This is a genomic window from Kosakonia pseudosacchari (genome assembly GCF_015167415.1).
Lineage (GTDB): Bacteria > Pseudomonadota > Gammaproteobacteria > Enterobacterales > Enterobacteriaceae > Kosakonia > Kosakonia pseudosacchari.
In genome coordinates this window covers 3,629,135-3,857,775 of the sequence record NZ_CP063425.1, presented here as the reverse complement: position 1 = coordinate 3,857,775, position 228,641 = coordinate 3,629,135, and the positions used below count along the sequence as shown (strand labels likewise).

232 protein-coding genes, 6 tRNA genes, 3 rRNA genes, 1 other RNA gene, 2 pseudogenes and 1 other annotated feature (2 of these 245 running past the window's edge) are annotated in these 228,641 nt (G+C 54.3%); of the genes and pseudogenes, 120 read left to right on the top strand and 124 right to left on the bottom strand.

Going from position 1 to position 228,641, the window contains the following annotated elements:
- Positions 1-465, top strand: partial view of a cytochrome c biogenesis protein DipZ gene (locus tag IP581_RS18240; protein ID WP_193821061.1) — the end only. The gene continues 723 nt to the left of window position 1, outside the view; only the last 465 of its 1,188 coding nucleotides appear in the window; the start codon falls outside the window, past its left edge; its stop codon occupies positions 463-465.
- A 43-nt stretch (positions 466-508) separates the two neighbouring features.
- Here IP581_RS18240 and IP581_RS18235 read toward each other — a convergent pair whose 3' ends face one another.
- The 3 genes from IP581_RS18235 to IP581_RS18225 all read right to left on the bottom strand — a co-directional run bounded on the left by IP581_RS18235 (position 509) and on the right by IP581_RS18225 (position 2,765).
- Entirely contained in the window at positions 509-1,552 is a 1,044-nt protein-coding gene (locus IP581_RS18235; protein ID WP_193821060.1) for an alpha/beta fold hydrolase, read from the bottom strand.
- A gap of 86 nt (positions 1,553-1,638) precedes the next feature.
- Positions 1,639-2,160, bottom strand: coding sequence for a surface-adhesin E family protein (locus IP581_RS18230; protein WP_086873661.1), 522 nt, complete (start codon positions 2,158-2,160; stop codon positions 1,639-1,641).
- A complete protein-coding gene (locus IP581_RS18225) occupies positions 2,157-2,765 on the bottom strand; it encodes a hypothetical protein (protein WP_097401514.1) in 609 nt (202 codons plus the stop codon). The genes IP581_RS18230 and IP581_RS18225 overlap by 4 nt, the downstream gene beginning before the upstream one ends.
- A 179-nt stretch (positions 2,766-2,944) precedes the next feature.
- Between IP581_RS18225 and IP581_RS18220 the strand changes: the two genes are divergently transcribed.
- Positions 2,945-3,286: a nitrous oxide-stimulated promoter family protein gene (locus IP581_RS18220; protein ID WP_193821059.1), complete on the top strand. Its 342-nt coding sequence runs from the start codon at positions 2,945-2,947 to the stop codon at positions 3,284-3,286.
- Positions 3,287-3,420: 134 nt separating this feature from the next.
- Here the strand turns inward: IP581_RS18220 and flhA (IP581_RS18215) are convergent, their stop codons facing one another.
- Genes flhA (IP581_RS18215) through hypA form a run of 6 tightly spaced genes read right to left on the bottom strand, consistent with a single transcriptional unit; the run spans position 3,421 to position 9,164 of the window.
- The gene (gene flhA, locus IP581_RS18215) at positions 3,421-5,493 is read right to left on the bottom strand and encodes a formate hydrogenlyase transcriptional activator FlhA (protein ID WP_193821058.1); all 2,073 of its coding nucleotides are present in this window, start codon (positions 5,491-5,493) and stop codon (positions 3,421-3,423) included.
- 56 nt (positions 5,494-5,549) lie between these two features.
- The gene (gene hypE / locus IP581_RS18210; RefSeq protein WP_086873665.1) at positions 5,550-6,560 is read right to left on the bottom strand and encodes a hydrogenase expression/formation protein HypE; all 1,011 of its coding nucleotides are present in this window, start codon (positions 6,558-6,560) and stop codon (positions 5,550-5,552) included.
- Positions 6,557-7,678, bottom strand: a complete 1,122-nt coding sequence (hypD, locus tag IP581_RS18205) for a hydrogenase formation protein HypD (protein WP_086873666.1) — start codon at positions 7,676-7,678, stop codon at positions 6,557-6,559. Before hypD ends, hypE begins: the two co-directional genes overlap by 4 nt.
- A complete protein-coding gene (locus tag IP581_RS18200; RefSeq protein ID WP_017459266.1) occupies positions 7,678-7,950 on the bottom strand; it encodes a HypC/HybG/HupF family hydrogenase formation chaperone in 273 nt (90 codons plus the stop codon). The genes hypD and IP581_RS18200 overlap by 1 nt, the downstream gene beginning before the upstream one ends.
- Positions 7,941-8,813, bottom strand: a complete 873-nt coding sequence (gene hypB / locus IP581_RS18195) for a hydrogenase nickel incorporation protein HypB (protein WP_193821057.1) — start codon at positions 8,811-8,813, stop codon at positions 7,941-7,943. Before hypB ends, IP581_RS18200 begins: the two co-directional genes overlap by 10 nt.
- 3 nt (positions 8,814-8,816) lie before the next feature.
- A complete protein-coding gene (hypA, locus tag IP581_RS18190) occupies positions 8,817-9,164 on the bottom strand; it encodes a hydrogenase maturation nickel metallochaperone HypA (protein ID WP_045511032.1) in 348 nt (115 codons plus the stop codon).
- A gap of 200 nt (positions 9,165-9,364) precedes the next feature.
- Between hypA and hycA the strand changes: the two genes are divergently transcribed.
- The 9 genes from hycA (at position 9,365) to hycI (ending at position 17,184) form a co-directional block, all read left to right on the top strand.
- Positions 9,365-9,832, top strand: coding sequence for a formate hydrogenlyase regulator HycA (gene hycA / locus IP581_RS18185; RefSeq protein ID WP_017459269.1), 468 nt, complete (start codon positions 9,365-9,367; stop codon positions 9,830-9,832).
- A 97-nt stretch (positions 9,833-9,929) separates the two neighbouring features.
- Positions 9,930-10,538, top strand: coding sequence for a 4Fe-4S dicluster domain-containing protein (locus IP581_RS18180; RefSeq protein ID WP_086873867.1), 609 nt, complete (start codon positions 9,930-9,932; stop codon positions 10,536-10,538).
- Positions 10,535-12,349, top strand: a complete 1,815-nt coding sequence (gene hycC / locus IP581_RS18175) for a formate hydrogenlyase subunit 3 (RefSeq protein WP_193821056.1) — start codon at positions 10,535-10,537, stop codon at positions 12,347-12,349. Before IP581_RS18180 ends, hycC begins: the two co-directional genes overlap by 4 nt.
- Before the next feature lie 2 nt (positions 12,350-12,351).
- Complete coding sequence (locus IP581_RS18170) at positions 12,352-13,278, top strand: respiratory chain complex I subunit 1 family protein (RefSeq protein WP_193822721.1); 927 nt, start codon at positions 12,352-12,354, stop codon at positions 13,276-13,278.
- 12 nt (positions 13,279-13,290) lie between these two features.
- Positions 13,291-15,003: a formate hydrogenlyase subunit HycE gene (gene hycE, locus IP581_RS18165; RefSeq protein WP_086873670.1), complete on the top strand. Its 1,713-nt coding sequence runs from the start codon at positions 13,291-13,293 to the stop codon at positions 15,001-15,003.
- A 16-nt stretch (positions 15,004-15,019) separates the two neighbouring features.
- Positions 15,020-15,562: a formate hydrogenlyase complex iron-sulfur subunit gene (locus tag IP581_RS18160; protein WP_193821055.1), complete on the top strand. Its 543-nt coding sequence runs from the start codon at positions 15,020-15,022 to the stop codon at positions 15,560-15,562.
- Positions 15,562-16,326, top strand: a complete 765-nt coding sequence (locus IP581_RS18155; RefSeq protein WP_086873671.1) for an NADH-quinone oxidoreductase subunit B family protein — start codon at positions 15,562-15,564, stop codon at positions 16,324-16,326. The genes IP581_RS18160 and IP581_RS18155 overlap by 1 nt, the downstream gene beginning before the upstream one ends.
- The gene (locus IP581_RS18150) at positions 16,326-16,736 is read left to right on the top strand and encodes a formate hydrogenlyase maturation HycH family protein (protein WP_193821054.1); all 411 of its coding nucleotides are present in this window, start codon (positions 16,326-16,328) and stop codon (positions 16,734-16,736) included. The genes IP581_RS18155 and IP581_RS18150 overlap by 1 nt, the downstream gene beginning before the upstream one ends.
- Positions 16,729-17,184, top strand: a complete 456-nt coding sequence (gene hycI, locus IP581_RS18145) for a hydrogenase maturation peptidase HycI (protein ID WP_017459277.1) — start codon at positions 16,729-16,731, stop codon at positions 17,182-17,184. Before IP581_RS18150 ends, hycI begins: the two co-directional genes overlap by 8 nt.
- Before the next feature lie 36 nt (positions 17,185-17,220).
- On the opposite strand, the gene IP581_RS18140 is transcribed toward hycI, so the two are convergent.
- Both IP581_RS18140 and IP581_RS18135 read right to left on the bottom strand, forming a co-directional pair.
- Positions 17,221-18,177, bottom strand: a complete 957-nt coding sequence (locus tag IP581_RS18140) for a sensor domain-containing diguanylate cyclase (protein WP_193821053.1) — start codon at positions 18,175-18,177, stop codon at positions 17,221-17,223.
- Positions 18,178-18,227: 50 nt separating this feature from the next.
- Entirely contained in the window at positions 18,228-19,148 is a 921-nt protein-coding gene (locus IP581_RS18135; RefSeq protein WP_086873673.1) for a LysR family transcriptional regulator, read from the bottom strand.
- 97 nt (positions 19,149-19,245) lie between these two features.
- Between IP581_RS18135 and IP581_RS18130 the strand changes: the two genes are divergently transcribed.
- Positions 19,246-20,109: an aldo/keto reductase family oxidoreductase gene (locus IP581_RS18130; RefSeq protein ID WP_193821052.1), complete on the top strand. Its 864-nt coding sequence runs from the start codon at positions 19,246-19,248 to the stop codon at positions 20,107-20,109.
- 16 nt (positions 20,110-20,125) lie between these two features.
- Here the strand turns inward: IP581_RS18130 and IP581_RS18125 are convergent, their stop codons facing one another.
- Both IP581_RS18125 and IP581_RS18120 read right to left on the bottom strand, forming a co-directional pair.
- Complete coding sequence (locus tag IP581_RS18125) at positions 20,126-21,130, bottom strand: LacI family DNA-binding transcriptional regulator (RefSeq protein ID WP_097401502.1); 1,005 nt, start codon at positions 21,128-21,130, stop codon at positions 20,126-20,128.
- Between the two features lie 39 nt (positions 21,131-21,169).
- Complete coding sequence (locus IP581_RS18120) at positions 21,170-23,029, bottom strand: beta-glucoside-specific PTS transporter subunit IIABC (RefSeq protein WP_193821051.1); 1,860 nt, start codon at positions 23,027-23,029, stop codon at positions 21,170-21,172.
- A gap of 231 nt (positions 23,030-23,260) precedes the next feature.
- Here IP581_RS18120 and IP581_RS18115 point away from each other — a divergent pair, with 231 nt between their 5' ends.
- From IP581_RS18115 to IP581_RS18085, 7 genes are all read left to right on the top strand, one after another.
- A complete protein-coding gene (locus tag IP581_RS18115; RefSeq protein ID WP_097401500.1) occupies positions 23,261-23,575 on the top strand; it encodes an antibiotic biosynthesis monooxygenase family protein in 315 nt (104 codons plus the stop codon).
- A 1-nt stretch (position 23,576) separates the two neighbouring features.
- On the top strand, positions 23,577-23,969 hold the full coding sequence (locus tag IP581_RS18110; protein ID WP_193821050.1) for an amino acid-binding protein: 393 nt from the start codon (positions 23,577-23,579) through the stop codon (positions 23,967-23,969).
- On the top strand, positions 23,966-24,691 hold the full coding sequence (locus IP581_RS18105; RefSeq protein WP_193822720.1) for an ArsR/SmtB family transcription factor: 726 nt from the start codon (positions 23,966-23,968) through the stop codon (positions 24,689-24,691). The genes IP581_RS18110 and IP581_RS18105 overlap by 4 nt, the downstream gene beginning before the upstream one ends.
- Before the next feature lie 235 nt (positions 24,692-24,926).
- The gene (locus IP581_RS18100) at positions 24,927-25,367 is read left to right on the top strand and encodes a hypothetical protein (RefSeq protein WP_097401497.1); all 441 of its coding nucleotides are present in this window, start codon (positions 24,927-24,929) and stop codon (positions 25,365-25,367) included.
- Between the two features lie 4 nt (positions 25,368-25,371).
- Positions 25,372-25,923 carry a hypothetical protein gene (locus tag IP581_RS18095; RefSeq protein WP_193821049.1) on the top strand — a complete coding sequence of 184 codons (552 nt, stop codon included), beginning with the start codon at positions 25,372-25,374 and terminating at the stop codon, positions 25,921-25,923.
- Between the two features lie 567 nt (positions 25,924-26,490).
- Positions 26,491-27,258 (top strand): isocitrate lyase/PEP mutase family protein, encoded by a 768-nt coding sequence (locus tag IP581_RS18090; protein WP_193821048.1) that lies wholly within the window; start codon positions 26,491-26,493, stop codon positions 27,256-27,258.
- A complete protein-coding gene (locus tag IP581_RS18085; protein WP_193821047.1) occupies positions 27,242-28,294 on the top strand; it encodes a bifunctional transcriptional activator/DNA repair enzyme AdaA in 1,053 nt (350 codons plus the stop codon). Before IP581_RS18090 ends, IP581_RS18085 begins: the two co-directional genes overlap by 17 nt.
- Before the next feature lie 75 nt (positions 28,295-28,369).
- Here the strand turns inward: IP581_RS18085 and IP581_RS18080 are convergent, their stop codons facing one another.
- The 4 genes from IP581_RS18080 to ascF all read right to left on the bottom strand — a co-directional run bounded on the left by IP581_RS18080 (position 28,370) and on the right by ascF (position 34,215).
- Positions 28,370-30,199 carry a glycoside hydrolase family 15 protein gene (locus IP581_RS18080; RefSeq protein ID WP_193821046.1) on the bottom strand — a complete coding sequence of 610 codons (1,830 nt, stop codon included), beginning with the start codon at positions 30,197-30,199 and terminating at the stop codon, positions 28,370-28,372.
- A 66-nt stretch (positions 30,200-30,265) separates the two neighbouring features.
- Positions 30,266-31,159, bottom strand: coding sequence for an SDR family oxidoreductase (locus tag IP581_RS18075; protein WP_193821045.1), 894 nt, complete (start codon positions 31,157-31,159; stop codon positions 30,266-30,268).
- 168 nt (positions 31,160-31,327) lie between these two features.
- A complete protein-coding gene (locus tag IP581_RS18070) occupies positions 31,328-32,752 on the bottom strand; it encodes a 6-phospho-beta-glucosidase (protein ID WP_193821044.1) in 1,425 nt (474 codons plus the stop codon).
- Positions 32,753-32,772: 20 nt separating this feature from the next.
- Positions 32,773-34,215, bottom strand: a complete 1,443-nt coding sequence (ascF, locus tag IP581_RS18065) for a PTS cellobiose/arbutin/salicin transporter subunit IIBC (RefSeq protein WP_097401491.1) — start codon at positions 34,213-34,215, stop codon at positions 32,773-32,775.
- 265 nt (positions 34,216-34,480) lie between these two features.
- On the opposite strand from ascF, the gene IP581_RS18060 reads away from it, so the two are divergent.
- The 4 genes from IP581_RS18060 to hypF all read left to right on the top strand — a co-directional run bounded on the left by IP581_RS18060 (position 34,481) and on the right by hypF (position 40,605).
- The gene (locus IP581_RS18060; protein ID WP_193821043.1) at positions 34,481-35,494 is read left to right on the top strand and encodes a LacI family DNA-binding transcriptional regulator; all 1,014 of its coding nucleotides are present in this window, start codon (positions 34,481-34,483) and stop codon (positions 35,492-35,494) included.
- A gap of 136 nt (positions 35,495-35,630) precedes the next feature.
- Positions 35,631-36,176, top strand: coding sequence for an electron transport protein HydN (hydN, locus tag IP581_RS18055; protein WP_020454941.1), 546 nt, complete (start codon positions 35,631-35,633; stop codon positions 36,174-36,176).
- Between the two features lie 36 nt (positions 36,177-36,212).
- Positions 36,213-38,363: a formate dehydrogenase subunit alpha gene (fdhF, locus tag IP581_RS18050; RefSeq protein WP_086873690.1), complete on the top strand. Its 2,151-nt coding sequence runs from the start codon at positions 36,213-36,215 to the stop codon at positions 38,361-38,363.
- Positions 38,347-40,605, top strand: coding sequence for a carbamoyltransferase HypF (gene hypF / locus IP581_RS18045; protein ID WP_193821042.1), 2,259 nt, complete (start codon positions 38,347-38,349; stop codon positions 40,603-40,605). Before fdhF ends, hypF begins: the two co-directional genes overlap by 17 nt.
- Here hypF and norW read toward each other — a convergent pair.
- Positions 40,586-41,719, bottom strand: a complete 1,134-nt coding sequence (gene norW / locus IP581_RS18040; RefSeq protein WP_193821041.1) for an NADH:flavorubredoxin reductase NorW — start codon at positions 41,717-41,719, stop codon at positions 40,586-40,588. The genes hypF and norW overlap by 20 nt on opposite strands.
- Positions 41,716-43,167, bottom strand: a complete 1,452-nt coding sequence (gene norV / locus IP581_RS18035; protein WP_193821040.1) for an anaerobic nitric oxide reductase flavorubredoxin — start codon at positions 43,165-43,167, stop codon at positions 41,716-41,718. The genes norW and norV overlap by 4 nt, the downstream gene beginning before the upstream one ends.
- Before the next feature lie 183 nt (positions 43,168-43,350).
- On the opposite strand from norV, the gene norR reads away from it, so the two are divergent.
- On the top strand, positions 43,351-44,865 hold the full coding sequence (gene norR / locus IP581_RS18030; protein ID WP_193821039.1) for a nitric oxide reductase transcriptional regulator NorR: 1,515 nt from the start codon (positions 43,351-43,353) through the stop codon (positions 44,863-44,865).
- A 240-nt stretch (positions 44,866-45,105) separates the two neighbouring features.
- Here the strand turns inward: norR and gutQ are convergent, their stop codons facing one another.
- The 7 genes from gutQ to srlA all read right to left on the bottom strand — a co-directional run bounded on the left by gutQ (position 45,106) and on the right by srlA (position 50,003).
- Positions 45,106-46,071: an arabinose-5-phosphate isomerase GutQ gene (gene gutQ, locus IP581_RS18025; RefSeq protein WP_097401486.1), complete on the bottom strand. Its 966-nt coding sequence runs from the start codon at positions 46,069-46,071 to the stop codon at positions 45,106-45,108.
- On the bottom strand, positions 46,064-46,837 hold the full coding sequence (gene srlR / locus IP581_RS18020) for a glucitol operon DNA-binding transcriptional repressor SrlR (RefSeq protein WP_097401485.1): 774 nt from the start codon (positions 46,835-46,837) through the stop codon (positions 46,064-46,066). The genes gutQ and srlR overlap by 8 nt, the downstream gene beginning before the upstream one ends.
- Positions 46,838-46,907: 70 nt before the next feature.
- On the bottom strand, positions 46,908-47,264 hold the full coding sequence (gene gutM, locus IP581_RS18015; RefSeq protein WP_097401484.1) for a transcriptional regulator GutM: 357 nt from the start codon (positions 47,262-47,264) through the stop codon (positions 46,908-46,910).
- 46 nt (positions 47,265-47,310) lie between these two features.
- Complete coding sequence (gene srlD / locus IP581_RS18010; RefSeq protein ID WP_193821038.1) at positions 47,311-48,090, bottom strand: sorbitol-6-phosphate dehydrogenase; 780 nt, start codon at positions 48,088-48,090, stop codon at positions 47,311-47,313.
- Between the two features lie 17 nt (positions 48,091-48,107).
- Entirely contained in the window at positions 48,108-48,470 is a 363-nt protein-coding gene (gene srlB, locus IP581_RS18005; protein WP_097401482.1) for a PTS glucitol/sorbitol transporter subunit IIA, read from the bottom strand.
- A gap of 10 nt (positions 48,471-48,480) precedes the next feature.
- Positions 48,481-49,446, bottom strand: a complete 966-nt coding sequence (srlE, locus tag IP581_RS18000; RefSeq protein ID WP_193821037.1) for a PTS glucitol/sorbitol transporter subunit IIB — start codon at positions 49,444-49,446, stop codon at positions 48,481-48,483.
- The gene (gene srlA, locus IP581_RS17995) at positions 49,443-50,003 is read right to left on the bottom strand and encodes a PTS glucitol/sorbitol transporter subunit IIC (RefSeq protein WP_017459307.1); all 561 of its coding nucleotides are present in this window, start codon (positions 50,001-50,003) and stop codon (positions 49,443-49,445) included. The genes srlE and srlA overlap by 4 nt, the downstream gene beginning before the upstream one ends.
- A gap of 272 nt (positions 50,004-50,275) precedes the next feature.
- Between srlA and mltB the strand changes: the two genes are divergently transcribed.
- From mltB to IP581_RS17895, 20 genes are all read left to right on the top strand, one after another.
- On the top strand, positions 50,276-51,358 hold the full coding sequence (gene mltB, locus IP581_RS17990; protein ID WP_020454928.1) for a lytic murein transglycosylase B: 1,083 nt from the start codon (positions 50,276-50,278) through the stop codon (positions 51,356-51,358).
- Positions 51,359-51,585: 227 nt separating this feature from the next.
- A complete protein-coding gene (locus IP581_RS17985; protein WP_193821036.1) occupies positions 51,586-52,260 on the top strand; it encodes a metal ABC transporter ATP-binding protein in 675 nt (224 codons plus the stop codon).
- Entirely contained in the window at positions 52,257-53,120 is an 864-nt protein-coding gene (locus tag IP581_RS17980) for a metal ABC transporter permease (RefSeq protein ID WP_193821035.1), read from the top strand. The genes IP581_RS17985 and IP581_RS17980 overlap by 4 nt, the downstream gene beginning before the upstream one ends.
- 12 nt (positions 53,121-53,132) lie before the next feature.
- The gene (locus tag IP581_RS17975) at positions 53,133-54,011 is read left to right on the top strand and encodes a metal ABC transporter substrate-binding protein (RefSeq protein WP_193822719.1); all 879 of its coding nucleotides are present in this window, start codon (positions 53,133-53,135) and stop codon (positions 54,009-54,011) included.
- A 136-nt stretch (positions 54,012-54,147) separates the two neighbouring features.
- Positions 54,148-54,645, top strand: a complete 498-nt coding sequence (gene pncC / locus IP581_RS17970) for a nicotinamide-nucleotide amidase (RefSeq protein WP_193822718.1) — start codon at positions 54,148-54,150, stop codon at positions 54,643-54,645.
- An 89-nt stretch (positions 54,646-54,734) separates the two neighbouring features.
- Positions 54,735-55,799 (top strand): recombinase RecA, encoded by a 1,065-nt coding sequence (gene recA, locus IP581_RS17965; protein ID WP_020454923.1) that lies wholly within the window; start codon positions 54,735-54,737, stop codon positions 55,797-55,799.
- Positions 55,800-55,867: 68 nt separating this feature from the next.
- Positions 55,868-56,368 carry a recombination regulator RecX gene (gene recX, locus IP581_RS17960; RefSeq protein ID WP_193821034.1) on the top strand — a complete coding sequence of 167 codons (501 nt, stop codon included), beginning with the start codon at positions 55,868-55,870 and terminating at the stop codon, positions 56,366-56,368.
- A 129-nt stretch (positions 56,369-56,497) separates the two neighbouring features.
- Entirely contained in the window at positions 56,498-59,128 is a 2,631-nt protein-coding gene (gene alaS, locus IP581_RS17955) for an alanine--tRNA ligase (RefSeq protein ID WP_193821033.1), read from the top strand.
- Positions 59,129-59,366: 238 nt separating this feature from the next.
- Complete coding sequence (gene csrA / locus IP581_RS17950; protein ID WP_007370562.1) at positions 59,367-59,552, top strand: carbon storage regulator CsrA; 186 nt, start codon at positions 59,367-59,369, stop codon at positions 59,550-59,552.
- Positions 59,553-59,891: 339 nt separating this feature from the next.
- Positions 59,892-59,984, top strand: a tRNA-Ser gene (locus IP581_RS17945).
- 4 nt (positions 59,985-59,988) lie between these two features.
- Positions 59,989-60,065: transfer RNA gene (locus IP581_RS17940), tRNA-Arg, on the top strand.
- A 62-nt stretch (positions 60,066-60,127) separates the two neighbouring features.
- A tRNA-Arg gene (locus tag IP581_RS17935) sits at positions 60,128-60,204 on the top strand.
- Between the two features lie 62 nt (positions 60,205-60,266).
- Positions 60,267-60,343: transfer RNA gene (locus IP581_RS17930), tRNA-Arg, on the top strand.
- Between the two features lie 174 nt (positions 60,344-60,517).
- Positions 60,518-60,594, top strand: a tRNA-Arg gene (locus IP581_RS17925).
- A gap of 268 nt (positions 60,595-60,862) precedes the next feature.
- Positions 60,863-61,429: a fructose-1-phosphate/6-phosphogluconate phosphatase gene (gene yqaB / locus IP581_RS17920; protein WP_086873705.1), complete on the top strand. Its 567-nt coding sequence runs from the start codon at positions 60,863-60,865 to the stop codon at positions 61,427-61,429.
- The gene (locus IP581_RS17915) at positions 61,426-61,854 is read left to right on the top strand and encodes a YqaA family protein (RefSeq protein ID WP_086873706.1); all 429 of its coding nucleotides are present in this window, start codon (positions 61,426-61,428) and stop codon (positions 61,852-61,854) included. Before yqaB ends, IP581_RS17915 begins: the two co-directional genes overlap by 4 nt.
- An 80-nt stretch (positions 61,855-61,934) precedes the next feature.
- The gene (gene gshA, locus IP581_RS17910; protein WP_193821032.1) at positions 61,935-63,479 is read left to right on the top strand and encodes a glutamate--cysteine ligase; all 1,545 of its coding nucleotides are present in this window, start codon (positions 61,935-61,937) and stop codon (positions 63,477-63,479) included.
- 152 nt (positions 63,480-63,631) lie between these two features.
- A complete protein-coding gene (luxS, locus tag IP581_RS17905) occupies positions 63,632-64,147 on the top strand; it encodes an S-ribosylhomocysteine lyase (protein WP_086873708.1) in 516 nt (171 codons plus the stop codon).
- Between the two features lie 364 nt (positions 64,148-64,511).
- Positions 64,512-64,796, top strand: coding sequence for a hypothetical protein (locus IP581_RS17900; RefSeq protein WP_086873709.1), 285 nt, complete (start codon positions 64,512-64,514; stop codon positions 64,794-64,796).
- A gap of 200 nt (positions 64,797-64,996) precedes the next feature.
- The gene (locus IP581_RS17895; protein ID WP_193821031.1) at positions 64,997-66,745 is read left to right on the top strand and encodes an FKBP-type peptidyl-prolyl cis-trans isomerase N-terminal domain-containing protein; all 1,749 of its coding nucleotides are present in this window, start codon (positions 64,997-64,999) and stop codon (positions 66,743-66,745) included.
- A 51-nt stretch (positions 66,746-66,796) separates the two neighbouring features.
- Here IP581_RS17895 and emrB read toward each other — a convergent pair whose 3' ends face one another.
- From emrB to IP581_RS17825, 14 genes are all read right to left on the bottom strand, one after another.
- Positions 66,797-68,332: a multidrug efflux MFS transporter permease subunit EmrB gene (gene emrB / locus IP581_RS17890; protein ID WP_020454913.1), complete on the bottom strand. Its 1,536-nt coding sequence runs from the start codon at positions 68,330-68,332 to the stop codon at positions 66,797-66,799.
- Between the two features lie 15 nt (positions 68,333-68,347).
- Entirely contained in the window at positions 68,348-69,592 is a 1,245-nt protein-coding gene (gene emrA, locus IP581_RS17885; RefSeq protein WP_303740893.1) for a multidrug efflux MFS transporter periplasmic adaptor subunit EmrA, read from the bottom strand.
- Between the two features lie 50 nt (positions 69,593-69,642).
- A complete protein-coding gene (mprA, locus tag IP581_RS17880) occupies positions 69,643-70,173 on the bottom strand; it encodes a transcriptional repressor MprA (RefSeq protein WP_097401877.1) in 531 nt (176 codons plus the stop codon).
- 90 nt (positions 70,174-70,263) lie between these two features.
- Complete coding sequence (ygaH, locus tag IP581_RS17875) at positions 70,264-70,599, bottom strand: L-valine transporter subunit YgaH (protein ID WP_097401876.1); 336 nt, start codon at positions 70,597-70,599, stop codon at positions 70,264-70,266.
- On the bottom strand, positions 70,589-71,335 hold the full coding sequence (locus IP581_RS17870) for an AzlC family ABC transporter permease (protein WP_193821030.1): 747 nt from the start codon (positions 71,333-71,335) through the stop codon (positions 70,589-70,591). Before IP581_RS17870 ends, ygaH begins: the two co-directional genes overlap by 11 nt.
- Before the next feature lie 130 nt (positions 71,336-71,465).
- Positions 71,466-72,650, bottom strand: coding sequence for an MFS transporter (locus tag IP581_RS17865; RefSeq protein WP_086873712.1), 1,185 nt, complete (start codon positions 72,648-72,650; stop codon positions 71,466-71,468).
- Between the two features lie 196 nt (positions 72,651-72,846).
- Entirely contained in the window at positions 72,847-73,848 is a 1,002-nt protein-coding gene (gene proX, locus IP581_RS17860) for a glycine betaine/L-proline ABC transporter substrate-binding protein ProX (RefSeq protein ID WP_065370247.1), read from the bottom strand.
- A gap of 59 nt (positions 73,849-73,907) precedes the next feature.
- Entirely contained in the window at positions 73,908-74,972 is a 1,065-nt protein-coding gene (proW, locus tag IP581_RS17855; RefSeq protein WP_097407987.1) for a glycine betaine/L-proline ABC transporter permease ProW, read from the bottom strand.
- Complete coding sequence (gene proV / locus IP581_RS17850; RefSeq protein WP_086873714.1) at positions 74,965-76,167, bottom strand: glycine betaine/L-proline ABC transporter ATP-binding protein ProV; 1,203 nt, start codon at positions 76,165-76,167, stop codon at positions 74,965-74,967. The genes proW and proV overlap by 8 nt, the downstream gene beginning before the upstream one ends.
- A 387-nt stretch (positions 76,168-76,554) precedes the next feature.
- Positions 76,555-77,517: a class 1b ribonucleoside-diphosphate reductase subunit beta gene (gene nrdF / locus IP581_RS17845; RefSeq protein WP_193821029.1), complete on the bottom strand. Its 963-nt coding sequence runs from the start codon at positions 77,515-77,517 to the stop codon at positions 76,555-76,557.
- A gap of 10 nt (positions 77,518-77,527) precedes the next feature.
- The gene (gene nrdE / locus IP581_RS17840) at positions 77,528-79,672 is read right to left on the bottom strand and encodes a class 1b ribonucleoside-diphosphate reductase subunit alpha (protein ID WP_193821028.1); all 2,145 of its coding nucleotides are present in this window, start codon (positions 79,670-79,672) and stop codon (positions 77,528-77,530) included.
- Positions 79,645-80,055, bottom strand: a complete 411-nt coding sequence (gene nrdI, locus IP581_RS17835) for a class Ib ribonucleoside-diphosphate reductase assembly flavoprotein NrdI (protein ID WP_193821027.1) — start codon at positions 80,053-80,055, stop codon at positions 79,645-79,647. Before nrdI ends, nrdE begins: the two co-directional genes overlap by 28 nt.
- Positions 80,052-80,297, bottom strand: a complete 246-nt coding sequence (gene nrdH / locus IP581_RS17830) for a glutaredoxin-like protein NrdH (RefSeq protein ID WP_193821026.1) — start codon at positions 80,295-80,297, stop codon at positions 80,052-80,054. Before nrdH ends, nrdI begins: the two co-directional genes overlap by 4 nt.
- A 260-nt stretch (positions 80,298-80,557) precedes the next feature.
- Positions 80,558-80,884, bottom strand: coding sequence for a DUF883 domain-containing protein (locus tag IP581_RS17825; RefSeq protein ID WP_086873719.1), 327 nt, complete (start codon positions 80,882-80,884; stop codon positions 80,558-80,560).
- Between the two features lie 162 nt (positions 80,885-81,046).
- On the opposite strand from IP581_RS17825, the gene IP581_RS17820 reads away from it, so the two are divergent.
- On the top strand, positions 81,047-81,391 hold the full coding sequence (locus tag IP581_RS17820; protein WP_193821025.1) for a DUF2002 family protein: 345 nt from the start codon (positions 81,047-81,049) through the stop codon (positions 81,389-81,391).
- A 31-nt stretch (positions 81,392-81,422) separates the two neighbouring features.
- On the opposite strand, the gene alaE is transcribed toward IP581_RS17820, so the two are convergent.
- Both alaE and IP581_RS17810 read right to left on the bottom strand, forming a co-directional pair.
- The gene (gene alaE, locus IP581_RS17815; protein ID WP_017459339.1) at positions 81,423-81,872 is read right to left on the bottom strand and encodes an L-alanine exporter AlaE; all 450 of its coding nucleotides are present in this window, start codon (positions 81,870-81,872) and stop codon (positions 81,423-81,425) included.
- 450 nt (positions 81,873-82,322) lie between these two features.
- Complete coding sequence (locus IP581_RS17810; protein ID WP_020454900.1) at positions 82,323-82,502, bottom strand: hypothetical protein; 180 nt, start codon at positions 82,500-82,502, stop codon at positions 82,323-82,325.
- A 179-nt stretch (positions 82,503-82,681) separates the two neighbouring features.
- Here IP581_RS17810 and IP581_RS17805 point away from each other — a divergent pair, with 179 nt between their 5' ends.
- Both IP581_RS17805 and IP581_RS17800 read left to right on the top strand, forming a co-directional pair.
- Positions 82,682-82,840 carry a YqaE/Pmp3 family membrane protein gene (locus IP581_RS17805; protein ID WP_017459341.1) on the top strand — a complete coding sequence of 53 codons (159 nt, stop codon included), beginning with the start codon at positions 82,682-82,684 and terminating at the stop codon, positions 82,838-82,840.
- Between the two features lie 151 nt (positions 82,841-82,991).
- On the top strand, positions 82,992-83,873 hold the full coding sequence (locus IP581_RS17800) for a hypothetical protein (protein ID WP_193821024.1): 882 nt from the start codon (positions 82,992-82,994) through the stop codon (positions 83,871-83,873).
- 105 nt (positions 83,874-83,978) lie between these two features.
- Here IP581_RS17800 and tcp read toward each other — a convergent pair whose 3' ends face one another.
- The 6 genes from tcp to IP581_RS17770 all read right to left on the bottom strand — a co-directional run bounded on the left by tcp (position 83,979) and on the right by IP581_RS17770 (position 88,854).
- A complete protein-coding gene (gene tcp / locus IP581_RS17795; RefSeq protein ID WP_193821023.1) occupies positions 83,979-85,643 on the bottom strand; it encodes a methyl-accepting chemotaxis citrate transducer in 1,665 nt (554 codons plus the stop codon).
- Positions 85,644-85,775: 132 nt separating this feature from the next.
- Positions 85,776-87,197, bottom strand: a complete 1,422-nt coding sequence (locus tag IP581_RS17790) for a DNA cytosine methyltransferase (RefSeq protein WP_193821022.1) — start codon at positions 87,195-87,197, stop codon at positions 85,776-85,778.
- Positions 87,198-87,276: 79 nt separating this feature from the next.
- Entirely contained in the window at positions 87,277-87,561 is a 285-nt protein-coding gene (gene nadS / locus IP581_RS17785; RefSeq protein ID WP_086873725.1) for a NadS family protein, read from the bottom strand.
- A 1-nt stretch (position 87,562) separates the two neighbouring features.
- Positions 87,563-87,895, bottom strand: a complete 333-nt coding sequence (locus IP581_RS17780; protein WP_193821021.1) for a type II toxin-antitoxin system RelE/ParE family toxin — start codon at positions 87,893-87,895, stop codon at positions 87,563-87,565.
- A 120-nt stretch (positions 87,896-88,015) separates the two neighbouring features.
- The gene (locus IP581_RS17775) at positions 88,016-88,540 is read right to left on the bottom strand and encodes a rhodanese family protein (RefSeq protein ID WP_193821020.1); all 525 of its coding nucleotides are present in this window, start codon (positions 88,538-88,540) and stop codon (positions 88,016-88,018) included.
- A 2-nt stretch (positions 88,541-88,542) separates the two neighbouring features.
- Complete coding sequence (locus IP581_RS17770) at positions 88,543-88,854, bottom strand: ArsR/SmtB family transcription factor (RefSeq protein WP_086873727.1); 312 nt, start codon at positions 88,852-88,854, stop codon at positions 88,543-88,545.
- Between the two features lie 153 nt (positions 88,855-89,007).
- Between IP581_RS17770 and IP581_RS17765 the strand changes: the two genes are divergently transcribed.
- Positions 89,008-90,279: a lipase family protein gene (locus IP581_RS17765; RefSeq protein ID WP_193821019.1), complete on the top strand. Its 1,272-nt coding sequence runs from the start codon at positions 89,008-89,010 to the stop codon at positions 90,277-90,279.
- A gap of 148 nt (positions 90,280-90,427) precedes the next feature.
- Here IP581_RS17765 and IP581_RS17760 read toward each other — a convergent pair whose 3' ends face one another.
- The 6 genes from IP581_RS17760 to IP581_RS17735 all read right to left on the bottom strand — a co-directional run bounded on the left by IP581_RS17760 (position 90,428) and on the right by IP581_RS17735 (position 99,835).
- The gene (locus tag IP581_RS17760) at positions 90,428-93,250 is read right to left on the bottom strand and encodes an RHS repeat protein (RefSeq protein ID WP_228007780.1); all 2,823 of its coding nucleotides are present in this window, start codon (positions 93,248-93,250) and stop codon (positions 90,428-90,430) included.
- Positions 93,251-93,337: 87 nt separating this feature from the next.
- Complete coding sequence (locus IP581_RS17755; RefSeq protein WP_086873729.1) at positions 93,338-94,351, bottom strand: substrate-binding domain-containing protein; 1,014 nt, start codon at positions 94,349-94,351, stop codon at positions 93,338-93,340.
- Between the two features lie 29 nt (positions 94,352-94,380).
- Positions 94,381-95,790, bottom strand: a complete 1,410-nt coding sequence (locus IP581_RS17750) for a sucrose-6-phosphate hydrolase (RefSeq protein WP_193821018.1) — start codon at positions 95,788-95,790, stop codon at positions 94,381-94,383.
- On the bottom strand, positions 95,790-97,160 hold the full coding sequence (locus IP581_RS17745; RefSeq protein ID WP_086873731.1) for a sucrose-specific PTS transporter subunit IIBC: 1,371 nt from the start codon (positions 97,158-97,160) through the stop codon (positions 95,790-95,792). The genes IP581_RS17750 and IP581_RS17745 overlap by 1 nt, the downstream gene beginning before the upstream one ends.
- Before the next feature lie 67 nt (positions 97,161-97,227).
- Positions 97,228-98,745 carry a carbohydrate porin gene (locus tag IP581_RS17740; protein ID WP_193821017.1) on the bottom strand — a complete coding sequence of 506 codons (1,518 nt, stop codon included), beginning with the start codon at positions 98,743-98,745 and terminating at the stop codon, positions 97,228-97,230.
- Between the two features lie 163 nt (positions 98,746-98,908).
- Positions 98,909-99,835, bottom strand: a complete 927-nt coding sequence (locus IP581_RS17735) for an aminoimidazole riboside kinase (RefSeq protein ID WP_193821016.1) — start codon at positions 99,833-99,835, stop codon at positions 98,909-98,911.
- A 445-nt stretch (positions 99,836-100,280) separates the two neighbouring features.
- Here IP581_RS17735 and IP581_RS17730 point away from each other — a divergent pair, with 445 nt between their 5' ends.
- The 3 genes from IP581_RS17730 to hdeA are packed head-to-tail and all read left to right on the top strand — an operon-like array spanning position 100,281 to position 103,584.
- Entirely contained in the window at positions 100,281-101,666 is a 1,386-nt protein-coding gene (locus tag IP581_RS17730) for a glutamate decarboxylase (RefSeq protein ID WP_193821015.1), read from the top strand.
- Positions 101,667-101,701: 35 nt separating this feature from the next.
- Positions 101,702-103,228, top strand: coding sequence for a glutamate:gamma-aminobutyrate antiporter (gene gadC, locus IP581_RS17725; protein ID WP_193821014.1), 1,527 nt, complete (start codon positions 101,702-101,704; stop codon positions 103,226-103,228).
- 41 nt (positions 103,229-103,269) lie between these two features.
- Complete coding sequence (gene hdeA, locus IP581_RS17720; RefSeq protein ID WP_017459357.1) at positions 103,270-103,584, top strand: acid-activated periplasmic chaperone HdeA; 315 nt, start codon at positions 103,270-103,272, stop codon at positions 103,582-103,584.
- A gap of 51 nt (positions 103,585-103,635) precedes the next feature.
- Here the strand turns inward: hdeA and phnE (IP581_RS17715) are convergent, their stop codons facing one another.
- The 7 genes from phnE (IP581_RS17715) to IP581_RS17685 all read right to left on the bottom strand — a co-directional run bounded on the left by phnE (IP581_RS17715) (position 103,636) and on the right by IP581_RS17685 (position 109,402).
- A complete protein-coding gene (phnE, locus tag IP581_RS17715; RefSeq protein ID WP_193821013.1) occupies positions 103,636-104,517 on the bottom strand; it encodes a phosphonate ABC transporter, permease protein PhnE in 882 nt (293 codons plus the stop codon).
- On the bottom strand, positions 104,514-105,386 hold the full coding sequence (phnE, locus tag IP581_RS17710; protein WP_086873737.1) for a phosphonate ABC transporter, permease protein PhnE: 873 nt from the start codon (positions 105,384-105,386) through the stop codon (positions 104,514-104,516). The genes phnE (IP581_RS17715) and phnE (IP581_RS17710) overlap by 4 nt, the downstream gene beginning before the upstream one ends.
- An 82-nt stretch (positions 105,387-105,468) precedes the next feature.
- Positions 105,469-106,407, bottom strand: coding sequence for a phosphonate ABC transporter substrate-binding protein (gene phnD / locus IP581_RS17705; protein ID WP_193821012.1), 939 nt, complete (start codon positions 106,405-106,407; stop codon positions 105,469-105,471).
- Between the two features lie 35 nt (positions 106,408-106,442).
- Positions 106,443-107,285, bottom strand: a complete 843-nt coding sequence (gene phnC, locus IP581_RS17700; RefSeq protein ID WP_193821011.1) for a phosphonate ABC transporter ATP-binding protein — start codon at positions 107,283-107,285, stop codon at positions 106,443-106,445.
- Positions 107,286-107,408: 123 nt separating this feature from the next.
- The gene (locus IP581_RS17695) at positions 107,409-107,822 is read right to left on the bottom strand and encodes a hypothetical protein (RefSeq protein ID WP_193821010.1); all 414 of its coding nucleotides are present in this window, start codon (positions 107,820-107,822) and stop codon (positions 107,409-107,411) included.
- A 428-nt stretch (positions 107,823-108,250) separates the two neighbouring features.
- A complete protein-coding gene (locus IP581_RS17690; RefSeq protein WP_193821009.1) occupies positions 108,251-108,658 on the bottom strand; it encodes a MaoC family dehydratase in 408 nt (135 codons plus the stop codon).
- Positions 108,659-109,402 carry an N-acetyltransferase gene (locus IP581_RS17685; protein ID WP_193821008.1) on the bottom strand — a complete coding sequence of 248 codons (744 nt, stop codon included), beginning with the start codon at positions 109,400-109,402 and terminating at the stop codon, positions 108,659-108,661. It lies immediately after the preceding gene.
- Positions 109,403-110,253: 851 nt separating this feature from the next.
- On the opposite strand from IP581_RS17685, the gene IP581_RS17680 reads away from it, so the two are divergent.
- From IP581_RS17680 to IP581_RS17660, 5 genes are all read left to right on the top strand, one after another.
- Positions 110,254-110,637, top strand: a complete 384-nt coding sequence (locus tag IP581_RS17680) for a DUF3592 domain-containing protein (RefSeq protein ID WP_193821007.1) — start codon at positions 110,254-110,256, stop codon at positions 110,635-110,637.
- Between the two features lie 31 nt (positions 110,638-110,668).
- Positions 110,669-111,040: a DUF3592 domain-containing protein gene (locus tag IP581_RS17675; RefSeq protein WP_193821006.1), complete on the top strand. Its 372-nt coding sequence runs from the start codon at positions 110,669-110,671 to the stop codon at positions 111,038-111,040.
- Between the two features lie 304 nt (positions 111,041-111,344).
- Positions 111,345-112,433 carry an ABC transporter substrate-binding protein gene (locus IP581_RS17670; protein ID WP_086873741.1) on the top strand — a complete coding sequence of 363 codons (1,089 nt, stop codon included), beginning with the start codon at positions 111,345-111,347 and terminating at the stop codon, positions 112,431-112,433.
- A gap of 88 nt (positions 112,434-112,521) precedes the next feature.
- A complete protein-coding gene (locus tag IP581_RS17665; RefSeq protein WP_017459364.1) occupies positions 112,522-114,291 on the top strand; it encodes an ABC transporter permease in 1,770 nt (589 codons plus the stop codon).
- A complete protein-coding gene (locus IP581_RS17660; RefSeq protein ID WP_086873743.1) occupies positions 114,284-115,357 on the top strand; it encodes an ABC transporter ATP-binding protein in 1,074 nt (357 codons plus the stop codon). The genes IP581_RS17665 and IP581_RS17660 overlap by 8 nt, the downstream gene beginning before the upstream one ends.
- 40 nt (positions 115,358-115,397) lie before the next feature.
- Here the strand turns inward: IP581_RS17660 and IP581_RS17655 are convergent, their stop codons facing one another.
- Genes IP581_RS17655 through IP581_RS17640 form a run of 4 tightly spaced genes read right to left on the bottom strand, consistent with a single transcriptional unit; the run spans position 115,398 to position 118,396 of the window.
- Positions 115,398-116,033 (bottom strand): DUF1109 domain-containing protein, encoded by a 636-nt coding sequence (locus IP581_RS17655; protein ID WP_193821005.1) that lies wholly within the window; start codon positions 116,031-116,033, stop codon positions 115,398-115,400.
- Complete coding sequence (locus tag IP581_RS17650; protein WP_193821004.1) at positions 116,020-116,571, bottom strand: sigma-70 family RNA polymerase sigma factor; 552 nt, start codon at positions 116,569-116,571, stop codon at positions 116,020-116,022. Before IP581_RS17650 ends, IP581_RS17655 begins: the two co-directional genes overlap by 14 nt.
- Positions 116,572-116,580: 9 nt before the next feature.
- Entirely contained in the window at positions 116,581-117,804 is a 1,224-nt protein-coding gene (locus tag IP581_RS17645) for a protein-disulfide reductase DsbD family protein (RefSeq protein WP_097401851.1), read from the bottom strand.
- Between the two features lie 40 nt (positions 117,805-117,844).
- On the bottom strand, positions 117,845-118,396 hold the full coding sequence (locus IP581_RS17640) for a peroxiredoxin (RefSeq protein WP_193821003.1): 552 nt from the start codon (positions 118,394-118,396) through the stop codon (positions 117,845-117,847).
- Positions 118,397-118,788: 392 nt separating this feature from the next.
- Here IP581_RS17640 and IP581_RS17635 point away from each other — a divergent pair, with 392 nt between their 5' ends.
- Complete coding sequence (locus IP581_RS17635; protein WP_193821002.1) at positions 118,789-120,435, top strand: SgrR family transcriptional regulator; 1,647 nt, start codon at positions 118,789-118,791, stop codon at positions 120,433-120,435.
- A 1,933-nt stretch (positions 120,436-122,368) separates the two neighbouring features.
- On the opposite strand, the gene IP581_RS17630 is transcribed toward IP581_RS17635, so the two are convergent.
- The 3 genes from IP581_RS17630 to flgA form a co-directional block, all read right to left on the bottom strand.
- A complete protein-coding gene (locus tag IP581_RS17630) occupies positions 122,369-122,815 on the bottom strand; it encodes a flagella synthesis protein FlgN (RefSeq protein WP_086873750.1) in 447 nt (148 codons plus the stop codon).
- Between the two features lie 17 nt (positions 122,816-122,832).
- The gene (gene flgM / locus IP581_RS17625; protein ID WP_193821001.1) at positions 122,833-123,132 is read right to left on the bottom strand and encodes a flagellar biosynthesis anti-sigma factor FlgM; all 300 of its coding nucleotides are present in this window, start codon (positions 123,130-123,132) and stop codon (positions 122,833-122,835) included.
- A gap of 68 nt (positions 123,133-123,200) precedes the next feature.
- Entirely contained in the window at positions 123,201-123,902 is a 702-nt protein-coding gene (gene flgA / locus IP581_RS17620) for a flagellar basal body P-ring formation chaperone FlgA (RefSeq protein ID WP_193821000.1), read from the bottom strand.
- Between the two features lie 282 nt (positions 123,903-124,184).
- On the opposite strand from flgA, the gene flgB reads away from it, so the two are divergent.
- The 19 genes from flgB (at position 124,185) to cheW (ending at position 142,309) form a co-directional block, all read left to right on the top strand.
- On the top strand, positions 124,185-124,595 hold the full coding sequence (gene flgB, locus IP581_RS17615) for a flagellar basal body rod protein FlgB (protein ID WP_017459378.1): 411 nt from the start codon (positions 124,185-124,187) through the stop codon (positions 124,593-124,595).
- Positions 124,596-124,600: 5 nt separating this feature from the next.
- Entirely contained in the window at positions 124,601-125,005 is a 405-nt protein-coding gene (flgC, locus tag IP581_RS17610) for a flagellar basal body rod protein FlgC (protein ID WP_193820999.1), read from the top strand.
- 10 nt (positions 125,006-125,015) lie between these two features.
- Positions 125,016-125,738 (top strand): flagellar hook assembly protein FlgD, encoded by a 723-nt coding sequence (locus tag IP581_RS17605; RefSeq protein ID WP_193820998.1) that lies wholly within the window; start codon positions 125,016-125,018, stop codon positions 125,736-125,738.
- A 45-nt stretch (positions 125,739-125,783) separates the two neighbouring features.
- A complete protein-coding gene (gene flgE, locus IP581_RS17600) occupies positions 125,784-126,983 on the top strand; it encodes a flagellar hook protein FlgE (protein WP_086873754.1) in 1,200 nt (399 codons plus the stop codon).
- Between the two features lie 12 nt (positions 126,984-126,995).
- Entirely contained in the window at positions 126,996-127,742 is a 747-nt protein-coding gene (locus tag IP581_RS17595) for a flagellar basal body rod protein FlgF (RefSeq protein ID WP_017459382.1), read from the top strand.
- 23 nt (positions 127,743-127,765) lie between these two features.
- Positions 127,766-128,548, top strand: coding sequence for a flagellar basal-body rod protein FlgG (gene flgG, locus IP581_RS17590; RefSeq protein ID WP_017459383.1), 783 nt, complete (start codon positions 127,766-127,768; stop codon positions 128,546-128,548).
- A gap of 103 nt (positions 128,549-128,651) precedes the next feature.
- A complete protein-coding gene (locus IP581_RS17585; RefSeq protein ID WP_017459384.1) occupies positions 128,652-129,311 on the top strand; it encodes a flagellar basal body L-ring protein FlgH in 660 nt (219 codons plus the stop codon).
- Between the two features lie 3 nt (positions 129,312-129,314).
- Entirely contained in the window at positions 129,315-130,433 is a 1,119-nt protein-coding gene (locus tag IP581_RS17580) for a flagellar basal body P-ring protein FlgI (protein WP_228007779.1), read from the top strand.
- Positions 130,433-131,392, top strand: coding sequence for a flagellar assembly peptidoglycan hydrolase FlgJ (gene flgJ / locus IP581_RS17575; RefSeq protein ID WP_086873757.1), 960 nt, complete (start codon positions 130,433-130,435; stop codon positions 131,390-131,392). Before IP581_RS17580 ends, flgJ begins: the two co-directional genes overlap by 1 nt.
- A 101-nt stretch (positions 131,393-131,493) precedes the next feature.
- Positions 131,494-133,134: a flagellar hook-associated protein FlgK gene (gene flgK / locus IP581_RS17570; RefSeq protein ID WP_086873758.1), complete on the top strand. Its 1,641-nt coding sequence runs from the start codon at positions 131,494-131,496 to the stop codon at positions 133,132-133,134.
- A 47-nt stretch (positions 133,135-133,181) separates the two neighbouring features.
- Positions 133,182-134,105 carry a flagellar hook-associated protein FlgL gene (gene flgL, locus IP581_RS17565; RefSeq protein ID WP_193820997.1) on the top strand — a complete coding sequence of 308 codons (924 nt, stop codon included), beginning with the start codon at positions 133,182-133,184 and terminating at the stop codon, positions 134,103-134,105.
- A gap of 108 nt (positions 134,106-134,213) precedes the next feature.
- Positions 134,214-135,875 (top strand): methyl-accepting chemotaxis protein, encoded by a 1,662-nt coding sequence (locus IP581_RS17560; protein ID WP_193820996.1) that lies wholly within the window; start codon positions 134,214-134,216, stop codon positions 135,873-135,875.
- A 129-nt stretch (positions 135,876-136,004) separates the two neighbouring features.
- Complete coding sequence (locus IP581_RS17555; RefSeq protein WP_086873761.1) at positions 136,005-136,733, top strand: RNA polymerase sigma factor FliA; 729 nt, start codon at positions 136,005-136,007, stop codon at positions 136,731-136,733.
- 186 nt (positions 136,734-136,919) lie between these two features.
- Positions 136,920-137,267: a flagellar transcriptional regulator FlhD gene (flhD, locus tag IP581_RS17550; protein ID WP_086873762.1), complete on the top strand. Its 348-nt coding sequence runs from the start codon at positions 136,920-136,922 to the stop codon at positions 137,265-137,267.
- A gap of 14 nt (positions 137,268-137,281) precedes the next feature.
- Complete coding sequence (gene flhC / locus IP581_RS17545; RefSeq protein WP_086873763.1) at positions 137,282-137,830, top strand: flagellar transcriptional regulator FlhC; 549 nt, start codon at positions 137,282-137,284, stop codon at positions 137,828-137,830.
- Between the two features lie 75 nt (positions 137,831-137,905).
- Positions 137,906-138,796: a flagellar motor stator protein MotA gene (gene motA, locus IP581_RS17540; RefSeq protein ID WP_086873764.1), complete on the top strand. Its 891-nt coding sequence runs from the start codon at positions 137,906-137,908 to the stop codon at positions 138,794-138,796.
- On the top strand, positions 138,793-139,749 hold the full coding sequence (motB, locus tag IP581_RS17535; protein ID WP_193820995.1) for a flagellar motor protein MotB: 957 nt from the start codon (positions 138,793-138,795) through the stop codon (positions 139,747-139,749). Before motA ends, motB begins: the two co-directional genes overlap by 4 nt.
- Positions 139,750-141,762: a chemotaxis protein CheA gene (gene cheA, locus IP581_RS17530; RefSeq protein WP_193820994.1), complete on the top strand. Its 2,013-nt coding sequence runs from the start codon at positions 139,750-139,752 to the stop codon at positions 141,760-141,762.
- Positions 141,763-141,799: 37 nt separating this feature from the next.
- Positions 141,800-142,309 (top strand): chemotaxis protein CheW, encoded by a 510-nt coding sequence (cheW, locus tag IP581_RS17525; protein WP_086873767.1) that lies wholly within the window; start codon positions 141,800-141,802, stop codon positions 142,307-142,309.
- 81 nt (positions 142,310-142,390) lie between these two features.
- On the opposite strand, the gene IP581_RS17520 is transcribed toward cheW, so the two are convergent.
- The 3 genes from IP581_RS17520 to IP581_RS17510 all read right to left on the bottom strand — a co-directional run bounded on the left by IP581_RS17520 (position 142,391) and on the right by IP581_RS17510 (position 144,599).
- Positions 142,391-142,633: a hypothetical protein gene (locus tag IP581_RS17520; protein ID WP_193820993.1), complete on the bottom strand. Its 243-nt coding sequence runs from the start codon at positions 142,631-142,633 to the stop codon at positions 142,391-142,393.
- 84 nt (positions 142,634-142,717) lie between these two features.
- Positions 142,718-143,125 (bottom strand): Thoeris anti-defense Tad2 family protein, encoded by a 408-nt coding sequence (locus IP581_RS17515; protein WP_193820992.1) that lies wholly within the window; start codon positions 143,123-143,125, stop codon positions 142,718-142,720.
- 211 nt (positions 143,126-143,336) lie between these two features.
- On the bottom strand, positions 143,337-144,599 hold the full coding sequence (locus IP581_RS17510; RefSeq protein ID WP_193820991.1) for a FliC/FljB family flagellin: 1,263 nt from the start codon (positions 144,597-144,599) through the stop codon (positions 143,337-143,339).
- 538 nt (positions 144,600-145,137) lie between these two features.
- Here IP581_RS17510 and fliD point away from each other — a divergent pair.
- Genes fliD through IP581_RS17495 form a run of 3 tightly spaced genes read left to right on the top strand, consistent with a single transcriptional unit; the run spans position 145,138 to position 147,403 of the window.
- Entirely contained in the window at positions 145,138-146,616 is a 1,479-nt protein-coding gene (gene fliD / locus IP581_RS17505; RefSeq protein WP_193820990.1) for a flagellar filament capping protein FliD, read from the top strand.
- A 48-nt stretch (positions 146,617-146,664) separates the two neighbouring features.
- Positions 146,665-147,072, top strand: a complete 408-nt coding sequence (gene fliS / locus IP581_RS17500; RefSeq protein ID WP_193820989.1) for a flagellar export chaperone FliS — start codon at positions 146,665-146,667, stop codon at positions 147,070-147,072.
- Positions 147,065-147,403, top strand: coding sequence for a flagellar protein FliT (locus IP581_RS17495; RefSeq protein ID WP_086873772.1), 339 nt, complete (start codon positions 147,065-147,067; stop codon positions 147,401-147,403). The genes fliS and IP581_RS17495 overlap by 8 nt, the downstream gene beginning before the upstream one ends.
- A gap of 52 nt (positions 147,404-147,455) precedes the next feature.
- Here the strand turns inward: IP581_RS17495 and IP581_RS17490 are convergent, their stop codons facing one another.
- The 8 genes from IP581_RS17490 to fliE all read right to left on the bottom strand — a co-directional run bounded on the left by IP581_RS17490 (position 147,456) and on the right by fliE (position 154,749).
- Entirely contained in the window at positions 147,456-147,869 is a 414-nt protein-coding gene (locus IP581_RS17490; protein WP_193820988.1) for a flagellar protein FlhE, read from the bottom strand.
- A gap of 84 nt (positions 147,870-147,953) precedes the next feature.
- Positions 147,954-150,056, bottom strand: a complete 2,103-nt coding sequence (gene flhA / locus IP581_RS17485) for a flagellar biosynthesis protein FlhA (RefSeq protein ID WP_193820987.1) — start codon at positions 150,054-150,056, stop codon at positions 147,954-147,956.
- Positions 150,056-151,201: a flagellar biosynthesis protein FlhB gene (flhB, locus tag IP581_RS17480; protein WP_193820986.1), complete on the bottom strand. Its 1,146-nt coding sequence runs from the start codon at positions 151,199-151,201 to the stop codon at positions 150,056-150,058. Before flhB ends, flhA (IP581_RS17485) begins: the two co-directional genes overlap by 1 nt.
- Positions 151,202-151,234: 33 nt before the next feature.
- Complete coding sequence (cheZ, locus tag IP581_RS17475; RefSeq protein ID WP_193820985.1) at positions 151,235-151,894, bottom strand: protein phosphatase CheZ; 660 nt, start codon at positions 151,892-151,894, stop codon at positions 151,235-151,237.
- 3 nt (positions 151,895-151,897) lie between these two features.
- On the bottom strand, positions 151,898-152,287 hold the full coding sequence (cheY, locus tag IP581_RS17470; RefSeq protein WP_086873776.1) for a chemotaxis response regulator CheY: 390 nt from the start codon (positions 152,285-152,287) through the stop codon (positions 151,898-151,900).
- A gap of 36 nt (positions 152,288-152,323) precedes the next feature.
- Positions 152,324-153,370: a protein-glutamate methylesterase/protein-glutamine glutaminase gene (locus IP581_RS17465; protein WP_193820984.1), complete on the bottom strand. Its 1,047-nt coding sequence runs from the start codon at positions 153,368-153,370 to the stop codon at positions 152,324-152,326.
- Positions 153,367-154,212, bottom strand: a complete 846-nt coding sequence (locus IP581_RS17460) for a CheR family methyltransferase (protein ID WP_193820983.1) — start codon at positions 154,210-154,212, stop codon at positions 153,367-153,369. Before IP581_RS17460 ends, IP581_RS17465 begins: the two co-directional genes overlap by 4 nt.
- 201 nt (positions 154,213-154,413) lie before the next feature.
- Positions 154,414-154,749: a flagellar hook-basal body complex protein FliE gene (gene fliE, locus IP581_RS17455; protein WP_193820982.1), complete on the bottom strand. Its 336-nt coding sequence runs from the start codon at positions 154,747-154,749 to the stop codon at positions 154,414-154,416.
- A gap of 241 nt (positions 154,750-154,990) precedes the next feature.
- Between fliE and fliF the strand changes: the two genes are divergently transcribed.
- The 14 genes from fliF to IP581_RS17385 all read left to right on the top strand — a co-directional run bounded on the left by fliF (position 154,991) and on the right by IP581_RS17385 (position 166,417).
- A complete protein-coding gene (fliF, locus tag IP581_RS17450) occupies positions 154,991-156,688 on the top strand; it encodes a flagellar basal-body MS-ring/collar protein FliF (RefSeq protein ID WP_193820981.1) in 1,698 nt (565 codons plus the stop codon).
- Positions 156,685-157,671, top strand: coding sequence for a flagellar motor switch protein FliG (fliG, locus tag IP581_RS17445; protein WP_086873781.1), 987 nt, complete (start codon positions 156,685-156,687; stop codon positions 157,669-157,671). The genes fliF and fliG overlap by 4 nt, the downstream gene beginning before the upstream one ends.
- Positions 157,658-158,371, top strand: coding sequence for a flagellar assembly protein FliH (locus IP581_RS17440; protein ID WP_193820980.1), 714 nt, complete (start codon positions 157,658-157,660; stop codon positions 158,369-158,371). The genes fliG and IP581_RS17440 overlap by 14 nt, the downstream gene beginning before the upstream one ends.
- Entirely contained in the window at positions 158,368-159,735 is a 1,368-nt protein-coding gene (gene fliI, locus IP581_RS17435) for a flagellar protein export ATPase FliI (RefSeq protein WP_193820979.1), read from the top strand. The genes IP581_RS17440 and fliI overlap by 4 nt, the downstream gene beginning before the upstream one ends.
- A 15-nt stretch (positions 159,736-159,750) precedes the next feature.
- Complete coding sequence (gene fliJ, locus IP581_RS17430; protein WP_086873784.1) at positions 159,751-160,194, top strand: flagellar export protein FliJ; 444 nt, start codon at positions 159,751-159,753, stop codon at positions 160,192-160,194.
- Between the two features lies 1 nt (position 160,195).
- Positions 160,196-161,449 carry a flagellar hook-length control protein FliK gene (locus tag IP581_RS17425; RefSeq protein WP_193820978.1) on the top strand — a complete coding sequence of 418 codons (1,254 nt, stop codon included), beginning with the start codon at positions 160,196-160,198 and terminating at the stop codon, positions 161,447-161,449.
- A gap of 153 nt (positions 161,450-161,602) precedes the next feature.
- Entirely contained in the window at positions 161,603-162,106 is a 504-nt protein-coding gene (gene fliL, locus IP581_RS17420) for a flagellar basal body-associated protein FliL (protein ID WP_086873785.1), read from the top strand.
- 5 nt (positions 162,107-162,111) lie between these two features.
- Complete coding sequence (gene fliM / locus IP581_RS17415; RefSeq protein ID WP_193820977.1) at positions 162,112-163,116, top strand: flagellar motor switch protein FliM; 1,005 nt, start codon at positions 162,112-162,114, stop codon at positions 163,114-163,116.
- Positions 163,117-163,123: 7 nt separating this feature from the next.
- Positions 163,124-163,525: a flagellar motor switch protein FliN gene (gene fliN, locus IP581_RS17410; protein ID WP_086873787.1), complete on the top strand. Its 402-nt coding sequence runs from the start codon at positions 163,124-163,126 to the stop codon at positions 163,523-163,525.
- On the top strand, positions 163,525-163,929 hold the full coding sequence (fliO, locus tag IP581_RS17405) for a flagellar biosynthetic protein FliO (protein WP_193820976.1): 405 nt from the start codon (positions 163,525-163,527) through the stop codon (positions 163,927-163,929). Before fliN ends, fliO begins: the two co-directional genes overlap by 1 nt.
- Positions 163,930-164,030: 101 nt before the next feature.
- Positions 164,031-164,687: a flagellar type III secretion system pore protein FliP gene (fliP, locus tag IP581_RS17400; protein WP_228007866.1), complete on the top strand. Its 657-nt coding sequence runs from the start codon at positions 164,031-164,033 to the stop codon at positions 164,685-164,687.
- Positions 164,688-164,697: 10 nt separating this feature from the next.
- The gene (gene fliQ, locus IP581_RS17395; RefSeq protein WP_044489457.1) at positions 164,698-164,967 is read left to right on the top strand and encodes a flagellar biosynthesis protein FliQ; all 270 of its coding nucleotides are present in this window, start codon (positions 164,698-164,700) and stop codon (positions 164,965-164,967) included.
- Between the two features lie 2 nt (positions 164,968-164,969).
- The gene (gene fliR, locus IP581_RS17390; protein WP_193820974.1) at positions 164,970-165,749 is read left to right on the top strand and encodes a flagellar biosynthetic protein FliR; all 780 of its coding nucleotides are present in this window, start codon (positions 164,970-164,972) and stop codon (positions 165,747-165,749) included.
- A 68-nt stretch (positions 165,750-165,817) separates the two neighbouring features.
- Positions 165,818-166,417 carry a helix-turn-helix domain-containing protein gene (locus IP581_RS17385; protein WP_086873791.1) on the top strand — a complete coding sequence of 200 codons (600 nt, stop codon included), beginning with the start codon at positions 165,818-165,820 and terminating at the stop codon, positions 166,415-166,417.
- A 116-nt stretch (positions 166,418-166,533) separates the two neighbouring features.
- Here the strand turns inward: IP581_RS17385 and flhC (IP581_RS17380) are convergent, their stop codons facing one another.
- The 4 genes from flhC (IP581_RS17380) to IP581_RS17365 all read right to left on the bottom strand — a co-directional run bounded on the left by flhC (IP581_RS17380) (position 166,534) and on the right by IP581_RS17365 (position 171,851).
- The gene (gene flhC, locus IP581_RS17380; protein WP_162842166.1) at positions 166,534-167,091 is read right to left on the bottom strand and encodes a flagellar transcriptional regulator FlhC; all 558 of its coding nucleotides are present in this window, start codon (positions 167,089-167,091) and stop codon (positions 166,534-166,536) included.
- Positions 167,092-167,105: 14 nt separating this feature from the next.
- Positions 167,106-167,453 (bottom strand): flagellar transcriptional regulator FlhD, encoded by a 348-nt coding sequence (flhD, locus tag IP581_RS17375; protein ID WP_086873793.1) that lies wholly within the window; start codon positions 167,451-167,453, stop codon positions 167,106-167,108.
- A gap of 693 nt (positions 167,454-168,146) precedes the next feature.
- A complete protein-coding gene (locus IP581_RS17370) occupies positions 168,147-170,381 on the bottom strand; it encodes a KAP family P-loop NTPase fold protein (protein ID WP_193820973.1) in 2,235 nt (744 codons plus the stop codon).
- A gap of 322 nt (positions 170,382-170,703) precedes the next feature.
- Positions 170,704-171,851, bottom strand: a protein-coding gene (locus IP581_RS17365; RefSeq protein ID WP_193820972.1) for an IS3 family transposase whose coding sequence is annotated in 2 segments (ribosomal slippage) — positions 170,704-171,614 and positions 171,614-171,851 — 1,149 coding nt in all. Because the reading frame shifts where the segments join, the coding sequence is not laid out codon by codon here.
- Positions 171,852-171,992: 141 nt separating this feature from the next.
- Here IP581_RS17365 and IP581_RS23930 point away from each other — a divergent pair.
- Positions 171,993-172,532, top strand: coding sequence for a gp53-like domain-containing protein (locus IP581_RS23930; RefSeq protein WP_228007778.1), 540 nt, complete (start codon positions 171,993-171,995; stop codon positions 172,530-172,532).
- Positions 172,532-172,936, top strand: coding sequence for a tail fiber assembly protein (locus tag IP581_RS17355; RefSeq protein ID WP_193820971.1), 405 nt, complete (start codon positions 172,532-172,534; stop codon positions 172,934-172,936). Before IP581_RS23930 ends, IP581_RS17355 begins: the two co-directional genes overlap by 1 nt.
- A 51-nt stretch (positions 172,937-172,987) precedes the next feature.
- Here IP581_RS17355 and IP581_RS17350 read toward each other — a convergent pair whose 3' ends face one another.
- Positions 172,988-174,064, bottom strand: a complete 1,077-nt coding sequence (locus IP581_RS17350; RefSeq protein WP_193820970.1) for an acyltransferase family protein — start codon at positions 174,062-174,064, stop codon at positions 172,988-172,990.
- A 256-nt stretch (positions 174,065-174,320) separates the two neighbouring features.
- Between IP581_RS17350 and IP581_RS17345 the strand changes: the two genes are divergently transcribed.
- Entirely contained in the window at positions 174,321-174,560 is a 240-nt protein-coding gene (locus IP581_RS17345; RefSeq protein WP_193820969.1) for a hypothetical protein, read from the top strand.
- Positions 174,560-174,877 carry a hypothetical protein gene (locus IP581_RS17340; protein ID WP_193820968.1) on the top strand — a complete coding sequence of 106 codons (318 nt, stop codon included), beginning with the start codon at positions 174,560-174,562 and terminating at the stop codon, positions 174,875-174,877. The genes IP581_RS17345 and IP581_RS17340 overlap by 1 nt, the downstream gene beginning before the upstream one ends.
- Before the next feature lie 175 nt (positions 174,878-175,052).
- Here IP581_RS17340 and ssrA read toward each other — a convergent pair.
- Positions 175,053-175,416: a transfer-messenger RNA gene (ssrA, locus tag IP581_RS17335) on the bottom strand.
- A gap of 403 nt (positions 175,417-175,819) precedes the next feature.
- Positions 175,820-176,302 (bottom strand): SsrA-binding protein SmpB, encoded by a 483-nt coding sequence (gene smpB, locus IP581_RS17330; protein ID WP_017459912.1) that lies wholly within the window; start codon positions 176,300-176,302, stop codon positions 175,820-175,822.
- 158 nt (positions 176,303-176,460) lie between these two features.
- Between smpB and IP581_RS17325 the strand changes: the two genes are divergently transcribed.
- Complete coding sequence (locus IP581_RS17325; RefSeq protein ID WP_208616155.1) at positions 176,461-176,898, top strand: type II toxin-antitoxin system RatA family toxin; 438 nt, start codon at positions 176,461-176,463, stop codon at positions 176,896-176,898.
- Entirely contained in the window at positions 176,888-177,181 is a 294-nt protein-coding gene (locus IP581_RS17320) for an RnfH family protein (RefSeq protein ID WP_086873808.1), read from the top strand. The genes IP581_RS17325 and IP581_RS17320 overlap by 11 nt, the downstream gene beginning before the upstream one ends.
- 127 nt (positions 177,182-177,308) lie before the next feature.
- Here the strand turns inward: IP581_RS17320 and bamE are convergent, their stop codons facing one another.
- The 3 genes from bamE to nadK form a co-directional block, all read right to left on the bottom strand.
- Positions 177,309-177,650 carry an outer membrane protein assembly factor BamE gene (gene bamE, locus IP581_RS17315; protein ID WP_017459915.1) on the bottom strand — a complete coding sequence of 114 codons (342 nt, stop codon included), beginning with the start codon at positions 177,648-177,650 and terminating at the stop codon, positions 177,309-177,311.
- Between the two features lie 147 nt (positions 177,651-177,797).
- The gene (gene recN, locus IP581_RS17310; RefSeq protein ID WP_193820967.1) at positions 177,798-179,459 is read right to left on the bottom strand and encodes a DNA repair protein RecN; all 1,662 of its coding nucleotides are present in this window, start codon (positions 179,457-179,459) and stop codon (positions 177,798-177,800) included.
- A gap of 87 nt (positions 179,460-179,546) precedes the next feature.
- Positions 179,547-180,425, bottom strand: coding sequence for an NAD(+) kinase (gene nadK / locus IP581_RS17305; RefSeq protein ID WP_020454803.1), 879 nt, complete (start codon positions 180,423-180,425; stop codon positions 179,547-179,549).
- Positions 180,426-180,548: 123 nt separating this feature from the next.
- Here nadK and grpE point away from each other — a divergent pair, with 123 nt between their 5' ends.
- Positions 180,549-181,145: a nucleotide exchange factor GrpE gene (gene grpE / locus IP581_RS17300; protein WP_141399377.1), complete on the top strand. Its 597-nt coding sequence runs from the start codon at positions 180,549-180,551 to the stop codon at positions 181,143-181,145.
- A 46-nt stretch (positions 181,146-181,191) separates the two neighbouring features.
- Here the strand turns inward: grpE and IP581_RS17295 are convergent, their stop codons facing one another.
- Positions 181,192-182,478 carry an HlyC/CorC family transporter gene (locus tag IP581_RS17295; RefSeq protein ID WP_097401806.1) on the bottom strand — a complete coding sequence of 429 codons (1,287 nt, stop codon included), beginning with the start codon at positions 182,476-182,478 and terminating at the stop codon, positions 181,192-181,194.
- A gap of 17 nt (positions 182,479-182,495) precedes the next feature.
- The gene (locus IP581_RS17290; protein ID WP_017459920.1) at positions 182,496-183,284 is read right to left on the bottom strand and encodes a cytochrome C assembly family protein; all 789 of its coding nucleotides are present in this window, start codon (positions 183,282-183,284) and stop codon (positions 182,496-182,498) included.
- 166 nt (positions 183,285-183,450) lie between these two features.
- Between IP581_RS17290 and ffh the strand changes: the two genes are divergently transcribed.
- The 5 genes from ffh to rplS all read left to right on the top strand — a co-directional run bounded on the left by ffh (position 183,451) and on the right by rplS (position 187,075).
- Positions 183,451-184,812: a signal recognition particle protein gene (ffh, locus tag IP581_RS17285; RefSeq protein ID WP_017459922.1), complete on the top strand. Its 1,362-nt coding sequence runs from the start codon at positions 183,451-183,453 to the stop codon at positions 184,810-184,812.
- Between the two features lie 257 nt (positions 184,813-185,069).
- Positions 185,070-185,318, top strand: a complete 249-nt coding sequence (gene rpsP / locus IP581_RS17280; protein WP_017459923.1) for a 30S ribosomal protein S16 — start codon at positions 185,070-185,072, stop codon at positions 185,316-185,318.
- 18 nt (positions 185,319-185,336) lie between these two features.
- Positions 185,337-185,885, top strand: a complete 549-nt coding sequence (gene rimM / locus IP581_RS17275; protein ID WP_017459924.1) for a ribosome maturation factor RimM — start codon at positions 185,337-185,339, stop codon at positions 185,883-185,885.
- Between the two features lie 30 nt (positions 185,886-185,915).
- Entirely contained in the window at positions 185,916-186,683 is a 768-nt protein-coding gene (trmD, locus tag IP581_RS17270; RefSeq protein WP_017459925.1) for a tRNA (guanosine(37)-N1)-methyltransferase TrmD, read from the top strand.
- 44 nt (positions 186,684-186,727) lie between these two features.
- Positions 186,728-187,075 (top strand): 50S ribosomal protein L19, encoded by a 348-nt coding sequence (rplS, locus tag IP581_RS17265; RefSeq protein ID WP_004104634.1) that lies wholly within the window; start codon positions 186,728-186,730, stop codon positions 187,073-187,075.
- A gap of 421 nt (positions 187,076-187,496) precedes the next feature.
- Here rplS and IP581_RS17260 read toward each other — a convergent pair whose 3' ends face one another.
- The 26 genes from IP581_RS17260 to IP581_RS17140 all read right to left on the bottom strand — a co-directional run bounded on the left by IP581_RS17260 (position 187,497) and on the right by IP581_RS17140 (position 204,206).
- Complete coding sequence (locus IP581_RS17260) at positions 187,497-187,691, bottom strand: ogr/Delta-like zinc finger family protein (protein ID WP_017459926.1); 195 nt, start codon at positions 187,689-187,691, stop codon at positions 187,497-187,499.
- 78 nt (positions 187,692-187,769) lie between these two features.
- Positions 187,770-188,906 carry a phage late control D family protein gene (locus tag IP581_RS17255; protein WP_193820966.1) on the bottom strand — a complete coding sequence of 379 codons (1,137 nt, stop codon included), beginning with the start codon at positions 188,904-188,906 and terminating at the stop codon, positions 187,770-187,772.
- The gene (locus IP581_RS17250; protein ID WP_193820965.1) at positions 188,906-189,364 is read right to left on the bottom strand and encodes a phage tail protein; all 459 of its coding nucleotides are present in this window, start codon (positions 189,362-189,364) and stop codon (positions 188,906-188,908) included. The genes IP581_RS17255 and IP581_RS17250 overlap by 1 nt, the downstream gene beginning before the upstream one ends.
- 14 nt (positions 189,365-189,378) lie before the next feature.
- A complete protein-coding gene (locus IP581_RS17245) occupies positions 189,379-191,151 on the bottom strand; it encodes a phage tail tape measure protein (RefSeq protein WP_193820964.1) in 1,773 nt (590 codons plus the stop codon).
- The gene (locus tag IP581_RS17240) at positions 191,144-191,263 is read right to left on the bottom strand and encodes a GpE family phage tail protein (RefSeq protein WP_086873817.1); all 120 of its coding nucleotides are present in this window, start codon (positions 191,261-191,263) and stop codon (positions 191,144-191,146) included. The genes IP581_RS17245 and IP581_RS17240 overlap by 8 nt, the downstream gene beginning before the upstream one ends.
- A 32-nt stretch (positions 191,264-191,295) precedes the next feature.
- A complete protein-coding gene (locus tag IP581_RS17235) occupies positions 191,296-191,577 on the bottom strand; it encodes a phage tail assembly protein (protein ID WP_193820963.1) in 282 nt (93 codons plus the stop codon).
- A gap of 59 nt (positions 191,578-191,636) precedes the next feature.
- Positions 191,637-192,155: a phage major tail tube protein gene (locus tag IP581_RS17230; RefSeq protein WP_086873819.1), complete on the bottom strand. Its 519-nt coding sequence runs from the start codon at positions 192,153-192,155 to the stop codon at positions 191,637-191,639.
- 12 nt (positions 192,156-192,167) lie between these two features.
- Positions 192,168-193,349 carry a phage tail sheath protein gene (locus tag IP581_RS17225; protein WP_193820962.1) on the bottom strand — a complete coding sequence of 394 codons (1,182 nt, stop codon included), beginning with the start codon at positions 193,347-193,349 and terminating at the stop codon, positions 192,168-192,170.
- Between the two features lie 198 nt (positions 193,350-193,547).
- The gene (locus tag IP581_RS17220; protein ID WP_193820961.1) at positions 193,548-194,480 is read right to left on the bottom strand and encodes a phage tail protein; all 933 of its coding nucleotides are present in this window, start codon (positions 194,478-194,480) and stop codon (positions 193,548-193,550) included.
- 131 nt (positions 194,481-194,611) lie between these two features.
- A complete protein-coding gene (locus IP581_RS17215; RefSeq protein WP_193820960.1) occupies positions 194,612-195,196 on the bottom strand; it encodes a tail fiber assembly protein in 585 nt (194 codons plus the stop codon).
- Positions 195,196-196,206, bottom strand: coding sequence for a phage tail-collar fiber domain-containing protein (locus tag IP581_RS17210; RefSeq protein ID WP_193820959.1), 1,011 nt, complete (start codon positions 196,204-196,206; stop codon positions 195,196-195,198). Before IP581_RS17210 ends, IP581_RS17215 begins: the two co-directional genes overlap by 1 nt.
- A 155-nt stretch (positions 196,207-196,361) precedes the next feature.
- Positions 196,362-196,970 carry a phage tail protein I gene (locus tag IP581_RS17205; RefSeq protein ID WP_086873826.1) on the bottom strand — a complete coding sequence of 203 codons (609 nt, stop codon included), beginning with the start codon at positions 196,968-196,970 and terminating at the stop codon, positions 196,362-196,364.
- Positions 196,963-197,871 carry a baseplate assembly protein gene (locus IP581_RS17200; protein WP_193820958.1) on the bottom strand — a complete coding sequence of 303 codons (909 nt, stop codon included), beginning with the start codon at positions 197,869-197,871 and terminating at the stop codon, positions 196,963-196,965. The genes IP581_RS17205 and IP581_RS17200 overlap by 8 nt, the downstream gene beginning before the upstream one ends.
- A 4-nt stretch (positions 197,872-197,875) precedes the next feature.
- Positions 197,876-198,223 carry a GPW/gp25 family protein gene (locus tag IP581_RS17195; protein WP_086873828.1) on the bottom strand — a complete coding sequence of 116 codons (348 nt, stop codon included), beginning with the start codon at positions 198,221-198,223 and terminating at the stop codon, positions 197,876-197,878.
- Positions 198,220-198,855 carry a phage baseplate assembly protein V gene (locus tag IP581_RS17190; protein ID WP_086873829.1) on the bottom strand — a complete coding sequence of 212 codons (636 nt, stop codon included), beginning with the start codon at positions 198,853-198,855 and terminating at the stop codon, positions 198,220-198,222. The genes IP581_RS17195 and IP581_RS17190 overlap by 4 nt, the downstream gene beginning before the upstream one ends.
- A gap of 77 nt (positions 198,856-198,932) precedes the next feature.
- Positions 198,933-199,400, bottom strand: a complete 468-nt coding sequence (locus tag IP581_RS17185) for a phage tail protein (protein ID WP_193820957.1) — start codon at positions 199,398-199,400, stop codon at positions 198,933-198,935.
- On the bottom strand, positions 199,363-199,605 hold the full coding sequence (gene lysC / locus IP581_RS23925; protein ID WP_097401881.1) for an Rz1-like lysis system protein LysC: 243 nt from the start codon (positions 199,603-199,605) through the stop codon (positions 199,363-199,365). Before lysC ends, IP581_RS17185 begins: the two co-directional genes overlap by 38 nt.
- A complete protein-coding gene (gene lysB / locus IP581_RS17180; protein WP_193820956.1) occupies positions 199,496-199,921 on the bottom strand; it encodes an Rz-like lysis system protein LysB in 426 nt (141 codons plus the stop codon). The genes lysC and lysB overlap by 110 nt, the downstream gene beginning before the upstream one ends.
- Positions 199,918-200,427, bottom strand: coding sequence for a lysozyme (locus IP581_RS17175; protein WP_193820955.1), 510 nt, complete (start codon positions 200,425-200,427; stop codon positions 199,918-199,920). Before IP581_RS17175 ends, lysB begins: the two co-directional genes overlap by 4 nt.
- On the bottom strand, positions 200,402-200,632 hold the full coding sequence (locus IP581_RS17170) for an HP1 family phage holin (RefSeq protein ID WP_017459945.1): 231 nt from the start codon (positions 200,630-200,632) through the stop codon (positions 200,402-200,404). The genes IP581_RS17175 and IP581_RS17170 overlap by 26 nt, the downstream gene beginning before the upstream one ends.
- On the bottom strand, positions 200,623-200,826 hold the full coding sequence (locus IP581_RS17165) for a tail protein X (protein WP_086873833.1): 204 nt from the start codon (positions 200,824-200,826) through the stop codon (positions 200,623-200,625). Before IP581_RS17165 ends, IP581_RS17170 begins: the two co-directional genes overlap by 10 nt.
- 210 nt (positions 200,827-201,036) lie before the next feature.
- Positions 201,037-201,222: a hypothetical protein gene (locus IP581_RS17160; RefSeq protein ID WP_017459947.1), complete on the bottom strand. Its 186-nt coding sequence runs from the start codon at positions 201,220-201,222 to the stop codon at positions 201,037-201,039.
- Between the two features lie 74 nt (positions 201,223-201,296).
- The gene (locus IP581_RS17155) at positions 201,297-203,351 is read right to left on the bottom strand and encodes a replication endonuclease (RefSeq protein ID WP_193820954.1); all 2,055 of its coding nucleotides are present in this window, start codon (positions 203,349-203,351) and stop codon (positions 201,297-201,299) included.
- Positions 203,352-203,573, bottom strand: a complete 222-nt coding sequence (locus tag IP581_RS17150; protein WP_193820953.1) for a TraR/DksA family transcriptional regulator — start codon at positions 203,571-203,573, stop codon at positions 203,352-203,354.
- Entirely contained in the window at positions 203,573-203,800 is a 228-nt protein-coding gene (locus IP581_RS17145; RefSeq protein WP_193820952.1) for a DUF2732 family protein, read from the bottom strand. The genes IP581_RS17150 and IP581_RS17145 overlap by 1 nt, the downstream gene beginning before the upstream one ends.
- Before the next feature lie 67 nt (positions 203,801-203,867).
- A complete protein-coding gene (locus IP581_RS17140) occupies positions 203,868-204,206 on the bottom strand; it encodes a DUF5347 family protein (protein WP_097401790.1) in 339 nt (112 codons plus the stop codon).
- A gap of 531 nt (positions 204,207-204,737) precedes the next feature.
- Here IP581_RS17140 and IP581_RS17135 point away from each other — a divergent pair.
- From IP581_RS17135 to IP581_RS17110, 7 genes and pseudogenes are all read left to right on the top strand, one after another.
- Positions 204,738-205,589, top strand: coding sequence for a phage repressor protein CI (locus tag IP581_RS17135; RefSeq protein WP_086873837.1), 852 nt, complete (start codon positions 204,738-204,740; stop codon positions 205,587-205,589).
- An 84-nt stretch (positions 205,590-205,673) separates the two neighbouring features.
- Positions 205,674-205,829 (top strand): annotated as a pseudogene (locus tag IP581_RS24190) (DUF2946 family protein); the annotation flags it as partial.
- 144 nt (positions 205,830-205,973) lie between these two features.
- Positions 205,974-206,252: pseudogene (locus tag IP581_RS24045) on the top strand (DUF2946 domain-containing protein); the annotation flags it as partial.
- Between the two features lie 61 nt (positions 206,253-206,313).
- Positions 206,314-207,675, top strand: coding sequence for a PepSY-associated TM helix domain-containing protein (locus IP581_RS17125; protein WP_193820950.1), 1,362 nt, complete (start codon positions 206,314-206,316; stop codon positions 207,673-207,675).
- A gap of 182 nt (positions 207,676-207,857) precedes the next feature.
- Positions 207,858-208,928 (top strand): 3-deoxy-7-phosphoheptulonate synthase AroF, encoded by a 1,071-nt coding sequence (gene aroF, locus IP581_RS17120; RefSeq protein ID WP_193820949.1) that lies wholly within the window; start codon positions 207,858-207,860, stop codon positions 208,926-208,928.
- 9 nt (positions 208,929-208,937) lie between these two features.
- On the top strand, positions 208,938-210,059 hold the full coding sequence (gene tyrA / locus IP581_RS17115; RefSeq protein WP_193820948.1) for a bifunctional chorismate mutase/prephenate dehydrogenase: 1,122 nt from the start codon (positions 208,938-208,940) through the stop codon (positions 210,057-210,059).
- 68 nt (positions 210,060-210,127) lie between these two features.
- Positions 210,128-211,000 (top strand): SMP-30/gluconolactonase/LRE family protein, encoded by an 873-nt coding sequence (locus tag IP581_RS17110; protein ID WP_193820947.1) that lies wholly within the window; start codon positions 210,128-210,130, stop codon positions 210,998-211,000.
- Here the strand turns inward: IP581_RS17110 and pheA are convergent.
- From pheA to bamD, 4 genes are all read right to left on the bottom strand, one after another.
- Positions 210,997-212,157 carry a bifunctional chorismate mutase/prephenate dehydratase gene (gene pheA / locus IP581_RS17105; RefSeq protein WP_097401784.1) on the bottom strand — a complete coding sequence of 387 codons (1,161 nt, stop codon included), beginning with the start codon at positions 212,155-212,157 and terminating at the stop codon, positions 210,997-210,999. The two genes, IP581_RS17110 and pheA, sit on opposite strands and share 4 nt — an antisense overlap.
- Positions 212,158-212,187: 30 nt before the next feature.
- Positions 212,188-212,313: a sequence feature (Phe leader region), on the bottom strand.
- The gene (gene pheL, locus IP581_RS17100) at positions 212,262-212,312 is read right to left on the bottom strand and encodes a pheA operon leader peptide PheL (RefSeq protein WP_189660115.1); all 51 of its coding nucleotides are present in this window, start codon (positions 212,310-212,312) and stop codon (positions 212,262-212,264) included. Its footprint overlaps the feature before it by 51 nt.
- A gap of 101 nt (positions 212,314-212,414) precedes the next feature.
- On the bottom strand, positions 212,415-212,753 hold the full coding sequence (raiA, locus tag IP581_RS17095) for a ribosome-associated translation inhibitor RaiA (RefSeq protein WP_044489450.1): 339 nt from the start codon (positions 212,751-212,753) through the stop codon (positions 212,415-212,417).
- A gap of 275 nt (positions 212,754-213,028) precedes the next feature.
- Positions 213,029-213,766 (bottom strand): outer membrane protein assembly factor BamD, encoded by a 738-nt coding sequence (bamD, locus tag IP581_RS17090; protein WP_097401783.1) that lies wholly within the window; start codon positions 213,764-213,766, stop codon positions 213,029-213,031.
- A gap of 131 nt (positions 213,767-213,897) precedes the next feature.
- Between bamD and rluD the strand changes: the two genes are divergently transcribed.
- From rluD to IP581_RS17050, 8 genes are all read left to right on the top strand, one after another.
- Entirely contained in the window at positions 213,898-214,878 is a 981-nt protein-coding gene (rluD, locus tag IP581_RS17085) for a 23S rRNA pseudouridine(1911/1915/1917) synthase RluD (protein WP_086873845.1), read from the top strand.
- Positions 214,875-215,606 carry a purine nucleoside phosphorylase YfiH gene (yfiH, locus tag IP581_RS17080; RefSeq protein WP_193820946.1) on the top strand — a complete coding sequence of 244 codons (732 nt, stop codon included), beginning with the start codon at positions 214,875-214,877 and terminating at the stop codon, positions 215,604-215,606. Before rluD ends, yfiH begins: the two co-directional genes overlap by 4 nt.
- A 129-nt stretch (positions 215,607-215,735) precedes the next feature.
- The gene (gene clpB / locus IP581_RS17075) at positions 215,736-218,309 is read left to right on the top strand and encodes an ATP-dependent chaperone ClpB (protein WP_097401781.1); all 2,574 of its coding nucleotides are present in this window, start codon (positions 215,736-215,738) and stop codon (positions 218,307-218,309) included.
- Between the two features lie 449 nt (positions 218,310-218,758).
- A 16S ribosomal RNA gene (locus tag IP581_RS17070) occupies positions 218,759-220,298 on the top strand.
- Positions 220,299-220,381: 83 nt separating this feature from the next.
- Positions 220,382-220,457, top strand: a tRNA-Glu gene (locus IP581_RS17065).
- A 205-nt stretch (positions 220,458-220,662) separates the two neighbouring features.
- Positions 220,663-223,570 (top strand): 23S ribosomal RNA (locus IP581_RS17060).
- A 191-nt stretch (positions 223,571-223,761) separates the two neighbouring features.
- Positions 223,762-223,877, top strand: a 5S ribosomal RNA gene (rrf, locus tag IP581_RS17055).
- The 16S, 23S and 5S rRNA genes sit together here with 1 tRNA gene alongside, the layout of an rRNA operon.
- Before the next feature lie 457 nt (positions 223,878-224,334).
- Entirely contained in the window at positions 224,335-225,633 is a 1,299-nt protein-coding gene (locus IP581_RS17050) for an MFS transporter (protein WP_193820945.1), read from the top strand.
- A 3-nt stretch (positions 225,634-225,636) separates the two neighbouring features.
- Here IP581_RS17050 and IP581_RS17045 read toward each other — a convergent pair whose 3' ends face one another.
- The 3 genes from IP581_RS17045 to IP581_RS17035 form a co-directional block, all read right to left on the bottom strand.
- Complete coding sequence (locus IP581_RS17045; RefSeq protein WP_160269087.1) at positions 225,637-225,957, bottom strand: YfiM family lipoprotein; 321 nt, start codon at positions 225,955-225,957, stop codon at positions 225,637-225,639.
- A gap of 45 nt (positions 225,958-226,002) precedes the next feature.
- Entirely contained in the window at positions 226,003-227,358 is a 1,356-nt protein-coding gene (gene pssA, locus IP581_RS17040) for a CDP-diacylglycerol--serine O-phosphatidyltransferase (protein WP_086870690.1), read from the bottom strand.
- A 119-nt stretch (positions 227,359-227,477) separates the two neighbouring features.
- Positions 227,478-228,641, bottom strand: the 3' portion of a protein-coding gene (locus IP581_RS17035; protein WP_193820944.1) for a bifunctional acetate--CoA ligase family protein/GNAT family N-acetyltransferase. 1,491 nt of this gene lie beyond the right edge of the window; only the last 1,164 of its 2,655 coding nucleotides appear in the window; its start codon lies off the right edge, out of view; the stop codon is at positions 227,478-227,480.

Genomic DNA, 228,641 nt, shown 5'->3' with positions numbered 1-228,641 from the left:
CCGGTCAGCGAACCAGTGGTACGCAATACCATGCCGCCACTGGCGGGGGCGGTGAGCTGGCTTAACTCGGCGCCGCTCACCCCGCAGGCGCTGAAGGGCAAAGTGGTGCTGGTGGATTTCTGGACGTTCGACTGTATCAACTGCCAGCACACGTTACCGTACGTGAAAGCGTGGGCGGAAAAATACCGCGACCAGGGGCTGGTGGTGATTGGTGTTCACACCCCGGAATACCCGTTCGAGAAGAACATTCAGTCGCTGCAAAATGTGGTGCGAAAAGAGAATATCCGCTTCCCGGTGGCGGTGGATAATAACTACGCCATCTGGAATGCGTTTGGGAACCAGTACTGGCCCGCGCATTACTATTTTGATGCCAAAGGGCAACTGCGGCAGATGTACTTTGGTGAAGGGGAGTATCAACAGCAGGAGCAACTTATTCAGAAACTGCTGGCCGAAGCCCATTCATGAGGGAAAACGCGCCTTCGCTGAATCAGCCGAAGGCGCGCGCTGTTTAAGCCCTGGCAATATCGATAAGCGCCTGCGCAAAAAACGCGGGCGCTTCTTGCGGCAGGTTATGACCAATGCCGCCGGTGGCGGTACGGTGCTGGTAGCGGCCGCTGAACTTGCTGGCGTAGCTGGCGGGATCCGGGTGCGGCGCGCCGTTAGCGTCGCCCTCAAGCGTAATGGTCGGCACCGTAATCACCGGCGCCTTTGCCAGTTGCTGTTCCAGCGCGTCGAAACGGTGCTCACCGCTGACTATTCCCAGCCGCCAGCGATAGTTATGCAACGTAATGGCGACGTGGTCGGCGTTGTGCAATGCCTGCGCCGAGCGGGCAAATTCCGCGTCGCTAAAGCGCCACTGCGGCGAGGCGGTTCGCCAGATAAGTTTCGCAAACGCATCGGTATGTTCCCGATAGCCTGCTTCGCCGCGCTCGGTCGCAAAGTAGAATTGATACCACCAGGCGAGCTCCGCCGCAGGCGGCAGCGGTTTTTTATTCGCCTGCTGGCTGCCAATCAAATAACCGCTTACCGGGACCAGCCCTTTGCAGCGCTGCGGCCACAGTGCGGCAAGAATATTGGCGGTACGCGCGCCCCAGTCAAAACCGCCAATCACTGCCTGTTTAATGTCGAGCGCGTCGAGAAAGGCGATAGCATCGACGGCGAGTGCCGCCTGCTGGCCGTTGCGCGGTGTATCGGCAGATAAAAATGTGGTACTGCCATAGCCGCGCAACCAGGGTACCAGCACGCGAAACCCGGCGCGGGTAAGGCGCGGGATCACATCGGCAAAGCTGTAGATGTCATACGGCCAGCCGTGCAGAAGCAGCACCGGTTCGCCGTTTACCGGTCCGGTGTCGATATACCCGATATTCAGCACGCCTGCGTCAATCTGCTTAATGGGCGGTAGTGGCGTCAGGTTGCGCGGTGCGGCGGTGAGTGCGGCGGGCGGTGCGCTGGCGTGGGCGGGAAGGGCGTTTAGCCCCAGTTCCAGTGCGGCCAGGCTTGCGGCAGTAGCCTGCAACAGCAGGCGGCGTTGCGGGTTTTCAATCGATGACATAAGTGTCTCCTGCAAAAAGTGGGCGATGGCGTCCTGCGCCATCCACCCGCTATTGCAAGGGATCACTGTATCCCGATTGTGTGCGACTACGCGCCGTTCTGTATCAGCGTGTATAACAGCGGTGTTTGCGTATCGCGTTCGGGCTCTGCGACCAGGCGCTCCACCGGGAGCTTACACAGTAAGCCTGCCGTCAGGCCGATTAAGGATGTTGGCGGGTAATCCTGCCACTGTCCGGGCGTGTTCATGCGGGCGATTTTGTCGCCAGTGGCAAAAGGCTCTGAAAAGAAGAGCTTATGCACATGGGCGAATTGGTGCGTATCACAGTTCACCACCAGGCTCTGGCGTTCGCTGCGAATCACCATCAGCGGATCCTTTTTCACCGGCATGCCTTCGGTGTAGTTATGAATCACGTCAATACGGCGCAAATAGGGATTGCCGTCGTAAAGGGAAATGGCACGAAAATCCAGATAGCTGATGCCGCTGCTGAGTGTCACGAACTTAACGACCTGTTTGGGCGGCGTTGCCGTTTGTGCATCAGTGCTCCTGGGATGGCTGGCGCAGCCGGACATCAGCAGCAGCGCGGTGACAAGACACAGGGATTTTTTCATTTTTGCTTTCCTTGCAGATCCGGGCGCACCGCCAGTAAATCCTCATTGCTCACATGACCCTGAATTGAGCAGCGCAAAAAGGTTTTGCCTTCACTCACTTCCAGCATGGCGAGTTTTTCCACGCTATCTGCAGCCGGGGCAATACCGCTGACGGCAGTTTTGTTGACTCGCCATGTTGTCTCGCCGGCGCGTTTGATCAGCGGATTGCCGTAATACCCGTCAGTGACTTTTTGCCAGTGAACGTCAGGCAACGCCGCTATCACCGCAGAGAGGGGCTCTTCGATAATCCACCCCCAGAAGTAATAATCGCCCAATTTACCCAGTGACTCTTGAGACCTGTCAAAGCCAGAAATGGTGAGCTGATTGATGCGCAGCGGCTTGCTAAACCAGACGATACCGGAGTCGTCTTTCGGCTCGGCAAACCAGGCGTGATGTTGCTTATCTGTCACCAGTGGCGCGGTGTGCGCCAGTGTGGCTCGCTGTTTGTAGAGTTCACTGAAAAAAGTGCTATCGCAACGCAGCAGACTTTCTGTCAGCGTTTGCGCTTTTGCGGCTCCGGTCATCGTCAGCGTGAGCAGCGCCAGGGGGAGAAAAAAAGATTTCATGGGTGTCCTTAAGGTCTGCGCCGTTTGTTATGACGGCTCCATCTCGTCATCGTCAGCAGAAGGGGGTAAACAGGTATCGGCATATGAGGTCTGACCTTTACATAAAAACGCGGCGGGCGTGGTTTTTTGCGATTCCATTAAGTTGTATTATTTATGCATCTTAACTATTGGTGACGTGTATGGCTGGCCCCCGGATCCTGCGAGAAAAACTGACTATCCGCAAAATGATTGCCCTTTATCAGCGCGCCTGCCCGGATGCTGTAAGCAGCGCGGCGCACTATGCGGATTTGTACGCTTATGCGGAAAAGCGGCTGGATAAATGCATGTTTGGCGAAGAGAAACCGGCCTGCAAACAGTGCCCGGTACACTGTTACCAGCCTGCGAAACGCGAAGAGATGAAACAAATTATGCGCTGGGCGGGGCCGCGCATGCTGTGGCGTCACCCGATACTGACGGTGCGCCATTTGCTTGATGATAAGCGCCCGGTACCGGAGCTGCCGGAGAAGTACCGGCGCAAATAGCGGGTGAGTAAGCAGGGAGTTTATTCGGTGAAGGCAAGGGAAGAAGGCTGTTTACGCGTTTGCCGGATGGGGTTGTGGGATTTTAATGATGTGAAATGAAATGCCCGACGTGCGAACGCCCGTCGGGTCTGCGGCTATAACGCCTCTTTATCAATACCTAATCGTTTCATTCTGGAGAGCAGCGTGGTGCGTTTGAGCCCCAGCCGCTGCGCCGCGCCTTTTGGCCCGGCGACTACGCCGTTGGTTTCCCGCAGCACGCGCACAATCAGGTGATACTCATCTTCCCCTTCGCGCGCCACTTCGGCGGGCGTTTCAGGCGCGAGGGACGGCACGGCGATTTCCGCCATTGAGAGTTGCAGCACGTTGCCGCGCGTGAGCAGCACCGCACGCTCGATCACGTTCTCCAGCTCACGCACATTCCCGGGCCACTCCATCGCACTCAGCACGCGCAAGGTTTCCGCCGGGATGCTGTCGATATTGCGCCCCATTTTGCGCGCGATTTTAAAGGTGAAGGCTTTCACCAGCAGCGGAATGTCTTCCGGGCGCTCGCGCAGCGGCGGCAGGTGGATAGGAAAGACATTCAGGCGGTAGTAGAGATCGCTGCGAAATTCCCGATCGGCGACCATCTGTTTGAGATCCCGGTTGGTGGCGGCGATAAGCCTGACATCGGTCTGAATCAGTTTATTGCTGCCAAGACGCTCAAACTCCTGCTCCTGCAACACGCGCAGCAGCTTGGGTTGCAGCTCAAGCGGCATATCGCCCACTTCATCAAGAAACAGCGAGCTTTTATCCGCCAGTTCAAAACGCCCGATGCGCTGCGCGCTGGCACCGGTAAACGCGCCGCGCTCGTGACCAAACAGATCGCTTTCCAGCAGCCCGGCGGGCATCGCCGCGCAGTTCATCTTCACCATCCGGCGGCTGTTGCGGTCGCTAAGGTTATGAATAGCGCGCGCGATAAGCTCTTTGCCGGTGCCGGTTTCGCCCAGGATCAGCACCGTGCTGTTGCTCTGCGCCACCATCTCAACCTGCTTGAGCACGCGGAACATCGCATCGCTGCGCCCGATAATCTCGCCAAACTCGCTGTCGACATTATTAAGTTGTTCGGTAAGCGCGAGGTTCTCATCCACCAGTCGCTCTTTCAGACGGTGGATCTCCTGGTAGGCCAGCGCATTATCCACGGCAATGGCGATACGTTCGGCAATCTGGCGCAGCAGTTTCAGGTTCGCCGGGGTAAACACCTCTTTCTGGCACTGCGCCAGTTTCAGCACGCCCAGCAGATTTTTCCCCGACATCAGCGGCAGCAGGCACAGGGTCTGAATGTTGTTGCCCCAGGTTTCAAACAGCATCCGCTCGTAGGGCGCGAGTTTGTCACGCTCATGCAGATTAATCAGCAGCATCTCCTGGCTGTTAAATACCCGCTCGGTCAGCGTTCCCTGTTCGTCGACTTCCTGCGTTTCATGGGCGGGGTCGGCTTCATCCAGATAATGCGTCGAGTAGATGGTCAGTTTGCCCTTGCGGCTGCCGCGCAGCACCAGACTGATGGCGTCAATGCCGAAGTAGTAGTGGATCTCTTTCGCCACTTCGCTGACCAGTTCATCCATATGCAGCCGGGAGAGCACCGCATTGGTGATGGCCACCAGAATGCGAAAATCGTCGCGCTCCTGGCACAAGAGTTCGTAGTCTGGCGTGGGGTGCTCGCGGCTTTGCAACTGCTCGGCGACAACGGCGACGATTTGCGTCAGCGTATGCAGGCGCTCGGTCTCTTTGTCACTCCATGGCCTGTCGCTGGTGCGAAAAAATTCGCAGCCGCCAAATATCTGCCCTTCAGCAGCGAGCGGCAGCAAGCTGTAATGCGCGAATGCCGGGTAGATCCGGCTTTCGGCAATGGCGGGCCAGGTCTCGCTAAAGAGTTGCGCGGTGCAGCGCAGCGCCTGCGGGTGAGAGAGGATATGCCGCACCGGGCCGCCTGCCAGCAGCGCCTGGTCGTTATATCGGGCACTGTTGTCGGGACCTTGCACGGCGTAACGGCTGGCGAGGTGGCTGTCGGCATGCCACAGCACAATCGCGGCGTTATCGGCGAGACCCGCCTGGCGGGTCAACCGGGTTAACGTTTCACAAAGCGCGGCCATATCGGGTTGCTGTAATAACATCCGTGTTATATCAAACAATCCTTGTTGCCCGAGATCGCTCATCGGTGTATACGACATTTTGCTTTTCCAGGAACACACGCTGAAGGTGTGTAAAAAGTAATAAAAATAAAAAGTTAACAAATCCGTGGTAAGGGCTCGGCATGGGGCAAATCCAGCAGGCGCTTCACTCCATAAAGGCCTGTCAGACGAACGCCTTTGCGGTCGACCACTTCGCCAATTATGGCGGCGTCGCGCCCTAACGGGTGAGCGCGTAATTGTGCCAGCGCCTGCTCTGCGGCTTCGCGCTGAACGGCAATCACCAGTTTGCCTTCGTTGGCAAAATTCAGTGCATCCAGCCCCAGCAGTTCGCAAACCCCGCGTACCGCCGGTTTTACCGGTAAATCTCGTTCATTTAACTCAATGCCGTAACCGCAGGCGGCAGCAAACTCATGTACCACCGCGTTAACGCCGCCGCGCGTGGCGTCGCGCAGGGCTTTTACGCCGGGAAGCTCGCGCAGTTGGCTAATCAACGGCGTCAGCACCGCGCAATCGCTGGTCAGCTCGCCATCCAGCCCTAAGCCTTCACGCAGGTTAAGGATGGTTGCGCCGTGATCGCCCAGGGTGCCGCTTGCCAGCAGCACATCGCCGGGTTGCAGCGATGCTGCTGCCCAGTGAATAGAGGCCGGGATCGCGCCAATGCCGGCGGTATTGATAAACACCTTATCGGCTGCGCCGCGCTGCACCACTTTGGTATCGCCGGTGACAATCGCGATACCGGCGCTGCGGGCGGTATCGGCCATGCTCTCGACAAGCGTTTTCAGGGTGGCTATTGGCAATCCCTCTTCAAGGATAAAGCCGCAGGAGAGAAAGCGTGGTGTTGCGCCGCTCACGGCAATGTCGTTTGCCGTGCCGCATACCGCCAGCTTGCCGATATTGCCGCCGGGAAAGAATAGCGGATCGATAACGTAGCTGTCGGTGGAAAACGCCAGCCGATCGCCACCTGCCGTAAGCTCGGCCAGATGGATACGCGCCTGATCTTCCTGTTCTGCAAGCCAGGGGTTGGCGAACGCGTCCATAAAAAGCTGGCTGATAAGCTGTTGCATAGCCTGGCCGCCGCTGCCGTGCGCCATCTGTACTTCATTCATGCTTCACACTCCTGAGCACGGTATTGATACCAGGCCGCGCAGGCACCTTCTGATGACACCATCAGTGCGCCGAACGCGCTTTGCGGGTTACAGGTGTTACCGAACAGCGGGCACTGGTGCGGTTTACAGCGGCCAGTCAGCACGTCACCGCAGCGGGCGCGCGGATCGTCATACACTTGCTGTTCGACCGGGTGAAAATGGGCTTCGGCGTCAAAGCGCTGATACGCGTCAGTCAGATGCACACCGGATTCGCCAATCATGCCCAGGCCACGCCACTCGCTGTTGCCGCGTACGGTAAACACCTCGGCGATAGCGGCCTGGGCCAGCCGGTTGCCTTCGTCCGGCACCACACGGCGATACTGGTTTTCCACCTTGCTATGGGCGGCGATTTTCTGCTCAACCAGCATCACTACGCCCTGCAATAGATCGAGCGGTTCAAACCCGGCGACCACCAGCGGGCGCTGATAAGTATCGGCGATGAAAGTATAGGCGTCGGTGCCGATCACCATGCTGACATGGCCCGGTGCGAGAAACGCGTCGATGCCGTTGTCCGGCTGCTCCAGCAGGCTACGCAGCGTGGGAATCAACGTGATGTGCTGGCAGAAAAACCAGAAGTTATCCAGGTTACGGGCTTTTGCCTGCTGCAACGTAATGGCGGTGGCGGGCATGGTGGTTTCGAACCCCAGACCGAAGAACACCACTTTGCGCTGCGGATTTTTTTCCGCCAGCGCCAGCGCATCCATTGGCGAATAGACAATCCGCACATCCGCGCCGCGCGCTTTCGCTTGCAACAGCGAGCCGTTTTTCCCCGGCACGCGAATGGCGTCGCCAAAGGTGCAGAAAATCACCTCCGGGTGCTGGGCTATCTCCACGCAGGTATCAATTCGCCCCATCGGTAATACGCAGACCGGGCAACCGGGGCCATGAATAAACTCAATATTTTCCGGCAGTAACTGGTCGAGGCCAAACTTGAAAATAGCGTGCGTGTGTCCGCCGCACACCTCCATAATGCGCAACGGGCGCGCGGCGGTGTAAGAGAGGTGTGCAGCCCGTTCACGCAGGTGATCAATCAGTTGCATCACCTGTTCCGGGGCGCGGTATTCGTCGACAAAACGCATTATTTCTCCTCGCCGTAAAGCAGCGCGCCGACATCGGGTTCGACATCGAACATGTTTTGCAGCGCCGCCAGCGTATCCAGCGCCTCTTCTTCGTTAATCACGCTCATGGCGAAGCCGACATGCACCAGCACCCACTGGCCGAGGCGCGACTGTCCGTTTTCGTCCGTGCTGCCGACCAGCGTTAAATCGACATCGCGCTGAATGCCGCTGACATCCACTTTGGCTTGCAGGCCATCAATGGCGCAAATTTGCCCCGGTACGCCTATACACATCGTTGCGTCTCCAGCCAGTCAAGCCAGGCATCCATCCCGTCGCCTTTGGTGGCGGAAATCAACATGATTTCAATGGTCGGGTTCACTTCACGGGCATAGGCGATGCACTGCTCGACGTTAAAGTCGAGGTAGGGCAGCAAATCCACTTTATTGAGCAGCATTAGCGAGGCGGCGGCGAACATATGCGGATATTTCAGCGGCTTGTCTTCACCTTCTGTTACCGACAGCACCGCCACTTTATGACGCTCGCCAAGGTCGAAACCCGCCGGACACACCAGATTGCCAACGTTTTCGATAAACAGGATGCCGCGATTTTCCAGCGCCAGGCGCGGTGCGGCGTCGGCAATCATCTGCGCATCAAGATGGCAGCCTTTACCGGTGTTGACCTGAATCGCCGGGGTGCCGGTGGCGCGAATGCGCGCGGCATCGTTAACCGTTTGCTGATCGCCTTCGATCACCGCGCAAGGAACGCGCGTTTTCAGGCGTTTGAGGGTCTCGGTAAGCAGGGTGGTTTTGCCGGAACCGGGGCTGGAAACCAGGTTCAGCACCAGGTGTTGCGAAGCGGCGAAGCGGGCGCGGTTACGGGCGGCGATTTGGTTATTTTTCTCCAGTACGTCGATCTCCACTTCCACCATCCGGCGCTGGCTCATGCCGGGAGCGTGGGTACCGGCTTCACCGTGACCATAATGCAGGTCGCCGTGTGCCAGTTGCGTAGGACGAAAATCGTCGGTTTTGATACCGGTGATTTTCAGCGCCGGGCGGGCTGCAGGGGAGAACGGCGCACCGCGAAACGCCGAGTGCGGATTATGTTCATCCCCCTCAATATAAAGGTTACCGTCCTGACAACCACATGTTGTACACATTGTTTACTCCTCAATTTCCAGTCGCTGAATTTGCATGCCGTCATCGGCGACAATCTGCAACTGGTCGCTGTGGCACTGCGGGCAGCGGCGCACTCGCTGGGTAAGTAACGTCACATACTGTTGGCAGGACTCGCACCAGCATTCCGCCTGTTGTTGTTCGATGTGCAGTGTACAACCTTCCGCCAGGCTGCCACGGCAAACCAGATCAAAACAAAACGTTAAAGCTTCCGTTTCTACACAAGAAAATGCGCCGACTTTCAGCCACACGCCGGTGACCCGACGCGCGCCGTTTGCTGACGCCTGTTGTTCAATAATTTCCAGCGCACGCTGGCAGAGGGTGATTTCGTGCATAACGCCTCCTGATGACTTTGCGCCCTTAATGCAATAAGAGTGCCATTACGCATTTTGACACGGTGACGATGTCGACAATGTCGAGATGACACGTCGAAAGGGGGAGTGTTTGGTTTTTATATTTTTAAAAATCAATAAGTTAAAATTTGGCATGGATGATGCTTTACCGCCGTTGTTTTTCATTAACCGGGTAAGCAGACATGACCATTTGGGAAATTAGCGAAAAGGCAGATTACATTGCCGGGCGGCATCACCGCCTGCAGGAAGAGTGGCGTAGCTACTGTAACGCGTTAGTTCAGGGCGTTACGCTCTCCAAAGCGCGGTTGCATCACGCCATCGGCTGCGCGCCGGAACAGCAACTCTGCTTTGTGCTGTTTGAACACTTCACCGTTTATATCACCCTGACCGGCGGCTTTAACGGTCACACCATTGAATATGCGATTGCCAATAAAGAGAGCGATGAGCGGCGCGTGATTGCCACAGCGCAGCTCTCCAGCGATGGCAAGGTCGATGGCGCGTTCAGCGTGCGCGATCGCGAAAAAGTGCTGGAGCATTATCTCGGCAAAATCGCCGCCGTTTACGACAACCTGTATGCCGCAATGGAAGCGGATACGCCGGTCAATCTCACCACGCTTGCCAGCCACGCACACGCGCCTGCGCTGGCCTGAGTTTGGGTGTCGACATGTGTCGAAGTGACACATCGCGCGACACGTTTCGTCATAAATGACCGCCCGTAACCAGGGTGAATCACCTGAGGATTTGCTGGTGAACCGTTTTGTAATTGCCGATTCGGCGTTATGTATTGGGTGCCATACCTGCGAGGCTGCCTGCGCCGAAACGCACCGTGCGCATGGCCTGCAGGCGATGCCTCGGCTGCGCGTGATGCGTAGCGAAAAAGAGTCCGCGCCGCAACAGTGCCACCACTGTGAAGACGCCCCCTGTGCGGGCGTTTGTCCGGTGAATGCGATCAACCGCGTTGATGGCGCGGTGCAGTTAAATGAAAGCTTGTGCGTCAGCTGCAAGCTGTGCGCGATTGCGTGTCCTTTCGGCGCGATTGAGTTTTCCGGTAGCCGCCCGCTGGATATTCCCGCCAATGTTAACTCGCCCAAAGCGCCCGCCGCGCCGCCTGCACCCGCGCGAGTCAGCACGTTGCTGGACTGGGTGCCCGGTGTGCGGGCCATTGCGGTGAAGTGCGATCTCTGCCACTTCGATGCAGAAGGCCCAGCCTGTGTGCGGATGTGCCCGACCAAGGCACTGCATCTGGTTAATAACCGGGATATCGCCAGAGCCAGCCGTCGCAAACGCGAGCAAACCCTCAACACAGATTACGGCGATTTATCGCTGTATACGCAGCTAAACCGGAGCGCGAAATGACTATCCTCTCTTTGTTAAGCGCTGCTGTCGCGGTGCTTACTTGCGCCGCCATGTTGGCCTATCTGTTTATGCCGTTCAAAGCGTTAAGCGGTCTGTTTGCCGGGCTTGGCGGCGCTATCGGCTGCGCAATGGCAGCGGCCTGTGGCGTGATGGCGTTAACAGACACCGTTACGGTGAGCGGCATGATACCGCTGATTCAGTATCACATTCTGGTCACACCGCTCAGCGCCGTATGGCTGATAACGCTCGGCGTTTGCGGCGGTTTCGTTAGCCTGTTCTCCATTTACTGGCATCGTCATGAAGCAGTGAAAGCCAACGGTTTGCTGATGAACTTGCTGCTGGCTGCGGCGCTGTGCGCGGTGAGCGCGGCAAACGTCGGCGCACTGGTGATCATGGCGGAAATTATGGCGCTGAGCGCGGTATTCCTGACCGGCTGTAGCAAATCCGGCAAGCTGTGGTTTGTCATGGGTCGCTTCGGTACGGTACTGCTGGCGGTGGCCTGCTGGCTGCTGTGGCAGCGTTATCAGACGCTGGATTTTGCACTGCTCGCCACCCACGCGCTCGATAGCGACATCTGGCTGCTCGGGGTGATCGGTTTTGGCCTGCTGGCCGGGATTATTCCGCTGCATGCCTGGGTGCCGCAGGCGCATGCCACTGCGCCCGCACCAGCGGCGGCGCTGTTTTCCACGGTGGTGATGAAAGTCGGCTTGTTCGGCATTTTGAGCCTTTCACTGCTCGGCGGCCAACCGCCGCTGTGGTGGGGCGTTGCGCTGCTGGTATTCGGCATCATGACTGCCTTTGTTGGCGGGCTGTATGCCTTGATGGAGCACAATATCCAGCGCCTGCTGGCATACCACACGCTGGAGAACATCGGCATTATTCTGCTCGGCCTGGGCGCTGGCGTTACCGGCCTTGCGCTGCAGCAACCTGTTCTTCTGGCGCTGGGGCTGACCGGCGGCCTGTATCACCTTTTCAACCACAGCCTGTTTAAAAGCACGCTGTTTCTCGGCGCGGGGACGCTGTGGTTTGGCACCGGTCATCGCGATATCGAAAAACTGGGCGGCATCGGTAAAAAGATGCCGGTTATCTCGCTGGCAATGCTGGTCGGGCTGATGGCGATGGCGGCGCTGCCGCCGCTCAACGGTTTTGCCGGTGAGTGGGTGATTTATCAATCCTTCTTTAGTTTAAGCGCCAGTGGTCATTTCTTGCTGCAATTGCTGGGGCCGCTGCTGGCGGTTGGCCTGGCAATTACCGGCGCGCTGGCGGTGATGTGCATGGCGAAAGTCTATGGCGTCACTTTTCTTGGCGCGCCGCGTAGCACTCAGGCGGAAAACCCACGTTCCATTCCCTGGTTAATGACTGGCGTGGTCGCCGCGCTGGCCATTTGTTGCGTTATTGGCGGTGTTGCCGCGCCGTGGCTGATGCCGCGCCTGTTTGCCGCCGTACCGTTGCCGCTGCAAACGGCAAACACCGTGGTGTCGCAACCGATGATTGCGCTGTTACTGATTGCCACACCGTTGCTGCCGTTGCTGCTGATGATGTTGTTTAAAGGCGATCGCCTGCCTGCCCGCCGTCGCGGTAGCGCCTGGGTGTGCGGTTACGATCACGAAAGATCAATGGTGATTACCGCGCATGGTTTCGCCATGCCGGTGAAAGCGGCCTTTGCCCCGGTGCTGAAGCTGCGCAAATGGCTGGAGCCCCGGCTTCCTGTCCCCGGCTGGCACGGTGATAGCGCGCCGGTGCTGTTTCGCCGGCTGGCGCTGATTGAGCTGGCGGTGCTGGTGGTAGTGGTGATTTCACGAGGAGCCTGATGATGAGTTTTCTGTTTGCTTTACTCCAGGCGCTGGTGTTGTTTGCCGCAGCGCCGCTGCTTTCCGGCATCAGCCGCGTGGCGCGTGCGCGTTTACACAACCGGCGTGGGCCGTGCGTGCTGCAGGAATACCGCGATCTGCTGAAACTGCTGGGACGGCAAAGTATTGCTCCGGCGGCGTCGGGCTGGGTATTTCGCCTGACACCGTTTGTGATGGTGGGCGTCATGTTGACCGTCGCGACCGCGTTACCGGTGGTGACGATTGCCTCGCCGCTGCCGGAACTGGGCGATCTGATCACGCTGATTTACCTGTTCGCCATTGCCCGCTTTTTCTTTGCCATCGCCGGGCTTGATACCGGCAGCCCGTTTACCGGGCTAGGCGCGAGCCGTGAAGCGATGCTCGGTGTGCTGGTCGAGCCGATTTTGCTGCTTGGCCTGTGGGTGGCGGCGCTGGTCGCCGGTTCCACGCACATTAGCCATATCACCAATGCCGTTTATCACTGGCCGCTATCGCGCAGCATTCCTCTGTTGCTGGCGCTGTGCGCCTGCGCGTTCGCCACCTTTATCGAGATGGGCAAACTGCCGTTTGATCTCGCGGAAGCGGAGCAGGAGTTGCAGGAAGGGCCGCTGTCTGAGTACAGCGGCAGCGGTTTTGCCGTGCTGAAGTGGGGCATCAGCTTAAAACAGCTAGTGGTGCTGCAACTGTTTGTTGGCGTGTTTCTGCCCTGGGGGCAGATGACCACCTTTAGCGCCGCCGGTTTGCTGCTGGCACTGGCGATCGCCGTGGTGAAACTGGTCGCTGGCGTGCTGATTATTGCCCTGTTTGAGAACAGCATGGCGCGTTTGCGTTTTGTTGCTACTTCGCGCGTGACGTGGGCCGGTTTCGGCGTCGCCTTTTTAGCCTTCGTCTCCTTGCTGGCGACGTATTAAGAGAGTTTGAGCATGTCTGAAGAAAAAATCGGTCAACACTATCTTGCCGCCCTGCACGAGAAATTTCCCGGCGTGGTGCTGGATGAAGCGTGGCAGACCAAAGACCAGATTACCGTCACCATCAAAGTGAACTATCTGCCGGAAGTCGTCGAGTACCTGTACTACCAACAGGGCGGCTGGCTTTCCGTGCTGTTTGGCAACGACGAACGCAAACTGAACGGTCATTTTGCCGTTTATTACGTGCTGTCGATGGAGCAGGGCGTCAAATGCTGGATTACCGTGCGTGTGGAAGTGGATGCGCTGAAACCAGAATACCCGTCAGTAACACCGCGCGTACCGGCGGCGGTGTGGGGCGAGCGCGAAGTGCGCGATATGTACGGTCTGATCCCGGTAGGCCTGCCGGATGAGCGCCGCCTGGTGCTGCCGGATGACTGGCCGGATGAACTCTACCCGCTGCGTAAAGACAGCATGGATTATCGCCAGCGTCCGGCGCCGACCACCGATGCGGAAACCTACGAGTTTATTAACGAGCTGGGCGATAAGAAAAACAATGTGGTGCCGATTGGCCCGCTGCATGTGACCTCGGACGAACCGGGCCATTTCCGCCTGTTTGTTGATGGCGAGAATATTGTCGATGCCGACTACCGCATGTTTTACGTCCATCGCGGCATGGAGAAGCTGGCGGAAACCCGCATGGGTTACAACGAAGTCACGTTCCTTTCCGATCGCGTCTGCGGTATCTGCGGTTTTGCCCACAGCACGGCCTATACCACGTCGGTTGAAAACGCGATGGGCATCGTGGTGCCGGAACGCGCGCAGATGATCCGCGCCATTTTGCTCGAAGTGGAACGCCTGCACTCGCACTTGCTCAACCTGGGGCTGGCCTGCCACTTTGTTGGTTTTGACTCCGGGTTTATGCAGTTTTTCCGCGTGCGCGAAGCCTCCATGAAAATGGCGGAAATCCTCACCGGGGCGCGTAAAACCTACGGTCTGAACCTGATTGGCGGTATCCGCCGCGACATGTTGAAAGACGACATGATCCAGACGCGCCAGTTAGCACAGCAGATGCGCCGCGATGTCACCGAGCTGGTGGAGGTGCTGATGAGCACGCCGAACATTGAGCAGCGCACCGTGGGTATTGGTCGCCTCGATCCGCAAATCGCTCGCGATTTCAGTAATGTCGGCCCGATGGTGCGCGCCAGCGGTCACGCCCGTGATACCCGCGCCGATCACCCGTTTGTCGGTTACGGTCTGCTGCCGATGACCGTGCATTCCGAACAGGGCTGCGATGTGATTTCACGCCTGAAAGTGCGCATCAACGAAGTGCTGAGCGCACTCAATATGATCGATTACGGTCTGGATAACTTGCCTGGCGGCCCGCTGATGGTGGAAGGCTTTACCTATATTCCGCACCGTTTCGCGCTCGGTTTCTCTGAAGCGCCGCGCGGGGACGATATTCACTGGAGCATGACTGGCGATAACCAGAAACTCTATCGCTGGCGCTGCCGCGCGGCGACATACGCCAACTGGCCGACGTTGCGCTATATGCTGCGCGGTAACACGGTTTCCGACGCACCGCTGATCATTGGCAGCCTCGACCCTTGCTACTCCTGCACCGACCGCATGACGGTGGTGGATGTGCGCAAGAAGAAAAGTAAGGTCGTGGCTTACAAAGAGCTGGAGCGTTACGGGGTTGAGCGTAAGAACTCGCCGTTGAAATCGTGAGGGGAGAACGGTAGCGATGTTTACCTTTATCAAAAAAGTGATCAAAACCGGCACGGCAACCAGCGATTACCCGTTGTCGCCGATGCCGGTCGACAAAAACTTTCGCGGCAAGCCGCAGCACAACCCGCAGCAGTGCATTGGCTGTGCCGCCTGCGTCAACGTCTGCCCGTCGAATGCGCTGTCGGTAGAAACCGATCTCGCCACCGGCGAGCTGGCATGGCAATTCAATCTGGGGCGCTGCATCTTCTGCGCCCGTTGCGAAGAAGTGTGCCCGACGGCCGCTATCACGCTTTCGCAGGAGTATGAACTGGCGGTGTGGAACAAAGCCGATTTCCTGCAACAGTCGCGCTTTGAACTGTGCCAGTGCCGCGAATGCGCCCGGCCATTCGCGGTGCAAAAAGAGATCGACTACGCCATCGCGCTGCTGGCGCATAACGGCGATAGCCGGGCAGAGCTGCACCGTGAAAGTTTTGAAACCTGCCCGGAGTGTAAGCGCCAGAAGTGCCTGGTGCCGTCCGATCGTATTGAATTGACCCGCCATATGAGAGAGGCCAGCTAATGAGCCAGCTGTTAGGTCCGCGCGATGCGGACGGTATTCCGGTACCGATGACGGTGGAGGAGTCCATCGCCAGCATGAAAGCCTCGCTGCTGAATAAGATCAAACGCTCCGCCTATGTCTACCGCGTGGACTGCGGCGGTTGCAACGGCTGCGAAATTGAAATTTTCGCCACGCTTTCGCCGCTGTTTGACGCTGAACGCTTTGGTATCAAAGTGGTTCCGTCACCGCGCCATGCCGATATTCTGCTGTTTACCGGGGCGGTAACCCGCGCGATGCGATCGCCTGCGCTGCGTGCCTGGCAATCTGCGCCGGATCCCAAAATCTGTATCTCCTACGGCGCGTGCGGCAACAGCGGTGGTATCTTCCACGACCTGTACTGCGTGTGGGGCGGCACCGATAAAATTGTGCCGGTGGATGTTTATATTCCCGGCTGCCCGCCAACGCCCGCTGCCACGTTGTATGGTTTCGCCATGGCGCTGGGCTTGCTGGAGCAGAAAATCCATGCTCGTCTGCCGGGTGAGCAGGACGACCAGCCAGCCGAGATTTTGCACCCGACAATGGTGCAGCCGCTGCGCGTGAAAGTCGATCGCACCGCCCGTCGGCTGGCGGGGTATCGCTACGGCCGTCAGATTGCCGATGACTATCTGCGTTTGCGAAGCATCGGCGAACATGAAGTGGTGAACTGGCTGGCGCAGGAAAACGATCCGCGCCTGACCGAGATTGTCAGCCATCTGAACCAGGTGGTGCAGGAGGCGAAAATCTGATGGGCGAATCGGTGGTCTTTAGCCAGTTGCGGCGTAAATTTATCGACGAGAACGACGCTACGCCCGCACAGGCGCAGCAAGTGGTTTATTACAGCCTGGCTATCGGCCACCATTTGGGGGTGATCGACTGCCTGGAAACGGCGCTCTCCTGCCCGTGGGAGGAGTACCTGGCGTGGATCGCCACGCTGGAGGCGGGCAGCGAGGCGCGGCGCAAAATGGAAGGCGTGCCGCGCTATGGCGAAATTGTTATCGACAGCACGCACGTGATGCTGCTGGCAAACGCGTTTGATCGGGCGCAGGCTCGGCAAAATGCGCAGCAGCTCGCCTGGAGCAAAGCGCTGCTGTCGATGCTGCATGATATCCATCAGGAAAGCGCCATCTATTTAATGGTGAGGAGATTACGTGACTGACGTATTGCTGTGTGTCGGCAACAGTATGATGGGTGACGATGGCGCAGGCCCGTTGCTGGCGCAAATGTGCGCCGAAAACCCGCAAGGTAACTGGCAGGTGATTGACGGTGGCAGCGCGCCAGAAAACGATGTGGTCGCGATTCGCGAACTGAAACCCTCACGGCTGCTGATTGTCGATGCGACCGATATGGGGCTCAACCCTGGCGATATCCGTGTGGTGGACCCGGATGACATTGCCGAAATGTTCCTGATGACCACCCACAATATGCCGCTTAACTACCTGATTGATCAGTTGAAAGAAGATATCGGCGAGGTGATTTTTCTTGGCATTCAGCCGGATATTGTCGGGTTTTACTACCCGATGACGCCGCCGGTAAAAGCTGCGGTGGAATGTATCTACCAGCGGCTGGCGGGCTGGGAAGGTAACGGCGGTTTCGACAATCTGTAAACGGTGCGCCGGTTGCCCGGCGCAGTCATTTAACAACTAACGACGACGTTTTTCCGCGTACATCACTTTGTCGCAATCTTCCAGCATGTCGCGCAGCGTGGCGTATCGACTGCCGCCATTTTCAATAATGCCGTGCGAATAGTTGATGTGGTAATTCTTACCGGACAGATGGTCGATGGCATCCATCCGCGATTGCAGATCGAATAAAAACGCATCCACGTCATTTGCGGCGAGATTGCCCAGCAGTACGGCAAATTCCCCGCCGCCCAGACGCGCGGCGATATCCTGCTCTTTCAGGCATTTCGTCAGGTTACTGGCGAAGATTTTTACCACCTCATCGCCCTCTTTGCTGCCCAGCAACTCATTGATGGCTTTCAGATTATCAATACTGAAATAGAGCAGGCTGAAGGGTTTTTTATGCTCTTTTAGCCACGCGAAACGCTTCTCGCCGGTGCGGTAAAAACCGCGATTGTTTGGCATCCCGGTCAGGCTGTCGGTCATCGCCATACTGAGGATCAAAAATTCATCTTCCACGATGGCGGCGAAGTCGAGCAGGGTGTTGATTTCCGCGCTGGAGAACGGGCGCGGATAGGTGTCAATAATACAAATCGTCCCGGCAATAGCCCCGTCCGGCAGACGCACCGGGCAGCCTGCGTAAAAGCGCACCCAGGGCTCACCAACGACAAACGGGTTATCGGCAAAACGCGGATCGGCGAGGGTATCTTTCACAATGAAAGTCCCCTCTTCGAGGATGGCGTGTGCGCAAAAGGAGAGATTACGCGGTGTTTCGTGGGTGTCGACACCGCTGCGCGACAGCAACCACTGGCGATCGCGATCGAGCAGGCTGATGACCGCGATCGGTACGTCAAAGGTGGTCTTCGCCGTACGGGTTAACCGGTCAAAGCGCTCATCGTCCTTTTTATCAAGCAAATCCATCATGTATAGCGACTTCAGCCGCTCGATTTCATTGACTGGCATGGCCGGAAAGATCATAGCTCACCCTCGCTCTGTTCTGTTTCCTAAAGTGTAGACAGAACTTCTGATCATCGCGTTATATATCCGTAACTTGCCTGCCCGCGCACAAAATCGATAAACGCCTGTAAAGGCGCAGGAATTAGCCGCCGGGAGTTGTAATAAAGATACGGGCCGTTAAACGACAGCCACCAGGGTTCCAGCACCGGGATCAGTTCACCGCGCTCAATCGGCGCGCACAGCCACTCTTCAAACAGATAGATAACGCCACTACCGGCAATGGCTGCCTGCACGCCCAGATCCATCGCCGCGCCGACGCTAACCACTAAGGCGCCATTGACCTGTACGCGCAACGTTTCACCATCGCGCTCGAACTCCCACTCCGGCATTACGCCGCTGGCGTAGCGCCCGCGAATGCAGTTGTGAGTAATCAGATCGCGTGGATGCTGCGGTATGCCATGTTGCTGCAGGTAATGGGGGGAGGCGGCGGCGACAAAACGCTGGCGACGTGGGCCGATGGGCAGCGCGACCATATCCTGCTCCAGACATTCGTCATAGCGGATGCCCGCGTCACAACTGTCGCGAAAGACATCCTGCACGTTACTTTCGGCAACGATTTCCAGTTGAATGTCCGGATATTGCGCCAGAAAGGCGGGAACAATGGCGGGCAGCACCAGCCGGGCGGCGCTGACCGGCACGTTGAGGCGCAGCGTACCGCTGGGGGTTGAGCGGTAACGGTTAATGGCGTCTAGCGCCGCGTCCACTTCGCTCATCGCCGGTTGCAGTCGCTCCATCAGCGCTTTACCCGCATCGGTTAGCGCCACGGTGCGGGTAGTGCGGTTAAACAGGCGCACGCCGAGCTGCTGTTCAGCGCGGCGCACCGCATCACTCAGGCGGGAAGGGTTGGTGCCGGTCACGCGCGCGGCTTCGCGAAAGCCTCCGGCGTTGGCGACCGCCACAATGGCGTTCAGCAGGGCGAAGTCCAGCTTCATTGTTCGGTTAACCGTACAGTGTGTATGAATTTCAACGGATTGTTGCACAGCAACGATGCTCCTACAATCTGTTTACTTAATGCACAGGAGGTACTCCATGTCTCAATCCTCACTTACCTTTCGTCTGGGCGATCGCCAGGTTGGTCGCCTGGGTTATGGTGCAATGCAACTGGCTGGCCCTGGCGTATTTGGGCCACCTGCTGATGAAGCGAAAGCGCTGCAGGTGCTACGCGATGTGATTGCCGCAGGCGTGAACCATATCGACACCAGCGATTTTTACGGCCCACATGTCACCAATAAATTGATTAAGCAGGCACTGCACCCGTACCCGGATGATCTGTGCATTGTCACCAAAGTTGGCGCGCGCCGTGATGACAAAGCCAACTGGCTGCCCGCATTCAGCGCTGAAGCGTTAACGCAAGCCGTTGAAGATAACCTGCGAAATCTCGGCCTCGACGTGATGGAAGTGGTGAACCTGCGCGCAATGTTCGGCGTGCATGAGCCGGAAGAGGGGCCGCTTGAAGCGCCGCTGGAGGCTTTGATTAAGCTGAAAGAGCGCGGGCTGATTCGCCATATTGGTCTGAGCAACGTGACGGCGAAACAGGTAGCCGACGCGCAAAAAATGACGCCGATTGTCTGTGTGCAGAACCTCTATAACGTGGCGAATCGCCATGATGACGCGCTGATTGATTCACTGAACGCGCAAGGGATCGCCTATGTGCCGTTCTTCCCGCTCGGCGGTTTTACGCCGTTGCAGTCAGGCGAGTTGAATGAGGTGGCGCAGGCGCTTGGCGCGACGCCGATGCAGGTGGCACTGGCCTGGCTGTTGCAGCGCTCGCCGAATATTCTGCTGATCCCGGGCACCTCTTCGCCGCAGCATTTGCAGGAAAACCTCGCCAGCGCGCAACTTACCTTGCCGCCGGATGCGCTGGCGAAACTCGACGCTATCGCGCAGGCGTAATCAGAAACTGCCCGGTTTACCGGGCAGTTTTATGCGCAATCACCGACTCACGGCACACCAGTTCGCCCCGATGGGCGCAAATAGTTGCAGCCTCTGGCAGCAGAACTCTCTCGATGGCGTTACGGATCATCTCCTCCATCGGAACATGGATTGTGGTCAGCGACGGGTTGTAATACTTGCCGATAACCGAATCATCAAACCCGGCCAGCGACACATCCTGCGGCAGCCGCAACCCCGCTTCATAACAGGCTTTCGCCACGCCAATCGCCATATCATCATTCCCGGCCAGCACGCAGGTAAACGGCACGTTGCGCGCCAGCAGTTCTCGCCCCGCCTCATAACCGCTATCGGTGCTCCAGCTACCGCGCACCAGCAGTTGCGGGTCGGGTTCAATTCCGGCGTTGCGTAGGGCTTTACGATATCCGGCTAAACGGCGCTCGCCAGTGGGCGAGGCGTCAGAACCGGCAACAAACGCAATGCGCGTATGTCCCTGCGAGAGCAGGTAGTCCATCATCGTTTCACAGCTTTGCTGGTGATCGACAAACACGCACTGGCTGCGGTGGCGGGTAAGTTCCCGGTTGATCACCACGATCGGCGTCGGGTTGCGTTCGATGATCTCATCGAGTTCATCGACCGACAGGTATTTGGGGTAGATCATGATTGCTTCGCAGCGCAGCGACAGCAGCAGATCGATGGCGTCGCGCTCTTCCTGCGCGCTGTGTTTACCGTCTGCCAGCACCAGTTGGCGACTGTGCAGCTCGCTGTTGGTCGCCGCGTGGTAAATCATGCTGGAGAAAAACGGGCCGTTATACAGCCCGTTGGTAATGACCAGCCCGACAGAGTTGGTTTTATTGTTGGCAAGATTGCGCGCCAGCTGATTAGGGCGATAACCCGTTTCGGCAATCGCCTGCATAATACGGGCTTTCACTTCCTCGCGGACGAAAACTTTGCCGTTTAGCGCGCGCGATACTGTCGCTTTGGAGACGCCGGCAAGCCTGGCGACATCCAGTATCGTTACCATCGTTCAACCTCACTGTTGTTATTATTGCGGCGGTTAGTTTCAGGCCAGCGACATCAGCGGAACGCCCGCGCTGACAGCGCCCTGCGACTGATGGCGAGTGAGCGTAAACGCCTCGCTATTGACCACCAGCACGGGGGTGGTCAAGTCGTAACCTGCCTGCTCAATACGTTCTTTATCAAAGGTCAGTAGCGGTGTGCCGGCGCTAACCCGGTCGCCCTCTTTGACCAGCGGCGTAAAAAATTGCCCCTGCAGATTAACGGTGTTAAGCCCAACGTGAATCAGCAATTCCGCGCCATTATCACATATCAGGCCAATGGCGTGATGAGAGTCGATCAATGTTGCGACCTGTGCATCACAAGGGGCGACAACTTTACCTTCATGCGGGATGATGGCGATGCCATCGCCCAGCACTTTTCCGGCAAAGGCTTCATCCGCCACGCTTTCCAGCGCAATCACTTCACCTTTAATGGGGCTGAGCATTTGCAGGGAACCGACGGTCAGCGGCGCGTTTTTCTCATCAGAAACCACGGTGTTAACCGGATCGTCAAAACCGACAAACTGCACCATCACGATGGTCAGCACAATTGCGGTGCCCGCGCCCACCAGTTCGCCAATAAACGACATTGGCGCATCCGGGCTAATCGCGTTGACCAGCGTGAACAGGCCCGGCAATGCGGCATAAGCATAGTAGAGGCTGCCAAACAGGCTGGCGACCACAGCGCCAATCGCGCCGCCAATACAGCCGCAGATAAACGGTTTTTTAAAGCGCAACGTCACGCCATAAATCGCCGGTTCGGTAATGCCGAAAATCGCCGTCACGCCCGCTGACAGCGAAGTTGCCTTCAGTTGCTTGTTACGGCTTTTGATAAACACGCCAAACACTGCCGCCATCTGGCCAATCACCGCAATGGTTTGATACGCCTGGAAAGAGTCATAGCCCTGAGTATCGAAGTTGGCCATGATCACCGGCGTAATGCCCCAGTGCACACCAAAGATCACAATCACCTGCCAGACGCCGCCGATAATCGCCGCCGCCAGCGCCGGTGCGGCGTGGAACAGCGTGTTATAACCGTGCGCGACACCCAGCGCAGCCCAACTGGTGATCGGGCCAATCACAATCAGCGTCAGCGGTACAATCACCACAAAACAGAGTAGCGGCGTAAACAGCGGGCTTACCACTTCAGGCAGCCATTTTTCTACCCGGCGCTCAAACCACGACAGCGCCCAGACGAGGAACAACGGCGGCAGAACCGACGAGGTGTAAACCGTTTCCGCCAGCGGGAAAAAGAGGAATTTCACTTCACTGCCGCTGGCGATTTTCCCGGCCATCGCCGTCCACTCCGGGTTGATTAACGCGCAGCAACAGAGCACGGCAATAAAAGGGTTACATTTAAAATGGCGCGCGGCGGTAATCGCGATAAATACCGGCAGGAAAGCAAACGGCGTCCATGACATAAAGTTCAGCACGGCAAACGTGCCGGAAGATTTGATCTCTGCATCGGCAAGACCCAGCAGGATCAGCACACCCTGTAAGATCCCGGCGGCGGCAAGAATGTAGACAATTGGCGCGAATACCGCCGACATGGTGGCGATCACCGCATCCAGCCAGCGTGTTTTCGGCGGTGCCGTGTTGCCATCTTTCTCTTTCACCATACCGCTCAGAGCGTTAAACACATCGGCGACGTGGGTGCCAATCACCACCTGAAATTGTCCACCGCTTTCCACCACCGCTATCACGCCCGGCAGGCTTTGGATGTTGGCTTTCGCCGTGTCAGGCGTTTGATTCAATACCAGGCGCAGACGCGTGGCGCAGCGGGAGAAATTACTGATGTTCTCTTCACCGCCGACCTCGCGGAGGATATCACTCGCTAACTTGTTGTAATCCCTGATAACGGCCATGTTTATTTACCTTTTATTATCGGAAACTGAGTCGGTGTAACTGTGTGAAACCGGTTTCATGCTAACCTGGTAAACTTCACCTGCAACCGGTTTCATGGAGATCTGCGAGCCAAATCACTTCCCGATTTGTATTAGGGATAGGCAATCGACAGGCATATTTCGTTGGGGGACGAAGCGTGGACCCGGCGTCTGCGCAACACTGGCGGCTCATTATTCATGAGGAGCCACTTTATGATCGCCGTACTTTTTGAAGCCGATATCGCCGCAGGCAAACAGGCGCGTTACCTGCAATTAGCCGCAGAACTCAAGCCCGTACTGGCTGACATTGACGGGTTTATCGCTATCGAGCGTTTTCAGAGCTTAAGCCGCGAAGGAAAGATTTTGTCACTGTCATGGTGGCGCGATGAAGCCGCAGTGCACGCCTGGAAAAGCAATGTGCTGCACCAGGCGGCTCAGCGTGAAGGGCGGGACACCGTTTTTTCCTCCTACCGCATCCGTGTTGCCACGGTTTTTCGCGATTACGCATCAACCCCGGAGAAGCCATAATATGTACGATATTCACGTTATCCTGAATAATGCGCCGGGCGCGCTGGCACTGCTTGGCGAAACGCTCGGGAAAAATGGCGTCGGGCTGGAAGGCGGAGGGGTCTTTACCGCAGGCGATCACTGCCATGCGCACTTTCTTGTGGCCGATGGCGAGCGTGCCCGTGAAGCGTTAACCGAGGCCGGTTTCCCGGTGCATGCGGTGACGTCGCCGGTTATTCGCAAACTCAAGCAGGAACGACCTGGCGAGTTAGGCGCAATTGCCCGCACGATCGCGCAACATAATATCAATATCCTTGTGCAATACAGCGACCATGACAACCGGTTGATCCTGATCACCGATAACGATCCGCTGGCGCGGGAAGTAACACAACGATGGGACGTACAACCGTTATGACCAGCTATGAACGACGCGAAACGCGGGAGGAGCCGCATCTGCTGGAGGAGACGCTCTCCGGCCTTGCCAGCGCGATGGCGGAGCCTTCCCGGGCGAAAATGCTCTGCGCGTTGATGGACGGGCGGGCGTGGACTGCAACCGAGTTGAGCGCGGTGGTGGATATTGCCGCGTCAACGGCTAGCGCGCACCTGGCAAAACTGCTCGCCAGCGGGCTGCTGGTCTGCGTTTCGCAGGGGCGGCACCGCTACTACCGGCTGGCAGGTAGCGATGTCGCCGCGCTGCTGGAAACGATGATGAGCGTATCCATGCGCGGTGCGCAGGTTCCTGTCACCCGCACGCCTCAGGCGCTGCGTCAGGCGCGTACTTGTTATGACCATCTTGCCGGTGAAATCGCCGTTGGCGTGTATGCGTTTATGCAGCGCGAAGGCTGGATCGCTGACGATGGCAGCGCGGTAACGGATTTAGGTAAACGTAGCCTTGAGAAGATTGGCGTTACCCTCGATCCGCGCACCCGGCGTAAACCCTGTAGCGCCTGTCTGGACTGGAGCGAGCGGCGTTTTCACCTCGGCGGCGATGCAGGCGCGGCGCTGCTGATTGCTTTTGAACAGCAGGGTTGGCTGACGCGCACGCCAGGCTATCGCGAAATCACCCTGACCGACGCGGGGAAGTCTGCGATTTTTAGGGTGTTTGGTGTGAGATTTAAGGGACAGGAAGGTAAATAGTGAATTTTGCGAAGAAGGAAGAGAAAACAATGTCTTCTGCCAACTACTCTCCAGCAAGAATTGTGCTTTTTTAACGGTGTTCATGTCCTGTGTAATTAGGTAGGTTCAAGCCAGAATGGCCTAAGCTACTAAGCGTTAAGCCGATATTTTGTCGCGTTTTTTTGACTCCTGTCCGGCTCTGTACCAGGATAAAGTCGCAAAAAGTGCGTCATTGTGCTTGATAAGGACATAACTTATGACAACTAAAAGTTTTTACTTTTCGCAAGTCGCTGACTTAAGGATCGAAGGCGTCGGGATCCATGCCAGTTATTCGGTTAATTTAATTATCAGCGATGAAAATACATCTGAGGGCAAAAAAATTACTGTTTCTGCTACCGGGAAAAGTAACGCGGCGAAAGCCGCAGGCTCTGGCAATCTTTTATTCTGGTGCAAAGTAAAAAATATGCTGGATGGGAAAACGTATATTCTGGAAAGGAAAAAAGGCGAACATTGGGCCGTAGGCATTGATGACATAGTCATCGGAAATACGTCATTTTTTATTTCCCCCGCAGCAAGCAGAAATGCCGCTTTAGAAATTGAAGCTGGCTACTTCTATGATTCTGGGTATACCGGAACTGTCCCGCCCATTCCAGCCAGCTTCAAACGAGTCATCAACTTAACGCCTTTCCAGGGATAGCATCATGAATGTTAAAAAAACGCTTTTTATCGCTCTTTTTTTTATTTTTAGCGTCAGCGTCGTCGCTGTGAGTCGCTATAAAGATGAGCCCACCCAGCAGGCGTCCGACCTGGTAAAACAATATACGTTGGCTGATGACGCGGCAAAACCTGCCGTATTACAGGACTTCGACAAACTGGCGCGCGAAAATCCTGACAATGCCAATGTCATCAGGAGTTACACCAGCCTGCTCTCCTCCCGAGGCGAATATGCCAAAGCTCTTGCTTATCTGGAGCCTGTGAACAGAGCTAACACCGAGCCCTCTCTGCTGCTGCAAGAGTGTATGCTCAAAGAACGGATCGGCAAAAAAGATAAAGCCTGCTATCAACGCGTAATTGCTGATTCTGAAAGTAAGCACCTTGAAAATATGGATTACCTGATGGCGCTCTATTTTGCCGATGACCAAAAATTCCCGGCTCAGAAGCAGCGTCTCGAGCAGAAAAACCCCTCGCTGAGTCGTGATTTCGCGCTATTTGATCAGGACAAGCAGACACTTTTGATGTCCCTCTATCCGTAACAACCTATGTATGCCGGATGGCGTTTTGCGCCTTATCCGGCCTTCACGCCGCAGCATTGATTTTATGAGGAAAAATGCGTTCCATTTCAGTGGCTTTAGTTTGGGTTCTTTTTACCGCGATGATGGGCGCTGTTTTGGTAACGATGATTTTCTCAGCCGAAAAATCAACAAAGACCCGCTGCAGACTGAAACGTAGATCGTCACTTTTTTCTTCAGAACACCGAACGATTCAGGCAAGGTCGATATTGTGATGACCCGCTCCTTCACGGCAAACGGCCAAACCTACAGCAATAAGAATCAAACGCTGACTATCAATACTCTGGACCTCGATAGCTCCCCCCCTGGAAACGCGGTTCCAGCGATCTCTTACCGCAACGATCCGAGCGCAGCAAAATCGCGTATTACCCCCAACGCCTGAGGCAATGATCTTTGCTCTGCGCCGGGTAAATTAATTGCCAGCCATAAAGCGGTTTCTGCCTGAGATAAAAAAATGGTCGTCCGATTTTCGGTTGTGAGTCGTAGACGGCAAACGCCACACTGACTCCACTTACCCTTCTGGAGACGACTATGGATTTCACCGCTTTTCACCAGCAAACCACACCATTCCTGCTTGCCAATGTCTGGGACGCGGCCAGCGCGCAGGCGGCAGAGCAGGCCGGGTATCAGGCGATGGGCACCTCCAGCGCCGCCATTGCCGCGATGCTCGGTTATGACGACGGCGAACAGATGCCGTTTGCTGAACTGCTGTTTATGGTGAAGCGCATTCGCGCCGCCTGCGATCTGCCACTCAGCGTGGATATGGAAGCCGGTTACGGCGAAACCGCGCAAGCCATTGCCGATAACCTGCAACAATTAATAAAGCTCGGTGTGGTAGGCATCAATCTGGAAGATAGCCGTGTGGTTAATGGCGAACGGCAACTGGTTGAGGCCACGCCATTCGCCCGGCAGTTACGGGAAATTCGCGCGCAATTGCCGGGTACGTTGTTTTTGAATATCCGTACCGACACTTTCTTGCTGAACGGAAAAAATGCGCTGGCAGAGACGCTGTATCGCGGGCAGTTATATGCTCAGCACGGCGCTGACGGTCTGTTTGTGCCTGGCGTGTTGCAAAACGCGGATATTACAGCACTCGCGCAACAGATCCCTTTGCCGCTCAATGTGATGTGCGTTCCGGGGCTGGCAGGGTTCGCCGAACTGGCCACGCTCGGCGTGCGCCGCATTTCGATGGGCAATTTTGTTCATGCCGCGTTACAAACGCAGCTGAAAAACATACTGTTGAGCGTGCAGACACAGCAATCCTTTGAGGGTGTTTTCCACCATGCAAATCACGGATAAAGCGCAGTGCGATATCTGGTATCAGGCGCTGCTCGATCGCGCTTCTGAATATACCGGTCTCTTTTTTGTCGGTGTCAAAACCACCGGGGTTTTTTGTATTTCCGTCTGTCGCGCGCGTAAACCAAAGCGGGAAAATGTGGTGTTTTTCCGCGAGATGAAATCAGCGCTCGATGCCGGTTTCCGCCCGTGCAAAGTGTGTCGGCCAACGGAAAATGCCTGCTCGGCACCCGGCTTTATCGAGCAGGCGGTAGCGTTGGTTCGCGCCCATCCTAAAATGCGTATCAGCGACACGCTGCTGCGCGAACAGGGCATCAGCCCGGAGCGCGTGCGCCGCTGGTTTTTACAGCAACATGGCATCACGTTTCAGGCTTTTCAGCGCATGTCGCGGGTAAATGTCGCGCTTCAGGAGTTGAAAGGCGGGCGCAGCGCCACCGAAGTTGCCTTTGACAGCGGTTATGAATCGCTCAGCGGTTTTGGTTATACCTGTAAAAAACTCACTGGCGCGCCACCGAGCGTCGGGCAGCAGGTGATCATGATCCACCGTTTCACCACACCGATTGGCCCGATGTTTGTCTGCGCCACGGAACAGGGCGTTTGTCTGCTGGAGTTCGTGGATCGGCGCAAGCTGGAGACCGAATTCAGCGACCTACAACGCTTGTTGAAAGCGCGCATTATCGCCGGGGAAAACCGGCATACCCGGCAGGCGGAAAAAGAGATCGGCGAGTATTTCGCGGGCGACAGGCAGCAGTTTTCGCTGACGCTGGATCTGCCCGGCAGCGCGTTTCGGCGCCGCGTGTGGCAAGGCTTACAAACAGTGCCGTACGGACAGACCACACATTATCAGGCGCTGGCGGAGTCACTTGCACAACCCACCGCCGTGCGTGCTGTTGCGGCGGCCAATGGCGCAAACCGGGTGGCGATTGTCATTCCTTGTCATCGCATCATCGGTAAAGACGGCGCGATGACCGGCTATGGCGGCGGTATCGCACGTAAAGCGTGGTTGATCGCGCATGAGAAAAACCACCTCAGGCAGTAGCCGTGTTTACCCTTTTGGCAGAAAAAGCTGCGGTTGCGGGCTGAGAACGCAAGCACGTTTGCCGCTCCTGCCGGTTCATGGGCGTGATGATGAGCCGTGATCGGTAATCGCCTGGGCTGCGCAAATCAGCGCCAGGTGGCTTAAACCCTGCGGCAGGTTGCCGCTCCACTTACCCGTGCGAACATCAAACATCTCATTAAACGTTTCGACATTGCCTTTATCGCAAAGGGCGTTGAGGATCGCGTCCATGGCCGCTTCGGCTTTGGTTGTCTCGCCCATTGCCGCCCAGGCTGCCGCCAGCCAGAACGAACAGGCGACAAAGGTGTTCTCTTCCTGTTCGACGTCGCTGTAGCGGTAGACCAGTGCGCCGCCGTGGCCCAGCTCCTCTTCAATGGCCCGGTAAGTGGCAAGCATGCGCTGAGGGTTAACGTGTTGACCATAGCGATAAACCAGCGCCAGCGAAGCATCAAGCCGATCTTCGCTATCGGGGTAAAAGAGGTAAGCCTGTTTGCTCTGTGACCAGCAATGGGTTTCGATCCAGTCGCGGATGCGATCCCGCTCGCGCTCCCAGCGCCCGACCCACGTTGGCTCGATATATTTCTCTTTCGCCATCAGTACGGCCATATCCAGCGCCAGCCAGCACGCCATTTTGGAGTGGGTATAATGTTGCAGCTCAGGCAGTTCCCAAATCCCGCAATCCTTTTGCCGCCAGTGATCGGCGCAGCAGTTTGCCAGCTCACCCAGCAGCCGCGACGTGGTGAGATCCAGCACATGGCCCGCTTTCACGAACAGTTCTGCCGTTGCCAGCATGTCGCCATACATGCTGAGCTGTAGCTGGTCGCGCGCGTTGTTCCCCACTCGCACCGGCTTTGAATTTTTGTAGCCCCGCAGTGCCGGGTACGTTTCACAGGGCACTTCATCCCCTTCGAGGGTGTAACAGGTCTGTAGCCTGACCCCGTGGCGAATAATGATTTTTGACAGCCACGAGAAAGCGGCTTTGCACTCTTCAAGCGCCCCCAAAAACGCAAACGCTTTAATAATCAGGCAGGCATCGCGGATCCAAGCATAGCGATAGTCGTAGTTTTTCTCGCCACCCATCCCTTCCGGAATAGAGGTTGTCGCCGCCGCCGCAAGCGCGCCGGTGGGGGAATACCAGAGGAATTTCAGCGCCAGAGCGGAACGCCCGACATGTTCTGCGTAACGCCCTGCATAGCTCAAACTTTTACTCCAGTCACACCAGGCGGTGTGGCTGGTTTCAATGCGCGCGTCGATAGCCTCAAGACTCGGAACTGCCAGCGGCTCTTTCTCGGTCACCAGCAGGGCGACTAACCGCCGTTGACCCGCCGAAACCGTAATGTGACCGTTAACCTGCTCATCGTCGGCGTCGGTGATGTTGACCTCTTCGCTGGTGCGCAGCATCGCCATTAAATCGGCTATATGATAGACGTTGCCGTGCGCGCTTTTATTCATCCACGGCGAACAGGTTTCTGCCCGCGTCCCGAAACGGACTTTCAGCGTTAATGTCACCTCGCCTTGCAGACCTTCAATCCGCCGCGCCAGCTCGCTCCACGGTAAGCGTCCGGCGAGCGTACTGTTAATGGATTCGGTGAGTAACACTTTGCCGCTGGCGGTGGTGAAGGTGGTTTCCAGCACATTGCTGTCCTGCCTGTAGCGTCGCGTCACGGTGTAAGGTTGCTGTGGCTCGAGCTGAAAAAAACCGCCGATCTCCGGATCGAGCAGGCGATCAAACAGCGGTGGGGAATCAAGGTTCGGCGCGCACCACCAGTCGATTGACCCGTCGGGAGCGATAAGGGCAACCGAGCGCCCTTCGCCAATCGCGGCGTAATCGCCGGGTTCGGCAAAGCCATCCTCCCGTACAGGAGAGTGAGAAATTGTGTTCTTCACGGTGTTGCGATCCTTACCAGCGATGGCCGCCAGACGGCGGCCATACAGAGTGGAAGCGGGAGTGAGTTACAGCGTGCCGGTACCGCCGTCAGAACACCACACCTGCCCGGAGGTGTAGCTACTTTCCGCCGAGGCCATGGTGACATACAGCGGAGCGATTTCCACGGGCTGACCAGGGCGACCCAGCGGTGCGCTGGCCCCGAACTGCTGCACTTTTTCCTGCGGCTGACCGCCGCTCGATTGCAGCGGTGTCCAGTAAGGGCCTGGCGCCACCGCATTGACGCGGATGCCTTTTTTACCCAGCTGCTGCGCCAGCGATTTGGTGAACGCCACAATCGCCGCTTTGGTCTGCGCATAATCCAGCAGAATCGGGCTTGGCTGGTAGGCCTGCACCGAAGAGGTGTTAATAATGCTGGCACCGCGCGGCAGATGTTCCACTGCGGCTTTGGTTATCCAGAACATCGCATAGACGTTGGTTTTAAAGGTGGCGTCAAAATCCTCGGTCGAAAGCGTCAGGATTGACTCGTTAAACTGCTGGCGGCCGGCGTTATTGACCAGAATATCCAGCCCGCCCAGTTTGGCGACCGCCTCTTTTACCAGCGTCTGGCAAAACGCTTCCGAGCGGATATCACCCGGAATGGCGATGGCTTTTCGCCCTTCGGCTTCAATCAGTTTGATCACTTCGGCGGCGTCGGATTCCTCTTCCGGCAGATAGTTAATCGCCACATCCGCGCCTTCGCGGGCATAGGCAATGGCAACTGCCCGGCCAATGCCGGAGTCGCCGCCGGTAATCAGCGCTTTGCGGCCCGTTAAACGCCCGGAACCCCGGTAGCTGGTTTCACCGTGATCCGGCACGGGTTTCATTTTGCTGGCAAGACCCGGAGCGGGCTGCGGTTGTTCGACAAACGGAGGAGTAGGATAGTGCGGTGCTAGCGTGGTTTTAGGGCTTTGCTCTGCCATGCTTTCTCCTTCAGACGTTGTTATACACGTCATTAAGCCTGGCATAGATGTGAGCGTTGTCACGCTATCAAGCGGTAAACCAGCGTTGAGAAAAGTCTGTAAACAGCGGGGAAAGGACGGGCAACAACGACATGCATTCGTGTTGCCCCGTCTGGTATGGCGCGGTGTTTAGTCGAGATCCGCCCCGTTGCTGGCGATCACTTTCTTGTACCACCAGAACGATTTTTTACGGCTGCGTGCCAGCGTACCGTTACCGGCATCATCGCGGTCAACATAGACAAAACCGTAGCGCTTGCTCATTTCGCCGGTCGATGCCGCCACCAGATCGATACAGCCCCAACTGGTGTAACCGATAACCGGGATACCGTCTTCAATGGCGTCGCCCATCGCGCGGATATGCTCGCGCAGGTAGCTGATGCGGTAATCATCTTCCACTTCGCCGTTGGCGTTCAGTTCATCTTTCGCGCCCAGGCCGTTTTCCACCAGGAACAGCGGTTTCTGGTAGCGGTCGTACATCATATTCATGGTGATGCGCAGACCCAGCGGATCGATGCCCCAGCCCCATTCGCTCACTTCAATGTGCGGGTTACGCAGTGATTTCACGATGTTGGCGGCGCTGGTGTTGTTGGCGTTCATATCTGCCGACGCACAGCGCGAAGCGTAATAACTGAAGGAGACAAAATCGACGGTGTTCTTCAGGATTTCGTCGTCACCGGCTTCTTTGATAATGGTGACGCCTTTTTCGCGGAACACGCGCGCGGAGTAGGCCGGATAGCTGCCGCGCGCCTGCACATCGATAAAGAACAGGTTTTCACGATCTTTTTCCAGCGCCGTCCACATATCGGCCGGTTTGCAGGAGTAGGGGTAGAAATTCCCGCCCGCCAGCATACAACCGACCTGGTTATGCGGGTTCACTTCATGGGCGATTTTGGTTGCCAGCGCGCTGGCTATCAGCTCATGGTGTGCCGCCTGGTATTTCACCTGATCCTGGTTTTCCCCCTCTTCGAACACCAACCCGGCGCCGGAGAACGGGCTGTGCAGCATGATGTTGATCTCGTTGAAGGTCAGCCAGTATTTCACCAGCCCGTCAAACGCTTCAAAGCAGGTGCGCGCGTAACGGGTGAAAAACTCCACCATTTTACGGTTACGCCATGAGCCATATTCAATGACCAGATGCATCGGCACATCGAAGTGGCACAGCGTGACCAGCGGTTCGATATTATACTTTTTGCACTCTTCAAACACCGCGCGGTAGAAGGCGATCCCTTCCGGGTTCGGCGTCAGTTCGTCACCTTTCGGATACAGACGGCTCCAGGCAATCGAGGTACGAAACACCGAAAAACCCATCTCCGCCATCAGCGCGATATCTTCTTTGTAGCGATGATAAAAATCGATCGCCTCGTGGCTTGGGTAAAATTCGTCATCGCGCAGCGTAAAGCGTTTTTCCTGCCCCAGTTTCACTGGCAGACGGTTTGCGCCGTGCGGGATCATATCCACGGTGGTCAGCCCTTTGCCGCCCTCCAGATAACCCCCTTCCGACTGGTTGGCGGCAAGCGCGCCGCCCCATAAAAATCCTTGCGGAAATACTGACATGCGTTACCTCGCTTTCTTAATCAGGCTCGTGCTTCTTTTACAGTGACTGGCTCAGCCGCTTGCGGTTTGTTCTCGGTTTCCACGGGAATATCTTCAAATCCGAGCAGCAGCGTCAACACAAATGACAACACTACCGCCAGCGCCATCACGCCAAACACCCAGACAATAGACATCGGGTTGGCCGGGTCGAAGAACTGCACGCTGGTAAATAATCCCGGTGCCGCCATCGAGTGGCTGGCAAGCCCGGCGATACCGGCGACCGCGCCGCAGATAAAACCGCTAATTAAACTCGCAATCAGCGGGCGTTTCAGACGCACCGCCACACCGTAGAGCGCCGGTTCAGAGATACCGGCCAGAATCGCGGAAGCCGCTGCCGCCATCGCGGTCTGACGCAGTTCCGGGTTTTTAGTTTTCCATGCCACCGCCAACGAAGAGCCGCCGAGCGACAGGTTCGCGCCGATTTCCGACGGCATGACCATGCCCTCTTTGCCGGTTTCCGCGATGGTCTGAATAATGGTTGGGGTGAACACACGGTGCATACCGGTCATCACCAGCAGCGGCCACAACGCGCCCATAATGGCAACGGAAAGCCAGCCGAGATAGCCGTGAATGGTGTAGACCAGCGCGGAGATCGCGCTACCGATCCAGATACCGAGCGGGCCAATCAGCACAATCGCCAGCGGCGCGGCAATCAGCACGATCAACATCGGTTTTAAGAAGTTTTTCGTCACCGCCGGTGTAATGCGATCCACCCAGCGTTCGATATACGACAGGCACCAGGTCATCACCAGCGCCGGGATCACCGTATAGGTGTATTTCACCGCCGTTACCGGAATCAGCGCGAACTCAACATGCTCGCCCTGCGCGGCTTTCGCCATCAGATCGACAAAGCTCGGATGCACCAGCACCCCGGCGATGGCGATCGCCAGCGACATATTGGTTTTGAATTTCACCGCCGCAGAGGCCGCCACCATCAATGGCAGGAAGAAGAAAGCACCATCGCCAATCACCGTCAAAATCGTCAGCGTGGAGGAGCCTTTTGGCAACGCGCCGGACATCTCCAGCACCATTGCCAGCAGTTTAACCATCGACCCGCCGATGATCGCCGGGATCAGCGGCGACATGGTGCCGATCAAGGCATCAAGAATGCCCGCGCCAATGCGGCGCAACGTCAGTTTTTGCTTCGTCTGTACTTCAACCGGCTGCATATCTTGCGGCAGCAGGCTGACCACTTCGCGAAACGCCTGGGAAACCGTGTTGCCGATAATGACCTGGCACTGATTGTCGTTGCGTACCACACCCATTACGCCGCTGACGCTTTTAAGCGTTGGCGCGTCGATACGGGTTTCGTCTTTCACTACAAAGCGCAGACGCGTCATGCAGTGCGTTACAGCGGCGATATTCTCGGCTCCGCCCAGCGCGTCCACCACCGAGTGGGCCAGCGCGGCATAATTCTTTGCCATCAGATTTTATCCTGTTATATCAATAAGTTACTGGTTCATCGCCGCATTTTTGCAGCCATGAAACATGAAATAGGTAACCGGTTCCACAAAATCATGATGAGTTTCATTGTGCGAAACAATAGATAAAAAGCGGTTATTTTTATAATCGTGATGATGATCACTTAATGCTGTGCGGGCGAAATGTGTATCTGTCGGGGTTAAGTGTTCCCATCATCGCAACGCCTGAAGTACACTTCGGGTCACGATTTTTGCAGGGGTAGGATCGATGGCGACAATGCAGGAAGTAGCCAAGCGGGCCGGCGTGTCGAAAGCCACCGTGTCCCGCGTGCTGACAGGCAAAGGGTATGTCGGCGAAGAGACGAAAGCGCGTGTCTTTCAGGCCATTGCCGAAAGTGGTTATCGCCCGAATTTACTGGCGCGCAGCCTGGCTTCCAGCAAAACCCAAACGCTCGGGCTGGTGGTCACCAACACCCTCTATCACGGCGTTTACTTTAGCGAGCTGCTTTCCCACGCCGCGCGCATGACCGAAGATAAAGGTCGCCGGCTGCTGCTGGCAGATGGCAAACACAGCGCCGAAGAGGAGCGTCAGGCGATCCAGTACCTGCTCGATTTACGCTGTGACGCGATCATTATTTATCCGCGCTTTCTTAGCGTTGATGAACTCGATGAGATTATCGACAACCATTCGCAGCCCATCGTGGTGCTCAACCGCCGCTTGCGTAAACACGCCAGCCACTGCGTTTACTCTGACCAGAAAGCCTCCAGCATGAGCGTGGTGTCGCGGCTTATCTCCCGTGGCCACCGCGATATTGCGTTTATTACCGGTTCGCTGGATTCTCCCACCGGTATCGAACGTTTATCAGGTTATAAAGACGCGCTGGCCCAGCACGGGATCGAGGTGCGTAATGAGTTGATCGCCGAAGGAAAATGGACGCCAGCCAGCGGCGCGCAGGGCGTGGTGGAGCTGCTTTCCCGCAAGGCGACCTTCACCGCGCTGGTAGCGAGCAATGACGATATGGCCATTGGCGCGATTAAACAGTTGCATGAAAGCCAGCTTGCGGTCCCCCGGCAGGTGTCAGTGGTGGGGTTTGATGATATCGCCATTGCGCCATTTACCGTGCCGGCGCTCTCCAGCGTGAAAATCCCGGTCACCGAAATGATCAAAGAGACGATTAACCGCTTGATTTTTATGCTTGATGGCGGCGATTTTCACTACCAGCAAACCTTTCCCGGTGAGCTCATTACTCGCGATTCCATTATAAATGGCCCGCACGCCTGATCTCGTCAGCTGTCATCGTCACTTCTGTCGATGACAGCCCACTGATTCTATAAATTCCTTTTAATTACAATAAATTATATTTCTGGCACGCTTTGTGAATACTCCGGCGGGATATCGCCTTTTTCCGGAGGAATTCATGAACCGATTTATTATGGCTGACGCGGCAAAATGCATCGGCTGTCGCACCTGTGAGGTCGCCTGCGTGGTGTCTCATCAGGAAAACCAGGATTGCGCGGCGCTCACCCCTGAGACGTTTCTGCCGCGTATTCATGTCATTAAGGGTGTCAATGTGTCGACGGCGACATTGTGCCGTCAGTGCGAAGATGCGCCCTGCGCCAATGTCTGCCCGAACGGCGCCATCAGCCGCGACGAAGGGTTTGTGCATGTGATGCAGGAGCGCTGCATTGGCTGCAAAACCTGCGTAGTCGCGTGCCCGTACGGTGCGATGGAGGTAGTGGTGCGCCCGGTTATTCGCCACAGCGGCGCAGGCCTGAATGTGCGCGCCGAGAAAGCCGAAGCTAACAAATGTGATTTGTGCCACCACCGCGAAAGCGGCCCCGCTTGCATGCAAGCCTGCCCGACCAACGCGCTGGTGTGTGTCGATCGCAACTTACTGGAACAGATGAGCGCGGAAAAACGTCGTCGCGCCGCGCTGGATGGCGCCGTTTCCCTGGTGTTCTAAACAATCTGAATTTCACTTTTAACAGGTCTGTTACTGATGAAAAAAATTACGAGCGTATGCCCTTACTGCGGCGCTGGCTGCAAACTGAAACTGGTCGTGGATAACGGAAAAATCATCCGTGCGGAAGCGGCCAACGGCCACACTAACCAGAATGAACTGTGCCTGAAAGGCTACTACGGTTGGGATTTCCTCAACGACACCAAACTGCTGACGCCGCGCCTGACCCAGCCGATGATCCGCTACGAAAAAGGCGGCAAACTCACGCCGGTCAGCTGGGATGAAGCGATCCGCTACACCGCCAAACGCCTTAGCGACATCAAAGCGAAATATGGCCCGCGCGCCATTATGACCACCGGCTCGTCACGCGGCACCGGCAATGAAACCAACTATGTGATGCAAAAATTTGCCCGCGGCGTGCTCAACACCAACAACGTCGACTGCTGCGCGCGCGTTTGCCACGGCCCGTCTGTTGCCGGGTTACAGGAAACGCTTGGCAACGGCGCGATGAGTAACTCCATCAGCGATATCGAAAATTCCAGTTGTTTGCTGGTATTTGGTTATAACTGCGCCGATTCACACCCGATCGTCGCGCGCCGGGTGATCAAAGCCAAACAGAAAGGGGCGAAAATCATTGTCTGTGATCCGCGCCGCATCGAAACCGCGCGTATCGCCGATCAGCACCTGCAACTGAATAACGGCTGCAATATGGCGCTGGTTAACGCCTTTGGTTATGTGCTGCTGGAAGAAGAACTCTACGACAAAGATTATGTTGCCAGCTTTACTACCGGGCTGGAGGCGTACCGTGAAACGGTAAAAGATTACGCGCCGGAAGCGGTGGAACACATTACCGGCGTGCCGGCAAAACAGGTACGCCAGGCGATGCGCACCTATGCCGCCGCGCCGTCGGCCACCATTATGTGGGGCATGGGCGTCACCCAGTTCGGCCAGGCGGTAGATGTGGTGAAAGGGCTCTCCAGCCTGGCGCTGCTCACCGGTAACCTTGGGCGTGAACATGTTGGTGTCGGCCCGGTGCGCGGGCAAAACAACGTGCAGGGCGCGTGCGATATGGGCGTGATCCCCAACCAGTTTCCTGGCTATCAGGATGTGGTAAACCCGGAAGTACGCGCTAAATTCGCCAAAGCCTGGGGCATCGACCCGGCGGTAATGGATGACAAAGTTGGCGTGCGTATTACCGAAGTGCCGCATCTGGCGCTGGAAGGCAAAGTGAAAGCCTACTACATCATGGGCGAAGATCCGTTGCAGACTGAAGCGGATTTGGGCCTGGTGCGGAAAGGCTTTGAAGCGCTCGATTTCGTGGTGGTGCAGGATATCTTTATGACCAAAACCGCCGAGCAAGCCGATGTGCTGTTGCCCGCAACCTCCTGGGGCGAGCATGGCGGCGTGTTTACCTGCGCCGACCGTGGTTTCCAGCGTTTTGAAAAAGCCATCGAGCCAAAGTACAACGTCAAGCGTGACTGGGAGATCATCAGCCTGATTGCCACAGAAATGGGCTACCCGATGCACTATGACAACAACCAGCAGATCTGGGATGAGCTGCGCGAGTTGTGCCCGCTATTCTACGGTGTGACCTACGAAAAAATGGGTGATATGGGGCACGTCCAGTGGCCTTGCCCGACGCTTGATCACCCCGGTACGCCATACCTGTATCAGAACAACAAATTCGATACGCCGGACGGCAAAGGCCATCTTTTTGCTGCCCAGTGGCGTGCGCCAGCGGAGCGCCCGGACGATGAATTCCCCCTGGTGCTCTGCACGGTACGCGAAGTGGGGCACTACTCTTGCCGCTCCATGACCGGCAACTGTGCGGCGCTGCAAACGCTCGCCGATGAACCCGGTTTTGTGCAGATTAACCCGGATGATGCGGCGGCGCTGGGCGTACAGGATCGCCAGCTTGTGTGGGTTGAGTCGCGCCGTGGCAAGGTGATCACCCGCGCGGATGTCAGCGAGCGCGTCAATCACGGTAGTGTCTATATGACTTACCAGTGGTGGATTGGCGCGTGTAACGAACTGACGCAGGATAATCTGGACCCGATTTCAAAAACGCCGGAGACCAAATATTGCGCAGTTCGGGTGAGTGCGATCAACGATCAGCGCTGGGCCGAAGAGTACACTCAGAGCACTTATCAACAGATGAAGAGTCGATTGCTCAATGCAGCGATGCAATGATGACACGGCCAACAGCAACGGTGTCTGTTTGCGCGTGTACGGTAAAGTACAAGGGGTGGGCTTCCGCCCCTTTGTCTGGCAACTGGCGCAACAGCTCGGGCTGAAAGGCGATGTCTGTAACGATGCGCAGGGCGTGGAGGTGCGTCTGCTTGGCAACGAGCGCGAATTCCTCGCCCTGTTGCAGCAACAGTGCCCGCCGCTGGCGCGCATTGATATGGTGACCAGCGCGCCGTTTTGCTGGTCCGTTTTACCGCTTGATTTCGCCATTCGCCACAGCGCGGGTGGCGCAATGAATACGCAAATTGTTCCCGACGCGGCAACCTGTCCGGCCTGCCTCGCGGAGATGAACGACCCTTCTGAACGCCGTTACCGCTACCCATTTATTAACTGCACCCACTGCGGGCCGCGCTTCACCATTATTCACGCCATGCCCTATGACCGGCCTAACACCGCGATGTCGAGCTTTCCGTTGTGCCCGGTTTGCGAAGCCGAGTACCGCGATCCGCTGGACCGGCGTTTTCACGCTCAGCCCGTGGCCTGCCATGAATGCGGCCCCGCGCTTGAATGGCGCAGCGGCGAACAGCATGCGCACGGGGAAGCGGCGCTACAGGCGGCGATCGCGCTGCTAAAAAGCGGCGGCATTGTGGCGGTAAAAGGCATTGGCGGTTTTCATCTCGCCTGCGATGCAACAAACCTGGCGGCGGTGATGCACTTGCGCGCGCGAAAACATCGTCCGGCAAAACCGCTGGCAGTGATGTTACCCGGCGCGGAAGGCGTGACGACGCAGGCGCAGCGCTTACTTGCGACGCCCGCCGCACCGATTGTGCTGGTGGAAAAAGAGCGCGTGAGCGGCCTATGCGAGGCAATTGCGCCTGGCCTTGATGAAGTGGGCGTCATGCTGCCTGCCAATCCGCTGCAACACCTGCTGGCGCAGGCGTTACAGCGCCCGCTGGTGATGACGTCTGGCAATCTCAGCGGAAAACCGCCCGCAATCGGTAATGACGAGGCGTTAAGCGATCTGGCGGACATCGCCGACGGCTTTTTACTGCACAACCGCGATATTGTTCAGCGCATGGATGATTCCGTGGTGCGCGAGAGCGGGGAGATGCTGCGCCGCTCGCGCGGCTATGTGCCGGATGCGATGTCGCTGCCGCCAGGGTTTAACGATCTTCCGCCGCTGCTTTGCCTGGGGGCGGATCTGAAAAACACCTTTTGTCTGCTGCGCGGTAACAGCGCGGTACCGGGCCAGCATTTTGGCGATCTCACCGATGAAGGTGTCGAAGCGCAGTGGCGCAGTGCGCTGCGTTTGATGCTGGATATTTACGATTTTTCCCCGGAACAGGTGGTGGTTGACGCTCATCCGGGTTACCGCACGCATCAATGGGCCAGCAGTTATGGCCTGCCGGTGCAGACGGTGCTGCATCATCACGCTCATGCCGCGGCCTGCCTCGGTGAACACGGCTGGCCGCTGGAAGGCGGTGATGTGATTGCAATAACGCTTGATGGCATCGGTATGGGCGAAGGCGGCGAGCTGTGGGGTGGCGAATGCCTGCGGGTCAATTACCGCGAGTGTAAACACTTAGGCGGGCTACCGGCGGTGGCGCTCCCCGGTGGTGATTTAGCCGCGCAGCAGCCGTGGCGCAACCTGCTGGCGCAAATGCTGGATTTTGTCCCTGACTGGCAGCGCTACCCGGAAACCGCTGATATCCAGCGGCAGAACTGGCCGATGCTGGCGCGTGCAATTGAACGCGGGGTTAATGCGCCGAAAGCCTCATCCTGCGGGCGCTTATTTGATGCTATTGCCTGTGCGCTGGGATGTGCGCCGCTGCACCTGAGTTATGAAGGCGAAGCAGCTTGCCAACTGGAAGCGCTGGCGGCGAGCGTGGCGTCTGTTGAACATCCGGTTCAGATGCCGCTTCGCGGCACCATGCTGGATTTGGCGGCGTTCTGGCAAAGCTGGCTCAACTGGCAGGCCATACCAGCCGAGCGCGCATGGGCATTTCATGATGCGCTGGCGCAGGGGCTGGCAGCGCTGGCGCGACAGGAAGCGACATTACGCGGGATCCATGTGCTGGTGTTCAGCGGCGGCGTGATGCATAACCGCCTGCTGAAAAAACGCTTACAGCACTATCTTGCGGAGTTTACTTTGCTGTTTGCGCACCAGCTCCCGGCCGGTGATGGCGGTATTGCCTTCGGCCAGGGACTGGTGGCGGCAGCGCGGGCTATACCGCCAGCGCTTTAAGCAGGGCAAACGCCTCTTTCATTCTGTCTTCGCTGACCACGAATGCCCGCAGTTTATCTTCTGTGTCGAGGCCTTTTGCCACCATGCCATCGGCTCCGGTGGCAATGTGCCAGCGCAGATCGGTGCGGTGCGTTTCTCCGGCCAGATGCAGCGGCATCAGCGGCGTTTTCACTTTCACCAGCATCGCGGGCAGCACCAGTTGCGTGCTGTTGCCGGTGAGGTTTTTCGCCAGCGTCATCGCGCTCAACTGGATCGGTTGCAGGAACGGCAGCACTTTGCCGTTAATCTGCGCACAGTCACCGAGTGCGAAGATGTGCGGGTTACTGGTTTGCAGCGTACCGTCCACCACAATCCCACGCCCAACCTCCAGCCCGGCGTTCTGCGCCAGCGACACCTGCGGTGCCAGCCCGGTGGCGGCGACAACCACATCCGCATCGATATAGCGATCATCATCCAGCTGCGCACGCACCCCCTGTTCATGCTCGTCGAGTTGCACTAAACGCGATTGCAACAGCAGACGCACGCCCAGCGCCGTCAGGCAGTGTTGCAGGCGGCCACTCACTTCCGGCGGCATTAACGAAGGCAGAATACTGGCGGCGTTATCAAGGACGGTCACGGTTTTGCCCGCGCGGCGAAAATCCATCGCCAGCTCGCAGCCTATCAGCCCGGCACCCACAATCAGCACGCGGCTGGCATCACGCAGGGTGGTTTCACTGGCGTGATACTCCTGCAAACTATTGAGCGTGAGCATTTTTTCACGCCCCGGCAGCGGCGGAACGAACGCTTTTGCCCCGGTCGCCAGCACCAGTTTGTCGTATTGCCACTGTTTGTCGGCGTTTTTCACCACTCGTGCTTGCGTGTCGATGGCGCTGACGAAGGTGTACGGGAACAGCCGCAGATGATATTGCTCGGCAAACTCGCCCGCCGACTGGCGAATCAGATCCTCAGCGCGCTGCGCCTGGCTAATCACGTGGCTGAGATCTGGCTTGTTGTACTCTTCCATGCCGTCGGCGGCAATCAGCGTCAACGGTACGGCGCTGTCCAGTTTGCGGATGTTTTTCACCAATGTTCGGGCGGCGAAGCCCGAACCGATAATAACGATACCTGCGCTCATTTTGCCTCCGTTGCCAGTTCGTCAAACACCTCTTTGCCGAGGGAGCATTCCGGGCAGAGGAAGGTGTCCGGCACTTCGCTCCACGGCGTACCTGGCGCGACATCCTGCATCGGCTCGCCTTTTGCCGGGTCATAAATCCACTGGCACACACTGCACTGCATGGATGGGCCGAGATCCGCCGCGGCTGCGGCTGCGCAGGCACAGGTTTCTTGTGTGCTGGCGGCAGGGCTGTTTACCGGCTCCGGCAGTGGCGACAGCGCCCACTGCCGGGCAATGTCGCGTCCGTGCTGGCGGCAGATTTCCAGCGCGTTGATATCCGGTCGCCATTTCGCTTTCAGACTGACCGACATCTCAAAACCGGCGTCCTGTAAACGCGTTGACAGGCGGTCAACCGCGCCGCCGCTCCAGCCGTGGGAACCAAAGGCGCTGGCGCGTTTATTACGAAAACGCAGGCCGGTTATCTCTTCGACCAGCCCGGCGATTTTCGGCATCATCACGTTGTTCATGGTCGAGGTGCCAACCAGTACCCCTTTGGAGCGGAACACATTGGTCAGAATGTCGTTTTTATCGCTGCGGGCGACGTTGAAGATTTTTACCGCCACGCGTGGATCGACTTCGTTAATACCCTGCGCAATGGCATCGGCCATCATGCGGGTGTTGTTGGACATGGTGTCGTAGAAAATCGTGATGCGATCTTCCTGGTAATCCGCCGCCCATTTCAGATACAACTCAACGATTTGCGTCGGGTTATCGCGCCACACCACACCGTGTGAGGTGGCAATCATATCGACCGGCAGGTTGAAGCCGAGGATCTCAGTGATTTTCGGCGTTACCAGGCGGCTGAACGGTGTGAGGATGTTGGCGTAGTAACGCTGGCATTGCTCGAACAGTTCCGTTTGATCCACTTCATCATTGAACAGGTGTTCGTCGCAGTAGTGCTGACCAAAAGCGTCGTTGCTGAACAGCACCGCATCGCCGGTCAGGTAGGTCATCATGCTGTCCGGCCAGTGCAGCATTGGCGTTTCGACAAAAATAAGCTGTTTGCCGTTGCCGATATCCAGCGTGTCGCCGGTTTTCACCACGTTGAAGTTCCATTCAGGATGGTGATGATGGCCGTTAATCGAGTCTATGGCGTTACTGGTGCAGTAAATCGGCGTGTCCGGGATATTCGACATCAGTTCGGTCAGCGCACCGGCGTGATCTTCCTCCGCATGGTTGATAACGATGTAATCGATCATTTGCAGATCGATTTCGCTGCGCAGGTTCTGCACGAACTCACGGCTAAATTTATGATCGACGGTATCGATCAGCACGTTTTTGCCTTCGCGGATCAGATAGCTGTTGTAGCTGCTGCCGCGCAGGGTTTTATATTCGGTACCGTGGAAGTCGCGCACTTCCCAGTCACGTTGTCCGACCCAGTGAATGTTGTTTTTTACATGAATAGCCATATCAGTTGTCCTGTGCAGTTTTCTCAATTTGATGTATGGCTAATATCAAGTTGCGTGCCAGTTTTTTATTATTTTGATTTATATGTATTTTTAGTGTTATTTGAAAAAATAAATTGTCATTATGACTATGCTAAATACAGTCAATATGACACCATGCATTGTCAAAAAGACAGTGAGGCAGGTATGAGTTTTTCGCTGAATGTACTGGCGGGGATCGCCATCGAATTGCAAAGCGGTATCGGTCACGCGGATCGTTTCCAGCGGCTGATCACCACGCTGCGCCAGGTGCTGGAGTGCGACGCGTCTGCGTTGCTGCGCTACGACGCGCGGCAGTTTATCCCGCTGGCAATCGACGGGCTGGCGCAGGATGTTTTAGGCCGACGTTTTACGCTGGAAGGCCACCCACGGCTGGAGGCAATCGCCCGTGCCGGTGATGTGGTGCGTTTTCCCGCCGACAGCGATTTGCCCGATCCTTACGATGGGCTGATCCCTGGTCAGGAGAGCCTCAAAGTGCACGCCTGCGTAGGGCTACCGCTGTTCGCCGGGCAAAATCTGATTGGCGCGCTGACGCTTGATGGCATGTCGCCAGATCAGTTCGATACCTTTAGCGATGAAGAGCTGCGGTTGATTGCCGCGCTGGCAGCAGGGGCGCTGAACAACGCGCTGCTGATAGAACAACTGGAGAGCCAGAATATGCTGCCCGGCGCACCGGCGGCGTTCGAACAGGTGACGCGCAGCGAAATGATTGGCTTGTCGGCGGGCATGGCACAGCTAAAAAAAGAGATCGATATCGTTGCCGCATCCGATCTGAACGTGTTGATCAGCGGTGAAACCGGCACCGGTAAAGAGCTGGTGGCGAAAGCGATTCATGAAGGCTCTCCGCGCGCGATTCATCCACTGGTCTATCTCAACTGTGCCGCGCTGCCGGAAAGCGTGGCCGAAAGCGAACTATTCGGTCACGTTAAAGGCGCATTTACCGGTGCTATCAGCAACCGCAGTGGCAAGTTCGAGATGGCGGATAACGGCACGCTGTTTCTTGATGAGATTGGCGAATTGTCGCTGTCGTTGCAGGCGAAATTACTGCGTGTACTGCAATACGGCGACATTCAGCGCGTCGGCGACGACCGCAGTTTGCGTGTCAATGTTCGTGTGCTGGCGGCGACCAACCGCGACCTGCGCGAAGAGGTGCTGGCCGGGCGTTTTCGCGCCGACCTCTACCATCGTTTGAGCGTGTTTCCGCTTTCTGTGCCGCCGCTGCGCGAGCGCGGGGAAGATGTTGTTCTGCTGGCGGGCTATTTCTGCGAACAGTGCCGTTTGCGGCTGGGGCTGGGGAGAGTGGCGTTAAGCCCCGGCGCGCGTGCGCATTTACTGCGCTACGGCTGGCCGGGCAATGTGCGCGAGCTGGAACACGCCATCCACCGGGCGGTGGTGCTGGCGCGCGGTACGCGTAACCGTGATGACGTGGTGCTTGAAGCGCGCCATTTTGCCCTCAGCGATGAACCGGTGCAGCCATCCGGCCCGATAACGTCGCTGCCCGTGGGGCAAAATTTGCGCGATGCGACGGAGGATTTTCAGCGGGCGTATATTACCCGCACGCTGGAAGAGCAGGGCGGTAACTGGGCAGCCTGCGCACGGAGTATGGAGATGGATGTCGCCAACCTGCACCGGCTGGCGAAACGTCTGGGGCTGAAGCGTTAAAGGATTACCGCCTGCCAGAGCTCGACAGAGTGACGTTGCCAGCCTGCACTGGCTGGCGAAACGTCCGGGCTGAAGTGTTAAAGAATTACCGTCTGCCAGAGCTCGACAGAGTGACGTTGCCAGCCTGCACTGGCTGGCGAAATGTCCGGGCTGAAGTGTTAAAGGATTACCGTCTGCCAGAGTTCAATAGAGTGACGTCGCCAGCCTGCACCGGCTGGCGAAACGTCCGGGGCTGAAGTGTTAAAGAATGCCGGCCTGGTAGAAGTCCTGCAGGTTGATAGCGCCGACCAGTAAACCGGCCTCATCCACCACCGGAGCGGCGGCAATTTTGCGCTGCATTAAGCGCTCTTTGGCGTCCACGGCGCGGCTACCTGCCTCCAGCGTGATGCCGCCTGGCGTCATCGCCTTATCCACCTGTGCGGTTAGCGCCCCGCCTGACACCAGCCAGCGGCGCAGGTCGCCATCGGTAAATACCCCTTGTACATGACGCTGGTTGTCGCAGACCGCCACCAGGCCCAACCCGGTGCGGCTCAGTTCCAGCATCGCATCCATCACACTGGTGGTCAGTTGCACCTGCGGGATCTGCTCCTCTTTGCGCATCAGATGGTGCACTTTATTGAGCAACCTTGCGCCAAGTGCGCCTGCCGGGTGAGAACGAGCGAAATCCTCTTCATCAAACCCGCGCGCCTGCATTACCGCCATCGCCAGCGCGTCGCCCATCATCAGCGTGTTGACGGTGCTGGAGGTGGGGGCCAGGTGCATCGGACAGGCTTCGCGTTCAACCGAGATATCCAGCACCGCTCGCGCGGCGAGCGCCAGCGGGGAGCGCGGTTTCCCGGTCATCGCCAGCAGGGCAACGGCTTTCTCTTCAAGACGCGGCAGGATCAAATCCAGCTCTTTTGCCGAACCGGAGTAGGAGATAAACAGCATCACGTCGCGGCTTTCGATCATGCCGAGATCGCCATGCAGCGCTTCCGCCGGGTGAACGAAAAACGCCGGTGTGCCGGTGCTGGCAAGCGTTGCGGCAATCTTTTTACCAATATGACCGGATTTGCCGATCCCGGAGACGATGATTTTCCCCTCGCAGCGCAGCACGGTTTCGGCGGCGCGTACAAAGGCATCGCCGAGGCGTTCCGGCAGGCGGCTGGCTTCCTGAAGCTCCAGCAGCAGCGTTTGCCGCCCGGCATTTATCAATGACTCACTCATGTTTTTCTCCGGCAATAATCACTTCGACCCCTTTGGCTTCCAGTGCGGCGCGCACGTCGGCGGCGATCCCGGCATCGGTGATCAGTTTATCGACACTCTCCAGGCTACAGACTACGTTCGGGCTTTTGCGGCCAAATTTGGAGGAATCCGCCATCAGGATCACTTCCCGCGCGGCATTGCACATCGCTTTGCTGACGGTGAACACCTCGTTAAAGGTGGTGACGCCAGCGTTCAGATCGATGCCGTCAGTGCCCATAAACAGCTTGTCGAAACTGAAATGCTCAAAGGCGTTTTCCGCCAGTTGACCGTGGAACGAGGCCGATTTCTTCCGGAAGGTGCCGCCCGGCATCAGGATCGTTTGCTCGTTATCCAGTTCAGAAAGGGCATTAACGATATGCAAACTGTTGGTCATCACCGTGATGTTATTGAAGTGGCTGAGCAGCGGTACCATTTGCAGCACCGTACTGCCCGCATCAAGGATGATTGAATCGCCGTCGTGGATGTAGGTCACTGCCGTTTCGGCAATCAGCCCTTTTTGCACGGTGTTGATAAGCGTCTTGTGATCAATCGGGGGATCGGCTTCATCTTTGTTGAGCACCACGCCGCCATAGGTGCGGATCACCGCGCCGGAATGCTCCAGCGCGACGAGATCTTTCCGTATGGTCGTCCCTGTGGTGTCGAAGTAAGCTGACAGCTCTTCAACAGAACACTTTCCCTGCTTTTGCAGATGCTCAAGAATAGCCGCCTGACGCTGACGTGGTTTCATAGGCGCTGATATCCTGCGTTACGTTGCGAAATGATAATTTCGCAAGCTATTAGCGTTCACAACGAAATTATCAATGTTTCATTTTAAGCGCTAATGATAGAGCATTCTGACAGCCCGGATCATGGGGAAAGATCACATCAGGCTCTAATTCCTCTCTTTTAATCCCTTTCAGATAGTCAATTTTTGTGGGTCGGGCAAAAACGGTAAGACCGCGCATTAACAGGGTGTCGATCACGCGGTCTTGTTGATCAAACGCGACGGCCAGCACCACGCGCGGTTTGAAACGCCCGCCGGAGCGCCCAACACCGACGCGCCCGCGCTGGCACAGCGTATCAAACGCTTTATTAAACTGACGGATTTGCCAGCCACCCAGCGCCATCTGGCAAAGCCAGGCGATAGCGGCAACGGTAATCAGGGCGGAAACCATAGCACTCTCCTTTTAAATCTGGCCCCCGCGCGGAGGGCCATTGAGATCAGAACATCACCTGGCCGCCGGTGACATTAATTGACTGACCGGTACAGTAAGAGGCTTTGGGGCTGGCGTAAAACATCAGCACGTTCAGCACATCCTGGTAGTCGCAGCCGCGTTTGAGCGGCACTTTGTCGATGTAGTATTGCTCCACCTGATCTGCCGCGATGCCCAGTTTGCTGGCATATTGCGGGATAAGTGACTGGAACATTGGCGATTTCAACAAGTTGCCCAGCATCAACGAATGCACGGTAATACCGTACTCCGCCAGATCCAGCGCCAGTGATTGGGTCAGCCCCACGCCGCCGAACTTCGCTGCGCTATAGCCCGAGTTGTGCTTGCTGCCCACTTTGCCGGATTTGGAGTTGATCTGGATGATGCGCCCCTGAATGCCGTCGCGAATCATCAACTTCGCGAACTCGCGTGCGCAGAGGAAATAGCCCACCAGGTTCACCTGCAAAGAACGGTCGAAATCACCGAGCGCAAAGTCGCTGATAAACGCCGCTTTGGCGATACCGGCGCTATAAACCAGCAGATCCACGCGGCCAAAAATTTCATCCACGCCGCGCGCCAGCGCCAGCACGCTGTGCTCGCTGGTGGCGTCCGCGCCAAAGCCGTAGGCCATCCCTTCGCCAAACTCGTTGTTAATCTCCTGGGCGACATTTGCTGCTTTATCACTTTGAATATCCACTACCGCCACGCGGTAACCTTCTGCGGCAAGCCCACGACTAAGGAACGCCCCAAGGGTTTGTCCTCCGCCAATGACAACGGCAACCTGTTTCATACTCTTCTCCTTACGACTTAAGCGACAAATTTCAAAATGCAGCCGGGGGCGATACCGTCCGGCACCGGGCCTGCGACGTGTACCGTTCCTGGGTATTCCGCCTGCGTTTGTCCATCGAAACGCAGGGTGATATGGCCCAGTTCACGCAGATTCTGTTCGGCTACATCGCCCACGGCGGTGACCGGGTAGCGCCGTTCGCCGAGTTCAAACTGCGCGCCGGGTAACAGCGCGCCCGAAAGCGCGCCGTGGTTGTGGATAAAACAGAACTCGGCGACATCCGCAGGCGCGCCTTCGCGGAAGGTGATCAGCATGTTGTCGCTCAGCGCGTCCGGGGCGCTCTCACCGATGTGGGTAATGGTGGTTTGATAAATCACACTCATAAAACACCCCTTATTGATAAATGAAACCGGAGACAAACCAGGCGATCAGCACCGTTGGCGCACCGGTTAAAAAGCGGCTGACCAGTACGGAGGGCACGCCGACGCGCACCGTATCCTGACGCGCTTCCGCAAGCGACAAGCCCACCGGGATGAAGTCGCACGCCGCCTGGGCGTTAATGGCGAACAGCGCGGGCAGGGCGAGATGCGGCGGGATATTGCCGAGGCCGATTTGCACGCCAATCAGCACGCCGATGACTTGTGCAATCACCGCGCCTGGGCCGAGGAAGGGCGACAGCAGCGGGAAGGAGCAGATAAGCGCCAGCGTCACCAGCCCGAGCGGATGGCTGGCAAGCGGCGCGAGGCCATGGGCAATCCAGTCGCCAAGCCCGGAGGCCATGATGATGCCGATCAGCGCCGAGACGAAGGCCATAAACGGCAGAATGGTTTTCAGCACCGTGTCGATAGTGTCGCGCCCGGCCTGGAACAGCACCGCGACCGCCGAGCCCATACCCATGCCGACTTTTGCCAGCAGGCCGTCGCTCTGTTCGGTGATTTTTTTGCTGGTGTCGTAATCCTTTGTCACTGAGCGTTTTGGCGCGGCGGTTGCCGCTTCACCGTGCAGATGGATATTTTCCTCTTTCACGCCAGAGACATAGATATCCTCCAGGATGTACTGCGCCAGCGGGCCGGATTTCCCTGTCGCGTGGATATTCACTGTCGGGATGCGGCGTTTCGGATAGATACCGCAGCGCAGCGTACCGCCACAGTCGATCACCGCGACGCCGATCTCCTCTGCTGGCGGCTCGCCCTCTTTAAAGCCGTCTACCGCCTGCCAGCCGGTGAGTTGCGCCAGCTTGTCGACGATCGCCGGGCGTGTACCGGCGGTGATATAGACGATTTTTTTCTCAGTGCTGGCGTCGATTTCCAGCGGGCCGCCCCAGCCGCCGGTGCCTTTTTCAATCACAATGCGTGTCATGATGTTGCTCCAGCGAGTTGGACTTTTTGTTCAAGCTGAATGCCCATTTTCTTCTCGAAAATGGAGGTCGTCAGGTCGGTTACCCAGCCGCGGAAGAAGTTGGTTACCAGGCCAACCAGCAGGTAGCTCACCGCCAGCGGGCCGAGCGGCAAGCCCAGTGTTGTCAGGCCGTTGGCGATCCCCAGATACACAAACAGCTCGCCGGGGTTGATATGTGGAAACAGGCCATTCATGGAGTGGCAACTGTAGGACGCGGCAGCGTAATAACTGGGTTTGTACTTCTCTGGCATAAAGCGCCCGAGGCTCAGCGTCATGGGGTTGCAGAAGACAAACGTGCCGACGCAGGGCAGCAGTAAATAACGGGCAAGTGGATTGCCCGCGCAGCGCTGGGCAAATTTTTCAATACGATGTTGGCCAATAAAGTTAATCAGCGCGTTCATGATGACCAACAGGCTTATCAGTAGCGGCAAAATACCGGTCACCATGCCGGTGAACACTTCGCCGCCTTTCTGAAACAGCCCGATGAACCATTCGGCACCATGTGTAATGGTCTCCATTGTTCTCTCCTGTAGGGTTGTCGTTTTGTTGTTTAACCGTGCGCTATCATAATCATGATGAAAGGTTGAAATGTGTTATTTAGATCTCGTTATGAAAGAAAAAATGATCATTGTGAAAGTTTTTGCGAAAATGATCGGAATTAAATGAACGCGTAATGGAAGATGAAAAAGTGAAGTGAGATCGCGTGCGCAGGCGTTACGGCGCTTCCTTGTCGGTAGCCAGATGCTTTACCATACTTGCTCCTGGCTGATTCGTTTAAAATGGAAGTCCCATGTTGAAGCGTTGTTACGCAGCATTACTGCCTGCGTTTGTTGTGCTCTGTGCCTGTAGCAGTAAACCCCCGCTTGCTGAAACCCCGCAAACCGCGTCGCCCGCGCCTTCCGGCGGTTTCCTGCTTGAGCCGCAGCACAATGTTCTGATGACCGGCGGCGACTTTGCCAATAACCCGGCGGCGGAGCAGTTCATCAATATGATGGTCAGCAAGCACGGTTTTGACCGCCAGCAACTGCACGAAATTCTTTCGCAGGCCAAACGCCTGGATTACGTGTTGCGCCTGATGGATAAGCAAGCGCCGACGACGGCGGGACCCACCGGGCCGAACGGTGCCTGGCTGCGCTATCGCAAGCAGTTCATCACCCCGGACAACGTGCAAAATGGCGTGGCGTTCTGGAATCAGTATGAAGACGCGCTTAACCGCGCATGGATGGTTTACGGCGTGCCGCCGGAAATTATCGTGGGCATTATCGGCGTGGAAACCCGCTGGGGCCGCGTGATGGGCAAAACGCGTATTCTCGACGGGCTGGCGACCCTGGCCTTCGCTTACCCGCGCCGGGCCGAGTATTTTGCCAGCGAGCTGGAGACGTTTTTGCTGATGGCGCGTGATGAAAGCGATGATCCGCTCGAACTGAAAGGTTCTTTCGCTGGTGCAATGGGCTATGGGCAGTTTATGCCCTCTTCGTACAAGCAATACGCCGTCGATTTCAACGGCGACGGACATATCAACCTGTGGGATCCGGTGGATGCCATTGGCAGCGTGGCGAACTACTTCAAACAGCACGGCTGGGTGAAGGGTGATATCGTCGCGGTGCCGGCGAATGGCCAGGCACCGGGGCTGGAAAATGGCTTTAAAACTAACTACAGCGTCGGGCAACTGGCGGCGGCGGGTTTAACGCCGCAACAGCCGCTGGGCGCGCATCAACAGGCGAGCCTGCTGCGCCTTGATGTCGGCACCGGTTATGAGTACTGGTACGGTCTGCCGAACTTCTTCACTATCACCCGCTATAACCACAGCACACACTACGCGATGGCGGTCTGGCAGCTCGGCCAGGCCGTTTCACTGGCGCGCGTTCGCTGATCCCGCTCCCCTCCTGCGGGAGGGGAATCTGAAACATTTCGATGCACTCCCGTTACGCATAGCGATTTACATACTCATTCATATTGATTATTGTTACGTTATAACATATGAGGTGTGTGAATGATTCCCGTAACGCTGTTTTCCCTTTCCGGCACGATCCGTTTAGTGCTGGCGGCCGCGCTATTAGCGGCGCTTTGGCTCCTGACAAGCTGGGCGGTTGCGCTGCCATGATTGAACTTGATCATTTCGTCGCAGGCTACGATCGCCTTGCGATCACCCCGGCACTGTGCGGCACGCTGGCGCGTGGAAGTATGACGGCGATTGTTGGCGCGAACGGCTGCGGCAAATCGACACTGTTAAAAACGCTGGCCGGATTTTTACCGCCGGTGAGCGGCGTTCTGCGCTGGCAACCGGCGCGGCCAACCATCGGCTGGCTGGCGCAGCGCCACGCGCTGGAATCGCAATTTCCGCTCACCGTGCAGGACGTGGTGAGTATGGGCTGCTGGCCGCGCGTTTCGCTGTTTCGCGGGTTGAACCTCGATGCCCGTAGCCGAATCGCTCAGGGGCTGGAGCGTGTCGGGCTGGCGGCAATGGCGCGCGAGACGATTGATACGCTCTCCGGCGGGCAGTTTCAGCGCATGCTGTTTGCCCGCGTCTGGGTGCAGAACGCACCGCTGGTCATGCTCGACGAGCCGTTTACCGGTATTGATGAAGCCACATCGCAACTGCTGATGGAGCAGATTGTGGACATGCATCGCGCCGGACAAACCATTATTGCCGTGCTGCACGATAGTGAGCGCGTGTCTCGCTACTTCCCGCAAACCTTACGCCTCGACGAACGAGTCGCGCAGTGGGGCGCGACAGCGCCTGTTGCGGCAAAAGATGAGGCGTGCAGCGCATGATCTGGCATCTCTTTTTCCAGCCGTTTATCGAATTTGGTTTTATGCGCCGCGCACTGGTGGTGTGTCTGGCGCTCTCCATCAGCACCACGGCGCTGGGCGTTTTTTTGCTGCTGCGCCGCATGAGCCTGATGGGGGACGCGTTGTCGCACGCCATTCTGCCCGGCGTGGCGGTGGGCTATTTGCTGAGCGGGATGTCGCTGCTGGCGATGAGTATCGGCGGATTTGTCGCCGGTATTACCGTCGCGCTGGTGGCCGGCTGGGTAAGTCGCCGCACTCCGCTTAAAGAGGACGCCAGCTTTGCCGGTTTCTACCTTGGCTCGCTGGCACTCGGCGTCACGCTGGTTTCGCTGCGCGGCTCCAGTGTTGATCTGCTGCATCTGCTGTTTGGTTCGATTCTGGCGGTCGATCGCGACTCGGCGCTGTTTGTCGCGGGTGTGGCCAGCCTGACGCTGCTGGTACTGGCGTTTTGCTATCGCGGCATGGCCAGCGAAGCGTTCGACAGCGCGTTTTTGCAAGTTAATTCGGCGCGTGCGCCGGGTCTGCTGCACGGGCTGTTTCTGGCGTTGCTGGTGCTCAACCTGGTAGCCGGGTTTCAGGTACTCGGCACATTGATGGCCGTGGGCGTGATGATGCTGCCCGCCGTGGCGGCGCGCTGCTGGGCGCGGACATTACCAGGATTATTGCTGCTGGCGGCTGGCATTGGCGCGCTGTGCGCGTGGCTTGGGTTAAGCCTGTCGTGGATGGCGGGGTTGCCCGCCGGACCGGCGATTGTGCTGACTGCCAGTATAGTCTTCTTTTTTTCCATTTTATTCGGCACGCGCAGTGGGCTGGCTCACAGCCTGCGCGCACTTTTAACATAGCAAGGGGAAATGATGAAACGGACAGGGCTTATTCTGGCGCTGGCGCTCGGCCTGGTGGCTCAGGGCGCAATGGCAAAAACGTTAAATGTGGTCGCCAGCTTCTCGATTCTGGGCGATATCACCCGGCAAGTTGGCGGCGATCACGTCAAGGTGACGACGCTGGTGGGGCCGGATGGCGATCCGCACACCTTTGAACCGTCGGCGAAAGACAGCGCTCTGCTTAACAGCGCCGATGTAGTGGTGGTCAACGGCCTGGGGCTCGAAGGCTGGCTGGACCGTCTGGTGAAAGCCTCTGGCTTTAAAGGCCAGCTTGTCGTCGCATCAACTGGCGTTGCAACGCATACGCTGGAAGAAGATGGCGCAACGGTGACCGATCCCCACGCCTGGAACAGTGCGGCGAATGGTGCGCTGTATGCGAAAAATATTCTTGCCGCGCTGGTGAAAGCCGATCCGGCTGACGAAGCCGCGTTGAATGCCTCCGGTCAGCGTTATATCGACCAGTTAAACAAACTGGATAGCTGGGCGAAAGAGCGTTTCAGCGCGGTGCCGCAGGCGAAACGCAAAGTGCTGACCAGCCACGATGCGTTTGGCTACTTTGCTCGCGCTTACGGCGTTGAGTTTATGGCGCCGCAGGGTATCTCCTCTGAAAGCGAGGCCAGCGCCGTGCAGGTGGCTTCGCTTATCAAACAAATCAAAGCTGATGGTGTGAAAGTGTGGTTTATGGAAAACCAACTGGACCCACGGCTGGTGAAGCAAATTGCCAGCGCAACCGGCGCGCAACCGGGCGGCGAGCTTTATCCGGAAGCGTTAAGCGCCAAAGGCGGGGTGGCAGATACCTATCAGAAAGCCTTTCGTCACAACGTCGACACTATCTATAACAGCATGAAGTAACGGGCAATAAACCACGCAGGCCGGCGCTCGCTGGCCTTTTTTCTGAAGCCTCCTCGTAAATTCGCCATCTCATCCCCATCTTTTCACGGAAAGTGGTATCTTCTCCGCCACAGTTTTTAGACGCACGGGAGCCATGATGACGGACAACGAATTAATGCAGCTCAGCGAACGCATCGGGCTGGCGCTTAAGGCGCGCGGCGCAACGCTGACAACGGCGGAATCCTGTACCGGCGGCTGGGTGGCGAAGGTGATCACCGATATCGCTGGCAGTTCCGCCTGGTTTGAACGCGGGTTTGTTACCTACAGTAATGAAGCGAAAGCCCAAATGATTGGCGTACAACCCGCCACGCTGGATGCCCATGGCGCGGTCAGCGAGCAGGTGGTGGTCGAGATGGCGATTGGCGCGCTGAAAGCGGCGCGCGCCGACTATGCCATTTCTATCAGCGGTATCGCCGGGCCAGATGGCGGCAGCGACGAGAAGCCAGTTGGCACCGTCTGGTTTGGTATTGCCTGTGTTAGCGGGGAGGGGATCACGCGCCGTGAATGCTTCCCGGGCGATCGTGAAGCGGTGCGCAGACAGGCCACCGCCTATGCTCTGCAAACCCTTTGGCAACATTTTCTACAAAATGCTTGATACTGTATGACCATACAGTATAATTGCGACAACAGAACAGTAATTCACCGCGGAGCGTAACGCGCTTCACTCTGCATGAAGGAGTAATCATGGCTATCGACGAAAACAAACAAAAGGCGCTTGCAGCCGCACTGGGTCAGATCGAAAAGCAATTCGGTAAAGGCTCCATCATGCGTCTGGGTGAAGACCGTTCCATGGATGTGGAAACCATCTCTACCGGTTCGCTCTCGCTGGATATCGCGTTGGGCGCTGGCGGTTTGCCGATGGGGCGTATCGTCGAGATTTACGGGCCTGAATCTTCAGGTAAAACGACGCTGACCCTGCAAGTCATAGCCGCAGCGCAGCGCGAAGGCAAAACCTGTGCGTTTATCGATGCTGAACACGCGCTGGATCCGGTTTACGCTCGCAAACTGGGCGTTGATATCGACAACCTGCTCTGTTCTCAGCCGGATACCGGTGAACAGGCGCTGGAAATCTGTGACGCGCTGGCGCGCTCCGGTGCGGTTGACGTGCTGGTGGTCGACTCCGTTGCGGCGCTGACGCCGAAAGCGGAAATCGAAGGTGAAATCGGTGACTCTCACATGGGCCTTGCGGCGCGTATGATGAGCCAGGCGATGCGTAAGCTGGCCGGTAACCTGAAACAGTCCAACACGCTGCTGATCTTTATCAACCAGATCCGTATGAAAATTGGCGTAATGTTCGGTAACCCGGAAACCACCACTGGTGGTAACGCGCTGAAATTCTACGCTTCTGTGCGTCTGGATATTCGCCGTATCGGTGCGGTAAAAGAGGGCGATAACGTCGTCGGCAGCGAAACCCGCGTGAAAGTGGTGAAAAACAAAATCGCTGCGCCGTTCAAACAAGCTGAGTTCCAGATCCTCTACGGTGAAGGCATTAACTTCTACGGTGAGCTGGTCGATCTTGGCGTGAAAGAGAAGCTGATTGAGAAAGCGGGCGCCTGGTATAGCTACAACGGCGACAAAATCGGTCAGGGTAAAGCGAACGCAACAACCTGGCTGAAAGAAAACCCGGCTGCAGCGAAAGAGATCGAGAAAAAGCTGCGTGAAATTCTGCTCAGCAATCAAAGTTCCTCCGCTGAATTCACTGCCGATGGCAATGACGAAGACGTTGAAGAGACCAACGAAGATTTCTGATAATCTGAATCGTAATCAAGGGCTGCTGATGCAGCCCTTTTGCTTTTCTATGAACACAGGATCAAGTCATGTCTGATAACCCTTCTCGCCGCTCCGCCGTTTCCCGCCTGCGTGACCGGGCGATGCGGATTCTGGCAATGCGCGATCACAGCGAAAAAGAGTTTCGTCGTAAATTAACCGCGCCAGTAATGAGTAAAAACGGCCCGGAAGAACTGGATATCACGCCGGAAGAGGTCGAAGAGGTCGTTGCGTGGTGTCGGGAGCATAATTTTCTTGATGACATGCGCTTTGTGCACCAGTTTATCGCCAGCCGTGCGCGCAAAGGTTATGGTCCGGCGCGCATTCGGCAGGAATTAAATCAGAAAGGGATCTCGCGAGAAGAGAGCGAAAGCGCGCTACGCGAATGCGATGTCGACTGGGTGGAAAGTGCACGTGCGCAAGCGCAGCGTAAATATGGCGAACCACTACCGACTGAATATGCGGCGAAAGTAAAAGTGCAGCGTTTTTTGCTCTATCGCGGCTTTATGCAGGAAGATATTCAGGAGATATGGCGAAATTTTGCCGACTGAGCGCATACGGGATTTTACTTCGCAGTAAAGAAAACTTATCTTATTCCCACTTTTTCCAGTAGCTGGCGCGTTTTCCATGTATGGCAACGGCCGGTTACCACATTTCGTTAGCTTGATTTCAGGATAATTATGAGCAAGAGCACCGCTGAGATCCGTCAGGCGTTTCTCGATTTTTTCCATAGTAAGGGACATCAGGTAGTTGCCAGCAGCTCCCTGGTACCGAATAACGACCCGACTCTGCTGTTTACCAACGCCGGGATGAACCAGTTCAAGGATGTATTCCTTGGGCTCGACAAACGTAATTATTCCCGCGCTACCACAGCACAGCGTTGCGTTCGTGCCGGTGGTAAACACAACGACCTGGAAAACGTCGGTTACACCGCACGTCATCACACCTTCTTTGAGATGCTGGGCAACTTTAGCTTCGGCGACTACTTCAAACATGATGCTATTCAGTACGCATGGGAACTGCTGACCGGTGAGAACTGGTTTAACCTGCCGAAAGAGCGTCTGTGGGTGACGGTATACGAAACGGACGACGAAGCGTACGAAATCTGGGAAAAAGAAGTGGGCGTGCCGCGCGAGCGCATTATCCGTATTGGTGATAATAAAGGCGCGCCGTATGCTTCTGACAACTTCTGGCAGATGGGCGATACCGGTCCGTGCGGCCCCTGCACCGAGATTTTCTACGATCACGGCGACCACATCTGGGGTGGCCCTCCGGGCAGCCCGCAAGAAGACGGCGACCGCTATATCGAAATCTGGAACATCGTCTTTATGCAGTTCAACCGCCAGGCCGATGGCACCATGGAACCGCTGCCGAAGCCGTCCGTGGATACCGGTATGGGCCTGGAGCGTGTTGCCGCGGTGCTGCAACATGTGAATTCCAACTACGAAATAGACCTGTTCACGAAGCTGATTCAGGCGGTGGCAAACGTGACCGGCGCGACCGATTTGGGTAACAAATCCCTGCGCGTTATCGCTGACCACATCCGTTCCTGCGCCTTCCTGATCGCCGATGGTGTCATTCCGTCGAACGAAAACCGTGGCTATGTGCTGCGTCGTATCATTCGTCGTGCGATTCGTCATGGCAACATGCTGGGCGCGAAGGACACCTTCTTCTATAAACTGGTTGGCCCGCTGATTGAGGTGATGGGTTCCGCTGGTGAAGATCTGCAACGCCAGCAGGCTCAGGTTGAGCAGGTTCTGAAAACCGAAGAAGAGCAGTTTGCGCGTACGCTGGAGCGTGGTCTGGCGCTGCTGGATGAAGAGCTGGCAAAACTGAAAGGCGACACGCTGGACGGCGAAACCGCTTTCCGCCTGTACGACACGTATGGCTTCCCGGTGGATTTAACCGCCGATGTCTGCCGTGAGCGTAACCTGAAGGTTGACGAAGTGGGCTTTGAAGCCGCGATGGAAGAGCAACGCCGTCGCGCGCGCGAATCCAGCGGTTTCGGCGCAGATTACAACGCGATGATCCGCGTTGATAGCGCTTCAGAATTTAAAGGCTATGACCATCTGGAACTGAACGGCAAAGTCACTGCGCTGTTTGTCGACGGCAAGCCGGTGAATGCAATTGCCGCAGGTCAGGAAGCGGTGGTTGTCCTTGATGAGACGCCGTTCTACGCCGAATCTGGCGGCCAGGTGGGCGACAAAGGCGAACTGAAAGGTAATGGCTTTGCCTTTGCCGTACAGGATACGCAGAAATACGGTCAGGCGATTGGTCATCTCGGTAAGTTGAGTAGCGGTTCGCTGAAGGTCGGCGACGGCGTAAAAGCGGAAGTCGATGAAGCGCGCCGTGCGCGTATTCGTCTGAACCACTCTGCAACACACCTGATGCATGCCGCGTTGCGCGATGTGCTCGGTACGCACGTTGCGCAGAAAGGATCTCTGGTGAACGACAAAGCGTTGCGCTTTGACTTCTCCCATTTTGAAGCCATGAAGCCATCGGAAATCCGTGCGGTAGAAGATCTGGTGAACGCGCAAATTCGCCGTAACTTGCCGATCGAGACCAACATCATGGATCTGGAGGCGGCGAAAGCGAATGGCGCAATGGCGCTGTTTGGCGAGAAATACGAAGATCGCGTGCGCGTGCTGCGTATGGGTGATTTCTCGACTGAACTTTGTGGCGGTACACATGCTTCCCGTACTGGCGATATTGGTCTGTTCCGCATTGTGTCTGAATCCGGCACGGCGGCAGGCGTACGTCGTATCGAGGCCGTTACCGGTGAAGGCGCGATTGCCAGCCTGCATGCGCAGAGTGACCAACTGCATGAGGTCGCGCAGTTGCTGAAAGGCGACAACCAGAACCTTGGCGATAAAGTGCGTGCTGTTATCGAACGTACTCGCCAGCTGGAAAAAGAGTTGCAGCAACTGAAAGAGCAGGCGGCAGCGCAGGAGAGCGCTAGCCTGTCCGGTAAAGCTATCGATCTTAACGGCGTAAAACTGCTGGTTAGCGAACTGGCCGGCGTCGAGCCGAAAATGCTGCGTACCATGGTAGACGATTTGAAAAACCAACTGGGCGCTTCAGTGATTGTGCTTGCCACCGTGGCAGAAGGAAAAGTTTCCCTGATTGCGGGTGTGTCGAAGGACGTGACCGACCGTGTGAAAGCAGGGGAATTGATTGGTATGGTTGCCCAGCAGGTCGGGGGTAAAGGTGGCGGACGTCCGGATATGGCGCAAGCCGGTGGTACTGACGCAGCCGCGCTGCCTGCCGCTCTCGCCAGTGTAAAAGACTGGGTAAGCGCTAAACTGTCATAATTACAAAGCGAAAGCAGACGCCATAACCTTGCGGTTATGGCGTTGTTGCCACTACGCTATTGATAACGATAAAGTCAGGTTGAAGTCTTGTATATCGGCTAAACTTAGGTTTAACAGAATGTAATGCCGTGACTGCTTACACTTAGGTGTTTGTCATCGCTTACTTTTTGGCGTTATATGATGGATAATGCCGGGATACAGAGAGACCCGACTCTTTTAATCTTTCAAGGAGCAAAGAATGCTGATTCTGACTCGTCGAGTTGGTGAAACCCTCATGATTGGGGATGAGGTCACTGTGACTGTATTAGGGGTTAAGGGTAACCAGGTTCGTATCGGCGTTAACGCCCCTAAAGAAGTTTCCGTTCACCGTGAAGAGATCTACCAGCGTATCCAGGCTGAAAAGTCACAGCAGTCGAACTACTGATGCTATTATCGCGTCTCGCTGTTTCCCGGCGAGACGCAACACCTCCTCCTGATTTTCCCCTCACTACGTTTCCTTTTTATTTCAGACTTGCTGTTTTTCCCTGTTATCCGCATGTTGAGAGGGAATGTCTTTGCCATTTTTCTACAGCGAAACGGCAGAATTTCTGCTGATAAAACATCCTTTTTGGCCTTTTTGCAGGCTAATTGCCTGCGAAGTGTGCAAACGATTCAGGGGCTGGAAAAAGTGTTTGACTTATAAGTCCCAGAAAGTAATATGTGCGCCACGCAGCGACGATGAGCCCTTAACAAGTTCTTCGAAGCACTCGAAAGAGGCGCGTGTGGTGAGGTGGCCGAGAGGCTGAAGGCGCTCCCCTGCTAAGGGAGTATGCGGTCAAAAGCTGCATCCGGGGTTCGAATCCCCGCCTCACCGCCATTTTGCATCCGTAGCTCAGCTGGATAGAGTACTCGGCTACGAACCGAGCGGTCGGAGGTTCGAATCCTCCCGGATGCACCATCTTGCTCAGTGTGGCGAGGTAACGCAGCACTGAATCAGCGTTGTAAAGTAAGTTTTCCGATGCATCCGTAGCTCAGCTGGATAGAGTACTCGGCTACGAACCGAGCGGTCGGAGGTTCGAATCCTCCCGGATGCACCATTCTTGCTCAGTACGCCGATGTTATGCAGACTAAATCTGTGTAGTAAATAGCATTTCCCGATGCATCCGTAGCTCAGCTGGATAGAGTACTCGGCTACGAACCGAGCGGTCGGAGGTTCGAATCCTCCCGGATGCACCATCTTCTTGATACCCTGGCCTATTCATTCTTCAGTTCTGGCAGGCAGCATTGCTGGAATCAGAAGGGACAGCGCTGCTTCAGCGATACTCTGAAGGCGCGGCAAGGCCGGATTATCTCCCCGGGTTTGTTTGGTCATGACGTTCTGAATCTGTGTTGTAAATAGCATTTCCTGATGCATCCGTAGCTCAGCTGGATAGAGTACTCGGCTACGAACCGAGCGGTCGGAGGTTCGAATCCTCCCGGATGCACCATCTTCTGCGATACCCCAGTCGATTTATTCTCTCAGGTTTAGTGCATATTTCTGCTGATACCGGCAAGAATAGCGCTGCCCCGGCAAATATCCCGCAAGCTAAGCAAAGCGATTCTCCAGACCGCGTCAATTCCGCAAAACACAAAACGTCATCTTACCGGTTACCCCGCCAAAATCATGCGTAACACTATGCTTCTCACTCGCTGGCAGCGACAAAAATCACTGTTTACGTTAAAGTAACTGTTTGTTATCCGCTTTGTGAGAACATGATGTACGAACGTTACGCTGGTCTGATTTTCGATATGGATGGCACTATTCTTGATACAGAGCCAACTCACCGTAAAGCCTGGCATGAAGTGCTCGGGCGTTATGGGATGCGTTTTGACGAACAGGCGATGATTGGGCTTAACGGCTCTCCAACCTGGCGTATCGCGCAATCCATCATTGAGGCCAACCAGGGCGATCTCGATCCTCATCTGTTGGCTCAGGAAAAAACGGCGGCTGTAAAAGCGATGCTGCTGGATTCTGTTCGTCCATTACCGCTTATCGAGGTGGTGAAAGCGTGGCATGGTCGTCGTCCAATGTCTGTAGGAACGGGCAGCGAAAGCGCGATTGCGGAAGCGCTGCTGGCACACCTTGGGCTGCGGGGGTACTTTGACGCCGTTATCGCAGCCGATCATGTTAAACATCACAAACCCGCGCCCGATACTTTCCTGCTTTGCGCGCAAAGCATGGGAGTGGAACCGACGCAATGCATCGTTTTCGAAGATGCAGATTTTGGGCTTCAGGCGGCGCGTGCAGCCGGTATGGATGTCGTGGACGTACGCTTATTGTGAGCGACACACTGTCGCTGTTATCACTGTTTTCCAGCAGCTTTCTCAGCGCCACGCTGTTGCCTGGCAATTCTGAGGTCGTGCTGGTTGCAATGTTAATTTCTCACGTTAGCCAGCCCTGGCTTCTTGTTGTAATAGCAACAATGGGTAATAGCCTTGGAGGGCTGACTAACGTTATTCTTGGGCGTTTCTTCCCGCAGCGTAAAACATCGCGCTGGCAGGAAAAAGCGACTAACTGGCTTAAACGATACGGCGCGGCAGCGCTGTTATTAAGCTGGGTGCCTGTTATAGGCGACTTACTGTGCCTGCTGGCAGGATGGATGCGCTTGTCGTGGGGGCCGGTAGTAATTTTTTTATGCCTTGGAAAAGCGTTGCGCTATCTGGCGATCGCCTTTGTAACGCTGCAGGGTATGACGTGGTGGCACTAATTGGACTGAGTGAGTGACCTTTAATCGTCAACCATTACAATTATGCTTAATGAAATGATTATGACAGGCGGGAGGTCAATTTGATCCCGGACGTATCACAGGCGCTGTCCTGGCTGGAAAAACATCCTCAAGCTCTGAAGGGGATACAACGCGGTCTTGAGCGTGAAACGCTGCGCGTAAATGCGGATGGCTCTCTGGCAACTACGGGTCATGCGGCTGCGCTTGGCTCAGCACTGACCCATAAATGGATCACCACCGATTTTGCTGAAGCGCTGCTGGAATTTATCACTCCGGTGGATGGCGATATCGATCATATGCTGACCATTATGCGCGATATTCACCGCTACACTGCGCGCCAGATTGGTGACGAACGCATGTGGCCGTTGAGCATGCCGTGCTATATCAAGGATGGCCAGGATATTGAGCTGGCGCAGTATGGCACGTCCAATATTGGTCGTTTGAAAACGCTCTACCGCGAAGGGCTGAAAAATCGCTATGGCGCGCTGATGCAAACCATTTCCGGCGTGCATTACAATTTCTCGCTGCCGATGGCTTTCTGGGAAGCGAAAAGCGGCAGTACGGATAAAGAAGCGGTGTCGGACGGTTATTTCCGCCTCATTCGCAATTACTACCGGTTTGGTTGGGTGATCCCGTATCTGTTTGGCGCTTCACCAGCAATTTGCTCATCGTTCCTGCAAGGGAAACCGACAACGCTGCCGTTTGAGAAAACACCGCACGGTATGTACTACTTGCCGTATGCGACCTCATTACGCCTGAGCGACCTCGGGTACACCAATAAATCGCAAAGTAATCTCGGCATTACCTTCAATAACCTACACGATTACGTCGTGGCGTTGAAGCGCGCAATCAAAACGCCTTCTGAGGAATACGCCAAAATTGGTCTGAAAAAAGATGGCAAATACTTACAGATCAACACCAATATTCTGCAGATTGAAAACGAGCTGTATGCGCCTATTCGCCCGAAACGTGTGACCCGTAGTGGCGAAACACCATCGGATGCGTTGCTGCGTGGCGGCATTGAGTACATCGAAGTTCGTTCTCTGGATATCAATCCGTTCACCGCCATTGGCGTTGACGAGCAGCAGGTGCGCTTCCTCGATCTGTTTATGGTCTGGTGTGTGCTGGCCGATGCGCCAGAAATGAGCAGCGATGAATTGCTCTGCACCCGTACGAACTGGAATCGCGTGATTCTGGAAGGGCGTAAACCCGGTTTGACGCTCGGAATGGGCTGTGAAACCGCACAGTTCCCGCTCGCGCAAGTCGGTAAGGATCTGTTTAGTGATCTGAAACGAGTAGCGCAGACGCTGGATGGCGTGTACGGTGGCAGTGAGTACGAAAAAGTGTGCGACCAGTTGGTTGCCAGCTTCGACGATCCGGAATTGACATTCTCTGCGCGCATTCTGCGCTCAATGATTGATAATGGTATTGGCGGCACGGGGAAAGCGCTGGGCGATCAGTACCGTTCGCAGCTGCGTGAAGAGCCACTGGAAATTTTGCTTGAGGAAGATTTTATCGCCGAGCGCAAAGCGTCGCTGGTGCGTCAGGCAGAGGTTGAAGCCGGAGATTCGGAGTCATTCGAGGCGTTACTCGCGCGTCACGCCTGATACAAAAGAAAAAGGCCACATCTCTGTGGCCAAAATTTCATCTCTGAAGATCAGGGATGATGATAACAAATGCGCGTCTTTCATATACTCAGACTCGCACGGGAAAAAAGAGTTCATTTTATTTTTAAAAAATCACTGTCGGAGGTGACTAAATGCCATTATTGGATAGCTTCACTGTCGATCATACCCGTATGGAAGCGCCCGCAGTCCGTGTTGCCAAGACTATGGACACGCCGCACGGCGACACCATTACCGTATTCGACCTGCGTTTCTGCGTACCGAACAAAGAAGTGATGCCGGAAAAAGGTATCCATACGCTGGAGCATCTGTTCGCCGGTTTTATGCGTAACCACCTCAACGGCAACGGCGTTGAGATTATCGATATCTCTCCGATGGGTTGCCGCACCGGTTTCTACATGAGCCTGATCGGTGCGCCGGACGAGCAGCGCGTCGCCGATGCCTGGAAAGCGGCGATGGCAGATGTCCTGAAAGTAAAAGAGCAGAATCAGATCCCGGAACTGAACATCTATCAGTGCGGGACATACCAAATGCACTCTCTGGAAGAAGCGCAAGAGATCGCGCGTCACATCCTCGATCGTGATGTGCGCGTTAACAGCAACGAAGAACTCGCCCTGCCGAAAGAGAAATTGCAGGAACTGCACATCTAGTTTCCCATGCCGCCTTTCTGCCCGGAAGGCGGCATTATTATTTTATCCGCTCCCTTTTGTATTCTATTTATTCATCGGAAATATAGTATTTCATTATTTATAATGAAATTATGATGCGCCAATAATATCCATTAAAGTCACAGGGCTTCTTGTTGTTATTTAAATCACGGCATGATAGTTTTCACCCCTGTTGTTATTTGACGGATATTTCACGTTTAATTTGTTTTTTCACTGAATGTAATTCAGTGAAAAAATATGCCTGAATGATGAGGATATTATGCGGCGTTCACATTTTTATCTTTTATGTCTCTCCTTCGTTTTACCTTTTACGTTAACGGGTTGTGTTAAATCAACGGTGCCCTCCGTGGTAAAGGATGCGCCGCAGAAACAGCAGGCGCAGCAATGTTACGAGCTTCTGACCGCCTTAAAAGGTCTGGATAATTCTGCATTTGAAACTTACAAACAGCAATTTAATACGATTAATAAAAGCTATGAAGTCTACAAGCGAAATCGACCGATAATTGATAAGAATTCTGCGGAAATAATGAAATCCGAAATTGATAGTAAGATTGAAGTGGTTTGCTCGCGCGTGCGCAGCGCGGTATTCACTAATATGTCCAGTCGCGCAAATGCACTGAAACAGTTATGAGAAAACTACTTTATTCCTCTGCTGTGCTGCTATCGGCTATATCATCCTTAGCCACCAGCGCTGAGCCTGCCTCATTACTCGATCGTCTGAACGATGAGCACATAATATCAGCCGAACCGCAGTCTCCGTTTACGGCTGATCATGGCAGTGCAGGCTCGGTTGCTACGTCTTCATCACATGCTGCTGTTAAACAGCAGGCTGTGCCAAAAAATGCGTCGAGTGAGCAAGAAATCAGGTTACTGAAACGCCAACTCGCGGCGTTACGGCGTGAGGCAGAAGCACTGCGCAAAAAACAGACTACAGCAACGTCCGTACAGCCAAAAAATAACGCAGGCAATGATAACAAACAGCCACCGCCTGTCATTAGCAGTGAAAACAAGCAGCTACAACAACAGCTGCAGGCCAGCGAGAAGCAGCTTGCTGCTGCGAATAGCAAGCGCGAAGAGGCAAATCATTACCTTGATGCTGCCGCGAAAAAGATGAGTGAGCAGGCACTGCGTATTACGACGTTGATAAATGAGTTACAGCAGCGCAGCGAAGAGAAAACGCAGGCAGAGCAGCAACTGGCGGAGGCGAAAAAGCAGGGGGCGGAGCTCAGCGCGAAGCTGCAACAGGCGGCAGCAAAAACCGCCGAACAGGAAAAACAGCTTGTCGATGCGAATACAAAGCGCGACGAGATAACCAGCCAGCTCACAGCCGCGAAAAAAGAGAGTAGTGGGCAGGCGTCGCACATCGCCACGCTGGAAGCATCGCTGAAACAGCGCAGCGAAGAGAAAACGCAGGCAGAGCAGCAACTGGCGGAGGCGAAAAAGCAGGGGGCGGAGCTCAGCGCGAAGCTGCAACAGGCGGCAGCAAAAACCGCCGAACAGGAAAAACAGCTTGCCGATGCGAATACAAAGCGCGACGAGATAACCAGCCAGCTCACTGCTGTTACGAAAGAGAGTAGTGAGCAGTCATCGCACATCGCCACGCTGGAAGCATCGCTGAAACAGCGCAGCGAAGAGAAAGCGCAGGCAGAACTACAACTGGCAGAGGTGAAAAACCAGGGAGCGGAGCTCAGCGCGAAGCTGCAACAGGCGACCTCGAAAACCACAGAACAGGAAAAACTGCTTACCGATGCGAACAAAAAGCGCGACGAGGTAACCAGCCAGCTCGCTGCCGCCACCAAACAAGCAGCAGATCAGGCAGCGCATATCGCCGCGCTGGAAGCGAAATTAAAACAGAGCGGCGAAGAGAAGGCGCAAATGGAACAGCAACTCGCTGCTGCGAAGCGTGCGCCAACTGCGGAGGAAAAGGGAGCGAGTAAAGCGAATTCACCGGCATTCTCGCTGGCGGCGGATAAGTCCGAACTTGCGCGCGTGAACTATGCCTGGGGTGTCTGGTTTGCGGCAAAAGTTCAGCTTGAAAGCGAAATGCTGAAAGATATTGGGCAACAATTTAAGCCGCAGGCTTTTCTGCAAGGCTTGCAGGATAAATTTGCAGGCAGCCTGCAAATGCCGAATACCGATCTTGAAAAGGTCCTCAGTACTCTCAACAAGCAGGTAGACGATGCGCGGCAACGTGAAATAACCCGGAACAAGAAGCAAGGGCAGCAGTTGCTGGCCGACGCGGCGAAGCTAAAGGGTGCGGTGCGGGCGGATAACGGCGTGGTCTATTTGGTTGAAAAACGTGGGCCGGGTGCCGCTATTGGTGATAGCGATGTCATCCGTTTCAAAGTGGACGAGAAGGTCAGCTCCGGGCAGGTTCTTGCACAGAACGAAGTCAATACGGCGCGAGTGAGCGAACTGCCGATGGTGATGCGTGCTGGCGTAAAAAAACTGGTCGTGGGCGGCAGAGTGAAGATTTATGTTCCCACCGAATTGGCTTACGGCGAGGAAGGTATACCTGGCGCGGTACCGCCCGGCGTGACTTCCGTGATGACGCTGGAAGTTCTCGGTATTGAGAAGTAAAACAAGCCATTAAAAAAATCGCCTCCTGATGGAGGCGATTTGCTTTTCAGGTTAATGCGCGCCGCCGCCGCCGCCGCCCGCACCAAAGGGCGGTTTGGCAAACCACACCAGCCCCAGCAAGATCAGGAACACCCCCGCAGAGAACCAGAAAATCTCATTAGCGGAGATAATCAGCCCCTGGTTGGTTATCTGCTGTGCTATCCAGCCGGAAGCCTGTTGCTGCGACATGCCCATTCCCTGCAACTGGTTATAGATCTCCTGCGAGTTCGGGTTGTACGGGTTGACCGACTCCGTAAGCTGCGCATGGTGCATCGATTCCCGGTTCGTCCACAGCGTCGTGGTGATAGAGGTCCCGATGGAGCCCGCCAGCGTACGCGCGAAGTTCGACAGGCTCGACGCCGCCGCCAGTCGCTCTGGTGGCAAACCGGAAAGGGTGATGGTCGTCAGCGGCATAAAGAAGCACGCCACCGCGAAACCCTGAATGAACTGCGGCCACGCCGAAGCGCCAAAATCCATGCCCGGCTCGAAGGTATAGGCGCGCCAGTAGAAGCACACCGCATACATAATAAAACTGAACGTCACCAGACGGCGCATATCCAGCTTATGTGCGAAGCGGCCAATAATTGGCGACAGCAGAACCGGGATCACGCCAACCGGCGCGGAAGCCAGCCCCGCCCAGGTCGCGGTGTAGCCATACACTTCCTGCAACAACTGCGGTAACAATACAATCGCGCCGAAATAGAGCATATAGGCAAGGCTGATACACAAGCAGCCGATGGTAAAGTTGCGCGACTTAAACAGCGACAGATCGACAATCGGGTTATCGTCAGTCAACTCCCACACCACCAGGAAGCTTATCGACACCACGGCGACAATCGTCAGCACGATGATCTCCGTCGAGTTAAACCAGTCGAGCTCTTTACCCTGGTCGAGCATCACTTGCAGGCTACCGATACCGACGATCAGCAGCGCCAGCCCCACACCGTCAATGCGCCGCTGCTCGGTACGCGTTTCGCGCCCACGCAGGCTTTGTAAGGTCAGCAACACCACCAGCGCACCGATTGGTACGTTGATAAAGAAGATCCAACCCCAGTGGTAGTTATCGCTGATATAACCGCCGAGGATCGGCCCGCAAATGGGGGCGACGATCACCGTCATTGACCACAGCGCCAGCGCGATAGAACGCTTGGCAGGCGGATAGTTGCTGAGCAACAAACTCTGCGACAGCGGGATCAGCGGCCCGGCGACAATCCCCTGGATCACGCGAAAGAAAATAAGCATCCCCAGGCTGCTGGAGACGCCGCATGCCCAGGAGGCGATAGCGAAGGCGACGGTAGACCAGAGAAACAGCTTCACTTCCCCAACGCGTTTCGCCAGCCAGCCGGTGATCGGAATCGAGATGGCGTTCGCCACCCCGAACGAGGTGATCACCCAGGTCCCCTGGCTCAGTGAGGAGCCAAGGTTACCGGCAATAGTCGGAATAGCAACGTTAGCGATGGTCGAGTCCAGCACCTGCATGAAGGTCGCAAGCGACAACGCAATGGTCATAATGACCAGCTGCGCGCCTTCCAGCGGTTTCTGTTGCATTGCACTCACCTCAGATTAACCGGCGTTGGCTTTCACGATGTTTTCGATCAACGTGTTGACCGGCTCAAGGCTGATTTCCCGGGCGTTGCTTTCATAAGCCGGGCTGGTGCGCACCTGGCTTGCCAGCACCTGACCTTCGCGATCGGCGGTATCCACTTTCACCAGCGTGGAAAGGCCAATACGCAGCGGATGATCGGCGAGCTGTTTTGCATCCAGCTCAATACGTACCGGCAGACGCTGAACCACTTTGATCCAGTTACCGGTGGCGTTTTGCGCGGGCAGCAGCGAGAACGCACTGCCGGTGCCCATATCCAGACCGACCACTTTACCGGTGTACTTCACTTCATCACCGTAAATGTCGCTGATGATGGTGGCATCCTGGCCAATGCGCATATGCGCAAGCTGCGTCTCTTTAAAGTTGGCATCCACCCACAGGTTGCTGGCCGGAACTACTGCCATCAGCGGTGTTGAGGTGGTGATCTGCGCGCCAGGCTGCACGGCGCGGCGAGAAACGTAGCCGGTAATCGGGCTAACAATTTTCGTGCGTTGCAGCGCCAGCCAGCTATTGCGGACTTCCGTTGCCGCCTGTTTGACCGCCGGTTGATCTTCCAGCGGCGTATCCAGCACGATGGCCTGGTTAGCGTTGTATTGCTGAATGGCGACATCCAGCTCTGCTTGTGCGCTGGCCACGGCGTCACGGGCGTGTTGCAGCTCTTCGCGACCAATCAGGTTGGCACTGCCGAGCGGCACGCGGCGGTTAAAATCGCTCTGCGCCTGAGCGAGGGCGGTTTTTTTCAGCTCAATGCTCGCCTGCAACTGTTTGCTGTTGATGATTGACTGGCGGGTCTGGCGAACGCTGCTTGCCAGCGCGGTTTGTGCTTTTTCAAACGCCTGTTGCGCATCTGTCGCGTCCAGCGTGACCAGCACATCGCCCTGTTTAACAAAATCGGTGTTATCGGCCCAGACTTTCGTCACGCTGCCGGACACCTGCGCCATAATTTGCACCTGGTTCCCTGCCACGTACGCGTCATCGGTCTCCTCGAAGTGACGCAGTACCAAAAACCAATAAATCCCGTATGCCACGGCAATAACAATAAAGAGCAAGGTCAGCAGAAGAAGGGCGTTTTTACGTTTGCCTTTCTTTTTGACCGGTTGCTGCGGGGTTTGACTCTCCGCATTTGCGCTCATGCTTTTCTCCACGATCTTCTTATTTTCATCCCGGCAAATGCCGGCCTGTTTTTGCCAAAAAAGCCAGTAGATACTGGCTTTTCAGTATTCTTATATCCTGGATATTCGAGCGTCTTATCGCGTTAGCGCAACGCCTCGAGAATGACGTCGTCCTCTTCCATCTGGTCGAGACGCGTCAGGAGTTTTCGGGTGATATGCTCAAGCTGATCTTTTTCGCTAACGCTCAGCGAAGACCAGAGTTGATGCAGGCAATTATGCTGCGGGGGCAGAACCTGGCGCAGGAACTCGTGACCTTTCTCGGTCAGTTGCAGGTGCAGACAGCGGCGATCGTTATCGCTTTCGCGACGCTCAATCCAGCCGCGCTTTTCCAGCTCATCGGCAATGCGTGTCGCATTGGTACGGGATGATCCCAGCGCGCTACTCAGTTCAGAAGGCTGAATACTGTGGTTTTCCTGGGATTCCAGGGTGATCAGCGCCATAAACAACGTCTCGTTAATGCCCTGCGCTTTCAGCATCTTATTGCGGTTTTCCAGCAGCTTACCCTGCATATGCATACAAAGGCGGGTTAACAGAATTTCCTGAAACGGGAAATCTTCATAGCGGCTGGCGCGAAACTTAAGCATTTGTTCAATGGGCGTAAACGAACTATCCATTTGGGTATAACCTCATTAATTGCAGTCGATATAGTAACGACAGTGACAAATAAAGTAAATGTATTATTTGTAGTAATAAATTTGCCTTATCTATACATCTGTCAGGAGTTTCCAGACGATTCCGTACGCGAAAGCGCTCAGTAGCGTGGGGATAATAATGCTGCGTGTTTTCCAGAAGCTGACGCCGAGCACGGCGAAACCGGCAAGTGTTGGCAGCAGACGGCGGCTGTCGGCGGCAATTTCCGGCACGCAGGAAACCACAAGCAGTGCGCAGATAGAGGCGATGCCAATGGTGTCTAAAAATACACCGCTCACGCCGCGTTTCGTCGGGCGTGACTGTCCGGGGCGGATACGCAACGGCAGATAACGGAAAAGAAAATTGACGCAGCCCACCAGCAGGCCGAGCAGCAGCACCTCATTGCGCATCCGGTGCTCCTTGATAAAACGCCTGAACCAGCGCGGCCAGGCAGCCGGCGAAAATCCCGGCCAGAATTGCGGCAGGAATGGAAAACAGCGTGACGCCCGCCAGCGCGCCAAGCAGCGCCGCCGAGACAGCACTTATCTGGCGACGCTGGAATGAGGCGAGCAGAAAACTCATAAACAGCGCGGGCAACATAAACCCTAACGCCGATTCCACCGCCGGATACCCTTCCAGCAGACCGTTGCCGGAAAACGCACCCAGCACCGTGCCCGCCACCCATGAAAGCCAGGAAAATAAGGCGATGCCGATCATCCAGTTTTCGCTCCAGCGGCGGTTATCACGCACCAGTTTCGCCGTGGCGGCGGCAAATACCTCATCCGTCAGACCAAAAGCCCAGACGGCAGTTTTGCGGTTTTTGAGCGGTTGCAGAATACGGCTGCGCAGCGACGGGCCATAAAGCACGTGGCGAACATCCATGGCCATCACGGTCAGCGCGGCAACCCATAATGCGCTACCCGCGGCAAGCATGGTGGTAATGACGAACTGGCTGGCGCCCGCATAAATAATGCAGGAGAAGAAAACGCTTTCGAGTGGGGTAAAACCGAGTTTGGTGGCATTCATGCCAAAGGCAAACGCAACGGGGACGTAGCTCAAAACGATGGGAAGGCTGTCTTTGATACCTTCCAGAAATGTCGCGCTCTGGTCAGACGTACTCTTTGTTGCGGTTGCAGAACTATCCATATCCATAATGTTTGTTATATATCACCCACGTTAATATAACCGGGATAAACAAGTCCCATAACCTTAACAGACTGAGGGACTCGTTAACACCCCGGTGTTCCTCCGAAACGTGCAAACGTGGGGGAGTTGTTTACATTGCCGCCTCCTGACGGTGAAATCCTCGCCACCAAACCAGCAGATTCAGCAGCGCCAGAACGCTACCCGCCAGGCAAACCCCTGTCCAGCCTGCGTGTTGCCAGGCGGAAGCGGAGATGAGCGAGCCTGCCGCGCCGCCAATAAAATAGCTGGTCATATAGCCTGCGGTCAGACGGTTTCGCGCATCAGGTTTCACGCGATAGATAACTGTCTGGTTGGTGATATGCACCCCCTGTACGGTGAGATCCAGCACGATAATGCCAATAACCAGGGCGATAACCGAGCTGTGTCCAAGCCAGATAGCCACCCAGGAGAGCAGCAACAGAATCAGACCGCCGGTGGTGGTGAGATGGGAGTGACCCCGATCCGCCAGACCACCGGCCTGCCGCGCGCCGAGCGCGCCTGCTGCGCCCACCAGGCCGAACAGGCCGATCGTCGCCTCGGAGAACTGAAATGGCGGTGAGGCCAGCAGGAACGCCATTGATGTCCACAAAATGCTGAAGTTCGCAAAGCTCAGGCAGCCAAGCATTGCCCGGGTACGTAACAGTTTATCTCTCGCGAACAGAGCAAATACCGAACCCAGCAGTTGAAGATAATTAAGGTGATTCTCTTGCTTGATTTTCGGCAGCCCGCGCCACAGCGCCAGCGCCATCAGCACCATTAACACGCTGGCGACCCAGTAAACCGTGCGCCAGCCGCCGAGGCTTGCCAGTAATCCGGCAACGGTACGCGCCAGCAAAATGCCGAGCAGCAGACCGCTCATGATCGTGCCCACCACTTTGCCGCGTTTGTCCGGCGTTGCCAGCGTGGCGGCCAGCGGGACGAGAATTTGCGCCACCACGGAAAACAGCCCGGTCAGCGCGGTGCCGAGGATCATCAGCCCGAGTGACGAACTACTGGCGGTGATCAGCATGCCGCCTGCCGACAACAGCGTCATCAGCACTATCAGCGCACGTCGTTCGAACATATCGCCAAGCGGCACGAGAAATAACAGTCCGGCGGCGTAGCCAAGCTGGGCGGCGGTAACAATAAATCCGGCCTGGTTGGGCGTGAGCGAAAAGGCGTGGGCAATGGTATCGAGGAGCGGTTGCGCATAGTAGTTGCTGGCGACGGCGAGGCCGGTAGCAACGGACATCAGCGCAATCAGCGCCGGGCTAAGGCCCTGGTTCGGTGTAGTCATTGGCGTTGTCAGTCAGGTATGTTTTTTCCAGACACTCATGATAGCCAATAGATTGAATTGTGTGAGGAAGTTCGCGTGTCGGAACGTGCGGTCGCGTAACCTGCCAGGCGAACAGGCGAACAGGCGAGCGCTGAATAAGCAAAAGCGCCATCCGGCACGAAACCGGTGGCGCTGGTGAAAAGGTGACTGCGACAGGTTATTTCTGCGCGGCAAGAGCCTCTTTGATCCAGCCGTCAAACTGCTGCTGGTGCGCTTTGATCCAGCCGTCAACATGACCCTGAATATCCGCTTCAGACGATTTGCCCGCATGCATCATGGCGTTTTCGGCATTGATATCGGCCAGCGGCAGTTTCATCACTGCGAACAGTTTCGCCGCCGCCGGGTTTTTCTCGGCCCAGGCTTTGTTGGCAACAATATGCATGGTGTTTACTGGGAACCCGTAGTTCATGCCGTTTGGCAGTTTAGTGTCGATATCTTTCTGCTCTCCCGGCAGGGAAGAGAATGGAACCTGCAGCCAGACCACATCTTTACCCGGTTTCAGCACGTCGCTTACCCAGTATGGCGTCCAGGTGTAGTAGAGCACCGGTTTGCCTTCTTTGAAGCGGGTAATGGTATCGGCCATCATCGCCGAATAATTTCCGTGGCTGACGGTGACGGTGTTTTCCAGACCATATGCCTGATGCTGGTGGTTAATCACCGCTTCGCATCCCCAGCCCGGTGAGCAACCCATCATGTCGGCTTTGCCGTCGCCGTTCCCGTCAAACAGTTTGGCGATTTTCGGATCTTTTAGCTGCTCAATGTTAGTGATGTGATATTTCTCGGCGGTTTTCTTATCGATCAAGTAACCCTGCGCCGCACCGGTGACATAAGTGCCTTCACGGTAGAATTTTTTGTCGCCCCCGGCAGCGGCATACATGTCGTCATGCAGCGGTTGCCAGTTGACGGCGGTGAATGTCACATCGCCCGCCGCCATTGAGGTGTAACCGACGTTGTAATCCACTTCGTCCGGGGTATTCACGGTATAGCCGAGTTTTTCAAGAGCGCGGCTCACCAGCAATGTCTGGAAGCTCTCTTCGGCGATAGTGCTTTGAAAAGGCTTCACGGTGATGCCTTTGCCTGGCAGTTCTGCGTCCGCAGCAAATGCACTGGTAGAGACAAGGGTGGCAAACGCTGTGGCAAAAAGTACGCTATGTCGCATCGTTGTTCCTTATTGTTCAGGTGGGATACTGCTACCCGGCGAGGTTGCCGGGCGACAGATTATTTAGCGAAAGGGCGGGTCAGCAGACCCAGCGGGCCGGTTTGATACCAGCGACGATTACCGCGGCTGCGGGAATCGCGACCGACAGCCTGCGTCAGGCGGTCGAGAATGATGGCGAGGATAACAATCCCCACGCCGCCCACGGTGGCAAGCCCCATATCAAGACGACCAATACCGCGCAGTACCATCTGGCCAAGCCCGCCAACGGCGATCATCGAGGCGATCACTACCATGGAGAGGGCAAGCATCAACGTCTGGTTAATTCCCGCCATAATGGTGGGCATGGCCAGCGGTAACTGTACTTTGAACAGCATCTGGCGCGGGCTGGCGCCAAATGAGCGTGAGGCTTCAATTAAATCGGCCGGCACCTGGTTAATGCCGAGAATGGTCAGACGCACCACCGGCGGCAGGGCGAAGATAATCGTCACCACTACACCCGGCACGTTGCCGATACCAAACAGCATCACAATCGGCACCAGATAGACAAACGCGGGGGTGGTCTGCATCGCATCCAGTAACGGGCGAACGATTTTCGCCGCGCGCTGGCTGCGTGCCAGCCAAATCCCCATTGGCAAGCCGATCACCACGCAAAACAGCAGGGCGGTCAGCACCAGCGCTAATGTCACCATCGCCTGCGACCAGGCACCGATGGCGCCAATAGCAATCAGTGATACCAGCGTGGCAACGCCCATTCCGGCGCTGCTCATCTGCCAGGCGATTAGCGAGAAAATAATAATCGCCACCGGCGCGGGCATACCCAGCAGCATTTGCTGGAACGCACTGAGGATGTAATCCACCGGCACGCGAATACCCTGAAACAGCGGGCGGAAGTGCATCACCACCCAGTCGATCGCCTGCGTCACCCAGCTATCGAGCGGGATCAGCGTCTTATGGAACGGATCCATAATATTGAAGTGTTCCGGCGCGGGTGCCGGCGCGCTGTGCAGCCAGTCTGCGCTGCCGCCATCGGCTGGTGCGCTACTGCCGCCGCCCCAGGCATCCGCCGACTGCGCGGCGTTGTCGGTTGCTGGTGCGCTATCCCACGGGTTGTTTTGATCAGCCATTGTTTGCCCCCTCGCGATCTAAAGCTTGCAGCAGCATCCGTTTGGAGATGATGCCCACATACTGTTGCTCTTCACCCACCACTGGCACGGCGCAGGGCGCTTGCCCAACGTGGGAGAGCAGCTCGCTGAGCGGCGTTTCGGCATCCACTGCAAGCGGGGAGTCGATTAACGCCGCCTCGATCCCCTGGCTTTGACCGAGCGCCTCTTTCAGGGAGTCGATGGAGACAACGCCGACAAATTTATTGCCGCGTTCAATCACGTAACCGAATTCACGGTCTTCATCCTGCAACAATTTCAACGCCGAACGCGGGCCGAAGCCGGGCGTTTTGCGAATTAGCCCGACAGGCGTTCGACGCGCAATATCTTTGGCGCTAAATACCTGACTAATATCGACGCCGCGGAAGAAAGTACGCACATAATCATTGGCCGGATTATTCAATATTTCATCCGGCGTGCCGACCTGCACCACTTCGCCGTTTTGCATAATGGCAATCCTGTCGCCAATACGCATGGCTTCATCGAGATCGTGGGAAATAAATACAATGGTGCGCTGGTGTTTGGCTTGCAGTTTTACCAGTTCATCCTGCATCTCGGTGCGAATTAATGGATCGAGCGCGGAGAAGGCTTCATCCATTAATAAGATATCGGGGTTGATGGCTAATGCGCGCGCCAGACCAACACGCTGACGCATACCGCCAGAGAGTTCATCCGGATAACTGTGCGCATAATTCTCCAGCCCAACCTGACGCAGCGCGTCCAGCGCTTTTTCCTGGCGTTCTTGCGCCGGAATACCGGCTAACTCCATGCCAAAGGCGGCATTATCCAGCACCGTCATATGGGGCATTAATGCAAATGACTGGAAGACCATCGCAATCTTTTTCCTGCGCACCTCGCGTAATTCAGCGTCTGATATTTTGGCGATATCGACGCCGTCAATCAGCACCTGTCCGCGGGTGGGTTCAATCAGGCGATTGAGAAGGCGTACCATAGTGGATTTACCCGATCCGGATAACCCCATGATGACAAATATCTCGCCTTCTTCAATGGCCAGACTGGCGTCTTTCACGCCAAGCGACAGACCCGTTTTTTCCAGTATTTGTTCTTTCGAAAGTCCTTTTTCAATATATTTGAAAGCCCGCTGTGGATGCTCGCCAAATATCTTATATAGGTTCTTAACTTCTAATTTAATTGCCATGCAATAATAGAGTTCCTGTTATTTATTGTGTCGATATCGTACCTGGTGAGAATAATTGACTGGCTATACCCTAGCATACTCAGAATCTGAGACAACCCTGATTTTCCCGTCTTTAAGAATTTGCTCAAGCGATAATTGCCGCCATTTCCCATGAAATAAGGGCTGTCGGCGGATGAGATTTTTTTGAAATTCATCGGGAAATCGCACCTGAATAGTGCTGATTCAGATGAAAATGACGAAGCAATTACAGTGTAGAAGCTCCGGGGATATTGTGCCGGGAAATCGTGAAAACATTATTGAAATAATAATATCCTTTTTCACCGCGGGGTATTTTAAATGTATTAGCAACGGGAATATTCCTCTCCCGATGGGGAGAGGAAAGAAAGATTAGAAATTCCAGTCTTCGTCTTCGGTTTCGACGGCTTTACCCATCACGTATGACGAGCCGGAGCCGGAGAAAAAGTCATGGTTTTCATCGGCATTTGGCGAGAGTGCGGACAAAATGGCCGGGTTCACTTCGGCCATTTCCGGCGGGAATAATGGCTCGTAACCGAGGTTCATCAACGCTTTGTTGGCGTTGTAGCAGAGAAACGCTTTCACATCTTCGTCCCAGCCGCTTCCGGCGTACAGATCGTCGGTGTAACGCAGTTCGTTCTCGTAGAGATCCATCAGCAGATCGAGCGCGAAGTTTTTCAGCTCTTCGCGTTTTTCCGCACTCACTTTTTCCAGCCCTTTCTGGTACTTATAACCAATGTAGTAGCCGTGTACCGCTTCATCGCGGATGATGAGGCGAATCAAATCGGCGGTGTTAGTGAGCTTACCGCGGCTCGACCAGTACATCGGTAACCAGAAACCGGAATAGAAGAGGAAAGATTCCAGAAACACGCTGGCGATTTTCTTCTTCAGCGGCTCATCGGCACGGTAATACTGCAAAATCAGTTGCGCTTTGCGCTGCAATGCGGCGTTCTCTTCGCTCCAGCTATAAGCGGCGTCGACATCTCTGGTCTGACAGAGCGTAGAGAAAATCGAGCTGTAAGAACGGGCGTGTACCGCTTCCATAAAGCTGATATTCGACAATACCGCCTCTTCGTGCGGCGTTAGCGCGTCCGCCATCAACGCGGGCGCGCCGACGGTATTCTGAATGGTATCGAGCAGCGTCAGGCCGGTGAATACACGGATCGTAAGCTGTTGTTCCGCAGGGCTTAACGTCTGCCAGGCGGGAATGTCGTTCGACAGCGGCACTTTTTCCGGCAGCCAGAAATTGCTGGTCAGGCGGTTCCACACTTCCAGGTCTTTGTCGTCCTGGATTTTGTTCCAGTTCACCGCGCTGACGCGTGATAGTTGGCTCATCCTTTTCTCCTTACAACGCGCAGGACACGCAGCCCTGGATTTCGGTGCCTTCCAGAGCAAGCTGGCGCAGGCGAATGTAATACAGCGACTTGATGCCTTTTTTCCATGCGTAAATCTGCGCTTTGTTGATATCGCGGGTGGTGGCGGTGTCTTTAAAGAACAGCGTCAGCGATAATCCCTGATCCACATGGCGCGTGGCTTCGGCGTAAGTATCAATGATCTTTTCCGGCCCGATGTCGTAGGCGTCTTCATACAGCGCCAGATTATCGTTAGTCATAAACGGTGCCGGGTAGTAAACGCGCCCGGTTTTGCCCTCTTTACGGATCTCAATCTTCGACACAATCGGGTGAATACTCGATGTCGCATGGTTGATATACGAAATCGATCCGGTGGGCGGCACCGCCTGCAAGTTCTGGTTATAAATGCCGTAGCGCATCACATCGTCGCGCAGTTGCTGCCACATCTCGTGGGTTGGAATGGTGATGCCAGCACGTTCAAATAGCGCACGGACTTTCTCGGTTTTCGGCTGCCAGTCGCCTTCCAGGTACTGGTTGAAATATTCACCGCTGGCGTAGCGCGAGGCCGGGAAACCGGCAAAATGCTGGCCGCGCTCGCGGGCGATCATCATGGAGGTATGCAGCGCATGCCAGGTAATGGTGTAGAAATAGAAATTGGTAAAATCGAGCCCTTCCGGGCTGCCGTAGGCGATGCCTTCGCGCGCCAGATAACCGTGCAGGTTCATCTGTCCAAGCCCGATGGCGTGCGAGGCGGCATTGCCGTTTTCCACCGAGGGCACCGAGCGGATATGGCTCATGTCGGACACGGCGGTTAAACCGCGAATGGCGGTTTCCACCGTGCGACCAAAGTCCGGTGAGTCCATGGTATGCGCAATGTTCAGCGAGCCAAGATTACAGGAGATATCGCGCCCGGTGTCGGCGTAATCAAGATTCTCATCGAAAGTCGAGGCGCTGTTCACTTGCAAGATTTCGGAGCACAGGTTGCTCATATTAATGCGCCCGGCAATCGGGTTGGCGCGGTTAACCGTATCTTCAAACATGATGTACGGGTAGCCGGACTCAAACTGGATTTCCGCCAGCGTCTGGAAGAAATCGCGGGCGTTAATGTAGCTTTTACGCACGCGATCGTCGGCCAGCAGTTGCTCGTACATCTCGCTGATGGCGATATCGCCGAACGGTTTGCCATACAGACGTTCAACGTCATAAGGCGAGAACAGCGCCATCTCCGCGTTCTCTTTCGCCAGGCGGAACGTGATATCCGGGATCACCACGCCGAGCGACAGGGTTTTGATACGGATTTTCTCGTCGGCGTTTTCGCGCTTGGTGTCGAGAAAACGCAGAATATCCGGGTGATGAGCGTGTAGATAGACCGCGCCAGCACCCTGGCGTGCGCCAAGTTGATTGGCATAGGAAAAGGCATCTTCCAGCATTTTCATCACCGGGATCACCCCGGATGACTGGTTTTCAATGCGCTTGATCGGCGCGCCGGCTTCTCGCAGGTTGGAGAGCAGAAATGCGACGCCGCCGCCGCGTTTGGAAAGCTGCAATGCGGAATTCACCGCACGGCCAATCGACTCCATATTGTCTTCAATACGCAGCAGGAAGCAGGAGACCAGCTCGCCGCGCTGCTGTTTGCCGCAGTTAAGGAAGGTTGGCGTCGCGGGCTGAAAACGACCAGAGAGGATCTCGGTGGTTAACTGACGCGCCAGCGTTTTATCGCCCTGCGCCAGCGTCAGTGCCACCATACAGGCGCGATCTTCGAAATGTTCAAGATAGCGTTTGCCATCAAAGGTTTTCAGCGTATAGCTGGTGTAAAACTTCCATGCGCCCAGAAAGGTCTGGAAGCGGAAGCCGCTGGCGTGCGCATCGGCAATCAGATCGACGACGAACGCGCGATCGTAACGGGCTAACACGCTGTCATCGTAATAACCTTCCGCCACCAGCCAGTTCAGACGTTCATCCTGGCTGTTAAACGTGACGGTATTGGGGCGCACATGGGTTGCCATAAAGGCGTCCACCGCCTCGCGGTCTTTATCAAACTGAATGCGGCCATCTTTATCATAAAGATTCAGCATCGCATTCAGCGCGTGATAATCGGGCGCGGATTGCATCACGCGTTCTGCGGTTGTCGTTGCCAAAATTCGCTCACTCCTTTACGCACGTTGTCGATGTCCTGTTGAGTGCCCATCAACTCAAAACGATACAGATACGGCACGGCGCATTTTTGCGATATCACATCGCCTGCGCGACCAAAGGCGTCGCCGAAATTACGGTTGCCGGAGGCGATCACGCCGCGAATCAACGCCCGGTTGTGCGGATCGTTCAAAAAGCGGATCACCTGGCGGGGAACCGCGCCGGCCGTACCGCCGCCGCCATAACTGGGCACCACCAGGATATAGGGTTCGTCTACCTGCAGGCGTTCGCGCTCATTAAGTGGAATGCGCACGGCCGGCAGCCCGAGACGCGCGATAAAACGCTGCGTGTTTTCCGAGCTGCTGGAGAAGTAGACGAGGGTGCTCATGCGCTGGCGACGCTCGGCGCGGCATATAAGCGGTTAATCATATCCGGGCGGAAACCGGACCATTTTGTTTCCCCGGCGACAACCACCGGTAACTGACGAAAGCCCATCGCACGCAGCTCATCTGCTGCTTCCGGCACGTGGTCAACGTTCACCATTTCGAACGCCAGGCCACGGCTTTCCATGGCACGTTTGGTGGCGTGGCACTGAACACAATCATTTCGAGTGTAAATGGTAATGCGCATAATTCGTATTTCCGTCTAAAATGGAGTGGCGGCGCGAAGGTTCGCGTCAGTTAGTATGTGTGTTACTGATCTGAATACTAGATGTAGTTATTTAAAGTTGCAACCACACAATATATAGGAAATTGTCATAGGCTTTGCCCAAAGGATGGAAACAATGGGTAAGGGCGGTTTGTACGTGTCTTGTACAGAAAAGGGCAAGGAGCAGGCAAATAAAAACCCCTGCGGGAGAACCGGCAGGGGTTGCGTCGAGCGGAAATCCGTTAGCGGCGCAAGCTCAGCAGCGCGCCAACAAAAATACCGACCGCAGCGGCAGCGCCAACGCTGCACCAGGGTTTGTCTTTGACAAATGTATCGGCACAATCCACGGCATCTCTTGCCGCTTGTTGCACACGGGTGCGGCCATGCATGCGTGCGCGGGTCTCTTTCAGCAGGGCTTGTGCTTTACGGCGCGCGCTTTCCGCTTCGTCTTTCGCGTCACTGCCCCAGGATTTCAGCACGGCTTCGAGGCTGTCAGCGAGCTGGTTAACATCGTGGTTAATATCCTCAACACCTTCATCTACGTCACGGCGATTCGGTCTGTTAAACATAGGATCCTCCCTTGTTTTCGATGTGAATTTTAGTTTAGACCATAATTTTTAAGGCCAGACGGCAATCACGCCTTTCAGGTTCGTTTGTGGAATTTTCTGAGTCACGGTCCATGCTCAGTCATGTAAGGTGGCGAGGCTTTGGAAAGATGACGAGGAAAATCTATGTATTTAAGACCCGATGAAGTGGCGCGCGTGCTGGAAAAAGTGGGATTTACCATGGATGTGGCCACGCCGAAAACCTATGGTTATCGCCGTGGCGAAAATTATGTGTATGTTAACCGCGAAGCGCGTATGGGACGCACGGCGCTGGTGATCCATCCCACGTTGAAAGAACGCGGTTCGTCGCTTGCGGAACCCGCCTCGGACATCAAACTGTGCGATCACTACCAGAATTTCCCGCTCTATTTCGGCGGCGATGCGCAGGAGCATTACGGCATTCCGCACGGCTTTAGCTCGCGCGTGGCGCTGGAAAAGTTTATTACGGGGTTATTTGGCGACGCGCATTAAAAGGCGACAGACCAAAGCCTGCCGCCCGCCATCAGGCCTTGGCCTGATGGTAGTTGCTCACCCGGAACAGGCGGCGGCAATAATCGAGGAAGTAACCGTACACTGCGCCCATCATCATCGACAGCACAATATTGGAGCTGACCGCGGCGACAATCTGGTGCCAGTCGGCACCGACTCCCCACAAAATGGCGACATACACCGGTGACTGAAAGGTCACGTAGGCCAGCACATCGGCGAGATTCTTCATCCAGCCAGACGGGCTAATACGACGGGCGTAACGCATAAACGCATCGCGGTACATACCATAAGGCCAGGCAATAATAATGTTCACCGGGATAGCGACAAGCCGCGATGAAAGTGACTGTTCAAAGCTCATTCCGGAGAGAAATATTTCAATCAACATGTTCACTACCGAACAGTAGACAACCATAGCAAAGGTGTCCGCAGCGGCGTGACGCAGGCGAGACTGCGAAGAGAACATGGTGGTGCTCCTTGATAATCAATAAACGGGCAAATGAACGGTCGTGTTAGCGTTTTACAACGGCTGGTTTGATGTGTGTAGATTATCTATCTGCATTGAAACTAACAACTAGCGATAAATTTTTATTTTCTTTTCTTTGTTGGATAAAGTGCTCTGCGTTTGCGTGAATTTTACGCATTTCATTATTTTTGTTGGGTCGGTCATTAAATTCATTAAATATCAAAGCGTTATTTTTGATATGTGACGTGATGCACTCATTAACAGGTAAGCGCATACCCCTGTTTTAGCGCGCTATGCTTCCGGGGGAGAAATAAAACCGTGGGCAGCATTTTTTATGCTAACTAAGCGTGAATGGCAGTGTTTAGTGCTGAAAATGAGGTTGCGTGTTTATGCGGTTTTTTTGAATGGAAATGAAGCTTTAAGCGGTGGGAGAACGCCCACCGCCGCCGATCAGCAGACGCCAAAATCACCGTCTTCTTTATACAGAGAGACATCTTCCGCTTTCAGCGTGATTTTTGCTGCCTGCTCGTCATGGGCCGGAACCGCGACAATCTGATCCTGATGGACTTCCAGTACTTTCAGTTTTGGCCCGCCAATGCGTGGCTGCACAATATCGCCGACAGAAAACATGCTTTGCTCCTTTTGTAATGAGTTTGTGAAGGTAAACATAGCCTGAACGTCCGCCAGGGTACAGCGTAAAAGAGGGTAAACACGGCCAGTGAAAGTGGCAGGTGCAGGCAAAGTGGCTAATCTTTAAGGGATTGTCTTTTTTTTCAATCAGCTGGAATGACGTTGCACAGGAGGTTTATATGGGTTTCTGGCGAGTTGTATTTACCATTATTCTGCCGCCGCTGGGCGTGCTGCTTGGCAAAGGCTTTGGTTGGGCATTTATCATTAACATCCTGCTTACACTGCTGGGCTATTTCCCTGGCCTGATCCACGCGTTTTGGGTGCAAACCCGCAATTAACTCCTGTCGGGCGGGTCTCCGCCCATTATTGAAACTCACCTCATAACACCCCTGGTTATGGTGGTTTTGCATGAATTTTGCGCAAACCAGTAAAGAACCCCTGCGTTGTCGACGATAACCGACTGGTGAAGGTCAATTCTATGGAGAAGATATGAGCATTCAGGATGTCGGTTCGGCTGCCGCGTTGCAGACGCTACCCGAAATACGTCAGTCAAAAACCATCACCTTTGCCGGAAAAGAGATCGTCACGGAGCGCTCGATTTCCGTCAACATTTCAGCAGAAGCGCTGGCGAAGGGCATGGAAGGGCACACGCCGCCAACCAAAGAAGAAGCTGAAAAGCGGGCGCAGGCAATGGCGGTGGTTCGTAATGCCAACACGGCTACTTATGCGCGTGGGCCAAGCCTCGCCAGCGAGTTCTATTCCGATCCGCAAAGCGCGGGCGACGCGGTGAAGTTTATCGACTTTTTCCAGCACTCGACCGTTAACCCTGATGACATGGCCGCCGCGCTGCATCAGGCGCTGGTCTCACCGCAAGCGAGCGGTGATTACACGACCAGCGCGATGGATCTGTCGATGACCCAGGCGAAGCTGAATGAGGTCGTGTCAAAGTACATTTCTGCTGATTATCAGCAGCAGGCCAGCGCGTTTGTCGCCGGTTTTATTGCCGAAAAAGCCGAGCAGGCCGATCAGACGCACCGCGTGGTACTGACGCAGGCGTCGAATCTGGCACAAAGCCTGGGTAATACGACACAAGCCAGGCAACATCAGCAAGCGATTGATCAACTAAGCGCGGGCACACATGCCTCCCAGACGGTACGCAATCAAATGCTGAGTATTACCGCCAGTAATAGCGACAGCGAGAGCTGGTTCAGGCAGTTCAACCAGTCAGTGGACAGTAGCGGAACGCTGCCGTTTATGCGTGATATCGAGAAAAGCCACATCAGCGCGCTACAGCAGCAGTGGCAGCAGTTTGCGGTCTTTTTGCAGACGGCAAAACAGAGCAATGCAGCACAAGAGACGGGCAACCTGTAGCCAGTAACCGCGACAGCGCTGTAGTGCCATCCGGCTTAAAAACGCTATCGTGAAATGAAGAAAAACCAGCGCGACAAGCATTTCGCGCTGGTTTTTAGCGAGGAGTTAGAACGTTTCCCAGTTGTTGTCACTGCCTGAAGGTGCCGCGGTAGCGACCGGGCGCAGCGGCGTGGCTTGCGGCTTACCAGCTTTTGCATTCAGAAGCGTGCTGTGTCCGTTAACACGGAACACGGCAACCGCCTGACGCAACTGCTCGGCTTGCTGTTCCAGCGCAGCGGAAGCGGCAGCCGATTCCTGAACCAGCGAGGCGTTCTGCTGGGTGACGCTGTCCATCTGCGATACCGCGAGGCTCACCTGCTCAATGCCTTTGCTCTGTTCTTCAGAGGCGGAGGCGATTTCGCCCATGATATCCGTCACGCGCGTAACAGCGTTGACGATCTCTTTCATGGTATCGCCCGCTTCGGCAACTTGCGTGGTCCCGGAGTTCACCCGGTTCACAGAGTTATCAATCAGGGTTTTGATCTCTTTCGCCGCCTGCGCGCTGCGGCTTGCCAGCGTACGGACTTCGCCTGCCACCACCGCAAAACCACGGCCCTGCTCACCGGCACGCGCCGCTTCGACCGCCGCGTTGAGCGCGAGAATATTGGTCTGGAAGGCAATGCCGTCGATCACGCTGGTGATATGGGCGATTTGCTGCGAGCTGTCAGAAATTTCGCTCATCGTGCGTACCACGTTATTCACCACTTCGCCACCGCGCGCGGCGGTATCAGAGGCGTTTTTCGCCAGATGCGATGCCTGACGGGCGTTATCGGTGTTCTGTTTCACCGTCGCCGTTAACTGTTCCATGCTGGCGGCCGTTTCTTCCAGCGAGGCGGCTTGTTGCTCGGTACGCGACGAGAGATCGTTGTTACCGGTGGAGATTTCGCTGGCGCCGGTGTAAATCGAATCGGAACTATTGCGCACCGCGCTGACGGTTTTCACCAGCGACGTTTGCATTTCATGTAAACCAGCGGCGAGCTGGCTCATTTCGTTGCGCCCTTCGGCCGAGATGGTCATCGTCAAATCGCCACCGGCGATGGCGCGGATATGCCCCATCACGCTGTGCAGCGGGCGCAGAAGCAAGTGCTGCAAACCCAGCCAGATAACGGTCATTACCGCAATCACTACCAACAAAATTACGCCCAGCGTCCACTGCATGCTGGTAAAACTGCTCTGGTTTTGTTGCGCGGCGGCTTGCAGGAAGGTGTTATTTTCCGCCCGCCATTTGGCGTAGCTGGCGTCCATATCATCCTGCGCTTGCTGTGCGTCGAGGTTGCCGTAAGCTTCGTAATTATTGGCGCGCAGGAAAGCGATCGACTGTTGCAACACATCGTGCATTTTGGTGATGTTCTGCGCCACTTCGTCGGCTAATGCGGCGTCCTGACCGGCAACGCGCGGTGTGCTTTTGTAGTTGTTGAAATACCCTTCAGATTTACCCAGCGAATCTGCCGCCGTAGTGAGCAGCTTTTCAATGCTGGCCAGCGACGCCGGATCGCGCTGGTTTTTCAAAAAGCGGATTGCCACGCGGGTAACCGTAACGCGTGTTTTGATAAGCGTGTTCACGCTGTCGCCAAGATTTTCTTGCTGCGCGTTTAGCACGCCAGTGTTCTGAAAGTTAATCCTGTCGTTATTGACAGCAGAGTAGAAAAGACCCCCAGTAACCAGTTGAAGAAGACAAAATACTGAAAGAGCAATAATGATGCCTGTAATAACCCGTATATTTTTAAGCATGGCCATAGTCCGTGAAAGAGTCGGGATTGCACCTCTAATATCGACCTGGCCAGCATTAACTTTATGATCACTTTTTAAACACTTAAATAAGACTTAAATAAGCGCCGGCGCTTTGCGCGCCGGGAAAGTGTTTTAGACTTTTTTGCGCCGTTTTACGGCGAGAGCAATACGGGGTTCCAGCAGTTTGGCCACGGCGGCGAAGACGGGAACGACAACCGAGTTGCCAAACTGGCGATAGGCTTGCGTATCGGAAACCGGAATGCGAAACGGTTTTTCGCCCACTTTTTCAAACCCCATTAAACGTGCGCACTCATGCGGCGTCAGCCGTCGCGGGCGACGCGCCTGATTTTCCGCGTTGGCAAAATCGGTTTCACCGAGCGCTTTATCCCAGCCGCGATCGATAAGAATTTCCGAACCATCTTTGTGATAACGCGCCGAAAGGGTGCGCGCGACGCTGTCGGCGCGGGTTGGATCAACCAGCCCAAAGCCAAACCCATTGCCTTTCGCGGCGTGTTTTTTCGCATAGCGATAGAGGTAATCCCACAGCTTATGCGACAACACATATTTGCTGTCGACGGTCGGCTCCAGCAGCTCACCAAATGCGGGCCGTTTTGTCGGATAAAAGCGGTTGATATCGCGCAACGTAAAACCGTCGGCCAGATCTAAATCGCGGCGAAAACCCACCAGCACAATGCGTTCACGGTGCTGCGGTAAGAAGTGTTTGCCATCGATAATTTTCGGATCGTCTTTGCCGTTTAGCGCGGCGTCAGCCACGTCATAGCCCAGCTCATCGAGCGTATTCATAATCACGCTGAAGGTTTTGCCTTTATCGTGGCTCTTTAAATTTTTAACGTTTTCCAGCACGAAGATGGCCGGGCGGCGGGCTTTGATAATACGCGCCACATCGAAAAACAGCGTGCCCTGCGCTTCACACTCAAACCCGTGCGCGCGGCCCATGGCGTTCTTTTTACTGACACCCGCAAGGCTAAAGGGCTGGCAGGGAAAACCGGCGAGCAGAACATCATGATCGGGGATCATTGCGGCGATGTGCGCGTAGGCGTCTGCTTCGGAAACGTTCGGGTTGCCGCTCAGCGTCACTTCGCGAATATCCTGATTGAAGGTATGCGCGGTGTGGTCGTTGTACCAGTTGGCTTTATAGGTGCGTACCGCGTTTTTATTCCATTCGCTGGTAAACACGCACTGCCCGCCAATGGCTTCAAACCCGCTGCGAATACCGCCGATACCGGCGAAGAGATCGATAAAGCGAAAACGATAGTTCGGATGATGAGCGGGCGGGGAGGGCAGCAAGCTGCGCAGCAGCGCCTCTTCGGCGGCGGTGAACCTTCTCGGATTGCCTTTGCCGTTGACCCAGCGATTGAGTGATTCGCGGCTCCACTCGGCTTTACCCGCTTTTTTTAACTGCTCCGCCACATATTTCTGGCCGTAAATTTCCAGCACCTGATCCAGTAGTTCCCGGTCCCGTTCCTGCTGTCGCTGCTGGTCAGTATCTGCCTGCGCCAGCAGATCCTGCGCAAGTGAATCAAATTCCGCCATGACGTCTCCTTGGGGTTAGGCTGTGAAATATATCACTCATTTGACCCAGAGGATAATCGGCAACAGCGTAGGTTATTCATTAATGTGCAGACAATTCTTTAAAAAACGCAGGGTTAGCTTTGATAGCTGCCAGAACTTTTGCTGCCAGCCCGGTAGGGTTGCGCCGCCCGGACTCCCAACTTTTAATGGTATCCACACTCGTTCCCAGTGCTTTCGCCATTTCGCCCTGCGACACGTTAAGTTGTTCTCTTATCGCTTTCACATCTGCAATTTCATAGCGGGTAACACGGGCTGGTTTTTTAGCCCCTTTTTTTATCTCTACAGCCTCTTCCAGCGACGCCTTTAGCTCGTCAAAGAAACTCATATTACACCTCATCTTTCAATTGCCTGGTAAGCTTCTTAAGTTCAGCCTTTTCTGCATCAGTCAGACTATCTTTCACGTTTTTAGGATAAGCCATCACCAGGTAGATAACGTCTTCTGTTGCCAGAAAACAGATCACTCTGGCGCTGCCGCTTTTTCCCTGGGACCCTGTTGCCATCCTTATTTTACGCAGGCCGCCCGTCTTCTGAATCAAATCTCCTTTGTCCGGGGATTCAATCAGCGTTCTCTGGAGCACTCTCAGTTCATCGTCCGTTGCAATCTGTTTAATTTGTCGGGTAAATATCGAGGTTTCAATAAAAACAATAGCTTGACTCACTGTCACACCTCTCCTTTTGGTGTACAGGGTACACTTTGTGGAGTAGGCTTACAATACGGCTCGGCGTATTTAGCTTCCAGAATGATCGGCAGAAGCGACGACGCGCGATAACGATGCTTCTTAACTGCGATTCCACGGCATTTTTGCCAGCAGCAGCGCCATGCCGCACCAGCCGCTCAGCCCGGCAAACAGCAAGCCCGCGCCGACAAAACCCGACAGCAGGAAGAAATTGGGATGAAGCGTAAAGCCGAGCACCACACCGAGCAGGATCAGGCTGCCTGCCACAATCTGCACCTGCTGCATCAGCGGGCGCGGCTGGCGTTTATCCTGCACTGTCGGTAGCTTTTCGCGCTTCCAGTTATTGAGCCCACCCTCGAGGATCATGACATTTGCTGGCGCTGCCGCGCGCACCAGCGCCTCGGCGTTTTGTTGCGTGCGCATGCCGGATTGGCAATGGAAAATCACCGTCTGGCCCGGTGACACTTGGGTAATGGTTTGCCCGGCGAGTAGTGTATCCAGCGGCAGAGAACGCGCGTCGGGCAAATGTTCGCGACGAAATTCATCCGCCTGGCGAATATCAATAATCAGCGCGCCGTTTTGCTGCTGCGCGCTGGCTTCTTTTGGTGTGACGAGGGTGTATTGCATGGCTATACCTCCGGGCAATAAAGAGTTTTCAGCGTATGAACCAGCGTGCGAATCGCAGGCGCTTTAATGAAGTAGTTCACCCGCTGTGCCTGGCGCTGGCTTTCGATCAATCCTTCCTCTTTCATTCGCGCCAGATGCTGTGAGGTCGCTGAAGGGCTCAGGCCTGTGATCGCGCTTAATTCCCCGGCGGACGTGCCAGGCGCATCGCACAGCATGCAGAGGATCAATAAACGATGCGGGTTACTCATCGCTTTCAGCAGGGCAGACGCTTTCTCTGCCTGCGCTTGCAGTAAAGTGATATCCGGACTGGTCATTGTAGTTTAGCATTTCCTAAATTTAGATAACTCTAAAATAAGTAGCGAGGCAAAAGCAACCTGTATGAATAAATTACTCACACTTTCGGTTTGAATTCTTGCCGCCAACTTCGTTTACTGACGGCTAACATCCCGCTATCTATGGAGAAAAACGTGAACGTTTGCCGCCGTCTCAACTATGCGATTTGCGCTCTTACCATGTGGGTCAACGGCGCGAACGCCTGGAGCAATGCGTTGCCGGTTGGGCCGGCGGCAGGTGATCAAACGCTTTCCCCGTTTTATATCTGGGATGGCACGTTACCCGATAAACCCGGCGTGATGCTGCGTGAAGAGCCAATTCCCGGTCAGCCGGACATTACCGATGCCAGCCAGATCGCGCGCATTCTTTATACCTCGCAGGATAAACGCTGGAATGCCGGCATCGTGCCGGTCAGTGGTACGCTGTGGTTGCCGAAAGGACAAGCGCCAAAAGGCGGCTGGCCGCTTGTTGCCTGGGCGCACGGTACGCTGGGCGTGGCCGATAGCTGTGCGCCTTCCTGGACTAACCCGACCCCGCGAGATGCGCACTATATCGACCAGTGGCTGAAGCACGGTTTTGCCGTCGTCGCCACCGATTATCAGGGGCTTGGCGAGCCTGGTCCGCATCCGTATATGAACTGGGAAGCAGAAGGGCGTTCGGTGCTGGATAGCGTGCGCGCGGTGCTCAACAGCACGCCGCAGGTAGCAAATAATCTGGTGATTAGCGGTCAGTCGCAAGGCTCCGGCGCATCGCTTGGGGCCAGCCTGCTCGCGCCGGATTACGCGCCGGGACTTCAGCTTCGCGCGACCATTGCTACCGGTGTGGTCGCCACGTTTCCGGATGGCCCGGTCAAACCGGGGCCTGCGCGGCCAGGGCAGCGCGATCCTGCCCGCTTTACGCTGCTGCGCATCATTGGCGGTTCGCTGCCGGACGGTGCACCGCCAGCGGAAAAATGGGTGACTGAGAAAGGCGCAAAGATGCTGGCGCTCGCCAGAACATCCTGTATGCCGGAACTGGGGCGCTATGAGCGGCGCGAAAAACTCACTGGCGCCACGGTGTTTATCGGTGGCACAAACCAGGTGGGGTCAACATTGCTTGCGGTAACGGATATGCCCGTGAAAACCTTTCCTGCGCCGCTGTTTACCGCAACCGGGCTTGCCGATCATACGTTGTCACCGCACCACCAGTATGCCGCTATCGCCGCGCTCTGCGCGGGTGGCAATGCGGTGGAGTGGAAAACGTATCCTGGCATTACGCATAACGGTGTGGTTAACGTCGCTTTCGACGATGAACTGAAATTTGTGCACGGGGTGATGGAAAACGCCCCGCAGCCCAACAGTTGTGGTTCGTTACAGGCACCAGGGAAATTGCAGCAACCCGCCAAAGGCGTGGTGTTTAATGAGTAGCTATGAACCTGAAAGCGCGATTCGATAAGTGAGTAACAAAAGCGGTAATGAAAAGGAGAAACCTGTTTTCAGGTTTCTCCTTTAAGAGTGAAATTTACCTAAGGCGATGGGGAAAATATCATTTTCTGTTTACAGCAGCAAAAATATATCAGCGCTGCTCAGCATGCGTTCCATATGCATTGGTTCGCGTAAGACTCCTTTTTATTTTTGTCTCTTTAACTTCAATATTTCCCTCTGGAGTTAAAATTTCCTTTTTAAAGTAAGAGGGCTTTGCTCTGGCTTGCCTTTTAACAAACTTGCCGTTTTCTAAAATAGTGATATTTTCCTGTTTAAAGGGGTAGAAAACAGTCGTGCCTAAATATCCATAAACATTCCCTTTTTTTCTTTGGGGTTGTAATTCAAGTAGACTTTCTTCCAGCTTTCCGGCCAAAGATGCAGAGAACAGCCCCCTGTTTTTCTCAATGATTTTAAGCGTCTTCTCACTCGTTTTTATCGTATGATCAATAACAATATGCTCACCTTTACCTTGGGCGCTATAACAGGCACTGACCTTAATTTTTGCCGTTGCGGGGAGTTCAAAATCAGTGACCAGAGTTTGAGCCACCTCACTAGCCGAAATTTGAGGAAATGATTTTCCTGTCTGCTCGCCATAAAAATAACCACTGGCAGGAATTCCGTGTGAATTAATAATTAACTGGTCATTTTCACCCATATCCTGCAGATCGTTTGTTGTATTGAATAAAATGGTTTCTTTAAGTTCCTCACTGCTTTCAGGTAAATGAGAGAAGAATGCCTCGACAAGATCGGTGAATTTATCTTCGTCCTCTGGCTTAAGAACAGTTATTAAAGCCCATTTATTTTTTTCCGTTCTGGTGTAAGTCCCTTTTATTAAACGTGAAACTCTTGCTTCATCCAAAAAGGGGAAATAGACATATCTATTACCCGGAGCCAGCCCATTGTCGTCCTCCAGCGTCACAGGGTTATTCCTGACCATTCTGAACAGATTCAGCCCATCCACCGTTCCCGCCGGATCTGCGCTCAGCCACCGCCCCGCCCACGGCTGGTAATAGCGGTAGCCGTAGTAGTAGAGCCCGGTTGCGTCCTGCTCCTTGCCGGAATAACGCATGGTTTTGTAATCCGCCTCCAGCTGGCTGCGCGCGGCAAACAGCGCGGTGCCGCCGTAGGGGTAATACTCTTCCTGGCTGATAAGCTCGCCGCTGCTGTCCACTTCGAGGCTGCTGCTGCCGGTGAGGTTGTCGTAGCTGTAACGAATCGGGTCATTGCTGATGCCGTCAGGCTGTCCGCTTTCCCAGTGTAAAACCCGTACCTGCGCGCGTCCGGTTGCGCCGATGGTTATCACCTGTAATTCTTCGGTTGCGCTGCTGCGCAGCTCCAGACCCGGCAGGTAAATCACCCGTTTTGTCTGCGTGGTGTTGCCGGTCAGCTGTGAGGTGGTTTTGACGATGCGCTGGCTGCTTGCGTCGTAACGGTAGCTTTCGCTGTCATCGGCTGTGCCGTCACGGGTGACGGGAGTGACCTGCTGTAATTCCTGGCGCGGTGTCCATACCAGCGACTGACCGGGCAGCAACTGTTTCTGCTGACCGCCGGCGGTGAACAGCGCGTCGACATCCGCCGGATTTTCCGTAAACGTGCTGAGCACTGCGCGGTTGCTGCGGTCGCTGACTGTTATTGATGTCGTGTAGTTATTGCCGGACGCGGGCGCGCTGTGCTGAATTTTCGTCAGATTACCGGCGTTATCGTAGGTGTACGTGCGGGAATAGTTCGTGTAGGTGGCGTCGTCATAAGAGGAGAAATCAGGCCGGCTGTTGCCCTGCTGCACCGCGTTCGCCATTTCGCGCCCGGTCGCGCTGATAAGCTGGTACAGGCTGTCGTAGGCGTAGCGGTTTTCGGGAACCACTTCCTGATTGCGCCAGAAACGCGTCTCCTCGGCATCGTTAGTGATAACCAGCACGTTCCCCACCGGGTCGTACTCGTAGCGCAAATCCTGCAGCACTTTCGCGGCTGTCGGGCGTTCAGTTTTGATACCCACCAGACGCTGGGTTTCGGCTTCGTAGGAATACGTGGTGACCACACCGTTTCCGTGCTCTTCGCGCAACTTCTGCCCGGCGGCGGAGTAGCTCAGGGATTTAACAATTATCTGCTCTGAACCGCCATTCACCGCCAGCCAGCTGCCTTTCAGCAGCCCCGCCACATCATACGCCACGCGCTGAACATTGCCTTTCGCATCACGGGTGGTCAGTACATTTCCGGCGGAATCCACCGTGCTGGTCGTGGTGTAGGTTTCGCCCGCCAGCAGGTCGTTCCATGCAGACGCATCCGCGCCCTGCCAGTCGGCTTCTGCATCATCAGGCAGCAACTGGCGGGTAACAGAAAGCGGCACGCCGCTCAGTGAAACGCTGTTGGTCGAAAGCAGCCCTGCCGGGTCATAGTGGCTAAGACATGTGCCTGCGAGGTTCAGCGCCTGCTCCGCCTCCGAGTTGCCCGCATATACAAAGCGCTCCGTAATACGTACTGCTTTGCCAGCCATCTGCTCAGCCACGCTTAGCAGGCGTCCTGGCATCGGGAGGTCTTCATATTGCCAGCGGCGGAGCACCGCCTGGCCTCGGTCTTCAGCGCCGTTGTCAGCGGTGCGAATATTGCTTGCCGAGTTAAACGGGCGTCTGCTGGCATCGTTCAGGCTGATAGTGATGCCTGCATCGACGCTCTGAGTACGCAGCACATCGCCGTTCAGATCCGTTAGCCAGATAACGTTCGCCAGCCCGATATCGTACAGACGCGGATCGGCGCTGCGTGTCTGAAACCCGCGTGCATCAAACCGATGGCGAGTAATGCGTTCGTCAGTGGTGTCCGGCGTATCGGGATGTCGGTGCCAGATAATGTCGCGCACCGTCAGGCCACGGTTATCGAGCACCGCGACCGACGGGGTTTTACTGTAAAGGGATGTGCTCATTGCTCTCTCCTGTTTGTGTGAAGCCGCCAGTCGGGCTGCATGGTTAAAAATAGAGCAAACAGGAGAGGGCTGAAGGGGAATATTTTCTTATGAGGCGGGGTGGCGAAAGCGCAGCGTGGCGGGCAGCACGCGCTGTGGTGAAGCCGGTTCATTGCCTTCTATCATCCGGGTGATGATATCAAAGCAGTCCTGCGCGAGGCGCGGGACATTCTGCTCCACCGTGTCAATCGGCAGCGTCAGCGAATCATATAAATAGTGATCGTCAAAGCTGGCAATGTGAATATCGCTTTCCAGCATATGGTGCTGGCTCATATAACGCAGCACCCCTTCCAGCAGGCCGCAGGCAGCGGTGAATAGCGCTTTGGGCGGGCGACCCAGTTTCGCGCACAGAGCGGCGAACATCTCATAACCACTGCTTGGATGGTAATTACCGTGAATAATCCACTCCGGTCGCGGGGTAACACCGGCGCGCTCCAGCCCTTGCATAAACCCGGCCAGGCGGTCTTTGGTGGGCGACAGGCGCGGTTGCCCGCCAAGAAAGTAGACTTCATCAGGGTTGGCGCGCGCCAGGCGTTCAACTAATTCGGCGGTCGGCGTCAGCGAATCGGTGATAACCAAAGGGAGCTGGGTGTCATTGATATGTCGGTCAAATAACACCACCGGCAACTGCTCGCTGAGCTTCACATAGTCGGTGTCGTTTTGCATGCTGGAGGCAACAATCAGCCCGTCCACCTGGCGTGCGACCAGGTTGTTGACCACCACCGTTTCCTGGCTGGCGTTTTCGTCGGTACAGGAGATAAGCAGTTGCAAACCGGCTTCGCGGCAGAGATTTTCCAGCTCGTGAGAAAAAACAGCGAAACCGTAGTTGGTGATTTCCGGCACCACCAGCCCCAGCGTGTGGCTGCGGTTTTCACGCAGCAGACGGGCGTGAATGCTCGGCTGGTAATGATGCTGCTGGGCGATGGCCTGCACGCGATCGCGCGTCTCCTGCGCCACGCGTAGCTCTTTGCCGCGGCCGTTAAGCACCAGGCTGGCGGTGGCTTTCGAGACGCCCGCCAGCGCGGCGATATCACTGATGGTAACGCGTTTTGTTTTTCTCACGGTTGTGCATCGGTTAAGGAAACAAGCACTTATTCTACCATGCAAGCACGTAACGACCAGTAGCTGGCCCGCACTTCTGCGTCTCCCGTCAGGGTTAATTGCGCCGGATGGGCCGGGAAGTAGCGGCTGCTCATCACCCCTTCGCCATCGTTGATAAAGATCTCTATGCTTGAGTGATCGCAGAGGATCTGCAACTTATGCGCACATCCGTTCCAGTAACGGTACAGCCATGCGCCGTTTTCCAGGCTGCGGCGTGCAAGGCGCAGCTCATCGCGATGCCATTCGAGGATCAGCGTATCGGCGAAATTCAGTGTCACCTCGCCCGCACTTTCCAGCACCAGTTCCAGGCGCTGCGCACTCAGCGTGGGCATTTTGTGCGCCACGCCGCGATAATCTTGCTGCTCACCGCGCAGCGCCTGCAACTCTTTGACAGGCTGCTGATACAGTTTTCCATTGCGGGAGGTCAGCTCGCGCAGGCAGGTCATCTGATGGATCCAACCGTTGGTAATGGTCGGCTGGCGCATCTCTTCGCCATCCGGCACGCCCATCCAGCCTACCAGCAGGCGGCGTCCGTCGGCGCTGAGCGTGGTTTGCGGAGCATAAAACTCAAACCCGGCGTCCAGTTCATGAAAGTCACCGTGCTGGTAATGTGCACTGGCGTAGTCGAGCTGACCGCTTAAATAAGCGCTTGGGTAAGTGTTCAGATAGCGCTTCTCTTCGCGCGGCAGGCCTTGCGGGCAGCAGATTAAAAACGTACTGCCGTTAAGCGTGAACATGTCGGGGCACTCCCACATGTAACCCGCGTCACCCAGCCCGCCCAGCCCACTACCGGCGATTTCGCCGAGGTTTTGCCAGTTCCACAGGTTTTCGGAACGCAGCAGTAAAACTTTGCCCTGTAATTGCAGATCCTGTGCGCCCAGCACCATGTACCAATAGTCGCCGTGGCGCCACACTTTCGGGTCGCGCACGTGGCCGGTGTAACCGTGCGGGAGCGGGATAGCCGGACCGAGCTTGTCGAAGCCGCCCGCGCTGTTTTGCACCGCCAGGCATTGCCAGGCGGTGCGCGTGCCGTCGTCGAATTTGACATTGCCGGTATAACAAAGCGTCAGGACGCCATTGTTATCAACGGCGCTGCCGGAATAACAACCGCTGCGGTCGTACTCTTCATCGGGCATCAACGCGACAGGTTCATGCTGCCAGTGCACTAAATCCGCTGAACTCCAGTGCCCCCAGCACTTGTGCTGGTGCTGGCAGCCCAGCGCGTTCCACTGGTAGAACAGGTGGTAGCGCCCGGCAAAGTGGATAAACCCGTTTGGATCGTTGAGCAGCCCGGTGGCGGGTGCCAGATGCCAGCCAGGGTAGTGGCTGTCATTCAGCGCCTTCGGTTGACCTTTCATCACCGCCTGTAAAATGGCGGGTAGCAGCGGTTGTGAAGCCATTATTCAGAATCCGTTTTGTATTTCAGCAGGTAAGAGATGACAAAGGCGACGCTAAAGGCGATAGCCATGCCGATAATATAATTCAGCAGCGAGCTGGCTTGCACAATCGCCATTCCAGGCAGGCCGGTCAGGCCAACCGCCGTCATATAGACATGCACCGACACCACCCACGCACCGCCGACCGCGCCGCCGATAAGTGCGGCGATAAACGGTTTTACAAAGCGCAGGTTGATACCGAAAATTGCCGCCTCGGTAATGCCGAGCAGGGCAGAGAACGCCGAGGGCAGGGTTATCGCCTTAATCTTCGCGTCTTTGGTTTTAAACCATACCGCCAGACACGCGCCGCCCTGCGCCACGTTTGCCATCGCCCAGATTGGCAACAGGAAGTTAACGCCAATCGACGGGTTACCCAACAGCCCGGCTTCAATAGCATGGAAGCTGTGGTGTACGCCGGTAATCACAATCACCGAATATAAGCCGCCGAACAGCAAACCGGCCAGCCATCCGGCGTGGGTGATAAGCGTGCTGAGCACAAAGGAGATGCCGTCGCCGAGCGCGCGACCCGCCGGGCCGATAATCAACATGGCGACAAAGCCGGAGATAATCACCGTCAGGAACGGCGTGAGGATCAGATCCAGCGCATCCGGGATCACGCGGCGCAGTTGTTTTTCCAGCAGGCTCATAAACCACACTGCCAGCAGCACCGGAAATACTGTGCCCTGGTAACCGATCATCGCCACTTCAATGCCGAAGAAATTCATGGTGTGGAAGCCGGCCGCCACGCCCCAGGCGTTGGTCAGCGCCGGGTGGGTCAGAATGCCACCCAGCGTTGCGCCGAGGTACGGGTTACCGCCAAACTCGCGCGCGGCGGTAAAGCCAATCAGGATCGGCAGAATGATAAACGCCGCCGAGCTGAACATGTCGAGCATGATATAGAGCGCGTTGTCGGCGTTCACCCAGCCGTAGGTTTTCACCATTCCCAGCAGGCCCATCAGCAGACCGGAGGCGACAATCGCCGGAATAATCGGCACGAAAATGTTGGAGAGCAAACGGGCGATTCGCTGGAACGGGTTCAGTTTACGCGCGGCAATGTCTGCCGCTTCCGATTTACTGGTTTCGCTGATCCCGGCTTCGGCAATAAACGCGGCGTAGACTTTGTTCACTACGCCTGTACCAAAGATAATCTGCAACTGACCAGCGTTACGAAAGCACCCCTTTACGCCGTCGACTTTGCCAATCGCGGTAGTATCCGCTTTCGCGTCTTCCACCAGCACCAGGCGCAGGCGTGTCGCGCAGTGCGCGGCGCTGGCAATATTGTCCTTGCCTCCCAGTAGCGGCAGTAGCGACCGGGAAATTTGTGCAAAATCCATAAAAACCTCTGTTTTATCGTTTTTGTGGGACTAACCGGCAAAAATGGCCCCCGAAGGAGCCGTTTCATCAGAACCAGGTTTCCATTTGTACCCCGAAGTTCCATTCGCCGCCGGCCTTGAAGCCGTCGCTGCCAAAGGCATCGGAGCTCGCATATTTATCCAGACGATGATCCCAGTCCATCCAGGTGGCGAACAGGCGGATTTCCGGGCGTTTAAGGAATTCACCCACATCGCTGGCTTTCAGCGTTGGGGCGACGGTGAGTTTGTAGAAGTTGCCGCTGACCGCGTTGCGGCCGTTGTAACCTTCCGGGCGCAGATCCATGTACTGGTAGCTGCCCTCATACTGCATTTCGAAGTTTTCGGTAAAGCCCTGAATCAGACGTACGTTGGCGGTAGCCCATTGATAACTGTCGCCTTTGACATAGCGATCTTTGCTGGTCTGCGCCAGCAGCGCCGGGGCAATATGCCAGCCGCCGCCGAGCGGCGTAATACCATAGCTGGCAAGACGCCAGGTGTTGGCTTCCGGCAGCAGCGCACCGTCGGAACCGATCGATTTCACTTCCGCGCCCAGGCCGTGACCATACAGCAACGCGGTTTTCGCCGACCCTTCGCGCAGGCCGTAGAAGCTGTCGTTATGCAGGCCGAGCAGGGCGTGCACACCGGTGTTCGCCGCATCGCTCTTCACTTTGTTGCCGTCGAGATCGAGGCGGTCGTCGTTGTCTTTGGCGCGCATGCCGCTCACCATCAACTGCACCGGACCGTAGAAGTTATTCAGCGAGAGAATGTAGTTCTGCGCGGTGTTTTCGCTGTTTTCGATATCGCCAAAAGTACGCCCGTAAATCGAGACGTTGCTGCGCGCGTTGTCGCTCCATTTCATGTCGTAAACACCCGCGCCGGTCCCGGCGAGGAATACCACATCGGAGTCGATCCAGTGAATGTCGAAATTGTCGCGATCAAAGCGTTTACCGGCCCAGACGGTGGAATCTTTAAACGCGCCGCTGAAGCTTGGCAGATGGCCGATTTCAGTAAATGCCTGGCGCAGGTTGAGATCGCTTGAGGAGGCCGTCCAGTCGTTATAGGTGCGCTGCCCGTCGGCGAGCATCACTTTAAAGCGCGTGGTCGCACCGTTCGCCAGCGTCTGTTTATGCTCAAGGTTCATCTCAACATAAGTATCCGGCTCATTCCCCAGACGACCAATGTGACCACCGGTTTCGCCCGCAGGCGTCACCGTTGGGCCACCCTGGGTTTTGGCGGCGGAGTTGTTCATCAGCAAGCCGGAGCGGGCGTAACCGTGGAACTCAAATCCGCCTTCGTCAGCGGCTTTTTGTTCCAGTTTGGCGATGCGCTGCTCAACCGGGGCGGTGGCAGTCTGGTTTTTTTGCTGGGCGGCGGCCAGCTGCTGTGCCTGTTTTTCGGCAGCCTGCGCACGGTTTTCGGCGGCCTTAGCGCGCTGTTCTGCGGCTTGCAGGCGCTGTTCCAGTGCGGCGAGACGCGCTTCGATGCTGCTCATGCTGGGGTCGGCGGCGTGAGCGGCACCGGCGCTTAATATCAAACCAAGGGTTACGGCGAGCGTGCTTTTTTTCATCTTTTTGCATCCCTAAGGAAGAGCCATCATCACAGAGTTATTTTGCTAAACCGGTTTAGGCTTCGAATCATAATCAAGCCCATTTTCTCCGCGCAATGAAATTTGCTAAACCGGTTTAGTGAATGTGAGACGGCTCGCAAAACGAAGCGGCAAGCCCGGCTGGTCAGCGGCACTGCTCTATAAGCTGGTGGTGATATGGCAGGGCGGTCATGGCACCTTTGGCGGTGGTCGCCAGCGCGCCGCAGATCTGCGCGCTGGCAAGCCGCGCGGACAACTGCGCTTCACAGTCCGGCAGGCCGTGCTCCGCCAGCCCCCACAACAGCCCGGCGACAAAGGCGTCGCCTGCGCCAGTGGTATCGACGCTCACCACCGGCAACGTGGGGTAGTGGAAAATTTTGCCGCTGTGCCAGGCGGTTACGCCCGCTTTTCCTTGTGTCACCAGCAGCAAGCTGATGGCATAACGCGTCGCCATGGCTTGCATGCTGGCTTCCAACTGCGTGGAACCGGAAAAAAACGCCAGTTCCTCTTCAGAGAGTTTCACCACATCGGCCAGCGTTAAGGCCTGGCTCAGGCAGCGGCGAAGCTGCGTGGCATCTTTCCAGAGATCCTGGCGGATATTGGGATCGAAGCTGACAAAGCCGCCCGCGCTGCGTACCCGCTGCATGGCAGAGAAGGTGGTGGATCGCGACGGTTCTGCCGCCAGCGCAATTGAGCAGCAGTGTAGCCATTCGCCGCGCTGAAATGCTGGCAGGTCGCTTTCGGCAAGAAACAGGTCGGCGCTGGGGCGTACCATAAAGGTAAACGAACGTTCACCGTCATCGTCCAGCGCTACTACCACCGTGGAGGTGCGATGCGCCGGATCGGCGTGCATAAACGTAGTATCGACCTGTTCTGCGGACAGCGTTTGTTGCATAAAACGACCAAACGGATCGTCACCGACGCGGCCGATAAACCCGCTATTTCCCTGCAACCGCGCAACGCCGACCGCAACATTCGCCGGTGCGCCACCGGGGCACTGCATTAAATGCCCCGGTGCTTCCGGCAGTAAATCCACGACGGCATCGCCCAGACACCAGACTCTGGCTGACATGCTTTTCTCCTGACAAATAGTATTGCTAAAAATTAACTAAAACGGTTTAGCAAATCAATGGCGTTTTGTCTGTTCAACGATTTTTTTAACTCTTGTTATGGGGGCGAATTCTGTGCGGAACATAAAAGATATATCAGATAAAGAGAGTTATATGCAGTCGAAAAATAACGATTTGCAGCCATATAAGATCTGAATTCATCTCATAAAATATAAATTAAGGAAATCAGAGTGGTTATTTATATCAGCAGGTTACCTGTTCCTGTAAATAAATATGCATTTCGCCTGTTAATGTTTTTTTCTTTTAAAATCAGCTTAATGGTGTGCCGTTTTTATTCATTTAATGATTGGGTAAGGAAATTCCATTGGTTTGAAAAAATAAAAAGCAGGGTTTATAGCTTTCTCAGTCATAACGAATGAGCGAATGCACCCATAAAGGAGAGGGCACATGGATGGGCAATATCCTGGCATAGATGATATTTACGCCTCACTGGAATTATCTTCGTCCCTGGAAAAACACCACTTCCCCGCGAAAGAACAGGATCCGCGGAATGTCTTTGCCGCAGTACACGACGAATTGATGCTTGACGGTAACTCACGACAAAATCTGGCAACCTTCTGCCAGACATGGGTCGATGATGAAATTCGCACATTGATGGATTTGTCTATCGACAAGAACATGATCGATAAAGACGAATACCCGCAAACGGCCGAAATTGAGTCTCGCTGCGTACATATGCTGGCCGATTTATGGCACTCGCCGGAGGCGGAAAACACGCTCGGCTGCTCGACAATTGGTTCATCAGAAGCGGCAATGCTTGGCGGCCTGGCGCTTAAATGGCGCTGGCGAAAAAAGCAGGCTGCCGCAGGCAAACCTACTGACAAACCAAACCTGATTTGCGGGCCAGTGCAAATCTGCTGGCATAAATTTGCCCGCTACTTTGATGTTGAGCTGCGTGAAATTCCCCTTCAAGGCCAGCGTTTAGTGTTGAACGCCGAAGAGGTGATCAAGCGGGTGGATGAGAACACCATTGGCGTTGTCCCGACGATGGGCGTCACCTTCTCATGCCAGTATGAGCCGGTAAAAGCTGTGCATGAGGCACTGGATAATCTGCAACAGGAAACCGGTCTTGATATTCCCATCCATGTGGACGGTGCCAGCGGCGGGTTTCTGGCGCCGTTTTGCGCGCCGGATATTGTGTGGGATTTTCGCCTGCCACGGGTGAAATCCATTAATGCCTCTGGTCACAAATTCGGTCTTGCGCCGTTGGGCGCCGGTTGGGTGGTATGGCGCGAGGCCGCCGATTTGCCGGAAGAACTGATTTTTAATGTTAACTACCTCGGCGGCAACATGCCGACGTTCGCCCTCAACTTTTCACGACCTGGCGGGCAGGTCATTGCCCAGTATTACAATTTCCTGCGTCTGGGGCGGGAAGGCTACACGAATATTCATCACGCCTGTTACCAGACAGCGCAGTATCTGGCGCGGGAAATCGACAAGCTTGGGCCGTTCAAAATCCTGTTCGATGGCGACAGTCAGCAAGGCATTCCCGCGCTGGCGTGGACGCTGCGCGCCGAGCGAGCCATTGGCGGATACACCCTTTATGACCTTGCCGATCGCCTGCGCAGCCGTGGCTGGCAAGTGCCCGCCTATTCAATGCCAGCCCATCGCGAAGATTTGGTTATTCAAAGGGTGCTGGTGCGCCACGGCGTAAGCCATGATCTCGCCAGCTTGCTGGTGGACGATATTAAGCGCGCACTTGACTACTTTTCCCGGCATCCGGTCATCAACCCGCTCAGCGCGGAAGAAGCCAGTGGTTTTAATCACGCCTGAGGCCTGGAAAGCCTCGTTATGAAAGGAGAAGTGCCATGGAGGCGGTGAACAAAAGTGTGCCGGCTAAGACATTATCCATGATGGGTTTTTTTGCGATCACCGCATCCATGGTGATGGCGGTGTATGAATACCCGACGTTTGCGACATCGGGTTTCAGTCTGGTTTTTTTCTTATTACTGGGCGGCATCTTATGGTTTATCCCGGTTGGCCTGTGTGCGGCTGAAATGGCCACGGTTGAAGGTTGGGAAGAGGGCGGGATCTTTACCTGGGTAGCAAAAACGCTGGGCGAACGCTGGGGGTTTGCGGCGATTTCGTTTGGTTATTTGCAAATCGCGATCGGTTTTATCCCGATGCTCTACTTCGTACTGGGCGCGCTGGCGTATATCCTTGACTGGCCAGCGCTGAACAGCGATCCGCTGACGAAAACCATCGCCGCGTTAATCATTCTGTGGGGGCTGGCGTTTACCCAGTTTGGCGGCACGAAATATACCGCGCAAATCGCTAAAGTGGGCTTCTTCGCCGGCATCCTGCTGCCTGCGGCTATCCTCGTGGTGCTGGCTATTACTTACCTCCTTAGCGGTGCGCCGCTGGCCATCACCTTTGATATGTCGACATTTGTCCCGGACTTCACCCGGCTCGGTACGCTGGTGGTTTTTGTGGCGTTCATTCTGAGTTATATGGGCGTCGAGGCGTCGGCTACGCATGTTAACGAAATGAACAACCCCGGGCGCGACTATCCGCTGGCCATGATCCTGCTGATGATCGCCGCGATTTGCCTCAGTTCGATTGGCGGCTTGTCTGTCGCGACCGTGATCCCACATAACGAGATCAACCTTTCTGCCGGGGTTGTGCAAACCTTCAGCGTGTTAATTACCCATTACGGTGCAGGGCTTTCATGGGCCGTAAAAGTAATTGCTGCTCTGCTGGTACTGGGTGTGCTGGCGGAGATCGCCTCATGGATTGTTGGCCCGTCTCGCGGCATGTATGTCACCGCCCAGCGAGGCATATTGCCTGCGTCATTCGCCAGCGTGAATAAAAACGGCGTGCCGGTAACGCTGGTGGTGAGCCAACTGTTGCTGACATCCGTTGCGCTGGTGGTGCTCACCAACTCGGGGGGCGGCAGCAATATGTCCTTTTTGATCGCGCTGACGCTGACGGTGGTGATTTATCTGTGTAGCTATTTTTTATTGTTCCTGGGCTATATGCAGTTAATTTGCAAACAGCCACGCCTCAAGCGCACTTTTCATATTCCCGGTGCCAAAGGATTCCGCCTCGCGGTGGCGGGGCTGGGCTTTTTGGTTTCGCTACTGGCCTTTATCGTCTCTTTTTATCCACCGGCCTCGATTGGCGGCGAAAGCGCCGACGAGAAGTACATCACGCTGCTGGTTATCTGTTTTGTGATTGTGCTGATCCTCCCCTTTCTGGTCTACGCGCTGCATGACAAGCGCGGTAAACAAGGCACTGTGACCCTGGTCGCCATCACCACGGATAATGCGCCGAAAGGACATTTCTTTATCCATCCACGCGCGCGTTCACCGCATCATTTAGCCCCTAAGGAATAGCAGTTTTTTCAATGATATGAGTCATTAATAAGGAGAAGTGAATGAAAACAACCGTTAGCATCATCGTTGGCAGCTTGCTGCTGGTTTCCGCTGCGACACAGGCAGCCGATAAAGGTAAACCGGTGAATAGCTGGACATGTGAGGATTTTCTCGCGCTGAAAGCCTCTTTCCAGCCAACGGCCATCGGCATTGCTGAAGCCTTAAATAGTAAGGACAAACCTGAAGAAGCGGTGGTGGATGTTCAGGGGATTGAAACGGTGACGCCCGCCGTGATTGAAGCCTGCAAACAGGACAAACAAGCCACCTTCAAAAGCAAAGTGGAGGGCGAGTGGGACAAACTAAAAAAGGATATGTAAACGCGAAAATTTATTATGGCTAACCTGCCGGGGCATTGAGGCCCCGGCATCTTACTCCGGCTTAAACAGCGGCACTGTTTTGCCGGTAATATAGCGTCGGCGCAGCCAGGCCGACGCGCTATCCATCAGCATGACGACCGCCACCAGAATAACGGTGATAAACATCACCACATCCCAGTTCCACAGCCGCATATTCTCGGCATAAATCAAACCAATCCCGCCCGCGCCAACAAAACCGAGCACCGCCGCCGAGCGGGTATTGGACTCAATTTGATACAGGCTCAGCGCCAGAAACGTCGGGAAAGATTGGGTAAATGTGCTGAAACGGTGTTTCTGCAAACCTCCTGCGCCCACGGCGGTTAAGCCGCGTCCTGGTGAGCGATCCACCGCTTCGTGGCTTTCGGCGTACAGCCGACCGAGCAGGCCGGTGTCCTGCATGATAATCGCCAGCACCCCGGCAAGTGGCCCAAGCCCGACGGCGCGCACGAAAATCAGCCCCCAGATCGCCATATCAATACCGCGCAACATATCGAACAGGCGGCGCACGAAAAAGGCGATAACGCCCGCAATGCCGCCTTTCATGATGTTGCGCGCGGCAAAAAACGATAACAACAGCGCGAATACCGTGGCGGTCAGGGTTCCGGCAAAGACAATCGCCAGCGTAATGCCAATCTGCGTGAAATAATAGCCAAACGGCCAGTTGAGGAAATCGTGCCAGACGAACATCCGCAACATATAGCGGCCAATCTGCTGCATGCCGGTCAACGCCTGTTCAACAGGAATGCCGAACTGCATAAAAAACCACACGTAATAGAGCACTACGGCGAGGGCAATCAGGCCAATGCGGCGCAGATAACGCCCCTGCGTCTGGAACAGTTTTCGGTTTAATTTGCGGCTCAATTCCACATTCGGTACGGCTTGCCAGTTGGTCACTTTTTCCCCTCCAGTACCCACTGGCGCAAGCGGCCAGAGAGCGTATCAAGCACGAAAACGACGATAATAATCAGCAGTAGCGTGATGCTGACTTGATCGTAACGGTCGAGTTTGATGTTGGTCATCAACTCCTGACCAATGCCGCCTGCGCCGACCAGCCCAAGAATGGTCGAGGAGCGAAAGTTAATTTCAAGGCGCATAAAGCCATAAGAGAGAAAAATCGGTTTTACCTGTGGCCACAACGCGAAGCGAATGCGTTGTAAATGTGTCGCGCCGCAGGAGGCTAGCCCGCGCACCGGCCTGTCATGCGTACTCTCGACCGCTTCATAAAACAGCTTGGTCAGGCTACCAACGGTGTGCAGCGCCAGCGCCAGAAATCCGGGGATCGCCCCGATGCCAAACGCCATCACGAAAATTACCGCCCACGCCAGTTCCGGCATCGTGCGTAAAAAGGCGACCAGCGTGCGCACGGCAAAGCGTACCGGCGGAGGAGACCAGGTGTTGCCCGCAGCCAGAAAGGCCAACACGGCGGCGATAACGAAGGAAACCAGCGTTGCGGCCAGCGCCAGTTGCAGGGTTTCCCAAATCAGCGGGAGCTGGATCGGCAAACGGTAGCCCCAGTACGCCAGCGAGCCTTTGGTGTGGCTGTCGGCAAACAGCACCGGCCAGTGCAGTGTCGGCACCGTTTCCAGCATGTAATCCATAAAGTTCGGCAGCGAATGCCAGATGGTGGCGAGATTGAATTCTGCCGCGTTACCGGCGGCGAAATAGAGCGCCAGCAGCACCAGCGACCAGGCGACAGTGTCGCGCTTCTGGCGCATTCGGACTTGTTGATAGTAGTGCTCAAACTGCGTATTCGACATGTTCATGCGTAGCAGTAGATCCTGTATGACCCGCGAATAAAAGCCCCTGGTTTTCACGCAGGGGCCGGAGAATCGATGCGGCGAAGGATTAACGCGCGCTAACCAGTTCGCGTTTCATCTCGATAATCTGTTTAAAGTCATCCACGCTGCCGGGACCGATATGCTGCGTACCGCCCATCGCTTTCACGAAGCAGGCGTGGTTATCGGTATCCAGTTTTTTAACCGCGGTAATCACTTCGGCTTTGAAATCCGCCGGCAGGCTGTTGCTCACCAGAATCGGGCCATTCGGGATCAGCGGCGATTCCCAGATGATGCGGATCTCTTTCATCAGATTCGGGTGATCCATGCGGATCAGGCGGTTAAACGCCCCGACGCTGTAGCCGGTGTTGTAATCACCCACCATTGAAGTCCATGTTACAGCGCCAGCGAACTGACCGTTCAGCACGCCGAGGATGTCCTGCTCGTGACCACCGGAGAAGGTGACGCTGGAGAAGAAGTTGTTGTATTTATTATCCGCGTTACCGCCAAACTTCTGTTTGAAGGCGTAGTTCGGGATCAGGTAACCGGAGGTGGAATCCGGATCGGCGAAGCCAAACGCTTTGCCTTTCAGATCTTCCAGTTTTTTGTACGGGCTGTCGGCTTTCACAATCACCACCGAGTGGTAACCGCGCGACTTGTCTTTGTCATCCACCGCGATACCGACGATATCCACGGCTTTCGGGTTATTAATATAGACGGAGGCGTAAGAAGAGGGCGACATGCTCAGCACCACATCGACTTTTCCGCCCAGCAGACCCTGAATCACGCCCGAATAGTCAGACGAATTGCGCAGCTTGGTGTCCACGTGCAGTTCTTTATCCAGAAATTCTTTCACGCACTGGTTATCACCAATTTGTTGGGTTGCGTTCTGGCCCCCCAAAATCCCCAGATTTAATTCCTTCGGCTGCTCAGCGGCCGCCTGCCATGCCAGCAGAAGTCCTGTCATCAAAGCCGATAAACGTAATGCGCCAGAAATATGCTTTTTCATTGTCATTGCCTGTGTCGTCTCATTGGAAGGAATAATTAATGCAATTGACTGATTTCATCGCCGTACAACGCCTGCAGCACGTCCTGCGTTAACCGGGAGGGATGATCGTCAAAAATGATCCGTCCCTGGGAAACGCCGATAACGCGAGTGCAATACTCTTTCACCAGCTCCACCGAGTGCAGGTTCACCATCACGCTGATGCCTTGCTCGCTCACTTCGCGTAATACGCCCATGATGCGCTGGGTATTTTTCGGATCCAGCGACGCGACAGGTTCGTCCGCCAGTAAAAGAGAGGGGTTTTGAATCAGCGCGCGGCAAATGGCGACACGCTGCATCTGCCCGCCGGAAAGCGTTTCGGCACGCTGCAAGGCATGCGGCAGCATGTTCAGCCACTCCAGCAAGGCGATTGCTCTGGCGCGGTCTTCATCGGTAAAGACTTTAAACAGGGATTTCAGCGTCGACGTCTGGCTCAGCCTGCCGAGCAGCACGTTGGTTAGTACATCGAGGCGCGGCACCAGGCAGAAGTCCTGGAAAATCATGCCGCACTGGCTGCGCCACTGGTTAAGTGCGCGGCCTTTCAGGTGCGTGACATCGCGCGGTGTGCCCACTTCCGGGAAACTTAAAATCTCGCCAGCGGTGGCGCTGTGTGTGCTGTTTAGTACATGCAGCAAGGTGGATTTCCCTGCGCCGGAGCGTCCAATCACGCCCACCATCTCACCGCTGTGCAGATCAAAACTGATGTCGTGTAGCACAGGCTGGTGCGCGTTATAGGCTTTGCGTAAGTTCTTCACGCTCAGCACCTTTTGCTTCGGCACCGTGTTTAATTGATGCAGAGACGAATAGTGGTCTTCAGAGATTTCTGCCAACGCGCTGTTCATAAGTCGTCCGGATTTTTCATTAAACTGGCGACCATTAAGAGCACGGGTGATGATCGTTTTATGACGAAAAAGCGAACAAATAATGAACGTGGGTGTTTGGCTTAGGTGCTTGCGCGCGGATCTTTATTTTAGGCAATCGATGGTGAGGTATTTTTTCCAGCCCGGTGCGCGGTGAACGGCTGGCGGATCGGCAAAGAAAGGAAAACGCAGACGGGCTGTGAGGGATATTTTTACCCTCCATTCGGCTTCGCCGAGAAAGTGAAAGGTTATTTCCTCCTCTTTGACCGACAAATTCTCAAAATAGCCGCTAGCCCACGCCTGACCAATACGCACAATCTCTTTCACACCATGATTGATATCTATCAACACCATGGTCAGCCGCTCTTCAAAAATAATACCGTCGGTGAGAAACAGCAGATAATGGCGTGAATCGATTTGTACCGCAGCTTCCAGCACCAGGCCTGGAACGATGATATTTGTAGCGAACCCCGCCAATAACAACTGTCGAACGGGCTTGTGAGAACTCGGTTGCTTCATGAACTGCGATGATTGCTACGTTATTGGCTTCGTGCATGTGTGACTCCGCGATACTGAGCATTATTTTAACTTCAGATTATTCTTATCTATAAGCCGGTCAAAGTGAGTATTCTGTGTAAGCTTTTGTGTATGAAACAGCGAAATAAATACCCGGAACCGTTAGCTGAACATTCTATAAATTAATGTAATAACGGTTTGGTATTTTCTTGGTTGTCCATTGATAGTTATAGAAATAACACTATCAAAAAGACGAAGACGGACGATGTAATAGAAGATGCTAGCTTTTACTTAACAGGCGAAATGTATAAGCTTGATGCACTGAATATGGTAAATATTTGAGCTGCGCCATAAATTATATAACGGAGGAATCAGAATAATATACCCCCGTATATTTGTATTTTAATAATCACAATTATGTGGGAGTGTTTTTATAATGGCATATAAATTTCAGCTTCGCCAGTAATCACTTTTGAATTCCCTACTTTGCAGTAGGTGTTAAAAAATATACGCCTTTTTTCAATGTCGATATCTTTAATCTCAACTGTAGCAACAACAGTATCTCCGATATAAACGGGTTTCCTGAATTTCGTGTTTTGAGCTACGTAAACGCAACCTTCTCCAGGAAGTTTAGTTCCAAACAGAGCAGAAAAGAAACTTGTGCTAAACATCCCGTGTGCGATACGTTTTTTATAACGAGAAGAGGCTGCATACTCTTCATCCATATGCACAGGGTTACGATCTCCTGACAGGGCGGCAAAGCTCTTAATATCGGCGTCAGTGATAGTTTGTGAGTAGGATGCAGACATTCCCACGTGCAAATCTTCAAGTTTGTACATTTAATTAACTTCCTTGAGCCATTGTTCAACGACCTCCTGAGGATAACCTCTGGAGAAATGTTTCCTCCAGGGATAGGCAGGCTTACGAGACCCATCTCTAAGTTTCAGCCTGCTTGCTGGCCCAACGCAACGAGCGGGGTTTCCCACATAAATCATGTCAGCTTCGGTTTTGCCTGATAGGCAGGAATGAGCACCGACTAAGCAACCCTGAGCAACATGAGTTCCTGGTAAGATCACTGACATGGTTGCAATTACTGCGAAATCCTCGAGGGTAGCACCCAATAAAACATCACTTGGTGGATGTGGATCATTGGTAAGAACGACATAAGGGAAGATCCAGACATAATTACCAATCTTACTGTGTTGACCGATATGAACATTACTGTGGGTTCTTACGTAATCACCAATCTCACAGTGTCCCTGGATGTCGGAAAGCGTGCCAATCTGAAAGCCTTTGCCAGCGTTAGTTTTTTCACGAACAGTAACCCGATGTCCGGTTATTAAACCATCACCAAATGTAGACCCTTCATAAAAAACGCTGTGCGAACGGATGTGTGAGTTTTTACCGATTCTTAATTGTTCGCCACCTGATAATTTGTTAGCAACACCAATTTCACAATAGGATTCAATTACGGTGTTTTCTTCAATAATCACATTATCATTAATGGTCACAAAGTCACCAATTGACACGTTATCCCGGATAACCGCTTTATCAGAAATGATACAGTATTTTCCTACCTTCATTATCGATCCTCTTGCATCAAACTGCCTGTTTTGTATAGGGGAATCAAATACCATAGAACACCTATGACGACAAGGTTTTTGGAAAAAACGTTACACGTAGCGGAAGCAGTAAAATATCCTACCATCATGATGTTTAGGAGGGGAATAGATGGCAGTCATTGCTTTTATCCACGCAACAACAATCCACCAAAACAGCGATTTGTAACTTCATCTACTCGCAAGAGTGAACCGTTACTGCTTTTTTGAAGGCGGCATTAGCGGAAAAAATACCAGCCGCACTGATTCTAAAAGCGTTTAAAGAGCGTTGATGGCGGAGGCACCTTTATTGCGCAGAAATTAGACTGGTTGGGACAAAGCGTAAAGAACTGGATAGCACTGATATCGGAGCTAACACGCATGCGATGCCCACTTTCACTCTTTAACAAACACTTTTGATATAAGCAATGACATGGGGGCTTTACCTACTTGATGTCAGCTCTGACAGAGATGTAACACGAGCGATTGTCTAACGGAGACTTGCTGGACTGGCAGTGGCCAGAGCAAAGGAACGCATAGGTAGATTAACCAACGTCTTAACACCGCATGAGCAACATCAGAATGGATTGCTATTCCTTAAGGTATACACACCGCGCAGCAGTTGGTCATTATATACGGTATTTGATTATCTACACTTTACTGGTACTTCCCGGTAGATAATCAAAGGAAGGAGCACACAGTGCATCACCTAAAGCTTTTGAAAAGAAAAATGTGCCGTTGGATTACAAGCAGGTTGGGGTTTTACTAGAGTCCGGAGCGTTGCGGTGGAGTTCTAAGGCTTTAACGCTAATAGTTTAAAATGATGGAGCTGTAAAATGGAATTCAGATGGATGTATCTCGTTTACCTCTTTATCGCTGTTGTCGCCATTCGGGTTTTGATCATGGTCGGCTCGATGGTGATACCGGGTATTCGACAAACAATGATGGAATCAGATGTGCGTAAAAATGGTGTTGGCGTTGGAGCTACTATTGTCTCCAGGAGTCGTGCTGGTTCCTTTGAGGGAGGGCTACCCGTTTACAGGCTGACTTTTAAATTTAAAACGCGTGAAGGTGTTGAGGTTGAGTCGAGTCTTGAACGCCCGTTAGCGGCAGAAGACGTTATGCAATTTGAGCCCGGAAATGGTGTCACACTTAAGTACGATCCAAACGATCCTAAGCGTATTGCACTGTCCGATCGCCCTTTAATTTTAGGCGATTAAAATCAGCTTTGGTGAGCCAGGAAATAACCTTATGCCGTACCATCTGGACTATGTTGTTTTTACCGTCGTTGCCGCCCTGGCGGCATTTCTGCTTTATTACGCGACGCGCTGGATCCGCCAGCTGTTTATCGAAGCCCATGTGATGAAACACGGCATCGGTGCGAACGCCGATATTATTGCCCTTAAACGCACCAACTGGATGGACAGACGCTCTGTCTATTGTGAACTGGTGTTGCGCTTCAAAACCCGCGAGGGGCAGATGGTGCAGGCGAGCGTGTTTCAGTTCCTGGATAGCCGTGAAGTTGTGCGCTTTGCCGAGGGCAACGGCACGACCGTGAAATACTCGCCGCAAAATCCGCAACATATTGTGCTGTATGATCGCCCGCTGATTTTAGGCGATTAATATTCCTGTCAGCGATCTCGCAGGCGTTATAAATAAAAATAGATATCGCCTGAGTTAATTCTCTTTCGTCCTCATATCGTCTTTTTAATGCATCTTTATCACTCCGCGATGAAAACCGGGGCTGATCTATCTGGCTGATCTGTAATGCTTTAACGCATCGGTACGCGTGATTCTGCAACGTCAGTAATTAAATCCCGCCAGCGTCACAAAACCTGGAAAAAACAAGCGACTGCGTTGCACCGGTTGAAATGCACGCTATATGTTAAATTTGTGTTTAAAAAAATGATACCAAAGGGGTTTGTTCATGGATAAGAAATTCACTGTTCTGGCCGTGGCGCTGGCGGCGCTCTTTTCCGGCGCCTCGCTGGCTGCCGTGCCTCAGGGGTATCCGGCGGATTACCAGAAAATCGTAGACGCAGGAACCAAAGAAGGCAAAGTTGTTATTTACTCCACCACCGATACTAAAGCCGCAGGCCCGCTGATCAAGGGTTTTGAGGCGCAGTATCCGGGCATTAAAGTGGAATATAACGATATGAACAGTACCGAACTGTACAACCGTTATCTTAGCGAACAGGCGTCCGGCGGCGGCAGCGGCGACGTGGTCTGGAGCTCCTCAATGGATACCGCGCTGAAACTGGCCACTGACTATGCCGCTGAATACGCCTCGCCCGAGCTGGATAAACTGCCCAAGTGGGCGGTCTGGGAGAAAAAAGCCTACGGCACCACCTATGAGCCGGTGGTCTTTATCTATAACAAACGCCTGATCCCGGCAGGTGATGTGCCGGATTCACACATCGCGCTTGGCAAACTCATCGCCAGCCAGACCGACAAATTCAAAAGCAAAGTCACCACCTACGATATCGAAAAATCCGGCCTCGGCTTTATGCTCGCCGTGGAAGACAGTAAGCACGACAAAGACTATTTCACCCATCTGGCGGATGTGGCGAAGGGCGGTTTAACGGTGCAATCCTCCACCGGCACCATGATGGAGCGCGTCTCTTCGGGTGAAAACTTAATTGGCTACAACATCCTGGGGTCGTACGCCGAAGCCCGCGCGAAAGGGGATAACTCGCTGGGCATCTCCTACCCGAAAGATTACGTGCTGGTGCTGTCGCGCGTGTCGTTTATCAGCGCTGAAGCGGAGCACAGTAACGCCGCGAAACTGTGGTTTGACTATGTGCTTTCTGAAAAGGGGCAGAGCATTCTTGCCAACCAGGCGGATATCCCCTCGCTGCGTAACGATATTGAAGGCAAAAACGACATCGACGGCATGACCAAACAGCTGGGCGACGCCCTGAAGCCGATTGCGGTGGATGAGTCGCTGCTGGAGTATCTGGAGCCGAAAAAACGTCTGGAATTTATTAAACAATGGCGCGCTGCCGCCGCTAAATAACGCCCTGACGGGTTGTGCGCCGGTTTTGCGCACAACCTTTTTCTCAGCCAGTGGGTTGGCGTGAGGTTCCTGACCAAAGGGATGATGTATGAATAGTGTGCGCAGAAAATGGCAGGGGTTGCCGCGCGGCGTCATTGTGTTAATCACCGCGCTGGTTATCTATATCCCGCTGTTATTTATTGTGGTGCAGAGTTTTCTCTCGGCGCCCTTTTTTGTCCGTTCTAAGGAACTGAGTCTCGAAGCATTTGAGTTCATTTTTACCGATCCGGATTTCTATCTGGCGCTGAAGTCTGGTTTTATCCTCGCTTTTGGCCTGGTGTTTATCGCCATTCCGCTGGGCGGCATTCTGGCGTTTTTGATGGTGCGCACCGATTTACCGGGCCGCCGTTTTATTGAGCCGCTGATCCTCGTGCCGATTTTTGTTTCACCGATGGTGCTCGGCTTTGGTTATGTGGTGGCGGCCGGGCCGGTGGGCTTTTTCTCGCGCTGGGCGCAGGAGTTAATCGGCTTTGTGCCGTGGAATATCTACTCGATGTTTAGCATCGTGGTGATTGCCGGGCTCACGCATGTTCCCCACGCTTATCTCTATATCTCCTCGGCGTTGCGCAGCGTCGGTTCTGACGTGGAAGAAGCCGCGCGTACCGTTGGCGCATCGCCGTTACAGGTGATGACCGCCGTCAGCCTGCCGATGGTTCGCCCGTCAATTTTGTACGCCTGCGTACTGTTGTTCTTCCTTGGGCTGGAGGTGTTCGGCCTGATGCTGGTGCTGGGCGATCCGGAAGGCAACATGGTGCTGGCGACCTATCTGTATAAATTGACCAACAAACTGGGTACACCCTCTTACCATCTGATGGCGGCGGTGGCGGTGGTGCTGATTTGTATCACGATCCCGCTGGTGATGTTGCAACGCCGCCTGATGCGTACCGCCAACCGTTTTGTCACCATGAAAGGTAAAGCCTCGCAGGCTCGCGCGCTGCCGCTGGGCAAATGGCGCTGGGTTGCCGGTGCGGTGGTGGTGGCGTGGCTGACGGTTACTATCGGCGTGCCGCTGATTGGCGTCGTGCTGCGGGCGTTTATCTCCAACTGGGGGGTTGGCGTTTCGCTGTGGGATGAGGTGTCGCTCGATACTTTCCGCAATATCTGGCAGCAACCGAACCTGTTGCGCGCCATCGTCAACTCAATGGCGATTGGTGTTTTTGGTGGCGCACTGGCGGTGATCTGTTATCTGTTTGTCGGCATTGCCATGCACCGCAAGCAGGATAACGTGACGCGCTTTCTTGATTACAGCGTGCTGGTTCCCCGCGCGGTGCCGGGGCTGCTGGCTGGGCTGGCGTTTTTGTGGGTGTTCCTGTTTTTACCGATGTGGCTCGATCAGTCGCTGAAAAACGGCTGGCTTTCCGGGTTGCCGGTGGCCGAGTGGCTGCGCGAAAACCTGATTGTCTGGCTGCGATCGCTGCGTAACACCATCTTCAGCGTCTGGCTGGCCTACACCGTGGTGTGGATGGCTTACGGTTTGCGGCTTATCTCCTCAACGCTTTTGCAGGTCGGCCCGGAACTGGAAGAGGCGGCGCGCAGCACGGGAGCGACCAGCGGGCAAGTGACCCGCCACGTGACGGTGCCGCTGTCGCGTTATGGCCTGATTGGCTCCTGGCTGCTGATGTTCCTGATTTTTGAGCGCGAATATTCAACCGGGGTCTATCTGCTGTCGCCCGGGACGGAAACCATCGGCTCGATGCTGGTGTCGCTGTGGGCGGCAGGGGCGATTGATATTGTCGCCGCGCTGTCGTTTATCAATATTCTGCTGGTGGTCATCGGTCTTGGTGTGGCCCTGCGCTTTGGAGTGAAATTACATGATTGAGCTGGCGGTAGAAAACCTGCATCTGACCTACGGTGACAACGCGGTGCTAAAAGGTGTCTCGATGGAGCTGAAACGCGGCGAAGTGGTGTCGCTGCTTGGCCCTTCCGGCAGCGGGAAAACCACGCTGCTGCGCGCTGTCGCCGGGCTGGAAAAACCCACCCAGGGGCGGATCACCATTGGTAATAACGTGGTGTACGACGGTACGCCGCGCAGTGAAGTTCCGGCTGAGGAACGCAACCTTGGCCTGGTGTTCCAGTCTTACGCCTTGTGGCCGCATAAAACGGTGTTCGAGAATGTCGCTTACCCGCTCAAGCTGCGCAAAGTCGGCGCGGCGGAAATCAATACCCGCGTGCAAAGCGTGCTGGATCAGCTTGGGCTGGGTACGCTTGGCAAGCGCCACCCGCACCAGCTTTCCGGCGGCCAGCAGCAGCGTGTGGCGATTGGCCGGGCGCTGGTCTACAACCCGCCGGTGATTTTGCTTGATGAGCCGCTCTCGAACCTCGATGCAAAGCTGCGTGAAGAAGCCAGGGTCTTCCTGCGCGAACTGATTGTTAAGCTGGGGCTGTCGGCACTGATGGTGACGCACGATCAGAATGAAGCAATGGCGATTTCCGACCGTATTTTGCTCCTCAACAACGGAGTGATTGAGCAGCAAGGGACGCCGCAGGAGATGTACGCCACGCCGTCGACGCTATTTACCGCCGAGTTTATGGGCAGCAACAACCGGCTGCACGGCAAGGTGAGTGAAGTCAGTAACGGCAGGGCGAGGATTGAAGGGGCGAACTGGGCGCTGTGGGGCGTTGCCGGGCCGGGCGTGCGCGCAGGCCAGGATTGCACGGCGGTGATCCGCGTCGAGAGCCTGCGGCTGGCGGACTCGCCGCAGGATAACTCGCTGGATTTGCCGATGCTCACCAGCATGTACCTGGGCGATCGCTGGGAGTATCTGTTCCGCACCTCCGGCGATGATTACGCGATCCGGGTTTACGGCACCCAGCAGCGCAACCAGCAAAACTACCGCGTGGTGCTGCCTGCTGAACAGTTGTGGATCTTCCCGCAAAAAAGCTAAGTGTGTAAGCACGTACTGACCGTTCAGTACGTGCTGCGCATTACGGCAGTGACACCCATTTGTAACCCAGCGCGATTGTCGCCAGTACAATGGTGCTGAAGGCGGCGATATGCAACATCAAATCCGCCAGGCTGATGTGTGTCGGGTGGCAAAGGGTAAGCAGCGTAAGCGCCATGCAGGCGACGCCTGCGCCCGCCGCCGCCAGGCTGCGCGCCGGGAAAAGCGTGCGCGTGCGCCGCAGGTAAGCAATCACTATCAATGCCATCGGCATGCTGACTGTCACCATAAACAGATAACAGTTCGGCCCTTCAACAACCGTACTTACCGGCAACACGCGGTGCATATGCAGATTACTGAACGTACCTGCCAGCCACAGTGCTGCCAGTGGTGTAAACCATCTCCAGCCCAGCGCGTTTCGCCCGGCGATGCTCAACAGAAACGCATTACGCACCGCCAGCGTCCCGGCGATAAATGTCAGCAGTAATTGCACCAGCGCCCACCACGCGCCAGGCTGCGACCAGTCGGTCAGCGTGCGGTTGAGGATAACGCCTGCGATAACGCCGCAAGGCAGTGCGAGCGCCACCCAGCTTAGCGCCCGCCAGCCCGGCTGGAAGGGGCGTTTTACTGGTTCGATGGAACGACCCAATTGTTCAATTAACAGCTCATGATCGGCCATGATGGGCTCCTAACCGACGAAGGTTGCTCAGGGCGCGATGCAGCAAGGATTTCACGGCGGCGACCGTCAAATTTTGCTGTGTCGCGGTTTCTGCCAGCGTCATTTCGCGCAGGTGAACATGTTCAACCACCTCCCGCTGGCGCGCAGGTAGCTGATTGAGCAGCATAGCCAGCTCATCGTGTGATGGCACTTCCATGCTGGTGGCAGGCAGGGGAATATCCGCCTCGCTTGCCACTTCGCGCTGCTGGTGGCGGCCTCGTTTGCGCAGCGCATCCACCGCGCGGGCGTTGGCTATCGCCATCAGCCACGGCAGAAAAGGCGCGCCCGGATCGTAGGTGTGCCGCACCCGGTGCACGGTGAGCAGCACATCCTGAATCACATCTTCCACCAGCACCTCGTCGGCAATCTGTTTGCGGGCGAGGGATCGGATAACCGGCACCAGCGCTTTGAGCAGCCGCGTGTAGGCCTGGCTGTCGCCGGACTGCGCCTGCGCCATCAGTTGCGGCCATTCATCGCGTGCTGCCTCGTTTTTTTCCATATCCCGCCTTCAGGTTTTTTTCCCGCTGGCCTGCGTTAGCGCGTTAACCACAATTGAAGGGGTTAACACCTGCGGCAAAATTTTCGGTGCGCCACCGTCTGCCGGGTAGACCACATACAGCGGTAAACTGCCTTGCCCCAGCTCGTTGAGCGCGTCATCAATATCCGCATTAAATTTGGTCGAATCCGCCACCATATACAGTGTGCCGGTTTTCGCCAGCGCCGCTTTCACGGCTTGTGTCGAGAGCGAGGTCTTTTCATTCACCTGGCAGGTTATGCACCAGGAGGCGGTGAAATTGACAAAGATAGCCTTGCCGTGGCCGCGATTATCCGCCACGGTTTGCGGCGACCATTTGACCTCTTCAATCGTATTGCTCGCCGCCAGCGGCGCACCGTTTTGCACTATTGAAGGCAGCGGAACAATGGCAGCCAGCAGCAGCGCTGCGGTCAGGGCAAACAGCGCTTTATGGCCGCGCCCGGCAAACCGACGCTGTTGCGCCATGCCGTAAAGCCAGGCGGCGAAACTCACCACCACGGCAGCCGCCAGAATAGCCGCCAGCGCCGTGGTACCAGCCTGCTGCGCCAGTACCCACACCAGCCAGCCGAAAGCGCCGAACATGGGAAAAGCCAGCCCGCGTTTAAGCGTATTCATCCATGCGCCGGGGCGCGGCAGCCATTTGCCGAGCGCCGGAAACAGTGAAATCAGCGTAAACGGCGCGGTAAAACCGAGCGCCAGGGCGATAAATATCGCCAGCGCCACGGCGGGTGGTTGCACCAGCGCGTAGCCGATGGCGCCCGCCATAAAGGGGGCGGCGCATGGGGTGGCGACAATGATCGAGAGCGCACCGGTCAGCGCCGCGCGCAGAAATGCCCCGCGTTGTAGGGTTATCTCGCCAGCGCGTTGCACCGACAGACCAACCTCAAATACGCCGAGCAAATTGAGTGCCGCGCCCAGAATAATCAGCGCCAGAAAAGCGATCACCAGCGGCGATTGCAACTGAAAGCCCCAGCCCACGGCGGTTCCCCCGGCGCGTAACGCCAGCAAGACGCCCGCAAGCGCCAGCATGGTCAGCACACAGCCGAGCAAAAAGCCAAGACCCTCTTTACGGGTTTGTGCCGGGCTTTGCGTATGGCGCAACAGCCCCAGCGCTTTCAGCGAGATAATCGGAAACACACAGGGCATAAAGTTGAGAATAATGCCGCCTGCGAAGGCGGCGAGCATGGCGGTTAACATAGCGATTCTCTGATGGATAAAAGAAGATTAACGGCCCCGTTTACGAATGCGCGTTGGCATACTGTTTCACCGCTTCCATCGTTTTCTGAATATGCGTCTCCGGGTTTCTGTCAGTGTAGCTCAGCAGGATTTTGCCATCGGGTGCAATCACATAGGAGGTGCGATCCGAGAGGGTTTTGCCATTCATTTTCATCAACGAGTCATATTGCGCCGCCACTTTTGCGCCTGGATCGGCGGTGACGGTGAATTTATCGCGACACTCCAGTTTGGAGAATTCATCCACCTGGTCGGTGTTGCCAGCCGTCACGCCCACCACTGTCGCGCCCAGTTTTTTGAAATCATCCGTCGCCTCGGCGAAGGCGTGCGCTTCAATGGTACAACCCTTGCTGAACGCCGCCGGGAAGAAGTAAAGCACCACCGGGCCTTTTTGCAGCGCCTGTTGCAACGAGAAGGTGAGCGGCTTTCCAGCCAGCGCGCCTTGCAGTTTAAAATCGGGCGCTTGCGAACCGGTGGGCAGGGCTGCGTGGGCATTGGCGAGGTTCAACAGTGCAGCGGCGGTGAGACTGAGAACGAGTTTTTTCATCGGGATCATGTTGCGCTCCTGTAGGGGAAATAAATTAACGCTCAAAGACAGTTCGTTCGAATGCCGGCAAAAGTTTCGCGCAGCGTTAAAAAAATAGCGTTATTTTGCTGCCAGGCGTGGTGCTTAATGATGAGTGATGCGCATTTTTAAGGTGTGAGGGAAAATAATATCAATGAAATATCTGAATTGGTTAAAATGACAAAGAGTGGCCGGGTTTCAAATGAAAATTACCAATTTAGCCTTGTTTGTCATATGATTACAGCCCTCAGGGGACAGCGATAAAGCGCATGGAATGCGGAGGCGTTAATTCTGGCTTTATTCTCATATGCTACATTTAAGAGGCTTTCCTCTGGCCTGATGGCTCATCTTTTAACTTCCTTGTATGACGCTGGAAAACTTTAATGCTTTATAACTCTGCCGTTAAAAAAGGGAGTTTGTTGCGCCGTTATAATCGGCTGCTTTCCCGTTATAACACCCACCGTCATGAAGTGTCGCTGGCGCAAATCGCCGATACGCTCGCCTGCACAGCGCGCTATGCACGTTCGCTATTGCATGAAATGCAGGAAGAGGGCTGGCTGGTGTGGAATTCGCGTCCGGGGCGCGGCGCGCTGGGCGTGTTGCAATGCCGTATGAATGCGGCGGCGCTGGAAACCCTGTTGGCGGGGGAATATCCGACATCTGAAGCAGAAACGACATCCGTTCAGGCGCAGCCGCACTATTCCAGCGACGGTTTTCGCTATTTAATCTCTTTTTACCGGCCGCTGCTGGCGCCCATTCCGTCTATCCACACCGATCGCGCCGGGCGGCATATTTTGCAAATGGTGCATGCCGGGCTGACGCGTCATATTCCTGAGCAGGTCGCGCCCATTCCCGGCCTCGCCCATACCATCACCAGCAGTGAAGATGGCTTACGCTGGCGTTTTGTTCTGCGTCGCGGCCTGGTCTGGCATAACGGCGAACCTGTTCTGCCTGAGCAGCTTCGGCAGACGCTTGCGCGCTATGCCGGTGGTCCTGGGCTGCCGCATGTTATTGACGTGAAATGTGACAATTATGTGCTGACGATGCAGCTGGGCCAACGGGATAACATGCTGCTTTATCGGCTGGCAAACCCGGTGTATGCGCTGCCGCATCCGCGCAACGGCTCCATTGGCCTGGGGCCGTTTAAAGTGAGCGAGCACTCCAGTACGCAACTGGTGTTAAGACGTTTTTCCGCCTGGTATGGCGAAACGCCGCAGGCATCGGAGATTGTTTACAGCACGCCGCTCAGCGTCTCCCCGCTGCCTGCGCTGGTACGCATGGATACGCCCCAGTCATTGATTACACCCGAAGCGATGGCCGAGCGGGATAATGCCGATGCCTTTTATTATGTGACCTTCAACCAGGCGCGCGGACGCTTAAACGCGCAGCAGCAGGCATTTATCCGGCGGGTTGCGCGTAGCATTAGCGCAGGCTTGATCGAGCGGGAGGATACGCTGGGTCCGCTGCCGGAGTGGCTGCAGCCAACCGCCGAACCGGAAGTGCAGGCGCTACTGCCAGATAGCCTGAATCTTGTCTATTTCCGCTCAACAGAAATGCGCAAGCTGGTGGATGAGCTGGCGAAAAGCCTGCGGTATCGCGGCTGTAAAGTGACGCTGACGCCGATAAGCGTTACCCACTGGTTATTGCAGGATAAAAACTGGGCGGAGCAGGATATCTGCATGGGGTTTCTGCGTTTCGAGCAGCATGACGCGTTCAGCATGGAGGAGCGCTACCGTCACAGCGTGATGTGGGCCTGGTTTTGGGGAGAAGCCATCTGGCGGCGCGGTATCCGCATTCTTGATCGTATTAACGCCGGGCCGGCGGAGCGCTACAGCCGACGCGTCAAACGATTGATGCGCTATCTCAGCGATCACCGCTGGATCGTGCCGCTGCTCGCGCAACGCTACCGGCTGGTGACGCCCGCCAGCGTGCAGGGCGTTTTTTGCTATCCGCAGAGCTGGCCTGATTACACGCGGCTGTGGACGGACGAGGTGCAGCATGTCCAGAACACACAACAACCTCATGAGTAGCTTTTCTGGATTAAAATATCGCAGTTTGTGTTTGATGTAGAGTTTAAAATCGGAAATTGGCGGGGAAATTTAACGCCATCGATACTAATTACTACTGCGTGGTGTAGGTTTTGCTGTTTTTCCCAGAAAAATTTAAATATAACAGTAGGTTATGTTGTTAACATCACAGAAAGCAGAAACTGGACGATTAAAAAAGATACGGTAGAATACGCCTCCGCAGCCATTGCAAAACGGGCTTCTCTCTATTTTTTCGCTGATAAGATAAAACTGTAAAAATATATCCGTTAAGTTGATGAATGGATATTTTTATGATGCGTTATCTCGCCTGCTTTTGAATGTTAGCGATCCCCATTTCTGATATTTCTATTTTTCCCCTGTCATTCTTTTCCGCATTTCTGTTTTTATGTTGTATAGCCAAAAAATATCTTTCCTTTACCGTTCTTCTTGTATCTTTTGACACTATTCCTTGATTGTTGTTTCTAACTTCATGAAAAAATGGCAAAAAAAATGCCACTCAAGGTGGCAATCGAAATAGTGGTTTTACATCACATATGACAACTAATGTACTGTCTAATTGCCACAGTAATATAGTTTAGTCACCAGGTTTCCCGACATGTGGCAACTAAAGAACACGCCTTTCATCGAGAGGGTATTTAAGCAAAGCACCATTCAGAATGAACCGGTAAAACGTCCTGTTGCATTGCTTGAATGTATTCTCGCTATTTTTGATGCGTTCGTAAATAGCCTTTTTTCTGCCGATTGATTTATCGGAGGCGGAAAAAGCAGCTCAAAAATTCCCTGCTAAAAAAGTGCCAATTATTTACTCTGACAGCCCCCCGCTCAGGCAGCATTTTTAACCGGAAAAAAAGGATCTAAATCAGCGCTTTTGATTTTTAATGCGACCGACCTCACATTCATCGCCAAAATCCATGAAACATTTTGAAACATTTTTGTTAGGGGAAGCGCTGAGAACGGCTTTCTGCGCGGGTTTATCGCTAAGACTAGTACGAAGACGACTTACGCTTATGGTCAAATAAACGGCGCAGAGGATTGTGCTATGGATGAGGGCCATAAAACAGAACCGAAGCGCGCGACGGTAAGCCTCAATCGTCCAGACAATCGCTGAAGGCAAAAATGGATGCCATGACGCTACGTAGAATAAACCACCGAAACTAAACGCCAGCTAACAGCAAAGAAGAAAAGTGCGAATTTAAGCGTCTGAATGCCGCGCATAGGAAAATGCCGCCAGCTTACGGCGACGAAGGAGAGATGCTGGTTTAACCATCGACTACGCGCATAACATCACGCAGAACAACTACCGGAACTGAACGCCCGCTTACGGCGCCGAAGAAGAGATCCTGGTTTAGTTATCGACAACGCGCATAACATCACGCAGAACAAACTACCGGAACTGAACACCAGCTTGCTGCACCGGAGGAGAGATCATGGTTTAACCATCGACAACGCGCATCACGCTATGCAGAACAAACCACCGGAACTGAACGCCAGCTTACGGTACAGAAGAAACGATCTGGTTAGACATCGACAACGCGCATCACGCCAGGCAGAACAAACCACCGCAACTGAACGCCAGCTTACGGTACAGAAGAAACGATCTGGTTAGCCATTAACAACGTGCATAACAGCGCGCAGAAAAAGCAGACGGAATGAAATGTCAGCCTGCAACCCGCAAACAAAGTCAGTCACGGCGTCGACAGGCTACGCGAAACGAATAGAGGAAAGGGGGCGCAGAAAACGACGTAAAGGCGTTCAGGGAAAGCGCGTCAGGCGCAATGCGGGAAGCACATGCACAACATACTCACCAGACCCGGAAAAGAGGAGGGATTCCGGGTCTGGTGCGGGGAACAACACGGGCGCGCAAGACGCCATAACGCTGTGTTAATGCTGAATGTTGCACGCAGAAGAGACCGCATTAAACAGAAATGCGGTAAACATTACCCGAAGCATCATTGCTGCGGTTGCCGCTTTCGCCATACAGCTGCGCGGTTGCGGTCGTCTGGCTGACAATCTTTTTGAAGTCGTTCATCTTCTTCATATGCATGTTCAGCAACTGATAGCTTTTTTGATTGAGCTCAGCAGATTTTCGCACCACCACGGTAATACGATCCCAAAGCGTGGCCAGTTCGGAGTGGCGCGGGTAGGGAAACGTCAACTGATGCTGTTTCTCTTCCTGTTTACGCTGCTCATCGTAGAAGTTAATCGCTGACAACAAACGGCTCTTGTTGTCGGAGATCACTTGCAGTGAAACCGGGTTTATCTGGGCGCGGCTAAGCTGGCCAATTTCTTCTACCAGGGTCGCTTCAAGTTCACCCAGCAGCGTATACAGTTTGTTCAGAATTACGGGTAAGTTTTCCATCATTCACATGCATGTTGAGATTATGAGAATCGAAAGATGTCGCGTACCAACGCGCTGGCGATTTTATCGCTGTCGAGGTGGAGTTCACCTGCATCCATCTTCGCTTTAATGGCGGCAAGACGTTCCGTATTAACATCACGGCTGCCGTCATTTTTAATTTGCTGCGTCAGCTGGCTGAGTTTGACCTGCGTGCCGGCCTGCTGGGCGTCTGTTTTCCCCGATTGCGCTGCCTCATCATTCATAACTCTGGTCTCAACGGGTTGTTGTTGAGTGCCGGCTGCCTGAATGGGATTGGCCTGGCGGGTGCGTTCAATGTTCATACGGATCCTGGTTTTCTATGCGGTGGCTCTGTATTAAAGATATCGGCACGGGGAAAATAAAACTGAAATCAGTTCGACAGGCTAATGCTCACTTGTCCTTGTCCTGTTACGGTGGCGACCACCACCTGGCCGGTTCGGGTCTGTACTCTGACGCTTTCATCGAGCGCTGCGTTATCCAGCGCTTTACCTTTGGCGTGGATCAGAAAACCGTCACCCGGCGCGGTAATTTCGACGGTGCGATTAGCAATAACGGCCCAGCTGCGGCGCAGCTGATTTTCTGCCAGCGGCGATCCCGGTTGAATGATGCGCGTGGGCGTGCTGCCAATAATGCTCTGCGGATCAAGCAATAACCCGGCCGGTAAACGATCCAGTTCACCACTCACGGGCTGGATATCCTCTGCGCCAATAATCTGCCCCGGTTTCAGCGTCTGCGCTGCCACCCAGTACCTGCCGGTGGCACTAATCTGAATCTGAATGAACTGCTGTTTTTTGCCGCATTTGGCTATCACGCTGCGCCGACCCGTCAGGCGCACAGAGCGGCCCGAAAGCCGTAAATCTGGCTGGGCGCATAATGCGGCGAGTTTAGTCGCGGGAGTAAGAATTTTAATGCGCAGCTGTGGCTGATTCTCCGCTTCTTTATTGTTCGCGGCCAGCAAGGTGGCGATGCGGGCTTCGAGATCGCTATTTTCCGGCGCGCTGGCAAAAGCCGGTGAGAACGGGCAGCAGAGCGCGAAAATCACGATAAGCGACCGGATAAGGAGCTGCGGCATAATGAGGTAAACCTGCCTTATAATATAAAGAAACAATAGGATTAATATTTTTTTAATTGTAATTCAGGATGGACATTTTCTTATCTATTAAATGCCGTCAGTTTTGACAGCATTTCACTGCATTGCTATTTCAACTTTTAAATATAAGCTTCTTTTCGGCAAATTAAGCGAAAGTGAACTGGCTAAATGCGTCAACTTCTGTCGGATTTTTAAGGTATAGATTTATTAGGTTGTCTCTTAGACTATGCCCCGTAATCAATTCAGAAGTAAGCGAGTCATTTCATGTTTGATAAACTTGATAATGAATTGCGTTTCCAGCAGCAGGCGTTAAGCCTGATGTCGCGGCGGCAGGATATTTTAGCGTCCAATATCGCAAATGCCGATACGCCGGGATACAAGGCGCGAGATATTGATTTTTCGAAAGAATTGAAAAATGCAATGCAGCAGGAAACGCGTCATCCATTAACACTAAGTTTAACCGCCGGGAAACATATTCCTGGCGTAGCGCCGAAAACGGACAATCGACAATTACTTTATCGTATTCCCGATCAGCCACGAGCTGATGGAAACACTGTCGATATGGATCGTGAACGCGTTAATTTTGCTGACAACAATGTCAAATATCAGACGAGTCTAACGATTCTCGGCGCTCAAATAAAAGGTTTAACGAGTGCCCTTAACCAAGGTCAATAATTTTCATGTCGCTGTTTAGTGTTTTCGATATTTCAGGTTCGGCTATGGCCGCCCAATCAAAAAGACTTAACGTCAGTGCCAGCAATATGGCGAACGCCGACAGTATTGCCGGCCCGGATGGTAAACCGTACCGCGCGCGTTCGGTGGTGTTCAATGTCGATAACTCCACCGGTCAGGAGATTGGCGGCGTGAAAGTGAGCGGCGTTACGGAATCCACTGCGCCGGACAGACTGGTTTATGAACCCGCAAACCCACTGGCGGACGACAAAGGTTATGTCCATATGCCGAACGTCGATGTGGTGGGTGAAATGGTCAACACCATTTCGGCATCCCGCAGCTATCAGGCCAACGTCGAAGTGATGAACTCGGCGAAGAACCTGATGCTGAAAACGCTGACTCTGGGCCAGTAAGGATTAAAGAATGGCAATTTCACCGGTCATGACCCAAAGCGCCGCGACGACGAAAACCACCTCCTCGTCGGGCACCAGTAACACCAATACCACCAGTTCTTCGAGTGTCGGTACCGGCTCCAGCGCCGACGACCTGCTGAATAACTTTATGACGCTGCTGGTGGCGCAGATGCAAAACCAGGATCCCACCAGCCCAATGGACAACAACCAGCTGACTGCTCAGCTGGCGCAGTTCAACACGGCGGCGGGCGTCGAGCAGCTCAACAGCACCATGAACAGCATGGGTACGCTGGTCGCCAGTATGCAGCAGATGAACTCCGCTGACTGGGTAGGGCGCGACATCATGGTTGAAGGCGAACCTTCAGTTTCCACCGCCACGGACGGAAACCAGAAAGTCGGGGTTTCCCTGAACAGCCCGGCGGATGAAGTCACCGTCACGCTGACCGATCCGGCCGGTAACGCCTATACCGCGAAGCTGAAAAATGTGGAAGCGGGCGTGCATCAGTACTCGCTGGATGATTTTGACGATTTCCAGCCGAGCGATCCGCGCTTGCAGGCCGACACGAACTTCAAAGTGTCGTTCTCCGCCACCAACGCCGACGGCAGCACGCCAACCATTACCGCGCTGAAACCGGCGAAAGTGCAGAGCGTCTCCTTCACCAACTCAGGCGCGGTGCTGCAACTGGGTGTTAATGGTACCGCCTCGCTGAGTGACGTTTACCTCATCGAGTAATTTTTAGTTTGGATTTTGCGCAACCTGCGCACAGGAATTTATCACATGGGTTTTTCTCAAGGTCTTAGTGGATTAAACGCCTCATCACAGGCGCTGGATGTTGTAGGTAACAACATCGCCAACTCACAAACGGTCGGTTTTAAATCAGGTTCTGTGGCTTTCGCCGATGTGTTTGCCGGTTCTCAGGTCGGCATGGGCGTACAGGTTGCTGGCGTAAACCAGAACTTCAGCGATGGCGTACTTGGCGCAGGCAGCAGCCCGCTGGATATGGGTATCCAGGGCAATGGCTTCTTCCGCATGGTGACCGAAGCGGGTCGCGTATTTTACAGCCGTAACGGCCAGTTCCAGACCGATGAAAATGGCTACGTCGTCAATAACCAGGGCATGCGCCTGACGGGTTACATGGCTACGGGTACACCGCCTGCGATCCAGCAGGGCGCGCCGGTCGGGCCGATTCAGATCCCGACCGGGCAGATGCCGGCTCGCGCCTCTGACGCGGGTTCCATTTCCGGTAACCTGGATTCCGGTAACGAGATTGTCACGGTTACGCCTTTCGATCCGGCAGATGGCGACTCTTACACCTATTCCACCCAGGTTAACGCTTATGACAGCCTGGGCAACGAGCACGCGATCAACGTCTATTACGTGAAAACGGCGGATAACCAGTGGACGGCCTACTCCGTCGACTCCACGTCGCCGGGCACCACCAGCTCCGTCAACCTGACGTTTGATACCTCCGGCAAGCTCACCACCAACCCGGCGAACCTGCCGGTTGCGGGCGCGGCTTACCAGGGTGGCGCGGCGCTGAATTTCAACCTCGATCTCTCTGGTCTTTCTCAGCAGGCGTCTGAAAACACCATGGACAGCCCGAGCACCACCGGCTACCCGCCGGGACTGATGAACGGCTACACCGTGGGTGATAACGGCCAGATCATCGCCTCTTACAGCAATGGTGAAAACCAGTTGCTGGGTCAGGTGGTGCTGAGCAACTTCACCAATCCGGGTGGTCTTCAGTCAGCGGGCAATAACTGCTGGACGGAAACCCCGGAATCCGGTCAGCCGGTCATTGGTATTGCCGACACCGGTAACCTGGGTTCGCTGCGCGGCAACATGCTGGAAGCCTCAAACGTGGATCTGAGTAAAGAGATGGTGAACATGATTGTTTACCAGCGTAACTACCAGTCCAACTCTCAGACCATCAAGACCCAGTCTGAGCTTCTGCAAACGCTGGTTAACCTGGGTTAAGAGTAGCGCCTCATGGATCACGCGATTTATACCGCAATGGGGGCCGCAAACGCGGCCCTTAACCGCCAGGCGGTGACCTCTAACAACCTGGCGAATGCTTCTACCACCGGTTTTCGTGCGCAGATCGCGGCGTTTCGCGCGATCCCTGTGCAGGGGCCGTCGATAGAAACCCGCACGATGGTGGCCGAATCCACGCCATTTAGCGACAACACCATGGGCACGATGCAGGCCACCGGGCGCAGCCTGGATGTCGCCATGCCGCAAAACGGCTGGCTGGCAGTGCAGTTGCCCGATGGCAGTGAAGGCTACACCAAAGATGGCAACATCGAAGTGGATGCCGAAGGCCAGTTGCGGGTGCGCGGTATGCCGCTGCTCGGTGACGGCGGCCCGGTAGCTGTACCGCCGCAGGCGGAACTGACTATCGCGGCGGACGGCACCATCACCGCGCTGGGCGCAGGCGATGAGCCTTCAGCGCTGGCGCAGGTGGCGCGCCTGAAAATGGTTAACGCCACACCAAACACGCTGAAACATGGCGATGACGGTCTGTTTCATGTCGCCGATCCGGCAGCGGCACAAGTACTTCCCGCTGATGCGGATCTGCGCTTGATGCCCGGCATGCTGGAAGGCAGCAACGTCAGCCCGGTGAAATCGATGGTGGACATGATCGCCACCGCCCGCGGTTTTGACATGAACATGAAAGTCATCACCACCGTTGATGATAACGAACAAAAAGCTAACCAGTTACTGAGCGCCGGTTAAGCCCCGATAAGGAGAAATAGACCATGATCCGTTCTTTATGGATTGCGAAAACCGGCCTTGAAGCCCAGCAAACCAATATGGATGTGATTTCCAACAACCTGGCGAACGTCAGCACCAACGGCTTTAAACGCCAGCGTGCGGTATTTGAAGATCTGATTTATCAGACCTTACGCCAGCCGGGCGCGCAGTCTTCCGAGCAGACCACCATCCCTTCTGGTTTACAGCTGGGTACCGGTGTTCGCCCGGTTGCGACCGAGCGCATTCACAGCCAGGGCAGCCTGACGCAGACCAACAACAGCAAAGACGTCGCCATTCAGGGCAGCGGTTTCTTCCAGGTTCAGTTACCGGATGGCACCACCGCCTATACCCGCGACGGCTCGTTCCAGTTTGACCAGAACGGACAGCTGGTGACCTCCAGCGGTTATCAGGTGCAACCGGCGATCACTATCCCGCAGGACGCGCAAAGCCTGACCATCGGTAACGACGGTATTGTCAGCGTAACCGTGCCGGGGCAGACCGCGCCGCAGCAGGTTGGTCAGCTAACGCTGAGCTCATTTATCAATGATTCCGGCCTCGAAAGCATAGGTGAAAACCTGTATCGCGAAACGCAATCGTCTGGCGCACCGAATGAATCCACACCGGGTTTAAACGGCGCGGGAACCCTGAAACAGGGCTACGTCGAAACCTCGAACGTTAACGTCGCAGAAGAGCTGGTCAATATGATCCAGACCCAGCGCGCCTACGAAATTAACAGTAAAGCGGTGTCGACGTCTGACCAGATGCTGCAACGACTGACTCAACTTTGATCCCTGGCCGCGGGCATCGCTCGCGGCTGCTTTACCTGTAGTGAATGAAATGACCAATCTCCCTTGCTCTGTACGTACGCTTTGTCGTTTAGCAACGACTTTCATGCTGATTTCCGTGGTTACCGGCTGCGCCTACATTCCGCAAAAACCGTTGGTGGGGGGCGAAACCTCCGCTATGCCCGCACCGGTCGCCGCCGCTACCGCGAATGGCTCGATTTTTCAGACAGGGCAGGCGATGAATTATGGTTATCAACCGATGTTTGAAGACCGCCGCCCACGCAACGTAGGCGACACGCTGACCATTGCGCTGCAAGAAAACGTCAGCGCCAGTAAGAGTTCCTCGGCGAGTGCCTCGCGTGACGGCTCCACCGATGTCGGCGTCGCCGGCGTACCCGGTTTTATGGCCGGTCTGGTGGGCAACGGTAAAGCCGATGCGTCCATCAGTGGAACGAATGATTTCGCCGGGAAAGGCGGCGCGGCGGCGAAAAATACCTTTAGCGGCACCATCACCGTGACGGTGAAACAGGTGCTGGAAAACGGCAACCTGGCGGTTGTCGGCGAAAAACAGATTGCGATTAACCAAGGGACTGAGTTTATCCGCTTCTCCGGCATCGTGAACCCGCGCACCATCAGCGCCAGCAACACCGTTATCTCCACCCAGGTGGCAGATGCGCGTATCGAGTATGTCGGTAATGGCTATATCAACGAAGCGCAGCAAATGGGCTGGCTGCAGCGCATGTTCCTTAACCTTTCTCCTTTTTGATTGATGATGAAAACGAATCTCTTAACCCGTGGCCTTGCGCTGTTGTGCTGTCTGTCGGCGCTGGTCGCCGGGCAGGCCAGCGCGGAGCGCATTCGCGATATCACCACCCTGCAAGGGGTACGCGGCAACTCCCTGATGGGCTATGGCCTGGTTGTCGGGCTTGATGGTACTGGCGACCAGACCATGCAGACACCGTTTACCACCCAGAGCCTGAACAACATGCTCTCACAGCTCGGTATCACCGTGCCGGCGGGCGTGAATATGCAGCTCAAAAACGTTGCGGCGGTAATGGTGACGGCGGAACTGCCGCCGTTTGCCCGCGCCGGTCAGCAGATTGACGTGGTGGTTTCCTCAATGGGTAACGCCAAAAGCCTGCGCGGCGGCACGCTGCTGATGACTCCGCTGAAGGGCGCGGATAGCCAGATTTATGCGCTGGCGCAGGGGAACCTGTTGGTTTCCGGCGCAGGCGCGCAGGCCGGTGGCAACCGGGTGCAGGTCAACCAGCTTAATGGCGCACGCATCAGCGGTGGCGCGACGGTTGAACGTGAAGTGCCGTCGAACTTTGCCGCTCAAGGCTCGCTTAAACTCCAGCTTAATGAAGATGATTTCACCGTGGCACAACAGGTGAGCGATGCGATCAACCGCCGTTACGCAGGCGCCGCATTTGCGGAAGATGCGCGCACCATTAGCCTGCGCGCACCTGCCGACAGCGCCGCGCGCGTGCGCTTCCTTGCGGCGGTGCAGGATATTCCGTTGCGCGTGGATGCCGGTGATGCGCGAATCATCATCAACTCGCGTACCGGATCGGTGGTGATGAACCGCCATGTTTCGCTGGATTCCTGTGCGGTTGCGCAGGGTGATCTGACGGTAGAAGTCGCCAACAACACCCAGGTGAACCAGCCGAATACGCCGCTGGCAGGTGGGCAAACGGTAGTCACGCAGAACACGCAGCTTTCCGTGCGTGAGCAAAACGGCTCGCTGCAACGCGTGAACACCAGCACCGATTTGAACAATGTGGTGCGGGCGTTAAACAACCTTGGCGCAACGCCGAATGATTTGATGGCGATCCTGCAATCGATGAAAACCGCAGGCTGCCTGCATGCGCGTCTGGAGATTAACTGATGATCGGCCCGGCAATGACTCAAGGGGCGGCGTTTGACGCGCACAGCCTCGACAAACTGAAACTGGCCGCCCACAACGACTCCCCGGATGCGTTAAAGGCGGTGGCGAAGCAGATGGAAGGCTTGTTCGTGCAGATGATGCTCAAGAGCATGCGCCAGGCCTCCTTCAAAGACGGGCTGTTCAATACGCAGCAGTCGGAGATGTTTACCTCGATGTATGACCAGCAGTTGTCGCAGAACATCGCCGAAAAAGGAAAAATGGGTTTTGCCGATCTGATGGTGCAACAACTGACCGGCAAACCCGCCTCAACAGTGGAAAATGTCACAGCGACGCGTGAAGTGCCGCTTAATATCAGCCCGGCACGCTTTATCAGCGTGCCGCTGCGTTTGCAGCCGGTCGACCCTGAAGAACAGCAGGCAGAAAAAACCGCCACGCCGCAGCCGGAAATTGCCGCCGTTCCTGGCGGCAGCTTTATTTCCCGCATGATGGGGCCTGCGATGGCGGTCGCGCGTTTAAGCGGTATTCCGCATCAGTTAATTATTGCCCAGGCGGCGCTGGAATCCGGTTGGGGTAAACGCGAAATTATGACCAGCGATGGTAAACCGAGTCATAACTTATTTGGCGTGAAAGCCACGGCGGATTGGGACGGTGAAACTACCGAAATTACCACCACCGAATATGAAAATGGCACCGCGCAGAAAATAAGGGACAAATTTAAAGTCTATTCCTCTTATACCGAAGCGCTGGAAGATTATACGTCGTTAATTAGTCGTAGCCCGCGTTATAAAAATGTTGTGAAATCTGAATCGCCGGAAATAGCGGCAAAAGCGTTGCAGTCTGCCGGATATGCAACCGATCCCGCGTATGCGAAAAAATTGATCAGCATCATTCAGCAAGTGAAGAATAACGTCAATCAGGCGGCTGAAGCCTATTCGACAGATTTTTCTTCATTATTTTAACCGTCAGGCTTTAGTGAAATTTTGTAAGGCCGATAAATATAAGAGAGCGCTACTTTTATCAGGGGCGTCTTACCTCCTCCTCTGGTTAGGATCGATAACATATGAATTTAATCAATCTGGCCCAGAATGGGCTTAACGCTGCGCAGAACGCATTGAATGTGGTGGGGAATAACCTGTCAAATGCGACCACCGCAGGATATAGCCGCCAGAATATTATCCTGGGCGAAGCGGGTGGCAAATCCACCAATTATGGTTTCTTCGGCTATGGCGTAAAAGTGGGCGACGTTCAGCGTGCTTATAATGGTTTTATGACCAATCAGGTACGCGGCGCGGCAACGGAATTTTATTCCCTGAATAGCCGTTACGAGCAGGTTAGCCAAATTGATAACATGCTTGGCGACAGCACCAACAATATTTCCGTGACCATGGACAATTTATTCGAAGCCATGGAATCGGTAAGTAAAGACCCGGTTGATCCGGCAGCTCGCCAGGGGGTTATGGCTGAATTTAATGCGATTGCCAACCAATATCGCAGCAACAGCAAAACATTAAATGGTCTGGAACAGAGCACCAACACGCAAATTGAACAGACCGTTGATGATATTAACTCCTATACCAAACAGCTGGCGTCGCTGAATAAGCAAATTGAAAAGATCCACGGTCAGACCGGCGGTATGCCTGCGGATTTACTCGATCAGCGTGACCAGATATTAGGCCAGCTGAGCGAGAAGATCGGTATTAAGGTGACAGAAAATACCGATACCGGCGCAGTCAGCGTTTCCATGCAAAACGGTATGTCGCTGGTGAGCGGCGGCAAATCCTATGAACTGCAGGCCAGTGCCTCTGAAAGCGACCCGGCAAAAACCGTGGTGGCGTACGTTGACGCTTCAGGCAACGCTCTGCCGCTCGACGAAGGGAAAACCACCGGTGCGCTGGGCGGGCTGTTCAAATTCCGCAATGAAGATCTGGTTTCCGCGCGCGATCAGCTGAACCAGCTGGCGCTGCAAATGGCCAACAAATTCAACGAAGCGAATGCGCAGGGTTACGACCTCGACGGCAACGCGGGCGGCGATATTTTTAACATCGGTCAACCGCAAGCGGTCGGCAATATCAATAACGCGGGCACCGGTTCACTGGATGTCAGCTTTGCCGATATCCCGTCGGTGAAATCGGAAGACTACCAGCTGACTTTTAACGGGCCGGGCAGCACCGACTGGACTATCACCACTGCGGATGGCCGCGCTATCACGCCGACCATTGGCACTAATGGTGAACTGGAATTCGAAGGGATCTCCATTACCCCAGGCGGCACACCGCAGCCGGGCGACAGCTTCTCGCTGAACCCGACCGACGGCGCGGCAGATAACATCACCGTGGCGATCACCGATGGCGATCAGATTGCGGCGGCGAAATCCCCCGATCCTGACGACCAGAGCGATAACGAGAACATCCTGGCGATGATTGGCATCAAGGATGAAGAAGTGGTTGACGGCAAGACGCTGTCGGGCGCTTACGCAAGCCTTGTCAGCTCCGTCGGCGCCTCGGTGAGCGCGCTGAAAGCGGACATGTCTACCTCAGCGAATGTGTATGACCAGTGGGCGCTTCAGCAGCAGTCGGTTTCGGGTGTTGATATCACTGAAGAGTACGTCAATTTGCAGATGTTCTCTCAGTATTACCAGGCGAACGCGCAGGTTTTACAGACTGCGAACACCCTGTTCGACACGTTGTTAAGTATTCGCTAAGTACGCCCGGTTTACCGGGCCACTCAATGAAAAGTCAGGAATAAACGATGCGTCTTAGCACCAGTTACATGTTTCAAAACCGTATTGATAGCCTGTCAGATGCCATGACCGGCTATAACGATCTGTCCACGCGTCTTTCAGCCGGGCAGACGCTGCTGAAGCCTTCCGACGATCCAACGGGCGCGTCGCAGGCGGTCATTTTGCAGAACGCGTTATCCAGAATGAGCCAGTACGACACGGCGCGCACCTACGCGCAGGATGCGCTGGGCCAGGAAGATAACACGCTGGATTCTATCTCTAATCTGCTGTCTGAAAATTTGTCGCAGAAAATTGTCGCCGGTGGTAACGGCGCGTACTCCGATGAGGATCGCGCGGCGCTGGCGCAGGAGTTGCAAGGTATTCGCGATAACTTGCTGGATCTGGCGAACACCAAAAACAGCGACGGGCGCTACATTTTTGCCGGTTACAAAACCGGGGCGGCGCCTTTCCAGAAAGACGGCACCTATGTCGGCGGTGATACCGCGATGACACAGGTCGTTTCCGACAGCACCGAAATGCAGGTTGGTCATACGGGCGACGATATCTTTTTGAGCGGTTCGCCGGACGATCTGTTTAAAGCGCTGGACGCGGCCATTACGCAACTGCAGCAGCCCATTACCAGCGATGCCGATCGTCAGGCTTTGCAGGATACGCTGGACAGCACCAATATCAGCATCAAGAAAAACATTGATAACCTCGGTAAGGTGCGCGCCACCGTCGGGACCAATATGCAACAACTGGAAGCCCTGGGCTTTAGTTCCGAAGCGCAAAATATCAATGTGCAAAGCCGGTTGCAGGAAACATTAGGTTCGGATTGGGATTCAATGATTACGCTGTTGTCGCAATCAAAGATGTCAGAGTTTGCGCTTAATTCGTCCATGACCGTATTTCAGTCGATGCAGCAGCTATCAATTTTTAATTTTGTGGGTTAACCCGATTCAGGCCCGTCATTATTGACGGGTTTTTATTCATCTCGCATGTGTGCATGGAATGCCTGCAGAAAGGTATTTCACCGTGTTCTCAATTAGTTAGGTTTCGTTATGTTTAAAGACTTAAAAATATCCACCGGGATTAATATCCTGTTTGGGTTGTTAATTGCTTGTATTATCCTGGTCTCCGCTTATTCGTTGACCAGTGCACGTTCGTCAGCCGATAACTTCGATGACGCGGTGATGACCAACGAAAATATCGATATGCTCAATAGTTCGATCGTTGGAATAACCGGTGCTGTGGCGCAGATTAATGCCGGTATGTTGGCAACGATGATCAACCAACCGATAGAACAAAGTGATATCGACCGCGCGAAAACAATGCTGTCGAATGCGGAAAAGCAGATGGACAAATTTATTTCCACGCCTTTCCAGACCGACGAAGAAACGACAATCGCCGCGGATATCAAAAAACGTTTTGATATCGTCATGGCGAGCGCGCAGCGGAAAATTACCTTTATTAAAAACCCGACCGCTTATGATCGTGATGTGGTTGATGAGGCTAAACAGCGTGTCGCGCTGCAAGAGGCATCTGAACAATATTTAGTCTTTGCCGAGCATCTGATCACCAATTTTAGCGAAACATCACATAATGACACCCAGCGTATGACCTTCTTCGCGTTCTTTGCTCTGGCTCTGGCGATCATTAGCGCGGTGGGTTCCCGTATCTGGCTGAAACGCACTATTTTCAACCGTCTGCAGCAGGCTGTTGTCTCCTTCCAGGCTATTGCTGGCGGCAACCTGAGCAACAAAATTGACATTGGCGCGCAGAACGAAATCGGCCAAATGTTGCAGGAAGTGGAGCATATGCGCCAGTCGCTGACCGACACGGTGTACGGTATTCGTAATGGCGTGAAGCAGATTTACTCCAATGCCCAGGAAATCGCGACCAGCAACAACGATCTCTCTTCGCGTACTGAACAGCAGGCTTCTGCACTGCAGGAAACCGCGGCCAGCATGGAAGAGCTGAAAATCACGGTTCGTCAGAACGCCGATAACGCCCACAGCGCTCAGCAACTGGCAGAAAGCGCCAGCGCCAGCGCGCAGAAAGGCGGCGAAGTGATGATCAATCTTGATAAGATCATGACGGAAATTACGGCGAACTCCCGCCAGATTGCCGACATCAACAGCGTGATCGATAGCATTGCTAACCAGACCAACATCCTGGCGCTTAACGCGGCGGTTGAAGCGGCGCGTGCCGGTGAACAGGGTCGTGGTTTTGCGGTGGTTGCCGGTGAAGTGCGTAACCTGGCGAAACGCAGCGCCGATGCGGCGAAAGAGATCCGCCAATTGATCAACACCTGTGTTGCCAATATGAATATCGGTTCCCAGGAAGTTGAACTGGCCGGTTCTTCAATGCAGGAAATTGTGAAATCTGTTATTCAGGTAACCGACATTATGGCGGAAATTACCTCGGCATCGGATGAGCAAAGCACCGGTATTAACCAGATTGCGCAGGCCGTTAATGAAATGGATCTGGTCACGCAGCAGAACGCCAGCATGGTTGAGAATGCTGCGCGCACCGCAACCAGCGTGGAAGAACATGCCAGCGATCTGGAACAAATTGTCGCGCAGTTTGTTGTTAATGAAAGCCACGTATCGGTTGTGACCCGTGAACGAAATAACAGCGAGAAATTGCGCCCGGTTATTACCACTGCCAAGCGAGATTATGTTCCTGCCAAGAAAAGTGAAGGCGACTGGGAAACATTTTAATTAGCTGTGGGTTTCGTGGGGAAATAAAGTCACGATATGTTCCACTTTCCGATTGCTTATCATGCTATTTGAATTGGCGATAATCGATAATAATTTTAGTCAATTATTATCATCCCGGAAATTGTAATAGTGAATGGATTATATAGCCCTGACGGGTCAATTCAGAAAGACCAGTTGTGGACCAAATACGGTTATTTGGTTCGCTATGAAGCGTTAAAGATGCAGTCTAAATTATCGTCAAGTGTTGATATTGACGATCTCATTCAGGCGGGTGCTATTGCGCTTCTGGATGCAATCGAACAGTTTGACCCCAAAAAAGGGGTCAAACTCACGGTCTATATTGCACAGCGTTTACGTTGGGCCTTTATGGATGAATTACGCGAACACGACTGGGTGCCTCGCCGCGTGCGTCGTAAGACCCGCGAAGTTTCTTCTGCCATTATGCGCGTTGAGCAACGTGCCGGTGGCGTGGCAAGCGAGTCCGACATTGCTGCTGAATTAGGGATGTCATTGCAGGAATATCAGCAAGTATTATCCGAAACAAATACCAGCATGCTCTGTTCACTCGATGAGCTACAAGAATTACTGGCAGATGGTGTTGAGCTGTCAGAAATGGAACAGGATCATCTTGATCCGCTAAATGATGTTTTACTGGGCGATTTGACAAAGCAGATCAGTAAGGAGATCAGAGAACTTCCTGAGCGCGAGCAGATGCTACTCAATTTATATTATCAACAGGAGTTGAATATGAAGGAAGTCGGATCACTGCTGGGTATTACCGAAACGCGCGTCAGCCAGTTGCATAGCCAAACGATCAAACGTTTACGTGCACGTCTGGAAGGAAGAGGCTGGGAATAATAAGGTATCAGGAAAATCTTGCTCCGATTAAATTTCGACCAGGCTGGCTTTCCTTATTAGGTTCATTATTTCCGTTTCACCTTGATTTCTTATACTAAAAAAATCGGCATTAAACTTGTTACATCTTGGTTACACAATAAAGGACGGTAATTGCATTATGGATTACCTTGTACAGGGGGAATTGTAATGAACGTAACAAACTTTAATGAGCCGACGCAGTGTATTCGGGATTTGAATCTTTCCTATTTGTTATTGGCGCAACGTCTTATTCACGAGGACCGCTTTACGGCAAAATTTCGCCTGGGATTAAGTGAGTCCACTATTGATATTGTGAAAGGTTTGACGTTTCCGCAGCTTATTAAACTTGCGTCAACCGGCCAGCTTATTTGTCGGTTACGCATAGATAACGAAACAGTGATTGACTGTTTGACCAAAGATTCCCGTATTGATGCTTTACAAAGTATCCATACCGGAATCATTTTATCCACTGATTTGCTTAATTCTCTTTCTGAGGACGAGCCTTCGAGATCCTGACAGCGGAGTTTGTGATGTGTGAAAAAAGCATAATGTCAGAAATCAGGGATGCGCAAATTGCCATGGAATTGATTTCTTTTGGCGCCAGGATGCAGGTTCTCGAAAGTGAAACCAATCTTAGCCGCAGAAGATTATTAAAACTGTATAAAGAACTCAAAGGCTGTTCGCCGCCGAAAGGCATGCTACCGTTTTCCACCGACTGGTATATGGCGTGGGAACAAAATATTCATTCGTCAATGTTTTATAACATTTATTGTTATCTGCAAAAGACAGAATCTGGTCGCCCCGTTGAGATTATGCTGAAGGGCTATCGCCTGTATCTGGAAAATAGTCTGAACGGTACAGAGAAAAAACCAGTTTTAGGTTTAACGCGCGCCTGGACGCTGCTGCGGTTTATTGACTGCGGCATGGTTAAACATACTGAGTGCAGCACTTGTGGCGGGCGTTTTATTACCACGCCGGAAAATACCAGCACCAATTTTACCTGCTGTTTGTGTTTTCCACCTTCGCGGGCAATAAAAAAAGCCACTCCTGATCTGGCGCGTTCTCATCGGCGGCAGTAACAGATGCTGCGGCATTTTCACCGCGCGGCCCGCTATGTTGTTGCGCCATGATTATTGAGTTATTAAGGAGTTGAAGTGTTAGTCATCATTGGCTATATCGTCGTTTTCGCGACTGTATTTGGCGGCTTTGCGCTCAGTGGCGGGAATCTTGCGTCACTGTTTCAGCCTACCGAGTTTTTAATTATCGGCGGGGCAGGCGTAGGGGCTTTTATTGTCGGAAATAACGGTAAAGCGATCCGGGCCACCTTAAAAGCGTTTCCTACTTTGTTTAAAGGTTCCCATTTCACTAAAGCGTTATATATGGATCTGCTGGCGATGATGTATTTGTTGCTGGCGAAAGGCCGCCAGAACGGCCTGGTATCGCTGGAAAACGATATTGAAGATCCGCAAAACAGCCCGATTTTCTCGGCCTATCCACGGCTGATGGCCGACAGTGAAATCATGAATTTCATCACCGATTATCTGCGCCTGATGGTGAGCGGTAATACCAACGCCTTTGAAATGGAAGCGTTGATGGATGAAGAGATTGAGACCTGCGAACACGAGCATGAAGTGCCGGCGCACAGCCTTAACGCTGTCGGCGACGGGTTGCCCGCATTTGGTATCGTGGCGGCGGTAATGGGGGTGGTTAACGCCCTGGCGGCGGCCGATCGCCCGGCAGCCGAACTGGGCGCGCTGATTGCCCACGCCATGGTCGGTACTTTCCTCGGTATTTTGATGGCATACGGCATGGTGCTGCCGCTGGCGACATTGCTGCGCCAGCGTAGCGCGGAACACCTGAAAATGCTCGAGTGCATTAAAACCATGCTGCTTTCCAGCATGAACGGTTATGCGCCGCAGATCGCCGTTGAATTTGGCCGTAAAACCCTCTTTTCCACGGAACGTCCAAGCTTCGCGGAACTGGAAGATCACGTTCGCGAAGTACGTACCTCAAGTGCGTCATCCTCTTCGGGTGAGTCGACATGAGTAAGAAGTCTGCCACTACCATTGTTGTCCGCAGATCCATCAATAAAAAGCATGGTTCACACGGCGGTTCCTGGAAAATCGCCTATGCGGACTTTATGACCGCAATGATGGCGTTTTTCCTGGTGATGTGGCTGCTCTCTTCTTCCAGCCCGGAGCAGCGCCAGCAGATCGCTGAATACTTCAAAATGCCGATGAAAACCACGCTGGCGCAGGGCGATAAAGCGAGCCTTAGCGACAGCGTGATCCCCGGCGGCGGCGAAGATGTCATCAAACAAGATGGTGAAGTTTTCAAACGAACGTTGCAGCAACTGGACGCGAAGAAGAGTGAAGTCAACCTGAAGCGGGCGAGAGAGAAGCTGGAAAGCCTGATCCAAATCGATCCTCGGTTGAACAACTTCACCTCCAACCTGCGGCTTTCGCTGACCGATGATGGATTGCTGATTCAAATCACCGATAGCGCGGATCGCCCGATGTTCAAAATAGGCCGACCGACGCCCGAAAGTTACATGGTGAATATTCTGCAGGCGCTGGTGCCGGTGTTAAACGACATGCCGAACCGCATCATTGTCACCGGACACACGGATTCGCTGCCTTACGCCAACGGTGAACAGGGCTACAGCAACTGGGAGCTCTCCTCCGATCGTGCTAACGCGGCGCGGCGTATCCTGGCCGGTTCCGGGCTTGCGAGCAATAAATTTATCCGGGTTATCGGTACGGCGGACACCATGATGCAGGCCGGTTCCGATGCGGCCGATCCCATTAACCGCCGTATCAGTATCCTGGTGCTGAGCCAGCAGAAAGAGAAACAGATCATGCAAGAAGATGTGCTTTTGCGCGACACGCTGGTTTCAACCCCGGCAAGCCCGAGTGCATCAGCCACCGACGCGCCGCCGCAAAGCAGCCCGGTGGCAGTTGAACCTACGGTAAAAAGCGGTCCTGAGGAGAGTAAGTAAGTGGACATAAGCGATTTTTATCAGGCCTTTTTTGACGAGGCGGATGAGCTGATGGCGGATATGGAAAAGTATCTGCTGGAGCTGGATCTCGACTCGCCGGACAGAGAAGTTCTGAATGCGATTTTTCGTGCCGCGCACTCAATAAAAGGCGGTGCGGGCACCTTTGGTTTCACTGTGTTACAGCAAACCATGCACATCCTGGAAAACCTGCTGGATGATGTACGCAGCGGTACGTTGACGATTACTGGCCCTATTCGCGATCTGTTTTTGGAGAGCAAAGATATTATGCAGGATCAACTGGATGCCTATAAAGCTTCCGCCGAGCCCGACGAAGAGACATTCAACTATATCTGCAATGCACTGCGCCAGATTGCTCTCGACGGCACGGCTTCCGCTGCGGTTTCCACAGATATCGCCGCACCGGTTGCTGCCGACACAGTGGTTGAACAAGCAGTTGCGACACCGGCGGCGAAACCTGCCGAGGATGGCCAACGGCTGCGCATCGTGCTGAGCAAAATCAAAGAAGACGATCGCCAGCCGCTCATTGATGAAATGGGCAATTTAGGCCGCGTGAGCCAGTTGCAGACCGACAATGAGAGCCTGCAATTGACGCTGCACACCACGGTATCCCCGGACGATATTCTGGCGGTGTTGTGTTTTGTGCTCGAACCGGAACAGATTTCCATCGCCCCGGCCCCGGCAGAAGAAGAACCGGTTGCCACCTCCGGCGAAGCGGCGGCAGCAACGCCTGCGGCAGTGAACGCGGTAGCGGCACCGACCGCACCGGCAGCGCGTGCGAAACGCCCGGAAAATAACCGCCAGCGCCCGCAAGCGACAGAAGCCAGCAGCATTCGCGTGGCGGTCGAGAAGGTTGACCAGATAATCAACCAGGTGGGCGAGTTGATCATCACCCAGGCGATGCTCTCGCAGCTTTCCAGCGTGCTCGATTCCACCAATCACGACACGCTCATTACCACCATTGCGCAGCTTGAGCGTAACGCGCGCGACTTGCAGGAGTCGGTGATGTCGATTCGCATGATGCCAATGGAATATGTCTTTAGCCGCTTCCCGCGTCTGGTTCACGATCTGGCCGGTAAACTGAATAAAGAAGTGGAACTGACGCTGGTTGGCGGTTCTGCGGAGCTTGATAAACGTCTTATCGAACAGATTGTCGATCCGTTAACGCACCTGGTGCGTAACAGCCTCGATCACGGGATTGAGCCGGTTGATGTGCGCCGCGCCAATGGTAAAGCCGACAAGGGGAACCTGGTGCTTTCTGCGGAACACCACGGCGGCAATATCATCATCGAAGTGACCGATGATGGCGCCGGGCTGAACCGCGAGAAGATCCTGGCGCGTGCGCAAATGCAGGGTATGACCATCAGCGACAACATGAGCGATGAAGATGTCTGGATGCTGATTTTCGCGCCGGGCTTCTCTACGGCGGAAAAAGTGACCGATGTCTCTGGTCGCGGCGTTGGCATGGATGTGGTGCGTCGTAACATTCAGGAAATGGGCGGACATGTGACCGTCCATTCCGAACAGGGGCGCGGTTCGAAGATCCGCATTATTCTGCCGCTGACGCTGGCGATCCTCGATGGAATGTCGGTGCGCGTTGGCTCGGAAATCTACGTTCTGCCGCTCGGCAGCATGATGGAATCGTTAATGCTTTCGGAAAATACGCTGCACCGGATGACCGGCGGCGAGCGCATGTTGCAGGTGCGCGAAGAGTATTTGCCGCTGGTTGAGCTGGGCACGCTGTTTGGCATTCACGACGAGGATTACGATATCAGCGAAGGGATTGCCGTCATTGTACAGAGCGCCGGTAGCCGTTACGCCTTGTTGGTGGATCAACTGATCGGCCAGCACCAGGTGGTGGTGAAAAATCTTGAGCAGAACTATCGCAAAATTCCGGGTATTTCTGCGGCGACCATCCTTGGCGACGGCAGCGTCGCGCTGATTCTGGATGTGGCGGTTCTAACGACGCTGGCAAAAAGCGCCAGAGCGCACTGAGACAGAGCCTGACGTCAGCTTTTAAAAAGGTTAAGAAATGAATTTATCTAACACAAATAAGCAGTTAACCGGTGACAACACGGGTAATGAATTCCTGGTGTTTCGCCTGGGCACCGAAGAGTACGGCATTGAGATCTTAAAAGTACAAGAGATCCGTGGTTACGACCGCGTGACGCGCATTGCCAACACCCCTGCCTTTATTGCCGGTGTGACCAACCTGCGCGGCGTGATCGTGCCGATCGTCGATCTGCGCGTGAAATTTGAACTGGCTTCCGCCGAGTTTGACGACAATACGGTGGTGATTGTGCTGAGCCTCGACAGCGGTCGCGTGGTCGGGATTGTGGTTGACGGCGTTTCCGATGTGCTGGCGCTTAATGCCGAGCAGATCAAACCTGCGCCGGAATATACCGTTACGCTCTCGACACAATATTTACTGGGGCTTGGCTCGCTCGATGAGCGCATGCTGATTCTGGTCGATATTGAAAAGCTGCTGAACAGCGAAGAGATGGAGCTGATTGAACGCGTGACCGAGACCTCGTTTAACTAATTTTATTTTATTTTTTATACGCGCTGTACCTTACAGGCCTTTCCTCACGGAAAGGCTTTTTTTTGCCTTTTCGTTACGTAATTACCAGGTGATATAAACCCGAATGGTTTTGCCCAACTGGCTTTTCAGGTACTCGAATACCCTATAGACATCTTTACTTGAACTGGAGTCATTAAAATTAAAACGGACTTCGTTCCCAAAAGTGTAAACCCGGAAATCATGCGACATGTTATAAACACCACCACCAAGTAAAACCTTTATTCCTGCCACACTAAGCTCGGCAATTAGCTGCTCTTTGTTTTCAAGGCTGGGTGACAGGAACATGGTTGTACAATCACATTGAGTAGGAGTGGTTCCAAGATTGTTAAATGTATTGAAATTAACGACAGTTGAAATTATCTCAGGCGATTAAATAATTGTCGGGGCGTCCTTAGCGTTAAATTGTTCTCCCGAGATGATGTCATCACTTTTAACCACCATATCAAATATCAATTTCCCATTTTCGCCAGGCTCACCAACCGCAGCAATACCCTGCCAGTCCGTCGCTTCCATATCCTCGTGCGTCGCAACCCAGGGAACAAAATCCTGTTGCGCATTGCATAACTCGATATTGGGCAAATAGTTAAATGGTGTGCCAACCGTAATACCCGCCGCCGCACGCCAGTCATTTTCAACCACCACCTGTTCTGTTAAGCCTGGATTTCTGACAAGGTACATACCCGCATCCTGCCATACGCTTCTGCTGACCCGGTTACCGGCCTGAAGCTGTAACATCGCCCATGCGAATGAACCTTCTGGTGCGGTTAAATCTGCCATCGCTGCTCTCCTTTAAACGGAATAGAAAAAAGATAGCCAGCGCGGGAATAATAGATAGATGAAGGTTCTGATAGCGCGTTTGTGTTATCGCAGTGCAGAACGGTGAATTACGGCTGGAAAGGTGTGTTAAATCGCAGGCAATAAAAAACCCGCCCAGGCGAATGGGCGGGTGGGTAAAAAGCAGGCCGGAGCCTGCCGGAAACACCAGAAATTAACGCAGCAGAGACAGGACGTTCTGCGGAACCTGGTTAGCCTGAGCAAGTACAGAGGTACCAGCAGACTGCAGGATGTTCGCACGGCTCATTTCAGAAACTTCAGAAGCGAAGTCAGCATCCAGGATACGAGAGCGAGATTGAGACAGGTTGTTAACAGTGTTGTTCAGGTTGCTGATAACAGAAGCGAAACGGTTCTGTACCGCACCCAGACCGGAACGCAGTTCGTCAACCTGAGCCAGTGCGTCGTCGATTTTGGTCAGCGGATCGGTCGTTGCCGGAGTGGTAGAAACAGCTTTGCCAGAATCCGTTGCAGTCCAGTTAGTCTCGTCGATAGTTGCTTTGGTCAGGTTACCGGCACCGTCATCTACATAGTAGTTACCTTCACCATCTTCCATTAACGTGCCACCTGCACCTGTGATAGCGGTGGTGTCAATAGCCTGGTCTCTCATCATGTTGTCACCAACAACGCTGGTGGTTGCACCCGCCACAGTACCGGCTACGTCGTTAGCAGAGTTAAAGGAGATCTTACCAGTGGTCGGATCTTCTGTTACTGCGTACATTTCAGCGCCTTTTTTAACGAATACGTCACCATTGGTGTCTTTCACGATGTCGTCAACGCTGGTGATCGCGGTACCGTTGGTATCGGTGAAGTTCGTCGGGTCATAGTCGAAACCGCTATCAACTTTCACGGTACCGGCGTTTGCAGTCAGGGTTGCAGGATCAACACCGTCAGCTACGGTGAAACCGTCCATACCCAGAGTGGAAGAATCCATTTTGCTCAGTTCGATATCGATGGTCTGACCATCGTTAGAACCCACCTGGATAGACAGGCTCTGGTCTTTGCTCAGCACTTTCACGCCGTTGAATTCAGTCTGTTCAGAGATACGGTTGATCTCGTCCAGACGCGCGTCGATTTCGTCCTGGATGGACTGACGGTCAGAATCAGAGTTGGTGCCGTTCTGCGCCTGTACAGACAGACGACGGATGTTCTGCAGGTTGTCGTTGATTTCGTTCAACGCGCCTTCAGTGGTCTGCGCGATGGAGATACCATCGTTGGCGTTACGGGAAGCCTGGCTCAGGCCGTTGATGTTCGCGGTGAAGCGGTTAGAGATTGCCTGACCTGCGGCATCGTCTTTTGCGCTGTTAATACGCAGACCAGAAGACAGACGCTCAATTGCAGTACCCAGAGAGCCCTGAGATTTATTCAGGTTGTTTTGGGCGACGAGGCTGAGGGCGTTAGTATTAATAACCTGGGACATGGGGTTTCCTTATACACAATTTACTATACAGAGTATGGTTATGCGTCATTTCGTTCGCATACTTAATAAATCGGCCTTTTAAAAAATGACTAAAATCTTTTGCACGAAAAACTTTTTTATTGACTGGCCGTTTTTTGATTTTTAATGGGTTTTTAGCGCTATATCGTTGATATTTTATGCGCCTTTGCGGGTTAGGCTTTAAATTACCAACAAAACCGCGCGTATTTTGCGTAATGGCTTTTTATGATTTTTTCTTCGAATTTTAATGGAGCGTGCTTTCTATATAAGGAAGGGCTTTTCATTGAATGCAAAGCGATAAATTGCTGTCATTTTTGCGGCTAATTATCAGCAATGCCTTTTTGCTTCTTTATGTACGGTGTTTGCCCTTTTGCAATCAGCTGTAATTAGTGAAAATAGCCGGTGCAACGTGCCGCTTTTCTTTATTGTGCGGTAAGGGTAAAAAATTCATCTTTTATTTTCCCGCGCCGATAGCTTAATAGAGAACTACCGCAAACAGACATTTCCGACAGGAGAAGAAATGGCAATATCATCATTAGGGGTTGGTACTGGCGGGATTGATACGGCGTCGATGCTGGATCAGCTAAAAGCGGGCGAACAAACGCGCCTGACGCCGTACACCAACCTGAAAAAGAAATATGACTCGCAAATTTCGGCCTGGGGCCAGATTTCCAGTCTGCTGTCGAATCTGCAAAAAAGCGTCACCACCATGGGCGGCGACGCGTTTAGCAAAATGACCGTCAGCGCTAACGAAGCATTTTCCGCTGTTGCGGGTTCCGGCGCGCAAGCCGACAGCCACTCGGTGACGATTTCGCAGCTAGCCGCCGCGCATAAACTGAAAACGCAGCCGCAAACCGATGCCGATACCGCGCTTGGTACCAGCACCTCGGGCGGCACGCGTACCATCACCATCACGCAAAACGACGGCAAATCGATGGAAGTCGAGCTGAAGGATGATGAAACGTCGCTGAACCAGATTGCGAAAGCCATCAATAAAGAGAAGGGCGATGTTACCGCTACGGTGCAGCGTACCGATGATGGTTATCAGCTGGTGCTGAGCTCGAAAAAAACCGGCTCCGACGGGCAGATGAGCGTCAAAGTCACTGGCGATGCTTCGCTTGCCGGTGTGCTGGATACCTCAAACGGCGGTCAGCATATTGACGATCAAGGTCAGTTGGTTAACGACCCGGGTATGACAGACAACATGATCGCCGTTTCGGATGCGCAGGACGCGAAATTACGCGTCGACGGCTCCGACTACACGCGTTCAACCAACAATATCAATGACATCATTGATGGCGTGACGCTGAACCTGAAAAAAGTGTCGGAAAATGGCGAATCTGAGCAGCTCACCCTGACCAACGACACCTCGGCAATTAAAACCAGCCTGCAAGATTTTGTTAAGCAATACAACGCGTTGCTGAGCAAAACGTCGTCGGCCAGTAAGTACGTTGCTGCCGATACGTCTGGTCTTGGCGATGAAGAAGTGGCCACGCAAAGCTCGCAAAGCGGCGCGCTGATGGGTGATTCCACCCTGCGCGGGCTGGTGAGCGAAGTTCGCTCCGCCGTCAACGGCGTGTACGGCGATGCGGATGCCACCTACGCTTCGCTGGCGGATCTCGGTATCTCGATTGATGCGCAGACCGGCCAGATGACGCTGAACGAAGACACGCTGGATGAAGCGATTGCCGATAACCCGGAACAAATCGCCAATATGTTTTCCGGTCGTGGCGAGAATGAAGGGCTGGCGACGTCGCTGGGTTCTATCCTCACTGAGTACCTTGGGGATTCGAAAACCAAAACCGACGGCATCATCGATACCGCCACCGAGAGCCTGGAAAACCAGTCGAAAATAGCGCAAACGCAGATCGACAAAACCCAGAAGCTGATTGACGCGCAGGTTGAACGTTATCGCGTCGAGTTCCAGAACCTGGATACCGTGATGTCGAACATGAACAACATGAGCAGCCAGTTAAGCTCGCTGCTTGCCACTCTTTAATTTTTTGTTATCAGCAGGCCTTCGCGGGCCTGCTTTCAGGAGCCGCATATGTATGCATCTCAGGGCACTCACGCCTATGCGCAGGTCTCGCTGCAAAGCAAATTAGCGGGCGCGACACCGCATCAATTAATTTCCATGCTGTTTGACGGCGCCCACAGCGCTATTTTGCAGGCCACAATCTATTTTGAAAAAGGCAATGTCGCCCAGCGCGGAAAAATGATTTCTAAAGCGATTAATATTATCGACAACGGACTGCGTGCCGCGCTCGATCATGAAAAAGGCCAGCATATTGCCGCCGATCTCGAGCAGATGTACGAATATATGTCTCGCACCTTATTAGAAGCGAATTTGCGTAACGAACCTGAGCCGTTAAAACATGTCGACAGCCTGTTAATGAAACTGGCCGCCACATGGAAAGAGATTGAGCCGGTACAGAAGCGAGTACGTTATGGCTGAGAGTATTTTGCAGTATTACCGTGAATTATTTGATATGAACTTAGCGATGCTGGAGATGACGAAACAGGAACGCTGGGATGATTTTGTTGAAGTCGCAGCGGAGTATGTCATCAAAAAGCAGGATATTTTTAACCATAGTACCGATGCGCTTTCGATGATGGTCAAAGAAGAATTGAAAGTGCTGTTAAAAGCATTACTGGCGAATGAAGCGGAAATAACGCGTAATTTACAGACGCGTCTTAACACCCTCAAACAGAATTTATCCTCTATACATCGTGGTGCCCGGTGCAGCCAGCTTTACTCCCAACATCAAGCCCCTTCACTGCATTAATCTTCACCAAAAGGCTAGCGGAACAGTAGTTGTCCGCATAGCCTTTCGTTTTTTACTCGCGATAATTTACCGTTAATTGATTACGCACGACGTTGAGCGCTGGCTGTAACTGGCCGAGGCTGTTGACGGAATAGATAAAGCGGAACTCACCGTTCGCCGCCAGAGGAACATCAATGCGACGCTGGCCGGAAAGCGCCGGCAACGGAACGCATTTATCGATACGGCAAAGCTTAATCACCAGCCCCGGCGGGGGAGGGGAGAGCAGCGTAATGCGCCATGAAATACGCACAGCTTGCGCCGTAGGGGAAAGGGATTCCGGGGAAAAAAGCGGGCGTCCACGCAGTAATTGCTTACCAGTGGTGACGCTGCCGCCAGCGGATGAGGCGCTCCAGGCGCCCGTCGTTTGTGCGGACGCCGCAGGGGATGTCGTCTGCAGCGCCAGAAGAAGTAATACCAGTGATTTCATTGATGTGTGCCAGTTGCCGCTATCGTATGTGCGGACGCTGCAGGGGAGTCCTGCAGCGTCAGAAAAGTCATACCAGGGATGTGATTAATGGGTGCCAATAACCGCTGTCATTTGCACGGTCTTGTTGTTGCTGATTTCCAGCGTCGATAAAACCGCCAGTTGCGGGAACGCGCGACGCAGGAAACGCGACACCATTGTGCGCAGCGCCGGGTTGACCAATAACACTGGCGACACGCCGAGCGACTGCTGTTCGGTAATCGCGCGGTCGGCCTGACGCATCAGGTTTTCGGCAATGCCCGGCTCAATCGCGCTACCGCTTTGCAGGGACTGGATCAGCAGTTTTTCCAGCGAGGTATCCAGGCCAATCACTTTGATGTCATCGTCGTTACGGAACCACTGGGCGGTGATCGCGCGGCCCAGGCGAATACGCACCTGCGAGGTCAGCTCATCCGGATCGTTTTGTACTGGCGCATATTCCGCAAGCGTATCGATGATGGTACGCATATCGCGGATCGACACGCGTTCAGAGAGCAGGTTCTGCAACACTTTGTGGAACAGCGTCACGGAAATCACCCCAGGAATTAAATCTTCCACCAGCTTCGGCATCTCTTTGGTGATGCGGTCGAGCAACTGCTGCGTCTCCTGACGGCTGAACAGTTCATCCGTATGCAGGGTGATTAAATGGTTCAGGTGCGTGGCGATAACCGAACTGGGGTCAACCACGGTAAAGCCCTGAATCTGCGCCTGTTCACGCAACACTTCATCAATCCAGCAGGCGGGCAGGCCAAACGCCGGATCGACACACGGTGTGCCGGGCAGATCGCCCTCGGCATAACCCGGGTTGATGGCCATCCAGCGTTCCGGCTCCATGGTGCCACTGCCGATTTCCACGCCTTTAAGCAGAATGCGGTAGTCGCCAGGCGCCAGATCGAGGTTGTCGCGAATATGGATCGCCGGCGGCAAAAAGCCCATCTCCTGCGCAAATTTCTTACGGATACCGCGCACGCGCACCAGCAGTTGCCCATCCTGGTCGCTATCAACCAGCGGGATCAGGCGATAGCCCACTTCCAGACCCAGTACATCTTCCATTTCAACATCTTCCCACGAGGCTTCCGCCGTGGCCTGATCGTTGGCGGCCAGCGCGCTGGCGCTGTCTTTATCTTCATTCACGGCGCTGCGGCGAGTCGGGTTTTTCATTTCGCGACCGCGTAGCCACCAGGCGAGCCCCAGCAGAATGGCGGTAAACATCAGGAATACCAGGTTTGGCATACCGGGGATCAGCCCCAGCAGACCAATCACCGCGCCGGAAAGTAGCATGACGCGCGGGTTGTTAAACAGCTGGCCAACCATCTGTTCCCCGATGTCTTCATCGTTGGAAACACGGGTCACAATCACACCGGCGGCGGTGGAGATGATCAGTGCCGGGATCTGCGCGACAAGACCGTCACCGATGGTCAGCAGGGTATAAGTTTCGCCTGCTTCCGCCACGCTTAAACCGTGCTGCATCACGCCGATAATCAGACCGCCGACCACGTTAATCGCCATGATCAGCAGCCCGGCGATGGCATCGCCGCGCACGAATTTACTGGCACCGTCCATTGAACCGTAGAAATCAGATTCCTGGGTCACTTCGCTACGGCGGCGTTTGGCCTCCGCTTCACCAATCAGCCCGGCGTTAAGATCGGCATCAATCGCCATCTGCTTACCCGGCATCCCGTCCAGCACAAAACGCGCGCCCACTTCGGCGATACGTCCGGCACCTTTGGTGATAACCATAAAGTTGATGATGATAAGAATCGCGAACACCACAATACCGATGGCGAAGTTGCCGCCGACCAGGAAGTGGCCGAAGGCTTCCACCACCCGGCCCGCTGCGGCAGCGCCGGTGTGGCCTTCCATCAGAATGATACGCGTGGAGGCAATGTTCAGCGCGAGGCGCAACAGGGTTGAAAACAGCAACACCGTCGGAAACGCGGAAAACTCGAGGGTTTTCTGCGTAAACATCGCCACCATCAATATCATCAGGGAGAGCACGATATTAAAGGTGAACAGGGTATCCAGCAGAAATGCCGGCAGCGGCAGTACCATCATTGCCAGAATCAGCATGATCAGCACCGGGCCTGCCATGATTTGCCACTGTGTATCTTTAAACGCCGGTAAGCGTAATTTGCTGGCGATATTAGCCATCAGTTTGAACTCTCATGTACAAAATCCATCGACTCAGGAACCGCGAGATCCCTGGGCTGCTTCGGCGGAACGCCGCCGTTGTTGCGCCACCGACGCAGGCCATAAACCCAGGCCAATACTTCTGCGACGGCGCTATAAAGCTCGCCCGGGATCTGTTCGCCAATCTCACAATGGCGATAAAGCGCACGGGCCAGCGGTGGTGCTTCGAGCATCGGGATGCGGTGTTGCGCGCCCAGCTCACGAATTTTTAAGGCAATCTCTCCGGCGCCTTTGGCCAGAACGACCGGCGCGCTCATACCGCCTTCTTTATAAGAGAGGGCGACAGAGTAGTGCGTCGGGTTGTTGACAATGACATCCGCTTTCGGGATATCGCTCATCATTCGGTTTTGCGCCGCCGCACGCTGCATCTGTTTAATGCGGCTCTTAATGTGCGGGTCGCCTTCGCTCTGTTTAAATTCGTCGCGGATCTCCTGACGGCTCATCCGCAGCTTTTTCAGGTGGCTGGTTATCTGATAAAACACGTCATAACCCACCACCGGTAACAGGAAAAAAATCACCATCATCAGGCAATCCAGCGTCATGCTCATGGCATGCGCGATAGCCATCGGCAGTGCTTCGTTAACTAACTGAATGAAATGCGCTTTGTTTTTGTAGATGTAGAGCGCGAAGGCGCACGCGACCAGCACAACCTTCAGGCACCCTTTGAGCATTTCCGATAACACCTGGGCGGAAAACAGGCGTTTGAACCCCGAAAGCGGCGAGATCCGCTTCAGATCGAGCTTCAGCGATTTGCCGCTCAGGTTGACGCCGCCCAGCAACATCGGCGATGCGATCCCGGTGACAAACAAACCCAGCAAAATGGGCAGCAGCGCGCTGCTCATCATCTCCAGCAAGTAGCGGGTCTGGTGGAACATGGACTGTTCATCCATTACCGACAAACGGTTGAGCACCAGACCGGTTCGCAGCAGCTCCAGCAGTTGCCGGGCAAACTGTGAACCGCCAGAGAGCAGAAACCCCCACCCGGCCAGCAACATCAGCAGCGAACTCAGCTCTTTCGAGCGGGGGATCTGCCCCTCTTCACGCGCTTTCTGTTTTCGCTGGGGTGTGGGTTCTTCTGTTTTTTCTACATCACTCTCTTCTGACATGATTTGCTCAGCGGCGCGGCGAACCGCGCTCCGTTAGAAACCCAGGCTGTCGAGCAGGTCGTCGACCTGATCTTGCGACGCCATGACACCCGCTTTGCTGTTGTCAATTTGTGGGCCATTGACCAGCATGGCGGCGGTTTTTGCTTCCGCTTCCGCCTCTTTCTCCTGCTGGAGTGATTCCGGCACGTAAGCCAGCAACACCTGAATCAGCTCTTTCTCGACCAGTTCGATAAGCGACATCATGCGGCGGATCACCTGGCCGGTAAGATCCTGAAAATCCTGTGCCATCATGATTTCCATCAGCTGGTCGTTGGTCTGACGAGCAATGGTCGGCGCCTGCTGGAGGAACTGACGTGTGTCGGTCACCAGCGCTTTGGCGATCGGTAATTCCACCGGATCGGCGAACCACTCATCCCAGCGGGCGGTTAACGCTTCCGCTTGCGCCGTGATCGCCTCCTGCTGCGGGCGAGCTTCTTCCACGCAGGTCAGTACGCGTTCAGCCGCCTGGGCCGTTTTCGCGATGACATAGTTCAGGCGGTCTCGCGTATCGGGGATAGCATCTGCCGCTTCAATAATGGTGCGGTCCAGACCTAAGTCGACCAGGCTGTCGCGCAGCAAGCGCGTCAGTTGCCCGACGCGGGAGAAGATGCTTTTGAAATCATCTTCTGGCTGCGAATTTTCTAAGCCGCTCATCGGTTACCACCCGATTTTTTCAAAGATTTTGTTCAGCTTTTCTTCCAGCGTTGCCGCGGTGAAAGGTTTCACGACATAACCGCTGGCACCTGCCTGCGCGGCCGCGATGATGTTCTCTTTCTTGGCTTCGGCGGTGACCATCAGCACGGGCATTTTGCTCAAATTGGCGTCGGCGCGGATTTCTGTCAGCAACTGCAAGCCGTCCATGTTCGGCATGTTCCAGTCGCTGATGACGAAATCAAAGGCGTCCGCACGCAGCTTGTTCAGCGCATCCAGGCCATCTTCGGCTTCTTCAACACGGTTAAAACCAAGGTCTTTCAACAAATTGCGCACAATTCGGCGCATTGTGGCGAAGTCGTCGACAACGAGAAAACGTAAATTTTTGTCTGCCATTGTTTTTTCCTGAATAAAGGGGAATGAAATAAAAAATTAAATCCTGCGCGCCTGACCGGCAGAACGCTGAAGAATGTGCTGACCAATTTGCTCAAGATCGACGGTTTCGCAGGCGGCATTGTGGGCAATCGCTTCACGCGGCATACCGAACACCACGCATGTGCGTTCGCTTTGCGCAATGGTCCACGCGCCCGCCTGGCGCATCGCCAGCAGTCCGGCGGCGCCGTCGCTGCCCATCCCCGTCAAAATCACGCCGATAGCGTTTTTCCCGGCGCTTTGCGCCACAGAGTGAAACAGCGAATCGACAGAGGGACGATGGCGGTTGATCGGTAAATCATCATTCAGCGCGATGTGATAGTTCGCCCCGCTGCGTGTCAGCTCCATATGGAAAGCACCCGGCGCGATATAGACGTGACCAGGAAGCACACGTTCGCCGTGTTCCGCCTCTTTCACCGACATCTGGCACAGATGATCCAGCCGGTTGGCAAACGAACGGGTAAAGCCAGGCGGCATATGTTGCGCAATGACAATGGCCGGGCTGGTCGGCGGCATCGGTTCCAGCAGCTGACGCAGTGCCTCGGTTCCTCCGGTGGAGGAGCCAATGGCAATAATCTTTTCGCTGCCCACCAGCGGGGCTTTAATCACGCGAGGCGGCGCCACTTTTGTTTCGCTGCGACGAATGCGCGCTTTGGCCGCCATGCGGATTTTGTCGGCGATCATGTCGCTGTATTGCGCCATGCCATCCTGTAAGCCCATTTGCGGCTTGGTGATAAAATCCACCGCCCCAAGTTCCAGCGCGCTGAGCGTAATATCGGAGCCTTTGCCGGTGAGCGATGACAGCATCACTACCGGCATCGGGCGCAGGCGCATCAGCCTTTCCAGAAACTCCAGCCCGTCCATCCGCGGCATTTCCACGTCCAGCGTCAGCACATCCGGGTTGTGTTGCTTAATCAGATCGCGTGCGACAATCGGGTCCAGCGCCGTGGCGACCATCTCCATATCCGGCTGCTCATTAACGATATGCGTCATGATCTTGCGGATCAGTGACGAGTCGTCAACGCATAACACCTTGATTTTTCTCATCTCTTTTGATCTCCAAGGCGGTAGACAGATTGCCCGAGCAGACGAAATGGGCTGGTTAAATTTTGAAAATGCTCCGAGTGGCCAACAAAGAGCAGCCCGCCGGGTTTCAGCATTTTCGCGAAGCGCTGCAGCAGCTTCTCCTGGGTGTTCTGATCGAAATAAATCATCACGTTACGGCAAAAAATGGCATCGAAAGGCGCGGGAATATCCCACTGCGCATCAATCAGATTGAGCTGGCGAAACTGGACCGTGCTGCGCAGTTCGCTTTTGATTTTCACTCTGTTTTGATGCTCGCCCGTCCCGCGCAAAAACCAGGTGCGTTTTTGCTGTTCGGTCAGGTTGTCGATGTCACTTAACCGGTAAACCCCGAGGCTTGCTTTCTCCAGCACATCGGTATCAATATCGGTGGCCAGCACGCGCGGGCCGGTAATGCTGCGCCCCAGCGTCTCTTCCAGCGTCATGGCGATCGACCACGGCTCTTCGCCGGTTGAGGCGGCTGCGCACCAGACGTTGTACATCCCGTTTCTGGACTGGGCATGCCGGGCCAGCGTCGGGAAGTGATACGCCTCGCGGAAAAAGGAGGTCAGGTTAGTGGTCAGGGCATTGATAAATACCTGCCACTCGTCACAGCCTGGATTGGCCACCAGTCGATCGGTGTAATCCTCAAAACTTTTTAAATTCAGCTCTCTTAGACGACGGGTGAGTCGGTTATAAACCATGTCGCGTTTTTGCGCGGTGAGCACAATACCGGCGCGTTGGTATATCAATTTGCTGATTTTTTCTAATTCACTCTCGGTCAGCACAATGGGTGCGGGTTGAGCGTGCGGAGTAATGGAACGCATATTTTTCTGACAACCAATAATAATATTGACGGTAATTCACTGGTTTATTGCGCACACACGTATTCGCAAATGATGAGCCACTCATCACCCGACAAATGCGTGTGTGCTGTTAAATCTTAATAAGACATATCCAGGATGATTCGGGTGTGAAAAATAGCAACCATACTTCCGGGGTAATCGGCATTAAGATAAGACTTAGCGTTATACCGGCATATTCATAATATCTTGATACGCACTTACTAATTTGTTGCGTACCTGAATACCAAGGTTTAATGCCAGTGATGATTTTTGCATTGAAACCATCACATCGTTTAAGCCAATACCTTCGACGCCGGCGAGATAAGCCTGTGACTGGGTTTTGGCTGTGGTCTGCATTTGGCTAATATTGTTAATACTGTTAAATAAAATATCAGAGAATTGTGACTTATTCTCGACATTACGATTAGAAATAAAGGGGTTCAGCGCTGACGCGTCTGAGACTTTTCTGGCCTGGGACTGAATCTGATCCAGTACCCCGCCTATTGCATTCATAGACATAGAAAACAACCTTAGTAGTAATTGGCCGTAAGCTTATCATGTGGCGCGAAAAACGACATAACCTGAATAGCTGACACAAATTTCACCTTTTTACCACTTAGAAAACGGCCTGTTTTGTAGATAATACTCACCAGGAATTCCCCTGGGAAATAATTTTGCATTTACTTATTTCATACCAAATGAGGCGAGCCGTAATGCTTTTTAATTTTTATTGCGGCGATCACTTTTACAGGATATTGGCATGACTGCCACGACCCAAGACAGTAACAAGAAAGGCATTGTCGATATTAAGGCACTGCTTGATAATATTCGGCTTAACCCCCGGATGATATTTTTCATTGCCGCCGCAGCTGCTATTTCAATTGTCATTGCGCTGCTGTTCTGGGCTAAAGAGCCAGACTATCGTGTCCTGTACAGCAATATTAGCGAGCAGGATGGCGGCGCGATCGTCACGCAACTGAAACAGATGCAGATACCGTACCGCTTTGCGGAGCATGACGGTTCTATTCAGATACCTGCTGAGCAGGTGTATGAAGTGCGTCTCAAGCTGGCCCAGCAGGGGCTGCCGAAAGGTGGCGCAGTAGGCTTTGAACTGCTTGATCAGGAAAAATTTGGCATCAGCCAGTTTAACGAACAAGTGAACTTCCAGCGCGCGCTGGAGGGCGAGCTTTCGCGCACCATCGAAACGCTTGGTCCGGTCAGCGCGGCGCGGGTGCATCTGGCGATGCCGAAGCCGTCCCTGTTTCTGCACGATCAGAAGAAACCTTCCGCGTCGGTGACGCTGACGTTGATCAATGGCAGAACGCTGGATGCCGGGCAGGTAAGCGCTATCTCGTACATGATCTCCAGCGCCGTGCCGGGTCTGAGCGCCGATCGCGTGACGATTGTCGATCAAAGCGGACACCTGATGACGCAGAGCGGCGAGCAGGCGACGCAGACCACGCAGCTGAAATACACGCGCAAAATTGAAGCCGAATACCAGAATCGCATTCAGGCCATCCTGGCACCGATTGTCGGCGCGCAAAACGTCAGAACGCAGGTGACCGCGCAGGTTGACTTCACGCAGCACGAACAGACTGCCGAGCAGTACCAGCCTAACAGCCGCCCGGAAGATATGGCGATTCGCAGCCGTCAGAGCAGCAATGCCGAACAGGGCGGTAAGAATGCGGTAGGTGGTGTACCTGGTGCGTTGAGTAACCAGCCTCCTGCACCGGTTTCCGCGCCGATTGAGCAACCGCCAGCGCAGCAAGCCAATGGACAAGGTGCGACCAACGCCAACGCGAATGCGAACGCAACGGCGGCGCCCGCTGCACCGGCGACGCCGTACAACAAGCAGAGCGATGAAACCACCAACTATGAAGTGGATAAAACGCTCACCCATATCAAGCGCAGCACCGGCACGGTGGAACGCCTCTCTGTTGCGGTGGTGGTGAACTTTGTCCCCGGCGCGGATGGGAAAGCCGTTGCGCTGAGTAAAGATAAGCTCGACCAGATCAACGCGCTGGTGAAAGAAGTAATGGGCTACTCCGACAAACGCGGCGATACGCTGAATGTCGTGAACACCCCGTTCAGCGTGGAAGATGGCGAACCACCGGTTCCGCTGTGGAAACAGCCAGAAGTCATCAAACTGATGATGTCCGGCGTGCGTTACCTGTTTGTGGTGCTGATCGCCTGGATCCTGTGGCGTAAAGCGGTGCAACCGTTCTGGACGCGCCATCAGGAGATGCTGTTGCAGCGCATGGAAATGGAAAAAGAGGCGCGCCAGGCCGAGCTGGATGAGCAAATCCGTAAGCGTCAGAGCGCGGAAATGGCGAAAGCACAGCTACGCGTTGAGGCGGAACAAGGTGCGCAGCAGCTGCGTGAAATGGCCGATCAGGAACCGCAGGTTATCGCGCTGGTTCTTCGTCAATGGTTGAATAAGGAGCAGAAGTCGTCATGAACGCCGCCCAGAGAAGCGCCATAGTCATGCTGACGCTCGGTGACGAGCGTGCAGCCGAAGTGTTTAAGCATTTGAATACCCATGAAGTGACGTTAATCAGTAGCGCCATGGTTCATATCGGCAGTTATACCCACGATCAGCTGGGCGCGGTGATGAAAGAGTTCCGCCGTGATGCAGGTGAGTTTGCCGTACTCGATGTGAATACCAACGAATACCTGCGCAGTGCGCTGGTGAAAGCGTTGGGTGAAGAGCGCGCGAATGCGCTGCTGGAAGATCTGCTGGATGCCAACGATGAGCGCAACGGTATTGAGACGCTCAACTTTATGGAACCGCAGATGGTCTTTGACCTCATCCGCGATGAGCATCCGCAGATTATCGCCACCATTCTTGTGCATCTGAAACGCAGCCAGGCAGCCGATCTGCTGGCGAAATTCGATGAGCGCGAACGTAACGACATCATGTTGCGTATCGCCACCTTCGGCGGCGTGCAGCCAGTGGCGTTGCAGGAGCTGACCGAAGTGCTGAACAACTTGCTGCACGGTCAGAACATCAAGCGCAACAAGATGGGCGGTGTACGTCCTGCGGCGGAGATCCTCAACATGATGAAATCCCACCAGGAAGACGCGGCTATCGAAGCGGTGCGCGAATACGACCAGGAGCTGGCGCAGAAGATCATCGACGAGATGTTCCTGTTCGAAAACCTTGTCGAAATGGAGGATCGCAGCATCCAGCGTATTTTGCAGGAAGTGGATAACGAATCGCTGCTGGTGGCACTCAAAGGCGTGGACGACGCACTGCGCGATAAGTTCTTCCGCAATATGTCCAAACGTCAGGCCGATATTATGCGTGACGATCTGAATTCCCGTGGCCCGGTTCGTATGTCGCAAGTCGAAAACGAACAGAAAGCGATCCTGTTGATTGTCCGTCGTCTGGCGGAAACCGGCGAAATCGTGTTGGGTGGAGGCGACGATGTCTACGTCTAAGCAGCAGTGGAAGTCCTGGCAGCCGGAGAATTTACTTCAGGACACCTTCGGCCAGGAGAGCGAACTGCGCGAGGCGGTACCGGCAAGCGATCCGGCGACAGAAGCCGCGATGCAGGTTGAGTTGTCGCGTCTGCGCAAACAGGCCGAGCAAAAAGGCTTTGCCCAGGGGCAAGCGCAGGGGCTGGAAGCCGGAAAAAAACAGGGTTATGAAGAGGGCTTTGCACAAGGCCGGGAAGAGGGCGCTGCGCAGGGCGCGGCGGACTACCGCCAGCAACAGCAGAAGCAGACGGATGCGTTCGCTCAACTGGTTGATAACGTCAAGATAACACTCGACAGTCTCGACAGCGTGATGCCTGCGCGGCTGGTGCAGGTCGCCCTGATGGCGGCGCGCAGCTTGTTGGGCGAAAGCGTGGTGTCGACCTCGACCAACGCCTGGCTGATGACGCGCATTCAGCAACTGCTGCAAGACGATACGCTGCAACAAGGCAATGTACAGCTGTGGGTCAGCGCCGAGGAGTCGGCCGCTGTGCAGGAGATGCTGGGCTCGGTGCTGGAAACCCGCGGCTGGGAATTGCGTACCGATGCGCAGATGTTGCCGGGCGGTTGCCGTATCACCACCGACGGCGGCGAGCTGGACGCGACCACGGAAACCCGCTGGAACGAGTTGTGTAACCTGAGTCGCGAGGACTTCGCGTTATGACCGCCCGGCTGAAAAAGTGGCTTGATGGCATTGATCAGCGCGAGCACAAAATGGCGGAACTGCCGTTGTTTCGCCGCTACGGTCGGCTGACGCGCGCGACCGGCCTGGTAATGGAAGCGGTCGGTCTGAAGTTGCCGATCGGCACGCTTTGCATTGTCGAACGCGAGAGCGAGACGGGTATCCAGCGCGTTGAAAGTGAAGTAGTGGGATTTAATGCCGAAACCCTCTATTTGATGCCGCTGGAAAACGTCGAAGGCGTACTGCCTGGCGCCAGAGTGTATGCCTTTGGTAATAACACCAAAGGCAAATCGCTGCCGCTGGGGCCGGAATTACTGGGCCGCGTGCTGGATGCCAGCGCGCGTCCGCTGGATGGCCTGCCGCCGCCGGGATCGACCGATCGCGGGCCGCTGTTTACCGCGCCGTTTAACCCGCTGCAGCGCGATCCGATTAAAAACGTGCTTGATGTTGGCGTGCGTGCGATCAACGGTTTGTTAACCGTGGGGCGCGGCCAGCGTATGGGGCTGTTTGCCGGTTCCGGCGTCGGTAAAAGCGTACTGCTGGGGATGATGGCGCGCTTTACCAAAGCGGATGTCATCGTCGTCGGCTTAATTGGCGAACGTGGCCGTGAGGTGAAGGACTTTATTGAGAATATTCTTGGTAAAGAGGGGCTTAAACGTTCCGTCGTCATCGCCGCGCCGGCAGATGTGTCGCCGATTCTGCGTATGCAGGGCGCGGTCTACTGCACGCGTATCGCCGAAGATTTTCGCGATCGCGGCCTCGATGTGCTGCTGATCATGGACTCCTTAACCCGTTATGCGATGGCGCAGCGCGAAATTGCGCTCGCCATCGGTGAACCGCCCGCGACCAAAGGCTACCCGCCATCAGTTTTCGCGAAATTGCCCGCGCTGGTGGAACGTGCCGGTAACGGCACCAAAGGCGGCGGTTCGATCACCGCGTTTTATACCGTGTTGACGGAGGGGGATGACCAGCAGGATCCGATTGCCGACTCGGCGCGTGCGATCCTCGATGGCCATATTGTGCTCTCGCGCAGGCTGGCGGAATCGGGCCACTACCCGGCGATTGATATCGAAGCCTCGATAAGCCGCGCGATGACCGAACTTATCGAACCGGTGCACTACAAAAAAGTGCAGCGCTTTAAACAGATGCTCTCGTCTTATCAGCGCAACCGCGATCTGGTGAGCGTGGGCGCGTATGCGGCAGGCAGCGATCCGTTGCTGGATCAGGCCATTAGTCTTTACCCCAACATGGAGCGATATCTCCACCAGGGGATTCATGAATCCTGTGATTATCCGACCTCCTGCGCGGAGCTTTCTGCGCTGTTTCCGGATACCGGGGCGAACTAATGCGGACGGTGCGTAATGGCCAGCCATAACCCCATGGATGTACTGCGTGAGCTGGCGGAAAAAAAGCTCAACGACACGACGGTACAACTCGGTAGCGCACGCCAGGCGCATGTCCAGGAGACTTCCCGCCTGGAGCAGTTGCGTACGTACTCGCAGGAATATCGCCAGCAGATGCAAACCACGCTGACGCAAAGTCGCGTGTCGATCATGGCGCTACAGACACAGCAGCGATTTTTAACCTCTCTGGATGGGGTGGTTGAGCAACAGGTCAGGCGGGTTTCCGCCAGCCAGTTCGCCGTGGATAACGTGCAGGACGCCTGGAAAAAAGATAAGCAGCGGCTGAATGCTTTTGAAGCGCTGAAAAACCGTGCTGAAGCCCAGCAATTGTTAAAAGAGAACCGGCTGGAACAAAAGCTGATGGATGAGTTTGCCCGTCGCGCCAGCCAAAGGAACATATAAGATGATTATCAGACCTTCAAACCCTGCTCCGGCAAGCGATAGCGGACGCCAGACGGCTTCCACCTCAAGCGTGCAGGAAGAGGGCGAGTTTTCTTCCGCGCTGAAAAAACAGCTGGCGGCAGAACAACCCGCAAAAACCGACAAAAAAGCGCCTGCGCAGGAAGGGAATAAAAAACCTGCGGACAAAAAAGAGGAGCCGTCAGACGATGCCCGCCCAACTCCGTCTGCGACACTGGCTATCGATCCGCTGGCACAAGTGGCGAAGACCATCGCGTTGCCTGCGGAGGTAACTACCGCGGATGCGCTGCTGGCCCAGGGCGAACAGGCCGCGCAACCGGCCCTGGCGGATCTGGCGGCGTTACCGCAAAACGCGATTGAGCCTGCGCTGGCTGCAACACCGGCAAACGCACTGACACCGGCCGCCGTGGCGACCGATGTTCAGCCCACAGACCCGTTAGCGCAGGTGACGTTCTCCGCCGTGCTCGGTGAGAAAGTGCAGACGCCAGTCACAGCCACAACCGAGCGCGCACCCGCGACCGGGAAAGGGCAGGGGATAACGGCGGCGCTGCACACGGCCACACCGCTTGCGGATAAAGCCGTCGAGGGCAGCGACTCACCTTTGCCAGCAACGGACACCGCGCAGCTTGCGGGCAATGGGCAGACCCAGGCAGCACCGGCGAGCGAGAGTTTCGCAACGGCACTGCATGCGGTGAAAACCGGTGAACCGCTACCGCAACTGAGTGCGATTTCTCAGGCGGCACCCGTTACGGCACCGTCAACCACGCCAGCATTAACTTCACCCGCGATGGCGACCGGCACCTTACAGGCTGAAGTTGGCACGCCCGCGTGGCAACAATCGCTGGGGCAGCAGATTGCGGTGTTCACCCGTAATGGCGTTCATCATGCGGAGTTGCGTCTTCACCCGGAGGAGTTGGGCGCGTTACAAATCAGCCTGCGCGTGAATAACGATCAGGCCCAGGTCCATTTCGTGTCCGAGAGCCATCAGGTGCGCTCGGCGCTGGAATCGGCGATACCGAACCTGCGCACTATGCTGGAAGAGTCCGGTATTTCGCTGGGACAGAGTAGCGTGGGCGCAGAAACTTCCTCTTCAGCGGGGGATACGACATCGGGTAATACCGCCGGGCAAGGAAAATCTGATCCAGAACAAGGTGACGGGGCTATTTCGCTGGAAGAAGAGCGTCCGGCACGTTCGCGCATCATGCATTATTCGCGCGGAATCAATACGTTCGCGTAAGGCGAATGCGCTAAATGGCAAGGTGCTGACAGTAATTTCAGTTTATCAGGGAATTGTCCTGCATGGGTGCTGTATTAAAATAACGGCATCCAGCAGGTTATCTGTCTTAAGTATGATTCCTGATTTATTTTTAATTACAGAGTTATTCATCAAATGCCGAAGAAGAAACAAGCCGCCCAGAGTGGGAAAAAAAGCCCTCTGTTGCTTTTACTCATGTTGTTAATTCTTATTGGGATGTGCGCTGGTGGCGCTTATGCCTATATGGAAATTAATAAACTTAAAACGCAAGTTGCTAATGGGAAAGAGGGTGAAACTCCTGCCGCAGCCGTTGAGCAAGCAGAGCCGGTTTATTTAGATCTGGATACCTTTACCGTCAGTCTGAAACCTGATGCCCAGGAAAATGATCGCATTCTGTATATTGGTCTTACGTTGAAAATTAAAGATACCGCAACGAAAGCCATGCTGGAAAAACATCTTCCTGAAGTTCGCAGTAATTTGTTAGTGCTTTTTTCTCAACAAACAGCGGCTGAATTAGTCGGCGATAAGGCGAAAGAAACGTTGGCATTAAAAGTAAAAGACGCGGTTAACGCCTCACTTGCTGGCCAGCCTCAACCGATGGTGACAAACGTCCTGTTTAATGCATTCATTTTACGGTAACTATTATGTCGGACAGCATTTTATCACAGGACGAGATCGATAATCTTTTGAATGGCGGCCCCGGTGGCGAAGAGAAAAATAGTGCGGAAACGGCGCTTTCTTCAGCAGAAGATAATATCAAGCCTTATGATCCTAATACCCAGCGTCGGGTTATTCGTGAACGTTTATATTCTCTGGAAATTATTAACGAACGTTTTGCGCGACAGTTTCGTATCGGCTTGTTTAACATTTTGCGCCGTAGCCCGGATGTCACCGCCGGAAACATCAAAATTCAGCCGTACCATGAGTTTGCCCGCAATCTGCCGGTGATGACGAGTCTGAATCTGATTAACATGCACCCGCTGCGCGGCACGGCGCTGTTCGTTTTTTCACCCAACCTGGTATTTACCGCGGTGGATAACCTGTTTGGCGGCGACGGACGTTTCCCGACAAAGGCCGATGGCCGCGAATTTACGCCTACAGAACAGCGTATTATCCAGCGGATGTTGGCCATGGCGCGCGAAGCATATGATTACGCCTGGACATCCATTTATAAGATCAAAACAGAATTTGTCCGTTCTGAATTGCAGGTGAAGTTCACCAATATTACGTCGTCACCGAACGATATTGTGGTGACCACACCGTTTCAGGTGGATATTGGTTCGCATAGCGGCGAATTACAAATTTGTATTCCGTTCAGCATTATCGAACCGATTCGCGAGTTGTTGACCAACCCGCCACTGGAAAACTCGCAGCACGAAAATAATCAGTGGCGCAGCGCGCTCGCTTCGCAAATGCGTGATACCGAAATGGAGCTGGTGGTGAAATTCGCTGAGATTTCGACCCGCTTGTCCAGAATTATGAGCCTGAAACCTGACGATATTATTCCATTGGAAAAACCTGAAGAGATCGGTGGGTATGTTAACGATGTCCCGGTGATGTCGGGTAAATATGGCTGCGCCAACAATCAGTATGCCATTCAGGTGGAAAATTTGATGAATTCTACATTATTAGCCTTAAAGAAGGAGTGACCAACGAATGAGTGATATGGAACTTGAATCGGGGTCAAATAAATCCTCGCTTAACGACCTTTGGGGCGATGCGATGAGCGAACAAATGAACGACAATAGCGCCGAGATGCACGCTGCGGCGAAAGACGATGTGATGGTTAATTTTTCTGAAGATTTAAATTTGGTGCTCGACATTCCGGTCAAAATGACCGTTGAACTGGGGCGCACAAAAATGACGATCAAAGAGTTATTAAGACTTAGCCCAGGCGCCATTGTTTCGCTGGACGGGTTAGCCGGTGAGCCGCTGGATATTTTGATTAACGGTTACTTAATTGCCCAGGGTGAAGTGGTCGTCGTTTCGGATAAATTCGGCATTCGTATCACCGATATTATTACGCCTTCCGAGCGTATGCACCGCCTGAGCAGATAATGAATACCCCAACGCTTAATACTGTTCAGCCCGTTGCCGGCGGGCCTGCCGTGGCACCGGTCTCGATTGGCAATGTTGTCGGCGCGCTGGCGCTGGTGTTGTTGCTGATTGTGGCGGTGGCCTGGATCTGCCGTCGTACGGGTGTCGCTTCACGAATGGTAAAGGGAAATAGCATTCTGTCGGTAAAACATACTCACTCCCTTGGCGCGAGACAGCGTCTGGTGGTTGTCGAAGTGGATGACAAATGGCTGCTGCTGGGCGTGACGCAGGAAAACATCACGACTCTGATGACGATGGAGAAAAAAGCGGACGCTGAGCCGGTTCCGGTCGCGCCGTTTGCTGCCAGTTTTCAGGCGGCTTTAGTGAATTGCATTACCCGGCATAAAGGCGAGGGCAAAAAATGAAACGCAACACGCGCCTGCTGCCGGGACTGCTTGGCCTTGGGCTAACGCTTGCCGGGATTTTCTTCCCTGCCGGGCTGACCTGGGCGGCCAATAGCGACATCATGCTTAGCCATTCAGCGAATGGCGAGAGCTGGTCACTGCCGGTACAAACGCTGGTTTTGATGACGTCACTGACGTTTTTGCCCGCGATATTGCTGATGATGACGGGGTTCACCCGCATTGTAATTGTGCTTGGGTTGCTGCGAAACGCCCTTGGCACCGCCAGTACGCCGCCTAACCAGGTGTTGCTGGGACTGGCGCTGTTTCTCACTTTTTTCGTGATGTCACCGGTGTTGAACCGGGTGTACGACGAAGCGTGGGTGCCGCTCTCGCAGGATAAGATTTCGATGGAAGTCGCGTTGCAAAAAGGGTCACAACCCCTGCGCGCTTTCATGCTTAAACAGACCCGCGAAGGGGATCTGGCGCTCTTTTCCCGCATCGCGAAAGCGGAGCAGTTTAATACGGTCGACGATGTGCCAATGAGCATTCTGGTTCCTGCGTTTGTAACCAGCGAACTGAAAACCGGTTTCCAGATCGGCTTTACGATGTTTATTCCTTTTTTGATTATCGACCTGGTTGTGGCAAGTGTGCTGATGGCGCTGGGGATGATGATGGTGCCTCCGGCAACGATTTCCCTGCCTTTTAAGCTGATGCTGTTTGTCCTGGTGGATGGCTGGCAGCTGGTTATCGGTTCCCTGGCGCAGAGCTTTTTTAGTTAGAGAGAAGAAGATGACCCCTGAAAGTGTCATGTCGCTTGGTTTTCAGGCGACGAAAGTCGGGCTGTTTATTGCCACACCATTATTGTTAGCCGCGCTGGCGGCGGGTTTGATTGTCAGTATTTTGCAGGCATCGACGCAGATCAACGAAATGACCCTCTCCTTCATTCCGAAGATCCTCACCATCGTCGTCGTGCTGATCGCTTGCGGGCCGTGGATGCTGTCAACGCTGGTTGACTATATGCGTGGTCTGTACAGTAGCCTGCCTTATATCATTCGATAATTATGCTTACGCTCTCGCTGGTTACGCTTTATGACCAGGTGAACCAGTATTTCTGGCCGTGCCTGCGCATGCTCGCCCTGTTCGGTGCGGCACCGATCTTCAGTGAAAAACAGATGAGCGCGCGCTTGAAAGTCGCGCTGGCGTTGATCACTGCTTTTCTTGTCGCCCCGCAACTGCCGCAGAGCAACATTGCGATCGCCTCGTTCGACGGCTTTTGGGCCTGCTGCCAGCAGCTGATTATCGGCATTGCTATCGGGCTTGCGGTACAGCTGATTTTTGTGGCGGTGCGCCACGCCGGCGAGATCATTGGTATGCAGATGGGCCTCTCTTTCGCCATGGTTTATGACCCCGGCGGCGGCCCAAGTATGCCGGTCGTTTCGCGGCTGCTGAACCTCTTTGTCACGCTGCTGTTTCTGACCTTCAATGGCCATCTTTATATGCTCGAAGTGGTGGCGAACAGCTTTGAGGCTTTCCCGATTAGCGCCGCGCCGCTCGGTCATGAAGGATTTATGGCGATGGTCAAAGCAGGCAGCCTGATCTTTCGTTACGGCTTAATGCTCGGCCTGCCGGTTATCACTTTATTGCTGTGCCTCAACCTGACAATGGGGTTGCTCAACCGCCTGACGCCGCAGTTGTCGATTTTTGTGGTCGGTTTTCCGCTTTCTTTAACCGTCGGCATGGTGGCCATGTCGCTGGTGATGTACACACTTGCACCCTTCTTTGAAAACATGATGGCCGGCATTTTTGACCATCTGTTTGTGATCCTGACGGGATTCAAATAACAGCGGAAGGGATGTTTTTTAATCATCGTAATTCGTCACGGGATGTGACGCTGAGTAGGTAAGGGACTATGAGTGAAAAAAAGGCAGTCAGTATCGCTAACGTTCTGGTTTACAGCGAAGATGTGTTTTCGACACTGGGATTAACCACGCTGATTAAGTTCTATCGCCCTAACTTGCGTATTAGCCATATCGCAAGCCCACAGGACGCGCAGGGCGTATCCGTCAATAAAGTGCGCTTTGTGATTGCGGTTGCCACGCAGACCACCAATCTGATGTCGTTGATGAACACCATGCACTATCTGCGCGAAGCAAAGCCTGATTTGCCGTGCCTGTTGTTGAGCGACGAGCTTGACCCGGTTTTACCTGCTTTAATGCCGGATATTCCGACGCTGTGTCTGAACACGCCTATCCGCCATATCTATGCGTCAATCAACCGTTTGCTGTCACGTAAAAAGGCGGCATCGCCACGCTATCCTGCGCTACCGCTGTTAACACAGCGTCAGCGCGAGGTGCTTTGTCTGCTGGCCTCCGGTGCCAGCGCTCAGGATGTCTCTGTCGAGCTTGGGATCAGCCTGAAAACGGCTTACGTGCACCGGCGCGATATCCTGATGCGGCTTAACATTAGCCCGAGTTATTATCGTGGTGTCTTTACCGGCCGCTTGTCATAACGGTCGCAAATAACAGATACACAACAGCCTCGCCTGCTCAATGTGATGCTGAGCAGGCGAGGCTGTTATTGGCGGTGTGAAGATGAGTTTGCCCGCTGTCGGGGCAACTCATGCCATTACTGCAATGTGGCGGGGGCACCAGCCGCGAAGTTGAGCAGCGGGCTACGTTTCAGCGCGCGTGACGGTGGCACGCACAGGCTGCAGGTAAAACCGTTGAACATGTGCTCCGGCGTGGTGATAAAGTTGCCGCCACAACAGTCGCACTGCGTCTGTTTGAGCATGCCGCCGTCGATATAGCGCAACAGCGTCCATGCGCGGGTTAACCCCAGCACCGGTTCTTCATTTTCTTCCGTCAAACCGTGTTCCATATAAAGACGGAAGGCTTTCAGCATTACTTCGACTGAGCGTCCAGGTTCGACCTTCTGCAAATAAAGATAAATATTATAAAAAATGGATGAGTGAATATTTTGCTCCCACGCCATATACCAGTCGGCGGAAAAAGGCAGCATACCTTTCGCCGGGGACTCCCCTTTCAGCTCTTTATAAAGCTTTAACAGTTTTCTGCGGCTAAGGCTGGTTTCACTCTCCAGCACCTGCATTCTGGCGCCGAAATTAATCAACTGCATGGCAATATGCGTATCTTTAATTTCCGACATAATGCTTTTTTCTTGCAACATTGAGTCTTCCATTACGCCGCCTCGCTGCCATCTTGATTGAGCGTACTAAGCAGATTGCTCGACAAAATAATGCCGGTATGCAAACGCTGAAGCGCATCAATACGCGAGTCTTTGGTCAGGCAATTGATCATCACATCATCATCAATACGCAACCGGCTAATCAGCTGGCCTGAAGTGGACAGTTTAATCAGTTGCGGCAGTGACAAGCTGCGTAGGGTTTCCATCGTGGTTTCGTTTAAACCGAGACGGAAACCCGCTGCAATTTTATCTTCACGAATCAGACGCTGTGCCAGTAATAAATAGGACAGGTTCAGATCCTGGATAGATTGCATTTGTTCGTCAAAATTTTGTTCGTTCATAAAGTTGCTCCCGCAAAAAACAGGCGATGCGCTGTCTTTCGCTGTTATTTAAAAATTAAAATTAAATATGCGAGCAACCACTTTATTTCGATATTAATTAAAAATACTAAAAGGTAAATCTTTTAACAGCTTTAATATAGTTGTGCAGGTGATTGTATTATGTTCCTGCTTAAATCTTTGTTTCCAGGACTTTTCCTGAGAACGGAAATAAGTTTACACAAAAGGATTCATGCGAACAATGAAAATAATGCGGAAAAAATAGGCGGTTTGTAAAGTTGTGTTTTTGTTACTAATTTAACTTTAGTGATTACAGCGAGTTAGAGAAACTTTCAGAAAATGGATAACTTTAATTACAAAATGCGCAAAAACACGTTGAGAAAAATTATCTTTTTCAGGTGTGCTTTATGTTATTGAATTTTATCTATAAACAATGGTGGTTTTCGTGAATGATAATAGTTTTTTTCTTACGTTAATTTATTACATCGGTTTAACAAGAAAACCGCTAAATGTCACATATAGGAAAAATCACAACGCTTATTTAATGAGTTGATCTAACCCGATACAAATAAAGTGTTTTTGTATAAGTTTTTTCTCAAGTGCATTTAATGAATAGGGGCAAGCAGCGATAAAAATTCAGTTCACTGGCACCGCTTGCCCGAAAGAACCCGAAAATGAAAGGGTTAGCAAATAACCCTAAAAGGGCCCGCCAAAGGGAGCCGCCAGCTCTATCGCTTTGTTGACCTCTGCCAGCAGCCCGGATAGCGATGGGTTATTCGCTCTGGCGATCTTCTCTAATCGCTGCGCAGGATCGGCTTCTTCGTCAAAAAACACGGCCATTTTTCCTATTTCCAACACGCGATAGGATTCTCTATCACCGGTGATCAAGGTGTTACGTATCGCCAGTAGCAGTTGCAGAAAATCGGCATCGGTTTGGCTGACGTTTGCAACCCATGCTTTTACGACGTCCAGGCTGTCAATATCTCGCCACGCATTGAGATAACTCAATAAGTGCGGAATGTGTAAAAGTTGGTTCTTCACATTATCGTTACCCATGCGCCCGGCAAGTTGTCTGCGCAATGTGTTTAACTCGCTGGCGGAAAACGAGGGTACATCGTGCGATTCCATACTTTTGGGCTGAAGAGGAGTGAGCAGGCTTTGGCCAAACTGGACAATCCAGCGCAGAGCCTCACCCTGTTTTATCCTTTCCCCAAGAAATGCGCATAAATGGGTTCGATCTTCAATTAATAACTGCCTTGTGATCTGCAACGCCAGCGCACGCGTGCCGGACTCTTGCTGGCGGTAATACGCATCACGCTCCTCGAATTTGGCTTCAACGACATCACCTTGTTGAAAGAAGAAGTTGAGCAGGCCAAACAGTTGCTTTGGTTCCGCTTCGGCAATGACGCGTGAGGTGAGGCGGGTAACAATATGCTCAAACCAGGTCTGTGATGAGACGCCTTTGCTGTGGATTTTACTGAGCAGGTGCTGAGCGAGTTTTTCTTCATCATTACCCGCCATGGACAATATCTCCTGAATGGCAGACTCCGGTAGCACGTTTTGCGGTGCGGAAAAGGAGAAGTAATAGCGCCAGTAACCTGCGCTGCCAAGGCGCCTTAGCGTTGTCAGTTCGTCTCGCTTGTTTTCATCTATTTCGCTAAACAAGTGTATGTTTTTATCGCCACCGCCTTGCACACCGGGAACCCACTTCCCCAACGTCCAGGCGTTGCGCCCTGAGGCGTATTTGAACAGAGCAAGTTTGTTCGCCAGGTCAGTCGCCATCGCGCCAAGATCTTCGCTGTTAATCTGGCCATCACCGGATTCGACAATAGAGCGCTCGGTGAGATAGTGTTCGACCCAGTCATGCAGGCCTGGGTTAACGACGCGAATGAGTTGCAGGAAACAGAGATCGGGGAAATAGACATAATCGCGCATGGCCGGATAACGAAACTGCAAGGCGTTTAATGCCAGGCGGACTTCACGCGGCGTGGAGAACTCGTTGCCATAGGCATCCACCGCTGTATTCAGCACTGAAAACGCCCCGGCATCTAACTCGCGCCCCTGTATTTTTTTATACAGTTCAAGCGCGCCGTCCCTGAATTCCCGGTGCAGGTCGAAGGCTTCCGGGCGCGGCAAGCTGAACGAGAGTTGCACGATTTTTTGCAGATATAAACGACCATCCGTGACGCCAAGGCCATGTTCGACAGCTTTTGCCAGCACGTCGCGGTCGTAGCACATAACATAACGAAAGCGGGGGAAATCGGCGACCGAGCGCACCATACGCAATATTTCGACCGCTTGCGCCGGTTCCAGCCGGTCGAGATCGTCGAGGACAATGATAAACGTCAGCTGAAGCTCTTCGAGGCTGCTTTCGATCTCTGAGCGCAGATCGGCGGCGCTTTTCTCACTGTCTGAGCCGAGTTTTGTCAGCGCTTCAGTAATCTTATCCGCGCCCCCAAGAAGCGGGATGATACTCGCCATATCCGCCAGCGGTTGGGCGAGTCTGGCAGTCGAGCGGACATAACGCAGCAGGCGATTTTTTGTCTCATTCAGCGTCTTTTTTGCGCGCTTAATCTTCTGCTCTTCTTCAGATAATGTACGAGTTTGCTCCTGGTCCAGGATAAGCGCGACGGGCATTAAAAGCGATGCGACCGGGCTAATGCCGTCGCCGTTAAGCCAGGGAGAGATATGCAACACATGCGTCTTTTCTGGCTTCGTCTGGTCCAGTTCGTGAAGCAGTAAGTTGATGAGGCTTGTTTTCCCCGAACCCCAGACCCCTTCAATACCAATCACGGCAGAACCTTCATCGTCCATTGCCTGGATTGCCTGCGCTAATCCTTTGGCAACCGCCGTAAGCCCGTAACGATCTTCATCCGCGTTTTTTACCGGTGCGTCCGGACCAACCATGCCATATCTTCCATCTGTTTTCATTTTGATACCTGTTCCATTCATGCAAATAACGGCACAGGAAGACAAGCACGCCAGGCCCGATATTCCCATACGCGTTTTTAGTTTATCTATCGCATAGTGTATTAAGTGAGTGTCTTGAGGAAAAAGGTAAGCCGCAACCTATGAAATGTAGGAGGGGCTTGAGCACGATCTGTAATGAGGTAATGAAGGTTTCTTAACTAATTGAATATTAATGTATTATGGGTGAGGGTTGAGCGGGGAGGGGAAAAAAAAAGCCCGCAGGGCTTGCGCCGTGCGGGCTCTTAGGACTTCATCGGATGACTCTTGAATCGCCACGGATAATCTAGACACTTCTGAACCGTTGATAATATAGGTTTTCATATTCAGCCGGTGGCATCTGCTCGCTCGAGCCATGCCGACGCTTACTGTTATAAAACATTTCGATGTAATCAAAAATATCGCTTCTGGCTTCGTTTCTCGTTCCGTAGATCTTTTTCTTAATCCGTTCGCGTTTCAGTAGCTGGAAAAAGCTCTCCGCAACCGCGTTGTCGTGGCAGTTACCGCGACGACTCATGCTGCTTTCAAGACCGTTTGATTTCAGGAACGACTGCCACTCATGGCTCGTGTATTGACTGCCCTGATCAGAGTGAACCAGTACCTGTTTTTGAGGATTACGCCTCCACACCGCCATAAGTAATGCGTTCAGGACAATCTCTTTTGTCATGCGGGGTTGCATTGACCAGCCGATAACTTTTCGGGAGAACAGGTCAACCACCACGACCAGATACAGCCAGCCTTCGTGGGTTCGGATGTAGGTTATGTCCGTCACCCAGCTCACATCCGGCGAGTCCGGATTGAACTGCCGCTGGAGCCTGTTGGGTGCAACGATGCTGGCTTCGCCTTTACGTGCCCGTGGGCCACGATACCCAACCTGAGCTTTTATTCCGGCACGCTTCATCAGTCGCCAGACCCGGTTCACTCCGCACTGCTGCCCGGTATCACGCAGATCGAGATGGATCTTGCGATAACCATAGACGCAGCCAGACTCAAGCCAGAACTGTTTGATCTGCCCGGTCAACATCTGGTCTGCCTGGTGACGCTGTGAATATGGCTGCTGAAGCCAAAAATAAAATCCACTAGGATGGACTTCCAGAACCCGACAGAGCAAACGAACAGGCCAGCAACAGCTGTTGTCGCGGATAAAGGCGTACCTCAGTCGGACAGCTTTGCGAAGTACGCCGCGGCTTTTTTTAATATGTCTCGTTCATCGGTAACCCGCTTCAGCTCTTTCTGGAGGCGGCGGATCTCGGCCTGAGCATCTGACTGTTCATTATTAGTGGAAGAATCCGGACCGTACTTCTTTATCCAGGCGTAAAGGCTGTGGGTGGTGACATCGAGACGTGTTGCAACGCTGGAAACAGAATGACCACGATCAACAACCTGTTTGACTGCTTCAATTTTAAACTCTTCAGGATAACGCTTACCGCTCATGGGCACCTCTCTTTAAGTCATCTTAAATGACTCTGAGGTGTCTGTTAAACCCGTGGCGATTCACCCGGCAAAAATGGCTTTACCCGCGGGAACCCGCAAACCGGTACGCCTGCCACAGAGCTGGATGACGATTACTTTGACATGCTGCAGGAGGAGCTGGCGACAGTGGTTGAGGCTACCGGTGTCGCTCTGGACAAAGCAAAGCACGATCAATTACTGACGGCGCTGAAAAAATTGTTGCTCAGCCGGAGCAACCCTTTTGCAGATATCAAAGCTGATGGCAGTGCTGCGATCGCAACGGCTCTCGCAAACCTTGGGTTGGGCGAGGCAGTAAAAATGCCTGCTGCTGGCGGGGTATTTTCAGGGACTGGGCGTATCTGGATACCAGTCAAAGATAGTTCAAACAGCAATATTGTTAATTTCCTGGTTCAATGGGGAACATGTAGCAATGGCGGTAGTGGTAAGGATGGGTCGCTTACCTTTGGGGCGGCGTTTCCAACGGCACTGGGCGGTATAGTGTTTTATGGTAACGACACGTCTAACGGTGGTTTTAGTATTACAAAGGCATCAAGCTCTTCGACTCAGACAGGGATGAATATCTTGTTTCGTGACCTTTCAATTAATTATCCGTTTGTTGCATCTCGTTTGTTGTCGGCGGGTTATCTTGCGTGGGGGTGGTAATGTTTTTCAATAAATCAAATTTGGGGTTCTATGATCCTGATGAAAAATCGTATTATGGGGAAAACTGGCCTGACGAAAAAGAATTAAATGAGATTGATGATGTACAGTACGAAAAATTTATCAGCGAACCTCCACGCGGACACATTTTGGGGGGAGGTGAAGATGGTAAACCAATTTGGGTTGAAGTCCCTGGGCAAATTGTTGAAAATAATGCGGGAATAATCGCGTCCTTAATCGCTGACGCGTCAGTGATAATTTCTCCGCTTCAGGATGCGGTTGATATGGACATTGCTACTGAAAAGGATATATCACGTCTTAAAGCCTGGAAACTTTATCGCGTTCAGCTTTTTAGAACTGATACGTCTGTGGTTGATATGGTATTACCTACACCTCCTGAGGTGTAGGTAAGTGAAACTTTAAGCGCTGTGGAATTTGTTATTCCTCAGCGCAATTTTCTATTTTGTATACTTAACCCGCAATTTTAGAAAAGGTTTTTCCACGTAGGTATACGTTATCGCTGATGCAATGACCGTTACAGGCAGCATTACAAAAATTACCTTAAATAGATGCATTGTGGGGTTAGGGTCCATTGGCATCACTTTACTAAGTAAAATGTAGTAAACAGGAAGGTGAAGAAGATACATAGAAAAGCTAAGCCCGCCGAGATAGGCCAACATTGCGTCTATGCGCTGATTTATTGAGAATTGAGCGGAGCAATATGCATAAATCAATAAGGCCCAAAGCATAGCTTCCAGTGTGAAGCTAAAAGTCACAAAAACAGGAATGGCCTTTTTATTCAGATAAAGAACAACACTAAGTCCGATAAGTGCTACTGCGAGAATCATTGCTGCTATTGAAAAACTCGTTTTATTTTTTTTAATGTAGATGTAGCCAGCTATCATTCCTATAAGAAACTGATCCATTCTTCCTATGATTGTATGATAGAAAATCCAGTACACTGAAGCGCCTTTAAAAACTACCAACGAGTATTTAATCATAAGCATAACGACAATCATCCCTATGAGAGTTTTCACGCCGTCATTTCTCATGAAAATAGCAAGGAAAGGGAAAATTAAATAGAATTGAAATTCTACTGCAATCGTCCATATTTGACCAATTGGATAAAATTGCTGCCCCCATCCTGTGCTGAGATGTCCTGTGTTTAATTGAAGAGTCAGGATTCGGAGTATGTCCATTGGGTCTGAATTTGCGCGATTAACACTGATCACGATAAAGCATAGCAATACAGTCATAGGGGCTATGCGTAATATCCTATTTTTTATGAAGCTACCATATGATATATCTTTATTTCCCGCATTTGATATTACGCAGAAAAGAAATCCCGACAAAACAAGAAATAAGCTGACTCCAGTATTTCCGCCAGAAACCCACAATTTGAGAAAATCAGATGGGCTTGAAATTTCATTATTGTATTTCAAAAAACCACGACAATGATAAATTATGACTAATGCTGCGGCGAAAAATCTCAAATGATCAAGTCTTGATAAATAGATATTATTTAAAGTCTTCATTCCATAATCCATCTAATATATAGAAATAACCTTCATATTTTTTTTGTGCGAAAATGATAACATTTTTATGCCGCTTCAATAAGCAATTATGAAGATAATGTGATGATCACAGTCAGAAGTGCTCTTTGATACACGATAAAACCGCTTTAAGATCCACCCTATCAGGGCGTTATAAAACAGTACTGATACGGCGCTTGATCTGCACCTCTCAAACGATACTGTATATAAATACAGTATCGTTTGAGAGGTGCAGATCATGCCGCGCCAGTACGAGATACGCGCCGCCTTTGTTGCAGCAGTTCAACTCAACCCAAAGGGATACAAGTGCCTGCGCACTGCAGACTTCATCCGTGAGCTTAACGCGCGCAACTGGCATTTCAGCGAGCGCGACGCTAATGACTGGATAAAGCGATATCAGCCGTACTTCGTGGACAAGACGCCAGATGTCAGCGAGAACCGTCTCTGGATGCTTCGCAACATGGGGAGTATTCAGTAATGGGCTTTCCATCACCAGCTGCTGATTATGCGCAGCGCGCGCTCACCGTTGATGCGCTTTGTCAGATGGTTGCAAATTGCCGGATCGTCGAAACAGACACCGGGTATGCGGTCATTGATTTTTCCGCGCGACCAGGCGAAGGCGAAACAGTTCTGGCTACATTCGATGGCCGAGCGCAGTTTGCTAAATGGATGGGCGGGGCGCTGATTACGGATGATGGAGATGCAATTGAGGGGGAGGCGCTGGACGAGGTAACGGTGTTCGGTGTACTGACGTACACAATTAACCGGGTGAAAGATGATGACAGGGTGGTTTAACTCGTCATGGGATTTAAGCCATAAAAAAGCCCGCGCGTGCGGGCTTTTCTGTAACGTTGGAGCTGCGGCTCCTTTACGTATCCTTTTTTGTCCCTTTGGTGTCCGGTCACCGTCCGGGGTAAGTGGCTAACCTACTGTTTTTTAAGACTCTGTCCTGCCACTGTCCATGTATATTTGGTGGAGCTGGCGGGAGTTGAACCCGCGTCCGAAATTCCTACATCCTCGGTACTACATGCTTAGTCCAGTCTTTAATTTCGCTTGCCGGCTGCGGACGGACACGCCACTAACAAACTAGCCTGATTAGTTTTAACGCTTCAACCCCAGGCAGGGCATCCACGCGATCTCTTTTGGGTTTGACCTCTCTTGATCCCCGTCCTAAGAGCGGAGGCTAGGGAGAGAGGGCTCTAAGCAGGTTATTAAGCTGCTAAAGCGTAGTTTTCGTCGTTTGCGACTATTTTTTTGCGGCTTTTTACGAGGCCAACCGCCCCTCGGCATGCACCTTGGGTTTCGCGAATCCCGTCGAATCCAGAATCAGCCCCAAAAGTGTGACGGTGAGTATAACAGATTTATGACGTGCCATTCCAGTCCAGATCACAATGACTTTTGACGAGGAAAATGTGGTTGGTTTGTGTTCATACATAACCGCAACTGCTGTATTTGCCATTGCCTGATGCGTTCATACAAGACGGCTAACTTAATAGAGGGTATGAAACTGATTCCGCTCGCCTGTTGTTGATCGCACTAAGCAGTGGGTTATGCGCACATAAGAAGCGGGGCTGAACAGCCGCCCTGGACAATCTTTCCGGGCCTGCCGGGGATGATTGCGAATGTAGTGATCAAAATCGGTGCTGGATTATCTGATTAAACCGCTGAACACACTGAATGAGGCGCTGAGAAGTATTCGATGCCCTCTCCCGGCGTGAGAGGGCGACGCGGACGTGATTAACGCCCGGCGTTTTTCATAATGCGAGCTTTATCCAACTGCCATTCGCGCTCTTTCAGATCGGTGCGCTTGTCGTGCTGTTTCTTACCTTTCGCCACGCCGATTTTTACTTTACACCAGGCGTTTTTCCAGTACAGCGACAGCGCCACAACGGTATAACCTTCGCGGTTAATGCGACCGTAGAGTGAATCGAGTTCGCGCTGGTTAAGCAGCAGCTTGCGTGTGCGAGTCGGATCGCAAACGTAGTGGCTGGAGGCTACGGTCAGCGGCGTAAAGTTTGCGCCAAACAGAAAGGCTTCGCCGTCTTTCAAAATAACGTAGCTGTCGCCAATGTTTGCTTTACCGGCGCGTAAGGATTTTACTTCCCAGCCTTGCAGTGCCAGCCCGGCCTCAAATTCCTCTTCAATGAAGTATTCATGGCGGGCGCGCTTATTCAGCGCAATGGTGGCTGAACCTGGTTTGTATGCTTTTTTCTTCGTCATAGTGTCGTGAAGCCATCCGGTAATCTGATATCTGAAACTGACCTCATTGCGTCCTGTGAGGTTTAGCCGATTATCTTAGCATGAGTTCGGGCATAGCGTTTTCCTTTCATCCTGGGGAAATGGTATTATTTGACGATTGTGTGAACGCGGAAAACGATATGCCTCAGATTAGCCGTACTGCGCTGGTGCCTTACAGCGCGGAACAAATGTACCAGTTAGTGAATGACGTAAAATCTTACCCGCAGTTTTTGCCTGGCTGTACTGGCAGCCGGGTGCTGGAATCCGGGCCGACGCAAATGACAGCGGCAGTGGATGTTTCCAAAGCCGGGATCAGCAAGACATTTACCACGCGAAATACGCTAAACACTAATCAAAGCATTTTGATGCATCTGGTCGATGGCCCATTTAAGTCTCTGATTGGTGGGTGGAAATTTACTCCACTGAGTGCCGAGGCCTGCCGGATTGAGTTCCAGCTTGATTTTGAATTTACCAATAAGCTGATTGAGCTGGCGTTTGGCCGCATCTTCAAAGAGCTGGCGGCCAATATGGTGCAGGCGTTTACGCATCGGGCGAAAGAGGTTTACCGTGCCGGGTAATATCGCTGTTGAAGTGGCTTACGCACTGCCGGAGAAACAGTACCTTCAACGGGTGACGCTCGAAGAGGGCGCAACCGTTGAGCAGGCGATACGGGCTTCGGGTTTGCTCGAGCTGCGTGATGATATTGACCTGAAAGTGAATAAAGTGGGTATCTATAGCCGCCCGGTGAAATTGCAGGATCGCGTGCATGATGGCGATCGCGTAGAGATTTATCGCCCGCTGATTGCCGATCCGAAAGAGTTACGTCGCCAGCGCGCTGAGAAGTCAGCAAAGAAAGCGTAAGCTGATAGCGGTGGGTTATGTTCCCTGCGCAGGTAAGTAAGACCCCGAACACGACGGGAAAAGAGGCGACATAAGTGATTCAAACAAAAAAGGTGCTCATTGAGCACCTTTTTGCATTTCTGCAACCTTAGCCTTTGGTCAGCGCAGGTTTGTTATCCATATTGGTCAATACGCCGTTGCTGCTGAAAGTCAGCGTCAGGGTTTGCTGCGAAACATCTTCATGGCCCGGCTGCTGGCGGAAGACGTAGAACCAGGTGTTACTGCCAAACGGGTCGGTCATCATCGGCGTACCCAGTGCATAAGCAACCTGCTGTTGCGTCATACCTACGCGGATTTTAGAAACATCGTTTGGCGTCAGGTAGTTCCCCTGATTGATATCAGGACGGTAAACCACGCGTTCTACGGTAGAGCAACCTGCGGTCAACATCAGAAGAACCGCTGCGGCAGCAGTCAGCATTTTACAGCGCATAGTGATTTGATTCCTTTTCGGCCCGAACAATACGTGGCTCATATGTAATATGCCGATGATAATAGACCTTTCGCCAGTTTAAAACCTTTGCCGGCTGGTCTGTTGTCGATTTTGTCGAGAACTCAGACCGTCATATTACAAAAAAGTTTACGCTGCCAGCAGCTCTTTGGCATTCGCCAGCGCGTTGCGGGTCACTTCACTACCGCCAAGCAGGCGCGCCAGTTCCTGCAAACGGGCGCGTTTATCCAGCGGCTGCATATGCGTTTCGGTCATTGCGCCATCCGTTTCCTTGCTGACAAAGAAGTGATGATGACCACAACCGGCAACCTGCGGCAGGTGCGTTACGCACATTACCTGCGTGGATTCGCCCAACTGGCGCAGTAACTTGCCAACAACAACGGCCGTCGGGCCGCTGATGCCAACGTCGACTTCGTCGAAAATCAGCGCCGGGGTTTCCATCTTCCGCGCGGTGATCACCTGAATAGCCAGCGCAATGCGCGACAGCTCACCACCGGAGGCGACTTTGGCGATTGATTGCAGCGGTTGACCTGGGTTGGTGGTCACACGAAATTCGATGCGATCGGCACCTTCAGCTGTCAGCGAGTGGGCATCAAACGCCACATCAATGGTAAACACGCCATGCGGCATGGAGAGCGAATGCATGCTTTCGGTAATTAATTCCCCGAGTTCCTGCGCATATTTCACGCGCTGGTCATGCAGCTGCTGGGCGGTCGCCAGCGCAAGCTGGTGGTGCTGCGTGACAGCCAGCGCCAGGGTTTCCTGGGAATCAGCCTGATCGTCGAGTAACTGCTGTTCATCAAGCAGCGACTGGTGAAACTGAGGCAGCTCTTCAGGGCTGATGTGATGTTTGCGTGCCAGCGAGATCTGCCGTGAGATACGCTGTTCCAGCTCGTACAGGCGGTTCGGATCGAGATCTAAGCGGTCACAGTAGTGGCGCAGTTCATCGCTGGCTTCGCTAATCTGAATGGCCGCTTCTTCGAGCATATCCAGCACGCCGGAAAGACGTGCGTCCATACCTGCCAGTTCGCCAACGAGTTGGCGCGCAGTATAGAGCTGGCTTTGCAGATTAGTCTCTTCACCGTCTGCCAGTACGTTCAGTGCATGCTGACTGGTAGAGAGCAATTGCCCGCTGTTGGCGAGGCGTTTGTACTCTTCATCAATCTGTTCGAACTCCCCTGGCTGCGGGTTAAATTCATTCAGCTCTTTCAATTGATAGTGCAAAAGTTCTGCGCGGGCGGCGCGCTCCTGGCTTTGCTGTTGATGCTGAGCCAGCTCGCGGCAACTTTGATGCCAGGCGCGGTAGTGTTCGGTCATTTGCTGAGTGAGCGCATACTCACCGGCGTAACCATCGAGCAGGTTTTTCTGGTGCTCAGGTTTAATCAGTAACTGGTGCGCGTGTTGGCCGTGAATCTGAATGAGCAGCTGACCCAACTCGCGCAACTGGGAAAGCGGCACAGCCGTGCCGTTGATAAAACCACGGGAACGTCCGTCGCTGCTGATAACACGGCGAAGTAAACACTCACGCCCATCTTCTAACTGGTTCTCTTCCAGCCAGCGTTGGGCGGCAGGAGTATCTTTGAGTGCGAAGCGGGCGCACAGATCGGCGCGCGGCGCACCGGCGCGTACCATGTCGGCTTCCGCACGACCGCCCAGGCATAGCCCGAGCGCATCAATGGCAATAGATTTACCCGCCCCGGTTTCGCCGGTAATAGCTGTCATCCCGCTGTGAAAATCAATCTCGAGCTCACGAACGATAGCAAAATTACTGATGGTCAGTTGTGCCAACATGGTCGCTTTCCTGTATGAAAAACCATAACTGTGTTTTCGTACAGTATAAACTGGTTTTATATACAGTAAAGCGTTGTGCGATGATTTTCAGAACAATTTTTTCGACCAACCAAGTTTAGAGCTTAACGTATTGAAATAGCTGTAATCTTTAGGGTGAATAAGATTGAGATGATAGTCGCAGCGACGGATGAGTACATCTTCGCCTTCCTGAATCGGCAGCGCGATTTGGCTATCGCAGCTCACCTCCAGATCGCTGCGGCGATGGGAAAAACGCAGGCGAATGGTGCTGCTGCTGTTTATTACCAGCGGGCGCGCAGACAATGTGTGCGGGAACATCGGTACCAGCGTGATGGCATCCAGCGATGGCGTCAGAATTGGCCCGCCGGCGGAGAGTGAATAGGCGGTGGAACCGGTAGGGGTTGAGATAATCAGCCCGTCGGAACGCTGGGAAAAGGCAAAAACTTCGTCAATATAGACTTCAAATTCGATCATATGGGCCACTTTGCCCGGGTGCAGCACCACTTCGTTGATCGCCGTGCTGATGCGCTTCTGGCACTCTTGCTGACAGACTTGCACTTCCAGCAGAAAACGTTTTTCAGCGATATAATGACCTTCCAGCACGTCTGCCAACTGTTGCTGCGCGTTGTCGGGATCGAGATCGGTGAGAAAGCCGAGGTTGCCGCGGTTAATCCCAATAACCTTGATGTCATAGCGCGCCAGCGTGCGGGCCGCGCCCAGCATATTGCCGTCGCCGCCGACAACCACCGCGAGATCGGCTTGTTGACCGATTTCTGCCAGCGTGCCGGTTTTCACATTATTAAGCTGCAATTCCTGGGCAATTTGTTGTTCGACAATGACGTCATAACCTTTGGCGCTTAACCAGCGATATAACATTTCATGTGTGGTCAGTGCGGTAGGGTGCCGTGGATGCCCGACAATACCAATACACTTGAAATGATGGGTCATTTTCTGGAGGTCCTTGTGGCGAATGAAATGATGACAATCTGTCACGTTCCCTTGAATCCCGGAAACTGATCCCCATAATAATGCAGGTTAGCGAGATGAATGCAAAAAAACGCGGAGAAATTCATGAGTAGTAAAGAACAGAAAACGCCTGACGGGCAAGCCCCGGAAGAAATTATCATGGAACAGCACGACGAAGTTGAGGCAGTTGTTGAGTCTGACGATTCGGCTGGGCAGGTGGATCCGCGCGATGAGAAAATTGCGAACCTTGAAGCGCAGTTAGCTGAAGCGGAAAGCCGCGAGCGCGAAACTGTTTTACGCGTTAAAGCGGAAATGGAAAACCTGCGTCGCCGTACCGAACAGGATATTGAGAAAGCGCATAAATTCGCGCTGGAGAAGTTCGTCAATGAACTGCTGCCGGTTATCGATAGCCTGGATCGCGCACTGGAAGTGGCGGACAAAGACAACGCCGAGATGGCACCGATGGTTGAAGGCATTGAGCTGACGCTGAAAAACATGCTGGATGTGGTGAAAAAATTCGGCGTGGAAGTGATTGCTGAAACCGACGTTCCGCTGGATCCAAACGTGCATCAGGCGATTGCCATGGTGGAATCTGAAGAGATTGCCGCAGGTAAAGTGCTGGGCGTGATGCAAAAAGGTTACACCTTAAACGGCCGCACCATTCGCGCTGCGATGGTGACCGTTGCTAAAGCGAAGGCGTAACGCTTTCTGATAAAACCCTCTCCGCCCGGAGAGGGTTTTTTTTCGCTTATTCGGCGACGCTTTCCCGCAGCGCTTTCACCGGGATCACCTGAACCTGCTTAATCATATTGTCCTGCACGTCGAGAATATCGATGTCGTACTGCTCGATACGGACACGCGTACCTACTGCCGGGATCTCTTCCAGCGCCTCCAGCAGCATGCCGTTAATCGTGCGGGCTTCGTCTTCCGGTAAGCGCCAGTTAAAGGCTTTATTCAGCTCGCGAACGTTGGCGCTGCCATCGATGATCACCGAGCCGTCATTTTGCGGCGTGGCTTCATCCGCCAGCGCAGGCGACATCGACGTGGTAAAGTCGCCGACAATCTCTTCGAGAATATCTTCGACCGTTACCAGCCCCTGAATATCGCCATACTCGTCTACCACCAGGCCGACTTTCTTTTTATTGCGCTGGAATTTCACCAGTTGCACGCTCAGCGGTGTGCCTTCCGGGACATAGTAGATTTCATCGGCGGCGCGCAACATCACCTCTTTGGTAAACTCGTTTTTTTCCGTCATTAGCCGGTAGGCTTCGCGCACGCGCAGCATACTAATGGCGTCATCCAGCGAATCACGGTAGAGCACAATGCGACCATGCGGTGAGTGGGTGAGCTGACGAACAATGGCTTTCCAGTCGTCATTGATATCAATGCCGACGATTTCGTTGCGCGGCACCATGATGTCGTTAACGCTGACTTTTTCCAGATCGAGAATCGACAGCAACATGTCCTGGTTGCGGCGAGAAATTTGCGAGCGTGATTCATTCACAATGGTGCGCAGCTCATCTTTGCTGAGCGCGCCGCTGACCACTACATCCGCTTTAATACCGACCATGTGCATCAGCACTCGCGTCACGCCGTTCAGCAACCACACCAGTGGCATCATGATCACTTGCAGCGGCGCCAGCAGGAAACTGCTGGGAAACGCCACTTTCTCCGGATAGAGCGCGGCGATGGTTTTTGGCAGTACTTCGGCGAACACCAGCACCACAAAAGTCAGTACGCCGGTGGCGATAGCGACGCCCGCATTGCCATACAGGCGCATGCCAACAATGGTGCCAATTGCCGACGCCAGAATATTGACGAGGTTGTTACCAATCAACACCAGGCTTATCAGGCGGTCGGGTTTACGCAACAGCTTTTCGACGCGTTTTGCCGCGCGGTTGCCCTGCTTGGCTAAGTGGCGCAAGCGGTAGCGGTTGAGTGTCATCATTCCGGTTTCGGAACCGGAAAAATAGGCCGAAACCACGACCATGATGATTAACGTAATAATCAGCGTCGTGGTGGAGATGTGTTCCAGGGGGAACTCCTTTGTGTTTAGCTCGCGAACTGCTGCAGAATGCGGCTGCCAAAATAGGCCAGCGTTAAAATCCCCGCGCCTGCAACGTTGAACCAGACGACCCTGCGGCCGCGCCAGCCCTCATGGTAATGGCCCCACAGCAGAACGATATAGACAAACCAGGCGATAATAGAGAGCACCGCTTTGTCGATATTTTCCATGCTGAACAGGTTCTGCATAAAGAACAGGCCAGTACACAGCGTCAGCGTCAGCAGCACCACGCCAACCTGAGTAATGTGGAACATTTTGCGCTCAATCACCATCAGCGGCGGCATTTCGTTGCTGAACGCCAGCCGTTTATTCTTCAACTGGTAATCAATCCAGGCCAGTTGCAGCGCGTACATTGCCGCAATAATCAGGGTGGCGTAGGCAAAGAGCGACAGGCCAATGTGCACCAGCATGCCGGGCGTGGCTTCCAGATGGGTAATGTACTCATTGGGTACAAAAACGGCGAAAGCGAGGTTGATCAGCGCGAAAGTGTAGACGATCGGCAGCAGCAGCCAGCCGCGATTTTTCGACGCCACAATGGTCATTACCGTACAGATCATCAGGCTGACCAGCGAACCGACATTCAGCAGGCTCAGGTTCTGCCCGCCGTCATCCGGGAACAGCCGCTCTTTCAAGCCGAAGCCGTGACAGATAAGCGCGATCACCGCCGAAAGGATGGCCATTCTGCGCCAACCGCTGTTTTTTTGTAGCAGGCTGGGAACGATCAGCGCAATGCTGATTGAGTAGGCGACAAGAGCGATCAGGGCAAAAACGGGCATAGGATGTCGGCAGTTGACTGAAGAAGAAAGAAAAGCAGTATAACGTTACGTGACGTTGGCTCCAATAGTTGCATCACATACAGGAGCAATGTCTTCATGTTATACTCCCGAAAATTTCTGTTATGCGTCGCGCTGGCGGCCATCGTATCACCTCAGGCGAGAGACAATGTTTGATAATTTAACCGATCGTTTGTCGCGCACCCTGCGCAATATCAGTGGCCGTGGACGCCTCACTGAAGACAACATCAAAGACACCCTGCGCGAAGTGCGTATGGCGCTGCTGGAAGCGGACGTTGCGCTGCCGGTGGTGCGTGATTTTATCAACCGCGTAAAAGAGAAAGCGGTTGGCCATGAAGTGAACAAGAGCCTGACGCCGGGCCAGGAGTTCGTCAAAATCGTGCGCAACGAACTGGTTGCGGCGATGGGCGAAGAGAACCAGAGCCTGAACCTCGCCGCGCAACCACCCGCGGTGGTGCTAATGGCGGGTCTGCAAGGTGCGGGTAAAACCACCAGCGTCGGTAAGCTCGGTAAGTTCCTGCGCGAGAAGCACAAGAAGAAAGTGATGGTCGTTTCTGCCGACGTTTACCGTCCGGCGGCGATCAAACAACTGGAAACTCTGGCGCAGCAGGTTGACGTCGATTTCTTCCCTTCGGACGTCGCGCAAAAGCCTGTGGATATTGTTAACGCCGCGCTGAAAGAGGCGAAGCTGAAATTCTACGACGTGCTGCTGGTGGATACCGCCGGTCGTTTGCATGTCGACGAAGCGATGATGGATGAGATCAAACAGGTTCACGCGGCAATTAAGCCGGTGGAAACCCTGTTTGTCGTCGACGCAATGACCGGTCAGGACGCCGCGAATACCGCGAAAGCTTTTAATGAAGCGCTGCCGCTGACCGGCGTAGTGCTGACGAAAGTGGACGGTGATGCGCGCGGCGGTGCGGCGCTCTCCATTCGCCATATTACCGGCAAGCCGATTAAATTCCTCGGCGTCGGCGAGAAAACCGAAGCGCTGGAGCCGTTCCACCCGGATCGTATCGCCTCGCGTATTCTTGGCATGGGCGACGTGCTGTCGCTTATCGAAGATATCGAAAGCAAAGTTGACCGCGCCCAGGCGGAGAAGCTGGCGAATAAACTGAAGAAGGGCGACGGCTTCGATCTGACCGACTTCCTTGAGCAGCTGCGCCAGATGAAAAACATGGGCGGTATGGCGAGCCTGATGGGCAAGCTGCCGGGCATGGGGCAAATCCCGGACAATGTTAAAGCGCAAATGGACGACAAAGTGCTGGTGCGTATGGAGGCGATCATTAATTCCATGACGCTGAAAGAGCGCGCCAACCCGGACATCATCAAAGGGTCGCGTAAACGCCGTATCGCTGCCGGCTGCGGTATGCAGGTGCAGGATGTGAACCGTCTGCTCAAACAATTCGACGACATGCAGCGCATGATGAAGAAGATGAAGAAGGGCGGGATGGCGAAGATGATGCGCGGGATGAAGGGGATGATGCCGCCAGGCTTCCCGGGGCGCTAAAACAAGGGCATAAGGCTATCTTGTTTGCCATTTTAGCTCCGGGGTGTGCTCGAAATGCTCACGTACTACGTGTACGCTCCGCTTTCTGTGCGCACGCCGGAACTAAACTGGCTGCACCGATATACGCCTTATATCCTTTGTTTACTTTATCCTGATTGCAATTTCCCCCAAAATCAGTAAAATTTTCGGGCTTTTAATATGACACCGGGCTCCGTTCCTCGATGGGGCCTGGTGTTTTATTCACACAAGAGGATGTTATGGTAACTATTCGTTTAGCACGTCACGGCGCTAAAAAGCGTCCGTTCTACCAGGTTGTTGTGACTGACAGCCGCAATGCACGCAACGGTCGCTTCATTGAGCGCGTTGGTTTCTTCAACCCGATCGCTTCCGAGAAAGAAGAAGGCACCCGCCTGGATCTGGATCGTATTCAGCACTGGGTTGGCCAGGGCGCTACCGTTTCCGATCGCGTTTCCGCGCTGATCAAAGCAGCACAGAAAGCAGCTTAATCTGTCACGGTGGTCATGATGAGCAAGCAACAAGCCGCACCGGTCCCTGTTGAGCCAATTATTGTCGGCAAGCTGGGGTCTTCTTACGGAATTCGTGGTTGGCTCAGAGTGTTTTCCTCCACCGAAGACGCCGAAAGCATTTTTGACTATCAGCCCTGGTTTATCCAGAAGGCGGGTCAGTGGCAGAGCATTGAGCTGGAAAGCTGGCGCTACCACAATCAGGACATCGTCATCAAACTGAAAGGTGTTGATGACAGAGATGCCGCGAATCTGCTGACCAATTGTGAGATTGTCGTGGATTCCGCGCAGTTGCCGGAACTGGAAGAGGGTGACTACTACTGGAAAGACCTGATGGGCTGCCAGGTAGTGACTACTGAAGGTTACAGCCTCGGTAAAGTCGTCGATATGATGGAAACCGGGTCGAATGACGTTCTCGTCATCAAGGCAAACCTGAAAGATGCATTTGGTATCAAGGAGCGGTTGGTTCCGTTCCTCGATGGGCAGGTTATCAAGAAAGTCGATCTCACTACTCAAACCATTGAAGTAGATTGGGATCCTGGTTTTTAAACCTCCGGATATACGGTAAAAGACGGCGCTATGTGGATTGGCATAATTAGCCTGTTTCCTGAAATGTTCCGCGCGATTACCGACTACGGGGTAACTGGCCGGGCAGTAAAAAATGGCCTGCTGAGCATCCAGAGCTGGAGTCCGCGTGATTTCGCTCATGACCGGCACCGTACCGTGGACGATCGTCCTTACGGCGGCGGACCGGGGATGTTAATGATGGTGAACCCGTTACGGGACGCCATTCATGCAGCAAAAGCCGCGGCGGGCGAAGGCGCCAAAGTGATTTATCTGTCGCCTCAGGGGCGCAAGCTTGATCAAGCGGGCGTCAGCGAACTGGCAACGAATCAGAAATTGATTCTGGTGTGCGGTCGCTACGAAGGGATAGATGAGCGCGTAATTCAAACCGAGATTGACGAAGAATGGTCTATCGGCGATTACGTTCTCAGCGGTGGTGAGTTACCAGCGATGACGCTGATTGACTCGGTTTCCCGGTTTATTCCGGGGGTACTGGGGCATGAAGCTTCGGCAACGGAAGATTCTTTTGCTGATGGGTTGCTGGACTGCCCACACTATACCCGACCTGAAGTTTTAGAAGGGATGGAAGTACCGGCGGTGTTACTGTCGGGGAACCATGCCGAGATACGTCGCTGGCGTTTGAAGCAGTCGCTGGGCCGCACCTGGCTTAGAAGACCTGAACTTCTGGAAAACCTGGCTCTGACTGAAGAGCAAGCAAGGTTGCTGGCGGAGTTCCAGCGTGAACACGCACAACAGCAACAGAAACATGATGGGTTGGTTTAAGAAACCACCCGAATATCAGTTTACCCAGGATAAGAGATTAAATTATGAGCAACATTATTAAGCAACTTGAACAAGAGCAGATGAAGCAGGACGTACCTTCCTTCCGTCCGGGTGATACCGTGGAAGTGAAAGTATGGGTTGTTGAAGGTTCCAAAAAACGTCTGCAGGCATTCGAGGGCGTGGTTATCGCTATTCGTAACCGCGGTCTGCACTCTGCATTCACTGTTCGTAAAATTTCCAACGGCGAAGGCGTTGAGCGTGTCTTCCAGACTCACTCTCCGGTAGTTGACAGCATCTCTGTCAAACGTCGTGGTGCCGTTCGTAAAGCTAAACTGTACTACCTGCGTGAGCGTACTGGTAAGTCTGCTCGTATCAAAGAGCGTCTTAACTAAGATAGCGCACACGCTACATCCAAAGCGTGTTATGAAACAAGGGGTTGGCGTAATGCCAACCCCTTTTTTATATCTATCAGCACACCCTCTCCTGTGGCAGTGATCAGCACCAGGCTTTGCTTTATCGCCTCCGGATTTAAACCGTGCAAAACAGGCCGCCACCTTTATTAACCCTGTAATTGCGACCTAGAAATAGGGTCCTGTAGATACGTGCGTTAACAAATTCTGGTTTCGCATCATTATCTTTGGACTTACATCTCAGCGGGCTGGCAAAGGCTTATTTTTAATGCAGGCCGAAGCCTGCGCGCTTTCTGCATCTGCGGTTTTATGTCCACCTATTGCCCGCGTAATTTTTTCATTACCGCTATCGATACAGAAATAAAAAACCTGCTGGCGCAGGCTTTTGAGTATTTTGGCCGGATTACTTCCCGGCGTGAGACGCGCTCACTTGCAGCGCTGGCGGGCGGACAATATAACGCGCCAGCGACTCATGGGTGACGAACGTACAACCGCAGTGAATATTCTGACACTGGTGATAGCGCTCTTTGGTTTCAGAACTGAGATAGCGGCTGGAGCGCGCGTGCGCCGCTTGTTGGCATACCGGGCAATGCATCATGGTGGTTTCTCCCTCGTGTATATGCCAGTTATATTATCCTTTTAACTTGCAAATGCAAGTTAAAGAATGCATTTGACGCTATTCCTGCACTTCATATTCAACGCCATCAACCCGCACTTCCAGCTCCAGTTTGCTAATAAAACCATTGCTATCAATGCCATGTGTTACTTTTTTAATTACCCAGGGCGTGTTGTTGATCGCATCTTTAAAGCCTGAAACATACACAGGGCTTTCTGCTGAGATATCGGTACGCCCCTGAGCGAGAGTGAGCGTAAATGTCGCCGCGTTGCGCTGGATCTCTTGCCACTTCGCCTCTGCCGCCCGCATGGCTTCATCTTTGGAAGAGTATGTCGTCGGTAGGGTATAGATATTATCTTTTGATCCAGCGGTGTAATCGGTCGCTTCCTGTTTTTCATTGCTGGTTGTCGCGGTTTTGCGCGTCAGTTTTACCTGCTTCGTCTGCGCTTTTGGCGTTCTGGTATCTTGCCAGTGGGCAACCACACCGCTGTAAGCTGCGCGATCGGCAAGGGTAAACTCGTGTGAGTCGCCATCGCTGCGGGTGATCGTCACCGAAGGAACAACCTTGCCGCCCCGAACACACATGCCTGGAACAAGGAAAATCAGCGTACCTGATTTCACGGCGATTTCGGCACCGTTGCGGGTTGCCAGCCGGGTAAGAAAGCCAATGTCGGATTCATTAGACTGGTCGATATGGGCGATTTTTATATTTGCCAGCGCTGGCGCGACACTGGCGCTCAGTGAATTACGCCAGGCGATATCTTTGACAACTTCGCCAAGCGTTGTGTCATGCCATGACCACTCTTTTGGGCTATTCATATTGCCGCGAAAATCGACGCTGCGGCCGGTAACAACCACCTGATCCGGCGTACCTCGGTGCGTCACCTGATCGATGGTAAACGTGCCCATATTGGTGAGCAGTTCTCCTGGTCGACCAATGGCGACACTGACCTCATTACCGCGCTGCGGCATCTGGATTTTCCCGTCGGCATCATCCAGCGTTAGCGTTAGCGTATCGGCCTCAAACCCGCGATTATCGGTGACGGTCAACGCTATCAGGCGAGGCGCAATATCGTAGGTAATGTCTTTTACTTGCTGTTTTGGCGCTTGCTGCGGATCAGGCTGTTTCTGCTTTAGCTTCAGCGTAAACAGGGGGACACTTGTTCGCCCCAAATCCTGGGTGAGTACGTCAATCATCACAGGTTCCCCAGCATCTTCGTCGCGTCCCTGAATAGTTGTTCCCCCTGGGCCTGAAGATCGCCCGCCAGGGCCTCCAGCGATTCATCAACGCGCGTAAGTTTTAACGTGAAGGTGATTTTGCGCGGTGAACCATCACTGTAATACTCCGAACCGTTTTCGGTGACGCTGCTTATTACATACATGCCGTAAATCATTCCGGTTCCGTCAATAAGCGGCCACGAGCGCCCTTGCTCGGCCATCAGACGTACCGCCGCAAGCGACAGCACGCCGCCAGTCAGTTCCGGGTAGAGTGCGCCCGCGATATTGATGGTATCCTCGCCGGGACCGATATACTGAAACGCCGCGCGCTTGCCCACGCGCGCGTTGTTCTTCCAGTTAAACGCTGAGGTACGGTCCATATTCTGAAACGGCAGTGTCTGTCGCATAAAAACAAAAAGCCCCAATGCCAGCATCATAATGCGAGCCCTCCTTACGGATTGAATTGAGATAAGGCGTTGTTGCGCCGGTTATTGGCATCCTGACGGAACAGTTCCTGCAAATAGCGTTCGTTATTGCTGCCCGGCGTGACATCACCCTGCAGCGTGACGTTATATTCCGTGCGGCTTTGGTCGAGGTAAGAGCCGCCTGTTGACGGGCGTGCCATCTGATAGGCGTTATATCCCGGCTGCGCACTTGTGGGCTGGATATAGCTGGATACCCCTCCTGTGGCGGGTTGCTCGATAAGCGGCTTGAGCGTCTGCGCGGGTTTTTTATCAATAATGCCCAGCGTCTCCAGCAACCCCGTCGCGCTCTCGCTCAGTGAACGGAAAAGGGTCAGTGGCCAGGTGAATGCAGTAACAAGCACTTTACCGATAATCTGCCCGACATTGCCGAATTGTGTGAGCGTCTCCTCGCTGGCCTTGATTGGCGTTAGCAGCTCGATAAAAGTGCCTTTCACCGTTTGCAGTGCGCTGCCAATGGCATCGAAAGCCGGCTGTAATGGCGCAAACATCTCTGCAATGGGGGCAAATGCCGCAGTAATGCCCTCAATCACGCCGCTAAAAAAGGCGCTAATGGGCTCCCAGTATTTATAAATCAGCGCAGCGCCAGCGGCGATGGCAGCCACCACGGCAACAATTGGCCAGGTGAGTCCGCCGATAACCGCCATGATCCCGCCACAAACGGTGGTAAACACGCTGCCAAAGGTCGTGGCAATGGTGATAAGCGTGCTGATCCCCGTAAAGACAGGCGCAATCACGCTCGCCACGGTGCCGATTGCCCCTGCAACGCCGACGATCACCGTCGCTATCAGACCAAAGCTTTGTACCAGCCCCTGGTTGTTTTGTACCCACTGCTGAAGCTGTCCGAGATAACCAGTCGCGGTCTGTACCAGCATGCGCAGCGACGACTCCTGAGTGGCGAAAATGTCCACGCTCAGGGATTGATAGGCCGCCTGCAGCGCCGCTAAATCCGTGCCAAGATTGCCGACATTGTTTTGCGTCGCGGCCGCAGCATTGTCGCCGCTTTGTTGCTGGTTGCCGATCGGCTGAGCCCGGTTTCCGGCGTTCTGCTGGAGGCTGGCGACAGCGGTGCCCGCTGGCGCAGGCTGCATGGTAGGGCGAGCTTGCAGTGATGCTTCATAACCTGGTTGCAGCAATTTTTTGCCAAGGCTAAAGCCGGTGTTTGCCACCGACATACTGGTTTTCCCAAGGCTGGCGACTTTTCCACTCATCCCTGTGATGCTCTGCTGCGCATCCTGGATTTTCTTCTGCCGTTGCTGCCGGTTTTCCTGTTTCAGGCTCTGCTGTTGGGTTACCAACTGCGCCGAACTGTCGCTGATGCGGCTTTTCAACCGCAGCTTTTCCGCCAGTGGTGCCGCAGCGTCAAGGCCGGATTCGGTGACCACGCTTTTCCGCCTGGCGACTTTCGCCGTCAGGTTGAGCCGCTGCAGATGCAGCTGGCTGACACGCTGTTGTGTGAACTGCAAAATACTGGCGTGGCTGCGCGTCGGCGGGCCTTGCTCCGCCAGTTTTTGCACACGCTGCTGCATCGTTTCCAGCCGCACATTGACTGAGGTAAGGGCTTTTTCCGCCCGCATTAAGCCATCCACCTGAGCGAGTTGACCATACAATCCGCTCAGGTTTTTCTCTGTTGCTTTTATGCCATCAGCCAGCGAGACATTCGCCGTCTGCAGGCTTTTAAATGGCCGCCTCGCTTGATCAACAGCAGCGAGCAGGGCCTCGATATTTACGCTGTTACTCATATGTGTTTCCGCTTCGCTGCAGCGCTTTTTCGCGCCAGGTGATGAGTTCGCCCAGACTCAGGGGGTAGAGCTCCGATGGCGGCCAGTGGAAGATCACCGCGATATCCGCCATCAGATCGTCAACCGACAGCCTGGCCGGAAAATTTACTGTCCCGAAGCTGGTGACAAAAAACTGACCACCTTACCCGCCAGCGCAACCATATCGGCCAGATCCAGCGCACCCACTTCTTGTTCGGTAAGTGAAGGGGAGGTGATGCGCGGCAGCACTTTAATCAGCGCGTCCACTTCGGCGTTTGCCACCGCGGCCAGGCTCAGGCCGCGCAGCGTACCGGCGTTCGGTTTCATCAGCGTAAGGGAATTGATCAACTGCTCGCCGCGTTTAATCGGGGTTTGCAGGGTAATGACGTTATCAGTTTCGTGGTTCATGCGATCCTCGTTGCTTGTGCGGGGGAAGACCCGGCCAGCCAGGCTGACCGGGTGTGACATTACAGGCCGATATTGCGGCGGTGCTGTTCGAGACGATCGACGCCGTTCACTTTTTCAACCATGTTGACGGTATCGATTTCCACCAGCTCCTTGCCATCGATGGTCAGTTTGAAGTAGGTGCAAATCACGGAGATTTTGGATTCCGTATCTTCACCCGGCTTGTTTTCGCCAGTGTCGATCTCTTTCTGGCGGCCACGCATGACCACTTCCACCGCCACCGTTTCACCGGTGTCATCACGCTGGTAAGAGCCCGCGAAGCGGATCGGCACCGCGTCGGCACTGGTCGCGCCATACAGTTCCCAGATGGCTTCATCCGGAAAGCCGCCCAGCGACCACTCCATTGACATCGCCTCTTCATCGAGACCCATATCAATCGGTGCGACACCATTCATGCCTGCACCGCGGTAGTTTTCCAGCTTGCGGGTCAGCTTTGGCAGGGTGATGGATTTGGCGACACCCTGATAGCTGTAGCCATTGAGGAACACGTTCATGTATTTCAGTTTTCGCGGCATTGCCATTTATCAGGCTCCTTAATTGCTGTTAACCGAGGAGACCAGGTTCGCCAGGTACTTATCGGTGATGCGCTGGCGTAAGGTCAGGTTTTCCAGTGGCGGGACCGGCGTATAGTCATAATCGATATACAGTTTCCCGGCCTTCAGGGTTTCGGCGTCGTTGGCGGATTCATCGAACCAGCAGGTGGCATCGACGATGTAACCGTTGCTTTTCAGCTCGCGGAATTTCGCGTTAATGCCATCGATGATGTCGCGGATAAGCGTCGCGGTAATCGGTTTGTCCACCGCCCACATGTGCGCGTCCGCCATGGTGTCGGCAATCACCTGCGCGGTGCGGGTGTAGTTTTCAAACAGGAACAGCGGATCGTCCGAACAGGTGCGGTTGCCCCAGAAACGAAAGCCGTCTTTGCGAATCAGCGTGGTGACGCCTGCCTGGTTCAGCAGATCGGCATCGGTGCCGGATTCCTGCAAATCCCAGAACACCGGAGTGCTGATGCCGGTCACGCCGTTCACGCCAACGTTCGACAGGGTTTTGTGCCAGCCAACAGACTGGTCGATATAAGCGCGCAGGCCGAGTGCGCGCGCCGTGGCGTACGCCGTGGCGCTGGTGTTAGCAACGGTATCCCAGGCGAGGAAATCCGGCCAAATCACCATCAGCTCGCGCTGGCTGAAATTCTCGCGGTACTTAATGGCGTCGGAAATCGTTTTGCAGCCCCAGGCGCTCACGTAACCGAAGGCACGCAGCTTCTGGCAGATGGGCGCCAGCGCGGTAGCGACTTCCTGGGTGTCGTAACCCGGCACGCCAAGAATACGCGGTTTCACGCCGGTCACCGCTTCGGCGGTCAGCAGCGCTTTCAGGCCGGTGTATTTCCCATTGGCATCGGTGGTGCCGATGATGTTGGAAATCGTCTGCGCCTGGGCATCGTCACCGCTGCCTTCCGCGACACGCACCGCAACAATCACAGGTTTCGCCTGATCGGCAATCGCCTGTAAAGACGATGCCAGCGTACCTTTGGTGCCCGCTTTGGCGATGGCGCTTTGCACGTTGGTGATAAGCACTGGTTCATTCAGTGGAAAGGTTGCCGCATCGGCGTCGCTGGCCGTACAAACCATGCCGACGATAGCAGTTGAGACAGTGGAAATGACGCGTGTGCCGTCGTTAATTTCAACGACCTGAACGCCATGATGGTAGTCACTCATCCGATTAACTCCGTGGTGTTGGGGTGAGTGCTATTTTCCAGAACGCAGCGCTAACGCGCTATTTGTCGGGGTTGGCGTGGGGATGAAACAACACGGTAGACAAAAAAAACGGGCCGGAGCCCGTTGGGATTAATGTCATACCGTGTCATTAAGCGTTAGACAGGGTGATGAGAGACAAAAACCGATGTCTTGCTGCCATCAGAAGCCTGTTGCTAACCATGACACGCCGTTCGTTTGAGCCGCACCGGCAGAGTTAAATGTTCTTATTCCATAAATTCTGGATGTATCTACTCCTGTGTAATTTGAGTTAATGGATATGCTCGCGGTTGCGGTAAGGCTAATACTGGGGACTACGGTAAATTGAACTGGAAAAAGGATATCTATACCTGCGGTAGTGCTCGTATTGGAAACGATGCCGCTTTGCATAAGCCATCCGTTAGGAAACCTGACCCAGCGGCCTGTGGTCGTACTGCCAGTTTGAAACGCTGACATATCAGGGATTTGGTTTTCACCTGTACCCACCGCTCTTTTCGCCGCCTCACCCAGCCCAAGGTTTTTAAGCGCAGTGGCGACAGTTGCGCTTCCTGCACTGGCGATCTCTTTAAATGCCAGAGTGGTTTGCAAATACTGGCTGTGCGGGTTTGCCGCTTTAATATGAATATCCAGTAGGTCATCGGCGTATTTACGCGTTGCCAGCACTACCGCCGGGTCGATTTTCAGCGTCACCGCAGCTGTTGACGAAACAATCAGCGCCATACGAATGGTTTGCGTGCGGCCGCTGCCTTCCTGTAACAACGGTTTGTAGGTTTCCGGGCAGTTGGCGACGGCAATTAGCACGCCGTCGTCATCATACAGCCCCATTTCGCGGATCCAGTAGCCCCCTTCGTTTTCGGGGATCACCTGTTCGGCAATGATCTGGTTTGTGTTGGCCGCATCGACAGTAAGGGTGTTCACTGCACCGATACGTTTCTGGTTGAGCAGTTGAGTTTGCGTGGCGTCGGGCGTAGGCAGGCTGCCATTGCCGTCGCCGACGGCCATTTGCGTGATATGTATTTGCGTGCCAAGCGCGGTGGCTGCTGCCAGCTTCGCCGCACCTTGATTGGTCAGAATGGCGTAATATTTCGCGGTCATGCGTTCACTCTCAGTTGTCGGAAACGTAGGCACTATTTTCCGGTGAGCGCATCGGACAGGGCTATCGGTTGAGGTTGGTTTGCAGGCAGGACAACTGTGAATGAAAAAAACGGGCCGTAGCCCGTCTGATGTTATTGCGGCTGTTGCGGCCAGTTGATATCTGGTGCCGTTGCGGTATCCACCGCCTGGAGCAGCTTGATGTACTGCAACCAGGCAATCAGCCGGGCTTTATCGTCATCGCTGATGATGCCGAGTTGCAACTCGGTTTGCCACAGGCTGATGGTATTTTTGGCTTCGTTGAGCAGTTGTGTTTTTTTGGCTTCTGCGACAGCAATCAGCGCGGCTTGATCGGTCACCCACTGGCTACCATCCCATTTGTCATAAGGCGTTGAAGGGGCAAGCGGTGTGACATCCGCAGGATAATTGCCTAATTCGGTAATTTCTCTTTTCTGCTTCGTATTGATGTCATACACCGTTTCGCCACGATGATCGGGAACGTACTCCCAGGCATCCAGCGCAGCCGTGCGGCAGATAGCGAAGCCCGCTTTACTATCTCCCGGTTTCTCGATAGTGGAGAAGCGAGGAATACCGACACCAACAGCCAAATACTCTTCTGATGGTGCGAGGTATTCACGGGTCGTTTCACGGTAATGATAGACGGTGATGTAACCTGCTTTGATTGCGATCAGATTGTCGTTCAGTACGGCTTGTTCCATTATGCTGCCCTCATGATGTAGTTAAACGCAATATTGCGTGGACGGTTTTCGTTGGCGGTAGGTACAGCCATCGCTGCGTTAAGCCCGATACCGTACCCGCCTGCTTGTATTTCTACTGAGCCTCCTCCATGAACAAGACCAGCGGTGCCAAATAACGCACCTCGCGCATCTTGCTCGAATCCATAAGGCGCACTGCAAGGAAGGGTGCCGGTTATGTTGCGAATCGCATCCCCCTGGAGACTTAATAATGACCGGCCTGAATCCACGTTACGCCCGTTATCCCAGCCGCGAATAAATTCACCGCGCAGGTCGGGCAGATTCCCCGAGGGAAAAAGCGATGCCAGAAATGGGTATTTTGTTTTGTCAAAAGCGGAGCCATTACAGTTGAACCAGCCAGTTGGCGGGGTCGCCGCTGGATAAGGAATCGGCACGCCGACAGGAAGGTAGTTATTGATATCTGCGACTGCGAGATATTGTGGATGCGGGTTTGCGGCAGCCATATGAGCGGCAAGAAGAGTATCGGCATAGCCTTTCACCTCTCTCGCTTTATCATCCGCATACTGCCGTGTGGCCAGCACCACCGACGGGTCAATTTTCAGCGTTACGGCGGTGGTGGATGAAACAATCAGCGCCATGCGAATCGTCTGCGTGCGTCCGCTGCCTTCCTGCAACAATGGCTTGTAGGTTTCCGGGCAGTTGGCGATGGCAATCAGCACGCCGTCATCGTCGTAAAGGCCAATTTCGCGGATCCAGAACCCCCCTTCGTTTTCCGGGATCACCTGTTCGGCAATGATCTGATTGGCATTGTTAGGATCAACAGAGAGACGATTAAGCGGGGCAATACGCTTCTGGTTAATCAACTGAGTTTGCGCCGCATCTGGCGTAGGCAGTACGCCGTTGGCATCGCCGAGCGCCATCTGCGTAAGGTTAAGCTTTGTGCCAAGCGACGTGGCGTTCGCCAGCTTCGCGGCCCCCTGATTGGTCAGAATGGCAAAGAATTTTGCAGTCATGCGTTAACTCTCAGGTTGTTGGGTGATGAATCAGTACAGAAGGCATTTTCCGTTCAGCGACAGGCGAACGCTATCAGGCGGGGTTGGCTGCCCGCTGGCACAACGAGGCGGGTAAAAAAAACGGGCCGCGGCCCGTTTTGTCTGGTGTTACGTGGTTAAGCGATGATGACATCATCAATCAGATGAACCGCTGAGGCAGGGTAATATTCGCCGCCGACCGTGATCTCTTCTGGCGTGTAGGGATACACGGTCAGTTCTTCGCCCAGGTAGCACCCGGCGCCGACATAAAACTCACCGCTGGTGCTCAGGCTGATATTGAGCCCGGTCAGGTGGCGGCTCGCCGGTTTGGCATCATTAATCAGCCGCTCCAGCTCAAGGTACATCTCCTCGGTAATGCCGTTCTCCTGCACGCCAATCACCAATTTAAAGGTGCCCGGCTCGGCGTTGTCCTCCCACCATTCGCGCAGCTCAATCAGAAAACCGAGCGGCTCAACCACCCGGCGCAGCGCGCTGCGCGTGCCTTTGTGCTGGTGGACGAAAAATGACGCGGCAATCACTTTGCGTTTGGTTGCTTCCGGCCAGTTAAAATCCCAGCGGTCGACGGAGAGCGCCCAGGCCAGGTAAGGCAGCAGTTCCGCCGGGCACGTTTGTGGATCCCACAACGTGCGCAGCGGCACCGGCACGCGCTCAATATCTGCCGCCGCTTTTGCCGCTGCCACCTCAAGTACGGATGAGCCAACAGGCAACAGACGGTCGTCACTCATCAGTGCCTCCGGCGTTAAGGCTCCAGGCGGTGCAGTAAGAGGCCTGGTTTTTCGCCAGCACCAGATCGCTTTGCGGCGCGCTCAGCTCCACCCGTTGCACGCCTTCGACGTGCAACGCGGCATAAATCGCCGACTGGCGGATATCACGCCCTAAACGCCGCTGCGCGTTGATATAGGCTTTTAACTGCTGTTCAGCGGCCTGGCGAATTGGTTCTGATTCCGGGCCCGGGTAAAAGTAGAGCGTGGCGTTAATCTGGTAGGGCACGATCTCCGCGCTTTGCACCGTCACACGGTCGCCCACCGGGCGCACATCTTCGGCGTTCAGTGCCTTATCCACGATGGCGATCAGCTCATCGCTGGCGCGGCCGTCGCCCTCGCGGGAGAGCACGGAAATGGTGATATACGCCGGGTTCGGGCTGATGACCGAAATATCGGCAACCCGTCCGTCGGCGCTGCGACCATGATATTCGTAAGCGCCTTCCGGCCCGGCGACGCTTAGCCCTTCAAACGCCTGCTGCGCGCGTAGCCGCAGATCTTTGTCAGACTCCATCACCGCCGGCGTCGGCGGAATGGTGCTGTCGTCGGCGGGCGAGATGACCAGCCGCGCCGTGTTGCTGTTGGCGGCCATTACATCCAGATCGTTCCCGGCGGCGTAGGCCAGCATCACCGCGCGGGCCGCTTCGTTAACGCGACTGCGCCACATCACTTCACGGTAGGCGTTCTCTTGCAGGAACTTGGTCAGCGGCTCGGACTCCAGCGCCAGCGTGCGCGCCAGCGCCTCTTGTTCATCGGCGGGAAACAGGGAAATCAGCGTCGCTTTGCGGTCGTTGAGGATAGCCTCATAATCAAGCTCCTCGACCACATCCGGCGCCGGCAGTTGGCTCAGATCGATAATCGGCATGGTTTTAACTCACTGGAAGGGTTAACGAAAGGGATTCGCCGGTGCTGGCGAGTTGCGCGGTCAGGTTGACCAGCAATTTGCCGTCGAACTGGCGCTCGGTGGTGACCGCGCTCAGCGTAATGCGCGGTTCCCATTTCAACAGCGCCATGTAACAGGCGGCCTGGATTTGCAACATCAGCGCCGGGGTTTGCGGCTGGTCGATCATCTCAAACAGCAATGAGCCGTAATCGCGGCGCATCACTCTGGAGCCTATCGGCGTGCGCAGAATGTCGCTGATGCTCTGGCGAATATGCTCGGTGTCGGTAAGACGCTTGCCGGTGGTGCGGTTTAACCCGCTGTAACGAACTGTCATAAAGGCGCTCCTGTTGTGCCGCCGCTGTCGCCGGGGTGTTTATGGGTATGCAACACTTTGCCGTTGGAAGTGAGCGATCCGCCGCTGTGCTCAATGTTGCCGCTCATCGTGCCGCCTTTTTGTACCTCCAGCGTGCCGGTGATGAGCTTGTTGGTGCAGACCACTTCCGGCGTATCCAGCGTGATGCGGGTAGTGGCGGTCACTCGCACGTCCGGCACGGTAGCGGTAAGGGATTGCGACGCGCTGATGGTGGCGGTTTTAATGCCGCTCACCGTTAACGCGCTGGTTTTCGGTTCATATTCCACGACGGCGCCATCGGGAAAGGCGACATGCAAGGCATCGGCAGATGCCGAGGGGGCCGGGTTGTCGTCGGAAAAAATCCCCGGCAGTACGAACGCGGTATCAAGTTCGCCGCCGACCGCCAGCAGCAAAACCTGCTCGCCGATGGACGGTGCCCACCAGCTCCGGGAATGCCCGGCGCGGTGGGTTAACCACTGCAACCATTGTGTTACGAGGCCGCCGGTCTGCACCCGGCAGCGCCCGCTGTTCAGGTCGATGTCGACAATTACCCCGGTGCGGATCATATTGCGCAGCAAACGGGCCAGTTCCTGAAGCGAGAGTTGTCTATTCATAACGGAAATCATCCTATGCGTGACGGGCGTTGAAAAACGGACAAGGCTGTCCGGCGTTTGGCACAACGCCGGGCGATTCAGGCCGGCCAGCGGCTCACCAGCTCACCGTTGATATACAGCTCGATTGGGCGGGTGACGAACGCGGGTGGTGGCGGTTCCGGTAACGTTTCGGCATGCAGCGCGCCGTCGATTTCCGTGACTTTGGTGCGTTCGGTCAGTTGCAGCACCATCGTCACATCCTGGGTGTTGTCGGCGTTCGTTAGCAGCGACCAGCTGAAGCTGCCTTTGCGACCGGCTTCGGTGGTGAGGATGTCGGGCTGGTTATCACGCAGCCACGCCATCACCGGTACGAACAGCGCATCGATATCACCGACAAAACCGCTGACGGTGACATTGAGGCTGAACTGTTTTTCAAACGAGAGTGAGCTGGCGAGGGTGGCGGTGTTGCTGCCTTTGTCCACCCACAGGCGCAGCATCGAAGGGTTATCGCGCAGCGCCGGCACAGCGTCAGTCAGCGCGGTGCGCAGCGTATTGGGTTTTAGCATTGATCTCATCCTGGCAATGTTTAAGGGTTTCGACCTGCAGCGCACACTGTTCCAGCGCGAGCTCCAGTCGGCGAATATCGGCGCTCAAATCGCCGTTAGTTTGCGGGGTACTTCCCGGCATCGGGCACAGGCTGACCAGCGGGCAACTGTTGTAAACAGTGACCGGCGGAAGGGCAGGCGGGGCGCTGGTGCACCCGGCGCACAGCGTCAGGCAACTCAGCGCTATACCAGCGGCGAAACGCGTCATTTTCATTGAGTAACCTCGTAATTGATTGTTCGCGCCGCACCGCTTGCGCACTGGCGGCGTCCAGTTGCAGGCGCAGCGCGACCTGCGCCTGCTGGTTTTTATCCGCCAACGCGGTAGCGGCGTTCAGTTGTGCTTTTAACTGCGTGATGGCGCTGTTTTGCTCACGCGTAAGCTGGCGGGATTGCGCCAGCGAGGCACTCAGCGAGTAGTTTTGCTCCACCAGCCACAGCAGGCCGAGCGAGGCTATCAACAGGGCTATCAGACGTGCATTCATTGCGCCCCCTGCAGACACCAGCTGTGTTCGCGCTGGCGGCGGTTTTCCAGCCCCTGGTTACGCACGCCGCCGATAAACACCCAGCGTGGCAGCTGATCGCAGGCCTGACGCCACTGCTTTTGGTTGAGAAAATAAACCAGCGTCGAGCGGCAAGCCGCGCCGCTGCCAACGTTAAAGGCGAAGCTGACCACCGCGTCGTACACCTGCTGCGGCATCGCCACCGGTGCGCACTGCGCCAGCCTGCGTTCAACCTGTAATACGTCAGCGACAAGGTTGCTCGCCGCCTCTTTTTCACTGATATCGCGCGTTGGTATAACGCCCGCGGTATGACCGATGCCGGATGTCCAGACCCCGGCGCTGCACTGGTAAGGACGCAGGCGGCAACCTTCAAGATCGGCAATCAGCGCCAGCCCCTGCGGTGAGGTTCTCAGTAAGCGGAAATCCGGCAGCAGCACCGCCAGCGCCAGCACCACCGCCGCGCTACAGCGTTTTACGGGTAATCCCATTCATCACCTCCTGGGTTGATGCGCAGGACTGGAGGAACAGATAGCTTTTGCGGCGGTAGTACCAGTTCACCGCCACGGTGACCGCGACACCAAGCGCGCCAAAATAGGCGGCGAAGTCTTGTGGGGTCATGGCGCCAAAAAAGGTCAGCGCCACGCTTATCCAGTACGCCAGCGATGAGGTGACTTTTTCGATGGTCAGCCCCATAGATTCACCGTCTCTTTGATGGTTTGCGTCTGAACTTCCGGCAAGTTGACCGGAGTGCCATAAGGCAAAATCACGCCCAAATCGGCGAGCCCTGGGTTGGCGGCGAGCACCGTTTCGACCACCGATGCGGTGCGCCCGTAATAACGCTGGCAAAGCAGGTCGAGGGTATCGCCTTGTTGTGTTTTCACATTCATCGTTCACGTCTCTTTCCATCAGGAAGGTTTTTCCCCATGGTTAAGTTTCCTGACCGCAGGCGATGGACGCTATCTTTCGGGGCTGGTTAATCGCTGGCACAACAGGTGGGCGCAGGGAGAAAAGCAAAGCGCAAATGCACCAGGCAGCACTGCCGCTGGCGCATCGAGGGAAGGGCAGCGTTAACTGCCAGGAAAGGATGTGGCGGGGCGCTATTCGGCCTTGTAGAAAATGTTTTCATCCTCGTCGGTGGCGTTTTCGCTGTTGGCCAGGTCCGCAATCAGACTCAGCGCCAGTTTCAGATCGGACGGTTTGCAGTTAGCCAGCAGAGACACCTCGGCAATGAATTGCACGCATGCCCACTTGTGCTGAGTCTGATTTAGTCGCTCAGAGACCATGAATCCCTCTCATGAATTTCTTGTACTGTATGTTTATACAGTATCATAGGCTGATTATTAATGGGAAGCGATAATTATTTGTTCCCGTCACTATGTTGCTGATAAAGAAAACCATTATGGTTTTCTGCTCTCGCGTTAAACCCGCTGTTTCCAGCTATTTCCGCGCGATGCCTGCCAGTACAGAAAGCACTTTTTGGCCTCTGTTTGCGCGCCTGCAGAATATCGCTGCGCAGCCAGGCGGTAAGTTGCCGACGCTGACGACGGTTTAACCGCTGACCAGGCTCGAAGGGCGTACAGTTATTGACAGAACTCCAAGAAAGGGCCGTATCCGCCACGTTTTCCTGTGTGCGCTTCGGCACGATCGTCCACTTTTTCAGCCGCGTCAGCAGCGGCGAGCCACTTCCAACCACGCTGTCATACACGCCGCGTACGCGCAGCGTCTCTTCGCCATACTGATTAACATCGCCGTCCGTCTCATAAAGTGTGCGCACCTGCACCTCATCGCGTTTGACGAACGGCCCGCCCTGCGCATTGACGTAACCCGCCCAGTCACCGCTATCGGCGGCTTCATGCACTTGCGCAAACTCCACGCTTAATCCGCGCGCGGCATCGTTGTCAGCCAGTTTGCGTAGCTCGCGGTAAACGGTGACCGGCGCGCCGCCAATAAACTGAAACTGGCGGATGCGCCAACGCGCGGCCCACGCGCAGACCGCACAGGCGCTCTCTTTCAGCAAGGCGCCGCTCTCAACGTCGGTTTCGCCGTCCAGCGCATAGCCGTCGATATTTTTGGCAATATATTTCGCCAGATAACCCGTCGCGCTGCCTTTTAACGCATCAATGGTTTCCGCATGAAAGCGCGCCTGTTGCGCTTTCGCACTGGACAGTTCGTGGCAGTCTTGCTGGCAGGCGAAATCACGCAGGATCTCGCGTACGCGGGCAACCTCCTGTGGCTGCATAAACAACAGCAGGTGCCAGTGCGGTGTGCCGTCATGATGAGGCTCAGCCACGCGGATGCCGAAAACGCGCAGTCCGTTACGGTGCAGCTTCGCACGGATACGCGCCCACAGCCCGGTGAAGTACGCCTGGGTTTGTGCCGGGCTGGCGCCGTTCCATTTCTGGTTGCGGTAGCCCGCGCGCGTTGTTGCGTGCCAGGCCGAAGGAGCGGTTAAGGTGTAAAACTCGCCTGCGTAGCCAAGGTTCTGGCAGATAGTTTCGAAACCGCGCAGGCGCGTCATCAGTTCGCAGCGACGGATCGCCGGGTTGGCGACTGAACCGTCGTGTTTATCAATAAGGCTGATGCGGTTTCCCTCTTCATCTTCCAGCTCCATGCTTTTGAGAAACTCACGGTTACGCCGTTTTTGCTCGCGCCAGGCGGTTACGCACTGCAGGCTGGCGTAGGGCTGTTTTTTCTTGCTGACATTGCCAAGTGCGATATGTAAATGCTCACGCCACTGCGCGGCGGCTTTGCGCAGATGCCCGCGCCACCACTGCTCGCTGAACAGGCGCATGATCGCCGGGGCGAGATCTTCCGCACGGACGACTTTGTGCGCCACCCGCTGCCAGTGCGGTGGGGTGACATTGAATTGCAAGGCGATGGTGCCCGCGTGCCGATACCAGCGATGCAGCGTTTTCAGCTCCGTTGCGCTTGCGTCGTCGTGCTCTGCCAGTTCACCGCGAATAAAATTGGCAATATCCGCCGCCAGCCTGTCGATGGGGGCTTTGTTCATATCCGGCAACTGGTTGTAGCGGGTAAATAGCGAGACTAAACGGTGCGCCAGCCCCTGCTGGATAACCGTATCAAAATGGCCGTTGAACACCGCGCTGGAGACGCGCGGCTGTAAATGACTCAGTTGATAGCGCTGCGCCACCGCGTTGAGCCTCGGCAACGTGCGGCGATAAAAATGCAGCAGAAAAGCCTCGGCCCGCGCTATACCGTGCTCTTTTTCTATCGTATCCGCAGCACGGATGAGCGAAACGCGCACGCACTCCGGCTGGAGCGCCAGCGCCTGACGCGCCTGCGACATCGCCGCAATATGGCGATTGCGGCGATGCAGCTCAGCGTGGGTAAGCAAGGGGCTGGCGATAGCTGCACGCGGCGCATTCCACGGATAAACCCAGGCGACAGACATTTAGCGTTTCCTGTAGTGCTTGTCTTTCAGTTCGGCAATCTGCTGGCAACAAACGCAACAGGTGACGCCGGGCAGCGCCATGCGCCGCGCTTGCGGGATAGGCGCATCGCAGCTTTCACACGTCAGCCTTGAAGGTGCCAGCAGACGATTACGCGCATGTTGGATATGCCGTTCGCGCTCTTCCATCTCGCGTTGCTGGGCGAGATCCATTTCGTCGGCCATTAGTGCAACTCCTGCGCCTGGTTATCGATGTGGCTGGCTTCCTGGCGCAACAATTCAGCGGCATCGTGCCATTCAAGGCGTTGTGAGCTGATGAATGCGGCCAGTGCGTCCAGACGGGCAGAGATAACGCCGGCGCAGCGCAGACGTTCATTGTTACGCGCTTGCGCAAGCTGAAGTGCGAGAGCTTCCGGGCTGTGGTTAGGTGAATTGAAGGGTTGTTTTCTCATTGTGTTGCTCCTGAATTTGGACAAGGGGATGCCCGACGGGTTGACGTCATGGTGGTGGATTTCGGGTTTACAGCGGCATGGTGAGCCGTTTCGGAAACTGGCTTACTACCGCGCGGAAATGGTTCATGGCGGCGATCACCGCCCGCTTCTCATCAAGCGTTAATGCATGCGGGCTGAGCGCCTGGCGCGCGGCGGGCACTCTGGCAAGAAAGAAAATGGCCGCCAGCGCCCGGTTGTTCGCTTCTGCGTGTTCGTCGCGCGGGTCACGCAACTCTTCGATAAAGCGTGCTACGTCGCGCCAGTTATCGCCCCATAAGCGACCGCGAAGCTCGGCGATATGGTTTAGCCCGCTCAGCCGCTCTGATGTACTAAGCGGAACATGCGCGACAGGGGATGTGATAGCCATAAGCTCTCCTGTGATAGCGTTAGCTTGCAAAAGCAAATTCAGCGTAATGCCATACCGAAAGGGCGTTTAGCACCGCAGCGGCACTTTTCCTGTTGCCTAAAGGCGCAAGGCAAGGCGCTGGCGTTCACCTGCGCATCGCGCCATGTTGCGGTGTCGCGGTCGTCAGATTCGTTGCCGGGAAGTTGGCTCAGTGGTATGTGCTCAATGAATTGCCAACACCGCTGGCATTCGCTCTGGCTATGGTTTTCCGCCAATCCTTGCATCTTTATTGGCGCTGGCATTGTTATGCAAATTGATGCGGAGAGTGCCGGAAAACGGGCTGTTATCTCTGTGCTCACCCGGCGATGGCAGCCACGTTTGGATCGCATTTGAGTGCCGGATAGCGGATGCGATGGCGTTGATTTTGCATCTGACATATCGCATTATCTCCTGTTGTTTAAAATGTACTGCGTAGCTGTGCTTTTTGGTCGATGCATAGCAATATAAATCGCAAATGCGATTGTGTAAATCACTTTTTCGATGTTGGTGTCCATGAGTGAAAACAAGATGAGTGTTCAGGATGTGATTGAGCGCATTGCCGCGTCCTATTCCGTCTCCAGCCAGAAAGCCCTCGCAGAGGCGCTGGATGTGCCGGCGAACAATATCAGCAGCTGGATCCAGCGCGATAGCGTGTCGTATAAAGCGGTGGTCAAATGCGCACTCGACACCGGCGCGGACCTGCACTGGCTGGTGACGGGTGAATTTGCAAATGCGAAATTGACGGATAAACCGGTGCCGAAGGGCAAAGCGCTGTATGACGAAATTTTGTCGACCGGCGGGCGTCCGGTGCTGCGCCGTATCCTTGATGCCTACGGGTTCGAAATGCAAAAAGAGCTGGGGGATTTACTGGATATCTCTTCCGGCACCATCAGCACCTGGGTGCGACGCGAGTTTTTCCCCGGCGATGTGGTGGTGACTTGTGCGCTGGATACCGGCGTCTCTTTAGGCTGGCTGGCGACGGGCAAAGGCGAAATGTACCCCGCTGCAGCCGCGGGCGCCGCGCAAAATGACGCGGCGCTGAGCATCCCGAAATTTCGCCATGAGTCTGGCGAACTAAAAGAGGCGGGCGTCTGGTCGCTGGATCGCAGCCTTGCGCCATCGTCTACCGACGGTTTGAATTTTATTGAAGGGCTGAATGCGGGCTGGCTGGTGGATACCCGCGCGCAAAAAATTGGCAATGGCCGCTGGTTTATCAGCATTGACGATACGCTGGATGTGTTTGATGTGGTGCGTCTGCCGGGCGGCAAAGTGCGTCTTTCCAACAGTGCGGTGGATTTTGAGTGCGCGGTAGCGGAGATCGTACCGTATGGCGTGGTGGTCTTTACCCTGGAAAAGCACGTTTGAGGCCATGTTCGCGAAAAACGACAAGTAAATTAACTTTCTGGTGATGTTTAATTTACAATGCCGCTTCGACCGGGAGGGGAAGTGGTGAGGAACGTTTTTCATCAATACGCAGCACAACGCGCAGCCGCAGGGCTGGCGCTGTTTGCGATCTTGCTGATCCTCGTCGCGCCGCTGATTTCGGTCTCGCTGCAGCAAGACCCGATGAGCGCGATGCCCGGTATGCACCACGAGATCAGCATGCCGGTGCACGCACACCACGATGTCGCATCGCCGCCCAACGAGATGAGCATGCTGGTGCATGCACACCACGATGTCGTATCGCCGCCCAACGAGATGAGCATGCCGGTGCATGCACACCTCGATGTCACATCGCCGCCGAACGAGATGAGCATGCCGATGCATGCACACCACGATGTCGAATCGCAGCCGATGTCGCACCATCAAAGCTCACCGCAAAGTATGCCGCTTGATCACGCCGAGGCCTGTGGCTACTGCGTACTGCTGGCACATGTCCCTGGCCTTATCTTCCTCGTTATTTTGCTGCTGCTCGGTCGTGTGCTGCGTATCCGCGTGGCCGCTGCCCGCCAGCCTGTTGAGCACTGGCACTTCTTTCCCTGGCTTTGCCCTGACACCCGCGCCCCGCCGCGCGTCTGCTTTTCCTGACTCTAAAAATGTCCGTTCGCCTGTGCGAAACGGCAACCTTTTGCTATTTCTGAGGAAAAGTATGACAACCTGCACTCCACGTGCGGCGTGGCTCAACGTGCTGCGACGCCTGCATTTTTACATTGGCCTGTTTGTCGGCCCGTTTATTTTTGTCGCCGCCCTGAGCGGCACGTTATACGTGGCGACACCACAACTGGAAAACTGGCTCTACCACGATGCGCTTTACGGTGCGGAAGGGGGAACGCGGCAACCGCTCGCTGAACAGATTGCCGTGGCTGAACAGGTGACCGGCGGCCATTTACGTCTGCACGCGGTGCGCCCGGGTCTTACCGGGAATGAGACGACCCGCGTGATGTTTGCTGACCCGCAACTGGGCGCATCCGAGAACCGTGCGATATTTATCGACCCGGTAACGCTGCAAGTGAAAGGGGATATGACGGTCTATGGTACCAGTGGAATTTTGCCGCTGCGCCAGTGGATCGACTATTTCCACCGCTCGCTGCTGCTGGGCGATGCTGGCCGTCTGTACAGCGAGCTGGCCGCGTCCTGGATGTGGGTTGCCGCGCTTGGTGGTATTGCGCTGTGGTTTTTTACCCGCCCGAAACGGCGTATCAATAACACGGTACAACATCATCGCCGCCTGCATGTCTCTTTAGGCTGGATCCTGCTGGCCGGGATGCTGCTCTTTTCCGCGACCGGTCTGACCTGGTCGCAGTGGGCGGGCGGCAACGTTGACAGCCTGCGTGCGGCGTTTGGCTGGATGACGCCGCAGGTCAATACGCAACTGCACGGCATGCAAGAGATGAACGATCCGCATGCGGAACACCATATGATGCACGATGGTATGAATATGCCGGATATGCAGCTGGATCTGGTGCAGTTCGACGAAGCGTTGCACAGTGCGCGGCTGGCCGGGATCGCCGCCAGCAAGCTGGAGATCCGCCCGCCGCGCAGTGCGGATAAAGCCTGGACGGTAACCGAAATCGATCGCGGCTGGCCCACGCGCGTGGATGCGGTGGCAATTAATGGCAACACAATGACGGTAGTGGATCGCACGCGTTTTGCGGATTTCCCGCTGATGGCGAAGCTGACGCGCTGGGGCGTCGATTTCCATATGGGCATTCTGTTTGGCCTGGCGAACCAGTTGCTGCTGATTGCCTTTGGCAGCGCGTTGTGCGTGATGATTGTGATTGGCTATCGGCTGTGGTGGATCCGTCGCCCGGCCAGTGCAAACGCTAATCCGGCAAGCACGTTGCTGCATGCCTGGGTGAGTTTACCGCTGTCAGGACGCGTAATCAGCGCCTTACTTGCGCTGTTGCTGGGGCTGGCGTTACCCGTCATGGGAGCCAGTTTGCTGCTGTTTATACTCATTGATGCGGTGCGCTGGAAACAACATGCCAGGCGTTCTGTCGTCACGATGTAGCCGCTAAACACCGCGAGGTGTAAATTTATAATTACACCTATCGGCAATAAAATCGCGATTATTTTGCCTTTGTAAAGTAATCGTTACGTTATGTGGATTGAAATCTTTACCGGCTATGGTATCGTTACGTCATCCTCCATTGAGGAACAACTATCGCAAACGAGCCATACAGGATTTTGATCATGCAAAAAGACGCGCTGAATAACGTACATATTACCGATGAACAGGTGCTGATCACCCCGGATCAGTTGAAAGCGGCCTTCCCGTTGACTGCCGAGCAGGAAGCGCAAATCGCCCAGTCCCGCCAGACCATTTCCAACATCATTGCCGGGCGCGATCCGCGTCTGCTGGTGGTCTGCGGTCCCTGCTCGATTCACGATCCACAAGCCGCGATCGAATATGCCCGTCGATTTAAAGCCCTTGCCGCAGAGGTCAGCGATAGCCTCTATCTGGTGATGCGCGTCTATTTTGAAAAACCCCGGACCACCGTTGGCTGGAAGGGGCTGATTAACGATCCGCACATGGATGGCTCGTTTGATGTGGAAGCTGGCCTGAAGATTGCGCGTCGTCTGCTGGTTGAGCTGGTCAGTATGGGGCTGCCGCTGGCAACTGAAGCGCTGGATCCGAATAGCCCGCAGTTCCTTGGCGACCTGTTTAGCTGGTCGGCGATTGGTGCGCGAACCACTGAATCGCAGACGCACCGCGAAATGGCTTCAGGTTTGTCAATGCCGGTTGGCTTCAAAAACGGCACCGATGGCAGCCTGGCGACCGCTATCAATGCGATGCGCGCCGCAGCCATGCCGCACCGCTTTGTGGGGATCAACCAGGCCGGCCAGGTCTGCCTGCTGCAAACCCAGGGCAACCCGGATGGACATGTGATCCTGCGCGGCGGTAAAGCGCCGAATTACAGCCCGGCGGACGTCGCGCAGTGTGAAAAAGAGATGGAACAGGCGGGACTGAGACCGTCGCTGATGGTAGATTGCAGCCATGGTAATTCCAATAAAGATTACCGTCGCCAGCCTGCCGTTGCTGAATCGGTGGTGGCGCAGATCAAAGATGGCAACCGTTCGATTACCGGTCTGATGATTGAGAGCAATATTCATGAAGGCAATCAATCTTCTGAGCAGCCGCGCTGCGAGATGAAGTACGGCGTTTCCGTGACCGATGCGTGCATCAGTTGGGAAGCGACCGAAGCGCTGCTGCGTGAAATCAATAACGATCTGCGTAACAGCCTGGCGGCGCGTTTTGCTTAAGAGGGTGTTATGGTTGCTGAACTGACCGCGCTGCGCGATCAAATTGATGAAGTTGACAAGGCGCTGCTGGATTTGCTGGCGCGCCGTCTGGAGCTGGTGGCGGAAGTTGGTGAAGTCAAAAGTAAATATGGCTTGCCGATTTATGTACCGGAGCGCGAAGCGACGATGCTGGCATCGCGTCGCAAAGAAGCCGAATCACTGGGCGTGCCGCCGGATCTGATTGAAGATGTGCTGCGTCGCGTCATGCGCGAATCCTACTCCAGTGAAAATGATAAAGGGTTTAAAACCCTGTGTCCGGAACTGCGTCCGGTGGTAATTGTGGGCGGCGGCGGGCAGATGGGGCAACTGTTTGCCAAAATGCTGACGCTTTCTGGCTACCAGGTGCGCATTCTTGAAAAAGAAGACTGGGCGCAGGCCGATGCGCTATTGGCTGATGCGGGTATGGTGATTGTCAGCGTGCCGATTCATGTCACCGAGCAGGTGATCGGCAAACTGCCGGCGTTGCCGGAGGACTGTATTCTGGTCGATCTGGCGTCGGTGAAAAGCGGCCCGTTACAGGCAATGTTGAGTGCGCACAAAGGGCCGGTGCTCGGGCTGCATCCGATGTTTGGCCCGGACAGCGGCAGCCTGGCTAAGCAGGTGGTGGTCTGGTGTGATGGCCGACAGCCGGAAGCGTACCAGTGGTTCCTGGAGCAGATTCAAGTATGGGGCGCGCGTTTACACCGCATTAGCGCGGTGGAACACGATCAGAACATGGCCTTTATTCAGGCGCTGCGCCACTTTGCGACATTTGCTTATGGTTTGCACCTGGCGGAAGAGAATGTTCAGCTCGAACAGTTGCTGGCGCTTTCATCACCGATTTATCGGCTGGAACTGGCGATGGTCGGGCGCTTGTTTGCCCAGGATCCACAGTTATACGCCGATATTATTATGTCGTCGTCCAGTAACCTGGCGCTGATCAAACGCTACTACCAGCGATTTGGTGAAGCGATTGGACTGCTGGAGCAGGGTGATAAGCAGGCGTTTATCGACAGCTTCCGTAAAGTTGAACACTGGTTTGGCGATTATGCGCAACGTTTCCAGAGCGAAAGCCGGGTGTTGTTACGCCAGGCCAACGACAGCCGCCCGTAAATAGAAAAGCCGTTTATACTGAAAAGCCAGTGGTTACCCACTGGCTTTTTTCATTTAAGGGATGCGCAATGGCTGAGCTGCACACGCTGTTTGATTACACCGGACATTTACCGGAATGCCCCACCTGGAGCGACGCGGAGCAGGCGCTCTACTGGGCGGATATTATTGAAGGCGAGATCCACCGTTATCACTTACCGTCTGGCGAACATACGGTGCTCTCGTTTGCCGAAGAGGTTGGCTGCTTTGCGTTGCGTGAGAAAGGCGGCTTTATCGTGGCGATGCGTAATGCCATCTGGCTGACAGATACGCGCGGTTTGCTGCGGCAAAAAGTGTGCGACAACCCTTCAAACCCGCAACTGGCGCGCTTTAACGATGGCGGCACCGATCATCTTGGCCGTTTTTATGCGGGCACATTCTGGGGGCCGGGTGATTACAATGGCGCGCTGCTGTTGCGTATTAATAATGATCTCACGCCGAAAGTGGTGCAGTGCGATATTCACGGCGCTAATGGGCTGGCTTTCAGCCCTGATAAACAGTGGATGTTCACCTCAGACACGCCGAACGCGGTGATTTACCGCACGCCGCTTGATGAGCAGGGTGAACCGGGTAAACGCGAGGTTTTCCGCCGCTTTAATGCCGGGGAGGGCATTCCGGACGGTGCGGCGATGGATGTTGAGGGCTGCTACTGGAGCGCAATGTTTGACGGCTGGCGCATCGCGCGTTTTTCGCCGCAGGGTGAACAACTGGCAGAGTATCGCATGCCGGTGCGTTGTCCGACGATGGTCTGTTTTGGCGGCCCGGAGATGAAAACACTGTTTATCACTACGACACGCGAAAATATGACAGCGGAAGAAGTGGCGCAATATCCGCTTTCTGGCGCCATCTTCACCCTGCCGGTGACGGTGGCAGGGATGAAGAAACCGCTGTTTAAAGAGTGTTAAACCGGATCGACCGGCACCACATTTTCACTGGGGTAGCAACCGAGGACTTTCAGCGAACGCGCGGTGTCGGTGAGTTCGCGCAGCGCTTTTTGCATCTGCACGGATTGCAAATTGGCCTGCACATCGATGTAAAACATCTCTTCCCACGGGTTACCGTTAATCGGGCGTGATTCCAGTTTGGTCATGATCAAATTATGGTTACGCAGCACCAACAGGGCTTCAACCAGCGAACCTGCTTGCTGGCCGGTCGCCATTAGCAGCGTGGTTTTTGCCGGTACCTGATCGGAAACCTCAATGGCTTTACGCGCCAGCACCACGAAGCGCGTGATGTTCTGTGTCTGGTTCGCCAGATTCCGTTGCAGTACCTGCAAGCCATACAGCGCGCCACCGGCTTCGCTACCCAGTGCCGCAACCTGCGGCGAATTCGCCTGCGCGACCTTTTCCATCGCGGCGGAGGTGCTTTCGCAATACTCAATTTTCCACTGCGGATAGCGGTTAATGAACTGACTGCACTGCTGGAAAGGCTGCGGGTGGCTGTAAACCGTGGTGATGTGTTCCAAATCGGTGGATCCGGAAACCAGGATGCAATGGTCGATTGGCACCGTCAGTTCACCCACGATAGACAAACTGGTGTGCTGGAGCAGGTCGTAAACGTCGTTAATCGCGCCGGAGCTGGTGTTCTCCAGCGGCACCACCGCGTAATCGGCCTGGCCTGTTTCCACCTGGCTGAAGATATCGTGAAATTTCAGACAACCGCTTTCAATGAACTGCTCAAAATGGCGCGCCGCGTACTGGCGGGCGGCCAGATGCGAATACGATCCTTTGGGGCCAAGAAAAGCAATGCGAGCTGAGTGCGGGTTGATTTTATTCAGATGCTGCTGGAGCAGGGCTTGCTGGGTAAGGACGGAATCTTCGATGATCAACTGAAACAGGCGGGTGATGTAGTGGGCGTCCAGATGATGCGCTTTGCCGAGTTCTATCAAATGTTCGAGTAAATCACGTTCGCGATCGATATCGCGTACCGGGCGGTGTGAATCCAGCTTGGCTTTGCCGACTTCAACAGAGAGCTGGCGGCGTTCGGCCAGCAGCGTCAGCAACTGTTCATCCAGTGCGCTGATCTTTACGCGTAAATCCAGTAAGGGGTTTTCAGCCGTCATGTTGTTGCCTTTCGTCTTTAATTGTTATCAATAAAAAAGGCCTCCCGGTGGGGGAGGCCTTTTTGTTCGTCTTCGCATTCTTTATCACAAAACGAATCGCCTCCCTAATTGGGGAAGGTAAAAAAGAATGCGAAGAAGAACGGAACAAGTTTCATGGCGTTTTCCATTATGTGACTGAAGTACAGTACCCGTACTGTTTTCGCTCTGTCAATAAAAAACGCGCCCGTGGGCGCGTTGGGATGGGCTCAATGTAGAGACTACTCTTCTTCTTCCTCAACGAAGCTTGTGTCTTTCACCGATGTTGCGGCGCGACGTGCTTCACCTTTGTGTTGCACTTTATTAAGCTGCCGTTCCAGCTTGTTAATCAAATCGTTGATGGCGGTATACATATCTTCATGTTTCGCACTGGCAACCAGTTGTCCGTTCGGTGTGTTGATCGTTGCATCGGCGATAAAGCCCTGTGGCTCTTTAGACAGAATGATATGCGGATTAATCAGTTGAGTTTGCCATTTATCCAGTTTGGCGAGACGGTCTGTGACATGCTGGCGGATTGCCGGAGTAATTTCCATTTGTTTACTGGTAATGTTCATTGTCATAAATTTTACCTCTTGTCTTTCCGTCTTGGTGATTTCAGCATACCGTCCATAATGTCAAAATGTGTGATTTAAATCACATTATTTTGTCACTTTTTGTCAATGAAGGGGTTTTGTGAGGCAGGGCAGGAAGAGGGCAAATTTACCTTGTCTACGCCATCATTAGCAGTCATAGTTGATAGGATGGATTGCGGCTAAACCGCTTTAGTGATAGATAAAATGAATAAAAAAACGGCAGCCTGGAGGCTGCCGTTTTGTATTTCAGGCGATCGGGTCAATCAGGTTCGGTTGCTGTTCGCCGCAATAATTTTCGCCACTTTATCCGCCTGCGCGTTGAGTTGCAGCTCGCGATAGGCTTTTTCCATCAGCGGCAGCGCGTCATGGGTCGCTTTTGTATCCGGGAAGTCACGCAGCATACCTTCTACGCGGTTAGTAACGGCAACCCAGGCACCGCGATCGGTGTAATATTCCGCGACCGACAGTTCATATTTCGACAGACGATCTTTCAGGAACACCAGACGCTTGGTGGCGTCGGTGACGTACTGGCTGTTCGGGTAGCCGCGTACCAGTTTGGAGAAATCTTTGAATGCGTCACGCGCATGCGCCGGATCGCGATCGCTACGGTCTACGCCGAAGAACCCTTGCAGAGCACTGTCATCCAGTGCCATGTTGGTCAGCCCACGCATATACATTACATAATCAATGTTCGGGTGGGTTGGGTTCAGACGAATAAAACGGTCAATCGCGGCTTGCGCCAGCGGCAGATCGGCATTTTTGTAGTACGCGTAAATCAGATCCAACTGCACTTGTTGCGAGTAAGGACCAAACGGATAACGATTATCCAGTGCTTCCAGTTGCGTTATTGCCGCCTTCCAGTTACCGTCTTGCAGCTTTTGCTGAGCTGTCGCGTAGATTTCGTTTGGCGGATTATCAGGTACTTCTTCTTTTGAACCGGAGCAACCTGCCAAAGCCAGACTCAACGTGGCGGCTGCCACCAGATATTTCAAGCGCGTCATGACGTTTAGACTTTCCTCAGAATGTTTACGCGGGAGATTCTTTATTCCTGCTCCCGACTAAGACCAGCTACAATAGCACACTATATTAAACGGCGAAGCCGTAAAACCCAACGTTAACGAAGAAGCTGTATATGGCACAACTGGTACAACTCACCGCAACGGTATCCGAAAACCAACTCGGTCAACGCTTAGATCAAGCTTTGGCCGAATTGTTCCCGGATTATTCACGTTCGCGCATAAAAGAATGGATTCTTGACCAGCGCGTGCTGGTCAACGGCGCTGTCAGCGACAAGCCGAAAGAGAAAGTGTTGGGTGGCGAACTCATTGCTATCAATGCGGAAATCGAAGAAGAAGCGCGTTTCGAACCGCAGGATATTCCACTTAACATCGTCTATGAAGACGATGACATTATTGTCATTAACAAACCGCGAGATTTGGTCGTGCATCCGGGCGCGGGAAACCCTGATGGCACCGTTCTCAATGCTCTGCTGCATTATTATCCGCCAATTGTGGATGTTCCGCGTGCAGGCATCGTCCACCGCCTGGATAAAGACACCACCGGTTTGATGGTGGTGGCGAAAACCGTACCCGCGCAGACGCGGCTGGTAGAGTCGCTGCAACTTCGAGAAATCACGCGTGAATACGAAGCGGTAGCGATTGGGCATATGACTTCTGGCGGCACGGTGGAAGAACCGATCAGTCGCCATCCGACCAAGCGTACCCATATGTCGGTGCACCCAATGGGCAAACCGGCGGTGACACATTACCGCATTATGGAACATTTCCGTGTGCATACGCGCCTGCGCCTGCGCCTGGAAACAGGCCGTACGCACCAGATTCGCGTGCATATGGCGCATATTACTCATCCGCTGGTGGGTGATCAGCTCTATGGCGGCCGCCCGCGTCCGCCGAAAGGCGCATCGGATGAGTTTATTGATGCGCTGCGCAAGTTTGACCGTCAGGCTCTGCACGCCACCATGCTGCGCCTTTACCATCCTATCAGCGGTATCGAAATGGAATGGCATGCGCCAATTCCGCAAGATATGGTTGATTTAATTGATGCAATGCGCGCTGATTTTGAAACCCATAAGGACGATGTTGCCTGGTTATGACCACACTGATCCTCCCGGACTGGCCATTGCCGAAAGGTGTGGCGGCCTGTAGCTCGACGCGCATCGGCGGTGTTAGTTTGCCGCCCTACGATTCGCTTAATCTTGGCGCACACTGCGGCGACAATGCTGAGCATGTGGAAGAGAATCGCGCGCGCGTATTCGCAGCGGGCGGTTTGCCTTCAAAGCCGGTGTGGCTTGAGCAGGTTCATGGCACCGACGTGCTCACGCTCGGCGGTGGCCCTTATGCGTCGAAACGGGCGGATGCGTCATACAGCAATACGCCCGGTACAGTCTGTGCGGTAATGACTGCCGACTGTTTACCGGTCCTGTTTTGTAACCAGGCTGGCACCGAAGTTGGTGCAGCGCACGCCGGCTGGCGTGGTTTATGCGCAGGCGTACTGGAACAGACGGTTGCGTGTTTCGCCGATAAGCCGGAAAATTTACTGGCGTGGCTGGGGCCTGCTATTGGGCCACAATCTTTTGAAGTGGGCGCAGAAGTTCGTGAAGCGTTCATGGCGCACGATCCGCAGGCCGACCGCGCTTTTCGTCCTCACGGTGAAAAATATTTTGCTGATATCTATCAGCTTGCGCGCCAGCGTCTGGCGAGCGTAGGCGTCCAGCATGTGTTCGGCGGCGATCGCTGTACCTTCAGCGATAAGGATAATTTTTTCTCATACCGCCGGGACAAGACGACCGGGCGTATGGCAAGTTTCATTTGGCTGATATAACCTAAAGAATCAAGACGATCCAGTACGCGTAGGTTCTCTTTCGCATAATTCAGGTCATTCACCTTGAATAATTGAGGGATGACCTCATTTAATCTCCAGTAGCAATTTTGACCTGTTATGGGAGGAGTTATGCGTCTGGATCGTCTTACCAATAAATTCCAGCTTGCTCTCGCCGATGCCCAGTCGCTCGCACTCGGGCACGACAATCAATTTATCGAACCTCTTCATTTAATGAGCGCTTTACTCACCCAGGAAGGCGGTTCGATTCATCCTTTATTAACCTCGGCTGGCGTGAATGCCGGTCAGTTACGCACAGCGATTGAACAAGCGCTGAGCCGCTTGCCACAGGTGGAAGGCACCGGCGGCGACGTGCAGCCTTCGCAGGATCTGGTGCGTGTGCTTAATCTTTGCGACAAGCTGGCGCAAAAGCGAGGTGACAATTTTATCTCGTCGGAACTTTTTGTTCTGGCGGCGCTTGAATCACGCGGTACGCTGACGGATTTGCTTAAATCTGCTGGCGCGACGACCGCCAATGTGACCCAGGCGATAGAACAAATGCGTGGGGGAGAGAACGTGAACGATCAGGGGGCCGAAGACCAACGTCAGGCCTTGAAAAAATTTACCGTCGATCTGACTGAGCGTGCCGAACAAGGCAAGCTCGATCCGGTTATCGGTCGTGACGAAGAGATCCGTCGTACGATCCAGGTACTGCAGCGGCGTACCAAAAATAACCCGGTGCTGATTGGTGAACCGGGCGTCGGTAAAACCGCGATTGTCGAAGGGCTGGCGCAGCGTATTGTTAACGGCGAAGTGCCGGAAGGGCTGAAAGGCCGCCGTGTTCTGGCGCTGGATATGGGCGCACTGGTTGCCGGCGCAAAATATCGCGGTGAGTTTGAAGAGCGTTTAAAAGGTGTGCTGAACGATCTGGCGAAACAGGAAGGCAACGTCATTCTGTTTATCGACGAGCTGCATACGATGGTCGGTGCCGGTAAAGCCGATGGTGCAATGGATGCGGGCAACATGCTGAAACCCGCGTTAGCGCGCGGTGAGTTGCACTGTGTGGGCGCCACCACGCTGGATGAGTATCGTCAGTATATAGAGAAAGATGCGGCGCTGGAGCGTCGTTTCCAGAAAGTGCTGGTGGCCGAGCCGACAGTGGAAGATACCATTGCGATTTTGCGTGGGCTTAAAGAGCGTTATGAACTGCATCATCATGTGCAAATTACCGACCCGGCAATTGTTGCGGCGGCAACGCTGTCGCATCGCTACATCGCTGATCGTCAACTGCCGGACAAAGCCATTGACTTGATTGATGAAGCGGCTTCCAGCATTCGTATGCAGATTGACTCGAAACCGGAAGAACTCGACCGGCTCGATCGCCGTATCATTCAACTCAAGCTGGAACAGCGGGCGCTGATGAAAGAGTCCGATGAGGCCAGTATAAAGCGGCTCGAAATGCTTAATGAAGAGTTGGAAGATAAAGAACGCCAGTACTCATCATTGGAAGAAGAGTGGAAAGCTGAAAAAGCCTCCCTTTCCGGCACCCAAACCATTAAGTCGGAACTGGAGCAGGCCAAAATTGCCATGGAGCAAGCGCGGCGTAATGGTGATTTGGGGCGTATGTCGGAACTTCAGTACGGGAAAATACCGGAACTTGAAAAACAGTTGGCTGCCGCAACTCAGGCCGAGGGCAAAACCATGCGCCTGCTGCGTAACCGCGTGACCGATGCGGAAATTGCAGAGGTGTTGGCGCGCTGGACTGGCATCCCGGTCGCGAGAATGATGGAAGGCGAGCGCGAAAAATTACTGCGCATGGAGCATGACCTCCATCATCGGGTAATTGGCCAGGATGAAGCTGTCGAAGCCGTTTCTAACGCTATTCGTCGTAGCCGTGCAGGGCTGTCGGATCCGAATCGTCCGATTGGTTCGTTCCTGTTCCTTGGTCCGACCGGGGTGGGTAAAACCGAACTGTGTAAGTCTCTTGCGAACTTTATGTTCGACAGCGACGATGCAATGGTGCGTATCGATATGTCGGAATTTATGGAGAAACACTCCGTTTCACGTCTTGTCGGTGCGCCTCCGGGATACGTTGGCTATGAAGAGGGGGGGTATCTGACAGAAGCGGTTCGCCGTCGCCCTTACTCCGTTATTCTGCTGGATGAAGTCGAGAAAGCGCATCCGGATGTGTTCAACATTCTCTTGCAGGTGCTGGACGATGGCCGTCTGACAGACGGGCAAGGCAGAACGGTAGATTTCCGTAATACGGTCGTCATTATGACTTCCAACCTCGGGTCTGATTTGATCCAGGAGCGTTTTGGTGATCTGGATTACAGCCACATGAAAGAGCTGGTATTAGGTGTGGTTAGCCAGAACTTCCGTCCGGAATTCATCAACCGTATTGATGAAGTGGTTGTGTTCCATCCGTTGGGTGAAAAACACATTGCTTCTATTGCGCAGATCCAGCTGCAGCGTCTGTATAAACGTCTGGAAGAGCGTGGCTATACCGTTACCATTTCCGACGAAGCGCTGAAACTGCTTAGCGCAAATGGGTACGATCCGGTGTATGGCGCGCGTCCCCTGAAACGCGCTATTCAACAGCAGATTGAAAACCCGCTGGCGCAGCAGATGCTTTCTGGCGAGCTGATTCCGGGCAAGCCGGTGCAGCTCGTGGTGAAAGATGAGCGAATTGTGGCAGTGCAGTAAGTCACAAAAGATGAAAACGAGCCCTTTTGGGCTCGTTTTTGTTTTAAAACCAGGCAAAACGCAAACTTCTCAGTGTAATTCGCCTGAAAAGTGAACGAACGATTACTTTTTTCAAATTAGGGGTTGTCAGCGGGAATTAACGCCCTATAATGCGCCACCACTGACACGGCACAACGGCAAATACACCGGCCTGTCAGGTGAAGAAATCTGAAAATAAACAGTTGACTTCACGGCGGGAAAGCGTAGTATACGCAACCCGCGCCGCAGCAAAAAGCGAGGCGGCACTGCTCTTTAACAATTTATCAGACAATCTGTGTGGGCACTCAGGGTGACTGGATTCTTGAACGTCGCAAGACGAAAAATGAATACCAAGTCTCAGTGAGTGAACACGTAATTCATTACGAAGTTCTTTTCTTTAGAAATAAAGAAACATTGAGCATCAAACTTTTAAATTGAAGAGTTTGATCATGGCTCAGATTGAACGCTGGCGGCAGGCCTAACACATGCAAGTCGAACGGTAGCACAGAGAGCTTGCTCTCGGGTGACGAGTGGCGGACGGGTGAGTAATGTCTGGGAAACTGCCTGATGGAGGGGGATAACTACTGGAAACGGTAGCTAATACCGCATAACGTCGCAAGACCAAAGAGGGGGACCTTCGGGCCTCTTGCCATCAGATGTGCCCAGATGGGATTAGCTAGTAGGTGGGGTAACGGCTCACCTAGGCGACGATCCCTAGCTGGTCTGAGAGGATGACCAGCCACACTGGAACTGAGACACGGTCCAGACTCCTACGGGAGGCAGCAGTGGGGAATATTGCACAATGGGCGCAAGCCTGATGCAGCCATGCCGCGTGTGTGAAGAAGGCCTTCGGGTTGTAAAGCACTTTCAGCGGGGAGGAAGGCGATACGGTTAATAACCGTGTTGATTGACGTTACCCGCAGAAGAAGCACCGGCTAACTCCGTGCCAGCAGCCGCGGTAATACGGAGGGTGCAAGCGTTAATCGGAATTACTGGGCGTAAAGCGCACGCAGGCGGTCTGTCAAGTCGGATGTGAAATCCCCGGGCTCAACCTGGGAACTGCATCCGAAACTGGCAGGCTTGAGTCTCGTAGAGGGAGGTAGAATTCCAGGTGTAGCGGTGAAATGCGTAGAGATCTGGAGGAATACCGGTGGCGAAGGCGGCCTCCTGGACGAAGACTGACGCTCAGGTGCGAAAGCGTGGGGAGCAAACAGGATTAGATACCCTGGTAGTCCACGCCGTAAACGATGTCTATTTGGAGGTTGTGCCCTTGAGGCGTGGCTTCCGGAGCTAACGCGTTAAATAGACCGCCTGGGGAGTACGGCCGCAAGGTTAAAACTCAAATGAATTGACGGGGGCCCGCACAAGCGGTGGAGCATGTGGTTTAATTCGATGCAACGCGAAGAACCTTACCTGGTCTTGACATCCACAGAACTTGCCAGAGATGGCTTGGTGCCTTCGGGAACTGTGAGACAGGTGCTGCATGGCTGTCGTCAGCTCGTGTTGTGAAATGTTGGGTTAAGTCCCGCAACGAGCGCAACCCTTATCCTTTGTTGCCAGCGGTCCGGCCGGGAACTCAAAGGAGACTGCCAGTGATAAACTGGAGGAAGGTGGGGATGACGTCAAGTCATCATGGCCCTTACGACCAGGGCTACACACGTGCTACAATGGCGCATACAAAGAGAAGCGACCTCGCGAGAGCAAGCGGACCTCATAAAGTGCGTCGTAGTCCGGATTGGAGTCTGCAACTCGACTCCATGAAGTCGGAATCGCTAGTAATCGTGGATCAGAATGCCACGGTGAATACGTTCCCGGGCCTTGTACACACCGCCCGTCACACCATGGGAGTGGGTTGCAAAAGAAGTAGGTAGCTTAACCTTCGGGAGGGCGCTTACCACTTTGTGATTCATGACTGGGGTGAAGTCGTAACAAGGTAACCGTAGGGGAACCTGCGGTTGGATCACCTCCTTACCTTAAAGAACCGTTCTCTGCAGTGTCCACACAGATTGTCTGATGAAAAGTAAAAGCAAGGCGTCTTGCGAGCGAGACTTTACGTCCCCTTCGTCTAGAGGCCCAGGACACCGCCCTTTCACGGCGGTAACAGGGGTTCGAATCCCCTAGGGGACGCCACTTGCTGGTTTGTGAGTGAAAGTCACCTGCCGATGTATCTCAAAACTGATTCCGTTGTGTGAACAGCGAGTCATGTTTGAGATATTTGCTCTTTAAAAATCTGGATCAAGCTGAAAATTGAAACACTGAACAGTGCGAACTGTTCTGTGAGTCTCTCAAATTTTTGCGACACGCGGATGTTTCACGAAACATCTTCGGGTTGTGAGGTTAAGCGACTAAGCGTACACGGTGGATGCCCTGGCAGTCAGAGGCGATGAAGGACGTGCTAATCTGCGAAAAGCGCCGGTAAGGTGATATGAACCGTTATAACCGGCGATGTCCGAATGGGGAAACCCAGTGTGACTCGTCACACTATCATTAACTGAATCCATAGGTTAATGAGGCGAACCGGGGGAACTGAAACATCTAAGTACCCCGAGGAAAAGAAATCAACCGAGATTCCCCCAGTAGCGGCGAGCGAACGGGGAGGAGCCCAGAGCCTGAATCAGCTTGTGTGTTAGTGGAAGCGTCTGGAAAGTCGCGCGATACAGGGTGACAGCCCCGTACACAAAAGCACACAGGCTGTGAGCTCGATGAGTAGGGCGGGACACGTGGTATCCTGTCTGAATATGGGGGGACCATCCTCCAAGGCTAAATACTCCTGACTGACCGATAGTGAACCAGTACCGTGAGGGAAAGGCGAAAAGAACCCCGGCGAGGGGAGTGAAAAAGAACCTGAAACCGTGTACGTACAAGCAGTGGGAGCATCCTTCGGGGTGTGACTGCGTACCTTTTGTATAATGGGTCAGCGACTTATATTCTGTAGCAAGGTTAACCGAATAGGGGAGCCGAAGGGAAACCGAGTCTTAACTGGGCGTTAAGTTGCAGGGTATAGACCCGAAACCCGGTGATCTAGCCATGGGCAGGTTGAAGGTTGGGTAACACTAACTGGAGGACCGAACCGACTAATGTTGAAAAATTAGCGGATGACCTGTGGCTGGGGGTGAAAGGCCAATCAAACCGGGAGATAGCTGGTTCTCCCCGAAAGCTATTTAGGTAGCGCCTCGTGAATTCATCTCCGGGGGTAGAGCACTGTTTCGGCTAGGGGGCCATCCCGGCTTACCAACCCGATGCAAACTACGAATACCGGAGAATGTTATCACGGGAGACACACGGCGGGTGCTAACGTCCGTCGTGAAGAGGGAAACAACCCAGACCGCCAGCTAAGGTCCCAAAGTCATGGTTAAGTGGGAAACGATGTGGGAAGGCCCAGACAGCCAGGATGTTGGCTTAGAAGCAGCCATCATTTAAAGAAAGCGTAATAGCTCACTGGTCGAGTCGGCCTGCGCGGAAGATGTAACGGGGCTAAACCATGCACCGAAGCTGCGGCAGCAACACTTATGTGTTGTTGGGTAGGGGAGCGTTCTGTAAGCCTGCGAAGGTGGCCTGTGAGGGTTGCTGGAGGTATCAGAAGTGCGAATGCTGACATAAGTAACGATAAAGCGGGTGAAAAGCCCGCTCGCCGGAAGACCAAGGGTTCCTGTCCAACGTTAATCGGGGCAGGGTGAGTCGACCCCTAAGGCGAGGCCGAAAGGCGTAGTCGATGGGAAACAGGTTAATATTCCTGTACTTGGTGTTACTGCGAAGGGGGGACGGAGAAGGCTATGTTGGCCGGGCGACGGTTGTCCCGGTTTAAGCGTGAAGGTGTGTGCTCCAGGCAAATCCGGAGTGCTTTAACACTGAGGCGTGATGACGAGGCACTACGGTGCTGAAGTAACAAATGCCCTGCTTCCAGGAAAAGCCTCTAAGCTCCAGGTAACACGAAATCGTACCCCAAACCGACACAGGTGGTCAGGTAGAGAATACCAAGGCGCTTGAGAGAACTCGGGTGAAGGAACTAGGCAAAATGGTGCCGTAACTTCGGGAGAAGGCACGCTGGTGTGTAGGTGAAGTCCCTTGCGGATGGAGCTGAAACCAGTCGAAGATACCAGCTGGCTGCAACTGTTTATTAAAAACACAGCACTGTGCAAACACGAAAGTGGACGTATACGGTGTGACGCCTGCCCGGTGCCGGAAGGTTAATTGATGGGGTCATCCGTAAGGAGAAGCTCTTGATCGAAGCCCCGGTAAACGGCGGCCGTAACTATAACGGTCCTAAGGTAGCGAAATTCCTTGTCGGGTAAGTTCCGACCTGCACGAATGGCGTAATGATGGCCAGGCTGTCTCCACCCGAGACTCAGTGAAATTGAACTCGCTGTGAAGATGCAGTGTACCCGCGGCAAGACGGAAAGACCCCGTGAACCTTTACTATAGCTTGACACTGAACACTGGTCCTTGATGTGTAGGATAGGTGGGAGGCTTTGAAGCGTGGACGCCAGTCTGCGTGGAGCCGTCCTTGAAATACCACCCTTTAATGGCTGGTGTTCTAACGTGGACCCGTTACCCGGGTTGCGGACAGTGTCTGGTGGGTAGTTTGACTGGGGCGGTCTCCTCCTAAAGCGTAACGGAGGAGCACGAAGGTCAGCTAATCCTGGTCGGACATCAGGAGGTTAGTGCAATGGCATAAGCTGGCTTGACTGCGAGCGTGACGGCGCGAGCAGGTGCGAAAGCAGGTCATAGTGATCCGGTGGTTCTGAATGGAAGGGCCATCGCTCAACGGATAAAAGGTACTCCGGGGATAACAGGCTGATACCGCCCAAGAGTTCATATCGACGGCGGTGTTTGGCACCTCGATGTCGGCTCATCACATCCTGGGGCTGAAGTAGGTCCCAAGGGTATGGCTGTTCGCCATTTAAAGTGGTACGCGAGCTGGGTTTAGAACGTCGTGAGACAGTTCGGTCCCTATCTGCCGTGGGCGCTGGAGAATTGAGGGGGGCTGCTCCTAGTACGAGAGGACCGGAGTGGACGCATCACTGGTGTTCGGGTTGTCATGCCAATGGCACTGCCCGGTAGCTAAATGCGGAAGAGATAAGTGCTGAAAGCATCTAAGCACGAAACTTGCCCCGAGATGAGTTCTCCCTGAGCCTTTAAGGCTCCTGAAGGAACGTTGAAGACGACGACGTTGATAGGCCGGGTGTGTAAGCGCAGCGATGCGTTGAGCTAACCGGTACTAATGAACCGTGAGGCTTAACCTTACAACGCCGAAGGTGTTTTGGCGTGAGAGACAGAATTTTCAGCATTGATTCAGAGTCCGAAGGATTTTGCGCTGGGACAAGGCGGCAAATGAGGCGACGGAAGGAGCATACAGGGGTATGTGACTGACGTTCGTGAATGCAGCCAACGCGGTACCGGTGCAAAAGACACAGGACAGGGCACAAAGAATTTGCCTGGCGGCAACAGCGCGGTGGTCCCACCTGACCCCATGCCGAACTCAGAAGTGAAACGCCGTAGCGCCGATGGTAGTGTGGGGTCTCCCCATGCGAGAGTAGGGAACTGCCAGGCATCAATTAAGTGAAGAGGCCATCCTGACGGATGGCCTTTTTGCGTTTTCATGCAGCGAAACAGCACAAGCAGGCACTTATCCTGGTGGTACGTCAGTCCTGTCGGATTTTACTGCTTGCCCCCGCACACACCACAGTATTCCCCAGCCTGCCTGCCGGAACCCGCTCACGCTCAAAAAGCCTCATGTGGAACAGGCCAGAAGCTAACCTACTTGCCTAATCCCGCTCGCAACAAGCATGGCTGCCTGCTCAACAAAAACCCTCATGCGAAAGCACGGACTTTTTTGCTCAAGTCCACATATGCCCCTATTCTGAATTGCTTACCTTGCTAAGTTGAAATGTGATGTAAGTCACCCTTGTCATATAACAAATGTGTAACATTTTGGTTTTTGCGCTGAGTGTATATGGATGTTCACGCGGTTCATATCTTCAAAATCTTTAGCAGGAGTATCAGTAGAATGGCAGAAAGCAGTGTGACAACACGTGAATCGCTCACCAGTAGCGATACCCGACGCAGGGTATGGGCGATCATTGGTGCTTCATCAGGTAATCTGGTTGAGTGGTTTGATTTCTATGTCTACTCCTTTTGCTCCCTCTATTTCGCGCACATCTTTTTCCCCGCCGGCAACACGACGACTCAGTTATTGCAAACTGCAGGGGTTTTTGCCGCAGGTTTCCTGATGCGACCGATCGGGGGCTGGTTATTTGGCCGTATCGCGGACAGGCGCGGACGTAAAACATCGATGCTTATCTCGGTGTGTATGATGTGCCTGGGATCGCTGGTGATCGCCTGCTTACCCGGTTATGAGTCCATTGGTACCTGGGCGCCAGCGCTATTATTGCTGGCTCGACTGTTCCAGGGGCTATCAGTGGGGGGGGAATATGGCACAAGCGCGACTTATATGAGCGAAGTTGCGGTAGAAGGGCGAAAAGGATTTTACGCATCGTTCCAGTATGTCACGCTGATCGGCGGGCAATTGATGGCTCTGCTGGTTGTTGTGGTATTGCAACAAGTTCTGAGCGACGAGGATTTACGTGCCTGGGGCTGGCGTATTCCGTTTGCGCTCGGTGCTGCACTGGCCATTGTTGCGTTGTGGCTGCGCCGACAACTTGATGAAACCTCGCGCCAGGAAGTAAGAACGCTGAAAGAGGCGGGATCGCTAAAAGGGCTGTGGCGCAACCGCAAGGCTTTCATTATGGTGCTTGGCTTTACGGCTGGCGGCTCGCTGACGTTCTACACCTTTACCACCTATATGCAAAAATATCTGGTAAATACCGCCGGAATGCATGCCAACGTTGCCAGCGTCATTATGACCGTTGCGTTATTTGTCTTTATGCTGATTCAACCTGTAATCGGCGCGTTGTCGGACAAGATCGGCCGCCGTTCCTCAATGTTGCTGTTTGGCGGTCTTGCCACACTTTGCACAGTCCCGATTCTCAGCGCGCTCCACAGTGTCACTTCGCCTTATGCCGCGTTCGCGCTGGTTATGATGGCATTAGTGATAGTCAGTTTCTACACCTCGATCAGTGGGATCCTGAAAGCCGAAATGTTCCCGGCGCAGGTTCGTGCATTAGGTGTCGGGTTATCTTATGCCGTGGCGAATGCGCTGTTTGGTGGTTCGGCTGAGTATGTTGCGCTGTCGCTGAAATCGGTCGGTTTTGAAAGCAGCTTTTTCTGGTACGTTACCGTGATGGGCGCATTGGCATTTCTGGTTTCTTTGATGCTGCATCGCAAAGGGAAAGGCATCCGCCTTTAGTTTCTATCTTGCCAGTTGCCACACGGCAAAACCTGTTGTGGCACCGGCAACATCCCAGGCGAAATCTTTCCAGCTCCAGCCGCTCCCTGCCGGGCGGCTATCCCATAACTCTTTCGATGCGCCAAGACTGACAGAAAACATCAGGCCATACACCGCACTACGGTCACGGCTTATGCCCTGATGTTGTGCGTATTCGTTGCCGGCTGCGGAAAGCATGGCCGAACCAATAAAATGTTGTGCTTTATCCTGCCCGCTCCAGCTATCGTTCGCCATATGGCTACAGCCTGTCAGCAGCAGCGTTGTTGCCAGCAAGGTGTATTTCATTACAAGACCTGAAAAAAAGCCCCGTCACAGAGACGGGGCTTAATATTAAAGAATGCGGCTAATCAGCTTATCAATGCGGATACGGCGCAGGCGGCGTATCAGTTTACGCACCTTCACCGGATAATCCGCAATGCTCTGCAAATCACGGTAATGATTTACTACTGTGGTGTGCGTGCGAATAAGCTCCAGCTCTTTATCACGCTGTGCGGCCAGCTCATGTTTCGGATCGTGGATAAGCACTGCGTTTTCCAGATCCAGACGCCAGGCGCGTGGGTTCAGGTTGTTCCCGGTGAGCAGGATCCACTCATCGTCAACCCACATCCCTTTCAGATGGTAGCTGTTGTCGTCATCTTTCCACAGGCGAACAACAAGCTGGTCGGTATTCACATAATATTGCAGGCGGCTTAAGAAACGACGCAGGTTGATCTCATACAAATAAGGCAACGCGCCAATAATCTTAAACGGCTCATCTTCAGGAATGAAAAAGTCATTTGCCGTCTTATCGCCAACGATGATTTCGACTTTTTTCCCATCACGCAGCAACTGAATAATATTGCGTACCAGTACCGCCGGCAGGTTGAAATAAGGCGTACAAATCGTCAGCTTATGTTCCGCACACGGCATCAGATGAAAAATTGTTTTGTTCAGCAGGCTGGATTTTCCCAGACCAACCAGCGGAGTCACAGCCAGTTGCTCGTTATCCGCATCGCCCTGGAAATGGTACGACGCATCGCGCAATTCCTGGCGGAACAGCCGGATATCATTTTTGATTTCCGGGCTTTTAGGACGCTGCGTATCATCAAGGCGGTTCACGCCACGACCCTGTATCAGATTCTGCTCAACCCAGCCTTGCATGACATCTGCCATCTGTGGATTGCGGATTAGCTGATAACGGTCATAGCGGTATTTATCGTGCTGATGCAGATAAACATCATTAAGGCTCGCGCCGCTATACAGCACGCAGTCATCAATAATAAAGCCTTTGAAGTGGAGCACGCCAAGCGCTTCGCGGGTATTAACCGGCACGCCGTAAACGGGAACGACAACGCCTGGGTTTTCCTGTGCCAGGCGGCAGTACCAGTCCGCATTGGTATTTGACGCTGCTGCGCCAATACGGCCGCGCTGAGCGCGGTGCCAGTCAACAAGGACGCGCACATCCAGCTCCGGGCGTTGGCGTTTTGCTTCATACAGCGCGTTCAGAATTCCTTTCCCGCCATCATCCTGCTCAAGATACAGGGCAATGATATAGATCCGGCGCGTTGCGGTGGCTATCTTCGCAAGCAGCGTCTCCCTGAAATCAGCAGGCGCATAGAAGAACTCTATATCATCAGCTGACTGAGAAATCTTGGGTAATTGGGCAAGGTGTTGTTGATGTTTATTACGCTTAAATTTTGACAACATCACAGTGCGTTTCTTCTCTGTTTATTGAAGGGTCTTCTGTAGCATGCAGACGACATAAGCGGGCAATAATAACACCGAGCCTGCTAAAGTGGTCAACATTTCCAGTACCTTACTCGGGATTACTCTGTCTGTGTCAGATGGAGCGACAAACCGACTATGCCATCTTCCAGTTGGATATCGACATCGAATCCCAGTTTACGCGCCAGCGTTACCATGCCGCGATTGTTGGGCATAGTAATACCATTCAAGCGCTTAAGTCCGTGATCCCGGGTATAACTGATGAGCTTTTCAAGTAAACGTCGTCCGAGCCCGAGCCCTTTCAAATCGGATCGCACCAGCACGGCAAATTCGGCGTCGATATTATCCGGATCGGAAATAGCGCGGGTTACGCCCAAAATCTCTTCGCCCTGATCGGTGCTGCGCACAGCCACAAAGGCCATTTCCCGATCGTAGTCGATCTGCGTCATATTCGCTAAATCATCGTGGGTAAATTCGTTGATCTCGCTAAAGTAGCGATAGTAGAGATCTTCTTTCGTCACCCTGGCGATAAATGCCTGCAACTGAGGTTCATCCTCGGGAAGAATCGGGCGGAACAAGCACTGCTCGCCATTTCTCATTTCAACGTGTTCTTCCAGATGCTGCGGATAGGGGCGAATCGCAAGACGCGTCTCACCGTTCCCGGCGCTGGGCGCAATAGACATCGTCACATCCAGCGCCGTGAATTCGCTGCCGGAAGCCAGCAAAGGGTGAATGTCGAGCCGTTCGATTTCCGGACAATCGACGATCAAGTTTGAGACCTGAACTAAAAACTGGCTCAGGCCGGCGATATCCAGCGTGCGTAATGCACTGCGCCCACGGATCTTTTTACTTTTGATCGCCTGAATAACCAGATAGCGTGCCAGGTTCATGTTGAGTGGTGGAAGTGCCACGGCGGCTTGATCCTCTGCCCGCCACTCAACGCCGCCTTCACCTAACATGATCAACGGACCGAAAACCGGATCGTGCTCTACCACTACGCGCAATTCCTGCGCGCCAGCACGGTTCGCCATGCTCTGCACTTGCAAACCGTGGATGCGCGCTTGCGGCCAGTTCATTTTGACGCGATCAATAATGGCATCAGCAGCCTGTTGCACCTCTTTTGCTGTACGCAGATAAAGCATTACCCCCTGGACTTCCGATTTATGCGGGATATCCGGCGAACGCAACTTCAGCGCGACCGGGTAGCCAATCTGTTCGGCAATATGCACCGCTTCCGCACTGTCGCTGGCAATCCAGGTCGGCAG

Coding starts and splice junctions, on each gene's coding strand:
- fliQ (WP_044489457.1), top strand. CDS start 164,698: ATGACCCCTGAAAGTGTCATGTCGCTTGGTTTTCAGGCGACGAAAGTC.
- tyrA (WP_193820948.1), top strand. CDS start 208,938: ATGGTTGCTGAACTGACCGCGCTGCGCGATCAAATTGATGAAGTTGAC.
- IP581_RS17735 (WP_193821016.1), bottom strand. CDS start 99,835: ATGTCAGCCAGAGTCTGGTGTCTGGGCGATGCCGTCGTGGATTTACTG.
- flgJ (WP_086873757.1), top strand. CDS start 130,433: ATGATCGGCCCGGCAATGACTCAAGGGGCGGCGTTTGACGCGCACAGC.
- nrdH (WP_193821026.1), bottom strand. CDS start 80,297: ATGCGCATTACCATTTACACTCGAAATGATTGTGTTCAGTGCCACGCC.
- emrB (WP_020454913.1), bottom strand. CDS start 68,332: ATGCAACAGAAACCGCTGGAAGGCGCGCAGCTGGTCATTATGACCATT.
- flhC (WP_086873763.1), top strand. CDS start 137,282: ATGTGTGAAAAAAGCATAATGTCAGAAATCAGGGATGCGCAAATTGCC.
- flgL (WP_193820997.1), top strand. CDS start 133,182: ATGCGTCTTAGCACCAGTTACATGTTTCAAAACCGTATTGATAGCCTG.
- flhA (WP_193820987.1), bottom strand. CDS start 150,056: ATGGCTAATATCGCCAGCAAATTACGCTTACCGGCGTTTAAAGATACA.
- hycE (WP_086873670.1), top strand. CDS start 13,291: ATGTCTGAAGAAAAAATCGGTCAACACTATCTTGCCGCCCTGCACGAG.
- recA (WP_020454923.1), top strand. CDS start 54,735: ATGGCTATCGACGAAAACAAACAAAAGGCGCTTGCAGCCGCACTGGGT.
- nadK (WP_020454803.1), bottom strand. CDS start 180,425: ATGACCCATCATTTCAAGTGTATTGGTATTGTCGGGCATCCACGGCAC.
- IP581_RS17340 (WP_193820968.1), top strand. CDS start 174,560: ATGGGCTTTCCATCACCAGCTGCTGATTATGCGCAGCGCGCGCTCACC.
- IP581_RS17495 (WP_086873772.1), top strand. CDS start 147,065: ATGGCTGAGAGTATTTTGCAGTATTACCGTGAATTATTTGATATGAAC.
- IP581_RS17170 (WP_017459945.1), bottom strand. CDS start 200,632: ATGGGGCTGACCATCGAAAAAGTCACCTCATCGCTGGCGTACTGGATA.
- IP581_RS18110 (WP_193821050.1), top strand. CDS start 23,577: ATGTACGATATTCACGTTATCCTGAATAATGCGCCGGGCGCGCTGGCA.
- flhB (WP_193820986.1), bottom strand. CDS start 151,201: ATGTCAGAAGAGAGTGATGTAGAAAAAACAGAAGAACCCACACCCCAG.
- IP581_RS17820 (WP_193821025.1), top strand. CDS start 81,047: ATGTATTTAAGACCCGATGAAGTGGCGCGCGTGCTGGAAAAAGTGGGA.
- csrA (WP_007370562.1), top strand. CDS start 59,367: ATGCTGATTCTGACTCGTCGAGTTGGTGAAACCCTCATGATTGGGGAT.
- fliN (WP_086873787.1), top strand. CDS start 163,124: ATGAGTGATATGGAACTTGAATCGGGGTCAAATAAATCCTCGCTTAAC.
- IP581_RS17125 (WP_193820950.1), top strand. CDS start 206,314: ATGACAACCTGCACTCCACGTGCGGCGTGGCTCAACGTGCTGCGACGC.
- IP581_RS18105 (WP_193822720.1), top strand. CDS start 23,966: ATGACCAGCTATGAACGACGCGAAACGCGGGAGGAGCCGCATCTGCTG.
- IP581_RS18170 (WP_193822721.1), top strand. CDS start 12,352: ATGAGTTTTCTGTTTGCTTTACTCCAGGCGCTGGTGTTGTTTGCCGCA.
- IP581_RS17425 (WP_193820978.1), top strand. CDS start 160,196: ATGATTATCAGACCTTCAAACCCTGCTCCGGCAAGCGATAGCGGACGC.
- flgA (WP_193821000.1), bottom strand. CDS start 123,902: ATGCCGCAGCTCCTTATCCGGTCGCTTATCGTGATTTTCGCGCTCTGC.
- rimM (WP_017459924.1), top strand. CDS start 185,337: ATGAGCAAGCAACAAGCCGCACCGGTCCCTGTTGAGCCAATTATTGTC.
- IP581_RS17630 (WP_086873750.1), bottom strand. CDS start 122,815: ATGATGGAAAACTTACCCGTAATTCTGAACAAACTGTATACGCTGCTG.
- IP581_RS17805 (WP_017459341.1), top strand. CDS start 82,682: ATGGGTTTCTGGCGAGTTGTATTTACCATTATTCTGCCGCCGCTGGGC.
- phnE (WP_086873737.1), bottom strand. CDS start 105,386: ATGAACATGTCGAATACGCAGTTTGAGCACTACTATCAACAAGTCCGA.
- IP581_RS23930 (WP_228007778.1), top strand. CDS start 171,993: ATGCTGCAGGAGGAGCTGGCGACAGTGGTTGAGGCTACCGGTGTCGCT.
- IP581_RS17740 (WP_193821017.1), bottom strand. CDS start 98,745: ATGAAAAAAAGCACGCTCGCCGTAACCCTTGGTTTGATATTAAGCGCC.
- cheY (WP_086873776.1), bottom strand. CDS start 152,287: ATGGCAGACAAAAATTTACGTTTTCTCGTTGTCGACGACTTCGCCACA.
- IP581_RS17240 (WP_086873817.1), bottom strand. CDS start 191,263: ATGGCGGATATCGCGGTGATCTTCCACTGGCCGCCATCGGAGCTCTAC.
- flgC (WP_193820999.1), top strand. CDS start 124,601: ATGTCGCTGTTTAGTGTTTTCGATATTTCAGGTTCGGCTATGGCCGCC.
- IP581_RS18200 (WP_017459266.1), bottom strand. CDS start 7,950: ATGTGTATAGGCGTACCGGGGCAAATTTGCGCCATTGATGGCCTGCAA.
- rpsP (WP_017459923.1), top strand. CDS start 185,070: ATGGTAACTATTCGTTTAGCACGTCACGGCGCTAAAAAGCGTCCGTTC.
- mprA (WP_097401877.1), bottom strand. CDS start 70,173: ATGGATAGTTCGTTTACGCCCATTGAACAAATGCTTAAGTTTCGCGCC.
- recX (WP_193821034.1), top strand. CDS start 55,868: ATGTCTGATAACCCTTCTCGCCGCTCCGCCGTTTCCCGCCTGCGTGAC.
- fliE (WP_193820982.1), bottom strand. CDS start 154,749: ATGTCTATGAATGCAATAGGCGGGGTACTGGATCAGATTCAGTCCCAG.
- IP581_RS17185 (WP_193820957.1), bottom strand. CDS start 199,400: ATGCTAAAACCCAATACGCTGCGCACCGCGCTGACTGACGCTGTGCCG.
- bamD (WP_097401783.1), bottom strand. CDS start 213,766: ATGACGCGCTTGAAATATCTGGTGGCAGCCGCCACGTTGAGTCTGGCT.
- IP581_RS17730 (WP_193821015.1), top strand. CDS start 100,281: ATGGATGGGCAATATCCTGGCATAGATGATATTTACGCCTCACTGGAA.
- clpB (WP_097401781.1), top strand. CDS start 215,736: ATGCGTCTGGATCGTCTTACCAATAAATTCCAGCTTGCTCTCGCCGAT.
- IP581_RS17695 (WP_193821010.1), bottom strand. CDS start 107,822: ATGAAGCAACCGAGTTCTCACAAGCCCGTTCGACAGTTGTTATTGGCG.
- motB (WP_193820995.1), top strand. CDS start 138,793: ATGAGTAAGAAGTCTGCCACTACCATTGTTGTCCGCAGATCCATCAAT.
- IP581_RS17215 (WP_193820960.1), bottom strand. CDS start 195,196: ATGGAACAAGCCGTACTGAACGACAATCTGATCGCAATCAAAGCAGGT.
- IP581_RS18115 (WP_097401500.1), top strand. CDS start 23,261: ATGATCGCCGTACTTTTTGAAGCCGATATCGCCGCAGGCAAACAGGCG.
- IP581_RS17595 (WP_017459382.1), top strand. CDS start 126,996: ATGGATCACGCGATTTATACCGCAATGGGGGCCGCAAACGCGGCCCTT.
- nadS (WP_086873725.1), bottom strand. CDS start 87,561: ATGAGTTTCTTTGACGAGCTAAAGGCGTCGCTGGAAGAGGCTGTAGAG.
- IP581_RS17745 (WP_086873731.1), bottom strand. CDS start 97,160: ATGGATTTTGCACAAATTTCCCGGTCGCTACTGCCGCTACTGGGAGGC.
- cheZ (WP_193820985.1), bottom strand. CDS start 151,894: ATGAGCGGCTTAGAAAATTCGCAGCCAGAAGATGATTTCAAAAGCATC.
- IP581_RS17800 (WP_193821024.1), top strand. CDS start 82,992: ATGAGCATTCAGGATGTCGGTTCGGCTGCCGCGTTGCAGACGCTACCC.
- ffh (WP_017459922.1), top strand. CDS start 183,451: ATGTTTGATAATTTAACCGATCGTTTGTCGCGCACCCTGCGCAATATC.
- IP581_RS17980 (WP_193821035.1), top strand. CDS start 52,257: ATGATCTGGCATCTCTTTTTCCAGCCGTTTATCGAATTTGGTTTTATG.
- IP581_RS18155 (WP_086873671.1), top strand. CDS start 15,562: ATGAGCCAGCTGTTAGGTCCGCGCGATGCGGACGGTATTCCGGTACCG.
- flhD (WP_086873762.1), top strand. CDS start 136,920: ATGAACGTAACAAACTTTAATGAGCCGACGCAGTGTATTCGGGATTTG.
- IP581_RS17865 (WP_086873712.1), bottom strand. CDS start 72,650: ATGACTACACCGAACCAGGGCCTTAGCCCGGCGCTGATTGCGCTGATG.
- IP581_RS18130 (WP_193821052.1), top strand. CDS start 19,246: ATGTCTCAATCCTCACTTACCTTTCGTCTGGGCGATCGCCAGGTTGGT.
- IP581_RS17045 (WP_160269087.1), bottom strand. CDS start 225,957: ATGAAATACACCTTGCTGGCAACAACGCTGCTGCTGACAGGCTGTAGC.
- IP581_RS17790 (WP_193821022.1), bottom strand. CDS start 87,197: ATGGCGGAATTTGATTCACTTGCGCAGGATCTGCTGGCGCAGGCAGAT.
- IP581_RS17210 (WP_193820959.1), bottom strand. CDS start 196,206: ATGACTGCAAAATTCTTTGCCATTCTGACCAATCAGGGGGCCGCGAAG.
- cheW (WP_086873767.1), top strand. CDS start 141,800: ATGAATTTATCTAACACAAATAAGCAGTTAACCGGTGACAACACGGGT.
- IP581_RS17690 (WP_193821009.1), bottom strand. CDS start 108,658: ATGTACAAACTTGAAGATTTGCACGTGGGAATGTCTGCATCCTACTCA.
- IP581_RS18230 (WP_086873661.1), bottom strand. CDS start 2,160: ATGAAAAAATCCCTGTGTCTTGTCACCGCGCTGCTGCTGATGTCCGGC.
- IP581_RS17235 (WP_193820963.1), bottom strand. CDS start 191,577: ATGAACCACGAAACTGATAACGTCATTACCCTGCAAACCCCGATTAAA.
- IP581_RS18060 (WP_193821043.1), top strand. CDS start 34,481: ATGGCGACAATGCAGGAAGTAGCCAAGCGGGCCGGCGTGTCGAAAGCC.
- hydN (WP_020454941.1), top strand. CDS start 35,631: ATGAACCGATTTATTATGGCTGACGCGGCAAAATGCATCGGCTGTCGC.
- trmD (WP_017459925.1), top strand. CDS start 185,916: ATGTGGATTGGCATAATTAGCCTGTTTCCTGAAATGTTCCGCGCGATT.
- IP581_RS18140 (WP_193821053.1), bottom strand. CDS start 18,177: ATGATCTTTCCGGCCATGCCAGTCAATGAAATCGAGCGGCTGAAGTCG.
- fliS (WP_193820989.1), top strand. CDS start 146,665: ATGTATGCATCTCAGGGCACTCACGCCTATGCGCAGGTCTCGCTGCAA.
- IP581_RS17345 (WP_193820969.1), top strand. CDS start 174,321: ATGCCGCGCCAGTACGAGATACGCGCCGCCTTTGTTGCAGCAGTTCAA.
- IP581_RS17640 (WP_193821003.1), bottom strand. CDS start 118,396: ATGATCCCGATGAAAAAACTCGTTCTCAGTCTCACCGCCGCTGCACTG.
- IP581_RS17810 (WP_020454900.1), bottom strand. CDS start 82,502: ATGTTTTCTGTCGGCGATATTGTGCAGCCACGCATTGGCGGGCCAAAA.
- IP581_RS17370 (WP_193820973.1), bottom strand. CDS start 170,381: ATGAAAACAGATGGAAGATATGGCATGGTTGGTCCGGACGCACCGGTA.
- hycC (WP_193821056.1), top strand. CDS start 10,535: ATGACTATCCTCTCTTTGTTAAGCGCTGCTGTCGCGGTGCTTACTTGC.
- proW (WP_097407987.1), bottom strand. CDS start 74,972: ATGGCTGATCAAAACAACCCGTGGGATAGCGCACCAGCAACCGACAAC.
- IP581_RS17870 (WP_193821030.1), bottom strand. CDS start 71,335: ATGGATAGTTCTGCAACCGCAACAAAGAGTACGTCTGACCAGAGCGCG.
- IP581_RS17515 (WP_193820992.1), bottom strand. CDS start 143,125: ATGGCAGATTTAACCGCACCAGAAGGTTCATTCGCATGGGCGATGTTA.
- ascF (WP_097401491.1), bottom strand. CDS start 34,215: ATGGCAAAGAATTATGCCGCGCTGGCCCACTCGGTGGTGGACGCGCTG.
- IP581_RS17350 (WP_193820970.1), bottom strand. CDS start 174,064: ATGAAGACTTTAAATAATATCTATTTATCAAGACTTGATCATTTGAGA.
- IP581_RS17560 (WP_193820996.1), top strand. CDS start 134,214: ATGTTTAAAGACTTAAAAATATCCACCGGGATTAATATCCTGTTTGGG.
- IP581_RS17760 (WP_228007780.1), bottom strand. CDS start 93,250: ATGAGCACATCCCTTTACAGTAAAACCCCGTCGGTCGCGGTGCTCGAT.
- hypE (WP_086873665.1), bottom strand. CDS start 6,560: ATGAATGAAGTACAGATGGCGCACGGCAGCGGCGGCCAGGCTATGCAA.
- IP581_RS17355 (WP_193820971.1), top strand. CDS start 172,532: ATGTTTTTCAATAAATCAAATTTGGGGTTCTATGATCCTGATGAAAAA.
- IP581_RS17290 (WP_017459920.1), bottom strand. CDS start 183,284: ATGCCCGTTTTTGCCCTGATCGCTCTTGTCGCCTACTCAATCAGCATT.
- IP581_RS17520 (WP_193820993.1), bottom strand. CDS start 142,633: ATGTTCCTGTCACCCAGCCTTGAAAACAAAGAGCAGCTAATTGCCGAG.
- IP581_RS17140 (WP_097401790.1), bottom strand. CDS start 204,206: ATGGCTATCACATCCCCTGTCGCGCATGTTCCGCTTAGTACATCAGAG.
- flgG (WP_017459383.1), top strand. CDS start 127,766: ATGATCCGTTCTTTATGGATTGCGAAAACCGGCCTTGAAGCCCAGCAA.
- IP581_RS17230 (WP_086873819.1), bottom strand. CDS start 192,155: ATGGCAATGCCGCGAAAACTGAAATACATGAACGTGTTCCTCAATGGC.
- aroF (WP_193820949.1), top strand. CDS start 207,858: ATGCAAAAAGACGCGCTGAATAACGTACATATTACCGATGAACAGGTG.
- fliF (WP_193820981.1), top strand. CDS start 154,991: ATGACTGCCACGACCCAAGACAGTAACAAGAAAGGCATTGTCGATATT.
- IP581_RS17245 (WP_193820964.1), bottom strand. CDS start 191,151: ATGAGTAACAGCGTAAATATCGAGGCCCTGCTCGCTGCTGTTGATCAA.
- proX (WP_065370247.1), bottom strand. CDS start 73,848: ATGCGACATAGCGTACTTTTTGCCACAGCGTTTGCCACCCTTGTCTCT.
- fliJ (WP_086873784.1), top strand. CDS start 159,751: ATGGCCAGCCATAACCCCATGGATGTACTGCGTGAGCTGGCGGAAAAA.
- yqaB (WP_086873705.1), top strand. CDS start 60,863: ATGTACGAACGTTACGCTGGTCTGATTTTCGATATGGATGGCACTATT.
- raiA (WP_044489450.1), bottom strand. CDS start 212,753: ATGACAATGAACATTACCAGTAAACAAATGGAAATTACTCCGGCAATC.
- gutM (WP_097401484.1), bottom strand. CDS start 47,264: ATGGTTTCCGCCCTGATTACCGTTGCCGCTATCGCCTGGCTTTGCCAG.
- recN (WP_193820967.1), bottom strand. CDS start 179,459: ATGTTGGCACAACTGACCATCAGTAATTTTGCTATCGTTCGTGAGCTC.
- IP581_RS17200 (WP_193820958.1), bottom strand. CDS start 197,871: ATGCCGATTATCGATCTGAGCCAACTGCCGGCGCCGGATGTGGTCGAG.
- IP581_RS17985 (WP_193821036.1), top strand. CDS start 51,586: ATGATTGAACTTGATCATTTCGTCGCAGGCTACGATCGCCTTGCGATC.
- IP581_RS17750 (WP_193821018.1), bottom strand. CDS start 95,790: ATGGCTTCACAACCGCTGCTACCCGCCATTTTACAGGCGGTGATGAAA.
- IP581_RS18085 (WP_193821047.1), top strand. CDS start 27,242: ATGCAAATCACGGATAAAGCGCAGTGCGATATCTGGTATCAGGCGCTG.
- IP581_RS17440 (WP_193820980.1), top strand. CDS start 157,658: ATGTCTACGTCTAAGCAGCAGTGGAAGTCCTGGCAGCCGGAGAATTTA.
- rluD (WP_086873845.1), top strand. CDS start 213,898: ATGGCACAACTGGTACAACTCACCGCAACGGTATCCGAAAACCAACTC.
- srlA (WP_017459307.1), bottom strand. CDS start 50,003: ATGGAGACCATTACACATGGTGCCGAATGGTTCATCGGGCTGTTTCAG.
- rplS (WP_004104634.1), top strand. CDS start 186,728: ATGAGCAACATTATTAAGCAACTTGAACAAGAGCAGATGAAGCAGGAC.
- fliG (WP_086873781.1), top strand. CDS start 156,685: ATGAACGCCGCCCAGAGAAGCGCCATAGTCATGCTGACGCTCGGTGAC.
- IP581_RS17255 (WP_193820966.1), bottom strand. CDS start 188,906: ATGATTGACGTACTCACCCAGGATTTGGGGCGAACAAGTGTCCCCCTG.
- IP581_RS17675 (WP_193821006.1), top strand. CDS start 110,669: ATGCCGTACCATCTGGACTATGTTGTTTTTACCGTCGTTGCCGCCCTG.
- IP581_RS17975 (WP_193822719.1), top strand. CDS start 53,133: ATGAAACGGACAGGGCTTATTCTGGCGCTGGCGCTCGGCCTGGTGGCT.
- flgK (WP_086873758.1), top strand. CDS start 131,494: ATGAATTTAATCAATCTGGCCCAGAATGGGCTTAACGCTGCGCAGAAC.
- IP581_RS17585 (WP_017459384.1), top strand. CDS start 128,652: ATGCTGATTTCCGTGGTTACCGGCTGCGCCTACATTCCGCAAAAACCG.
- IP581_RS17770 (WP_086873727.1), bottom strand. CDS start 88,854: ATGACCAGTCCGGATATCACTTTACTGCAAGCGCAGGCAGAGAAAGCG.
- IP581_RS17145 (WP_193820952.1), bottom strand. CDS start 203,800: ATGAGAAAACAACCCTTCAATTCACCTAACCACAGCCCGGAAGCTCTC.
- hypA (WP_045511032.1), bottom strand. CDS start 9,164: ATGCACGAAATCACCCTCTGCCAGCGTGCGCTGGAAATTATTGAACAA.
- IP581_RS17670 (WP_086873741.1), top strand. CDS start 111,345: ATGGATAAGAAATTCACTGTTCTGGCCGTGGCGCTGGCGGCGCTCTTT.
- flgE (WP_086873754.1), top strand. CDS start 125,784: ATGGGTTTTTCTCAAGGTCTTAGTGGATTAAACGCCTCATCACAGGCG.
- IP581_RS17190 (WP_086873829.1), bottom strand. CDS start 198,855: ATGAATAGACAACTCTCGCTTCAGGAACTGGCCCGTTTGCTGCGCAAT.
- flgB (WP_017459378.1), top strand. CDS start 124,185: ATGTTTGATAAACTTGATAATGAATTGCGTTTCCAGCAGCAGGCGTTA.
- IP581_RS17325 (WP_208616155.1), top strand. CDS start 176,461: ATGCCTCAGATTAGCCGTACTGCGCTGGTGCCTTACAGCGCGGAACAA.
- pncC (WP_193822718.1), top strand. CDS start 54,148: ATGACGGACAACGAATTAATGCAGCTCAGCGAACGCATCGGGCTGGCG.
- pssA (WP_086870690.1), bottom strand. CDS start 227,358: ATGTTGTCAAAATTTAAGCGTAATAAACATCAACAACACCTTGCCCAA.
- IP581_RS17510 (WP_193820991.1), bottom strand. CDS start 144,599: ATGTCCCAGGTTATTAATACTAACGCCCTCAGCCTCGTCGCCCAAAAC.
- fliP (WP_228007866.1), top strand. CDS start 164,031: ATGCTTAGCCATTCAGCGAATGGCGAGAGCTGGTCACTGCCGGTACAA.
- IP581_RS17685 (WP_193821008.1), bottom strand. CDS start 109,402: ATGAAGGTAGGAAAATACTGTATCATTTCTGATAAAGCGGTTATCCGG.
- IP581_RS17260 (WP_017459926.1), bottom strand. CDS start 187,691: ATGATGCATTGCCCGGTATGCCAACAAGCGGCGCACGCGCGCTCCAGC.
- alaS (WP_193821033.1), top strand. CDS start 56,498: ATGAGCAAGAGCACCGCTGAGATCCGTCAGGCGTTTCTCGATTTTTTC.
- IP581_RS17050 (WP_193820945.1), top strand. CDS start 224,335: ATGGCAGAAAGCAGTGTGACAACACGTGAATCGCTCACCAGTAGCGAT.
- flhA (WP_193821058.1), bottom strand. CDS start 5,493: ATGTCGTATACACCGATGAGCGATCTCGGGCAACAAGGATTGTTTGAT.
- IP581_RS18160 (WP_193821055.1), top strand. CDS start 15,020: ATGTTTACCTTTATCAAAAAAGTGATCAAAACCGGCACGGCAACCAGC.
- alaE (WP_017459339.1), bottom strand. CDS start 81,872: ATGTTCTCTTCGCAGTCTCGCCTGCGTCACGCCGCTGCGGACACCTTT.
- srlR (WP_097401485.1), bottom strand. CDS start 46,837: ATGAAACCACGTCAGCGTCAGGCGGCTATTCTTGAGCATCTGCAAAAG.
- proV (WP_086873714.1), bottom strand. CDS start 76,167: ATGGCAATTAAATTAGAAGTTAAGAACCTATATAAGATATTTGGCGAG.
- fliL (WP_086873785.1), top strand. CDS start 161,603: ATGCCGAAGAAGAAACAAGCCGCCCAGAGTGGGAAAAAAAGCCCTCTG.
- IP581_RS18150 (WP_193821054.1), top strand. CDS start 16,326: ATGGGCGAATCGGTGGTCTTTAGCCAGTTGCGGCGTAAATTTATCGAC.
- flhD (WP_086873793.1), bottom strand. CDS start 167,453: ATGAACGAACAAAATTTTGACGAACAAATGCAATCTATCCAGGATCTG.
- IP581_RS17175 (WP_193820955.1), bottom strand. CDS start 200,427: ATGGGATTACCCGTAAAACGCTGTAGCGCGGCGGTGGTGCTGGCGCTG.
- IP581_RS18075 (WP_193821045.1), bottom strand. CDS start 31,159: ATGGCAGAGCAAAGCCCTAAAACCACGCTAGCACCGCACTATCCTACT.
- ygaH (WP_097401876.1), bottom strand. CDS start 70,599: ATGCGCAATGAGGTGCTGCTGCTCGGCCTGCTGGTGGGCTGCGTCAAT.
- nrdI (WP_193821027.1), bottom strand. CDS start 80,055: ATGAGCACCCTCGTCTACTTCTCCAGCAGCTCGGAAAACACGCAGCGT.
- fdhF (WP_086873690.1), top strand. CDS start 36,213: ATGAAAAAAATTACGAGCGTATGCCCTTACTGCGGCGCTGGCTGCAAA.
- IP581_RS17165 (WP_086873833.1), bottom strand. CDS start 200,826: ATGAATGTGAAAACACAACAAGGCGATACCCTCGACCTGCTTTGCCAG.
- gadC (WP_193821014.1), top strand. CDS start 101,702: ATGGAGGCGGTGAACAAAAGTGTGCCGGCTAAGACATTATCCATGATG.
- luxS (WP_086873708.1), top strand. CDS start 63,632: ATGCCATTATTGGATAGCTTCACTGTCGATCATACCCGTATGGAAGCG.
- IP581_RS17825 (WP_086873719.1), bottom strand. CDS start 80,884: ATGTTTAACAGACCGAATCGCCGTGACGTAGATGAAGGTGTTGAGGAT.
- gutQ (WP_097401486.1), bottom strand. CDS start 46,071: ATGAGTGAGTCATTGATAAATGCCGGGCGGCAAACGCTGCTGCTGGAG.
- IP581_RS17645 (WP_097401851.1), bottom strand. CDS start 117,804: ATGTTAACCGCCATGCTCGCCGCCTTCGCAGGCGGCATTATTCTCAAC.
- tcp (WP_193821023.1), bottom strand. CDS start 85,643: ATGCTTAAAAATATACGGGTTATTACAGGCATCATTATTGCTCTTTCA.
- norV (WP_193821040.1), bottom strand. CDS start 43,167: ATGGCTATTCATGTAAAAAACAACATTCACTGGGTCGGACAACGTGAC.
- IP581_RS17135 (WP_086873837.1), top strand. CDS start 204,738: ATGAGTGAAAACAAGATGAGTGTTCAGGATGTGATTGAGCGCATTGCC.
- IP581_RS17110 (WP_193820947.1), top strand. CDS start 210,128: ATGGCTGAGCTGCACACGCTGTTTGATTACACCGGACATTTACCGGAA.
- fliD (WP_193820990.1), top strand. CDS start 145,138: ATGGCAATATCATCATTAGGGGTTGGTACTGGCGGGATTGATACGGCG.
- yfiH (WP_193820946.1), top strand. CDS start 214,875: ATGACCACACTGATCCTCCCGGACTGGCCATTGCCGAAAGGTGTGGCG.
- IP581_RS17150 (WP_193820953.1), bottom strand. CDS start 203,573: ATGGCCGACGAAATGGATCTCGCCCAGCAACGCGAGATGGAAGAGCGC.
- IP581_RS18100 (WP_097401497.1), top strand. CDS start 24,927: ATGACAACTAAAAGTTTTTACTTTTCGCAAGTCGCTGACTTAAGGATC.
- IP581_RS17460 (WP_193820983.1), bottom strand. CDS start 154,212: ATGCGTTCCATTACTCCGCACGCTCAACCCGCACCCATTGTGCTGACC.
- IP581_RS17155 (WP_193820954.1), bottom strand. CDS start 203,351: ATGTCTGTCGCCTGGGTTTATCCGTGGAATGCGCCGCGTGCAGCTATC.
- mltB (WP_020454928.1), top strand. CDS start 50,276: ATGTTGAAGCGTTGTTACGCAGCATTACTGCCTGCGTTTGTTGTGCTC.
- IP581_RS17660 (WP_086873743.1), top strand. CDS start 114,284: ATGATTGAGCTGGCGGTAGAAAACCTGCATCTGACCTACGGTGACAAC.
- hypF (WP_193821042.1), top strand. CDS start 38,347: ATGCAGCGATGCAATGATGACACGGCCAACAGCAACGGTGTCTGTTTG.
- IP581_RS17680 (WP_193821007.1), top strand. CDS start 110,254: ATGGAATTCAGATGGATGTATCTCGTTTACCTCTTTATCGCTGTTGTC.
- IP581_RS17195 (WP_086873828.1), bottom strand. CDS start 198,223: ATGACAGTTCGTTACAGCGGGTTAAACCGCACCACCGGCAAGCGTCTT.
- IP581_RS17225 (WP_193820962.1), bottom strand. CDS start 193,349: ATGAGTGACTACCATCATGGCGTTCAGGTCGTTGAAATTAACGACGGC.
- IP581_RS18225 (WP_097401514.1), bottom strand. CDS start 2,765: ATGAAATCTTTTTTTCTCCCCCTGGCGCTGCTCACGCTGACGATGACC.
- nrdF (WP_193821029.1), bottom strand. CDS start 77,517: ATGAGCCAACTATCACGCGTCAGCGCGGTGAACTGGAACAAAATCCAG.
- IP581_RS17160 (WP_017459947.1), bottom strand. CDS start 201,222: ATGGTCTCTGAGCGACTAAATCAGACTCAGCACAAGTGGGCATGCGTG.
- bamE (WP_017459915.1), bottom strand. CDS start 177,650: ATGCGCTGTAAAATGCTGACTGCTGCCGCAGCGGTTCTTCTGATGTTG.
- norW (WP_193821041.1), bottom strand. CDS start 41,719: ATGAGCGCAGGTATCGTTATTATCGGTTCGGGCTTCGCCGCCCGAACA.
- hypD (WP_086873666.1), bottom strand. CDS start 7,678: ATGCGTTTTGTCGACGAATACCGCGCCCCGGAACAGGTGATGCAACTG.
- hypB (WP_193821057.1), bottom strand. CDS start 8,813: ATGTGTACAACATGTGGTTGTCAGGACGGTAACCTTTATATTGAGGGG.
- hdeA (WP_017459357.1), top strand. CDS start 103,270: ATGAAAACAACCGTTAGCATCATCGTTGGCAGCTTGCTGCTGGTTTCC.
- IP581_RS18235 (WP_193821060.1), bottom strand. CDS start 1,552: ATGTCATCGATTGAAAACCCGCAACGCCGCCTGCTGTTGCAGGCTACT.
- flgM (WP_193821001.1), bottom strand. CDS start 123,132: ATGAACATTGAACGCACCCGCCAGGCCAATCCCATTCAGGCAGCCGGC.
- IP581_RS18090 (WP_193821048.1), top strand. CDS start 26,491: ATGGATTTCACCGCTTTTCACCAGCAAACCACACCATTCCTGCTTGCC.
- srlE (WP_193821037.1), bottom strand. CDS start 49,446: ATGACACGCATTGTGATTGAAAAAGGCACCGGCGGCTGGGGCGGCCCG.
- IP581_RS17465 (WP_193820984.1), bottom strand. CDS start 153,370: ATGAGAAAAATCAAGGTGTTATGCGTTGACGACTCGTCACTGATCCGC.
- IP581_RS18095 (WP_193821049.1), top strand. CDS start 25,372: ATGAATGTTAAAAAAACGCTTTTTATCGCTCTTTTTTTTATTTTTAGC.
- IP581_RS17205 (WP_086873826.1), bottom strand. CDS start 196,970: ATGAGTGACGACCGTCTGTTGCCTGTTGGCTCATCCGTACTTGAGGTG.
- IP581_RS17775 (WP_193821020.1), bottom strand. CDS start 88,540: ATGCAATACACCCTCGTCACACCAAAAGAAGCCAGCGCGCAGCAGCAA.
- IP581_RS18135 (WP_086873673.1), bottom strand. CDS start 19,148: ATGAAGCTGGACTTCGCCCTGCTGAACGCCATTGTGGCGGTCGCCAAC.
- pheA (WP_097401784.1), bottom strand. CDS start 212,157: ATGACGGCTGAAAACCCCTTACTGGATTTACGCGTAAAGATCAGCGCA.
- IP581_RS17490 (WP_193820988.1), bottom strand. CDS start 147,869: ATGAAATCACTGGTATTACTTCTTCTGGCGCTGCAGACGACATCCCCT.
- fliM (WP_193820977.1), top strand. CDS start 162,112: ATGTCGGACAGCATTTTATCACAGGACGAGATCGATAATCTTTTGAAT.
- lysB (WP_193820956.1), bottom strand. CDS start 199,921: ATGAATGCACGTCTGATAGCCCTGTTGATAGCCTCGCTCGGCCTGCTG.
- IP581_RS18125 (WP_097401502.1), bottom strand. CDS start 21,130: ATGGTAACGATACTGGATGTCGCCAGGCTTGCCGGCGTCTCCAAAGCG.
- IP581_RS18220 (WP_193821059.1), top strand. CDS start 2,945: ATGGCTGGCCCCCGGATCCTGCGAGAAAAACTGACTATCCGCAAAATG.
- phnC (WP_193821011.1), bottom strand. CDS start 107,285: ATGAACAGCGCGTTGGCAGAAATCTCTGAAGACCACTATTCGTCTCTG.
- IP581_RS17635 (WP_193821002.1), top strand. CDS start 118,789: ATGCTTTATAACTCTGCCGTTAAAAAAGGGAGTTTGTTGCGCCGTTAT.
- smpB (WP_017459912.1), bottom strand. CDS start 176,302: ATGACGAAGAAAAAAGCATACAAACCAGGTTCAGCCACCATTGCGCTG.
- IP581_RS18070 (WP_193821044.1), bottom strand. CDS start 32,752: ATGTCAGTATTTCCGCAAGGATTTTTATGGGGCGGCGCGCTTGCCGCC.
- IP581_RS17580 (WP_228007779.1), top strand. CDS start 129,315: ATGATGAAAACGAATCTCTTAACCCGTGGCCTTGCGCTGTTGTGCTGT.
- IP581_RS17220 (WP_193820961.1), bottom strand. CDS start 194,480: ATGACCGCGAAATATTACGCCATTCTGACCAATCAAGGTGCGGCGAAG.
- IP581_RS17605 (WP_193820998.1), top strand. CDS start 125,016: ATGGCAATTTCACCGGTCATGACCCAAAGCGCCGCGACGACGAAAACC.
- IP581_RS17655 (WP_193821005.1), bottom strand. CDS start 116,033: ATGGCCGATCATGAGCTGTTAATTGAACAATTGGGTCGTTCCATCGAA.
- IP581_RS18120 (WP_193821051.1), bottom strand. CDS start 23,029: ATGGCCGTTATCAGGGATTACAACAAGTTAGCGAGTGATATCCTCCGC.
- fliR (WP_193820974.1), top strand. CDS start 164,970: ATGCTTACGCTCTCGCTGGTTACGCTTTATGACCAGGTGAACCAGTAT.
- srlD (WP_193821038.1), bottom strand. CDS start 48,090: ATGAAACAGGTTGCCGTTGTCATTGGCGGAGGACAAACCCTTGGGGCG.
- IP581_RS17250 (WP_193820965.1), bottom strand. CDS start 189,364: ATGATGCTGGCATTGGGGCTTTTTGTTTTTATGCGACAGACACTGCCG.
- phnD (WP_193821012.1), bottom strand. CDS start 106,407: ATGAAAAAGCATATTTCTGGCGCATTACGTTTATCGGCTTTGATGACA.
- norR (WP_193821039.1), top strand. CDS start 43,351: ATGAGTTTTTCGCTGAATGTACTGGCGGGGATCGCCATCGAATTGCAA.
- IP581_RS17665 (WP_017459364.1), top strand. CDS start 112,522: ATGAATAGTGTGCGCAGAAAATGGCAGGGGTTGCCGCGCGGCGTCATT.
- fliI (WP_193820979.1), top strand. CDS start 158,368: ATGACCGCCCGGCTGAAAAAGTGGCTTGATGGCATTGATCAGCGCGAG.
- fliO (WP_193820976.1), top strand. CDS start 163,525: ATGAATACCCCAACGCTTAATACTGTTCAGCCCGTTGCCGGCGGGCCT.
- IP581_RS17650 (WP_193821004.1), bottom strand. CDS start 116,571: ATGGAAAAAAACGAGGCAGCACGCGATGAATGGCCGCAACTGATGGCG.
- hycA (WP_017459269.1), top strand. CDS start 9,365: ATGACCATTTGGGAAATTAGCGAAAAGGCAGATTACATTGCCGGGCGG.
- IP581_RS17385 (WP_086873791.1), top strand. CDS start 165,818: ATGAGTGAAAAAAAGGCAGTCAGTATCGCTAACGTTCTGGTTTACAGC.
- grpE (WP_141399377.1), top strand. CDS start 180,549: ATGAGTAGTAAAGAACAGAAAACGCCTGACGGGCAAGCCCCGGAAGAA.
- srlB (WP_097401482.1), bottom strand. CDS start 48,470: ATGAGTGTGATTTATCAAACCACCATTACCCACATCGGTGAGAGCGCC.